Source organism: Pseudomonas sp. TMW22080 (assembly GCF_022496745.1).
GTDB lineage: Bacteria > Pseudomonadota > Gammaproteobacteria > Pseudomonadales > Pseudomonadaceae > Aquipseudomonas > Aquipseudomonas bubulae.
In genome coordinates, this window is sequence record NZ_SCFF01000006.1 from 1 (window position 1) to 226,276 (window position 226,276).

General features: G+C 58.6%; 231 protein-coding genes, 1 tRNA gene and 1 pseudogene (1 of these 233 cut by a window edge). 148 read left to right on the forward strand and 85 right to left on the reverse strand.

Going from position 1 to position 226,276, the window contains the following annotated elements:
* Window positions 1-233: 233 nt before the first annotated feature.
* On the reverse strand, window positions 234-590 hold the full coding sequence (gene queD / locus EQV96_RS19550) for a 6-carboxytetrahydropterin synthase QueD (RefSeq protein WP_019410510.1): 357 nt from the start codon (window positions 588-590) through the stop codon (window positions 234-236).
* 203 nt (window positions 591-793) lie between these two features.
* Between queD and EQV96_RS19555 the strand changes: the two genes are divergently transcribed.
* From EQV96_RS19555 to EQV96_RS19565, 3 genes are read left to right on the forward strand one after another with little or no spacing between them, the layout of a single operon-like run.
* Entirely contained in the window at window positions 794-1,108 is a 315-nt protein-coding gene (locus tag EQV96_RS19555; RefSeq protein ID WP_095002706.1) for a PepSY domain-containing protein, read from the forward strand.
* Window positions 1,108-1,776, forward strand: a complete 669-nt coding sequence (locus EQV96_RS19560) for a response regulator transcription factor (protein ID WP_095002705.1) — start codon at window positions 1,108-1,110, stop codon at window positions 1,774-1,776. Before EQV96_RS19555 ends, EQV96_RS19560 begins: the two co-directional genes overlap by 1 nt.
* Complete coding sequence (locus EQV96_RS19565) at window positions 1,773-3,107, forward strand: sensor histidine kinase (RefSeq protein WP_095021292.1); 1,335 nt, start codon at window positions 1,773-1,775, stop codon at window positions 3,105-3,107. The genes EQV96_RS19560 and EQV96_RS19565 overlap by 4 nt, the downstream gene beginning before the upstream one ends.
* 19 nt (window positions 3,108-3,126) lie before the next feature.
* Here the strand turns inward: EQV96_RS19565 and EQV96_RS19570 are convergent, their stop codons facing one another.
* Window positions 3,127-5,274 carry a methyl-accepting chemotaxis protein gene (locus tag EQV96_RS19570; RefSeq protein WP_095002703.1) on the reverse strand — a complete coding sequence of 716 codons (2,148 nt, stop codon included), beginning with the start codon at window positions 5,272-5,274 and terminating at the stop codon, window positions 3,127-3,129.
* 320 nt (window positions 5,275-5,594) lie between these two features.
* On the opposite strand from EQV96_RS19570, the gene EQV96_RS19575 reads away from it, so the two are divergent.
* Window positions 5,595-6,914, forward strand: a complete 1,320-nt coding sequence (locus EQV96_RS19575; protein WP_095002716.1) for a Na+/H+ antiporter family protein — start codon at window positions 5,595-5,597, stop codon at window positions 6,912-6,914.
* Between the two features lie 10 nt (window positions 6,915-6,924).
* Here the strand turns inward: EQV96_RS19575 and EQV96_RS19580 are convergent, their stop codons facing one another.
* The 5 genes from EQV96_RS19580 to EQV96_RS19600 all read right to left on the reverse strand — a co-directional run bounded on the left by EQV96_RS19580 (window position 6,925) and on the right by EQV96_RS19600 (window position 12,287).
* Window positions 6,925-7,785 (reverse strand): pirin family protein, encoded by an 861-nt coding sequence (locus tag EQV96_RS19580; protein ID WP_095002702.1) that lies wholly within the window; start codon window positions 7,783-7,785, stop codon window positions 6,925-6,927.
* Window positions 7,786-7,848: 63 nt separating this feature from the next.
* Window positions 7,849-8,265, reverse strand: coding sequence for an OsmC family protein (locus EQV96_RS19585; protein ID WP_095002701.1), 417 nt, complete (start codon window positions 8,263-8,265; stop codon window positions 7,849-7,851).
* Between the two features lie 127 nt (window positions 8,266-8,392).
* Entirely contained in the window at window positions 8,393-9,613 is a 1,221-nt protein-coding gene (gene fabB / locus EQV96_RS19590; RefSeq protein WP_240882277.1) for a beta-ketoacyl-ACP synthase I, read from the reverse strand.
* Window positions 9,614-9,624: 11 nt separating this feature from the next.
* Entirely contained in the window at window positions 9,625-10,140 is a 516-nt protein-coding gene (fabA, locus tag EQV96_RS19595) for a 3-hydroxyacyl-[acyl-carrier-protein] dehydratase FabA (protein WP_003210552.1), read from the reverse strand.
* Between the two features lie 248 nt (window positions 10,141-10,388).
* Window positions 10,389-12,287: a response regulator gene (locus EQV96_RS19600; RefSeq protein WP_095002715.1), complete on the reverse strand. Its 1,899-nt coding sequence runs from the start codon at window positions 12,285-12,287 to the stop codon at window positions 10,389-10,391.
* A gap of 251 nt (window positions 12,288-12,538) precedes the next feature.
* Here EQV96_RS19600 and EQV96_RS19605 point away from each other — a divergent pair, with 251 nt between their 5' ends.
* From EQV96_RS19605 to EQV96_RS19640, 8 genes are all read left to right on the forward strand, one after another.
* Entirely contained in the window at window positions 12,539-13,564 is a 1,026-nt protein-coding gene (locus EQV96_RS19605) for an NAD(P)H-dependent glycerol-3-phosphate dehydrogenase (protein WP_095002699.1), read from the forward strand.
* Between the two features lie 18 nt (window positions 13,565-13,582).
* Window positions 13,583-13,915 carry a DUF4389 domain-containing protein gene (locus EQV96_RS19610; protein ID WP_095002698.1) on the forward strand — a complete coding sequence of 111 codons (333 nt, stop codon included), beginning with the start codon at window positions 13,583-13,585 and terminating at the stop codon, window positions 13,913-13,915.
* Window positions 13,912-14,361, forward strand: a complete 450-nt coding sequence (sixA, locus tag EQV96_RS19615) for a phosphohistidine phosphatase SixA (RefSeq protein WP_095002697.1) — start codon at window positions 13,912-13,914, stop codon at window positions 14,359-14,361. Before EQV96_RS19610 ends, sixA begins: the two co-directional genes overlap by 4 nt.
* Window positions 14,362-14,486: 125 nt before the next feature.
* Window positions 14,487-14,930, forward strand: a complete 444-nt coding sequence (locus EQV96_RS19620) for a hotdog fold thioesterase (protein ID WP_095002696.1) — start codon at window positions 14,487-14,489, stop codon at window positions 14,928-14,930.
* A gap of 112 nt (window positions 14,931-15,042) precedes the next feature.
* Window positions 15,043-15,843: an alpha/beta hydrolase gene (locus EQV96_RS19625; RefSeq protein WP_095002695.1), complete on the forward strand. Its 801-nt coding sequence runs from the start codon at window positions 15,043-15,045 to the stop codon at window positions 15,841-15,843.
* A 12-nt stretch (window positions 15,844-15,855) separates the two neighbouring features.
* Window positions 15,856-16,710 (forward strand): alpha/beta fold hydrolase, encoded by an 855-nt coding sequence (locus EQV96_RS19630; protein ID WP_240882278.1) that lies wholly within the window; start codon window positions 15,856-15,858, stop codon window positions 16,708-16,710.
* Between the two features lie 145 nt (window positions 16,711-16,855).
* A complete protein-coding gene (locus EQV96_RS19635; protein WP_240882279.1) occupies window positions 16,856-17,674 on the forward strand; it encodes a DUF4892 domain-containing protein in 819 nt (272 codons plus the stop codon).
* 74 nt (window positions 17,675-17,748) lie between these two features.
* A complete protein-coding gene (locus tag EQV96_RS19640; protein WP_095002692.1) occupies window positions 17,749-18,798 on the forward strand; it encodes an AI-2E family transporter in 1,050 nt (349 codons plus the stop codon).
* A gap of 1 nt (window position 18,799) precedes the next feature.
* On the opposite strand, the gene EQV96_RS19645 is transcribed toward EQV96_RS19640, so the two are convergent.
* The 3 genes from EQV96_RS19645 to EQV96_RS19655 form a co-directional block, all read right to left on the reverse strand.
* Window positions 18,800-19,270, reverse strand: coding sequence for an RNA methyltransferase (locus EQV96_RS19645; RefSeq protein WP_016781674.1), 471 nt, complete (start codon window positions 19,268-19,270; stop codon window positions 18,800-18,802).
* Between the two features lie 195 nt (window positions 19,271-19,465).
* Complete coding sequence (locus EQV96_RS19650; RefSeq protein WP_016781673.1) at window positions 19,466-19,840, reverse strand: YajD family HNH nuclease; 375 nt, start codon at window positions 19,838-19,840, stop codon at window positions 19,466-19,468.
* Window positions 19,841-19,892: 52 nt separating this feature from the next.
* Window positions 19,893-20,579 (reverse strand): hypothetical protein, encoded by a 687-nt coding sequence (locus tag EQV96_RS19655; protein WP_095002691.1) that lies wholly within the window; start codon window positions 20,577-20,579, stop codon window positions 19,893-19,895.
* 82 nt (window positions 20,580-20,661) lie between these two features.
* Here EQV96_RS19655 and EQV96_RS19660 point away from each other — a divergent pair, with 82 nt between their 5' ends.
* The gene (locus EQV96_RS19660; protein WP_095018947.1) at window positions 20,662-20,955 is read left to right on the forward strand and encodes a hypothetical protein; all 294 of its coding nucleotides are present in this window, start codon (window positions 20,662-20,664) and stop codon (window positions 20,953-20,955) included.
* 131 nt (window positions 20,956-21,086) lie between these two features.
* Here EQV96_RS19660 and EQV96_RS19665 read toward each other — a convergent pair whose 3' ends face one another.
* Window positions 21,087-23,132, reverse strand: a complete 2,046-nt coding sequence (locus tag EQV96_RS19665) for a S9 family peptidase (protein WP_240882280.1) — start codon at window positions 23,130-23,132, stop codon at window positions 21,087-21,089.
* Between the two features lie 101 nt (window positions 23,133-23,233).
* Between EQV96_RS19665 and EQV96_RS19670 the strand changes: the two genes are divergently transcribed.
* The 6 genes from EQV96_RS19670 (at window position 23,234) to EQV96_RS19695 (ending at window position 27,606) form a co-directional block, all read left to right on the forward strand.
* Window positions 23,234-23,728, forward strand: coding sequence for an MFS transporter (locus tag EQV96_RS19670; protein ID WP_095024159.1), 495 nt, complete (start codon window positions 23,234-23,236; stop codon window positions 23,726-23,728).
* Window positions 23,729-23,764: 36 nt separating this feature from the next.
* Entirely contained in the window at window positions 23,765-24,541 is a 777-nt protein-coding gene (locus tag EQV96_RS19675) for a class II glutamine amidotransferase (RefSeq protein WP_095002688.1), read from the forward strand.
* 12 nt (window positions 24,542-24,553) lie between these two features.
* Window positions 24,554-25,087, forward strand: a complete 534-nt coding sequence (locus tag EQV96_RS19680; RefSeq protein ID WP_095002687.1) for a DUF2937 family protein — start codon at window positions 24,554-24,556, stop codon at window positions 25,085-25,087.
* 148 nt (window positions 25,088-25,235) lie between these two features.
* On the forward strand, window positions 25,236-25,988 hold the full coding sequence (locus tag EQV96_RS19685; protein ID WP_095002686.1) for a 5-oxoprolinase subunit PxpA: 753 nt from the start codon (window positions 25,236-25,238) through the stop codon (window positions 25,986-25,988).
* Window positions 25,985-26,689 (forward strand): allophanate hydrolase subunit 1, encoded by a 705-nt coding sequence (locus EQV96_RS19690; protein ID WP_095002685.1) that lies wholly within the window; start codon window positions 25,985-25,987, stop codon window positions 26,687-26,689. The genes EQV96_RS19685 and EQV96_RS19690 overlap by 4 nt, the downstream gene beginning before the upstream one ends.
* Complete coding sequence (locus EQV96_RS19695) at window positions 26,686-27,606, forward strand: biotin-dependent carboxyltransferase family protein (protein ID WP_240882281.1); 921 nt, start codon at window positions 26,686-26,688, stop codon at window positions 27,604-27,606. Before EQV96_RS19690 ends, EQV96_RS19695 begins: the two co-directional genes overlap by 4 nt.
* Before the next feature lie 109 nt (window positions 27,607-27,715).
* On the opposite strand, the gene EQV96_RS19700 is transcribed toward EQV96_RS19695, so the two are convergent.
* Both EQV96_RS19700 and EQV96_RS19705 read right to left on the reverse strand, forming a co-directional pair.
* Window positions 27,716-28,894, reverse strand: a complete 1,179-nt coding sequence (locus tag EQV96_RS19700; protein ID WP_240882282.1) for a VWA domain-containing protein — start codon at window positions 28,892-28,894, stop codon at window positions 27,716-27,718.
* Between the two features lie 20 nt (window positions 28,895-28,914).
* Window positions 28,915-29,760, reverse strand: a complete 846-nt coding sequence (locus tag EQV96_RS19705; RefSeq protein ID WP_095002682.1) for a MoxR family ATPase — start codon at window positions 29,758-29,760, stop codon at window positions 28,915-28,917.
* Window positions 29,761-29,966: 206 nt separating this feature from the next.
* Here EQV96_RS19705 and cysK point away from each other — a divergent pair, with 206 nt between their 5' ends.
* Together cysK and EQV96_RS19715 are read left to right on the forward strand one after the other, a co-directional pair.
* The gene (gene cysK, locus EQV96_RS19710) at window positions 29,967-30,941 is read left to right on the forward strand and encodes a cysteine synthase A (RefSeq protein ID WP_095002681.1); all 975 of its coding nucleotides are present in this window, start codon (window positions 29,967-29,969) and stop codon (window positions 30,939-30,941) included.
* 221 nt (window positions 30,942-31,162) lie between these two features.
* A complete protein-coding gene (locus EQV96_RS19715) occupies window positions 31,163-32,101 on the forward strand; it encodes an aspartyl/asparaginyl beta-hydroxylase domain-containing protein (protein ID WP_095021284.1) in 939 nt (312 codons plus the stop codon).
* A 92-nt stretch (window positions 32,102-32,193) separates the two neighbouring features.
* On the opposite strand, the gene EQV96_RS19720 is transcribed toward EQV96_RS19715, so the two are convergent.
* Window positions 32,194-33,090, reverse strand: coding sequence for a DMT family transporter (locus tag EQV96_RS19720; protein ID WP_095002680.1), 897 nt, complete (start codon window positions 33,088-33,090; stop codon window positions 32,194-32,196).
* Between the two features lie 143 nt (window positions 33,091-33,233).
* On the opposite strand from EQV96_RS19720, the gene hrpA reads away from it, so the two are divergent.
* From hrpA to EQV96_RS19740, 4 genes are all read left to right on the forward strand, one after another.
* Entirely contained in the window at window positions 33,234-37,145 is a 3,912-nt protein-coding gene (gene hrpA, locus EQV96_RS19725; RefSeq protein ID WP_095018956.1) for an ATP-dependent RNA helicase HrpA, read from the forward strand.
* 217 nt (window positions 37,146-37,362) lie between these two features.
* Complete coding sequence (locus EQV96_RS19730) at window positions 37,363-38,484, forward strand: beta-ketoacyl-ACP synthase III (protein ID WP_095002679.1); 1,122 nt, start codon at window positions 37,363-37,365, stop codon at window positions 38,482-38,484.
* Between the two features lie 137 nt (window positions 38,485-38,621).
* Window positions 38,622-39,233, forward strand: coding sequence for an RNA polymerase sigma factor (locus EQV96_RS19735; protein WP_095024130.1), 612 nt, complete (start codon window positions 38,622-38,624; stop codon window positions 39,231-39,233).
* On the forward strand, window positions 39,227-39,454 hold the full coding sequence (locus EQV96_RS19740) for a zf-HC2 domain-containing protein (protein ID WP_095002677.1): 228 nt from the start codon (window positions 39,227-39,229) through the stop codon (window positions 39,452-39,454). The genes EQV96_RS19735 and EQV96_RS19740 overlap by 7 nt, the downstream gene beginning before the upstream one ends.
* A 124-nt stretch (window positions 39,455-39,578) precedes the next feature.
* Here EQV96_RS19740 and EQV96_RS19745 read toward each other — a convergent pair whose 3' ends face one another.
* Window positions 39,579-40,871, reverse strand: a complete 1,293-nt coding sequence (locus EQV96_RS19745) for a putative porin (protein ID WP_165446539.1) — start codon at window positions 40,869-40,871, stop codon at window positions 39,579-39,581.
* Between the two features lie 258 nt (window positions 40,872-41,129).
* On the opposite strand from EQV96_RS19745, the gene EQV96_RS19750 reads away from it, so the two are divergent.
* Window positions 41,130-42,254 (forward strand): GNAT family N-acetyltransferase, encoded by a 1,125-nt coding sequence (locus EQV96_RS19750; protein WP_095021281.1) that lies wholly within the window; start codon window positions 41,130-41,132, stop codon window positions 42,252-42,254.
* Window positions 42,255-42,271: 17 nt separating this feature from the next.
* On the opposite strand, the gene aqpZ is transcribed toward EQV96_RS19750, so the two are convergent.
* The 4 genes from aqpZ to EQV96_RS19770 form a co-directional block, all read right to left on the reverse strand.
* The gene (gene aqpZ / locus EQV96_RS19755; RefSeq protein ID WP_095002674.1) at window positions 42,272-42,973 is read right to left on the reverse strand and encodes an aquaporin Z; all 702 of its coding nucleotides are present in this window, start codon (window positions 42,971-42,973) and stop codon (window positions 42,272-42,274) included.
* 201 nt (window positions 42,974-43,174) lie between these two features.
* Window positions 43,175-45,007: an ABC transporter ATP-binding protein gene (locus tag EQV96_RS19760; RefSeq protein ID WP_095002673.1), complete on the reverse strand. Its 1,833-nt coding sequence runs from the start codon at window positions 45,005-45,007 to the stop codon at window positions 43,175-43,177.
* Window positions 45,008-45,157: 150 nt separating this feature from the next.
* Window positions 45,158-45,721 (reverse strand): peptidylprolyl isomerase, encoded by a 564-nt coding sequence (locus EQV96_RS19765; RefSeq protein WP_095002672.1) that lies wholly within the window; start codon window positions 45,719-45,721, stop codon window positions 45,158-45,160.
* A gap of 163 nt (window positions 45,722-45,884) precedes the next feature.
* Window positions 45,885-46,808 (reverse strand): LysR family transcriptional regulator, encoded by a 924-nt coding sequence (locus EQV96_RS19770; protein ID WP_095002671.1) that lies wholly within the window; start codon window positions 46,806-46,808, stop codon window positions 45,885-45,887.
* Between the two features lie 154 nt (window positions 46,809-46,962).
* Here EQV96_RS19770 and EQV96_RS19775 point away from each other — a divergent pair, with 154 nt between their 5' ends.
* From EQV96_RS19775 to EQV96_RS19790, 4 genes are all read left to right on the forward strand, one after another.
* Complete coding sequence (locus tag EQV96_RS19775; RefSeq protein WP_095002670.1) at window positions 46,963-47,562, forward strand: FMN-dependent NADH-azoreductase; 600 nt, start codon at window positions 46,963-46,965, stop codon at window positions 47,560-47,562.
* Between the two features lie 299 nt (window positions 47,563-47,861).
* On the forward strand, window positions 47,862-53,696 hold the full coding sequence (locus tag EQV96_RS19780) for a hypothetical protein (protein ID WP_240882283.1): 5,835 nt from the start codon (window positions 47,862-47,864) through the stop codon (window positions 53,694-53,696).
* Between the two features lie 153 nt (window positions 53,697-53,849).
* The gene (locus EQV96_RS19785) at window positions 53,850-54,710 is read left to right on the forward strand and encodes a carboxylate/amino acid/amine transporter (RefSeq protein ID WP_095002668.1); all 861 of its coding nucleotides are present in this window, start codon (window positions 53,850-53,852) and stop codon (window positions 54,708-54,710) included.
* Window positions 54,711-54,751: 41 nt separating this feature from the next.
* Window positions 54,752-55,312 carry an alpha/beta hydrolase gene (locus tag EQV96_RS19790; RefSeq protein WP_095018934.1) on the forward strand — a complete coding sequence of 187 codons (561 nt, stop codon included), beginning with the start codon at window positions 54,752-54,754 and terminating at the stop codon, window positions 55,310-55,312.
* A gap of 184 nt (window positions 55,313-55,496) precedes the next feature.
* Here the strand turns inward: EQV96_RS19790 and EQV96_RS19795 are convergent, their stop codons facing one another.
* A complete protein-coding gene (locus EQV96_RS19795; RefSeq protein ID WP_095002666.1) occupies window positions 55,497-56,765 on the reverse strand; it encodes a mechanosensitive ion channel family protein in 1,269 nt (422 codons plus the stop codon).
* A 191-nt stretch (window positions 56,766-56,956) separates the two neighbouring features.
* Here EQV96_RS19795 and EQV96_RS19800 point away from each other — a divergent pair, with 191 nt between their 5' ends.
* Window positions 56,957-58,303: a DEAD/DEAH box helicase gene (locus EQV96_RS19800; RefSeq protein ID WP_095002665.1), complete on the forward strand. Its 1,347-nt coding sequence runs from the start codon at window positions 56,957-56,959 to the stop codon at window positions 58,301-58,303.
* 187 nt (window positions 58,304-58,490) lie between these two features.
* Here EQV96_RS19800 and EQV96_RS19805 read toward each other — a convergent pair whose 3' ends face one another.
* Together EQV96_RS19805 and EQV96_RS19810 are read right to left on the reverse strand one after the other, a co-directional pair.
* A complete protein-coding gene (locus tag EQV96_RS19805; protein ID WP_095002664.1) occupies window positions 58,491-59,213 on the reverse strand; it encodes a TorF family putative porin in 723 nt (240 codons plus the stop codon).
* A gap of 194 nt (window positions 59,214-59,407) precedes the next feature.
* Entirely contained in the window at window positions 59,408-59,587 is a 180-nt protein-coding gene (locus EQV96_RS19810; RefSeq protein WP_016781632.1) for a hypothetical protein, read from the reverse strand.
* A gap of 358 nt (window positions 59,588-59,945) precedes the next feature.
* Between EQV96_RS19810 and EQV96_RS19815 the strand changes: the two genes are divergently transcribed.
* From EQV96_RS19815 to EQV96_RS19825, 3 genes are read left to right on the forward strand one after another with little or no spacing between them, the layout of a single operon-like run.
* Window positions 59,946-60,782, forward strand: a complete 837-nt coding sequence (locus EQV96_RS19815) for a S1-like domain-containing RNA-binding protein (RefSeq protein ID WP_095002663.1) — start codon at window positions 59,946-59,948, stop codon at window positions 60,780-60,782.
* A 22-nt stretch (window positions 60,783-60,804) separates the two neighbouring features.
* A complete protein-coding gene (locus EQV96_RS19820; protein WP_095002662.1) occupies window positions 60,805-61,209 on the forward strand; it encodes a DUF2177 family protein in 405 nt (134 codons plus the stop codon).
* Window positions 61,210-61,251: 42 nt separating this feature from the next.
* The gene (locus tag EQV96_RS19825) at window positions 61,252-62,181 is read left to right on the forward strand and encodes a DMT family transporter (protein ID WP_095002661.1); all 930 of its coding nucleotides are present in this window, start codon (window positions 61,252-61,254) and stop codon (window positions 62,179-62,181) included.
* Here EQV96_RS19825 and EQV96_RS19830 read toward each other — a convergent pair.
* Complete coding sequence (locus EQV96_RS19830) at window positions 62,129-63,310, reverse strand: MFS transporter (protein WP_240882284.1); 1,182 nt, start codon at window positions 63,308-63,310, stop codon at window positions 62,129-62,131. The genes EQV96_RS19825 and EQV96_RS19830 overlap by 53 nt on opposite strands.
* A gap of 103 nt (window positions 63,311-63,413) precedes the next feature.
* Here EQV96_RS19830 and EQV96_RS19835 point away from each other — a divergent pair, with 103 nt between their 5' ends.
* Together EQV96_RS19835 and EQV96_RS23270 are read left to right on the forward strand one after the other, a co-directional pair.
* Window positions 63,414-64,289 carry a LysR substrate-binding domain-containing protein gene (locus EQV96_RS19835; RefSeq protein ID WP_240882285.1) on the forward strand — a complete coding sequence of 292 codons (876 nt, stop codon included), beginning with the start codon at window positions 63,414-63,416 and terminating at the stop codon, window positions 64,287-64,289.
* A gap of 156 nt (window positions 64,290-64,445) precedes the next feature.
* Complete coding sequence (locus EQV96_RS23270; protein ID WP_254924894.1) at window positions 64,446-64,571, forward strand: PA1414 family protein; 126 nt, start codon at window positions 64,446-64,448, stop codon at window positions 64,569-64,571.
* Window positions 64,572-64,684: 113 nt separating this feature from the next.
* Here EQV96_RS23270 and EQV96_RS19840 read toward each other — a convergent pair whose 3' ends face one another.
* The 3 genes from EQV96_RS19840 to speB form a co-directional block, all read right to left on the reverse strand.
* Window positions 64,685-65,167 carry a hypothetical protein gene (locus EQV96_RS19840; RefSeq protein WP_095002658.1) on the reverse strand — a complete coding sequence of 161 codons (483 nt, stop codon included), beginning with the start codon at window positions 65,165-65,167 and terminating at the stop codon, window positions 64,685-64,687.
* A gap of 212 nt (window positions 65,168-65,379) precedes the next feature.
* Window positions 65,380-66,759 (reverse strand): sodium:solute symporter, encoded by a 1,380-nt coding sequence (locus EQV96_RS19845; protein ID WP_095002657.1) that lies wholly within the window; start codon window positions 66,757-66,759, stop codon window positions 65,380-65,382.
* Window positions 66,760-66,855: 96 nt separating this feature from the next.
* Complete coding sequence (speB, locus tag EQV96_RS19850; RefSeq protein WP_095002656.1) at window positions 66,856-67,806, reverse strand: agmatinase; 951 nt, start codon at window positions 67,804-67,806, stop codon at window positions 66,856-66,858.
* 244 nt (window positions 67,807-68,050) lie between these two features.
* On the opposite strand from speB, the gene EQV96_RS19855 reads away from it, so the two are divergent.
* Window positions 68,051-68,944, forward strand: coding sequence for a LysR family transcriptional regulator (locus EQV96_RS19855; protein WP_095002655.1), 894 nt, complete (start codon window positions 68,051-68,053; stop codon window positions 68,942-68,944).
* A 17-nt stretch (window positions 68,945-68,961) separates the two neighbouring features.
* The gene (locus tag EQV96_RS19860; protein WP_095002654.1) at window positions 68,962-69,567 is read left to right on the forward strand and encodes a DTW domain-containing protein; all 606 of its coding nucleotides are present in this window, start codon (window positions 68,962-68,964) and stop codon (window positions 69,565-69,567) included.
* A gap of 94 nt (window positions 69,568-69,661) precedes the next feature.
* Here the strand turns inward: EQV96_RS19860 and EQV96_RS19865 are convergent, their stop codons facing one another.
* On the reverse strand, window positions 69,662-70,060 hold the full coding sequence (locus EQV96_RS19865) for a YbaN family protein (RefSeq protein WP_169916488.1): 399 nt from the start codon (window positions 70,058-70,060) through the stop codon (window positions 69,662-69,664).
* Window positions 70,061-70,067: 7 nt separating this feature from the next.
* Window positions 70,068-70,655, reverse strand: coding sequence for a YecA family protein (locus EQV96_RS19870; protein WP_095025660.1), 588 nt, complete (start codon window positions 70,653-70,655; stop codon window positions 70,068-70,070).
* Between the two features lie 269 nt (window positions 70,656-70,924).
* Between EQV96_RS19870 and recQ the strand changes: the two genes are divergently transcribed.
* On the forward strand, window positions 70,925-73,054 hold the full coding sequence (gene recQ / locus EQV96_RS19875; protein ID WP_095002652.1) for a DNA helicase RecQ: 2,130 nt from the start codon (window positions 70,925-70,927) through the stop codon (window positions 73,052-73,054).
* A gap of 119 nt (window positions 73,055-73,173) precedes the next feature.
* Window positions 73,174-73,608, forward strand: a complete 435-nt coding sequence (locus EQV96_RS19880) for a MarR family transcriptional regulator (protein WP_095002651.1) — start codon at window positions 73,174-73,176, stop codon at window positions 73,606-73,608.
* A gap of 121 nt (window positions 73,609-73,729) precedes the next feature.
* On the opposite strand, the gene EQV96_RS19885 is transcribed toward EQV96_RS19880, so the two are convergent.
* Window positions 73,730-75,913 carry a patatin-like phospholipase family protein gene (locus EQV96_RS19885; RefSeq protein WP_240882396.1) on the reverse strand — a complete coding sequence of 728 codons (2,184 nt, stop codon included), beginning with the start codon at window positions 75,911-75,913 and terminating at the stop codon, window positions 73,730-73,732.
* 70 nt (window positions 75,914-75,983) lie between these two features.
* Here EQV96_RS19885 and EQV96_RS19890 point away from each other — a divergent pair, with 70 nt between their 5' ends.
* A complete protein-coding gene (locus EQV96_RS19890) occupies window positions 75,984-76,271 on the forward strand; it encodes a SelT/SelW/SelH family protein (protein ID WP_240882397.1) in 288 nt (95 codons plus the stop codon).
* Here EQV96_RS19890 and EQV96_RS19895 read toward each other — a convergent pair.
* From EQV96_RS19895 to EQV96_RS19905, 3 genes are all read right to left on the reverse strand, one after another.
* The gene (locus EQV96_RS19895) at window positions 76,265-77,158 is read right to left on the reverse strand and encodes a DMT family transporter (protein WP_169916489.1); all 894 of its coding nucleotides are present in this window, start codon (window positions 77,156-77,158) and stop codon (window positions 76,265-76,267) included. The genes EQV96_RS19890 and EQV96_RS19895 overlap by 7 nt on opposite strands.
* A 77-nt stretch (window positions 77,159-77,235) precedes the next feature.
* A complete protein-coding gene (locus EQV96_RS19900; protein WP_095002648.1) occupies window positions 77,236-77,994 on the reverse strand; it encodes an AraC family transcriptional regulator in 759 nt (252 codons plus the stop codon).
* 19 nt (window positions 77,995-78,013) lie between these two features.
* Window positions 78,014-79,468 (reverse strand): TrkH family potassium uptake protein, encoded by a 1,455-nt coding sequence (locus EQV96_RS19905; RefSeq protein WP_095002647.1) that lies wholly within the window; start codon window positions 79,466-79,468, stop codon window positions 78,014-78,016.
* A gap of 119 nt (window positions 79,469-79,587) precedes the next feature.
* On the opposite strand from EQV96_RS19905, the gene EQV96_RS19910 reads away from it, so the two are divergent.
* Window positions 79,588-80,151, forward strand: a complete 564-nt coding sequence (locus EQV96_RS19910) for a nitroreductase family protein (RefSeq protein WP_095002646.1) — start codon at window positions 79,588-79,590, stop codon at window positions 80,149-80,151.
* 184 nt (window positions 80,152-80,335) lie between these two features.
* On the opposite strand, the gene EQV96_RS19915 is transcribed toward EQV96_RS19910, so the two are convergent.
* From EQV96_RS19915 to EQV96_RS19935, 5 genes are all read right to left on the reverse strand, one after another.
* Window positions 80,336-81,670, reverse strand: a complete 1,335-nt coding sequence (locus tag EQV96_RS19915) for a HAMP domain-containing sensor histidine kinase (protein WP_095018929.1) — start codon at window positions 81,668-81,670, stop codon at window positions 80,336-80,338.
* A gap of 77 nt (window positions 81,671-81,747) precedes the next feature.
* Window positions 81,748-82,179 (reverse strand): LTXXQ domain protein, encoded by a 432-nt coding sequence (locus EQV96_RS19920; protein ID WP_095002644.1) that lies wholly within the window; start codon window positions 82,177-82,179, stop codon window positions 81,748-81,750.
* Between the two features lie 142 nt (window positions 82,180-82,321).
* Window positions 82,322-82,999: a response regulator transcription factor gene (locus tag EQV96_RS19925; RefSeq protein WP_095002643.1), complete on the reverse strand. Its 678-nt coding sequence runs from the start codon at window positions 82,997-82,999 to the stop codon at window positions 82,322-82,324.
* A gap of 60 nt (window positions 83,000-83,059) precedes the next feature.
* Window positions 83,060-83,359, reverse strand: a complete 300-nt coding sequence (locus tag EQV96_RS19930) for a YciI family protein (RefSeq protein WP_095002642.1) — start codon at window positions 83,357-83,359, stop codon at window positions 83,060-83,062.
* Between the two features lies 1 nt (window position 83,360).
* Entirely contained in the window at window positions 83,361-83,963 is a 603-nt protein-coding gene (locus EQV96_RS19935; protein ID WP_095002641.1) for a septation protein A, read from the reverse strand.
* Between the two features lie 84 nt (window positions 83,964-84,047).
* Here EQV96_RS19935 and EQV96_RS19940 point away from each other — a divergent pair, with 84 nt between their 5' ends.
* The 8 genes from EQV96_RS19940 (at window position 84,048) to arfB (ending at window position 91,676) form a co-directional block, all read left to right on the forward strand.
* The gene (locus EQV96_RS19940) at window positions 84,048-84,911 is read left to right on the forward strand and encodes a PHP domain-containing protein (RefSeq protein ID WP_095002640.1); all 864 of its coding nucleotides are present in this window, start codon (window positions 84,048-84,050) and stop codon (window positions 84,909-84,911) included.
* A 13-nt stretch (window positions 84,912-84,924) separates the two neighbouring features.
* A complete protein-coding gene (locus EQV96_RS19945; protein WP_088377747.1) occupies window positions 84,925-85,557 on the forward strand; it encodes an L-threonylcarbamoyladenylate synthase in 633 nt (210 codons plus the stop codon).
* A gap of 119 nt (window positions 85,558-85,676) precedes the next feature.
* Window positions 85,677-86,375: a ScpA family protein gene (locus EQV96_RS19950; RefSeq protein WP_170943745.1), complete on the forward strand. Its 699-nt coding sequence runs from the start codon at window positions 85,677-85,679 to the stop codon at window positions 86,373-86,375.
* Between the two features lie 12 nt (window positions 86,376-86,387).
* A complete protein-coding gene (gene scpB / locus EQV96_RS19955) occupies window positions 86,388-87,320 on the forward strand; it encodes an SMC-Scp complex subunit ScpB (RefSeq protein WP_240882286.1) in 933 nt (310 codons plus the stop codon).
* Window positions 87,321-87,481: 161 nt separating this feature from the next.
* On the forward strand, window positions 87,482-87,673 hold the full coding sequence (locus EQV96_RS19960; RefSeq protein WP_240882287.1) for a DUF1289 domain-containing protein: 192 nt from the start codon (window positions 87,482-87,484) through the stop codon (window positions 87,671-87,673).
* 144 nt (window positions 87,674-87,817) lie between these two features.
* The gene (gene rluB / locus EQV96_RS19965; protein ID WP_088377744.1) at window positions 87,818-89,014 is read left to right on the forward strand and encodes a 23S rRNA pseudouridine(2605) synthase RluB; all 1,197 of its coding nucleotides are present in this window, start codon (window positions 87,818-87,820) and stop codon (window positions 89,012-89,014) included.
* A 739-nt stretch (window positions 89,015-89,753) separates the two neighbouring features.
* The gene (locus EQV96_RS19970; protein WP_095002635.1) at window positions 89,754-91,172 is read left to right on the forward strand and encodes an amino acid permease; all 1,419 of its coding nucleotides are present in this window, start codon (window positions 89,754-89,756) and stop codon (window positions 91,170-91,172) included.
* Window positions 91,173-91,262: 90 nt separating this feature from the next.
* Window positions 91,263-91,676, forward strand: coding sequence for an alternative ribosome rescue aminoacyl-tRNA hydrolase ArfB (gene arfB, locus EQV96_RS19975; protein ID WP_088377742.1), 414 nt, complete (start codon window positions 91,263-91,265; stop codon window positions 91,674-91,676).
* A gap of 126 nt (window positions 91,677-91,802) precedes the next feature.
* On the opposite strand, the gene EQV96_RS19980 is transcribed toward arfB, so the two are convergent.
* From EQV96_RS19980 to phhA, 6 genes are all read right to left on the reverse strand, one after another.
* Window positions 91,803-92,990 (reverse strand): MFS transporter, encoded by a 1,188-nt coding sequence (locus EQV96_RS19980; protein WP_138738201.1) that lies wholly within the window; start codon window positions 92,988-92,990, stop codon window positions 91,803-91,805.
* Between the two features lie 36 nt (window positions 92,991-93,026).
* Window positions 93,027-93,203 (reverse strand): hypothetical protein, encoded by a 177-nt coding sequence (locus EQV96_RS19985; protein ID WP_095002633.1) that lies wholly within the window; start codon window positions 93,201-93,203, stop codon window positions 93,027-93,029.
* An 80-nt stretch (window positions 93,204-93,283) separates the two neighbouring features.
* Window positions 93,284-93,415, reverse strand: a complete 132-nt coding sequence (locus EQV96_RS23275) for a hypothetical protein (RefSeq protein ID WP_254925257.1) — start codon at window positions 93,413-93,415, stop codon at window positions 93,284-93,286.
* Between the two features lie 187 nt (window positions 93,416-93,602).
* Window positions 93,603-94,799 (reverse strand): amino acid aminotransferase, encoded by a 1,197-nt coding sequence (locus tag EQV96_RS19990; protein ID WP_095039318.1) that lies wholly within the window; start codon window positions 94,797-94,799, stop codon window positions 93,603-93,605.
* Window positions 94,799-95,155, reverse strand: a complete 357-nt coding sequence (locus EQV96_RS19995; protein WP_016781595.1) for a 4a-hydroxytetrahydrobiopterin dehydratase — start codon at window positions 95,153-95,155, stop codon at window positions 94,799-94,801. The genes EQV96_RS19990 and EQV96_RS19995 overlap by 1 nt, the downstream gene beginning before the upstream one ends.
* 42 nt (window positions 95,156-95,197) lie before the next feature.
* Window positions 95,198-95,989: a phenylalanine 4-monooxygenase gene (phhA, locus tag EQV96_RS20000; protein WP_095002631.1), complete on the reverse strand. Its 792-nt coding sequence runs from the start codon at window positions 95,987-95,989 to the stop codon at window positions 95,198-95,200.
* 335 nt (window positions 95,990-96,324) lie between these two features.
* Here phhA and EQV96_RS20005 point away from each other — a divergent pair, with 335 nt between their 5' ends.
* The 3 genes from EQV96_RS20005 (at window position 96,325) to EQV96_RS20015 (ending at window position 100,163) form a co-directional block, all read left to right on the forward strand.
* On the forward strand, window positions 96,325-97,887 hold the full coding sequence (locus EQV96_RS20005) for a sigma-54-dependent transcriptional regulator (RefSeq protein WP_095018923.1): 1,563 nt from the start codon (window positions 96,325-96,327) through the stop codon (window positions 97,885-97,887).
* 399 nt (window positions 97,888-98,286) lie between these two features.
* Window positions 98,287-99,894, forward strand: a complete 1,608-nt coding sequence (locus EQV96_RS23300; protein ID WP_240882288.1) for an S-type pyocin domain-containing protein — start codon at window positions 98,287-98,289, stop codon at window positions 99,892-99,894.
* Entirely contained in the window at window positions 99,891-100,163 is a 273-nt protein-coding gene (locus tag EQV96_RS20015) for a colicin immunity domain-containing protein (RefSeq protein WP_095021118.1), read from the forward strand. The genes EQV96_RS23300 and EQV96_RS20015 overlap by 4 nt, the downstream gene beginning before the upstream one ends.
* A gap of 13 nt (window positions 100,164-100,176) precedes the next feature.
* On the opposite strand, the gene EQV96_RS20020 is transcribed toward EQV96_RS20015, so the two are convergent.
* Window positions 100,177-100,380, reverse strand: a complete 204-nt coding sequence (locus EQV96_RS20020; RefSeq protein ID WP_240882289.1) for a hypothetical protein — start codon at window positions 100,378-100,380, stop codon at window positions 100,177-100,179.
* Between the two features lie 341 nt (window positions 100,381-100,721).
* On the opposite strand from EQV96_RS20020, the gene EQV96_RS20025 reads away from it, so the two are divergent.
* The 54 genes and pseudogenes from EQV96_RS20025 (at window position 100,722) to EQV96_RS20290 (ending at window position 155,603) form a co-directional block, all read left to right on the forward strand.
* Entirely contained in the window at window positions 100,722-101,462 is a 741-nt protein-coding gene (locus EQV96_RS20025) for a flagellar basal body rod protein FlgF (RefSeq protein WP_240882290.1), read from the forward strand.
* Between the two features lie 45 nt (window positions 101,463-101,507).
* Entirely contained in the window at window positions 101,508-102,293 is a 786-nt protein-coding gene (gene flgG / locus EQV96_RS20030; protein WP_095002628.1) for a flagellar basal-body rod protein FlgG, read from the forward strand.
* A gap of 24 nt (window positions 102,294-102,317) precedes the next feature.
* Window positions 102,318-103,013: a flagellar basal body L-ring protein FlgH gene (flgH, locus tag EQV96_RS20035; protein ID WP_095002627.1), complete on the forward strand. Its 696-nt coding sequence runs from the start codon at window positions 102,318-102,320 to the stop codon at window positions 103,011-103,013.
* Between the two features lie 14 nt (window positions 103,014-103,027).
* A complete protein-coding gene (locus EQV96_RS20040) occupies window positions 103,028-104,137 on the forward strand; it encodes a flagellar basal body P-ring protein FlgI (protein WP_095002626.1) in 1,110 nt (369 codons plus the stop codon).
* A gap of 10 nt (window positions 104,138-104,147) precedes the next feature.
* Window positions 104,148-105,404, forward strand: a complete 1,257-nt coding sequence (gene flgJ / locus EQV96_RS20045) for a flagellar assembly peptidoglycan hydrolase FlgJ (RefSeq protein WP_240882291.1) — start codon at window positions 104,148-104,150, stop codon at window positions 105,402-105,404.
* A 10-nt stretch (window positions 105,405-105,414) separates the two neighbouring features.
* Window positions 105,415-107,439 carry a flagellar hook-associated protein FlgK gene (gene flgK, locus EQV96_RS20050; protein WP_095002624.1) on the forward strand — a complete coding sequence of 675 codons (2,025 nt, stop codon included), beginning with the start codon at window positions 105,415-105,417 and terminating at the stop codon, window positions 107,437-107,439.
* A gap of 14 nt (window positions 107,440-107,453) precedes the next feature.
* A complete protein-coding gene (locus tag EQV96_RS20055; RefSeq protein WP_240882292.1) occupies window positions 107,454-109,034 on the forward strand; it encodes a flagellar hook-associated protein 3 in 1,581 nt (526 codons plus the stop codon).
* A 334-nt stretch (window positions 109,035-109,368) separates the two neighbouring features.
* Complete coding sequence (locus EQV96_RS20060; RefSeq protein ID WP_095002622.1) at window positions 109,369-110,295, forward strand: ketoacyl-ACP synthase III; 927 nt, start codon at window positions 109,369-109,371, stop codon at window positions 110,293-110,295.
* Window positions 110,296-110,654: 359 nt separating this feature from the next.
* On the forward strand, window positions 110,655-112,358 hold the full coding sequence (locus EQV96_RS20065; protein ID WP_095025525.1) for a flagellin: 1,704 nt from the start codon (window positions 110,655-110,657) through the stop codon (window positions 112,356-112,358).
* Between the two features lie 155 nt (window positions 112,359-112,513).
* On the forward strand, window positions 112,514-113,875 hold the full coding sequence (fliD, locus tag EQV96_RS20070) for a flagellar filament capping protein FliD (RefSeq protein ID WP_240882293.1): 1,362 nt from the start codon (window positions 112,514-112,516) through the stop codon (window positions 113,873-113,875).
* Window positions 113,876-113,971: 96 nt separating this feature from the next.
* On the forward strand, window positions 113,972-114,361 hold the full coding sequence (gene fliS / locus EQV96_RS20075; RefSeq protein ID WP_016781581.1) for a flagellar export chaperone FliS: 390 nt from the start codon (window positions 113,972-113,974) through the stop codon (window positions 114,359-114,361).
* Window positions 114,362-114,377: 16 nt separating this feature from the next.
* Window positions 114,378-114,671, forward strand: a complete 294-nt coding sequence (locus tag EQV96_RS20080; RefSeq protein WP_095002618.1) for a flagellar protein FliT — start codon at window positions 114,378-114,380, stop codon at window positions 114,669-114,671.
* 180 nt (window positions 114,672-114,851) lie between these two features.
* Window positions 114,852-116,333, forward strand: a complete 1,482-nt coding sequence (locus EQV96_RS20085) for a sigma-54 dependent transcriptional regulator (RefSeq protein WP_095002617.1) — start codon at window positions 114,852-114,854, stop codon at window positions 116,331-116,333.
* Window positions 116,334-116,540: 207 nt separating this feature from the next.
* On the forward strand, window positions 116,541-117,659 hold the full coding sequence (locus EQV96_RS20090) for an ATP-binding protein (protein ID WP_095002616.1): 1,119 nt from the start codon (window positions 116,541-116,543) through the stop codon (window positions 117,657-117,659).
* A gap of 5 nt (window positions 117,660-117,664) precedes the next feature.
* Window positions 117,665-119,050: a sigma-54 dependent transcriptional regulator gene (locus tag EQV96_RS20095; RefSeq protein ID WP_095021128.1), complete on the forward strand. Its 1,386-nt coding sequence runs from the start codon at window positions 117,665-117,667 to the stop codon at window positions 119,048-119,050.
* 244 nt (window positions 119,051-119,294) lie between these two features.
* Window positions 119,295-119,627 carry a flagellar hook-basal body complex protein FliE gene (fliE, locus tag EQV96_RS20100; RefSeq protein ID WP_016781577.1) on the forward strand — a complete coding sequence of 111 codons (333 nt, stop codon included), beginning with the start codon at window positions 119,295-119,297 and terminating at the stop codon, window positions 119,625-119,627.
* Between the two features lie 15 nt (window positions 119,628-119,642).
* A complete protein-coding gene (gene fliF / locus EQV96_RS20105; RefSeq protein WP_095002615.1) occupies window positions 119,643-121,427 on the forward strand; it encodes a flagellar basal-body MS-ring/collar protein FliF in 1,785 nt (594 codons plus the stop codon).
* On the forward strand, window positions 121,420-122,442 hold the full coding sequence (gene fliG, locus EQV96_RS20110; RefSeq protein ID WP_083369860.1) for a flagellar motor switch protein FliG: 1,023 nt from the start codon (window positions 121,420-121,422) through the stop codon (window positions 122,440-122,442). The genes fliF and fliG overlap by 8 nt, the downstream gene beginning before the upstream one ends.
* Window positions 122,443-123,201: a flagellar assembly protein FliH gene (gene fliH / locus EQV96_RS20115; protein ID WP_095025521.1), complete on the forward strand. Its 759-nt coding sequence runs from the start codon at window positions 122,443-122,445 to the stop codon at window positions 123,199-123,201. It begins immediately after the preceding gene.
* A complete protein-coding gene (gene fliI, locus EQV96_RS20120; RefSeq protein WP_095002613.1) occupies window positions 123,191-124,549 on the forward strand; it encodes a flagellar protein export ATPase FliI in 1,359 nt (452 codons plus the stop codon). Before fliH ends, fliI begins: the two co-directional genes overlap by 11 nt.
* 6 nt (window positions 124,550-124,555) lie before the next feature.
* A complete protein-coding gene (gene fliJ / locus EQV96_RS20125) occupies window positions 124,556-125,008 on the forward strand; it encodes a flagellar export protein FliJ (protein WP_240882294.1) in 453 nt (150 codons plus the stop codon).
* 105 nt (window positions 125,009-125,113) lie between these two features.
* On the forward strand, window positions 125,114-125,419 hold the full coding sequence (locus EQV96_RS20130) for an STAS domain-containing protein (RefSeq protein ID WP_095002611.1): 306 nt from the start codon (window positions 125,114-125,116) through the stop codon (window positions 125,417-125,419).
* Between the two features lie 5 nt (window positions 125,420-125,424).
* Window positions 125,425-126,765 (forward strand): annotated as a pseudogene (locus EQV96_RS20135) (ATP-binding SpoIIE family protein phosphatase); the annotation flags it as partial.
* A 30-nt stretch (window positions 126,766-126,795) separates the two neighbouring features.
* Window positions 126,796-127,158 (forward strand): Hpt domain-containing protein, encoded by a 363-nt coding sequence (locus EQV96_RS20140; protein WP_095002609.1) that lies wholly within the window; start codon window positions 126,796-126,798, stop codon window positions 127,156-127,158.
* Window positions 127,159-127,237: 79 nt separating this feature from the next.
* Window positions 127,238-128,422: a flagellar hook-length control protein FliK gene (locus tag EQV96_RS20145; RefSeq protein WP_240882295.1), complete on the forward strand. Its 1,185-nt coding sequence runs from the start codon at window positions 127,238-127,240 to the stop codon at window positions 128,420-128,422.
* Window positions 128,423-128,658: 236 nt separating this feature from the next.
* Complete coding sequence (gene fliL / locus EQV96_RS20150; RefSeq protein WP_095018906.1) at window positions 128,659-129,150, forward strand: flagellar basal body-associated protein FliL; 492 nt, start codon at window positions 128,659-128,661, stop codon at window positions 129,148-129,150.
* A gap of 9 nt (window positions 129,151-129,159) precedes the next feature.
* Entirely contained in the window at window positions 129,160-130,128 is a 969-nt protein-coding gene (gene fliM, locus EQV96_RS20155; protein ID WP_019828822.1) for a flagellar motor switch protein FliM, read from the forward strand.
* Between the two features lie 58 nt (window positions 130,129-130,186).
* Complete coding sequence (gene fliN, locus EQV96_RS20160; RefSeq protein WP_095002606.1) at window positions 130,187-130,651, forward strand: flagellar motor switch protein FliN; 465 nt, start codon at window positions 130,187-130,189, stop codon at window positions 130,649-130,651.
* Window positions 130,652-131,086, forward strand: a complete 435-nt coding sequence (gene fliO, locus EQV96_RS20165; protein ID WP_095018905.1) for a flagellar biosynthetic protein FliO — start codon at window positions 130,652-130,654, stop codon at window positions 131,084-131,086.
* Window positions 131,086-131,829, forward strand: a complete 744-nt coding sequence (fliP, locus tag EQV96_RS20170; RefSeq protein WP_095002604.1) for a flagellar type III secretion system pore protein FliP — start codon at window positions 131,086-131,088, stop codon at window positions 131,827-131,829. Before fliO ends, fliP begins: the two co-directional genes overlap by 1 nt.
* 4 nt (window positions 131,830-131,833) lie before the next feature.
* Window positions 131,834-132,103, forward strand: a complete 270-nt coding sequence (gene fliQ, locus EQV96_RS20175) for a flagellar biosynthesis protein FliQ (RefSeq protein ID WP_095002603.1) — start codon at window positions 131,834-131,836, stop codon at window positions 132,101-132,103.
* A complete protein-coding gene (gene fliR / locus EQV96_RS20180; RefSeq protein WP_095002602.1) occupies window positions 132,104-132,886 on the forward strand; it encodes a flagellar biosynthetic protein FliR in 783 nt (260 codons plus the stop codon).
* A 2-nt stretch (window positions 132,887-132,888) separates the two neighbouring features.
* Window positions 132,889-134,025, forward strand: a complete 1,137-nt coding sequence (gene flhB, locus EQV96_RS20185) for a flagellar biosynthesis protein FlhB (protein WP_095021107.1) — start codon at window positions 132,889-132,891, stop codon at window positions 134,023-134,025.
* A 345-nt stretch (window positions 134,026-134,370) separates the two neighbouring features.
* Entirely contained in the window at window positions 134,371-134,904 is a 534-nt protein-coding gene (locus tag EQV96_RS20190) for a fimbrial protein (protein ID WP_240882296.1), read from the forward strand.
* Window positions 134,905-135,260: 356 nt separating this feature from the next.
* Window positions 135,261-135,533, forward strand: coding sequence for a hypothetical protein (locus EQV96_RS20195; protein ID WP_232527673.1), 273 nt, complete (start codon window positions 135,261-135,263; stop codon window positions 135,531-135,533).
* Window positions 135,534-135,575: 42 nt separating this feature from the next.
* Window positions 135,576-138,110, forward strand: coding sequence for an outer membrane usher protein (locus tag EQV96_RS20200; RefSeq protein ID WP_240882297.1), 2,535 nt, complete (start codon window positions 135,576-135,578; stop codon window positions 138,108-138,110).
* Entirely contained in the window at window positions 138,107-138,871 is a 765-nt protein-coding gene (locus EQV96_RS20205) for a fimbria/pilus periplasmic chaperone (protein WP_095039309.1), read from the forward strand. Before EQV96_RS20200 ends, EQV96_RS20205 begins: the two co-directional genes overlap by 4 nt.
* Before the next feature lie 22 nt (window positions 138,872-138,893).
* A complete protein-coding gene (locus EQV96_RS20210; RefSeq protein ID WP_095002598.1) occupies window positions 138,894-139,466 on the forward strand; it encodes a fimbrial protein in 573 nt (190 codons plus the stop codon).
* A 106-nt stretch (window positions 139,467-139,572) separates the two neighbouring features.
* Complete coding sequence (locus tag EQV96_RS20215) at window positions 139,573-139,980, forward strand: fimbrial protein (RefSeq protein WP_238705503.1); 408 nt, start codon at window positions 139,573-139,575, stop codon at window positions 139,978-139,980.
* 125 nt (window positions 139,981-140,105) lie between these two features.
* Window positions 140,106-141,158: a fimbrial protein gene (locus tag EQV96_RS20220; protein WP_095018902.1), complete on the forward strand. Its 1,053-nt coding sequence runs from the start codon at window positions 140,106-140,108 to the stop codon at window positions 141,156-141,158.
* Window positions 141,159-141,414: 256 nt separating this feature from the next.
* Complete coding sequence (gene flhA, locus EQV96_RS20225) at window positions 141,415-143,544, forward strand: flagellar biosynthesis protein FlhA (protein ID WP_095002707.1); 2,130 nt, start codon at window positions 141,415-141,417, stop codon at window positions 143,542-143,544.
* Between the two features lie 11 nt (window positions 143,545-143,555).
* Window positions 143,556-144,872 (forward strand): flagellar biosynthesis protein FlhF, encoded by a 1,317-nt coding sequence (gene flhF, locus EQV96_RS20230; RefSeq protein ID WP_095002596.1) that lies wholly within the window; start codon window positions 143,556-143,558, stop codon window positions 144,870-144,872.
* A 119-nt stretch (window positions 144,873-144,991) separates the two neighbouring features.
* On the forward strand, window positions 144,992-145,819 hold the full coding sequence (gene fleN / locus EQV96_RS20235; protein WP_016781547.1) for a flagellar synthesis regulator FleN: 828 nt from the start codon (window positions 144,992-144,994) through the stop codon (window positions 145,817-145,819).
* Window positions 145,819-146,559, forward strand: coding sequence for an RNA polymerase sigma factor FliA (gene fliA, locus EQV96_RS20240; protein WP_016781546.1), 741 nt, complete (start codon window positions 145,819-145,821; stop codon window positions 146,557-146,559). The genes fleN and fliA overlap by 1 nt, the downstream gene beginning before the upstream one ends.
* Before the next feature lie 194 nt (window positions 146,560-146,753).
* Window positions 146,754-147,125: a chemotaxis response regulator CheY gene (locus EQV96_RS20245; RefSeq protein ID WP_162939305.1), complete on the forward strand. Its 372-nt coding sequence runs from the start codon at window positions 146,754-146,756 to the stop codon at window positions 147,123-147,125.
* 20 nt (window positions 147,126-147,145) lie between these two features.
* The gene (locus EQV96_RS20250; RefSeq protein ID WP_095018900.1) at window positions 147,146-147,934 is read left to right on the forward strand and encodes a protein phosphatase CheZ; all 789 of its coding nucleotides are present in this window, start codon (window positions 147,146-147,148) and stop codon (window positions 147,932-147,934) included.
* Between the two features lie 64 nt (window positions 147,935-147,998).
* Window positions 147,999-150,167 carry a chemotaxis protein CheA gene (locus EQV96_RS20255; protein WP_240882298.1) on the forward strand — a complete coding sequence of 723 codons (2,169 nt, stop codon included), beginning with the start codon at window positions 147,999-148,001 and terminating at the stop codon, window positions 150,165-150,167.
* A 47-nt stretch (window positions 150,168-150,214) separates the two neighbouring features.
* Window positions 150,215-151,357, forward strand: a complete 1,143-nt coding sequence (locus EQV96_RS20260) for a chemotaxis response regulator protein-glutamate methylesterase (protein ID WP_138738211.1) — start codon at window positions 150,215-150,217, stop codon at window positions 151,355-151,357.
* Complete coding sequence (locus tag EQV96_RS20265; protein ID WP_095002088.1) at window positions 151,357-152,097, forward strand: flagellar motor protein; 741 nt, start codon at window positions 151,357-151,359, stop codon at window positions 152,095-152,097. Before EQV96_RS20260 ends, EQV96_RS20265 begins: the two co-directional genes overlap by 1 nt.
* Window positions 152,098-152,099: 2 nt before the next feature.
* Window positions 152,100-152,990, forward strand: a complete 891-nt coding sequence (gene motD, locus EQV96_RS20270; RefSeq protein WP_095002087.1) for a flagellar motor protein MotD — start codon at window positions 152,100-152,102, stop codon at window positions 152,988-152,990.
* Window positions 152,991-153,029: 39 nt separating this feature from the next.
* The gene (locus EQV96_RS20275) at window positions 153,030-153,818 is read left to right on the forward strand and encodes a ParA family protein (protein WP_095002086.1); all 789 of its coding nucleotides are present in this window, start codon (window positions 153,030-153,032) and stop codon (window positions 153,816-153,818) included.
* A gap of 84 nt (window positions 153,819-153,902) precedes the next feature.
* Window positions 153,903-154,649 carry a CheW domain-containing protein gene (locus EQV96_RS20280; protein ID WP_240882299.1) on the forward strand — a complete coding sequence of 249 codons (747 nt, stop codon included), beginning with the start codon at window positions 153,903-153,905 and terminating at the stop codon, window positions 154,647-154,649.
* An 81-nt stretch (window positions 154,650-154,730) separates the two neighbouring features.
* Window positions 154,731-155,210, forward strand: a complete 480-nt coding sequence (locus tag EQV96_RS20285; protein WP_016781537.1) for a chemotaxis protein CheW — start codon at window positions 154,731-154,733, stop codon at window positions 155,208-155,210.
* Entirely contained in the window at window positions 155,211-155,603 is a 393-nt protein-coding gene (locus EQV96_RS20290; RefSeq protein WP_095002084.1) for a DUF2802 domain-containing protein, read from the forward strand.
* Between the two features lie 56 nt (window positions 155,604-155,659).
* Here the strand turns inward: EQV96_RS20290 and EQV96_RS20295 are convergent, their stop codons facing one another.
* On the reverse strand, window positions 155,660-156,535 hold the full coding sequence (locus EQV96_RS20295; RefSeq protein ID WP_095018897.1) for a LysR substrate-binding domain-containing protein: 876 nt from the start codon (window positions 156,533-156,535) through the stop codon (window positions 155,660-155,662).
* Window positions 156,536-156,643: 108 nt separating this feature from the next.
* On the opposite strand from EQV96_RS20295, the gene EQV96_RS20300 reads away from it, so the two are divergent.
* Complete coding sequence (locus EQV96_RS20300; protein ID WP_095002082.1) at window positions 156,644-157,057, forward strand: VOC family protein; 414 nt, start codon at window positions 156,644-156,646, stop codon at window positions 157,055-157,057.
* Window positions 157,058-157,086: 29 nt separating this feature from the next.
* A complete protein-coding gene (locus tag EQV96_RS20305; protein ID WP_095021426.1) occupies window positions 157,087-158,376 on the forward strand; it encodes an amidase in 1,290 nt (429 codons plus the stop codon).
* A 26-nt stretch (window positions 158,377-158,402) separates the two neighbouring features.
* Here the strand turns inward: EQV96_RS20305 and EQV96_RS20310 are convergent, their stop codons facing one another.
* Both EQV96_RS20310 and EQV96_RS20315 read right to left on the reverse strand, forming a co-directional pair.
* Window positions 158,403-158,720 carry an EscU/YscU/HrcU family type III secretion system export apparatus switch protein gene (locus EQV96_RS20310; RefSeq protein ID WP_095002080.1) on the reverse strand — a complete coding sequence of 106 codons (318 nt, stop codon included), beginning with the start codon at window positions 158,718-158,720 and terminating at the stop codon, window positions 158,403-158,405.
* The gene (locus EQV96_RS20315; RefSeq protein WP_240882300.1) at window positions 158,717-160,288 is read right to left on the reverse strand and encodes a flagellar hook-length control protein FliK; all 1,572 of its coding nucleotides are present in this window, start codon (window positions 160,286-160,288) and stop codon (window positions 158,717-158,719) included. The genes EQV96_RS20310 and EQV96_RS20315 overlap by 4 nt, the downstream gene beginning before the upstream one ends.
* Before the next feature lie 192 nt (window positions 160,289-160,480).
* Here EQV96_RS20315 and ccmA point away from each other — a divergent pair, with 192 nt between their 5' ends.
* The 10 genes from ccmA (at window position 160,481) to EQV96_RS20365 (ending at window position 167,967) form a co-directional block, all read left to right on the forward strand.
* Entirely contained in the window at window positions 160,481-161,116 is a 636-nt protein-coding gene (ccmA, locus tag EQV96_RS20320) for a cytochrome c biogenesis heme-transporting ATPase CcmA (RefSeq protein ID WP_095024387.1), read from the forward strand.
* Window positions 161,113-161,781 carry a heme exporter protein CcmB gene (gene ccmB / locus EQV96_RS20325; protein WP_016781529.1) on the forward strand — a complete coding sequence of 223 codons (669 nt, stop codon included), beginning with the start codon at window positions 161,113-161,115 and terminating at the stop codon, window positions 161,779-161,781. Before ccmA ends, ccmB begins: the two co-directional genes overlap by 4 nt.
* Window positions 161,782-161,865: 84 nt before the next feature.
* Complete coding sequence (locus tag EQV96_RS20330; RefSeq protein WP_240882301.1) at window positions 161,866-162,624, forward strand: heme ABC transporter permease; 759 nt, start codon at window positions 161,866-161,868, stop codon at window positions 162,622-162,624.
* Window positions 162,621-162,797, forward strand: coding sequence for a heme exporter protein CcmD (gene ccmD, locus EQV96_RS20335; protein WP_016781528.1), 177 nt, complete (start codon window positions 162,621-162,623; stop codon window positions 162,795-162,797). Before EQV96_RS20330 ends, ccmD begins: the two co-directional genes overlap by 4 nt.
* Window positions 162,794-163,255, forward strand: a complete 462-nt coding sequence (gene ccmE, locus EQV96_RS20340) for a cytochrome c maturation protein CcmE (protein ID WP_016781527.1) — start codon at window positions 162,794-162,796, stop codon at window positions 163,253-163,255. The genes ccmD and ccmE overlap by 4 nt, the downstream gene beginning before the upstream one ends.
* Window positions 163,255-165,240: a heme lyase CcmF/NrfE family subunit gene (locus tag EQV96_RS20345; RefSeq protein WP_095021429.1), complete on the forward strand. Its 1,986-nt coding sequence runs from the start codon at window positions 163,255-163,257 to the stop codon at window positions 165,238-165,240. The genes ccmE and EQV96_RS20345 overlap by 1 nt, the downstream gene beginning before the upstream one ends.
* Window positions 165,237-165,773 carry a DsbE family thiol:disulfide interchange protein gene (locus EQV96_RS20350; RefSeq protein ID WP_088377708.1) on the forward strand — a complete coding sequence of 179 codons (537 nt, stop codon included), beginning with the start codon at window positions 165,237-165,239 and terminating at the stop codon, window positions 165,771-165,773. Before EQV96_RS20345 ends, EQV96_RS20350 begins: the two co-directional genes overlap by 4 nt.
* A complete protein-coding gene (locus EQV96_RS20355) occupies window positions 165,770-166,246 on the forward strand; it encodes a cytochrome c-type biogenesis protein (protein WP_095024377.1) in 477 nt (158 codons plus the stop codon). The genes EQV96_RS20350 and EQV96_RS20355 overlap by 4 nt, the downstream gene beginning before the upstream one ends.
* The gene (gene ccmI, locus EQV96_RS20360; protein WP_095002075.1) at window positions 166,239-167,441 is read left to right on the forward strand and encodes a c-type cytochrome biogenesis protein CcmI; all 1,203 of its coding nucleotides are present in this window, start codon (window positions 166,239-166,241) and stop codon (window positions 167,439-167,441) included. The genes EQV96_RS20355 and ccmI overlap by 8 nt, the downstream gene beginning before the upstream one ends.
* Window positions 167,442-167,571: 130 nt before the next feature.
* On the forward strand, window positions 167,572-167,967 hold the full coding sequence (locus EQV96_RS20365) for a hypothetical protein (RefSeq protein WP_240882302.1): 396 nt from the start codon (window positions 167,572-167,574) through the stop codon (window positions 167,965-167,967).
* A gap of 46 nt (window positions 167,968-168,013) precedes the next feature.
* Here the strand turns inward: EQV96_RS20365 and EQV96_RS20370 are convergent, their stop codons facing one another.
* Complete coding sequence (locus EQV96_RS20370; protein ID WP_095002073.1) at window positions 168,014-168,736, reverse strand: SDR family oxidoreductase; 723 nt, start codon at window positions 168,734-168,736, stop codon at window positions 168,014-168,016.
* Window positions 168,737-169,150: 414 nt separating this feature from the next.
* On the opposite strand from EQV96_RS20370, the gene EQV96_RS20375 reads away from it, so the two are divergent.
* The 3 genes from EQV96_RS20375 (at window position 169,151) to EQV96_RS20385 (ending at window position 171,856) form a co-directional block, all read left to right on the forward strand.
* Window positions 169,151-170,818, forward strand: a complete 1,668-nt coding sequence (locus tag EQV96_RS20375; RefSeq protein WP_095002072.1) for a sodium:solute symporter family protein — start codon at window positions 169,151-169,153, stop codon at window positions 170,816-170,818.
* Entirely contained in the window at window positions 170,800-170,931 is a 132-nt protein-coding gene (locus EQV96_RS20380; RefSeq protein ID WP_016781520.1) for a putative transporter small subunit, read from the forward strand. The genes EQV96_RS20375 and EQV96_RS20380 overlap by 19 nt, the downstream gene beginning before the upstream one ends.
* An 82-nt stretch (window positions 170,932-171,013) precedes the next feature.
* On the forward strand, window positions 171,014-171,856 hold the full coding sequence (locus EQV96_RS20385; protein ID WP_240882303.1) for a PhzF family phenazine biosynthesis protein: 843 nt from the start codon (window positions 171,014-171,016) through the stop codon (window positions 171,854-171,856).
* A 3-nt stretch (window positions 171,857-171,859) separates the two neighbouring features.
* On the opposite strand, the gene EQV96_RS20390 is transcribed toward EQV96_RS20385, so the two are convergent.
* From EQV96_RS20390 to gcl, 7 genes are all read right to left on the reverse strand, one after another.
* The gene (locus EQV96_RS20390) at window positions 171,860-173,797 is read right to left on the reverse strand and encodes a DNA topoisomerase III (RefSeq protein WP_240882304.1); all 1,938 of its coding nucleotides are present in this window, start codon (window positions 173,795-173,797) and stop codon (window positions 171,860-171,862) included.
* A 229-nt stretch (window positions 173,798-174,026) separates the two neighbouring features.
* Entirely contained in the window at window positions 174,027-175,034 is a 1,008-nt protein-coding gene (locus EQV96_RS20395) for a sulfate ABC transporter substrate-binding protein (RefSeq protein WP_240882305.1), read from the reverse strand.
* A gap of 93 nt (window positions 175,035-175,127) precedes the next feature.
* Window positions 175,128-175,949, reverse strand: coding sequence for an ion transporter (locus tag EQV96_RS20400; RefSeq protein WP_240882306.1), 822 nt, complete (start codon window positions 175,947-175,949; stop codon window positions 175,128-175,130).
* 39 nt (window positions 175,950-175,988) lie between these two features.
* Window positions 175,989-176,876, reverse strand: a complete 888-nt coding sequence (locus EQV96_RS20405; RefSeq protein ID WP_095019581.1) for an urea transporter — start codon at window positions 176,874-176,876, stop codon at window positions 175,989-175,991.
* Window positions 176,877-177,019: 143 nt separating this feature from the next.
* A complete protein-coding gene (locus EQV96_RS20410; RefSeq protein WP_046809691.1) occupies window positions 177,020-177,910 on the reverse strand; it encodes a 2-hydroxy-3-oxopropionate reductase in 891 nt (296 codons plus the stop codon).
* A 90-nt stretch (window positions 177,911-178,000) separates the two neighbouring features.
* Window positions 178,001-178,783, reverse strand: a complete 783-nt coding sequence (gene hyi / locus EQV96_RS20415; RefSeq protein ID WP_095002066.1) for a hydroxypyruvate isomerase — start codon at window positions 178,781-178,783, stop codon at window positions 178,001-178,003.
* A 55-nt stretch (window positions 178,784-178,838) separates the two neighbouring features.
* On the reverse strand, window positions 178,839-180,614 hold the full coding sequence (gene gcl / locus EQV96_RS20420) for a glyoxylate carboligase (RefSeq protein ID WP_095002065.1): 1,776 nt from the start codon (window positions 180,612-180,614) through the stop codon (window positions 178,839-178,841).
* A gap of 267 nt (window positions 180,615-180,881) precedes the next feature.
* On the opposite strand from gcl, the gene EQV96_RS20425 reads away from it, so the two are divergent.
* Window positions 180,882-181,322: a heme-binding protein gene (locus tag EQV96_RS20425; protein ID WP_095002064.1), complete on the forward strand. Its 441-nt coding sequence runs from the start codon at window positions 180,882-180,884 to the stop codon at window positions 181,320-181,322.
* A gap of 178 nt (window positions 181,323-181,500) precedes the next feature.
* Window positions 181,501-181,959: a transposase gene (locus tag EQV96_RS20430; RefSeq protein WP_095019578.1), complete on the forward strand. Its 459-nt coding sequence runs from the start codon at window positions 181,501-181,503 to the stop codon at window positions 181,957-181,959.
* Window positions 181,960-182,039: 80 nt separating this feature from the next.
* Here EQV96_RS20430 and EQV96_RS20435 read toward each other — a convergent pair whose 3' ends face one another.
* Window positions 182,040-182,648: a TetR/AcrR family transcriptional regulator gene (locus tag EQV96_RS20435; protein WP_095021338.1), complete on the reverse strand. Its 609-nt coding sequence runs from the start codon at window positions 182,646-182,648 to the stop codon at window positions 182,040-182,042.
* A gap of 132 nt (window positions 182,649-182,780) precedes the next feature.
* On the opposite strand from EQV96_RS20435, the gene EQV96_RS20440 reads away from it, so the two are divergent.
* Window positions 182,781-183,722, forward strand: coding sequence for a DUF808 domain-containing protein (locus tag EQV96_RS20440; RefSeq protein ID WP_095002062.1), 942 nt, complete (start codon window positions 182,781-182,783; stop codon window positions 183,720-183,722).
* On the opposite strand, the gene EQV96_RS20445 is transcribed toward EQV96_RS20440, so the two are convergent.
* On the reverse strand, window positions 183,719-184,921 hold the full coding sequence (locus EQV96_RS20445) for an MFS transporter (RefSeq protein ID WP_095019576.1): 1,203 nt from the start codon (window positions 184,919-184,921) through the stop codon (window positions 183,719-183,721). The genes EQV96_RS20440 and EQV96_RS20445 overlap by 4 nt on opposite strands.
* A 180-nt stretch (window positions 184,922-185,101) precedes the next feature.
* Here EQV96_RS20445 and EQV96_RS20450 point away from each other — a divergent pair, with 180 nt between their 5' ends.
* Window positions 185,102-185,704 (forward strand): TetR/AcrR family transcriptional regulator, encoded by a 603-nt coding sequence (locus tag EQV96_RS20450; RefSeq protein ID WP_095024367.1) that lies wholly within the window; start codon window positions 185,102-185,104, stop codon window positions 185,702-185,704.
* Window positions 185,705-185,723: 19 nt separating this feature from the next.
* Here the strand turns inward: EQV96_RS20450 and EQV96_RS20455 are convergent, their stop codons facing one another.
* The 8 genes from EQV96_RS20455 to puuE all read right to left on the reverse strand — a co-directional run bounded on the left by EQV96_RS20455 (window position 185,724) and on the right by puuE (window position 193,717).
* On the reverse strand, window positions 185,724-186,509 hold the full coding sequence (locus EQV96_RS20455; RefSeq protein ID WP_095002059.1) for an outer membrane protein OmpK: 786 nt from the start codon (window positions 186,507-186,509) through the stop codon (window positions 185,724-185,726).
* A 359-nt stretch (window positions 186,510-186,868) separates the two neighbouring features.
* The gene (locus EQV96_RS20460; protein ID WP_095002058.1) at window positions 186,869-187,654 is read right to left on the reverse strand and encodes an outer membrane protein OmpK; all 786 of its coding nucleotides are present in this window, start codon (window positions 187,652-187,654) and stop codon (window positions 186,869-186,871) included.
* Window positions 187,655-187,806: 152 nt separating this feature from the next.
* The gene (locus tag EQV96_RS20465) at window positions 187,807-189,171 is read right to left on the reverse strand and encodes a nucleobase:cation symporter-2 family protein (protein WP_095002057.1); all 1,365 of its coding nucleotides are present in this window, start codon (window positions 189,169-189,171) and stop codon (window positions 187,807-187,809) included.
* 84 nt (window positions 189,172-189,255) lie between these two features.
* Window positions 189,256-190,545: a urate hydroxylase PuuD gene (locus tag EQV96_RS20470; RefSeq protein WP_095002056.1), complete on the reverse strand. Its 1,290-nt coding sequence runs from the start codon at window positions 190,543-190,545 to the stop codon at window positions 189,256-189,258.
* 48 nt (window positions 190,546-190,593) lie between these two features.
* Window positions 190,594-191,097 (reverse strand): ureidoglycolate lyase, encoded by a 504-nt coding sequence (locus EQV96_RS20475; protein WP_016781501.1) that lies wholly within the window; start codon window positions 191,095-191,097, stop codon window positions 190,594-190,596.
* A gap of 121 nt (window positions 191,098-191,218) precedes the next feature.
* Window positions 191,219-192,214 carry an allantoicase gene (gene alc / locus EQV96_RS20480; protein ID WP_086797829.1) on the reverse strand — a complete coding sequence of 332 codons (996 nt, stop codon included), beginning with the start codon at window positions 192,212-192,214 and terminating at the stop codon, window positions 191,219-191,221.
* Window positions 192,215-192,275: 61 nt separating this feature from the next.
* Window positions 192,276-192,791 carry a 2-oxo-4-hydroxy-4-carboxy-5-ureidoimidazoline decarboxylase gene (gene uraD, locus EQV96_RS20485; protein WP_016781499.1) on the reverse strand — a complete coding sequence of 172 codons (516 nt, stop codon included), beginning with the start codon at window positions 192,789-192,791 and terminating at the stop codon, window positions 192,276-192,278.
* Window positions 192,788-193,717: an allantoinase PuuE gene (puuE, locus tag EQV96_RS20490; RefSeq protein WP_095002055.1), complete on the reverse strand. Its 930-nt coding sequence runs from the start codon at window positions 193,715-193,717 to the stop codon at window positions 192,788-192,790. The genes uraD and puuE overlap by 4 nt, the downstream gene beginning before the upstream one ends.
* A 373-nt stretch (window positions 193,718-194,090) precedes the next feature.
* On the opposite strand from puuE, the gene uraH reads away from it, so the two are divergent.
* On the forward strand, window positions 194,091-194,444 hold the full coding sequence (uraH, locus tag EQV96_RS20495; protein ID WP_095002054.1) for a hydroxyisourate hydrolase: 354 nt from the start codon (window positions 194,091-194,093) through the stop codon (window positions 194,442-194,444).
* A 236-nt stretch (window positions 194,445-194,680) separates the two neighbouring features.
* Here uraH and EQV96_RS20500 read toward each other — a convergent pair whose 3' ends face one another.
* From EQV96_RS20500 to EQV96_RS20510, 3 genes are all read right to left on the reverse strand, one after another.
* Window positions 194,681-195,307, reverse strand: coding sequence for a LysE family translocator (locus EQV96_RS20500; protein ID WP_095019573.1), 627 nt, complete (start codon window positions 195,305-195,307; stop codon window positions 194,681-194,683).
* 60 nt (window positions 195,308-195,367) lie between these two features.
* Window positions 195,368-196,696, reverse strand: a complete 1,329-nt coding sequence (locus EQV96_RS20505; RefSeq protein ID WP_232527683.1) for an NCS2 family permease — start codon at window positions 196,694-196,696, stop codon at window positions 195,368-195,370.
* A gap of 308 nt (window positions 196,697-197,004) precedes the next feature.
* A complete protein-coding gene (locus tag EQV96_RS20510; protein WP_240882307.1) occupies window positions 197,005-197,445 on the reverse strand; it encodes a MarR family transcriptional regulator in 441 nt (146 codons plus the stop codon).
* An 82-nt stretch (window positions 197,446-197,527) separates the two neighbouring features.
* Between EQV96_RS20510 and EQV96_RS20515 the strand changes: the two genes are divergently transcribed.
* Together EQV96_RS20515 and EQV96_RS20520 are read left to right on the forward strand one after the other, a co-directional pair.
* On the forward strand, window positions 197,528-198,694 hold the full coding sequence (locus EQV96_RS20515; protein ID WP_095019571.1) for a PLP-dependent aminotransferase family protein: 1,167 nt from the start codon (window positions 197,528-197,530) through the stop codon (window positions 198,692-198,694).
* A 10-nt stretch (window positions 198,695-198,704) separates the two neighbouring features.
* Window positions 198,705-199,307, forward strand: coding sequence for a glutathione S-transferase family protein (locus tag EQV96_RS20520; RefSeq protein WP_095002049.1), 603 nt, complete (start codon window positions 198,705-198,707; stop codon window positions 199,305-199,307).
* A 169-nt stretch (window positions 199,308-199,476) separates the two neighbouring features.
* On the opposite strand, the gene EQV96_RS20525 is transcribed toward EQV96_RS20520, so the two are convergent.
* From EQV96_RS20525 to EQV96_RS20545, 5 genes are all read right to left on the reverse strand, one after another.
* Window positions 199,477-199,848 carry a glutathione S-transferase N-terminal domain-containing protein gene (locus tag EQV96_RS20525; RefSeq protein ID WP_095002048.1) on the reverse strand — a complete coding sequence of 124 codons (372 nt, stop codon included), beginning with the start codon at window positions 199,846-199,848 and terminating at the stop codon, window positions 199,477-199,479.
* A 101-nt stretch (window positions 199,849-199,949) separates the two neighbouring features.
* Window positions 199,950-200,495, reverse strand: a complete 546-nt coding sequence (gene folE / locus EQV96_RS20530) for a GTP cyclohydrolase I FolE (RefSeq protein WP_003442011.1) — start codon at window positions 200,493-200,495, stop codon at window positions 199,950-199,952.
* Window positions 200,496-200,572: 77 nt separating this feature from the next.
* Window positions 200,573-201,130, reverse strand: coding sequence for a Smr/MutS family protein (locus EQV96_RS20535; RefSeq protein ID WP_095002047.1), 558 nt, complete (start codon window positions 201,128-201,130; stop codon window positions 200,573-200,575).
* Between the two features lie 63 nt (window positions 201,131-201,193).
* A complete protein-coding gene (locus EQV96_RS20540; RefSeq protein ID WP_095002046.1) occupies window positions 201,194-201,514 on the reverse strand; it encodes a hypothetical protein in 321 nt (106 codons plus the stop codon).
* Between the two features lie 146 nt (window positions 201,515-201,660).
* Entirely contained in the window at window positions 201,661-202,251 is a 591-nt protein-coding gene (locus EQV96_RS20545) for a cysteine hydrolase family protein (RefSeq protein WP_095002045.1), read from the reverse strand.
* Window positions 202,252-202,523: 272 nt separating this feature from the next.
* On the opposite strand from EQV96_RS20545, the gene prmB reads away from it, so the two are divergent.
* Window positions 202,524-203,432, forward strand: a complete 909-nt coding sequence (prmB, locus tag EQV96_RS20550; RefSeq protein ID WP_095021341.1) for a 50S ribosomal protein L3 N(5)-glutamine methyltransferase — start codon at window positions 202,524-202,526, stop codon at window positions 203,430-203,432.
* A gap of 167 nt (window positions 203,433-203,599) precedes the next feature.
* Complete coding sequence (locus EQV96_RS20555; RefSeq protein ID WP_095032290.1) at window positions 203,600-205,480, forward strand: glycoside hydrolase family 3 protein; 1,881 nt, start codon at window positions 203,600-203,602, stop codon at window positions 205,478-205,480.
* A 33-nt stretch (window positions 205,481-205,513) separates the two neighbouring features.
* Here the strand turns inward: EQV96_RS20555 and EQV96_RS20560 are convergent, their stop codons facing one another.
* Window positions 205,514-206,305 carry a hypothetical protein gene (locus EQV96_RS20560; RefSeq protein ID WP_095021343.1) on the reverse strand — a complete coding sequence of 264 codons (792 nt, stop codon included), beginning with the start codon at window positions 206,303-206,305 and terminating at the stop codon, window positions 205,514-205,516.
* A gap of 53 nt (window positions 206,306-206,358) precedes the next feature.
* On the reverse strand, window positions 206,359-207,363 hold the full coding sequence (locus EQV96_RS20565; protein ID WP_240882308.1) for an alpha/beta fold hydrolase: 1,005 nt from the start codon (window positions 207,361-207,363) through the stop codon (window positions 206,359-206,361).
* A gap of 192 nt (window positions 207,364-207,555) precedes the next feature.
* Here EQV96_RS20565 and aroC point away from each other — a divergent pair, with 192 nt between their 5' ends.
* The 5 genes from aroC (at window position 207,556) to mtnC (ending at window position 211,786) form a co-directional block, all read left to right on the forward strand.
* Window positions 207,556-208,647 carry a chorismate synthase gene (gene aroC / locus EQV96_RS20570; protein ID WP_095019567.1) on the forward strand — a complete coding sequence of 364 codons (1,092 nt, stop codon included), beginning with the start codon at window positions 207,556-207,558 and terminating at the stop codon, window positions 208,645-208,647.
* A gap of 34 nt (window positions 208,648-208,681) precedes the next feature.
* Window positions 208,682-209,830, forward strand: coding sequence for an MFS transporter (locus EQV96_RS20575; protein ID WP_095002040.1), 1,149 nt, complete (start codon window positions 208,682-208,684; stop codon window positions 209,828-209,830).
* A complete protein-coding gene (locus EQV96_RS20580; protein WP_095019566.1) occupies window positions 209,827-210,447 on the forward strand; it encodes a methylthioribulose 1-phosphate dehydratase in 621 nt (206 codons plus the stop codon). The genes EQV96_RS20575 and EQV96_RS20580 overlap by 4 nt, the downstream gene beginning before the upstream one ends.
* Before the next feature lie 100 nt (window positions 210,448-210,547).
* A complete protein-coding gene (locus tag EQV96_RS20585; RefSeq protein WP_095002038.1) occupies window positions 210,548-211,093 on the forward strand; it encodes an acireductone dioxygenase in 546 nt (181 codons plus the stop codon).
* Window positions 211,094-211,102: 9 nt separating this feature from the next.
* Window positions 211,103-211,786, forward strand: a complete 684-nt coding sequence (gene mtnC / locus EQV96_RS20590) for an acireductone synthase (RefSeq protein ID WP_240882309.1) — start codon at window positions 211,103-211,105, stop codon at window positions 211,784-211,786.
* Window positions 211,787-211,869: 83 nt separating this feature from the next.
* Here mtnC and EQV96_RS20595 read toward each other — a convergent pair whose 3' ends face one another.
* On the reverse strand, window positions 211,870-212,148 hold the full coding sequence (locus EQV96_RS20595) for a DUF3509 domain-containing protein (protein WP_095002036.1): 279 nt from the start codon (window positions 212,146-212,148) through the stop codon (window positions 211,870-211,872).
* Between the two features lie 291 nt (window positions 212,149-212,439).
* Here EQV96_RS20595 and EQV96_RS20600 point away from each other — a divergent pair, with 291 nt between their 5' ends.
* The 5 genes from EQV96_RS20600 (at window position 212,440) to EQV96_RS20620 (ending at window position 217,359) form a co-directional block, all read left to right on the forward strand.
* On the forward strand, window positions 212,440-212,973 hold the full coding sequence (locus EQV96_RS20600) for an ankyrin repeat domain-containing protein (RefSeq protein ID WP_095002035.1): 534 nt from the start codon (window positions 212,440-212,442) through the stop codon (window positions 212,971-212,973).
* A gap of 68 nt (window positions 212,974-213,041) precedes the next feature.
* Complete coding sequence (locus EQV96_RS20605; RefSeq protein WP_095019565.1) at window positions 213,042-213,572, forward strand: hypothetical protein; 531 nt, start codon at window positions 213,042-213,044, stop codon at window positions 213,570-213,572.
* A gap of 84 nt (window positions 213,573-213,656) precedes the next feature.
* Window positions 213,657-213,848, forward strand: coding sequence for a PLD nuclease N-terminal domain-containing protein (locus EQV96_RS20610; protein WP_016781476.1), 192 nt, complete (start codon window positions 213,657-213,659; stop codon window positions 213,846-213,848).
* Window positions 213,849-214,051: 203 nt separating this feature from the next.
* Complete coding sequence (gene speE / locus EQV96_RS20615) at window positions 214,052-214,927, forward strand: polyamine aminopropyltransferase (protein ID WP_095002033.1); 876 nt, start codon at window positions 214,052-214,054, stop codon at window positions 214,925-214,927.
* A gap of 353 nt (window positions 214,928-215,280) precedes the next feature.
* Window positions 215,281-217,359 (forward strand): LTA synthase family protein, encoded by a 2,079-nt coding sequence (locus EQV96_RS20620; RefSeq protein WP_095019563.1) that lies wholly within the window; start codon window positions 215,281-215,283, stop codon window positions 217,357-217,359.
* Window positions 217,360-217,407: 48 nt separating this feature from the next.
* On the opposite strand, the gene EQV96_RS20625 is transcribed toward EQV96_RS20620, so the two are convergent.
* Window positions 217,408-217,566 carry a DUF3309 family protein gene (locus tag EQV96_RS20625; protein ID WP_095002031.1) on the reverse strand — a complete coding sequence of 53 codons (159 nt, stop codon included), beginning with the start codon at window positions 217,564-217,566 and terminating at the stop codon, window positions 217,408-217,410.
* 201 nt (window positions 217,567-217,767) lie between these two features.
* On the opposite strand from EQV96_RS20625, the gene EQV96_RS20630 reads away from it, so the two are divergent.
* Window positions 217,768-218,100 (forward strand): YnfA family protein, encoded by a 333-nt coding sequence (locus EQV96_RS20630; protein ID WP_095002030.1) that lies wholly within the window; start codon window positions 217,768-217,770, stop codon window positions 218,098-218,100.
* A 135-nt stretch (window positions 218,101-218,235) separates the two neighbouring features.
* Complete coding sequence (gene csrA, locus EQV96_RS20635) at window positions 218,236-218,439, forward strand: carbon storage regulator CsrA (protein ID WP_095019562.1); 204 nt, start codon at window positions 218,236-218,238, stop codon at window positions 218,437-218,439.
* Here the strand turns inward: csrA and EQV96_RS20640 are convergent.
* From EQV96_RS20640 to EQV96_RS20670, 7 genes are all read right to left on the reverse strand, one after another.
* A complete protein-coding gene (locus EQV96_RS20640; RefSeq protein WP_095002028.1) occupies window positions 218,436-218,663 on the reverse strand; it encodes a YheU family protein in 228 nt (75 codons plus the stop codon). The two genes, csrA and EQV96_RS20640, sit on opposite strands and share 4 nt — an antisense overlap.
* Window positions 218,664-218,708: 45 nt before the next feature.
* Complete coding sequence (locus EQV96_RS20645) at window positions 218,709-219,710, reverse strand: glycosyl transferase family protein (RefSeq protein WP_240882310.1); 1,002 nt, start codon at window positions 219,708-219,710, stop codon at window positions 218,709-218,711.
* The gene (locus EQV96_RS20650) at window positions 219,707-220,042 is read right to left on the reverse strand and encodes a TusE/DsrC/DsvC family sulfur relay protein (RefSeq protein WP_095002026.1); all 336 of its coding nucleotides are present in this window, start codon (window positions 220,040-220,042) and stop codon (window positions 219,707-219,709) included. The genes EQV96_RS20645 and EQV96_RS20650 overlap by 4 nt, the downstream gene beginning before the upstream one ends.
* Window positions 220,039-220,326 (reverse strand): sulfurtransferase complex subunit TusB, encoded by a 288-nt coding sequence (gene tusB / locus EQV96_RS20655; RefSeq protein WP_095002025.1) that lies wholly within the window; start codon window positions 220,324-220,326, stop codon window positions 220,039-220,041. The genes EQV96_RS20650 and tusB overlap by 4 nt, the downstream gene beginning before the upstream one ends.
* Entirely contained in the window at window positions 220,326-220,688 is a 363-nt protein-coding gene (tusC, locus tag EQV96_RS20660; protein WP_240882311.1) for a sulfurtransferase complex subunit TusC, read from the reverse strand. The genes tusB and tusC overlap by 1 nt, the downstream gene beginning before the upstream one ends.
* 1 nt (window position 220,689) lies before the next feature.
* Complete coding sequence (gene tusD, locus EQV96_RS20665) at window positions 220,690-221,082, reverse strand: sulfurtransferase complex subunit TusD (RefSeq protein ID WP_095019560.1); 393 nt, start codon at window positions 221,080-221,082, stop codon at window positions 220,690-220,692.
* A gap of 110 nt (window positions 221,083-221,192) precedes the next feature.
* Window positions 221,193-221,864: a Bax inhibitor-1/YccA family protein gene (locus EQV96_RS20670; RefSeq protein ID WP_095002022.1), complete on the reverse strand. Its 672-nt coding sequence runs from the start codon at window positions 221,862-221,864 to the stop codon at window positions 221,193-221,195.
* Between the two features lie 124 nt (window positions 221,865-221,988).
* Here EQV96_RS20670 and EQV96_RS20675 point away from each other — a divergent pair.
* From EQV96_RS20675 to EQV96_RS20685, 3 genes are all read left to right on the forward strand, one after another.
* Window positions 221,989-222,076: transfer RNA gene (locus EQV96_RS20675), tRNA-Ser, on the forward strand.
* Between the two features lie 491 nt (window positions 222,077-222,567).
* Window positions 222,568-223,569, forward strand: coding sequence for a polymorphic toxin type 44 domain-containing protein (locus tag EQV96_RS20680; RefSeq protein ID WP_240882312.1), 1,002 nt, complete (start codon window positions 222,568-222,570; stop codon window positions 223,567-223,569).
* A gap of 187 nt (window positions 223,570-223,756) precedes the next feature.
* Window positions 223,757-223,975 carry a hypothetical protein gene (locus EQV96_RS20685; protein WP_240882313.1) on the forward strand — a complete coding sequence of 73 codons (219 nt, stop codon included), beginning with the start codon at window positions 223,757-223,759 and terminating at the stop codon, window positions 223,973-223,975.
* Between the two features lie 198 nt (window positions 223,976-224,173).
* Here EQV96_RS20685 and EQV96_RS20690 read toward each other — a convergent pair whose 3' ends face one another.
* Window positions 224,174-224,692 (reverse strand): cysteine hydrolase family protein, encoded by a 519-nt coding sequence (locus EQV96_RS20690; protein ID WP_138738227.1) that lies wholly within the window; start codon window positions 224,690-224,692, stop codon window positions 224,174-224,176.
* Between the two features lie 686 nt (window positions 224,693-225,378).
* On the opposite strand from EQV96_RS20690, the gene EQV96_RS20695 reads away from it, so the two are divergent.
* Together EQV96_RS20695 and EQV96_RS20700 are read left to right on the forward strand one after the other, a co-directional pair.
* Window positions 225,379-226,131: a hypothetical protein gene (locus EQV96_RS20695; protein WP_240882314.1), complete on the forward strand. Its 753-nt coding sequence runs from the start codon at window positions 225,379-225,381 to the stop codon at window positions 226,129-226,131.
* 18 nt (window positions 226,132-226,149) lie between these two features.
* On the forward strand, window positions 226,150-226,276 hold the 5' end (the start) of the coding sequence (locus EQV96_RS20700; RefSeq protein ID WP_095019517.1) for a hypothetical protein. It continues 221 nt past the right edge of the window; the window shows 127 of its 348 coding nt (coding positions 1-127); the start codon lies at window positions 226,150-226,152; its stop codon lies off the right edge, out of view.

Sequence of the window (226,276 nt, forward strand, 5' to 3'; positions counted from 1 at the left end):
CCGAACTCAGTAGTGAAACGATGCATCGCCGATGGTAGTGTGGGGTTTCCCCATGTGAGAGTAGGTCATCGTCAAGATTAAATTCCAAACCCCCTGTCTGCTCACGCAGACAGGGGGTTTGTTTTTGCGCCGAGAAAAGTTTTGGCGCAACCTGTGCTCACTTTTTCGCTGCCCCATGCGTTTTTCAGAGCAAAAAAAACCACCTCGCAAGGTGGTTTTTTCGAGCCTGTGACTCAGTCGCCGTAGTAAATACAGCCACTGGTGCAGGTTTCATGAATGCGTATTGCCGACAGCTCTGGCAGCAAGGGTTTGAGCTGTTGCCAGATCCACTTGGCCAGAACTTCGCTGGTCGGGTTTTCCAGGCCAGGGATGTCGTTGAGGTAGTTGTGATCTAGCAGCTCATAAAGCGGTTTGAAAATCGCTTTGATTTCAGAAAAATCACGGATCCAGCCAGTTGCCGGGTCAATGTCGCCGCTTAGATGGATAGCAACCTTGAAGGAGTGACCGTGCAACCGCCCGCATTTATGGCCTTCAGGAACGTAAGGCAGGCGGTGCGCAGATTCGAAGGTAAACTCTTTGAAAATTTCCACAATAGTTATAGCTCTGAAGAGGTGACTATCGCCTGAGCGATAAATACAGGGCAGCAGTTTAACAGTTAACGCCCGCAGCAGGTGCATACCTCCAGCCATGCGGTATCAGGGCGGCCGATTCAGTTTCAATTAAGCTCGTGGCGTTATGCTTCGACCTTTTAATATCGTAAGAATGACGCTAAGGGAGGCCCTGGAGGTCAGTGATGACAGTGAACCTGCGAGTTGGCGGACTTGTCGTACTTGTGCTCTGTGCTTTCTGCTCCTTGGCCATTGCACGTGACCTGGGGCAAGACGAGGCATTGCGTTTGCGTGAGCAAGGGCTTATTCAGCCCCTGGAGCAACTGCTGCAAAAAGCTCTGGAGCGGCACCCGGGCGCAAAGTTGCTGGAGGTAGAGCTGGAGGAGGATGACGATATTTATGTTTACGAGGTTGAACTGCTTACCACCAGTGGCGTAGTGCGCGAGATCAAGCTGAACGCCAGTAATGGTCAATTGCTCAAAGACGAGGTAGATGATTAATGCGGTTGCTGCTGGTTGAAGATCACGTCCCCTTGGCTGATGAACTGATGGCCGGTTTGGCCCGTTTGGGCTATGCCGTTGATTGGTTGGCTGATGGCCGTGATGCTCTTTATCAGGGGCAGAGCGAACCCTATGACCTGATTATCCTTGATCTGGGCTTGCCCGGGATGTCCGGTATCGATGTTCTCAAGCAGTGGCGTGCCAAAGGCCTGGCCACACCTGTGCTTATTCTGACTGCCCGGAGTTCATGGTCCGAGCGCATCGACGGGCTAAAGGCCGGTGCTGATGATTACGTGACCAAGCCCTTTCATCCTGAAGAACTGCAGTTACGGGTACAAGCGTTGTTGCGCCGCTCCCACGGGCAACCGAATCAGCCTTTATTGAGTTCTGCCGGGCTGCAACTGGATGAAGCCCGTCAATGTGTTATCCATGACGGCACCGAGGTGCAGTTGACTGCCGCCGAGTTTCGGCTTTTGCGCTATTTCATGTTGCACCCGCAACAGATCCTCTCGAAAAGCCATCTGGCCGAGCATCTCTATGACGGTGAGACCGAGCGTGATTCCAATGTGCTTGAGGTTCATGTGAACCATCTGCGTCGTAAGCTTGGGCGCACAGTCATCGAAACCCGTCGTGGTCAGGGGTATATGTTCGGTACGGCCAGTCAGTGAAGTCCATGCAAAGGCGCTTGAGCCTGGGTTTGATCAGTGTGCTCTTGATTGCCGGTCTGGTAGTAGGCCAGGTCAGTCTGTGGTTGTTTGAAAATGGCCTTCAGCGTTATCTGGAGTCAGGCCTGCAAAACGACAGCGAGAACTTGCTGATTGCCTTGAGTCGTGGCCCCCAGGGCTTGCAACTGGATGAGCGGCGTTTGTCGCCGGCGTATCAGCGGCCATTTTCCGGGCACTATTTCAGTATTGAATTCGGGGAGACTCACTGGCGTTCACGCTCGCTGTGGGATGCTCAATTGCCGCGCCCCGACCGACCGGGCCTGAGTCGTGAACTACAGCCTGGCCCGGAAGGGCAGATGTTACTGGTCTTGCGCAGCGACTATCAGCGCCTTGGCCAGGCGGTATCGATCACGGTGGCTCAGGACTACACGCCGATACGCGATAGCTTGCGTCAAGTTCAACGGATCGGTCTTGGTATGGGGGTCTTGGCCCTTATTGTGATTTTGCTACTGCAGCGCGTCACGGTTCGCCGTGCCCTGCGGCCGTTGGAAACAGCACGCCAGCAAATTTCTCAGCTTCAGTCGGGGCAGCGCTCTCAGCTGGATGCCCGGGTGCCCCTTGAGCTTGAGCCACTGGTCACGCAGATTAACCATTTGCTGGCTCATACCGAAGACACCCTTAAACGCTCGCGCAATGCGCTGGGCAACCTGGGGCATGCACTCAAAACTCCGTTGGCGGTGTTGATCAGCCTGGCCAACGATCCGCGGCTTGCGGCTTATCCGCAGATACAAAATACATTGTGTGAACAGTTGGAGCAGATACAGCAGCGCATGAGCCGTGAGCTTAACCGTGCGCGTCTTGCGGGCGATGCCTTGCCGGGTGCGCAATTCGATGCGGATGCAGAGTTGCCGGGGCTGCTGTCGACTCTCGGGATGATCCACGGCGAGCATCTGCAACTGACGCACAACGTTGCGCCGGGGTTGCTGTTGCCCTGGGATCGGGAAGACATGCTCGAATTGCTCGGCAATCTTCTGGATAACGCCTGCAAATGGGCGGACTCCCAAGTCGAACTGAGCATCAGCCAAACTGGCGACGGGTTTGTCATTGAAGTACAGGACGATGGCCCGGGCATTCCCGAGACTGAGCGTGATCAGGTGTTCAGTCGTGGTATGCGCCTTGACGAGCAAGCCAGTGGTCACGGCCTGGGGCTTGGCATCGTGCGGGATATTGTTGAAGCGTGGGGTGGCAAACTGCAGCTTGGAACGGCTGAGATAGGCGGGTTGCTGGTGAGCATCAAGCTACCGGCGCGTAAGCAAAAGGCGACGACGGCTTAAAGCCGTCATCGCCAAAGGGTCAGACGCGGAACTGATCCATCAGTTTTTGCTGCTGGTTGGCCAGTGAGTTAAGCGACTGGCTGACCCGTGCAGATTCATTGGCTTGCTCAGACAATGACTCGGTAACATCGCGAATGGTAGCAACGTTGTTGTTGATCTCTTCCGCCACGGCACTTTGTTCTTCTGCCGCACTGGCAATCTGCAAGTTCATGTCGGTAATCACGGTCACGGCATCGCCGATCTGTTGCAGGGCGGTCACGGCTTGACCCACCTGCTCGACACTGCCCTGGGCCTGGCGATGGCTGTTGCTCATGGAGCTCACCACTTCCTGGGTGCCGGCTTGCAGTTGTTCGATGACCTGGCGGGTTTCTTCAACCGATTCCTGGGTCCGGCGTGCCAGGTTGCGTACCTCGTCGGCCACCACGGCAAACCCGCGTCCGGCTTCTCCTGCTCGTGCCGCTTCGATCGCTGCGTTCAAGGCGAGGAGGTTGGTCTGTTCGGCGATTGCACGAATAACTTCCAGTACCGACCCGATTTTCTCGCTATCGGCAGCCAGCCCTTCAACCTGGGTCATGGCTACGCTCATGTCGGCGGCCAGATGATCGATACTGGCGGTGGTGCGATCGATGATGGTCAAGCCCTGTCGTGTGGCCTGGTCGGCATCACGGGCGGCCTGGGCCGCTTGCGCTGCGCTGCGTGCCACATCCTGTGCGGTAGCGCTCATCTCATGGGAGGCAGTGGCTGCCTGGTCGACCTGACGGTATTGCTGCTCCATGCCTGCACTGGTCTGGGTGGCAATCGCCGCTGACTGATCGGCCGTACTGCGGGCATCCTGCACCGAGCGTTTGACCTCGGCTATGGTCGGTTGCAGTTTGTCGAGAAAGCGGTTGAACCAGCTGGCCAGTTGCCCCAATTCATCTTTTTTATCGTAGGCCAGGCGACGGGTCAGGTCTCCCTCTCCACTGGCAATATCTTCCAGCATATGGGCCACGCCGAGGATTGGCCGGGTCACGCTACGGGCCATCAGCCACACCAGCAAGAGCCCGATAATGGCCGCCAGTGAGCCCCAGGCCAGCTCGATCAAAGCTCCGGCTTTATTACGTTCGTCCAGTTCGGCCTGCAACGCCTGGGCCGGGCCGATCAGAACTTTCTCGGGTACGTCGAGCAACACGCCCCACGGCTTGCTGCCCGGAATCGGCAGGAAGGGTGTGAGCACCTTCAGGCGTTGCTGGCTGCGAATGCTTTGTACCTGATCACCGCTGGCCATCATTCGGATCAGAGCCGTGCCATCGTTGCTGTCGACCTGATCGAGGCGTTGGGCAAGTTTGCTGGCATCAGCACTGAAACCGGCCAGGATGCCTGCCGAACTGATGATGCCCACCCGGGTTTCCCCGTCGTACAGTCGCTGGCTGGCTTGCAGGCTGAGGGCTTGCAAGCTGTTGAGGTTGATATCCACCGACAGCGAAGCGATGACTTTACCGTCCACGATCAATGGGAAAACGATACTGGTCAGCAGTACGCTTTGCCCGTCGATTGTATAAAAGTAAGGCTCGATGATGCACGGTTTGCGTGTGGTGCGCGGGCAGGTAAACCATGCGTTGTTGGCCTGGCCGCTGGGCCCGGTGCTGGTATCGGCCATGTCTGATTCGGGCAGTGCCATCGAGGTCAGCTTGCCCGGCGTCGGTTGCGACCAGTACAGGGCAAAGCGGCCCTTGTCGTTACTGCCCAGTTCTTTTTGATGATCGAACAGCTGATCCTTGCCATCCAGTGCGTTGGCTTCGAAAACCAGCGAGAGCCCCAGCAAGTCCGGGTTGGCCTGCAGGGCGGCTTTGACCTGACGGGTCAGGTCTTCACGCAGGTCGAAGGCATCCAGAAAGCGTTTTTCCGATTGCTCACGCAAAAACAGGACTTGGCGGGCGAAGCCGTTGCCGTACTGGTAGGCGTCCATAAACTGGCGGCTGATTGCCAGTGCCTGGGCTTCACCCTGCGCTTCAATGCGGGCCTGTGCCGCCTCATTGAGCATCTGCGAGCTGGATGCCTCCACCAGATCGGCAGTGTGGTCCATGCGATAGAGCGAAAGCCCCACCAGCAGGGTAACAACACCCAGCAGGCTGAGCCCGGCGAGAAGGGTGATTTTCCATTGGATGGAAAGCTGTCTGAGCGACATGGAGACATCCTGACTAAAAGAGGCTTTGTCTGTTAGCGGCCGCAGGTGGTATTTCTTTATGCCAAACCCCGTTTTTTTAGTATGTGACCCTCCCTTTAAAAGTACGATTTGGCCCTGCAAATACTAGGGTTAAGGCCGATTGTGGACGATTGTGGGGCCGCTATCGGCATGCGCTTTGACATGACGCTGATGGTGCTGCAAAGTGTGCGCCCCCAAATACACCCACACTTCCAGATCCGGCGATTGGAACAGTCTTCTTTTGCCCGAAATTTTCCGCTTCACGGTGTTTTTATCGTGGTGCGCGCTATGAGGTTGTAATGATGAATGCAGTAATTGCCGCGGTCGGCATCATGCTGGTGCTCAGTCTGTCCCGTGTGCATGTGGTTATCGCACTGATTGTGGGTGCCCTTGTGGGCGGCCTGGTCGGCGGGCTGGGTATCGAGGCTACGCTCAATGCGTTTAATGGCGGCTTGGGTGGCGGTGCTCAGGTCGCTTTGTCCTATGCGATGCTGGGCGCTTTCGCAGTAGCCATTGCCAAGTCTGGCCTGGCCCATGCCATGGCCGATAAAGCGCTGCGCATGGTCAACAAGCAGCAAGCCGTGGGTGGCAATCGGGTCAAATGGCTATTGATCGGCTTGCTGCTGGTGGTGGCTATTTCATCGCAGAATATTCTTCCTATTCATATCGCCTTTATCCCGCTCTTGGTTCCGCCGCTGTTGTATGTGCTGACCAAACTGAAAATCGATCGGCGCCTGATCGCCTGTGTCATGACCTTTGGTTTGATCACGCCCTACATGTTCTTGCCGGTGGGCTTTGGCAACATCTTCCTTAACCAGATACTGCTCGCCAACGTCAGCAAAAGTGGCGTGGATATCAGCGCTGTCAACGTGACCCACGCCATGGCAATCCCGGCTTTGGGCATGTTGTTCGGCTTGCTGGTGGCGGTATTTATCAGCTACCGCAAAAAGCGCGATTATGATCTGGGCAAGATCGAGCAGGTCGAGCAGGTGGCCATTAGTTATAACCCGCGCACATTGCTGGTGGCTGGGGTGGCCATTGCAGCGGCGTTTATCATTCAGCTGTGGCTGGGCTCCATGATCATTGGTGCGCTGGCAGGCTTTCTGATTTTCTCGGCCTCGGGGATCGTGCGCTGGCGTGAGACCGACGATCTGTTTACCGAAGGCATGAAAATGATGGCCATGATTGGTTTCATCATGATCGCCGCTTCGGGTTTCGCCGAAGTGCTCAAAGCCACGGGGGAGGTCAAGTCGCTGGTTGAAGCGTCTGCCGGCTGGATCAACCACAGCAAGGGAGTAGGTGCGCTGCTGATGTTGTTGGTGGGTTTGCTGGTGACCATGGGCATCGGCTCGTCCTTTTCAACGGTGCCGATCCTGGCGGCCATTTTTGTGCCGCTGTGTGTGCAACTGGGTTTCAGCCCCATGGCCATCGTGTGTATCGTCGGTACGGCGGGCGCTCTGGGCGATGCCGGTTCGCCAGCGTCGGACTCCACCCTGGGCCCGACTTCCGGTCTGAATATTGACGGTCAGCATCACCACATCTGGGACACCGTGGTGCCCACCTTCCTGCATTACAACTTGCCACTGCTGGCCTTTGGCTGGGTTGCGGCAATGGTCTTGTAAGGCACGGGTTTTACGGCAGTTCGATCCGGCCGATTTCTCCGGGAACGGTCGGCCAGTCGCCTGCCGCCCAGCGTGCTCTGGCCTTTTCGATAAGGGCCGGGTCGCTGGCGACGAAGTTCCAGTTCATGCGCCGCGGGCCATCCAGCGGTGCGCCGCCGATCAGCACCAGGTGGCAGTCGCTGTCGGCACTCAGGGTCATCTCTTCGCCTGCTTCCAGCAGCACAAGGCTGTGGGGCTCCAGTGCCTGGCCATCCAGTTGCACGTCACCCTCAAGCATATAAAGCGCGCGTTCCGGGTAGTCGGCCGGGATCAGCAAGGTGGTGGCCGTTTGCATATGCACGTCTGCGTAAAGGGTAGGCGAGAGCACCGGTACCGGCGAAGTCAGGCAAAAGCCTGTTCCGGCTATCAGGCGAATCCGTACCCCGAGGTTGTCGCTTACGGGCAGGCTGTCGGCGGGGTGATGACTGTAGTGGCTTGCACCTTGCTCGTGGGTTTTGGGTGATGCCAGCCACACCTGCAGGCCGTGCAAATGTGAACCCTGCTCTAGCAATGATACCGGCGTGCGTTCGATATGGGCAATGGCTGCACCGGCGGTCATCCAGCTGACATCGCCGGGACCCACCAGTTGGTCAGATCCCAGGCTGTCCTTGTGCTGAATCTGGCCTTCAAACAGATAAGTCAGCGTAGACAGACCAATATGCGGGTGCTGTCGGATATTCATGCCGCTACCGGCAGGGTAATGGGTTAGCAGCATGTGGTCGAAAAATACGAATGGCCCGACGCTGCGGCATTTTGCCGAGGGCAGGGGGCGCAAAATCGGTTGGCCTTCTACGTCCTCGGCCCGAGGTCGGATCACTGTGAGTGCGCGCATGGTGCTGGCCCGGCAATGGATAAGCGCTGAGCATAACCCAGCGCTTATCCGGGCGGCAGGCCGTTACTGGCTGAAAGCGCCTTCAGACAGGTGGGTTTCGATGGTGACCTCGGCGGTGGTCATCAGTTTATGCACCGGGCACTTGTCGGCCACATTGTGCAGTTCCTCGCGCTGAGCGTCGGTCAGTACGCCCTTGAGGGTCAGTTTGACGTGCAGGGCATATTTGCCCTTAAGTTCTTCGCTGGCGTCGTGTTTGACTTCAACCGTGACTCCGGTGAGCGGGATCTCTTTTCTCTGTGCGTATAGCTTGAGCGTCAGCGCTTTGCAGGCGCCAAGGGCGGCATCGAAATAATCATGGGGGGTAGGGGCGCTGCCTTCGCCGCCCATTGTTTTGGGCAGATCGGTGAACACTTCGTAATCGTCGATCTTGATGCTGTGACGAAAACCTTCGTGTGACACGGTATTAACGGTAACAGTCATGGCAAACCTCAGCGTGGAGTGATTAAACGTCCTGATCTTTATAGAGCATGCTGGCGGCTGTACGTTCCCTCGGACAAAAAAATGCCCCGAACCAGTCGGGGCATTTTTTACGTCGCGAGCGGGTGGCTTATTTGCCAGCCCAGCGCTTGAGGACCAGAGTGGCGTTGGTGCCACCGAAGCCGAAGCTGTTGCTCATCACGTTGTTGAGCGTGACGTTCTCGCGGGTCTTGGTCAGGATCGGCATGTCGGCAACGACAGGATCGATCTCTTCGATGTTGGCCGAGCCAGCGATGAAATTGCCTTCCATCATCAGCAGGCAGTAGATCGCTTCATGAACGCCTGCGGCGCCCAGGGAGTGACCCGACAGGCTTTTGGTCGAGCTGATGGCCGGGGCCTTGTCGCCGAATACCGCGCGCACACCTTCCATTTCCTTGGCGTCGCCTACCGGAGTAGAGGTGCCGTGGGTGTTGAGGTAGTCGATCGGGCCGTCAACGGTGGCCATTGCCATCTGCATGCAGCGGATGGCGCCTTCACCGCTTGGGGCAACCATGTCGTAGCCGTCGGATGTTGCGCCGTAGCCGACGATTTCAGCGTAGATCTTGGCGCCACGGGCCAGGGCGTGTTCCAGTTCTTCAACAACAACCATGCCGCCGCCACCGGCGATGACGAAGCCGTCGCGGTTTTTGTCGTAGGCACGGGACGTTTTTTCAGGCGTGTCGTTGTACTGGGTGGACAGGGCGCCCATGGCGTCGAACAGGAACGACTGGCTCCAATGTTCTTCTTCGCCGCCGCCGGCAAATACGATGTCCTGCTTGCCCAGCTGGATCTGCTCGACTGCAGTGCCGATGCAATGGGCGCTGGTGGCGCAGGCAGAGGAGATCGAGTAGTTCACGCCCTTGATTTTGAAGGGGGTGGCCAGGCAGGCGGAAACGGTGCTGCCCATGGTCCGCGTAACGCGGTACGGGCCAACACGCTTGACGCCTTTTTCACGCAGGATGTCGAGTGCTTCCATCTGATTCAGGGTCGACGCGCCGCCGGAGCCGGCGATCAGGCCGGTACGCGGGTTGGAGACTTGCTCCTCGGTCAGGCCCGAATCAGTGATGGCGTCTTTCATGGCCAGGTAGGCGTAAGCCGCTGCGTGGCCGACGAAGCGATAGATCTTGCGATCGATCAGCTCTTCGAGAGGCAGGTCAATGGAGCCGGAAACCTGGCTACGCAGACCCATTTCGGCATATTCCGGGTTGAATCGGATGCCAGGGCGACTTGCACGCAGGTTAGCGGAGACGGTCTCTTTGTCATTGCCCAGGCACGAAACGATGCCCAGACCAGTGATAACGACGCGGCGCATGCGGATAACCCTTAAAAGTTGTCAGTGGAAGTAAATACGCCGACCCGAAGGCCTTCGGCAGTATAAATCTCGCGACCGTCGACAGTTACCGAACCATCGGCAATGGCCAGGTTCAGCTTGCCCTTGAGGACGCGCTTGATTTGAATGTTGTAGGTGACTTTCTTGGCGGTCGGCAAGACCTGGCCAAAGAACTTCACTTCGCCCGAACCCAGGGCACGACCGCGGCCCGGCAGGCCCTGCCAGCCTAGGTAGAAGCCGACCAGCTGCCACATGGCATCAAGGCCCAGGCAGCCCGGCATCACCGGATCGCCTTCGAAATGGCAGGCGAAGAACCACAGGTCCGGGGTGATATCCAGCTCGGCGACCAATTCACCTTTGCCGTACTTGCCACCCTCTTCGCTGATATGGGTGATGCGATCTACCATCAGCATGTTAGGGGCGGGCAGTTGCGCGTTACCCGGGCCGAACAGTTCGCCGCGGCTACAGCGCAGCAGATCTTCCCGAGTAAAGGCGTTTTGTTTGGTCATGCGAGCTCCTCAATAATCCCATGCGGCGGGTGGGGCAAATCTTCCCGACCAACTGAAACACAGGTGTTTCAGTTCGCCAGCCTACACATAGACTATTGCGTTGTAGTGAAAGTCACAGCGCAAAGGACAAGAATGTACACTTGTGCACTGAAAATTTAAATCGGGCCGGTTCAGTGGCCCATTCGGGTGCCTAAGACTGCCGCACTTTTGTCTTTTACGCCAGTCGCAGGTGGCCTTTTAGCCATAAGTTACTGGACCCAGCGCTGCAGAATTTGTTCCAGGTCAGCGCGTTTGAACGGCTTTGCCAGGTAATCGTTCATTCCGGCCTGCAGGCAGGTCTCCCGGTCGCCCTGCAGGGCATTGGCGGTCAGGGCGATGATGGGCAGGGCCCGGCAACCGGGCAACTGGCGGATTTGCCGGGTGGCTTCATAGCCGTTGATGATCGGCAGCCGGCAGTCCATCAAGATCGCGGCGAAGCGCTCGCTGTTGGCAAAGTGAATGGCCTGTGCACCGTCACTGACCATAGTCACTTCATACCCCAGGCTGCTTAGCATGGCCTCAATGACGGTCTGGTTAACCTGGTTGTCTTCCACCAGCAGCACTTTGCGCCCGGGTGCACAGATGGCCCCAGGCTCCAGCAACGGTCTCTGGCTGAGCGTGACGGGTTGATGCAGTTGCAGCGGGATTTCGAGAGTGAACACCGAGCCTTGGGCCTCTTCGCTCATGGCGTGCAGCGTGCCGCCCATTCGCTCCGCCAGCGTGCGGGCGATGGGCAGGCCCAGCCCGGTGCCGCCATAACGTCGGGAAATAGAGCTGTCGGCCTGCTGGAAGGCGGTGAACATGGCGTCCAGTTTTTCGCTGTTGATTCCGATACCGCTGTCACGTACGGCGCAGGTAAACCAGATCAGTTCGTGATCCAGTTGTTGCCAGAGCGGTTCGATAATCACCTGACCCCGTTCAGTGAACTTCAGGGCATTACCGATCAGGTTGACCAGGATTTGCCGGATCCGGGTCGGATCGCCCAGTACAGGCAAGTCCTGCAGCCCTTCAGGAATGTTCAGTTGCAAGTGCAGGCCACGTTGCACGGCGTTGTGCTGGAATGCCTGGGCGCAGTTGCTGACCATTTCGGCGAGGTTGAAGGGGATACGCTCCAGCTCCAGTGCTGAGCGTTCGATTCGGGAGAAATCGAGGATGTCGTTGATGACCTTGAGCAAGTGTTCGGTGGATTCCGATGCCAGGGCGGCATATTCGGCCTGCTCTTCGGTCATCTGCGTGGTTTCCAGCAGTTGCAGCATGCCCAGCACGCCGTTCATGGGGGTGCGCAGTTCGTGACTCATCATGGCCAGGAAGTCGGTTTTCGCACGGTTGGCACGCTCGGCTTCTTCACGTGTCTGGATCAATTGCGCAATGGCAGATTGTTGCTCGCGGCTGGCTTGCTCAAGGCCTGTGGCCAGGTTGTTGATGTGTTGGGCCAATGTGCCCAGCTCGCCGTCGTCGACCACGGGCAAGGGGGTTTTATAGTCGCCGTACTGGATGGCCTTGACCGCCTTGCTCATGTCACTGATGGGCCTGGACAGGTTGGACGCCAGGCGCTTGGCCAGCAGATAAGTGAAGCCCAGGGCAAACAAGGCAAGAATCACGGCCTTGAGCAGGATTTCCTGCTGGCGCGTGCTGAATGCTTCGCCGGACATGCCGACCAGTACCCGGCCCAGATAATCTTCTGTCAGGTCCGCAGCCTGTCGATTGCCGAGCAGTAAATAACCGCCGGAGGGGCTCTTCTGCACTCTGACCGGCGCCTGAAACACTTCAACCTGCGAGCTCTTGTCAGCATTGGGCGCGGGATGCTCGGCGTGGGCCAGTATGTCGTTGGCCCGGTTCTGTACCTGCACGAATTGAACATGGGGAATGTTCAGCGAGGCGTTGATCAGGGTTTCCAGCACATCGTTGTTCCCCGACATGATCCCGTACTCGGTGGCGGGTGCCAGCTGGTTGGCGATCAATTGGCCGGTGTGCTTGAGTTCCTGGCGCAAATCCTGGATTCGTACGAAGGTAAAAAAGCTGATCAGCAACAGCGTCAATAGCAGGGCCGGGCCCAGACTCATCATCTGCGTGCGGGTGTGGATGTCCCACCGGCTGCGAGTCATCATGGGAACGCGGCTCCGTCGGTCAGTCGCCAGTGCGTCAGTCCATTTCCACTGTCCATTGTCATCCTTGACCTGCGCGTGTTCATTTTGAAGTGCAGCAATGCTGCCTCTGGGTGTGAGTACCGGAACCGCATGGTAACCGAGGTCCTGTTCTTTTTCAGTCATGGCCATCTATATGCTGTGGGGCTGGTCGCGGGGGATGTGCTCCGTATAATGCCGTCATTGCCACTGCTAGATGGATAACGGGATTGCATATGACTGAACAGCACGCTATTGCGGTCTTGGGAGGCGGAAGCTTTGGCACCGCCGTGGCCAACTTGCTGGCAGAAAACGGTCATCGAGTGCATCAGTGGATGCGCGACCCCGAGCAAGCCGAGGCCATTCGCCTCAACCGTGAAAACCCTCGTTACCTTAAAGGGATCAAGATTCATCCCGGGGTCGAGCCGGTCACTGACTTGCAGGCCACACTCGATGCCTGCCAGTTGTGCTTCGTGGCTTTGCCGTCCAGCGCCTTGCGCAGTGTGCTGGCGGAGCATGCCGGGCGCCTGAGCGGCAAGATGCTGGTCAGCCTGACCAAGGGGATTGAAGCCCACAGTTTCAAGCTGATGAGCGAGATCCTTGAAGAAATCGCCCCGCAGGCACGCATCGGTGTGCTGTCCGGGCCCAACCTTGCCCGCGAGGTGGCCGAACATGCGCTGACTGCCACCGTGGTCGCCAGCGCCGACGAAGAACTCTGCACCCGCGTGCAGGCTGCACTGCATGGCCGCACGTTCCGTGTCTACGCCAGTGCCGACCGCTTTGGCGTGGAGCTGGGCGGGGCCCTGAAAAACGTATACGCGATCATCGCCGGCATGGCCGTGGCGCTGGGTATGGGCGAGAACACCAAAAGCATGCTGATTACCCGTGCCTTGGCAGAAATGACTCGCTTCGCCGTCAGCCAGGGTGCCAACCCCATGACCTTTCTCGGGCTGGCAGGAGTAGGCGACTTGATCGTTACCTGCTCATCGCCTAAAAGCCGCAACTATCAGGTCGGCTTTGCCCTGGGGCAGGGGCTGAGCCTTGAAGATGCCGTTACCCGCCTGGGTGAAGTGGCCGAAGGCGTGAATACCCTTAAGGTACTCAAGGCCAAGGCGCAGGAACTGAACGTTTACATGCCATTGGTTGCCGGGTTGCACGCAATCCTGTTCGAGGGCTACACCCTGGAGCAGGTGATCGGGCAATTGATGCGTGGCGAGCCCAAGACCGATGTCGACTTTATCTCCACCAGCGGTTTTAACTGAGCACCACAGGAGCAGCACATGAACGACACTAAAAACGCACCCAAGTACGAGTCGCTTGTTTTGCGCGTGCTGTGGATGCTGGTTTTCCTGCTGGTCTGGCAGGTGGCACAACTGGTTCTTGGCGGGCTGGTGCTGGTGCAGTTGATTTACCGTGTGGTCTACGGTGCGCCCAATGGCGGCTTGATGAACTTTGGTGACAGCCTGAGCCTTTACCTGGCGCAGATCGGTCGTTTCGGCAGTTTTCACACCGAACAAAAACCCTGGCCGTTCGCCGACTGGCCAGTGCCGCGGGCACCTGAAGGCGAAGCGCCCTACACGCCAGGCGCCAATGGTGAAGGGACCAAACCATGAAAGTCTGGATTCTGCGTCATGGCGAAGCCGAGCCCCATGCCCGCCGTGATGCCGAGCGTGAGCTGACCCCCCACGGGCGTGAGCAGGTGCTGGGCAGCGCCGCTCATTTGATTGGCCAGCCGCTGGACTGCATTCTGGTCAGTCCTTATGTGCGCGCCCAGCAAACCGCCGCGTTGGTTTGCCAGGCCCTGGGCTTTTCATCACCACCCGTCACCGTGCCCTGGCTGACGCCCGAAAGTGAACCCAAGTATGCGCTCGGCAAACTGCCGGACAGCGGCAATGTGCTGTTGGTCAGTCATCAGCCGTTTGTAGGTGAATTGATCAGCCTGATGCTGCACGGGCACATGCGGCAACCGCAGCCCATGCACACGGCCAGCCTGGTGGAGCTTGAAGGTGAGTGGCCGCTGGCGGGCAGCATGACATTGCTCAGCGCATATCACCCCTGAGCATTGCAGCGGTTGCACAGTACGGTCGTAGTGCAAGATAGTTGGAGGCGGGTTAATGGCATTTGACGCTTGCGTCGAGGGCCAGTGGCTCCGTCACCAACACTCACTGACCAAGGAATGACCACATGAGCTTGTGGACGACCCAGCCAGATCTGGCACGCCTCAATGAAATGCGCAAAAACACCATTTGCGATGTGCTGGACATCACGTTCGATGCGTTTGACGACAACTCCATCACCGCAAGCATGGTAGTGGACCATCGTACCCACCAGCCCTTCGGCTTGCTGCATGGCGGTGCCTCGGTGGTGCTGGCAGAAACACTCGGCTCGATGGCCAGCTACATGTGCATCGATACGCAAAAATTCTATTGTGTGGGCCTTGAGGTCAATGCCAACCACTTGCGTGGCGTGCGTAGCGGCCGGGTGAGTGCAATCGCACGCCCGGTCCATATCGGTCGCACCACCCATGTGTGGGATATCCGCCTGAGCGACGACAGCGGTAAAATAAACTGCATCTCGCGCCTGACCATCGCCGTTGTGCCCCTGGGTGAAACACCCCCAGCGCGGTGATCAAACGGTCAGTCAATGGCCGTAGTGTCGTCACTCATGGCGCATACGGTCATTGATATGAAGAATATTCCTGCAGACAATACGGCATTCTTCCTACATCTGGATGCCTTGTATGTCTCGGCAGATTTTTTTCGCCCATGCCAACGGCTTCCCTTCAGCCACGTACGGGAAGTTGTTCAATGCCCTGGCGCCGGATTTTTGCGTGACGCATTTGTCACAGCACGGGCATGACCCGCGTTACCCGGTGGACAACAACTGGCATAACCTGGTCGATGAGCTGATATATCATCTTCGCCAGCAAGCCGGGCCCGTACTGGGCGTGGGTCACTCGCTGGGCGGGATGTTGCATTTGCATGCCGCAATCCGCTGCCCGCAGCTTTACCGGGGCGTCGTCATGCTGGATTCGCCGGTGTTGACGCGCACTGATCAATGGGTGATTCGCGCGGCCAAGCGCTTTGGCCTGATTGATCGCCTGACCCCCGCCGGTCGCACGCTGGGGCGGCGTGAAGAGTTTGCCGACCGTGAAGCGGCACGCGCTTACTTTGCCGGCAAATCACTGTTTCGCAGCTTTGACCCCGATTGCTTCGAGGCCTATCTGGAGCACGGCTTGCAACCTGTGGATGAGTGTTTGCGGTTGCGCTTTGACCCTGCCACCGAAATCGATATCTATCGCAGCGTTCCGCATACCAGCCCCGGGCAGGCCTTCAAGCTGCAGGTGCCGCTGACCGTGGTGCGTGGTCGCGACAGCCGCGTGGTCATGAACCATCATGCCAGGGCGGTGGCGCGCATGCCCAACGGCGAGGCGTTGAGCGTGCCGGGCGGGCACATGTTCCCGCTTGAGCAGCCGCAGGATACCGCCAGCCTGCTGAAACAGATTTTTGCCCGCTGGGAACTCCGTCATCCCGGCCTTTAACGAGCATTTCGCATGAGCCCTGTGGTTGAAGAAATTCGTCTGAGCCTGCCGCATATCGAGCTGGCTGCACATATATTCGGCCCCGAGGATGGCTTGCCTGTTATCGCCCTGCATGGCTGGCTGGATAACGCCAACAGCTTTGCCCGGCTGGCGCCAAAGCTGACGGGCTTGCGTATCGTGGCCCTGGATTTTGCCGGGCATGGCCATTCCGATCACCGTCCCCGTGGCGCCGGCTATGCGCTGGCGGACTATGCCTTTGATGTGCTGTGCGTGGCCGAGCAACTGGGCTGGGAGCGCTTTGCTCTGCTTGGGCACTCACTGGGTGCCATTGTGTCTGTGGTCATTGCCGGTTCGTTCCCGGAGCGCGTGACCCGCATGGGGCTGATTGATGGCATTGTCGCGCGCAGCGGCCCCGAGGGTGATGCCGCCGAGCGCCTGGGCCAGGCCCTGCAGGCGCAGCTCGATCTGGAGCACAAGCGCAAGTCGGTGCATCCGACACTCGACCGGGCTGTCGAAGCGCGGATGAAAGGCCTGGTAGCCGTCAGCCGCGAGGCCGCCGAGCTGCTCGCCCAGCGCGGGCTGATGCCCGTGCCCGGCGGCTACAGCTGGCGCAGCGACAGCCGGCTCACCTTGCCATCGCCCTTGCGCCTGAGTGACGAGCAGGCGATGTCCTTTGTACGACGGGTGAGTTGCCCGACCACCCTGGTGGTGGCGCAGCAGGGCATGCTGGCCAGCCACCCCGAGCTACTGGATCGGCTACCCTTCAACCTGGAACGGTTGCCGGGTGGCCATCATTTGCACCTGAATGACGAGGCGGGAGCGATCCTTGTTGCAGACTGTTTCAATCGCTTCTTCGCTGTTCCTTGACTTGCGGCTAGCAACTGTCGAGGCTTGGCGGGTTGAAATGGGAGACAACCATGATAGATCTGTACACCGCTGCGACCCCGAAAGGCCACCCGGTCTCTATCGTGAGGATGCTCAGCCACACGTCATCACCCGGTGATGTGCGCCGATGAAAATACCCAGCCGATTTATCCTGGCTCTGGGCCTGGGCTGTTTGAGCCCGTTACTTTGGGCCATCGATGTGCCCGGCAGCAGTGATTTGCCGGATGTGCCGCGCCTCGCGGACGCGCAGATTGTCGATTACAGCGTGCGGCCCGATGTCGAACGTATCTACCCGATGGGCTCGATCCGCAAGATCAGCGGCCGCCTGCGATTCGAAGGGCAGGTCAATGCCCGTGGTCAGATAACGGCCGTCACCTACGAGCTGCCTGCCGAGCACTCGGCCACCGAAGCCTTTACCGCTGCACGCGAGGCGTTGCAAAAGCAGGGCGCCGAGTTGTTGTTCTGGTGTCAGGCTCGTGACTGTGGCGAAAGCAGCCTGTGGGCCAATGAAGTGTTCGGCAATTCCAAGCTGGTGGGCTCCGACGAGCAGCAGTCTTACTTGCTGCTGCGCCGTGCGGCCCCCGCTCAGAACCAGCTGGTTGCCCTGTACGGGATCAATCGGGGCAATCGCAAGGCCTATCTGCACGTTGAGCAGATGCAGGCGAGTGCCGACCTGGGAGAACTGTTGCCTACCTCGGCCACCCTGCAACGCCAGCTTAAAAGCACGGGCGAGCTGGATTTTCCCAAGCTTGCGGGCGACCCGGACACTCAGTGGCTGACGTTAATTTCAAGGGCATTGAACCTGGATGCAACCTCCAGGGTCAGTTTAACCGGTGCCAAGGCTGGCGCCTGGCGCGATGCGCTGATCGCTAACGGTGTACGGGCGTCGCGCCTGGAACTGGGTGACGGTCAGGCCAAAGGGTTGCGCATCGAACTGTTGCGTTAAGCCTGTGTAAACGACGACTACACTCTACGTAGTCGTCGTCCTTCTTTGATTTCTGAATTTTCTGTGGAACACACATGCTCAATAACGATCGCCTGCTGGTGCAGATTCTGCTCCTGGTGTTGTTCGGTGCCAGCCTGTGGGTGATGGCCCCTTTCTGGTCGGCCTTGTTCTGGGGCGCGGTACTGGCATTTGCCAGTTGGCCCCTGATGCGCCTGCTGACACGCTTGCTCGGTGGGCGCGAGTCGCTCGCTGCCGGCATCCTTACCCTGGGCTGGATGCTGTTGGTGGCCGGGCCTCTGGTGTGGCTGGGGTTGAACCTGGCAGATCATGTTCGCGATGCCACCACCTTCGTCAAGGATGTGCAGCTTGAAGGTTTGCCTGAAGCGCCGGCCTGGCTGGCCGGTCTGCCGCTGGTGGGGGAGCGTCTGGTGGGCATCTGGAACACCATCGACGAGCAGGGTGCGGCAATGCTGGTGGCCATCAAGCCTTACCTGGGGCAGGTCGGTAACTGGTTGCTGGCGCGCAGTGCACAGATCGGCAGCGGTATTCTTGAACTGACACTGAGCATTGTTTTTGTGTTTTTTTTCTATCGTGACGGGCCGCGTCTGGCGAGTTTTGTACACGGTTTGCTGGAGCGCCTGATCGGTGAGCGCGCGGATTATTATCAGGAGCTGGTGGCCGGTACCGTGCAGCGCGTGGTCAACGGTGTGATCGGCACTGCAGCAGCGCAGGCATTGCTGGCATTGATCGGCTTCTTGATTGCCGGCGTGCCGGGGGCGCTGGTACTTGGGCTGGCTACGTTCCTGCTCAGCCTGATTCCGATGGGGCCGCCGCTGATCTGGGTGCCTGCCACGGCCTGGCTGGTCTGGAAGGGTGACTACGGGATGGCGATCTTTCTCGGCATCTGGGGCACGCTGATCATCAGCGGTGTCGATAACGTGCTCAAGCCTTATCTGATCAGTCGGGGCGGCAACCTGCCACTGGTGATCGTGCTGCTGGGCGTGTTTGGTGGCTTGATAGCTTTCGGCTTTATCGGCCTGTTCATCGGCCCCACCTTGCTCGCCATCGCCTACAGCCTGCTGGTGGACTGGAGTGCCAGCCAGCAGAACAGAGGCAAGGTCTGACCTAGCCGAACTTGGGCCCGGAACGGGTATTGTTGCCCTTGGCCAAGCGGTCGTAGAGCACCACGTTGACTGTTGCAGCCAGGTTCATGCAGCCGGTGGTGGGGATGTAAATCACGTCCTCACACCATTCCAGAACATCCTTGCCGAGGGATCCGTCTTCCGGGCCAAAGATATAAATCGCCCGATCCGGGTGGGTGTACTCGGGCAGTGGGCGCGCGCCCTCGACCATTTCTACGGCGACGGGGATACAGCCCAGGGGGATGATTTTTTTCAGGTCATCGATACCGATCAGCGGGATATCCTGATGGACTTTCTTGGTATCGGTGATGAAGTCGCGGGCGCGTTCATAGCGCTTGCCGGTATAAAACACCGACGCCACGTTGTAGCAACCAGCCGCACGCATCACCGAGCCGACGTTTTCCGGTGATTTGGGGTTATACAAACCAATGCAGCTGTACCGTTTGTTTGCCACGTGCCCGAGCCCTTGCGAAAAAAGACGCGAGTATACCTGTGTTGTCCCAAACTCCGTAGCAGCTGCCGCAGGCTGCGTCCGGCGACGGAGTCGTCGTAAAGCCCGAGCCTTGCGGTCTACTCGTGAAGTCGCGGGCTCTGGTTTTACGATCGCTGCGCAATCGGACGCAGTTTCGGCAGTTGCAACGAAAACAGGCTACTCGTCTTTTTTCATCAGCCCGGCCAGCGCGGCGAACGGGTTGTGGGTGGCCTTGGCAATTTTCGGGCTGCTGGTGGAACTGTCCGAAAAGTACTGCTGGTCCGTGTAGCGCGAGTGCTCGTTATCATGGCAGTACAGGCACAGCAGCTCCCAGTTGGAGCCGTCCTGCGGGTTGTTGTCGTGGTTGTGGTCGCGGTGGTGAACAGTCAGCTCGCTCAGGCGCTTGCCGGCAAATTCACGGGCGCAGCGGCCGCACACGTGGGGGTACATTTTCAGGGCCTTGTCGCGATAGCCCATTTCGCGGTCACGCTGGGCATCGGCCAGGATGCGATCCAGCTTGGCGGTGTGGGAGGGTGGATTCGCCGAACTCATGGGTTCACCTTGTAAGACTAATGACGGTTATGTCGTTAAGTTTAGCTGTTGATCAGCCTTTGATTTTTTCTGCAATCCAGATGGTGTGTCGGGTGCCCTTGTTGCCGTGGGCAAACACCTGGACTTCCTCAGCCTTGAAACCGGCTTTGCGCAGTTTGTCCGAAAATTGTTTGTCGGCACTGGCAGACCATACCGCCAGTATGCCTTTGGGGCGCAAGGCCTTGGCGCAGGCACTCAGGCCGCCGGCCGAATACAGCCAGCTATTGGCTTTTTGGGTCAGGCCTTCGGGGCCGTTGTCGACGTCGAGCATGATTGCGTCAAAACCGTTGGGTTCGGCTTGCAGCACCTTGGCCACGTCTTCCATGCGAATCACGGTGCGTGGGTCTTGCAACGGGTTGCCCGATTTTTCGCCCAGCGGGCCGCGGTTCCATTCCACAACGCCGGGTACCAGCTCGGCAACCACCACTTCAGCCGTTTTACCCAGATGTTTGAGTGCTGAAGCCAGGGTAAAGCCCATGCCCAGCCCGCCGATCAGTACCCGCGATTGCTGGCGCCCTGCGACTTTGCGGCAAGGTATTTCGGCCAGTGCGTCTTCGGAGCCGTGCATGCGGGTGTTCATCAGCTGGCCGCCATCACCACCCTGAATCTTGATCACGAAGTCTTCGCCATACTCGAACAGGCACAAGGCGCCGCCGTTTTCGGGGATCGGAGTGGTGTCGAGCAAAACAAAACGTTTCATGGAAATCTCATTGAGGGGGGCAAAAACCGCAGGTTACGAGTAGCCTGAGGGCAGACAAGCCGGTCTGGCAACGGAGTGATTGATGAAACGCACTATTCTAACGGCCATTGCAGGGTGCGCGCTCTTGATAAGTGCGGCCCAGGCAGCGGAATTGACCACAGTACCGATTACCCCCGTGACAGCCGCGCCGGGTTCGCCGGGCACCGCCACGCCAACCCCGTACCCGCAAATCACCCCGCGCGCCGTGCCCAAGCCTGTGGCCGGTAGTGGCAGCCTGATACCGCTGCCACCGATCGACCTGCCGCAGCCGCCCAAGGATCAGCCACTGCCGGGGCTGGAGCTTAAAGACCCGAAGGGCAAAAGCTCGCAGGATTGACCGTGCATCCACCGAGCTGATGCTTTGCCTTTGCGGGAGCGAGCCTGCTCGGGAACGATCTTCGCGAGCAGGCTCGCTCCCACGGTTACAGTATCTCTAACGGTTGAAGAGGGGTGTGATCGGCGGGGCTGTCAAATCCCCAGCACCTTGAACACAAATGCATATTCCAGCGCCACGTCGCGCAAGCCCTGATAACGCCCGCTCATGCCGCCATGGCCCGCCTCCAGTTCAGTCTTGAGCAACAGCAGGTTGTTGTCGGTCTTGCTGGCGCGCAGCTTGGCCACCCATTTGGCCGCTTCCCAGTACTGCACGCGACTGTCGTTGTACCCGGCAATCACCAGCATTGCCGGGTAAGCCTGCGCGGTAACGTTTTCATAGGGCGCGTAAGCCTTGATCCGTTCATAGACCTCGGGGTCTTGCGGGTTGCCCCATTCGTCGTATTCGGTGACGGTCAGCGGCAGTTCCGGGTCGAGCATGGTGTTGAGCACATCCACAAACGGCACTTCGGCAATCGCTGCCTTGAACAGTTCCGGGCGCTGATTGAGTACGGCACCGATCAACAGGCCACCGGCGCTGCCGCCACTGATGACCAGTTGTTCGTTGCGGGTCAGCCCTTGGTCGATCAGGTGTTCGGCGCAGGCGATAAAGTCGGTGAAGGTGTTGTGTTTGTGTTCCTGCTTGCCCGCGCGATACCAGGCCTCGCCCAACTCGCCGCCGCCACGTACATGGGCAATGGCAAAGGCCACGCCACGATCAAGCAGGCTTAGACGGGCATGGGAAAACCACGGGTCAAGGCATTCGCCATAGGCCCCGTAGCCATACAGGTAGAGCGGCACAGGTTTGCCCAGCACATCGCGTTTGACCACCAGGCTGATCGGCACCTGAGTACCATCGGGGGCGGTGGCCCATAAACGATGGCTGACGTAATCATCGGCGTTGAATGGCCCCAGCACAGGGGTTTCCTTGAGAACGCTTTGCTCGCCTGTGGCAAGGGTCAACTGGCGCACTTGTGCCGGGCGATTCAGCGCCTCGTAGCGAAGGCGAATGTACTTGCTGTCAAATTCCAGGCTGTCTTGCACATACAGGCTGTAGGCCGCGTCCGGCAATTGCACGCGATATGGCGTCAGGCCGTCGGGGCGGATTTCGATAATGGGCAAGCCGCCCTCGCGCAGGCTCAGGCACAAGGCTTGGGCGTTGAGGGTCATGCCTTCCAGCATCACGCTGTCACTATGGGCAATCAGTGGCTGCCAGTCATTGCGTGACGGCACCTCGCCGAAGGCGTAATACAGGGCAAAGTTGATGCCGTCCTGATTGGTGCGGATAAACCACGCCCACTGGCCTTCAAACAGGCCGTGATCGACGCTGTAGTCGTGGTTTTCAACCCGTAGTGCCAGACAGCTGAAGGGCTGGCGCGGCAGGTTGGCGTCCAGCACCCAGGTTTCGCTGGTGGTTTTACTGTTAAGCAACAAAATCAGTTGCTGTTCAGAACTAGAGCGGTAGCAGTGCAGGAAAAACCTCCCGTCCGCTTCATGGAATACTTCATGGGCAGCTGTTTCGCCGAGGGTGTGGCGAAACAACTTGTGCGGACGATGGGTGTCGTCCAGCCCGGCGAAAAACAGGGTCTGGCTGTCATTCGCCCAAGTCATGCTGCCATCGCAGTCTTCAAACGGCAGCTCGGTGACCGTGCCGCTGCCCAGCTCTTTTACAAACAGGCGGTAGGTTTCTTCGCCGCTAGTGTCCAGGCTGTAGGCCAGGCGCTGGTGATCGGGGCTGATACTGAACGCCCCCAGAGAAATAAAGCCACCATCGGCCAATGCATTGGGGTCCAGCAACAAATGTTCGGCGTTCTCGTCCACCTGCTGGCTGTCATCGGCCGGGCGCGGGCAACGGTAGTGGCGGGCGTATTCATCGCCGGCGTTGGTGCGCGTGTAATACAGATACGGGCCCCAGGGGGAGGGCAGCGACAGATCAGTCTCGCGAATCCGTCCCTTGATCTCTTGAAACAGCGTCTCCCGCAATTCAGCCTGGTCGGCCAACTGCGCCTCCTGATAACTGTTTTCGGCTTTCAGGTAGTCCAAAACCTCGTCACTGTCGCGGTTTTGCAGCCACGAGTAAGGGTCTGAGCCCTCGATCTTATGTGCGATAGGAGCGCTGATTGGGGAGGCTGATTGGGTCATTGAGTGTGCTCTGAAATCTGCATGAAAAATAAGTGACGCTGACGGCGTTGCAGCCGCACTGCCTAAAAGCCGTTATCATAGCCTCTCATTGCCTGCCGACCATGGATACCATGACCGAGAACGACTATCTGATCGCCTGGGGCCTTTACGCCTTTGCTGCTTTGGGCTGCCTGCTCGTATGGTGCCGCATGACCCGCTTTATGTGGCGCTGGTTGCGCGAACCGTTGCGGGTATTAATGGCCGTGTTGCTGTTCAGCCCGACCATCATTGACCCGGTCAAGGAAAAATTTGCCCCTGCAGTGGCGATTGCTGCTCTGGATCTGGCCTTTAAAGTGGGCGACAACGCCTGGCGCGCGGTCTCTGACCTGCTGATGTACGCCATAATTGCACTGTGCGTTTACGCTATATTTGTGCTGATCCGCTGGCCGATCGAGCGCGCCGGCAAGGCCCGCAAGGCGCAAGCTGCAGCGGCCGCCAAAGCTCGCCAGGCCGATCCTGAAGACGACCAGCCTTTCGGTTCGGCTGGTGATGATCGTTATGCGCCAAAGAGTGCGCCGCGTGCATCGGGCCCATCACGGGTTGAGCCGCGGTTGTAATTTTGTTTCGTCCAGCCTGAATGCGAGAGTGCGAGCGTGTGTGAATTATTGGGCATGAGCGCCAACGTCCCGACTGATATTGTGTTCAGCTTTACCGGCCTGATGCAGCGCGGCGGGCGTACTGGCCCGCATCGTGATGGCTGGGGCATTGCCTTCTATGAAGGCCGGGGCCTGCGCCTGTTCCAGGACCCTGCCGCCAGTTGCGACTCCGAAGTCGCCCTGCTGGTACAGCGTTACCCGATCAAAAGCGAAGTGGTGATTGGCCATATCCGCCAGGCCAACGTGGGCAAGGTGTGCCTGTCCAATACCCACCCGTTTGTTCGCGAGCTGTGGGGACGCAACTGGTGTTTTGCGCACAATGGCCAGTTGGCCGACTTTTCTCCGAGTACGAGTTTTTACCGCCCTATTGGTGATACCGACAGCGAAGCAGCGTTCTGTGACCTGCTCAACCGGGTTCGTGAAGCCTTCCCGGAGCCGGTTGACGTCGAACGCATCCTGCCGGTGCTGGTTGAGGCCTGCGCCGAGTTTCGCAGCAAAGGCGTGTTCAATTGCCTGCTCAGTGATGGCGACTGGCTTTTCTGCTATTGCTCGACCAAGCTGGCGCAAATTACCCGGCGAGCCCCGTTTGGCCCGGCGCGCCTGAAAGATGTCGATGTTATCGTCGATTTTCAGGCAGAGACCACGCCCAACGATGTAGTCACCGTGATTGCCACCGAGCCACTGACTGAAAACGAAACCTGGACACGCTACGAACCGGGCCAATGGAGTCTGTGGCGACGCGGTGAATGCGTCAGCCAGGGCATAACCGAATAAGGATGGGTGTGTATGTTCCTGAGCTACCTGCGGTTGGTATTGTTTACCCTTGGCCTGCTGATCGGTGTGCAAGTGCCGGGGTTTATCAATGATTACGCCAACCGTGTTGAAGCTCATCTGATCGAGGCCCAGACCGGGTTGGCGGGGTTCCAGAACACCGCCAACCAGTTTTTCAAGGGTGACCTGCAAGCGCTGGTGGCCCATTACCAGGCCAGCGATGACCCGGTTTTTCGCAGTGATGCCGGCAGCCTCGGCACCTTGCTCAACCGTCAACGCCTGCTTGATGAGCAGTTCCAGGCCATGCAGGGCCCGTGGTACATGCGCGCCCTGCAAGTGGCCTATGCGGCTGATCCGGCCATTCGCGAAGAAACCCTGAACGCCTACACCTACCAGGTGTTGTTGTCGCCGAGCGCCATTGGTTGGGCGATGGCGGGTGCCTTGCTGTTCTCCTTCATTATCGAAGGTTTCCTGCGGCTGGTGGACTGGGTCGTGCTCGGCGGCAAACGCCAGCGTGAGCGCATTGCCCGCCGCGAGCGCAGCTACTGACCCCGGGGGAATATCCCCTTTCACAAGAAATGTTAAGCAATCAAATTTTTCTTATGCCCGAGCCCGGCTTTTATTAGTTGGACGAATGGCCCGCGCCTGTCGAAAAATGCTCCTACCTAATCTATAAAAAGACCACAGGAGCATCATCGTGAGCCGCCTGTTATTGAATTGTGACATTGGTGAGAGTTTTGGCAGCTGGACCATGGGCCTGGATGCCGAAGTCATGCCGTTTATCGATTGCGCCAACATTGCCTGCGGCTTTCATGCCGGCGACCCGGGCATCATGCGCAAAACCGTGGCCCTGGCTGTGGCGCATAATGTGAAGATCGGTGCTCATCCGGCGTATCAGGATCTGGCGGGCTTTGGGCGCCGATCCATGAGCTATTCGGCGCAGGAAGTGCAGGATCTGCTGCATTATCAGATCGGTGCACTGGACGGTATTTGCCGCGCACAGGGTGTGCAGGTCAGCTATGTCAAACCCCACGGCGCGATGTACAACGACATGATGGCCAACCCGGTACAGCTGCGGGCAGTGGTTCAGGCTGTGGCCGCTTACGATTCCAGCTTGCCGCTCATGCTGATGGCCACGCGCGACAACAGCGCCGCCCAGGCAATCGGCGACGAGTTTGGGGTAACACTGTGGTTTGAAGCCTTTGCCGACCGCGCCTACGACAATGCCGGGCGGCTGGTCTCGCGACAACTACCGGGGGCAGTCCACCACGATGCGGATGTCATCGTGCAGCAGGCCCTGACCATTGCAGCGGGCAAGGCCCTGGTTGCCAGTGACGGCAGTGCCCTGCATTTGCACGCTGATACCCTGTGTGTGCATGGCGACAACATTAGCTCGATTGCTGCTGTGCAGCGTATTCGCGAAGCCCTTGAGCAGCAGGCGCGGGCATGAAGCCGCGTATCGAAGTGGTCGCCATCGATTGCCTGATGCTGCGCCTGTTTGATGAAATTGCCGAAAGCAACATGCCCTGGATACTGGCTGCCAGCGAGCGGATCCGCACCTGCTTTGCGGTGCATCTGATCGATCTGGTGCCGTCCTACACCACAATGATGGTGCATTACGACGGGCTGGCGCTGACCCCGGCCCAGGCCCGTGAATTGATCGCCCAGGCCTTGACCGACCTGCGCCCGGAAACCCGCAACCTTGGCCAGTGTCATGTGCTGCCCGTGTGGTACGACGTGAGCGTGGGCCCGGAACTGACGTTGCTGGCCCAGCGCGCCGGCTGCTCGGTAAGCGAAGTGATTCGCCGGCACAGTGAGCACGAATACCAGGTGTTTGCCCTGGGTTTTGCTCCAGGTTTTGCCTTTATGGGGCTGGTTGAAGAGGCTCTGGCCGCGCCACGCCTGAACACCCCGCGCAAGCGTGTGGCCAGTGGCAGCGTGGGCATTGCCGAGCGACAGACGGCAGCCTACCCGGCGCAATCCCCGGGGGGCTGGAACCTGGTCGGGCGTACGCCGAGCGCACTGTTTGATCGTGAACGTGATGGCTACAGCCTGATGCAACCCGGTGACAGGGTGCAGTTTGCACCCGTGTCCCATGCTGAATTTATCCGCCTGGGCGGTGACGACACGCCTCAGGAGGCCTTGGCATGAGCCACTTATTGATTCAGGCCAGCACTCCATTGTGCCTGCTGCAAGACGCGGGGCGTTTTGGCGTGCGGCATTTGGGCGTAACCCAGGGCGGCGGCGCAGACTGGCTGTCGATGGCCTGGGCCAACTGGCTGCTGGGCAATTCGCCGGATGCAGCGGTGATTGAAATCACCCTGGGCGGCCTGACCCTTGTTGCCAAGGCCGATTGCACTCTGGCATTGGCGGGCGCGGACCTGGCGGCCACCATTGACGGGCAGCCGCTCAAGCCCTGGCGCAGTTTTGTCCTGAAGCAAGGCCAGACCCTTGTATTTACCCGGCCGCTGAGCGGTGCTCGGGCTTATCTGGCAGCGCCCGCGGGCTTTGTTGCGCCGCAAGTGCTGGGCAGTTGCGCGACTGTCGCCCGTGAGCAGCTCGGCGGGCCGGATGGTTTTGGTCGCGGGCTGGTGGCAGGTGATGAATTGACGTACGCCGGGCATGCCGGGCAATTGCGAGAGTTGCCATGCGAACTGCAACCGGTATTCAGCGCCAATCCGGCGCTGGACGTGGTAATGGGCGCGCAAATGGGTGCTTTCAGCGGGCAAAGTACCTTCGATGCTTTCAACAGCGCCTGGACGCTGGACACTCGCGCCGATCGCATGGGCATCCGTTTGCTGGGGCCTGCGTTGGTGTATCAGGGCGCACCGATGATCTCGGAAGGGATACCGCTGGGTGCCATTCAAGTGCCGCCGGACGGCCAGCCGATCGTGCTGCTCAATGACCGCCAGACCATTGGCGGTTACCCGCGACTTGGCGCCTTGACGCCTTTGGCGCTGGCGCGACTGGCCCAGTGCTTGCCGGGGGAGGGCGTGCATATGCGTCCGACCACGCAGGAGGCGGCGCAACGCCAGCATGTGGTGTTTATGCGGCGGTTTGTGGCTTAGCGCCATTTATGTGGGAGCGGGCTTGCTCGCGATTCAGGCGGCGCGGTAAAGCAGGAACACCGCGTCGAACAATCGCGAGCAAGCCCGCTGCCACACTCACCGCGCTGAATTATTTGGCCAAAAACCGCATCCCTTCTTCCAGCCCTTCAAGGGTGAGCGGATACATGCGGTCTTCGATCAGATCACGTACGATCCCGATCGAAGCCGTGTAATGCCATGTGTCCTTGGGATACGGGTTAATCCACACCAGCTTTTTGTATTTCTCCATAAAACGCTGCATCCACTTGTAGCCCGGCTCTTCATTCCAGTGCTCGACACTGCCCCCGGCATGGGTGATCTCATAGGGTCCCATCGTCGCGTCACCGATAAAGATCACTTTGTAATCCGCGCCATATTTGTTCAGCAGGTCCTGGGTCGAGATGCGCTCAACCTGACGACGCTGGTTGTTCTTCCACACCGATTCATAGATAAAGTTGTGAAAGTAGTAGTACTCCAGATGTTTGAACTCGGTTCTGCACGCGGAAAACAGCTCTTCACAAATTTTGATATGGGCGTCCATCGAACCGCCGATATCGAACAGCAACAGCAGTTTGATATTGTTGCGCCGCTCCGGGCGCATCTGAATATTCAGCAACCCGGCATCGCGAGCGGTGTGGTCGATGGTGCCATCGATATCCAGCTCATCCGCTGCGCCCTGGCGGGCGAATTTACGTAGCCGACGCAGCGCGACCTTGATATTGCGCGTGCCCAGCTCGACCTGATCATCCAGGTTCTTGTACTCGCGCTGTTCCCAGACCTTGGCCGCCTTGCCCTGACGTGCGCCAGCATCGCTCACGCGGATGCCTTCGGGGTGATAACCGCCCGAGCCGAACGGACTGGTGCCACCGGTGCCGATCCATTTGTTGCCGCCGGCATGGCGTTCCTTTTGCTCTTCCAGACGCTGCTTGAACGCCTCGATCAGCTTGTCCAGCCCGCCCAGTGACTGCAGCTGGGCGCGATCTTCGTCGCTCAGCGAGCGTTCGAACTCCTTGCGCAGCCAGTCTTCGGGGATCAGTGCCTCCAGGTGTTCATTGAGGTTTTGCAGACCATTGAAATAGGCGCCAAATGCGCGGTCGAACTTGTCGAAATGGCGCTCGTCCTTCACCAGGATCGTACGGGCCAGATAATAGAACTCGTCCATATCGGCGAAGGTCACCCGGTTTTTCAGGGCGTTGATCAGGTCCAGCAGCTCACGCACTGAAACCGGCACCTTGGCCGCACGCATTTCATTGAACAGATTAAGCAGCATGCTTTTCGCCTTCTCGGAAATCAGCGATTGGGGCGGCGGCTCATAAACGCCAGGCGCTCAAGCAATTGCACATCCTGCTCGTTTTTCACCAGGGCACCGGCCAGTGGCGGAATGGCTTTGGTCGGATCACGTTCGCGCAATACCGCTTCGCCGATATTGTCGGCCATCAGCAACTTGAGCCAGTCGACCAGCTCGGAGGTGGAAGGTTTTTTCTTTAAGCCCGGGACCTTGCGCACATCGAAAAACACATCAAGCGCTTCGCTGACCAGCTCTTTCTTGATGTTGGGGAAGTGCACGTCGACGATTTTCTGCAGCGTGGTGCGGTCCGGGAAACTGATGTAGTGGAAGAAGCAGCGGCGCAGGAAGGCGTCCGGCAGTTCTTTTTCGTTATTGGAGGTAATGATGATGATCGGGCGCACCTTGGCCTTGATCGTCTCGTCCGTCTCGTAAACGTAGAACTCCATCTTGTCGAGTTCTTGCAGCAGGTCATTGGGGAACTCGATGTCTGCCTTGTCGATTTCGTCGATCAGCAGGATGACGCGTTCTTCGGCCTCGAAGGCTTCCCACAACTTGCCCTTTTTAAGGTAGTTGCGCACATCGTGAACCTTGTCGACACCCAGTTGCGAGTCACGCAGGCGACTGACTGCGTCGTACTCATAGAGGCCCTGGTGGGCCTTGGTGGTTGACTTGATATGCCAGGTGATCAGCTTGCAGCCAAAGGATTCAGCCAGTTGCTCGGCAAGCATGGTTTTACCGGTGCCGGGCTCGCCCTTGACCAGCAGCGGCCGCTCCAGGGTAATGGCCGCGTTGACCGCCAGTTTCAGGTCGTCGGTGGCCACATAGGCGTGTGTGCCTTCAAACTTCATCTGCAATTCCTCAAACCATGACCCGGGTCCTGCAAGGGGCAGGGCGGGAGAACTGAAAAGTATGTCCGACTATAACGCGCTGCCCGCCTGAGGTGAACGCAGACGCGCCATTCAGTCCCTGAATGAGGCGTCACGCCATGACTGGACGCATGTCAGCGTGAGGCCTACCCTTGGGATCTTCCCAAAAGGTGCACAAGGACCCCGCCATGAGCCGCATTTATGCAGACAACGCCCAATCCATCGGCAACACGCCTTTAGTCCAGATCAACAGCATTGCGCCGCGCGGCGTGACCATCCTGGCCAAGATCGAAGGCCGCAACCCCGGTTATTCAGTTAAATGCCGGATTGGCGCCAACATGATCTGGGACGCCGAAAGCCGCGGCGTGCTCAAGCCGGGCATGACCATTATCGAACCCACGTCGGGGAACACGGGGATCGGCCTGGCTTTCGTCGCAGCGGCGCGTGGTTACAAATTGATGCTGACCATGCCGTCATCGATGAGCATCGAGCGGCGCAAGGTACTCAAGGCGCTGGGTGCCGAGCTGGTCTTGACCGAGCCGGCCAAGGGCATGAAGGGCGCGATCGACAAAGCCGCAGAAATTCAGGCCAGCGACCCGGCCAGGTATTTTATGCCGCAGCAGTTCGAGAACCCGGCCAACCCCGCGATCCATGAAAAAACCACTGGCCCGGAAATCTGGAACGACACCGATGGCGGCGTTGATGTACTGGTGTCTGGCGTCGGCACCGGCGGCACGATTACCGGGGTTTCACGCTACATCAAGCACACCCAGGGCAAGCCGATTCTGTCGGTGGCCGTCGAGCCCATCACCTCGCCGGTGATCACCCAGGCGTTGGCCGGAGAAGAAATCAAGCCGTCACCGCACAAGATCCAGGGCATCGGTGCCGGTTTCGTCCCCAAAAACCTTGATCTGTCGATCGTCGACAAGGTCGAACTGGTCAGCGATGACGAATCCAAGGCCATGGCCCTGCGCCTGATGCAGGAAGAGGGCATCCTGTGCGGCATCTCCTGCGGTGCAGCGATGGCCGTGGCGGTGCGACTGGCGGAAACCCCGGAAATGCAAGGCAAGACCATCGTCGTGATCCTCCCCGATTCGGGCGAGCGTTATCTGTCGAGCTTCCTGTTCAGCGACCTGTTCAGCGAGCAGGAATTGCACCCGTAACATTGTGCGGGGGGTGGCGCGCCCGTTCCCCGCAGAGTTTGTGCAACTGACTCAAATCAAGTGGCTAATGCCCAAGTTTCTGAATAATCAGCCTGCTGTTGCGTAAGACTTAATACTGATTATTTGGATTCGTGGGTTTTGTCCTACGCCTGTAGTGTTTATCATGGCCTGCTGCTACATCGGGCTATTGATGCTGCACGGTATTTTTGAGGAGTTGTTGCATGACCTTATCCTTCGCCATCAAGGCAGGGCTCATACTGTTATTTGTCGGCAGCATTCTTTACGTGCACCTGCGCGGCAAGGCACGGTTGCCGGTGTTGCGCCAATTCGTCAACCACTCCGCGTTCTTTGCGCCCTACAACGCCCTGATGTACCTGTTCTCCGGGGTACCGTCCAAGCCGTACCTGGACCGCAGCAAGTTCCCCGAGCTGGATGTGCTCAAGGACAACTGGCAAGCGATCCGCGAAGAAGCCATGCACTTGTTCGATGAGGGCTATATACGCGCCGCCGAGAAGAACAACGACGCAGGCTTCGGTTCGTTCTTCAAAAAGGGCTGGAAGCGCTTTTACCTCAAGTGGTACGACAAGGCGCTGCCATCGGCTGAATTGCTGTGCCCCAAAACCGTTGAATTGGTCAACAGCATCCCCAACGTCAAAGGCGCGATGTTTGCCCTGTTGCCGGGCGGTAGCCACCTCAACCCGCACCGCGACCCGTTTGCCGGATCGCTGCGTTACCACCTGGGCCTGTCGACCCCCAACTCCGACGCTTGCCGCATCTTTGTCGATGGCGAGGAATACGCTTGGCGTGATGGTGAAGACGTGATGTTCGACGAGACTTACGTGCACTGGGTCAAGAACGAAACCGATGTCACCCGCGTCATTCTGTTTTGCGATATCGAGCGGCCATTGACCAGCCCGCTGATGACCCGTATCAACCGTTGGGTCAGCGCGCAACTGGGTAAGGCGACTGCGCCGCAGAACCTGGACGACGAACGCGTTGGCGGGATCAACAAGGCCTATGCCTGGAGCAAAACCTTCAGTGACCGCTTCAGTGGCGTGGTCAAACAGTGGAAGCGCCGCAATCCCAAACTTTATCGTATCGCCCGGCCGATATTGGCGGTGCTGGTACTGATACTGCTGTGGCGCTGGTTGTTTGGCTGATTGCATCAGACACAAAAAACCGCTCTCTCGAGAGCGGTTTTTTTTGGATTTTTTATGTCAATTGCCTGCCAAAACCCCACCACGGCATGTGATTATTTGGACGCTGCCATTGCCCCGGGCTTGAGCACCAGCCACAGCGCCACGGCGATCAGCAGACCTCCGTACAGGTGCGCCATCGACAGCGGCTCGCCCAGAAACAGCGCGCCCCACAGCACGCCAAACGGCGGGATCATAAAGGTCACGGTCATGGATTTGACCGGGCCAATGCTGGTCAGCAAGCGGAAGTACAGGATATAGGCAAACGCCGTACACACCAGCCCCAGACCCAGCAACGATAACCAGACACTCGTCCCGCCCCAACTGACCGGTGGCTGATTGATCACACTCAGCCCGAACAGCGGCAGCAGGAACAAAGTAGCCCCGAGCATACTGCCCAGTGCCGAAAGACGAGGGTCGAGACCGCCTTGCTGATCCAGCCAGCGGCGTGCCAAAAAGCCGGCAAATCCATAAAAGGTGGTGGCCAGCAGACAGGCGAGGGCGCCCATCAGCAAGTCCAGATTGAAAGCAACCGGCCCGGCACGGGTCAAAATGCCTACACCGAGCAAGCCCAGAAACACCCCGGCCATTTTGGTCAGGGTCAATTTTTCGCTGAAAAACAGACCGCCGATCAATACGCCCATCAACGGTGTGGTGGCGTTGAAAATCGATGAGTAACCGGCAGGCAACACCTGGGCCGCCACCGAATACAGCGTGGCCGGTACCCCGGAGTTGATAACCCCCAGTATCAGGATTACCTTGAGTTTGCCGCCGAAATCCCAGCGCACGCGCATCAGCGCCAGAATCACCACCAGACCGGTTGCTGCGATGGAAACCCGGAAAAAAGCTGTCGGGATGGTCCCGAGTACCGGTGCAATGATCCGCATAAATAGAAAGCTGGCGCCCCAAATGCCTGCCAGCGACAGCATGCGCAGCAAATCGACAAGTCTCACGGGATTTTCCTTACAAGTTTCAAGGCGGGCAGTGTAGGGGATGCAGCGGACAAGACAACGCGCTAATTCCTACAGATTCGTGCATGAGCGTCCAAATCTGCGACAATCCGCCCCCTGCATTTACGAAGAATTCTGCGCACCTGATGACTGACGAATCGCCTGCTATCGACCAACTGTTGAAAAACCTCGATCAAGCCATGATTGCCGACCGCCACAAGCTGCGCCGGCAATTGCATGAGCTGCGCAAAAAGCCTGACGACGCCAAGCTGGCCGCCTGGGCCGAGCGGGTGCAGGCGTCGTGCGCGCAGGTGGCAGCGCGGGCGGCCAGTGTGCCGCAGGTTCGCTATGACGAAAATCTGCCGATCGCGGCCAAGCGGGACGAGATCAAGGCCGCGCTGCTCAAGCATCAGGTGCTGATCCTGGCCGGTGAAACCGGCTCGGGCAAAACCACCCAGTTACCGAAGATCTGCCTTGAAATCGGCCGTGGGCAGCACGGCCTGATCGGCCATACCCAACCGCGGCGCATCGCCGCCCGCAGTGTGGCCAGCCGGGTGGCTGAAGAGCTGGGCACGCCGCTGGGTGCGCTGGTCGGCTATCAGGTGCGGTTTGAGGATCAGAGCGATTCCAATACCCTGATCAAGCTGATGACCGACGGTATCCTGCTGGCCGAAACCCAGCACGACCGCTATCTCGAACGCTATGACACGATCATCGTCGACGAAGCCCACGAGCGCAGCCTGAACATCGACTTTTTGCTCGGTTATCTGAAGATCCTGCTGCCCCGTCGTCCCGATTTGAAGGTCATCATCACCTCGGCAACCATCGATCTTGAGCGTTTCTCCAAACACTTCAATGACGCGCCCATTGTCGAAGTGTCGGGCCGTACCTTTCCGGTCGAGACCTGGTATCGCCCGTTGACCTCCCAGCAGGACGAAGAGGGCAACAACGTTGAAGAAGACCTGAGCGTCGACCAGGCCATTATTGCCACCCTGGACGAGATTGCCGCGTTCGAGCGCAGTGAGCGTAAAAGCCCCGGCGATGTGCTGGTATTTTTACCAGGCGAGCGGGAAATCCGCGATGCCGCCGACATGCTGCGCAAGGCGCAACTCAAGCACACCGAGATCCTGCCGTTGTATGCGCGGTTGTCGCCTGCCGAACAGCAGCGGATTTTCCAGTCGCACCCGGGCCGCCGTGTGGTGCTGGCCACCAACGTAGCGGAAACGTCATTGACTGTGCCGGGCATCCGTTACGTGATTGACAGCGGCACGGCGCGCATCAGCCGATACAGCTACCGGGCCAAGGTCCAGCGCCTGCCGATAGAAGCGATTTCCCAGGCCAGCGCCAACCAGCGCAAGGGCCGTTGTGGCCGGGTCGAGCCGGGTATCTGCGTGCGCCTGTATGCCGAAGAAGATTTTAACGGTCGCCCGGAGTTTACCGATCCTGAGATTCTTCGTACCAACCTTGCGGCAGTCATCCTGCAAATGCTGCACCTGCGCCTGGGCGAAATCACCGCGTTTCCGTTTATTGAGCCGCCGGACGGCAAGGCAATCACCGACGGTTTCAATCTGCTGCAAGAACTGTCGGCGGTTAACCGCGAAAATCAGCTCACACCGCTGGGCCGTCAGTTGGCCCGCCTGCCGGTGGACCCGCGCATGGGCCGTATGTTGCTCGAAGCCGCCAAGCTCGGCAGTTTGCAGGAAGTATTGATCGTCGCCAGTGCGATGTCGGTGCAAGACCCGCGTGAACGTCCGCCGGAACGTCAACAAGCGGCAGATCAGGCCCACGCGCAATGGAAAGATGTCGACTCTGACTTTGCCGGTCTGATCAACGTATGGCGCGGTTTTGAGGAGCAGCGCCAGGCGCTGACGGCCAGCCCGCTGCGCAACTGGTGTCGCAAGAACTTCCTCAACTACCTGCGGTTGCGCGAGTGGCGTGATTCCCACCGTCAATTGAGCCTGATCTGTCGCGATATGCAGCTCACGGTCAATCAGGAACCGGCCGATTATGCAAAACTGCACAAGGCGGTGCTGTCGGGGTTGCTGAGCCAGATCGGGCAAAAAACCGAGGACGGAGATTACCTCGGGGCGCGCCAGCGCCGGTTCTGGATCCATCCGTCTTCGGGGCTGGGTAAAAAGCGTCCGCAGTGGCTGATGACTGCCGAGCTGGTAGAAACGACCAAATTGTATGCGCGGATGGTGGCCAAGATCGAGCCGGACTGGATCGAACCGCTGGCCGGGCATCTGGTGAAAAAGAACTATTTCGAGCCCCATTGGGAGAAGAAGCGCGGGCAGGTGGTGGCCTATGAGCAGATCACCCTGTTCGGCCTGATCGTGGTCGGTCGCCGTGCCGTGCATTACGGGCCGATTGACCCGGTGCTGTCCCGCGAGCTGTTTATCCGTGAAGGGCTGGTGCGTGGCGAAATTCAGTCGCGGGCCAAATGCCTGACGGCCAACGCGCAGTTGCTTGAACAACTCGACGAACTGGAGGCCAAGGCCCGGCGCCGTGACATTCTGGCGGATGAAGAAACCCTCTACGCGTTTTACGACGCTCGCCTGCCGGCCGAGATTCATCAGACCGCGACATTTGACAGCTGGTATCGGGTCAACAGCCAGAAAGATCCACAGTTGCTGATCATGCGCGAAGAAGACGTGCTGGCCCGCGAAGCCACCGAAATCACGGCCATGCATTACCCTGACACGTTGCATCTGGGGGATTTGACCCTGGAGCTCAGCTATCACTTTGAACCCAACCACCCCCGCGATGGCGTGACGGTCAAGGTGCCAGCGCCGCTGCTCCCGGTTTTGCCGCCGGAACGTATGGAGTGGCTGGTGCCCGGCATGATAGAAGCCAAATGCATCGCTCTGGTGCGCAGTTTGCCCAAGGCATTGCGCAAAAACTTCGTGCCGGTGCCGGACTTCGTCAAGGCCGCGTTGCAGCGCATGGAATTTGCTGAGGGATCATTGCCACAAACCCTGGGCCGCGAATTGCTGCGCATGACCGGCGCTCGGGTGAGCGACGAGGCCTGGGCGCAAGCCGCGCAGCAAGTTGAAAATCATCTGAAGATGAATATCGAAGTGGTCGACGCCGACGGCAAGTTTCTCGGCGAGGGTCGTGATCTGGCCGAATTGACGGCCCGCTTTGCCCAGGCCAGTCAGGCAGCACTGGCCGTACCGCAAACCGCGAAAAATCAGCAGCCGGTCGAGGCCAAGGTGTTTGCCCCGGTGGCGGAGAAAACCCAGCAGAAGATCGCCGGGCTGTCGATGACGGTTTACCCGGCGCTGGTGGAAGAGGGCAATACGGTCAAGGAAGGGCGCTTTTCTACCCCGGCCGAGGCTGAGTTCCAGCATCGCCGTGCGTTGCAGCGTTTGCTGATGCAACAACTGGCGGAACCGGCGAAATTTTTGCGTGGCAAGCTGCCAGGGTTGACTGAGCTTGGCCTTTTGTACCGCGAATTGGGTCGGGTCGAGAGCCTGGTGGAGGACATTCTGCTGGCCAGCCTCGACAGCTGCATCCTGGAAGGCGAGGCGGTATTACCCCGTGATGGCGCGGGGCTGGCATCGCTTGCCGAGCGCAAGCGCGGAGCCTGGACCGAACATGCGGAAAAGCTGGCCAGACTGACGCTGGAAATCCTCAAACTGTGGCATGGTCTGCAAAAACGCTTCAAGGGCAAGATCGATCTGGCCCAGGCGGTGGCGTTGAATGACATAAAGCAGCAGCTGAGCCATCTGGTGTACCCGGGTTTTGTGCGCGAAACCCCGGCTTTGTGGCTTAAAGAGTTGCCGCGCTACCTCAAGGCGATAGAAATGCGTCTTGAAAAACTGCCGGGCCAGGTGCAAAAAGACCGGGTCTGGAGTGGTGAGCTGAGTGGTTTGTGGGCGCAGTACCAGGCGCGTGCGACCAAGCATGCGCAGGAGGGCAAGCGCGATCCGCAACTTGAGTTGTACCGCTGGTGGCTGGAAGAATATCGGGTGTCGTTATTCGGCCAGCAACTGGGGACCAAGGTGCCGATTTCGGACAAGCGCCTGAGTAAGCAGTGGAGTTTGGTGGAGGCTTGAGCCTGCAGTCCTGTGGGAGCGGGCTTGCTCGCGATGCAGGCGACGCGGTCATGCATTTGCACCGTGTTGCTGCAATCGAGAGCAGGCCAGCTCCCACGGGGGATTACTGCAAGATCCGTAAATAACGCCAAATGCTGGCATTTATGGCAAACTTCGCGGCTATCCGTACCTGAAACGATTTCAATATCTTCTGCTTGAACAGAATAGAGGAACGATCGTGCATAACGTCGTCATCAGCGGCACCGGCCTGTACACCCCGGCCAACAGCATCTCCAACGAAGAGCTGGTGCAGTCTTTCAATACCTATGTACAACAGTTCAACGCGGACCACGCCGTGGCTATCGAGGCCGGTGAAATCCAGCCTCTGGCCGAGTCCAGCGCCGCCTTTATCGAAAAGGCTTCGGGCATAAAAAGCCGCTTTGTGATGGACAAGGACGGCATCCTTGACCCGCAGCGCATGCGCCCGCATTTGCCGGAGCGCTCCAACGACGAAATGTCGGTACTCTGCGAAATGGCCGTTGGCGCTGCCAAACAAGCACTGGAACGCGCGGGTAAAACCGCCGCTGACATCGACGGCGTGATCGTGGCCTGCTCCAACCTGCAGCGCCCGTACCCGGCCATTGCCATCGAAGTGCAACATGCACTGGGTATTCAGGGTTTTGGTTTTGACATGAACGTGGCCTGTTCTTCCGCAACGTTCGGTATCCAGACCGCCAGCAACAGCGTCCAGTTGGGCCAGGCTCGCGCGGTACTGCTTATCAGCCCTGAAGTATGCACCGGCCACTTGAACTTCCGTGACCGTGACAGCCACTTTATCTTTGGCGATGCCGCGACCGCGATAGTGGTCGAGCGTGCCGACCTGGCAACGTCCGAACACCAGTTCGACATCGTCAGCACTAAACTGCTGACTACGTATTCGAACAATATTCGCAACAATTTCGGCTTCCTCAACCGTGCATCCGACGAGCCAGCTGACAGCCCGGACAAACTGTTCGTGCAAGAAGGGCGCAAGGTCTTCCGCGATGTTTGCCCGATGGTGGCTGAACTGATCGGCCAGCATCTGCAGGAAAACCAGCTGGACGTGGCGCAAGTCAAACGTTTCTGGTTGCATCAGGCCAACCTGAGCATGAACCACCTGATCGTGCGCAAGCTGTTGGGCCGCGAAGCTTCGGTCGAAGAAGCTCCGGTGATTCTCGACACCTATGCCAACACCAGTTCGGCCGGTTCGGTGATTGCCTTCCACAAGTACCAGGACGACTTGCCAAGCGGTTCGCTGGCGGTGCTCAGCTCGTTCGGTGCCGGCTACTCGATTGGCAGCGTGATTCTGCGTAAACGCTAAGGTCACAGCTGGTTTGTGGTGGGAGCGGGCTTGCTCGCGATACAGGCAGCGCGGTCTGACAGGCAAACTGCGGTGATGCTATCGCGAGCAAGCCCGCTCCCACACAGAAAAATCACTTTCCGGTTGCGGAGACCTGCATGGCAACTGTTGACGACGCTGACCTGCTCAAACGTCTGCTTAACGGCGAGCAACAGGCCTTCCGCGAGCTGGTCACTACCTATCAAGGTGCCATGCGCGCTGTGGCCCATGCGATCGTCGGCAATCGCCATGCTGACGAAATCGTTCAGGACGCCTGGCTGTCAGTGGTGCGCAACCTGTCCGGGTTCGAAGGCCGTTCGAGCCTGAAAACCTGGCTGCTGACCATCACGGCCAATGCGGCGAAACAACGCTACAAGCAAAATCGTCGTGAAGTGCTGCTCGACGATTTGCCTTCGCCCCACGGTACTGTCGACGATGAGCGGTTTTCCAGCGATGGCCACTGGTTGCTTGCCCCTTATTCCTGGCATCAGGACAGCCCTGACGCATTGCTCAGCGAAGATGAGTTGCGCGAATGTCTTGAGCAAACGCTCCTCAGTCTGCCGCAGTTGCAGAGCAGTGTGCTGGTGTTGCGCGAGCGCCAGGGGCTCGAGCTCGAAGAAATTTGTAATATTCTTGAGATATCGCTCTCTAATGTCCGGGTGTTGATACATCGCGCCCGACTCAAAGTCTTCGCGACCGTGGAACATTTCGAGGAAACTGGCGAATGTTGACCTGCAAACAGCAAGTAGCGGTCTCAAGTGACTATCTGGATGGTCAGCTGAGTTTTCGTCAGCGGTTGTTGGTACGCCATCATTTGCTGTTCTGTCCGAACTGCAGGCGTTTTATCAGGCAAATGCGTTTGTTGAGGGGCACGTTGCAAAAACTTCCCGAACCGCCACCGGAGGATCTGGAGCAGACGGTTGAGCGAATGATGCGCGAGCAGTCGCGCTGATGGCGGGGCATGAACGAGAACACTGTCGGTGGATGTGATGGGGGCCGACGGCATCCTCGCTCTGCTTTTACGGCACAAAACGCTGAATGACTTCAGCGTTTTGTCTATTGAGTAAACCTTTCTTTTAGAACTTGGCTTCCAGGTCCAGCTGCAAGGTGTTGGCCTTGGCATCTTTCTGGGTGGAGGTCGCGTAGTCGGCCTTGGTCAGGAAGTAGGTCACGCCGACACCGAAGTTCTTGTCGATTTCATAACCCACTTTGAACTTGTGACCGCGGGAACCGGTAGTACCGTTGGCGAAGTCAGAATCGGTGAAAGCGCCGACCACGGCGTTACGCTGAATATCGCGGTAGTTGTAGTCCAGGCTGAAGGCGTTGAGCTTGGATTTGAAGCCCACCAACCAGGCATCATCCTGATCGCTGTCGGTGGCAGCGTTATGCACGTATTGGCCGTACAGCGACAGCGGCACGGGCAGGTTGGCGATATCGACCTGACCGAAGCCTTCGTACAGGCGGAACTCGTCAGTGCTGTTACCGTTGACGCCGAGTGCACATGGGGTGGTCTTGGTCCCGGTGGTCGGGCACTTGCTGTCCTTGTCGTTGTTGTAGCTGTAAACGCTGCCGCCCAAGGTCACTTTCAGGCTGTCGGTAGGGGCGAAGCGAGCACCCAGCTGGCCGGCGTACAGGCTCAGGTCGTGCTTGAATTGCACGCCTTCGCCGTCAACGTTGTCCTTGAGGGTGTAGTAACCGGCGCTACCAAACATTTCGACGCCGCTGTTGCCCAGGTTGTGTTTGTAAGTGGCGGCCAGACCTTCCGGGTTGATATCGCTATCCCAGATTACATCGCCCATATTGACCCACGGCTGTGGCATCTTGCCGGCAATCAGGTGCAGGTCCTTGACGGCGGTCGGGTGGTAGTCGATAAACGCCATGTCCAGCCACAGTTGCTTCTTGTCGAAGTAGTTGTCCAGATCCTGGTTGGTGGAACGTGCATCATCACCGCCGCCAGTGGCAATACGGATACCGGTATTCACCTGCGGGTTGATTTCGGTATAGGCGCCCAGGCGAGCACGAATGCGTTGGCGGTCCTTGTTCTTGCCATCGGATTCGCCGTCGATCTTGACGGTTTCCTGACGAACCCGTACATCCCCCTTGAGTTCGGTTTTGGCGGCCCAGGCGACTTTCTGTTCGAAGGCACTGAGATCGGATTTTTTCACCTGGTCGGCGGCAGCTTCTTGCTTGGCTTGATTCTCACTGGCGAGTTCAGTTTGCAGCTCGGAGTACTGTGCAGGCGAAATAGAGCCGTTGGCTTTTAGCATTTCGAGCAGTTTGGCATCGACCGCAGCGCTGGCCGGAACGCTCATGGCCAATACCAGGCCACCACACAGTCCCGCAGCAACCCGTGTAGATACAAGACGCATTATGAATCTCCCAGTGCTGAGATGGCCCTAGCCACCCCAAGAAAAATCGGCCCTTTACGGGCTCACGTTAACGAGGCTTGGCGTGTCATGAGCGTGTTGGCAAACAGGTCGCTCATAACCCCGTGTTCTAAGAAGCGGCGTCAGTATCGCGGGTGGATATGACAGAAAAGTGGCAGACTGATAGCAAGTCTGTGACAGTGAAGCGATTCAGTGGTTGGGTGATACCATCGCGTCTACGCCGCGCCTTGAGGACTATTAATGCCGCTTCAACGACTCGACAGCCTGTCCACCATCCCCGCCCATGAATGGGATGCGCTGGTGCCGGTGGCCCAGCCTTTTTTGCGCCATGCCTTTCTCACTACCCTGGAAGACAGTGCCAGCCTGGGCCCGCATTCAGGCTGGCAGCCCGAGCATTTACTGCATTATGAAAATGGGCAGTTGCAGGCGGCGTTGCCCAGTTATCGAAAATGGCATTCCTACGGTGAATACGTGTTCGATCACGAGTGGGCGCAAGCCTGTGAGCGTGCAGGTATCGAGTACTACCCCAAGCTGCTTGCGGCAGTACCGTTCAGTCCGGTCAGCGGCCCCCGGTTGTTGGCCGCCCGTGCCGAGGACGGGCTTGAGCTGCTGGCGGCCTTGCCCGGTTATCTGCAGATCGAAGGGTTGTCCAGCGCCCATATCAATTTCACCGACCTGCTGGCCGATACGGCGCTGGCGCAACAACCCGGCTGGATGCAACGGCTGGGTTGTCAGTTTCACTGGCAGAACCGCGGGTACCGGGACTTTCAGGATTTTCTCGATGCCCTGAGCTCACGCAAGCGCAAACAGATGCGCAAAGAGCGTGAGCAAGTGGCAGGGCAGGGGTTTGAGTTTGAGTGGCTGGAAGGCCAGCAGGTGAGTGAAGCGCAATGGGATTTTGTCTACGCCTGCTACGCCAACACCTATGCTGTGCGACGGCAAACGCCGTATCTGACCCGGGATTTCTTCAGCCTGCTGGCCGAGCGCATGCCCGAATCGATTCGCGTGGTGCTGGCCAAACAGGGTTCGACCCCGGTTGCGATGGCGTTCAGCCTGATCGGCGGCGACAGTCTCTATGGTCGCTACTGGGGATGTCTTGGCGAGTTTGACCGCCTGCATTTCGAGACGTGTTTCTACCAGGGTATGGATTACGCTATCGCCCACGGTATCAGGCGTTTTGATGCCGGTGCTCAGGGCGAGCACAAGCTGATTCGCGGCTTTGAACCGGTGATCACACACTCATGGCATTACCTGCGCCATCAGGGCTTGAAGGCGGCCGTAAGTGACTTTTTGCAGCGTGAGCGGGTCGGTGTGCTGGCGTATGCTGAAGAGGCGAGGTCGGCGCTGCCATATCGGCAGGCCTGACCCTCGCGTCCGGCCGTTTAGCTGCCTTCCTTGCCCAGCCAGCGATAGACCAGTGCGCCAATGGCCGCACCCAGCATTGGCGCCAACCAGAACATCCATAACTGCTGAAGCGCCCAGCCGCCTACGATCAGCGCCGGGCCTGTGCTGCGCGCCGGGTTGACCGACGTGTTGGTCACCGGGATCGAAATCAGGTGGATCAGCGTCAGCGCCAGGCCGATGGCCAGAGGGGCGTGCCCCGCGGATACCCGTTTGTCAGTGGCGCCCATGATGATCAGGATAAACATGGCGGTCATGGTGATTTCACAGATGAGCCCCGACACCATGGAGTAGCCACCGGGTGAGTGGTCGCCATAGCCATTGGCTGCGAGCCCGCTGGCAGCCAGATCAAAGCCGGGTTTGCCACTGGCAATCATGTACAGGAGCCCGGCAGCAATCACACCGCCGAGGATCTGGGCAATGATGTAGGCAGGCAGTTCTTTTGCAGGAAAGCGTCCACCAACCCACAAGCCGAAAGACACGGCCGGGTTGAGATGGCAACCACTTATATGGCCGATGGCAAAGGCCATGGTCACCACGGTCAAGCCAAATGCCAGAGCCACCCCCAGCAGGCCGATGCCGACATCAGGAAACGCGGCTGCGAGCACAGCACTGCCGCAACCGCCCAATACCAACCAGAAAGTACCCAGCAACTCAGTGACGGAACGTTTGAACAAGGTCATGGAGGAGATCCCGGATGGATAAATCCATCGAGCAATTGAAGCGGCGTTGCCTCCTGCGATTTACTACAGGATTCTCCCGAATCCTTTACTAATTACAGCACTCGCCGATTTTTTTTCCAGTGCCATAAAAAACGCCAGCCCCCTTTGAAATCGGGGGCTGGCGTTGTGCTCCACGCGCTTTGCAGTTAGCGCTTTTTTGGTTCAGTCGATGCCGACAAAACCACCGGTCTGGTGTTGCCACAAACGCGAGTACAAGCCACCTTTGGCGAGCAGCTCGCTGTGGGTTCCGGATTCAGCGATACGGCCGTTTTCCAGGACCACCAGACGGTCCATCCGTGCAATGGTGGAGAGGCGGTGGGCGATGGCAATCACGGTTTTGCCTTGCATCAGGGTTTCCAGGCTTTCCTGGATCGCGGCTTCGACTTCGGAGTCCAGTGCCGAGGTGGCCTCGTCCATGATCAGGATCGGAGCGTTCTTGAGCAGCACGCGGGCAATGGCGATACGCTGGCGCTGGCCGCCGGACAGCTTGACGCCGCGCTCGCCCACATGAGCGTCAAAACCGGTGCGGCCCTGGGCATCGGATAGCAGCGGGATAAACTCATCGGCCCGGGCTTTGCGCACGGCTTCCCACAGCTCCTCGTCGGTGGCGTCCGGCTTGCCGTACAGCAAATTGTCGCGGATCGAACGATGCAGCAGCGAGGTGTCCTGGGTAATCATTCCGATCTGTTCGCGCAAGCTTTCCTGCGTCACTTCGGCGATGTTTTGATCGTCGATCAGGATGCGACCGCCTTGTAGGTCATACAAGCGCAACAACAGGTTCACCAGGGTTGACTTGCCGGCACCGGAAGGGCCGATCAGGCCGATTTTTTCACCGGGTTTAATTACCAGGTTGAGGTCGCTGATGATCCCGCTGCGCTTGCCGTAGTGGAAGTCAACGTGTTCAAAACGCACTTCGCCACGGTTGACGATCAAGCGTGGAGCCTGGTCGCGGTCAGTCACGGCGACAGGTTGGGCGATGGTCTCCAGGCCGTCCTGAACCATGCCGATATTTTCAAAAATGCCGTTGACCACCCACATGATCCAGCCGGACATGTTGACGATACGAATCACCAGGCCGGTGGCCAGGGCAATTGCGCCGACGCTGATCAGCGACTGGCTCCACAGCCACAGCGCCAGGCCGCTGGTGCTGACGATCAGCAGGCCATTCAGGCTGGTGATTGCCACGTCCATGCTGGTGACCACGCGACTGGCCAGTCGGGTTTTTTCGGTTTGCTCGATAATGGCTTCGCGCGCGTACTGCTGCTCAAAGTTTGTGTGGGCGAACAATTTGAGGGTGGTGATGTTGGTATAGCCGTCGACGATGCGGCCCATCAGTTTGGAGCGTGCATCAGAAGATACCACCGAGCGTTCCTTGACCCGTGGTACGAAGTAATACAAGGCCCCGACATAGCACAGGATCCAGGTCAGCAGGGGGATCATCAGGCGCCAGTCGGCTTCGGCAAACAGCACCAGCGAGCTGATGGCATAGATCAGGACGTGCCACAGCGCATCGACGGCCTGTACCGCCGAATCACGCAGGGAGTTGCCGGTTTGCATGATGCGCTGGGCGATGCGCCCGGCAAAATCGTTCTGGAAAAAGTTGAGGCTTTGCTTGAGTACATAACTGTGGTTTTGCCAGCGGATCATGCTGGTCATGCTGGGGCTCAGGGTCTGGTGCACCAGCAGGTCATGCAGGCCGAAGAACACCGGGCGGATGATCAGTGCGACCACGGCCATCCAGATCAGCTCACCGCTGTGGACCTTGAAAAAGTCAGTATTGGGCGTGCCCTGGGTCAGGTCGATCAGCGTGCTCAAGTAGCTGAAAAGCGATACTTCGATCAGTGCCGCGATCAGCCCGACCACCAGCAAGGCGGCAAACACGGGCCAGACCTGGCGCAGGTAGTAGAGATAAAATGCCCAGACAGTGCTGGGCGGAGCCGGAGTGGGGGCTTCGCGAAAAATATCGATCAGTTGTTCGAAGCGACGATAGAGCATTGGCACTGACGCCCGCAGCGCGGGCTCTCCTTATAGTGGTGTGACCGGCAGAGCAAAACACGGTCGCTGCAGGCGAAGGCAGCATAGCCGTCTGCGGCAGCAGCGACCGTGTATTGTTTCCAGTCAGCGCTTCCTGCGTGATAGCGCCTGTCAGTCGATACGCTTGGCCGACTTGATCAGGACCGGATCGATGGGCACATTTTGCATGCCTTGTTTGGTGGTGGTTTGCGAGTTGACGATCTGGTCAACAACGTCCATGCCATTTACTACCTTGGCAAAAACGGCGTAACCGGCATCACGGCCCGGGTCCAGAAACGCATTGTCTGCCACGTTGATGAAGAATTGACTGGTGGCCGAGTTCGGGTTCGACGTGCGTGCCATCGACAGGGTCCCGCGAACGTTATGCAAGCCGTTGCTGGCTTCGTTCTTGATCGGGTCGCGGGTCTGTTTTTGCACCATCTGCGACGTAAAACCACCACCTTGCACCATGAAACCCGGGATCACGCGGTGAAAAATGGTGTTGTTGTAAAAGCCGCTGTCGACATACTTGAGGAAGTTGTCAGTGCTGATCGGAGCCTTGACCGGGTCCAGTTCGATTTCGATCTTGCCAAAGCTGGTATCCAGTACCACGTGAGGCGCTTTGGCAGTTTCAGCCGCCATAAGGTTGGCAGCGAACAGCAGGGCGCCAGCGGCAAGAGCAATTTTTTTAAGCATGGTTCAGTGATCCTGAAAAGTTGGGTGACCGTTCTATGCCGCACCGTCAGTGAAGCTGGGGGGCATTGAACCAGTGCCCGTGCCACATCTTGCAATGGCAGATGTTCACGGGCGGCGGGTGTTGGACAGGATATTCTCGAATCAGGTTCCTGCCCACTGCTCATCACGCTTGCTGCGGTGCGGCGAAAGGTGCCTCGAGCGGTGCCGTGTCGAAAGTTCGCAACAATTCGACAAGGATTTGAGTTGCCGGGCCCAGGGGTTTGTCCTTGTTGGCGTACAGGAAAAACACCGGGTGACGATTGCCGCCCTGGTTGAGCGGCAACGGCTTGAGGAGACCTTCCTTGAGCTCGCGCTCGATCATGTGCCGTGGCAACCAGGCAAACCCCAGCCCGCTGCCCACAAAGGCAGCCGCCGTGGCCAGGCTGCCGACGGTCCAGCGCTGCTCGGAGCCCAGCCAGCCCACGTCCCGTGGTTGCTGGCGCCCGGAGTCACGAATCACCACTTGTAACTGGCTTTCGAGGTCCTGGAAATGCAACTCGCGTTGCAGGCGATGCAACGGGTGGTCGGGATGGGCCACGGCGACAAACTCCACGGTGCTCAACTCGGTACCCAGGTAGCCGGGAATATTGAAGCTGCTGATGGCCAGGTCAGCCACGCCTTCGAGCAGCACTTCCTCGACGCCGGAAAGAACCTCTTCACGCAGACGTACGCGACAGCCCCGGCTTTGCGGCATAAAAGCTGTCAGGGCGCGCACCAACCGGGCGTTGGGGTAGGCTGCGTCGACGACCAGGCGCACCTCGGCTTCCCAGCCTTGCTCCATATGATGGGCAAGGTCTTCGAGCTGGCTGGCCTGCTTGACCAGTTGCCGGGAGCGACGCAGCAACACGCCACCGGCTTCTGTCAGCACCGCCTTGCGTCCGTCGATGCGCAGCAGCGGCACGCCGAGCTGGTCCTGCATGCGGGCCACGGTATAGCTGACAGACGACTGTGAGCGGTGGAGAACTTCAGCGGCTTGTGCGAAGCCTCCGTGGTCGACCACAGCCTGCAAGGTGCGCCATTGATCAAGGGTCACGCGGGGCGCTTTCACAATGAATTCCTCTGATTTTGGAGTGGTTACAGGATACCGTTAAACAAACAGATTTATAGATAGGTTGTAGCAGGTAATTGCGCTTTTTTATCGAATCAATGACCCCTAATCTTGGCTCCATTCTTACAGCATTTACAGATGGAGCTTGTCCGCCATGTCCAATGTTCTGATCATTGAAAGTAGCGCCCGCCAGCAAGGCTCGTTTTCCCGTCAGTTGACCCAGCAGTTCATCAGCCAGTGGCAAGCAGCCCATCCGACCGATCAGGTCACCGTTCGCGACCTTGCCCTGCACCCGGTACCGCACCTTGATGCCAACCTGTTGGGTGGCTGGATGAAGCCCGAAGCACAACGCAGTGCAGACGAGCACGCCTCCCTCAAGCGCTCCGATGAGTTGACCGACGAGTTGCTGGCCGCTGATGTACTGGTGCTGGCGGCGCCCATGTACAACTTTGCGATACCGAGCACGCTCAAGGCCTGGCTGGACCACGTATTGCGCGCCGGGGTGACCTTCAAGTACACCGAAACCGGTCCACAGGGGCTTTTGACCGGCAAGAAAGCATACGTGTTGACGGCTCGCGGCGGGCTATATGCGGGTAGCACCTCGGACCATCAGGAACCATATCTGCGTCAGGTCATGGCCTTTGTCGGCATTCACGATGTGACCTTTATCCATGCCGAAGGGATGAACCTGGGCGGTGACTTCCAGGAGAAAGGTTTGAATCAGGCCAAGGCCAGGTTGTCTGCCATCGCGTAGTCTGTTAATCGACAGATAATCGCCCGATGGCTTAATTGTTTCATTGCTCCTTCAAGCATGCGGTTCGCGCATCGAACCTCCCTTTGCACTTTATTGAGTGCCCGTGCCCGATCAGCCTTTGCGCTGGATCGGGCTTTTTTTGTCTGGAGCATTTGTTGCGTACAAGCATGTTCACGCCTTTCAAGTGCGCTATGTATCTATCTTTTTACAGGTCCATGCTCTGTTAGCTTTGCCCTTTAATTGTTTTGCCCGGGATCCTTATCGGATGGCAAAACATCACTGATTAAGGGCTGTGTGCCATGTCCATGCTTTCGTCCCGCCCAGAGGCGCAACTCCAAAGAGAAGCGCTGGCCATTGCCGGCCACCTATCCCGACAGCCCACTTTTCTTGCGGCCGCCAGAGATTCGTTTCGCACAACGTTGCACCGGCGCTTTGCGTTTGTGTCACAAGCATTTGACCTGGATGCAATGCATGTCACTGATTATCGGCTTGTGTGGAATCAGGATCAGACCGAGCAGGTTGCCAGTCCCGCCACTTCCCGGACTCTGGGTGAGGAACTGAGTCGATATCTGGCGAGCCGTGAGCTGCCGGTTTTTCAGGGGTTGGTCGGTATCTTCGACAAGGCGGGAGTCTATGGGGATCTGGGGGCGCGCATTGTTGGCGGCGACAATACCGGCAGTGAGCTCGTGGCCATGTTGCAGGATGCAGGTGTCCGGGCCTGCTTGAACTACCAGCAACAGGTAGCGGCTTTTTATAGCGGTACACCGCTGGACGGGCTCAAGTCGGCCATGGCTGTTGCCTCGCCCCATGAGCTGGCAGGTGTCGATCCGCAGCGACTTGTCTTCGGCGTCCTGGGGGTATCCGGCCATGAATGGGAGAGCCGCAGCATTGTCCAGCTGTTCGCGGCCTACAGGGAGAGCGGCGAGTTGGCTGCGCATCCGGACGGCATGAGCACGGACGGCCAAATGACTGCCTGGACATACCCTGCGGCCAGTGCGGGCCATTTTTATCGCAGTCACTCCGGTCTGGAGAAGCCTGGGGTTCTGCTTAAACTTCTGCAGGACGCCGATAATCGCTATGCCCGTGACCTGCCGATGAACGAGCCTCTCAAGGCCTGGCTGGCACACAGAATGGCCAGGCAAAGGGCTGCTGAAGCCAATCTGCGTATGCGCGACGGCACCTTGACGGCGGAAGGGGCGGCCATGATCAAGGGGATAACCGGCGGCGTGCGCGATGCGATGGATCTGCACAGCCCTGGCGTGTATGAGCTGTTTCTGCGGGTGCCTGGAATCGAGGCCCGGGTTGCCGGATGTCTGGTTCTTACCAGCAATCCGCGGGATCTGCCCATCTACAGTCCTGCGGGTGTCATCCTGTTGATTGCAGGTCAGGGACTGATCGAGTTTTCCTCGGGCAGTGAGTTCAGTGACTGCATGACGCTCTGGCTGGATCAACCACAAAACCATCCCTGGTTGCGAGCCGGGGTTGCGTTGGGCCACCGGGACGCTGTTTTTGCCCATCGTCCACGTGCGCTTGTGGACTATCCGGGTGTACCCGGCGGCGATGCCTTTGCCCACTGCCTGACAACATTGCTGAGCTGGCAGCAGGACAGTTGTACGCATCTGATCCGTTCTGGCTCGGTGGAGCCCCTTTATCTGGAGCAGGCAATTGATCTCAGGGCCAGGTTTCGTGTCGGGCATGTGCTGCAGGTGTGCGAGTCAGCCCGACAGGGAAAACACACCGCGCAAGCGTTCAGGAACACCGCCCTGAATGACGGGTTGGTGCAGGCATTCCCCCTGATCCAGCCACTGGTTTCACCATTCGATATGGACAGTCTGAATCTCAAGGGTTACCGCGATGACAGCAAAGTCACAGATCTGTCAGCCGGGAGGATAAATCCAGAGCATTTGCAGCTTGTCAGTACCAGTCCGCTCGGCGATGTGCTACGTGAAATGGTTGCCAATCTCGAGGCATTCAACGTTTTTGCCCAAGCAGATCTTTTCTTTATCTGTGCAGGTGACAATTGCATCGAAATGGCAGCGCAGGAGTTTCGTGAAAGCATACAGGCTCTTGTTCGCCCATTGAGGTACATCGCTGTCGAGTACCAAATGCCTGTAGCACCCGAGGCGGTGCCAGATGAACCGATAAACACGTTCAAACAGCAGGCAGACGCTACCTTGGCGGACTTGCAGGCTATGTCCGAAATGCTCAAGCAGTCTGCTGTACCGTCTTCGCGCAGGCTGCGTCCAGCCATGCATTCAGAGCTGCAGTGCGCCATCAGTGAGGTAATTCGCCAGTTTCAGTTGTTCAAGGATGACTTGCGTGGCGAGGCTATACAGGTGCTGTACCAGCGCCTGCCGCTTGCAGAAACACTGCCGGTCAGACTGCGCGGGCATCTGGAGACCTACCTGCAGGGTGACGGGCAAACCTATCTTTTTGATTACGGTGAGTCTGTAACTCTGCCGGAAATGCTCGAGTACTACCGTGTCATTCCGGCTGGCCCAACTACGGCTCCTGCCAGGCTGCAGGCACTGAACGATCTTGAAGAGCAGTATGCAGTTCGGTGTATGGGTATGGAGCGGGGCACGCCCCTGATTGACTGCCTTCTCACTGCGGATCAGGAGCGAAAGCTGCTGAATGCCGTCAAGGGTTTTATATCGTCCCGGCAGCCTTCACAAGGTGTTAACGCTCTGCCGCCGCTGGAATTGCTGGCACATTACCTGCCTGATTTTGACCCTGCCCGGTTCGCTCACACCAGGCCTGCAGTCGCGCTGCAACAGCTGCTGACTTCAGAATGCGGTCAGTGTCTCGGTCGCGAATTGCTCAAGGTCCTGGGGTGGCATGGCGCACGCGATGGTGAGACCAGCCCGGTGACGCTATGTACCCAACTGGTTTGGAAGACTCTTGTGCTTCGATACTCGCAGGCTGGTGAAGTGGCCGGTTACGATTTGCACTCGGATCGTCTATGGGGCAGGACCTATGCGTGGATCCGCAGCGATTTTGAGACCTTTTTGCTTACTTCGCGACAAGCTGCATCCTCGGCGTTTGCCGCGTTGCTGGCGCGGTTGTTGCGAACGGCCATGCCACCGGATTTCAGTGTCCGCGATATTCCTGGCGAACTGACTTACGGTTCGCCCAGTTGGGTCAACTTGCGCCATGGTGCCGAACTGGCGCATGCCATCGAGCCAGGCTCGACACTGCGCATGACATTTCAGGAAGTCATCCTGTTGCCTGGCAAGCAGGGGCAGGGGCTCGTTTTTTCCGCCAAAGCAAACGAGCAGGAACAGGTTCTGCTCCGCGAGAAGTCTTCAGCCATTCTTGCCTTGCGCCTGCCTCCACTGATGGCCTGGGCGGCCCTGCATGGCGTTGTACCTAAAATGCCCCTGGCTGCTTATTCCAGCGTGGAGATGCAGCGCGCAGTACAAGCGCTGGATGCGTATGAACACGCGATTTTCAAAGCAACCAATGACCTGTTCAAACCTGCCCCCAACAGGTTTGAAATTGCAAAAAAAGAGCTGGCACGGCGCGGCCTGAATCCCTATTTCAGCGAGTTCACGGCTGCCAGGGGCAGAATGCCGCTGTTTGAGCTTTACGCTGCCGGCAAGCATCTGGAGCTGGATTTTCCGCCCTACACTTCAGCCACCATACCGAGTGCCGAGGAGGTTCGCGCAAGTGCCGAGCGCTTCTCACGGCTCAAGAAGTTGCCGGTGAATATCGAGCTGGAATTCAACCGGCAGTACAATGCCTATGAGGCGGCGCTTGTGGCAGCACAACAGGCGGTTGTCAGGTTTTTACTGGACAGCCTGCCCCCGCGGCAGCGTCAGGACATTGAATACAGCCATGTCAGGGTATTGCGTGTCAGAGCTGAAAGTACCGGCAGTGTCAGTGAGGACAGCCCCGAAATCACGGACTCACTGATGTTGCGTCAGGGGTTTATTCTCGAAGTGTGCAAAAAAGAAACCTGTGATCTCTACGAGATTTTCCCAAGGGCGCTGCACATACAAGAGAGTCCAAGGCTCAAGCCATTGCTGGTAGGAGGCGTAATCGCTCCAAAGAAAATCGGTATTCACACCTGGGTCCACACTTTTCGGCATGGCACGGTTTTGAATATTGACGAAAATGCCTATCGGACCGGGCACAAACCCATGCCCCATGAGACCTCCCGATCCAGGCTGATTATTGAGGAGCTTGGTAGCGTGCCAGCGGGAGGCGAGACGAGCAGTCATCTGCCCGATACGTTCAACTCCTTGCGCAGCAAACAGATTGCCAGGCTGATTCCGCTCTATATCGACAAGGGACAAGCTCGTGCGGCTGCTCGGGGAGTGACAGCTTTTGACCAGGCACATCCTGCCCTGTCATTGCTAAAGGCGATTACGCCTTTCTGGGGGGGCATCGAGGATCTGCTTTCGGATGATCAGAAACGCAGAGCTTCGGGGGCATTCGGGATGCTCCTGGACCTGCTGTTTTTGGTCCCCGTCGTAAGATTTGCCGGGGGGGCAGTGCGGGTGATCAACCTGGCTGGAAAGATCGGCTTCAAGGCCGTGTTGCCCCGGATGGGCAAGCTCGCCAGAACCCTGCTGGTGTCTCTGGCTCAGGAGCTGAACCCCCTGGATGGCTTGCCCCGTTTGCTCAAGTGGAGCGGTGTCAAACTGCTTGAGGGTGGTGCTTGTCTGGCTGAGAAAGGTCTCGGGCACTTCAGGCAAGTGACCAGCCTTTCAAGCGTGGCGCGTTACGACATTAAACAGGGGCTGGTAACGATCGCGGATCCCGGGGCCTGGAAGCCTGTGGCTCAGGGCGATGAGCTGCGTACGGTCAGTGATGTTAAAAACGTGCAGGTTCGCAACACGGGCAGCGTCACGACCAGTGATTACCGCCTGATTGATCCTGTATCCAGTCTTCCCTATGGGCCGCGCTTGGCCTCAGGCGCCCGGTCAGTACATTTCGGCCAGCAAAAATTCTTTGTTTCTGCCAGCCCTGATCTTCCCGATGGTTATTACTTGCTGCGAGTCAGAAGTCCTGACAATCCCTCGCAACTGCTCAGCAGCGGGGTAATTGCCAAGCCTGAAGCGGGTGCTGCGGGGCAATGGAAAAGAAGAGGGATCAAGGGCGGGGGGGATGAAGTGCCAGAGACCGCCAGTTTGCATACCTGGAGACTGCAGGACGATAACGGGCTGGCCTCATTGGGGGACATGACCACATTCCGGCGCAGCGACGTTTCATTGAAAGGGCGGCAGCCCGATACGACAACAGGTGTCCATACCTTCGACAATAGATCCTATATCGCGGTTGGAGATCCGCCCGAGGCTTATGAGGTGGTGCGGGTCAGAAACAGATTCTGGCAGTTGCATACGGATGGTGAACAGGCTGGCCCCTTTGTTGCGTATAGGCCAGCTCAGGGCCAGACCTCAGGTGTCTGGGACCTGGCCCCGCAGATTACTCTGCAACCCAAGCCAAGATCGAAATGGGAGACCGCCCCCGAGATCCTGTTCACCCCGGAGCCGGACGGGCCGCAGCTTTACCGCAACCTGAACAAGCTGCCGGCGAGTACCCCCTGGCAGGTTGAGAGCGGCATCGACTTCAAGCGAATTGAGCAGGAAATCCGCACCCGGTTCAATGTTGAACTGGAGGGCGTTGAAGTCATTTCGACAACGGCCAGTGATTTGGCGTTCAGGATGGATATCCCCTACGACGCGGCCTCTGCGAAAGCCAGTCCTGTCGCCTGGACCTCCCCGCAAGGCAAGATCCATATCGCCACGGATCATCCGGATTATGTGGTAAACGGTCTGGTGGACTCCGACAAGGTGCGCTCCACGGTAGTGCATGAGTATGTCCATGCGGCCTCTCATCGCAGAGCCGGTTTGCAGGTCATTTCCGGGGAGGGGGTCAATTATGACGAAAGTGTGGTGGATTATTTCGCGGAAAAAATCTACTCGCAGATTTATCCCGGACGGCCCTACAAAAGCGGCTATTTCACCGCGGACGGAGCCCTGTGGCACGGGCAACTGGTGCCGTTTATGAGTCAAAGCGCAACCATGAACCTGGTTGAGATCCAGCAGGCACTCTTTCACGATCCGGCGTTGTTCAGGCCGCTGGGCCCGGACGCCTTGCAGGAATGGAAGCGGCTGACCGGTTTCTAGTGCTGTGCGCCCTGAGGTCTCAATTGCCCTGGAGCGGATGAGATTGGCAAGCCAGCATTTTACTTCCCCGGCAAACCCGCTAAGGTCGCCCATTCTTTCGAATTCGCCACGGCGTAAACGAACAGGCAACTACGGTTTTTGAGCGAGAGATTCATGGGCTATCTGTTAATTGTTACCCTGATTCAGGCGTTTTCATTCAGCCTGATTGGCGAGTATCTGGCGGGGCACGTCGACAGTTACTTTGCGGTACTGGTGCGTGTGGTACTGGCGGGGCTGGTATTTATTCCGCTCACACGCTGGCGTCAGGTCGAACCCGGTTTCATGCGCGGCATGCTGTTGATCGGGGCGCTGCAGTTCGGTGTCACCTACGTCTGTCTGTACTTGAGTTTTCGAGTGCTTACGGTTCCGGAGGTGTTGTTATTCACCATCCTGACCCCCCTGCACGTGACCCTAATCGAGGATGCAATCAACCGCCGTTTCAACCCGTGGGCGCTTGTTGCGGCACTGGTCGCCGTTATGGGGGCTGCGGTCATTCGTTTTGACACCATCAGCCCCGAATTTTTCAAGGGCTTCCTGCTCCTGCAACTGGGCAACTTCACTTATGCCGCCGGTCAGGTGATGTACCGGCATCTGGTCGCACGCTACCCGAGCGATTTGCCGCATTACCGGCGCTTCGGTTACTTCTATCTGGGTGCGCTGGCTGTGGTACTGCCTGCTTTTGTGTTGTTCGGCAAAGCCGATTTCTGGCCTGAAGCCCCCTTGCAGTGGGGAGTGCTGGTGTTTCTGGGGCTGGTCTCCACTGCACTTGGCCTGTATTGGTGGAACAAGGGCGCGTGCATGGTCAGTGGCGCGACCCTGGCGGTCATGAACAACGTGCATGTGCCGGTGGGTCTGTTTTTCAGCCTGTTGATCTGGAATCAACACGAGCCTCTGGGGCGGTTGTTCCTGGGCGGGCTGGTGATATTGATTGCCGTCTGGATAAGCCGGCTAGACCGCAGGGCTGTGACGGTCTAAGGTCAATCTCAGTCCATCTATCGCCTTAAGGGAGAGTCGGAATGACAGTCAGGGTGTTGATCTTGCCGGGCCTGTTCAATTCAGGAACAGAGCATTGGCAATCTCACTGGGAGCAGCGCTACAGCGGTTTGCATCGGGTCAAGCAGGACAATTGGGAAACCCCCGCCTGTGTTGACTGGGTGCAGAACCTGCATAAAAAAATCACCAAGAGCGAGCGCCCCGTAGTGCTGGTGGGTCACAGCCTGGCGTGTACGCTGATAGCCCGCTGGGCCCAGCAGCACCCCAAGGAGGCAAGGCGGGTGCGCGGGGCGTTGCTGGTGGCGCCCAGTGATACCGAGGCCGACAGCTACCCGGCCGGGACCTCAGGCTTTAGCCCCATGCCGCTCAATACCCTGCCTTTTGATGCGATCACCGTAGCCAGTACCAACGACCCCTATGTCACCCGCGAGCGGGCCGAGGCCTTCAGCCAGGCCTGGGGGAGTGAACTGGTATGGTTGGAGAATGCCGGGCATATCAATGGCGAAGGTGGCTTTGGCACCTGGCCGCAGGGCATCGAGTTACTGTTCAAACTGACCGGTGACCCGCAGTTCAAGCAGGCTTGAGCAGGTAGATACTCTGTGGCAAGTCAAGCCCAATCAAAAGCCCCCTCACCCTAGCCCTCTCCCGAAGGGAGAGGGCACTGACCGCATGCGGCCTCAAAAACTTCACTGATCAGCACCCTCTCCTTTCGGGAGAGGGTTGGGGTGAGGGGCTTTCAGCTATCACTTTTGCCTCAGCGGCTATACATCACTCTTCGATCGGTATTCTGGTCAACAGCCCCTTGCGCAGGTCATTGCCGCTTGGTTGCTGGTACACGCTTAAACCGAACTCGGGCAGTACTGACAGCAGATAGTCGAAGATATCGCCCTGAATGCGTTCGTATTCGTCCCACACAGTGGTTCGGGTAAAGCAGTACACCTCCAGGGGTACGCCTTGAGGCGTGGTTTGCAGTTGGCGCACCATGCAGGTCATGTTCGGCTGGATATCGGCATGGCTTTTCAGATAGGCAAGGGCATAGGCGCGGAAAGTGCCGATATTGGTCATGCGTCGACGGTTGGCTGACATGGCTGCCACGTTGCCCTGGGCTTCATTCCAGCTTTTGAGTTCGGCTTTCTTGCGATGCAGGTAGTCGCTCAGCAGGCGCACTCCCTCCAGACGTTGCTCCTGCTCATCGGTCAGGAACGCAACATCGCTTGCGTCAATAAACAGGCTGCGCTTGATCCGCCGGCCGCCGGACTGCTGCATGCCGCGCCAGTTCTTGAACGACTCGGACATCAGGCGCCAGGTGGGTATCGAGACAATGGTCTTGTCGAAATTCTGCACCTTGACGGTATGCAGGGTGATATCGATCACATCACCATCGGCCCCGACTTGAGGCATTTCGATCCAGTCGCCAACCCGCAGCAAGTCGTTGCTGGTCAACTGTACGCTGGCCACGAACGACAGCAGGGTGTCCTTGTAGACCAGCAGGATAACCGCAGACATTGCCCCCAGCCCGGAAAGCAGCAGCATTGGCGAGCGGTCGATCAGGGTCGCGACAATGATGATGGCCGAGAACACATACAGCAACATTTTGGTCAGCTGAATGTAGCCCTTGATCGGCCGCGTCTTGGCGTAATTGGTGCGCGAATAGATGTCGAGCAAGGCGTCCAGCAGTGAACTGATAACCCGCGTCAGTACGAAGATGGTGATGGCCAGCGCCAGGTTGCCAAGGAAGTGGCGACCGTTGTCGCTCATGTCCGGCACCAGATTGCGCCCGAACTGCACTATCAGCGAGGGAGTCAGTTGCGCCAGGCGATGGAACACCTTGTGTTCGCGTAAATCATTGATCCAGTGCAGGGCCGGTTGGCGGCCGAGCATTTTGGTCACGCGCAGGATAATAATGCGTGCGATATGACCGGCCAGCAGGGCGACGCCCACGAGAACGATCAGGCCCAGTATGGCCGAAACCCAGGGATGTTGATCCAGATTGGCCCACAGGTCCTGGATTTGGCTCCAGAGTGCTTGAGTATCCATAAGCTAAAACGATATCCGGTAATAAATGGCCATGGGATTAGAGCACTTCAGGGCGATTTGTGGGCCCTGATTGGACTAAAGACCCTAAAAAACCATTTGTTTCACGCCGTTCGTGCAAAGTAACTCGGCCTTGGCGCTCGAAACCGTTACTCTATGCCGCTGATTTTTTGTATTTCTTCGAGGTAGCACCCGTGTTTTCCGATTTCGCCCTGCACGAACGCCTGCTTAAAGCTGTGGCCGAGCTTAAATTTGTCGAGCCTACGCCTGTGCAAGCAGCGGCCATCCCGCTCGCGCTCGAAGGGCGTGACCTGCGGGTTACAGCTCAAACCGGGAGTGGCAAAACCGCCGCTTTCGTACTGCCGATTCTGAATCGTCTGATTGGTCCTGCCAAAATCCGCGTCAGTATCAAAGCGTTGATTTTGCTGCCGACCCGCGAGCTGGCACAGCAAACGCTAAAAGAAGTTGAGCGTTTTTCGCAGTTCACGTTCATCAAGTCCGGTCTGATCACCGGCGGTGAGGACTTCAAGGTTCAGGCGGCCATGCTGCGCAAGGTGCCGGATATCCTGATCGGCACCCCTGGCCGTTTGCTCGAGCAACTGAATGCCGGCAACCTTGACTTGAAAGAAGTTGAAGTTCTGGTACTCGACGAAGCCGACCGCATGCTCGACATGGGTTTCTCCGAAGACGTGCAACGTCTGGTCGATGAGTGCCCGAACCGTCAGCAAACCATGCTGTTCTCGGCCACCACCGGTGGTTCGGGCCTGCGTGAGATGATCGGCAAGGTACTGAACAACCCTGAGCACTTGCAGCTCAACCAGGTCAGCCAGTTGAACGCCACCACGCGTCAGCAGATCATCACGGCAGACCACAACCAGCACAAAGAGCAAATTGTTAACTGGCTGCTGGCTAACGAGACTTATCAAAAAGCCATCGTTTTCACCAACACCCGTGCCATGGCTGACCGCATCTACGGTCGCCTGGTGGCTCAGGAGTACAAGGCGTTCGTCTTGCACGGTGAAAAAGACCAGAAAGACCGCAAGCTGGCCATCGATCGCCTGAAGCAGGGCGGCGTCAAGATTCTGGTGGCTACCGACGTGGCGGCCCGTGGTCTGGACGTTGAAGGCCTGGATCTGGTGATCAACTTCGATATGCCTCGCAGCGGCGACGAGTACGTTCACCGTATTGGTCGTACTGGCCGTGCGGGCAATGATGGCCTGGCGATCTCGCTGATCTGCCATGGTGACTGGAACCTGATGTCCAGCATTGAGCGCTACCTGAAGCAAAGCTTCGAGCGCCGTACCATCAAGGAAGTCAAAGGCGTCTACGGCGGCCCGAAAAACGTCAAGGCTTCGGGTAAGGCTGTTGGTGTGAAGAAGAAAAAGACCGACGCCAAGGGCGTCAAGAAGAAGTCGGGCGCCAAGGCACCGACCAAGCGCAAGATCGCCAACCGCCCGAAGACCGACGCTCTTTCGTTGGTCAGCAAGGACGGCATGGCGCCGCTCAAGCGCCGCAAGCCAGAAGCACCAGCGGCTGAGTAAATCGCTGGCATGGCTCACAAAAAACCCGGCCTGCGCCGGGTTTTTTGTTGCCTGAAACGCCGCAGATTTTGTGAGCGCCGCAATGTCTGCAGGAGCTGGCTTGCCTGCGATGGTGTCATCGTGGGGTGACTGGGAAACCGCGCCGTCTGCATCGCGAGCTAGCCCGCTCCGACAAAACCCGGGCGTTTCAGTAGAACGTCCGCTCGGCCTTAAATGTCAGTAAGCCATCACACTGGGTGTTCTGCCCTGAGTAGGCAGAGCAGTCGCTGCCGTCCAGGCTGGAATCGCTGTAGATCACGTTGAGGTCAATGCCCATCCAGGGGCGCGAGAGTTTGATCGACCAGTCATTGAATGCGCGTACGCTGCCACCGTCGGCAATGGACACCGGTGAGCCCAGTTGGTGGGTGGTGTATTTCATGCTTACGCCGATGCCAAAGGGCTGGTTGACCCCCAGATCGGCAAACAATGTACTGTCGCGGCGCCCCGGATCATTGCTGAAGGCGGCGCCAAAGCGCGTGCCCAGCACGGTGAGGCCTGCAAAGATCTGCTGGCTGTCGAGTGAGTCGACTTTGGGGTAGCTGTAATGGATCACCCCCAGCTCATAGCTCAGGGTCTGGTCAAAGGGGCGCTTGTAACCCAGATACGAATCCACTTCCAGGTTGCTGCCAGGCTTGATGCCCATGGTGGGCGCCCATTGCCCGACATACCAGCCGCTGTCGTGGGTCAGGTCCAGGCCGCCATGAAAGGTCGAGCCGGGGCTGGTGGGCTTGACCAGGCCCTGGGCCATGCTGCGGCTGGGCTGGGTGGCCAGCTTCAGGTCGAAGTCGCCCAGCTCGCGGGAAAACACCTGTGCGTCTGCAATGGTGCTGGTCAGCAGCGTGCTGGCCAGCAACACCGTCCGTGTCAGCATGATCGGCTCCCTATTTGGGCTCAAAGGCTTGATTCAGAGCCTTCGGAGCATACGCAGGAATATCGGCAACAAAGTGCCGTTCGTCGATTTATCGATGCGAATCGGGGGCGGGGCAGGGGAACAAAGGGGATAAATCGAGAGTCCTAGCGCCTTGAAGGGCAAAGCGCATAAGGACCAGATGAAGCGAGGGGGTATTACTTCTTGCCGAGCGTGATTTGCTTGGACGGGCCGAAAGTTTGGCCGCTGACGCCTTTGCTGATTTGCTGAATCTCGCCGCCGGATTTCAGGAATGCTTCGATTTGAGCATTGATGGAATCACTGGTTTCAACAGCGGGAGCTGGCTTTGCTTTGCTGGCGGATGCTTTTACACGCATGGCGGCTATTGACCTGTAGAAAATAACTTGGCCAGCGATAGTACCTGAAATACTTGACAATTGCTTGTTAAATATCTTCGTAAAATAATATCGGTGCAGTATGAGTCAGCATGAACGACTGCATAATTGTCGGCTAACTCGCTGTTTTAATTCATAACGTGGGAGGTTTTGTATACGTGTCCGGCCGTGCGCAGATGGCCTTTGAGCATCCGCCAGGCTGACGAGTGGCGTCCAAGGCGCGTTGGAAAAACCTGATAAATCAAACCTTTCGCAGATTTTTTGGATGGCGGGCTGCGGCACTCCAATTTGCCCCCCTAAACTCGGGTAGAATGCCGCCTACGTAATGAGGGTATTGGACATGGCTTTAATCGGTCGCTACAACAGTTTGCAAGTGGTTAAACATACAAACTTCGGTTTGTATCTGGATGGTGGGGCTGACGGCGAAATCCTGTTGCCCAATCGTTATATTCCAAAAGATATTCCCAGCGAAGATGAAGACTGGCTCAACGTCTTTGTTTATTTGGACAGCGCTGACAAGTTAATTGCCACCACTGAAAAACCAAAAGTTCAAGTCGGTGAATTTGCCAGCTTGAAAGTGGTTGAAGTTAACAGCATCGGCGTATTCCTCGATTGGGGTTTACCAAAAGATTTGCTGTTGCCGTATTCCGAAGAAAAGCGCCAGATGACCGCCGGCGAATATGTCGTGGTGCACGTCTACCTCGACAAGCACACGCGTCGTATCACCGCGACTGCCCGTCTGGACCGCTACCTGGACAAAACCCCGGCCAATTATCAGGTCGGCCAGGAAGTTGATCTGTTGGTGGCCGAGGCCACGGACATGGGCTTTAAAGCCGTGATCAACAACAAGCACTGGGGTTTGATCCACAAGAATGAAATCTTCAAGTTCATGCGTGCGGGCAAGCAGGAAAAGGGCTATATCAAGGAAGTCCGTGCGGACGGCAAGATCAGCCTGAGCCTGCAACCGGTTGGCCAGGAAGCAGCCAGCAGCCTGAATTCGAAGATCCTCAGCAAGTTGCGCGACAACAACGGTGTGCTCGCCGTGAGCGACAAAAGTGCCCCTGAAGTCATCAGTACTCATTTTGGCGTCAGCAAGGGCAACTTCAAGAAAGCCATTGGTGCGCTCTACAAGGAAGGCAAGATTGCGATCCACCCGGACCGTATCGAACTGATCTGATCCAACACGAGGGGCTGGCGACATGAGCAAGGCAGTGTGGGCGTATATTGGTGCGTTACTGGCTTTTCTGGTGCTTGACGGCCTGTGGCTGGGCCTGCTTATGAGCTCTACCTATAAAGAGCTGTTGGGTTCGTTGATGCTGGCTCAACCCAAGTGGGGCCCGGCCATCGTGTTTTACCTGCTGTATGTGCTGGGCGTGGTGTTCTTTGTGGTGTTGCCGGCCCTTGCCCGGGCCAGTGCGCGCAGGGCTGCTCTGGCAGGTGCGTTTTTCGGGCTGGTGGCTTATGGCACCTATGACATGACGAACTGGGCCACGCTGCAAGGCTGGTCGCCCCAGTTGGCATTGATGGACATGGCCTGGGGCGGGTTACTGACCTGTCTTGCAGCCCTGTCGGGTTATTGGGCGGCACGCAAGCTGGCGTCCTGATTGTTTTCGACCTTTTTAGGTGTGGCTTTTTTCGGGTGAACTATGAGTGTTTCGCGGCGAGCAACGGATGCTTTCGCACTGCAAGTGATGCTGGGATTGTGCCTGATCTGGGGTGTGCAACAGGTCATCATCAAGCTGGCGGCACCCGATATCGCACCCGTGATGCAGGCCGCCATGCGCTCCGGTATTTCAGCACTGCTGGTTGGGCTGCTGATCTGCTGGAAGGGTGGCTGGAGCCAGGTGCCTGCCACCTGGCGTGGCGGTTTACTGGCAGGCAGCTTGTTCGGCCTGGAGTTCTTCTTTATTTCCGAAGGCCTGCAACTGACCAGTGCCGCGCATATGTCGGTATTTCTCTATACCGCGCCCATTTTCACCGCACTCGGGATTAACTGGCTGTTGCCCAGCGAGCGCTTGCGGCCTTTGCAATGGCTGGGGATATTGCTTGCGTTTGCCGGGATTGCCTTCTCATTCGCGGGCGGTATGTCGTTTGCTGACATGGACCGCAACGTGCTGCTGGGCGATGCCTACGCCATTCTGGCGGGCATGGCCTGGGGCGCGACCACGGTGGTGGTGCGCGGCTCGCGGTTGTCGGAGGCACCTGTGACCCTGACCCTGTTCTATCAGTTGATTGTCGGTTTTTTCGGCCTGCTGGTGATTGCCGCTTTCAGCGGCCAGATCAGCCACGTCAGCCTGACCACCGTGGCGGTGGCCAGTGTGCTGTTTCAAGGGCTGGTCGTGTCGTTCTTCAGTTATCTGGTGTGGTTCTGGTTACTCAAGCGTTATATGGCTTCCAACTTGGCGGTGTTCTCCTTCATGACCCCGCTGTTCGGAGTGACATTCGGTGTGCTGGTGCTGCATGAGCCTCTGAGCGTCAACTTTGTGGTGGGCGCAGTGCTGGTGCTGTGCGGTATTACGTTTGTCAGCGCCGAGCAGTGGGTGCGTCGCAAAGTGCGTGCTCTGCTGGGGGGCTGACCGACTGCCAGGCCAGAGTGCCCGCTAGCAGCAGCCCGCTGGCCGCGATGATCATTGCCGGTAGCAAGCCGCCGCTGAAATGGCTGCTCAGTGCAGCCAGCAATGGCCCGCACAGTTGGCCCACGGCGAAACAGGCGGTCAGCATGGCCGCATTGCGCGCTGTGGCATTGGGCGCCAGATCCCGTGAGCACTGCATCACCAGCGGCATGCAGGCCAGAAACGGCGTGCCGCAGAGGATTACACCAAGTGCCAGCCCCGCGCTGCTCGGAAGCAGGCACGCCAGCACACCAAGGGCTTGAATCCATAACCCGCCCATCAGCCAGAAGCGCGTGGTAGCAGGGCGCGGCCGACGAAAGCTGATCAGTGTCACGCCAATGGCAGCACATAGCCCGAATGCTGGCCAGAACAGATCGGCTTGCCACTGGCCATGAAACCGGGCATTGGCCATCTGGGATAAAAATGTCGCCGGGATGATATAGCCCAGGCCATAGAGCCCATAAATTGCTCCCAGACGGGCGATCCCGGGTTGCCGGTTATCGGGCTGCATCGTTTGAGGCCGGGCGGCAAGTGCAGCGGGTTGCGGTAGCGCGGGCAAAATCACCAGCAACATCAGCAGTGCCGCCAGGGCATAAATCATCCAGAGCGTGGCCGAGTCTTGCCCGGTTAAATTGGCGGCCAGGGCCAGCAGTCCGGTCAGCATCACCCCGAGACCGGGCCCGGCAAAAACCAGAGCGCCCAGACGCGGTCGATTGGCGGTGATAGCGATGTGCTGACTCAGTGCGGTGATCATCACCATCACCCAGGCACTGGCGATCCCGGAGCCGAATCGTAATAACAGATGCGCCCAAAACCCCTGGGCCCAGTACGACGCCAGCGTCAGCCCAACGCACAGCCACAGGCCTGTATGCAATCGATTACGCACCTGGTCGGGGCGCCTGGCGCGCATGGCATCCAGGGCGCCGAGCAGGTAACCCAGGTAGTTGGCGGCGGCAATCAGTCCTGCGCCGGTCAGGTCGATCTGGCCTTCGCTGATCAGGTGCGGCAGTTGAGGCGTCAGGGAAAAACGGCCAATGCCCATGGCCATCATGAGTGCAACAAGGCTGGCGAGCAGGCGAATCAGGGGTGACATGCTGGGATTTCCCGATAGTGAACAATGACCGTCAGGCTAGTGGTATTTGACTTTCTCTAAAAATGAATAATAGTGATCTACTTATTCTGTTTTGGAGAATCGTGTGGAGTTCAGCCAATTACGTATTTTTCAGGCCGTGGCTGAAGAAGGGTCGATCACCCGTGCGGCTGAGCGTCTGCACCGAGTGCCTTCCAACCTGTCGACCCGGCTCAAGCAACTGGAAGAGCAGATGGGGGTCGAACTGTTTATGCGTGAGCGTCAGCGCTTGCAGTTATCTCCGGCAGGGCAGGTGCTGCTGGATTACACCGCACGTTTGTTTGCCCTGCACGATGAAGCGCTGAGCGCGGTGCAGGGTGGCGTGCCTTCGGGCAAGTTCACCCTGGGCACCATGTACAGCACTGCGGCAATCCATTTGCCGAACCTGCTGGCGCACTACCATCGCACCTACCCGGCGGTGAATCTGCATGTGCAATCGGCACCCAGCGGCGAGTTGCTCGAAGGGCTGCTGGGCGGGCGCCTGGATGCCGCCCTGGTGGATGGCCCGCTGGAGTTGGCAGGCCTGGACGGGGTGGAGTTTTGTGACGAGCGCCTGGTACTGATCAGTGATCTGGATCATCCGCAGATCACCCACGCCGAGGATGTGCAGGGGCGTGAAGTGTTTACTTTTCGCCAGGGCTGTTCTTATCGGGCCCGGCTTGAAGCCTGGTACGCCAGTGATCGCGCAGCCATGGGCCGGGTAATGGAGATTGAATCCTATCAAGGCATGCTGGCGTGCGTGGCGGCGGGGTCGGGGGTCGCATTGATGCCGGCTTCGATGCTGGCCAGCTTGCCGGGGCGTGAAAATGTCCGTGTACACCCTTTGAAACAACCTTTTGCATGCGCCACGACCTGGCTGATGTGGCGAAAAGGCATGACGGGGGCAAACCTGAATGCCTGGATACAGCTGCAACAGGCCCGTTCGCTGCCAGTTCATGATTAATCGCTGCAACTTCAAGTGCTGGCCTGAATCCGATGTATGGGGCGACTTAGCCTAAAGTTCATTGACCTTAAGCAAGCATCTTGTAGTACTTAGGACTATTATCTGTACGAAGCGACCACTGAATTCCCGTCGCTCGAGTGACCCCAAGGGGGATATATGAAAGACAAACTGCAAACCTGGCTCCATGACCTGGGCGTGGCCCTCGGCCTGATCGAGCCGCCAATGCAACCTGTGCCTATCCCTGTCGAGGATCCGCGTCGTCGTCCGCAACGTCGCCGCTAAAGTTGCGTTTGCGTCGCGTGCTGTTCACGGCTCCCGGTGATTGCCGGCGAGAGGGGTGAAGGGCTGCAGGCAACACAAGGGCAGTGTGAACTGCCCCCATCCATCAGGGCTTGTCAGCCCATGGTAAAACGCACGCTGTAGTTTAGCGGCGCCTGGTCTGTTTTCTCCGTTATTCGCGCTTCACATTTCGCATCATCCATACCCGTCGAGGTTGCACTGGCAGATCGTGTAGAGCTCAGTGTGGGTTTGAACACGCCAAATGACTGGGTAACCCGCAGTGCTGTGTTAAAGGTGCATTCCCGATTGCCATTGGCGTATGAAAAGACTTCGCGAAGTATCGCAGGGGTTTTGCGCGGGTAGCCGAAGCTGGTTTTATAGCTGACTGCAATCGAATGCTCGCTTAACGGATCGACATCAAAGTAGCCAGGTTCGACCAGCGACAGGTTCCAGTTTGAACGATTGAGTTTGAGCGGCCCGGAGGTGTTGTTGATGATCTCGAATGTCAGTGTGGTGACATCGGCTTGAGCATTCATGCCGGTGAGCATCGTGGTGGTGGCCACCACGGCAATAGCCAGGTACGTCTTGAAGTGGGTCATGGTGTTAAGTCCATTTAATCAATCACAGGTAGTTTGAAGTTGAGCGGCTACATCCCCCTGTAGCCGCTTTTCAAGCGTAGTTGGACTGACTAATGGGCTGGCAGCGACAAGGCGCTGCGTGGGCGGGGTATTGGTGTTTGCGGTTGTATGAAATGAGATCGGCAGAAAAACGGGTACGAACAGGAACGTCGGACCCGCTCAAGAAGACCTTCTCAGGCGACGCTGGCCACCGCCACAGGGCGCCGATCTATCAGGCTGACCAGCACAAAGCTTGCCAGTGCCACGGCCAGGCTGTAGTAGATCGGGGTGTTGGCGTCCAGGCCGTCCTTGATCATGAAGATCAATGCGGTGATAAAACCCAGGCTCATGCTGGAGATGGCGCCCGCTGTAGTGGCGCGTTTCCAGAAAATCGCGCCGATCAATGGCACCAGCATGCCGCCCACCAGCAGGTTGTAGGCCAGGGTCAGGGCGCTGATCACATCAGACACCACCAGCGCGATACCCAGTACGGCAATGCCCGTCAACAGGGTAAACAGGCGGTTGATCCGCAGGCTCGACTGCTTGCCGCCGCGCAGCCTTGGCAACAGGTCTTCGGTCAGTACGGTGGAGGCTGCCAGCAAACCGGCGCTGGCGGTGGACATCATGGCCGCCAGTGCTGCTGCAATCACCAACCCGCGAATACCGTCTGGCAGCGACACTTTGACGATGGCGGCAAAGGCGTTGTTGACGTTATCCAGGTCGGGAATCAGCACGTGTGCGGCCATACCGATCAGTGCACAGGTCAGGCCATAGAGGATGCAGTAGAACCCGGCGAATGTGCCAGCATACTTGGCCACTTTGGCAGTTTTGGCGGTGAACACCCGTTGCCAGATGTCCTGGCCGATCAGGATGCCGAAAAAATAAATCATGAAGTAGGTGATGATCGTGTCCCAGCCGATGCTGGTGAAGCTGAAGTTCGAGGCTGGCAACTTGCTCACCAGTTCGTCCCAGCCGCCGACGCGGTACAGGCAGATGGGCAGCAGCACGAACATCAGGCCGACCGTCTTGATCACGAACTGGACGATGTCGGTCAGGGTCAGCGACCACATGCCGCCCACGGTGGAGTAGATCACCACCACGCCACCACCGATCAATACCGAGATCCAGAAAGGCAGGCCGAACAGCACTTCCAGAACGGTGCCGATGGCCAGGATTGAGGTCACACCGATCATCAGTGCGTAGGCCAGCATGATCACTGCACTGGCCTGGCGGGCCATCGGGTTGTAGCGTTTTTCCAGCACCTGGGTGACGGTAAAAATTTTCAGTTTGAGCAGCGGCTTGGCCAAAAACAGGTTCAGCGCGATGATCCCGCAACCCAGAGCGGCACATAGCCAGAAGCCGGAAATCCCGTGTACATAGCCCAGGCGCACGGTGCCGACGGTAGAGGCACCGCCCAAAACGGTGGCGGCCATCGTGCCCATATACAGCGTGGGTCCCAGATTTCGTCCGGCAACCAGATAGTCTTCGTGGGTTTTGGCCTTGCGCATGCCGTAGTAACCGAGCACCAGCATTGCCGCTGCGTAGATAAGGACGACCAGTAGATCTAGAGCCATGATGGCGAATCTCCGATTATTTTTTTTATGGATGCAGCTAAAGCACGGTGGCTTGGTGCCATAAGCGCAAGGCTTGCTGGCACCGCAGAGATGTCCTTATCGATGTACTACGCCGGGCAGCACGCAGAGCATTTCGTAGAGCAGGTTGGCGCCCAGTAATGAAGTGTTGCCGGTGGTGTCGTACGGCGGCGAGACTTCTACCAGATCGCAGCCGACCAGGTCGAGGCCCTGGCAACCGCGGATCACCTCCATTGCCTGGATGGTGGTCAGGCCGCCGATTTCCGGGGTGCCGGTGCCCGGCGCCCAGGCCGGGTCGATGCCGTCGATATCAAAGCTCAGGTACACCGGGCCGTTACCGACTTTCTCGCGCACTTCGGCCATCAATGGCGTCAGGGATTTATGCCAGCACTCTTCGGCCTGCACCACGCGGAACCCTTGTTTGCGGCTCCAGTTGAAGTCCTCAGCGGTATAGCCCTGGGCACGCAGGCCGATCTGCACCACGCGGTCACAGTCCAGCAGACCTTCTTCCACGGCGCGGCGGAAGGTGGTGCCGTGGGCGATTTTCTCGCCAAACATATGATCGTTTACATCGGCATGGGCATCGATATGCACCAGGCCAACCTTGCCGTGCTTTTTATGGATGGCCCGCAGGATGGGCAGGGTGATGGTGTGATCACCGCCCAGGGTCATGGGGATGACATCGTGTTCAAGGATTTCGTCGTAGGCCTCTTCGATGATGCGCACGGCGTCCAGCAGGTTGAAGGTGTTGATCGCCACATCGCCGATATCGGCAACCGACAATGAATCAAAGGGGGCGGCGCCGGTGGCCATGTTGTACGGGCGGATCATTACCGATTCGGCGCGGATTTCGCGGGGCCCGAAGCGGGTGCCGGCGCGCAGCGAAGTGCCGATATCCAGGGGCACACCGACAAAAGCAGCGTCAAGGCCGGCGGCCGATTGCAGGTGGGGCAGGCGCATCATGGTGGCGATGCCGGCGAAGCGCGGCATTTCATTACCGCCCAGTGGTTGATGAAGAATTTTGTCCACGGGTAAGGCCTCGTCGTTTTGTAGGAGTTATGGCGCTCGATTCTGCGAAAGGTGCGAGGCGGGAAGAATCGCTGCGAACAAATACTTAGTTCAGGTTTTTCTAAACTGATAGCGGTAGACTTTGATCATTCATCATTGCCTGTGGGGGCGGGCTTGCTCGCGAATGCATCACCACAGAGCAGGCTGAAAACCGGGCGCCTGTATCGCGGGCAAGCCCGCTCCCACGGTGGAAAGTGAGTTACTGATGGCCAACGCTTTACCCGATCTGAAACTATTGCGAATTTTTGCCAGCGTGGTCAGGCACCAGGGGTTCGCCAATGCCCAGCAGGCGCTCAACCTCTCGACGTCTGCCATCAGCACTTATATGAGCCAGCTTGAAACCAATCTGGGGCTGGTGCTGTGCCATCGCGGTCGTGGCGGGTTCAGCCTGACCAGCAAGGGCGAGTTGTTCCATCAGGAAACCCTGCGCCTGCTGGGCGAACTGGAAGGTTTCGAGCAATACGCGGCAGCGCTCAAGGGTGAGTTGCGCGGTACCCTGAACCTGGGTGTGATCGACTCGACGGTCAACGACAAGGCCTTGCCCTTTGCCGAGGCCATTGGTGCCTACAGCCAGGAGCATCCAGCGGTGCACCTGCATTTATCGGTGATGAGCCCGTATGAATTGCAGCTCGGGGTTCAGGACAATCGCCTGGACCTGGCCATCGGAGCGTTTTCCACGCGCATGAGCGGGCTGGTCTACCAGCCGTTGTACCGCGAGCAGCACTGGCTGTACTGCAGCACGCGACACCCTCTGTTCAGTGAGCGGCGTATCCCCGGGCCGGTGATTACCCAGCAGCGGATGGTCGGGCGCGGCTACTGGAGCCAGGCTGAACTGGCGCGCCACGGCTTCAAGCACAGCGCGGCGACGGTGGACAGCATGGAGGCACAGCTGATTCTGGTGCTCTCGGGCGCCTACATCGGTTACCTGCCCGAACACTATGCCGAGCCCTGGGTGGAGAAGGGTGACCTGCGCGTGCTGCTCCCCGCGACCTTTGGCTATCAGGCACCGTTCTCGATGATCGTGCGCCGTGGTCGCAGCCGCGAACCCTTGATCCAGACGTTTCGCGACCTGCTCAAAGCCCAGCTTCATAAACCTTGAACGAGCCCGTTTACTCTATGTCCCGAGCCCAATGCCCGCGCTGTATGCGCCCGCAGTCCCACTGCCTGTGCGAACTTATTCCACAACTGGCAAGCCGTACCCGCGTGTTGCTGTTGCAGCACCCCAGTGAGGTCAATCACGCACTGAACACCGCCCGACTGGCAGCCTTGGGGCTGACCAACGCACAATTGGTGGTTGGCGAGGTGTTCGAAGATTTGGCAACCTTGCTCAACCCGCCGGGGTATCGGGCGCGGTTATTGTTCCCCGGTGACGATGCGCAACTGATCGTGGCCGATGTTGTCGGCGAGCAAGACCTGCCGTTGCTGTTGGTGGTACCCGATGGCACCTGGCGCAAGGCGCGCAAGTTGCTGCACCTTAATCCGCTGCTGGCGCAATTGCCGCGGGTGACGTTGCCCGAGGGCGCTGTGTCACGTTACCGGTTGCGCAAGGCGCCGGGGCCGGGTGCCCTGTCTACTTTGGAAGCGATTGTGCAGGCGCTGGAAATTCTGGAGCCGGCCACCTCGTTCACGCCGTTGCTGCGCCCGTTCGAGGCGCTGATTGAAGGCCAGATCGAAGCGATGGGCGCCGATACCTATCTGAAAAATCACGGGCACAAGTCGTAATCTGTGGGCGCGGGCTTGCTCGCGATGCAGGTTGCGGGGTATGTCAGGGAAACCGAGTTGGGGCGATCGCGAGCAAGCCCGCTCCCACAGGGTTTCAGGGTTTTTCGAGGGTTTTTTGTCGCAGGATGTAGATGCTCACCAGCACGGCACTGGTCAGCATAAAGCCCCGGGCCCATGGCAAGGGTACCAGGTAGCAGGACAGGCCAATGCTCAGCCACATCAGGCCAATGGCGTAGACCTTGCCCTTGAGCGGGATGCCATTACCGTCCAGGTAGTCGCGGATCCATGGCCCGAGCCGTGGGTGCTCGACCAGCCATTGATAAAAACGCGGCGAACTGCGCGCAAAGCATGCGGCAGCCAATAGCAGAAAGGGGGTTGTAGGCAGTACCGGCAGAAATATGCCGATCACCCCCAGAGCTACGCTCAGCCAGCCGATGGCAAACAAAGCGTAGCGCAGCAACCGCGGGCGGTTGCCGAGTGGGGGCTGAACCACTAAAGGATCAGTGGTGGCGCGGTTTGAGGATCGCCGGCTTTTCGTCTGGCGCCTGGCACAGCAGGTACAGGGCGGTCAGCGCTTCCGGAATCTGAACGATCATGTCGTCCATCAGGTTGGCATCTTTGGCGATGTCTTCGAATTCTGGCTGATCATCGAACAGGCCCGAGCCCACCATGATTGGCAGCAGCATTTCGCTGACTTCTTCTTCGGCGGTTTCGAACCAGGCGGCTTCGCGCATGAATACGCCTTCCATAAAGCCTACACACCAGCCGCGCAGGTCGGAATCATCCGGCTCGTCGCCCAGATCCAGGTCGCATGGCAGTTCGAACTCTTCATCGGACGCCAGTTGACGGGCGATGTGAGCCTTGAGCTGGATCAGCGTGCCTTCGATTTCGGTGCGCTGGGCGTCGTCCTTGTAGTGCGGGGCTTCGGAGAAGATCGCGTCGATCCATTCGCGCTCTGGCACTTCCTCGGAACAGATGGACAGGGCAGTCAGATAGCCGTGGGTGGCCACGTAGTCCAGCGCCTCGTCATGCAGCTCGTCGGCGTCGAGGAAGGCTTGCAGGCGGGTTAGTTGCTCAGCGAAGGACATTAAGTGTTACCTAGTAAATAAACGATAGTGAATTCTAGGCTTTCTTGAGCTTCCAAGCCAGTCGCAGGGCACATTTGCCATCAGTTCCCGGTTATCGGTGTTGCAATTACACCCCCCGCAGCGGGGGAGTGCTCGGGTATACTGCCGCGTTTTGTGATGCCCTGCGTTAAATGTCGCGTACCGGTGGCCTGGGTCCGAGCCTTTTAGAGGCTTGCGGGCGTGGCGGATCGTGCTGGCGCAGGGGTGTTTCGGCGATTTCTGGAGTTTCTATGCTCGAACAGGCTCAACGCGTACTCAAAGACATCTTCGGCTACGACAGTTTCCGTGGCCGCCAGGGTGACATTATTGAGCGCGTGGCCAATGGTGGCGACGCCCTGGTGCTGATGCCCACCGGCGGCGGCAAGTCCCTGTGCTTCCAGGTGCCGGCCTTGCTGCGCGATGGCCTGGCCGTGGTGGTATCGCCGCTGATTGCCTTGATGGACGACCAGGTCGCGACCCTTGAAGAACTCGGGGTGGCCGCGGCGTCCTTGAATTCGACCCTGAGTGCCGAGCAGCAGCGCGAGCTGGCCAACCGTATCAAGCGCGGCGAAGTCAAGATGCTCTATCTTGCGCCGGAGCGTCTGGTGCAGCCGCGCATGATGGCGTTTTTGCAGAGCCTGGACATCGCCTTGTTTGCCATCGACGAAGCTCACTGCGTATCGCAATGGGGCCACGACTTCCGCCCTGAATACCTGCAGCTGGGCCAACTGGCTGAAGTGTTTCCCAATGTGCCGCGAATTGCCCTGACGGCCACGGCCGACAAGCGCACCCGCGAAGAGATCGTCACTCGCCTGCATTTGCAGAATGCCGAACGCTTTTTGTCGAGCTTCGACCGTCCCAATATTTTCTATCGCATCGTGCCCAAAGAGCAGCCGCGCAAGCAGTTGCTGGCGTTCTTGTCGGAGCGCCGCAGCGATGCGGGCATCGTCTACTGCCTGTCCCGTAAAAAAGTCGATGAAGTCGCGCAGTTCCTCTGCGATCAGGGGTTCCCGGCCTTGCCGTATCACGCCGGCTTGCCCAGCGACACCCGGGCCGCCAACCAGAAGCGCTTCCTCAACGAGGAAGGGCTGATCATGGTAGCCACCATTGCGTTCGGTATGGGCATCGACAAGTCCAACGTGCGTTTCGTTGCGCATCTGGACTTGCCCAAGTCCCTAGAGGCGTATTACCAGGAAACCGGCCGCGCAGGCCGTGATGGTCTGCCGGCAGATGCCTGGATGGCCTACGGCCTGCAAGACGTGGTGATGCTCAAGCAGATGCTGCAAAACTCCGAAGGCGACGAGCGACACAAGCGTCTGGAGCACCACAAACTCGACGCCATGCTGTCGCTGTGCGAAGAAACCCGCTGCCGCCGTCAGACCCTGCTCGCTTACTTTGATGAAGAAATGCCACAACCTTGCGGGCATTGCGACAACTGCGTGGATGGCGTGCAGACCTGGGATGCCACCGAACCAGCGCGTCAGGCGCTGTCAGCGATTTATCGCACGGGCCAACGTTATGGTACCGGACACTTGATCGACGTGCTGCTGGGTCGCGAAAACGAAAAAGTCCGCAGCTTTGGCCATCAACATCTGTCTGTTTTTGGTGTGGGCAAAGCCCGCGCCGAAGGCGAGTGGCGCACGCTTTTCCGCCAGCTGGTGGCCCGTGGTCTGGCTGACATCGATATTGAAGGCTACGGCGGCCTGCGCCTGAGCGACAGCTGCCGGCCGTTGCTGCGTGGCGAAGTGACCCTGGAGCTGCGTCGCGAGCTCAAGCCGCAAACCTCGGTCAAGAGCAGCTCTGCCAGCCCGGCCAGCCAGCTGGTGCGTGGCGAAGAGCGCGAACAGTGGGAAGCCCTGCGTGCCCTGCGGCGCAAACTGGCCGAGGAGCACGGCGTACCGCCCTATGTCATCTTCCCCGACTCCACGCTGCTCGAAATGCTGCGCAGCCAGCCCACCTCGATGTCCGAGATGGCCAGGGTCAGCGGTGTCGGTGCACGCAAGCTGGAGCGTTATGGCGAGGCATTCCTCGAAGTGCTGGGCGGGCAGGGCGAAACACCGAAGGTGGTGGCCGATATCCGCCACGAACTGATCAGCCTGGCCCGCGCCGGCATGACTCCGCTGCAGATCAGCGGGCAATTGCAGTGCTCGGAAAAGAACGTTTACACCATGCTGGCCGAAGCCATAGGTCGTCAGGAGCTGTCGCTGGAGCAGGCACTGGACTTGCCTGAAGAGCTGATGGAGGAAGTACAGGATGCATTCCTCGATGGTGAAGGCGAGCTGCCGAGCGTGGCCAGCATCGCCGAGCAGTTCAAGGGGCGGGTACCTGAGGGGGTGCTGTATTGCGTGCGTGCAGCCCTGCAATCGGAGTTTGAAATCTAGCTATTACGGGGATTATGTAACGATTGATTGACTTATAGGCCTTGCCTATGAGCAAACGGCATGCTTAGCTGACTAATAATTAGTTTCACTCTATTTTCAGTCTAAACATTGAGTTTTTTATGCCGTTAACCGATCAACACCGTTTTGGTATGCAACTGGCCCAAATGTCCCGTGGTTGGCGTGCCGAGCTGGATCGTCGTCTCGCTGGCCTGGGCCTGTCCCAGGCACGCTGGCTGGTGCTTTTGCATCTGGCCCGTTTTGACGAGGCGCCCACGCAGCGCGAGCTGGCCCAGAGCGTTGGCGTTGAAGGTCCGACACTGGCTCGTCTGCTTGACAGCCTCGAGGCGCAGGGGCTGGTGCAGCGTCACGCGGTGGTTGAAGACCGCCGTGCGAAAAAAATCGTCTTGAGTGATTCTGCCCGCCCGCTGATCGAACAGATCGAAGCCATTGCCACGGCGTTGCGTCAGGAACTGTTCGTGGGTATTGATGAAGAAGAAGCGCGCATTTGCCTGCGTGTGCACAAGCGGATTCTGGATAACCTCGAAAAGAACTGATCTCACACATCCCTGTTGTGGGAGCGAGCCTGCTCGCGATGGCATCACTGCGGCCTGTCTAAAAGACCACGCTGCCAGCATCGCGAGCAGGCTCGCTCCCACAGTAGTCTGTTTTCAGCCGTCAGAACGTCTGCCCCAGGTTCAGATACAGCGCTTTCTGGTCATCATCGTTGAAGCCGTAGCTGAAGTTCAGCGGCCCCAGCGGCGTGTCAAAGCCGATAAAAATGCTCGCCGCATTGATATAGCCGCTGTTGTACTCGTTGTCGTTGTTCCAGGCACGTCCGCGCTCCAGAGAAGCGCCGGCATACAACGGAAAATCAAACGGCAAATACGAGCGGGGCGTGAGGCGACGATAATAAACGGCGCGCATCAGGCTTATATTCTGTGCCGAAATCGCATCTTCCCTGAAACCCGAGAGTTGTCGTGCCCCGCCGAGCAAGAAGCTCGAGGTGACAATTTCAGTCTTGTCCAGGGTACGTCCGTAACGCCCGCCCAATATCCAGGTGTTGGGGCCTGAACTCATGGCTTTGTCCAGTTTGAATTCCCACTGTCGATAGCGCTCATCCGAGCCAAGGCTCGGGTCGAACTGGCGCAGGCTCAGGCTGATGTCTTCTCCTGAATGGGGGAAGTACACGTTATCCAGTGAGTCGAATGAGTACTTCAAATCATAGGATCCCTCTTTGAAGCTGAGGCTCGGCATGTCGCGCTCACCGATGCGTACGTCAGCCTTGCCCCATGCCTCACCGATGCCCAGGCGAATTTCACCGCTATTACCGATTTGGCGACCAAAGTTAAGACCAAAGCCATAGCGCTCCAGCCGGTACTCGGCAATAGGGTCGTTCTCGTCGATGATTTCCACGTTTTGTGACTGGGCGCGGATATAGGGGGCGACAAAGTAGCGCGAGCCGGCATCCAGGGGCTGGTAAAATTCGCTGTACAGCTCTTGCTTGTCGCCAATCTGCACCCGCGTCAGCCATTCGGCACCCAGCCGGTTGATGCCGTTCACTCGGTAGCTGGCACCAATATTGAACGCGCTGTCGCCGCGCATGTCGTCCGACAGGTTCAGCCCCAGGCGCAGGTAGTCAGTACCGCTGCGCTTGCCTTTGGCGCTGATGACCAGGGTGCGCTCCTTGCCCTTGTGCACCACGCGGTATTGCACCTGATCGAAGTAATCGAGCCCGTACAACGTGCCCATGTCACGTTGCAGGCGGCCCAGGTCCAGGGGCTCGCCGATGGGCTGGCGAATATAGTAGCGGATTACCGAATCGCCGATTTTCGAGTCGTTTTCGATCTTGATCGCGGTAATCACCGGAGTGCGTTCTTCGGGGGTGCGGGCTTCAGCCAGTTGCACGTCCGTAGGTTGACGCAGGCTGGCGAGGCGTTTCTCAAGCACCTGCGTGGCCCTGTAGCCTGCATTGATGATGTCAAGTGAGCGGCCAAAATCAGTGGCGCCATAGCTGGCCAGGGCGGGCTGAATCAAAATATCGTCAGGCTTCAATGATGCCAGCTGCACTTCTGAATTGCTTCGGGTCATCAGGGTGATCGACTGGTTGAGGATGTCGAACACGGTGTTGAGTTGTTTGCGCCCCCGCAACGGGGTGCCGATATCCACCACAATGACCATGTCCACGCCCATCTCTCGGGCCACATCCACCGGGATATTGTCGACCATGCCGCCATCGACCAACAGCTGGCCGTTGATCTCGACCGGGGCGAATACCGCCGGGATTGACATGCTGGCGCGGATCACCTGGGGCAGATGCCCTTTGCGAAACACCACTTTTTCGCCATTGACGATATCAGTGGCCACGGCGCGGAACGGGATTGGCAGTTTGTCGAAGTCGCGCACATCACTGCTGTGGGCCAGCAGGCTTTCGAGCAGCAATGCCAGGTTCTGGCCCTGAATCACGCCCAATGGCAGGCCCAGGCTGCCATCGTCGCGGAAACTGAGTTGTTGCTTGACCAGAAAGTCGCGGTCATCCTGCTTGCGCCGAAAAGGTATGTCTTCGCGCTCCGGCGCATCGGACAGGGCCTCTTGCCAGTCGATGCTCAGCGCGAGTTTTTCCAGCTCATCGATTTTGTAGCCGGAGGCATACAGACCGCCAATCACTGCGCCCATGCTGGTGCCCGCGATGGCATCGATATGAATGCCCTGTTCTTCCAGGGCCTTTAATACGCCAACGTGGGCCAGGCCACGGGCCGCGCCGCCGGACAGCACAAGGCCGACTTTGGGTTTGGCGGCTTCGGCGGCAAACAGCACCAAAGGGCAAAGACACAGGAACAAACAACAGAGCAGGCGGCGCATCATGAGTCTCTGGGCAAGCGAGAAAGGCGGCTATTATAGCGGCGCCTTCCTTTCAAGAGCCTTTGAAATCATGTCGATCAATAAACCCGAAATTGTCATTACCTACTGCACCCAATGCCAGTGGCTGCTGCGTGCCGCCTGGCTGGCTCAAGAGTTGCTCAGCACCTTTGCCGAAGACCTGGGCCGGGTCGTGCTGGAGCCTGGCATCGGTGGGGTGTTTCGCATCACCTGCGACGGTGTGCAGATCTGGGAACGCAAGGCTGACGGCGGCTTTCCCGAAGCCAAGGTGCTCAAGCAGCGAGTGCGTGACCAAATTGACCCGCAGCGCGACCTGGGGCACAACGACCGGGCTCAGTGAGCGGCGGCGTTCAGCCCTGCCTTATCGGGTGCGGGGCCGCTGCGCATGCGGCTCGACACCACGATGGCGACGATTATCAGTACACCGCCCAGCAGCATGCGCAGCGAGGGTGTTTCATGGAACAGCAACCATGCCAGGGTGATGCCATAGACCGGTTCCATGGCAAAGACCACGGCGGCAGTGCGCGCCTTGATTACTGCCAGGCTGGCGACGAACAGGCTGTGTGCCACGCCGGTGCAAAACACCCCGAGCAGACCGATCCATAGCCAGTCCAGCGGGCGGACTTCGCTCAATCCCGGGCCGGCAAAGGGCAGCAGGCACAACGCGACCACCGCGTTTTGCCACATGGCGGCCTGCACGGCGGGCATCCGCCCCGAGTTGGCGCGGTTGTTCAGCGACAGCAGTGAAAACAGCAACCCGGAAGCGACGGCCCACAGCAGCCCTTCGGTGGCCTGGCTGGCCAGGTCAAAGCTTGGCGTGACCAGGATCAGCCCGATGCTGACCAGCGCCACCAGAACTATTTCGTTGGGACGAATGCGTTCGCGAAAAATCAGTCCTTCCAGAATCACCGTGAACGCCGGGAAACTGGCAAAGCCCAGGGTTGCAATCGCGACCCCGGCGATTTTTACCGAGACAAAAAAGCTTATCCAGTGCCCGGCCAGCAGCACACCGCTCAGCAGCAAACTGCGGGCGTCGCGCAGGGTCAGTCGGTACCAGGCGCTGCGTTTGGCCAGCGCGGTGAAGCACAGCAATGCCAGCACTGCGAAAGCGGCGCGGCCAAATACGATGATCGAAGCCGATGCAGCGGCAAGTTTGCCGAACACGCCAGTCAGGCCAAACATCAAAGCGCCGATATGCAGGGCGCCCAGGGCAGTACGCGGAGTCATTGCAATCCTTGGTTCAATACAGGCAAGGCGTGCAGTCTACGGGGCAGGGCGGGGAGCTGTCTGTCGCGACACTGGCGTCAGTTGTCGCCAGACTCGCGTCTCAGCACCGAAGGCGAGGCACCGAATTCGCGCAGCATGGCGGCGGCGAACGCGCTTTGCGAGTTGTAGCCAACGCGGCTGGCTATTTCGCCTATGGCCAGGGCGCTTTGGCGCAGCAGCGTCAGGGCACTGCGCAGGCGTCGCTGGCGGATGTAGTCCATTGGCGTTTGCCCGCACTCGCTGGCAAAGCGGCTGTGCAAGCGGGCGCAGGACAAGCCTGCAATTTGAGCCAGATCCGCAACCTGTAACGGGTAGGCAGTATTCTGCTCAATATAGGCATCCATGGCCGCGTAGGGCAGGCGTTTGGGTTGCGCCCGTTCACCGGCAAGGTTAGTCAGGCTGGCGAGCAGCAGAATCGCACCCTGGCGGGCAATCAACGGGTCGTTTATCGGGCTGGTGGCGAGCCAGTCGACCAGTTGATGCTGTTTCGGGTCGAGAGGCAGCTGTGCGGGGTTGTCGAGCAATCGGCGGCTGGCATCGGCGTGCCCACCCAGGGACTGGCCCAGCCAGTTGTCACCAGGCACGTCCAGCACCAGGCAGTGGCTGCCTTGCGGGCTGCCGCAGGTGTGGTGGGCGCCCGCAGGCACGACCATCAGCTGTTGCTGGCGCAGCAGGCTGGGCCGGCCCTCGACTTCGAAATCCAGCTTGCCCGACAAGCTGATCACCACCTGCGCATGTTCATGGCTATGGGCAATCAGGTCGTGGCGGTAATGGCGCAGTGACAGGATTTGGTCCATGACAGGTCTCTTCTGTGGATCAGTGCCGCCAAAATGCCGGAATGCACAATACAAACACGGTAATGATCTCCAGTCGCCCAAGCAACATGCCCAATGACAAAATCCACTTGGCCGCATCCGGCAGGCTGGCGAAGTTGCCGGACGGCCCGATGATCTCGCCCAGCCCTGGCCCTACGCCCGACACCGTGCTGGCGGCGCCGGTCAGGGCGGTCATCCAGTCCAGTCCCAACAGCGACAGGGCCAGCGCGATCACGCAGATGGTGATGGCGAAGAAAAACGAAAAGGTCAGGATCGAGCGTACGATTTCTTCGTCGAGGCGGTGGCCGTTGTACTTTTGCTTGATCACCGCTCGAGGGTGGATCAGTTGATTAAGGTTGGCCTTGAGCAGGATATAGGCGACCTGAAAGCGGAAAATCTTGATCCCGCCTGCAGTCGAGCCCGAGCAACCGCCGATAAAGCCCAGGTAGAAGAACAGCATCAGCGAGAAATTGCCCCACAGGCTGTAGTCACCCAGAGCAAAGCCCGTGGTCGTTACTACCGAGGTCACGTTGAGCGCGACATGGCGGAAGGCGTCCCACCACGGCATGTTGGTAGTCCACCACAACCAGATGCTGAGTACGAACCAGGTCACGACCAGCAAGCCGAGCAAGCCTTGTACCTGCTGATCCTTGATCAGGGCCTTGCGATGGCCGCGCAGGGTGGCCACATACAAGGTAAACGGCAAGCTACCCATGATCATCACGGCAATGGCGACCCAGTGCACCGCCGGTTGCGACCACTTGGCCAGTGACTGGTCGGAGGTCGAGAAACCACCGGTGGAAATGGCCGACATGGCGTGGTTGATCGCATCAAACACGCTCATGCCCGCCCACCAGAACGCCAGGCTGCCCAGAATGGTGATGCCGACGTAGGTGGCGACAATCAGACGGGCCACCATATGTGAGCGCGGCATGACCTTTTCGGAGCGGTCAGAGGACTCGGTCTGGAACAGGCGCATGCCACCGATGCGCAGCAGGGGCAAAATGGCTACCGCCATACCGATAAAGCCGATGCCGCCCAGCCAGTGCAGCATCGAGCGCCACATCAGAATACCGGGGGACATGGTGTCCAGGCCGCTCAGCACGGTGGAGCCGGTGGCGGTAATGCCGGACATGCTTTCAAAAAAAGAATCGGTATAGCTGATGTGCTGCGTCAGCAAAAACGGCAGTGCGGCGAAGATGCACACCACCACCCAGCTGGACACAGTCAGCAGATACATGTCCCGGGGGCGCAGATGCACCTGCTCGGGGCGGCCCGGTATGACCAGCGCCAGGCCGGCAATGAAGGTAATCAGGCTGGCCCACAAAAAGGATGGCAAGTCGCCCAGGTGGTCGTAAATCACCAGGGTCAGCATGGGCACGGCCATGCTGATCGCGAGCGTAATCAGGAAGATGCCGATAATGAAACCGATGATGCGTAATGTCGGCAACGCCATGAAGTCAGCTCGGGGATGAAAGAGGGGCGCCATTCTACCTGTGGTCCGGGCTATGTAAACCGCCAAGCCTTCGGGAGATACCGTTAGAATAGCTGCACATTTTCTTCAGGAGGTGGCCAATGGAGGCTCTCGACGCTTTGCTCAACCGTGTTTCTGCCCCGCGCCTGCTCGATCCGGCGCCAACGGCTGAGCAACGTGAAGTACTTTTCGCCGCCGCCTTGCGTGCGCCGGACCACGGTCAGTTGCGTCCTTACCGGTTTTTGACGGTTGAAGGCGCTGCGCGCAATCAGCTGGGTGAAATCCTCGCCGAGGCCGTGCTGGCCCAAGGTGGCGAAGTGACCCAGGCCGCCCTGGACAAGGCTCGCGCCATGCCCTTGCGCGCCCCTTTGGTGGTGGTAGTGATTGCCCGTTTGCAGGATCACTTCAAGGTGCCGAAGGCTGAGCAGTTGATTACCGCGGGCTGTGCGGCCCATGCCATAGAACTGGCGGCATATGCCCAGGGGATTGGCGCGGTATGGCGCACCGGCGAGTTGTCGTATGCACCGCATGTGGCCAAGGGTTTGGGGCTGGGTGAGGGCGAGGAAGTGGTGGCGTTCCTGTATTTGGGTACGCCGCAGAACGAGTTGCGCGTTGCGCCCAAGGTGGACAGCGCCGAGTTTGTGCAGGCGTGGTCGGTTAAGTAGCCCTGTACCAATATCCGTAGCAGCTGCCGAAGGAACGAGGCTGCGTTCGGCGGTGTAGCCACCGCAAAATCAGCGCACGCGATTATTCAGTTAAACCGCGGATTCTGATTTTACGATTGCTTTGCAATCGGACGCAGCCTCGTTCCTACGGCAGCTGCTACGCGATCAAATTGCTGCGAAACCTTTACAGGTTACCGTCCGGTTTCAGCGGTAACTCCAGGGTGGCAACAAATCCGCCATCCGGGTGATTGCCCAGCATCAGCCGCCCGCCATGGCGTTCCGCCGCCCGTCGCGCAATGGCCAATCCCAGCCCGTGGCCGGCCGCTGTCTGGCCCGGTGCGCGGAAAAACGGCTCACCCAATTGCGCCAGGTACTCTTCAGCGACCCCCGGGCCATGGTCGCGAACCTTGATGGTGATGTGTTCGCCTTCGCGCTCCGCACTCAGTTCAATCGGCTGGCCAGGCGGGTTGAAGCGCTGCGCGTTGCGCAACAGGTTATCCACGGCGCGCTCGATCATCGTTGGCCAGCCGTTGAGGCCCAACCCCTGTTCGGCTTGCAGCAGTACGGGCTGCTCGGGGGCCAGCATCGAGGCGTCTTTTTGCACGGTGTTGAGCAGTGCATTGAGGTCGACCTGTTCGGCGCTGGCCTGATCAGCATCGACCCGGGCCAGGGTCAGAATCTCGCTGATCAACGATTCCAGCCGGTCGCACTCGCGGGTCAGGCGTGGCCACAGTTTTTCACGTTCTTCAGGCCCGGCGCGTTCAGCCAGGGCCAGAGCGATCTTGAGCCGGGCCAGGGGCGAGCGCAGCTCGTGGGACACATCACGCAGCAGTTGGCGCTGGCTGCCAATCAGGCTTTGCAGGCGGGCACCCATGCGGTTGAAGTCGGTGGCCAGCACGCCAAATTCATCACGTCGCGACGCCAACTGCGCCAGGCTGTTCTGTTGGTAAGTGGTTTGCCCAAGGTCATGCACGGCAACGCGCAGACGCTTGAGCGGGCGGGTAATCGAGAGCGTCACCATCAGGCTGAACAGCGTCAGCACCACCAGCGCAATCCCCAGTGCGCTCAGAGGCCAGATCAGGCTCTGGCGGTGCCAGGCATCCAGTTCCGGGTGCGGAATGCGGTAAATCAGCAAATAGGTTTCGGCGGTTTTCGGGCTGGTGTATTCGACGGTCAGGCGACGCCATGGCAACTGTTCTGTGCCCGGATTCTGGCGGGCTTCCCAGGCGGCTGCCCGACGCGGGAAGGTGCCACGTACCAGCGGGTCGCCACTTTCGTTGAGCACTTGCACGTCGATGTGATAACGGCGCTTGCGCCGTTCAAGGAAATCCTGCGCCGCATCGGCGCCTTGAGTTTCGTAACGCTCGGTCCACTGTTGCGCCAGATTGGCGATCCCGGGATGACGGCTGAGAATCCATGCGTCCTGATTGAGCATATGCCCCAGCAGGATCGACAACCCTGCGACCAGGGCAATCGCCAGCCAGAAGCTGGCCAGAATGCGCCAAAACAGTGATCGCACGGTAATTCCTCACAAGTCATTGATTGAAACGACCAAAGCCCAACGGCGTGAGCCGTTGGGCTTGGTGGGCAGACAGATTATTGCGCTTTTGGCGCTTGCTGTGCTTTCCAGTCCTTAAACTCTTTCATCTCGGCTTGACGCTCGGCGCGTTTCTTTTGCATCTCGTCGAAGCGTTTTTGCTGATCAGGCTTGAGCAAGGCGCGAATATCGCTCTGGGTTTTGTCGTGCTTGGCCTTCATCTCGTCTTTCAGGGCTTTCTGGTCGGCGGCTGGCAGTTTTTCCAGGTACTTCTCGACCAGTTGCTTGCGATCATGCATTTGCTCGCCCATCAGCTTGCCGATCTGCTGGCGCTGCTCGCGGGTGAGGTCCAGCTGGCTGTAAGGGGCGTCGCCGCGACCGTGGTGCTCGCCGCCGTGACGAGGGCCCATCTGGCCGTCACCACCAGGCATGGCCATTGCGACGGTTGGCAGTGCTGCAGCAAACATCAAAGCAATTAGAGTCTTACGCATGGTGTGTCTCCTTTGAATTTGGATTCCGGTTGTTCCGGATGCGCCCAGTTTAGGGAGATCAAGGTCAATCGCTGTCAACCGTGGGTAAAGCTTTGGTAAAGACGGTTTCGCCGGGGATTTACACAGGGTGAGGGCGCTTTTCTCAGACGCTGTAGAAATACCCGCGGCTGCGCAGTGCCACGATGCGCGGGCTGCCATCCGGGTGCGGGCCGATCTTTTTGCGCAGGTTGCTGATATGCATGTCCAGGCTGCGGTCGTACAGGGTCAGCTTGCGGCCCAGGGCGATCTGCGCCAGTTCCTGTTTGTCCAGCGGCTCACCCGGTTGGCGCAGCAGGGCTTCAAGGATGCGGCTTTCAGACACGGTCAGGGTAATGTCGCGCTGGTCGATGGTGACCACGCCGCGCATCGGGCTGAAACACAGGTCGCCCAGCTCCATCTGGCTGGACACCGCCGCCGGGTGGCTGCGGCGCAACACGGCGCGCAGGCGGGCTGTAAGCTCGCGAGGGTCGCAAGGTTTGGCCAGGTAGTCATCGGCGCCCAGCTCCAGGCCCAGGATGCGGTCCAGCGGTTCGCCTCGGGCCGAAAGCATCAGCACCGGCAGATCAGGGTGGTCGTTGCGCAATTGCTTGAGCAGCTCAAGGCCGCTGCCGTCGGGGAGCATGACATCCAGCACCACGGCATCGGGGCTGGACTCTGCCAGCGCCTTGCGGGCGCTGGCACCGTCGTGGCATGCGCGAACCTGAAAGCCTTCCTGGCTCAGCCAACTGACCAGCAGCTCACACAGCTCCTGGTCATCATCTATCAGTAACAGGTCGCTCATGACTTACTCGATTTGACCGGTGCCGGTGCTGTTTGCGCCGGCTGCCGGTAAAGATACAGGTTACGGCAGGACTTGCTTGAACGGCTTGACGCTGACATTGGCATATACGCCAGCGGCAACGTAAGGGTCGGCTTCGGCCCAGGCCTGGGCAGCGTTCAGGGATTCGAACTCGGCCACGATCAGGCTGCCGCTAAAACCGGCAGCGCCAGGGTCATTGCTGTCGATGGCCGGGTGCGGGCCGGCCAGTACGATGCGGCCTTCGGCTTTCAGTTGTTGCAAGCGCTCAAGGTGCGCAGGGCGGGCAGCCAGGCGAGCTTCGAGGGAATTGGCGACGTCTGTTGCAATGATGGCGTAGAGCATGTCAGTCCTTGGTCTTGGGGGTGGTATCAGTCGGGTCGGTGTCATGCAGATGGCGCGACAGGTAAATGCCCTGGGCGATCAGGAACAACACAGTCATGCCCAGGCTGCCGAACACTTTGAAGTCGACCCAGATGCTTTGGTAAGTGAATGCCACGAACAGGTTGGCCGCGCCGCAGAACAGGAAAAACCCGATCCAGGCCACGTTCAGGCGGGTCCAGATGGCATCTGGCAGGCTCAGGGCGTGGCCCATCATGCGCTTGATCAGGACCTTGTCGCCGATAAAGTGGCTGCCGGCAAACGCCAGGGCAAACAGCCAGTTGACCACCGGGGCTTTCCATTTAAGGAAGGTTTCGCTGTGGAAGGCCAGAGTCAGGCTGCCGAATACCAGGCAGGCGATCAGGGTCAGCCATTGGCTTTTTTCGAGTTTGCGTTGCTTGATAAACAGCGCGCCATACACCACCAGCGAACTGATGATCAGCATGGCGGTAGCGCTGTAGATACCGCCGACCGACAGGCTGTGCCCGCCGATTTCGACGATGCGCGGTTCGATTTTGTAAACGATGAAAAACAGTAACAGCGGGATGAAGTCGATGAATTGTTTCACAGTGGCAGCCAGAAGCAGGATGTGGCGGCATAATAACAAACATCAATGACAGCGAAAGCGTCAGCTAGAGGTTATTAAATCCCCGTGGAAATTGACTTGCATTGCCATAGCACGGCATCCGATGGCGCCCTGGCGCCTGCGGTACTGGTCGCGCGTGCGTTCGAGAAAGGTGTGCGAGTCCTGGCCCTGACCGATCACGATACACTTGAAGGCCTCGACGAAGCCCGCGCGGCGGCGCAGGCGCTGGGCATGACATTGGTCAACGGCGTGGAGTTGTCCTGCACTTGGGGCGGAGCGACGATTCATGTGCTCGGCTACGGTTTCGATGTCAACGCCCCGGCGCTGGTCGAGGCCATTGCCAAATTGCACGATGGCCGCTGGCTGCGCGCCGAAGAGATCAGTCGCAAGCTGGCGCTCAAGGGTATGCCTGGTGCGCTTGAAGGCGCACGGGCTATCCAGCAAGCCCTGGGTGACAGCGGCAACGCCCCGGCCCGTCCGCATTTTGCCGATTTTCTGGTGGAGGCCGGTTACGTCAAGGATCGCGCCGAAGCCTTCCGTAAATGGCTGGGGGCCGGCAAGCTGGGGGACGTCAAGCTGCACTGGCCGACCCTGGAAGACACCGTCGCCACCCTGCGCGCAGCAGGCGCCTGGGTCAGTCTGGCGCACCCCTCGCACTACGATTTTACCCGCAGCAAGCGCCGACGGCTGATTGGCGACTATATTCAAGCAGGGGGTCACGCGATTGAAGTGGTCAACGGGTACCAGCCGGCCGATCAGGTTGGCAGCCTGGCGATCCTTGCGCGTGAGTTCGGTCTGCTGGTCAGTGCCGGCAGTGATTTTCATGGTCCAGGAGGGTGGTCCGAGATCGGCGAATACCGTCCGCTTCCGGAAGACTTGCCGCCATTGTGGTGTCGATTCAAATATGACAAACCCACTGCCAACGTCTGAACAGGTAAACACTGTGAGTCAATTTTTCCAGATTCATCCGGAAAACCCACAACCGCGTCTGATCAAACAGGCCGTTGAAATCATCAAGAAGGGTGGGGTGGTGATTTATCCTACCGACTCGTCCTATGCCGTCGGTTGCCAGATGGGTGACAAGGGTGCGATCGAGCGGATCAAGCGCCTGCGCAACCTGGACGACAAGCACAACTTCACCCTGATGTGCTGTGACCTGTCGCAGCTGGGGCTGTTTGCCAAGGTGGATACCGGCATCTTCCGTCTGCTCAAGGCGCATACGCCGGGGCCGTACACCTTTATCCTCAACGCCACCCGCGAAGTGCCGCGCCTGCTGCTGCACCCTAAACGCCGTACCATTGGCCTGCGCGTACCGAGCCATCCGATTGCGCTGGCATTGCTTGAAGAGCTGGGCGAACCGCTGATGAGCGTGACCCTGATCCTGCCGGGCGAGAGCGAGCCGATGGAAGACCCGTATGAAATCCGTGATGCCCTGGAAAAACAGGTCGACCTGATCATTGACGGCGGTTTTGGCGGCAACAAGGCCTCCACTGTCATCAGCCTGGTGGACAGTGGTGACCCCGAGATCGTGCGGGTGGGCTGCGGTGATCCTCAACCCTTTATGGTCGAGGCCTGATGTCTGACGTAGAAGCACCTGAGGCCCGGGCCGGTGCCCAGCAAGAACTGTCTCTGGCCATGGTCTATGGCCAGGCGGTCATCGAAATGCCGCAAGACCTGTATATCCCCCCGGATGCACTGGAGGTGTTTCTTGACGCTTTTGAAGGCCCGCTCGACCTGCTGCTGTACCTGATCCGCAAGCAAAATATCGACATTCTCGACATTCCGGTGGCGGAAATTACCCGCCAGTACATGGGTTATGTCGAGCTCATGAAAACCGTGCGCCTGGAGCTGGCGGCCGAGTATCTGGTCATGGCCGCGATGCTGGCCGAGATCAAGTCGCGGATGCTGTTGCCGCGTTCGGCCGAAATCGAGGAGGACGAGGGTGACCCCCGTGCCGAGCTGATTCGCCGCCTGCAGCAATACGAGCGCTTCAAGGCTGCCGCTGAAGGCATTGAGGGGCTCAGCCGGGTAGGGCGCGAGATCTATGTGCCCAAGCTCGATGCCCCCGAAGCACGGGCGCGCAAACTGGTACCGGATGTGGCGCTTGAAGAGCTGCTGATGTCGATGGCCGAAGTGCTGCGCCGCACCGACATGTTTGAAAGTCATCAGGTCAGCCGTGAGGCCCTGTCGACCCGCGAACGCATGAGCGACGTGCTTGAGCGTCTCAAGGGGGGTGGCTTTGTGCCCTTTGTCGAGCTGTTTACCGCTGAAGAAGGCAAGTTGGGTGTAGTCGTGACCTTTATGGCCATTCTTGAACTGGTCAAAGAGTCGCTGATCGAGTTGGTACAAAATGAACCCTTCGCGCCGATCCATGTGCGGGCAAGAGCCGAATAAAGAGCTGAAACCATGAATTTGACTGAACCCCGCGAGCTGGCCCCCTTGCTTGAGGCCTTTCTGCTGGCCTCGGGAAAGCCGCAGAGCCTTGAGCGCCTGTTCGAACTGTTTGAAGAGGGCGAGCGCCCGGAACCGCCGGTCTTCAAGAAGGCCCTGGAACTGCTGCGCAAATCCTGCGACGGCCGCGCCTTTGAACTGAAAGAAGTTGCCTCCGGCTATCGCCTGCAGATCCGCGAAAAGTACTCGCCCTGGGTCGGACGTCTGTGGGAAGAACGCCCGCAACGTTACTCGCGAGCCATGCTGGAGACCATGGCGCTGATCGCTTATCGCCAGCCCATTACCCGTGGCGAGATCGAAGATGTGCGCGGTGTGGCGGTCAACAGCCATATCGTCAAGACACTGCTGGAGCGCGAGTGGATTCGCGTGGTGGGTTATCGTGACGTGCCGGGCAAGCCCGCGATGTTTGCCACCACCAAGGGCTTTCTTGACCACTTCAACCTCAAGAGCCTCGATGAATTGCCGCCACTGGCCGAGCTGCGCGAGCTGGAGCCGGATCCGATCCTCGATTTTGACGATGCCCCGGTGCCTGCGCATCTTCAGGCGCTGGCCGACGAAAGCGCCGAGCCGGAAGAGCCGAAAGACGAAACCAGCTTCCGCACCCTGCTGACGGAACTGGACTCGATGGAGGAGGGTCTTAAAACTGACTTTGATGATTTGCTGCGCGACGTTGCGCCAGTTGAAGCTCTAGAGCCTGAGCCTGAGTCCGAGTCGGAAATAGAAGCCCAACCACAACCGCAGCAACCCTCTGCGGCCGAGTTGGCCCGCGAGCGATTGCGCGCTGCGGTTGCTGCACTTGAGCAGCGATCTGCCTTGAGCGACGAAGAGCTTGAGGCTCAGGCCCTGGCCGAAGCCATCGAACAGGAACGCCGCGAGCAGGAAGACTGATGCACTCCCATTAAGGATCCTGGCAAGCCGCGGATTCTGCGGGCAATGCATGACCCGTGGGAGCTGGCTTGCCTGCGATGCAGACGACGCGGACTGTCAGGCACACCGCAGCGATGCCATCGCGAGCAAACCCGCTCCCACACAAATTTCGGAGGGCTGCCATGATTGCAACCAAAGACCCCTGCATCGGTGTCTGCAAGTTCACCGACGACATTTGCCTGGGCTGCGGGCGAACCAAGCGTGAAATCAAGGCCTGGAAGAAACTCGACAAAGACGAAAAACGTGCGGTGCTGGCCGAATCCGCCCTGCGTTTACTGGCGCTTGAGGCCACCGGCCGGCGGAAAACCAAGTGAGCCACGCACTTCGTGACTAGCCTTTGATGCGCAATGGCCAATATCCGCGTATGATTCGCGACCCTCTGGGGCTCAGCAGAGCCCCAAGGCCCATTTTTAACACTTCAGGCGCTCGCCTGAATTGACACACCGGGAGGTGCCCAGATGAAAGATCTCGACCCTAAAGACGGCCAGGAAATTGGCCCTGCAGGCGAAAAACTGCAAAAAGTCCTCGCCCGTATTGGCGTTGGCTCGCGTCGCGACGTAGAGAGCTGGATCAGCCAGGGCCGGATCAAGGTCAATGGCAAGGATGCAACCCTGGGTCTGCGCGTAGACCTGCACGACGCCATCACCATCGATGGCAAGGTGATCAAGCGTGAAGAGGCAGCCGAATCGGTTCGCCGCGTGATCATGTACAACAAACCCGACGGCGAAATCTGCACCCGTGACGACCCTGAAGGCCGTCCGACCGTGTTCGACAAACTGCCGCGTCCAAAAGAAGGCCGCTGGATCAATATCGGTCGTCTGGACATCAACACCACCGGCTTGCTGATGTTCACCACTGACGGTGAGCTGGCCAACCGCTTGATGCACCCTTCGTACGAAATGGACCGTGAATACGCGGTACGTGTGCGTGGCGAAGTGGATGACGACATGATTGCCCGCCTCAAGGCCGGCGTTGTGCTGGAAGACGGTCCGGCGCGTTTCACCGACATCAAGCAGGCGCCAGGCGGCGAAGGCTTCAACCATTGGTACCACTGCGTGGTGATGGAAGGCCGTAACCGTGAAGTGCGTCGTCTGTGGGAATCCCAGGGCCTGGTGGTCAGCCGCCTGAAGCGCGTACGTTTCGGTCCGGTGTTCCTCAACTCCGATCTGCCGATGGGTCGCTGGCGCGAAATGAGCCAGTTCGAAGTGGACATTCTCAGCGCTGAAGTCGGCCTCACGCCGGTTGCCATGCCTGAGATGAACGCCAAGAGCAAAGACAAGCTTGAGCGCATGCAGCGCAAATCCTCGCGCCCTGTGGCCCGTGGTGACCGTGTTGCCCGCGTGCTGCGCCCGGCTGAAGGTGCACCTGTTGCGCCGCGTCCGGCACGCCAGCCGCATATCGAAGGCGAGCGTCCGGGCCGTCCGGCTCGTGATGAATCGGCTCGTCCGGCGCGCAAGCCTGCCGGCCGTACTGATCGTGTGCCAGCAGGTCGTGGTGCGCCAGTTGCCGAGCGTCCGAGCGAAATCAACAAGCGTCCAACCAAGCCAACCCGTAACGGGCCAAAGCTGGTTGACGATGCGCCGTCGGGCAAGCGTCGTGGTGCCCCGGCAGGTTCGGGCCAGCGCCCGGGCTTCGGTCGTCGCAAGCCGCAGTAAGCGGTAAGCTGTAAGCGCGGTACAAAAAACGCCAACCCCCAGGGGTTGGCGTTTTTTTATGTCTGCGAAATGCTGATGGTTGCGTAGCAGCTGCCAGGGAACGTGGCTGCGTGCGGCGACGCAGTCGTCGTAAAAACAGGCGCTGTGGTGTACCAGGCCAATACGGTATTCAGGATTTACGGTTGCTGTGCAACCGAACGCAGCCTCGTTCCTTCGGCAGCTGCTACGGGTCGTAATTCGCGTGGCAAATAATCGTTACACCATGTCAATAAACCTATACGAATTCAGCCACTTACCGACCCTAAACCGCTGAAATCATCCCTTTGTAATGAAAACCTTCCGAGATTTACAGAATTAGGACAGTTCCTACATAAATTGCGGCTTGTTTCGTATTGCAATCGGCTGTGTGATGGGATCTTGCCTTCGTGCGGGTGTACAATGCGCCGCGTTTTAACTGTGACTCAATTGCGTACCCGCGCATTTTGCGCCGCTCGGCGTTACACCGAACGGCCAAAACCTCAAGGCTATCCGCCTTGATAATTCCGCAATGCCACAAGCGTTGCGGGTTCGATTCCGTCACAGATAAAAACAAACAGGTGACGCATGACTCGTGAAACAACCTTGGATTCCTGGCGTCTGCGCTGGGGTTTGATTTGTGTTGTAGACCCTTCGATCACTGCCTCTGGTGCTCAAGTTACAACGCACTGAATCACATCAAACCTTGTGTGGGACCTTTGCAATGAGTGGAAATACCTCGCATTCGGGCGAGCTTAAACGCGGCCTGAAAAATCGTCATATCCAGCTGATAGCCCTCGGTGGCGCGATTGGTACTGGCCTGTTTCTCGGTTCGGCCGGGGTGCTGAAGTCGGCCGGTCCATCGATGATTCTGGGCTATGCGATCTGCGGCTTTATCGCGTTCATGATCATGCGCCAGCTCGGCGAAATGATCGTCGAAGAACCGGTTGCCGGTTCTTTCAGCCACTTTGCCCATAAATACTGGGGCGGTTTCGCCGGCTTTATGTCGGGCTGGAACTGCTGGGTGCTGTACATCCTGGTGGGCATGTCGGAGCTGACCGCCGTCGGCAAATATGTGCACTACTGGTGGCCGGAGATCCCCACCTGGGCCTCGGCAGCGGCCTTCTTCGTGCTGATCAACCTGATCAACCTGACCAACGTCAAAGTGTTTGGCGAAGCCGAGTTCTGGTTCGCGATCATCAAGGTCGTGGCAATTGTCGGCATGATCGCCCTGGGCAGCTACCTGCTGGTCAGCGGCAGTGGCGGTCCTCAGGCTTCGGTCAGCAACCTGTGGGAACACGGTGGTTTCTTCCCGAACGGGACGACCGGCCTGATCATGGCCATGGCCTTTATCATGTTTTCCTTCGGCGGCCTGGAAATGCTCGGTTTCACCGCAGCTGAAGCCGACAAACCACGCACCGTGATCCCGAAAGCGATCAACCAGGTGATCTACCGCATCCTGATTTTCTATATCGGTGCCCTGGTAGTTCTGCTGTCGTTGACCCCGTGGGACTCGCTGCTTGAAACCCTGAATGCCGGTGGCGACAGCTACAGCAGCAGCCCGTTCGTGCAAGTGTTCTCGATGCTGGGCAGCAACACTGCTGCGCACATCCTCAACTTCGTGGTCTTGACCGCAGCATTGTCGGTGTACAACAGCGGCACCTACTGCAACAGCCGCATGTTGCTGGGTATGGCGCAGCAGGGCGATGCGCCGAAAGTGCTGGCCAAAATCGACAAGCGCGGCGTGCCGGTCAACTCGATCCTGGCCTCGGCGGCGGTGACGGTCATTGCAGTGCTGCTCAACTACCTGATGCCCCATGATGCGCTGGAACTGCTGATGTCCCTGGTAGTAGCGACCCTGGTGATCAACTGGGCGATGATCAGCTACTCGCACTTCAAGTTCCGCCAGCATATGGACAAGACCGCGCAAGTCCCGCTGTTCAAGGCGCTGTGGTATCCGTACGGCAACTACATCTGCCTGGCGTTTGTAGCGTTTATCCTGGTGATCATGCTGTTGATCCCGGGGATTCGCGTGTCGGTGTACGCGATTCCGGTGTGGGTGGCCTTTATGTGGCTGTGCTTCGTGATCAAGAACAAGCGCGCGGTACAGGCGCAGGCAGCAGCTTACAGCTCTGCCAAATAAACGCTGTGTTTAACCCTGCAAACCCGGCCATTGCGCCGGGTTTGTTGTTTGTGGGGTATCCTTGATGCTCTGAACACGGACCCTTTTTTGATGCTGGTGATTTCCAACAACGTGCATATCCCTGATGCCGAGATCGAACTGACGGCCATTCGCGCCCAGGGTGCGGGCGGGCAGAACGTCAACAAGGTTTCGAGCGCCATGCACCTGCGCTTTGATATTCCCAATTCGTCGTTGCCGGATTTTTACAAGGAGCGGTTGCTGGCGCTGCGTGACAGCCGCATCACCAGTGATGGCGTGCTGATTATCAAAGCCCAGCAATACCGCACCCAGGAGCAGAATCGGGCTGATGCGCTGGAGCGTCTGGCGGAGTTGATCGTCAGCGCCACCAAGGTGGAGAAAAAGCGCCGCCCGACCAAGCCGACCCTGGGCTCAAAAAAACGTCGGCTGGAATCCAAGACCAAGCGCGGCAACATCAAGGCGGGGCGGGGCAAGGTGGATTTCTAGAGGGCAGCAGCAGTCCTGTGGGAGCGGGCTTGCCCGCGATGGCATCACCGTGCTTTACCTGGCACACCACTCCGTCTGCATCGCGGGCGAGCCCGCTCCCACAGGTTTAATCACCCTGAGCGCGAGCTAGGACGCTCTTGCGTTCTGCGCCTGACGATACAGATAAACACTCAGCATCAACCCGCCAAGCGCCGCCAGCGCCGCAAACAGAAAGATCGAAGCAAAGCCGAACCCTGCCGCCACGGCACCCACTAGCGGCCCGGTGATGCCCAGCGACAGGTCGATAAACAGCGAATACGCACCCACCGCAGCCCCCCGGCTGGAGGCCGGCACCAGGTTGACCGCCTCAACCCCCAGCGCCGGGAACACCAGCGAAAAGCCAAAGCCGCTCAAGGCCGCGCCCGCCAGGGCCAACTCCGGGTTGGGTGCCAGCCACAGCAACAGCAGGCCCAGCGTCTCGACGCTCAGGCAGGCAATCGCCACGCGAAAACCGCCGATACGGTTGATCAGATTGCCAAACAGCAAACGCGCACTGATAAAGCTGGCGCCAAACAGGCTCAGGCACAGCGCTGCGTTTTCCCAGTGGTTGGTCGCGTAATACAAGGTGATAAAGGTGGCGATGGTGCCAAAGCCGATCGAGCCCAGGGCCAGCCCGGTGCCGTGGGGCAACACGCGTCCCAGTACATGCAGAAACGGCAGGCGCACGCCGCTGACAATGGGTGCTGCCAGTTTTGGCCAGGCCAGCAGTACGCCCAGCGCTCCCAGGGTAATAATGCTTACGCCCAGGCTCCACATGCCCAGGTGGCCGACCATGACCACGCCCAGAGGTGCGCCAATGGCAATGGCGCCGTAGCTGGCGATGCCATTCCAGGAAATCACCTTGGCCGTGTTCTGCGCGCCGACCCGGCCTATGCCCCAGCCGATGGAGCCGGAGCCCACCAGGCTTTCCGCGCTGCCCAGCACCAGCCTGCCGATCAACAGGCTGGCCAGGCTCCAGGCCGGCATGCTCGTCAGCCAGCTGGACACCAGCATAAACACGCCACTCAGGCCGCAGCCGGCCAGGCCAACCATCACGGCGCGCTTGCTGCCCCGGGTATCGATGTAGCGGCTGGCGTAAGGCCGGCTCAGCAGCGTAGCCAAATATTGCACGCTGATCACCAGCCCGGCGATCACCGTGCCGTAACCGAGATGGTTATGCACGTAACCCGGCAGTACGGCCAGCGGAATGCCAATGTTCAAATAGCCGATAAAGGTAAACAGGACGATGGAAACCACTTGCAGCGTGATTGCCATGGGGCGCTGTGTTTCAGGCATGGGGTAGGGGTCCTGCGGGGAGCGGGTTGGTGCAGATTATAGTGGTGTAACCAGTTGCGTCGCGATTAAAGCGGCCAGTGCATTTTCCTGGGTGCCGAACCGTTTGAGCAGGAGAGCTTGTTTTTCGGGGCTGAGGCGCTCCCAGAGGTCGATCATTTTCTCGGCGGTGCCGATCAGAACGCTGGCCTGGGTATCGCTGAAGGTGTCAGTCACGCTTGATTCCGCAATAAGGGGCGATTGTGTCAGACGGTGTGAAAAACTGAATGCTTTTCGCACCGTCTGATTGTGCGCCGTCAGTCTTCGCTTTCGGCCTGCAGGCTTTCAGAAGCCTCGTCCAGTGCGGGGTTTTCGCCACTGGTGTGTTGCGGGGTTGGCTGCTCGGTTTCGTGCAGGCTTGGGAAGGGGAGGTTTGGGATCTCGTGCATCGTCGCGCTCCTCGTAAGGTGTGTTTTAAGTAGCTTGCTAAGGATACAGGAGGGAGTGTGACAATTTGTCTTTTTATTGCGTCTGGGGGGATTTGTATCGAACTTTTCATATTGCAGCTGTCGCTGCAAAAGGCAGAGCCCTGTAGCAGCTGCCTCGTTCCTTCGGCAGCTGCTACAGGGTGGGGGGCTAGTGTGTACACACCTGCGCAATCGCCTTGGCCAGCAGGCTCAGGCGCGTGCCGTCGACCCCGGCCATATTGGCGCGTCCCGAACCAACCATGTACACGCTGTGTTTCTCGCGCAACAGCTGGACTTGCTCTTGGGTCAGGCCAGTGTACGAAAACATCCCGCGTTGCTCATTAATATGGGCAAAGTGCTCCGCCAGCCCGAACGGGACCAGGGCTTCCACCAAACCGCTACGCAATTGCGCGATACGGCTGCGCATGGCTTCCACTTCTGCGATCCACACGCTTTTCAGCTGGGCATCGCCGAGGATGGTCGCTACCACCGCCGCGCCGTGATCCGGCGGGTTGGACCACAAGTTTCGCGCAATATAGGCCAACTGGCTGCGGATGTCGGTCAGCTTTTCGGCGTCATTGGCACACACAATCAATGCACCGACGCGTTCGCGGTACAGGCCGAAGTTCTTCGAGCACGAGCTGGTGATCAGCACTTCCGGCAGTTCACGGGTGAACAGGCGGGTCGACCAGGCGTCTTCCTGCATTCCGTCGCCAAAACCCTGGTAGGCAAAATCGATCAAAGGCAGCAATTCACGACGACGGACCACGTCCAGCACCTGCAGCCAGTCCGCCTGGGACAGGTCAAAGCCGGTCGGGTTGTGGCAGCAGGCGTGCAGCAGCACCACATCGCCTTTTGGCGCGTGTTCCAGGGCTTCGAGCATGGCCGCGACATTGAGCTTGTTGTCGCTGCCCACGTAAGGGTAGTGACTGATCTTGAGCCCGGCTGCGGCAAAGATGGTTTCGTGGATCGGCCAGGTTGGATCGCTCAGCCAGATGCCACGGCCCGGCAAGCATTGCGCGATAAAATCGGCGCTCAGGCGCAAGGCCCCGGTACCGCCCGGGGTCTGGGTCGCTGCAGCGCGCTTGCTGGCCAGCAGGGGCGAGTCTTCGCCCAGCACCAGTTCGCTGATCAGTTGCCCGAATCGGCTGTCACCATGACCGCCGATATAGGTTTTGGTCTGTTGCTGATCGACCAGGCGCTGCTCGGCCAACTTTACCGATTGCAGGATCGGCGTCAGGCCATTGGCGTCTTTATAGACGCCCACGCCCAAGTCGAACTTGTCCGGATTGGTATCCTGTTGATAGGCGTCCATCAAACCGAGAATCGGGTCGCCCGGTACCCGACCAATATCGGCAAAGTGCATTACTTGCGACCTTCGGCAGTTTTGGCGACTTCATCAGTGCGTGCGGCCATGATGAAGTCGTTGCGGTGCAGGCCCTTGATCGAGTGGCTCCACCAGGTCACGGTGACCGAGCCCCATTCGGTCAGCAGGCCCGGGTGATGGCCTTCGGCTTCGGCGATCTCGCCCACGGCATTGGTAAAGGCCAGGGCGAATTTGAAGTTCTTGAACAGAAAGACCTTTTCCAACTGCATGATGCCGTCGCGAACTTCGATGTTCCAGTCCGGGATCTGTTTGATCAGGATCGGCAGTTCTTCGTCGCTGACCTGTGGAGCATCGGCGCGGCAGGCTTCGCAGTGGGCTTGGTTCAGTGCGTTCATGGTGGATTCCTGAAATCAGTTTTTATTGATGACTAAAAAAGGTTAAGCCGCTTTCGGCTTGGGCGTGAACTTCGGCGCGTGCAGGCCCATTGTCATGCCTTTTTCGACCATGCCCATGATGTCTTCATGGGCCAGGTCAAACAGTCGCTTCAAGTCCGGCAGGACAAAATACAGCGGCTGCAGAATATCGATGCGATAAGGCGTGCGCATGGCTTCCAGCGGATCGAAAGCCTGATGTTCCGGCTCTGAAGACAGGCTGTAAACCGTTTCTTTCGGCGACGACAGAATCCCGCCACCGTAAATGCGTTTGCCTTCCGGCGTGTCGACCAGGCCGAACTCGATGGTCATCCAGTACAGGCGTGCCAGATACACCCGTTGTTCTTTGCTCGCCTGCAGGCCCAGCTTGCCGTAGGTGTGGGTGAATTCGGCGAACCACGGGTTGGTCAGCAGCGGGCAGTGGCCGAAAATCTCATGGAAAATATCCGGCTCTTGCAGGTAATCGAGTTCTTCGGGAGTACGAATAAAGGTGGCCACTGGAAACTGCTTGTTGGCCAGCAACTCGAAGAAGGTCTGGAAGGGGATCAGTGCGGGTACCCGGGCAACTTGCCAGCCTGTGGTAGCGCCCAGTACCTGATTGATCTCATCGAGTTGCGGGATGCGGTCGTGGGGCAGGCCCAGCTTTTCGATGCCTTGCATGTACTCGGGGCAGGCTCGGCCTTCCAGCAGTTTCAGCTGACGGGTAATCAGCGTGTTCCACACCCCGTGCTCGGCAGGTGTGTAGTCGATAAAGCCATTGGCATCAGGCTCACGGGCGACGTATTTCGTTTGCTTCATGGGGCTCTCCGCAAGGAAATCGTTTTTATTATTCGGTGTTGTTGCGATGCCTTAGTGATACCCCATGTGATTGTCATGTGCAGCTAGCCTAAAGCCAGTAATGCTGGGATGATGGCGCTTATTCGTAAAGTATTCGTTACGATGTGAGGGGCAGGCTGTCATTCTTGACTGTGCGACAGCACAACTGTCACAAAATCGTGACGATGAAATGCCTCTGAAGCCGGAAAACCTCCCTGTGGGAGCGAGCCTGCTCGCGAATGGCGCTCTTTGAGCCTTCGCGAGCAGGCTCGCTCCCACATAGGACATCCATTGTTAGTTATTCCCGAGCCCTGCCCATGCGTATCAAAGTCCACTGCCAAAACCGGATTGGCATCCTTCGCGACATTCTCAACCTGCTGGTGGCCTACGGCATCAACGTCAAGCGCGGCGAGGTCGGGGGTGATCAGGGCAATGCGATTTATCTGTACTGCCCCAATCTGATTAATCTGCAATTTCAGGCCTTGCGTCCGAAGTTTGAAACCATCCCCGGGGTGTTTGGCGTCAAGCGTGTGGGCTTGATGCCCAGCGAGCGCCGGCATATGGAGCTTAACGCCTTGCTCGGGGCGCTGGAATTTCCGGTGCTGTCTATCGATATGGGCGGTTGCATTGTTGCGGCCAACCGCGCGGCGGCACAGTTGCTCGGGGTGCGGGTGGATGAAGTGCCGGGGATTTCCCTGTCACGCTACGCCGAAGACTTCGACCTGCCCGAACTGGTGCGGGCCAACAAGTCGCGGATCAATGGCTTGCGGGTCAAGATCAAGGGCCTGGTGTACCTGGCCGATATCGCCCCGCTGCAACTGGAACACGACGAAAGCGAGGCGATGGCCGGGGCCGTGCTGACCCTGCACCGCGCCGACCGTGTGGGCGAGCAAATCTACAATGTGCGCAAGCAGGAGCTGCGCGGCTTCGACAGTATTTTCCAAAGCTCGAAAGTCATGGCCGCGGTGGTGCGCGAAGCGCGGCGAATGGCACCGCTGGATGCGCCGCTATTAATAGAAGGTGAAACCGGCACCGGTAAGGAACTGCTGGCCCGGGCCTGCCATCTGGCCAGCCCTCGTGGCCAGTCGCCATTGATGGCGCTGAACTGCGCCGGCTTACCTGAGTCGATGGCTGAAACCGAACTGTTCGGCTACGGCCCCGGTGCCTTTGAAGGGGCGCGGGCGGAAGGCAAGCTCGGCCTGCTGGAGCTGACAGCAGGAGGTACGTTGTTTCTCGATGGCGTGGGTGAAATGAGCCCGCGCTTGCAGGTCAAATTGCTGCGCTTCTTGCAGGATGGTTGCTTTCGCCGGGTTGGCAGTGATGAAGAGGTGTATCTGGATGTGCGGGTGATGTGCGCCACCCAGGTCGACCTGTCCGAGCTGTGCGCCCGTGGCGAGTTTCGCCAGGATCTGTATCACCGGCTCAACGTGCTATCGCTGCATATTCCGCCGCTGCGCGATTGCCTGGACGGGCTGGAACCGCTGGTGGAGCATTTCCTCGATCAGGCCAGTCGCCAGATCGGTTGCTCGCTGCCGCGCCTGGCGCCAGCGGCAATGGATCGTTTGAGCCACTACCACTGGCCGGGCAACGTGCGCCAGTTGGAGAACGTGCTGTTTCAGGCGGTGTCGCTGTGTGATGGCGGGGTGGTCAAGGCTGAGCATATCCGCCTGCCGGATTACGGCGTGCGTCAGCCCCTGGGCGAGTTCTCGCTGGAAGGCGGGCTGGAGCAGATTGTCGGGCGGTTCGAAAAGGCAGTATTGGAACAGCTGTATTCCGAGCACCCGAGTAGCCGATTGCTGGGCAAGCGATTGGGGGTGTCCCATACCACCATCGCCAACAAACTGCGCGAGCACGACATTATTAAGCCGGGCAAGGACTAACGGCTAACGCCAAAAGCCCCTCACATAAAGCATGAAAGGAAGCTACTTCATTAGGGACCAATAAATACATTGGTGTGGACACTGCAAATATCTGAGCAGTGACAGCGAACAGTGAGTAGAAGTGCGGTTAGACGGCCCCCTTGTCGTGAACCGCATGAGACATAACGCAGGCGTTTTTACGGGTGCTTACACAACTGCGCAAGCCATTTTATGCATAAGCGCATAAAATGGCTTGGCATCAAAGCTGTATCTATGCACAGTATTATGAGTGTTTGTCCCGCTGTCTCTGATACCCAAACGCCCTTGTAGGACTGATGGCTTCGGAGAAGTTTATAACGCTAGGTATGGGTAATTTCTACCCGAGTTATTGATAAAGCTCAGAATGAAAAGGATATCGTTGTGACTGAGAAAAATATTGTTGTGACAAGTGGTCGCCCTATGAATCCAGGCGGTGGCGGTGGCGGTGGCGGTGGTGGTGGAATGGGAATGGGGTCTTGGCTAAGTGGTTACACTTATGCACATATTTCAGGTCCAGATCCAGCACAGCGCCAGGCTTTCACGTCGGTACATCGTTATGAATCTAATGCCAGAAAACGCATTGTGGCTGCATATGAGAAAAGCCTTCAGGCTTTACCGAAAACCGTAACTGACGAAGTAGCTCGTTTGGAATCGGAGTTGTTGGCTCCGACTAAAAACCCAGTTGATAGCTTTGCGCGAATTAAGTCTATCCTACAGAACCTCTATAATCAGGCAATCGCTCGGCGTGATGTTGAAAAGAAATTATCGCTGGCTTACAACGGTGCAGAACCTACTACTCGTGACGTACCCTACCATCCTGCGTATAGAACCAGTTACGCTCGCGGTGAAGGTGGTTACGGAGCCATGGTCCAGTTGTGGATAAAGTCTCATGAAGCTCACTATCAAGCCTTGATAATGGATCAAATGGCGAAGTTTCTTTCCGAACAAATAGCCCTGGTAGCTGCTGCGCAAACGGAAGCTATCAAGAAAGCGAACACATTCACGCTTCCAGTATTAACTGATAAAGCTGAAATGGGAGTGGCGGCGGGCTCAATTGCAATAACAGCTGGCTCTAAAATGACTCTCGATGCAGCCCTTCAAGCTGGTATCCAAGCATTGAGGGGAATTGGCAGTGTAGCTTTAGACCGTGTAACTGGCGTCGGTATTGGGCTGTTGGTGTATTCACCTCAACTGGGCAACGGTGACCTCCATCCGTCAACGATGATGACGGTTCCCGCTAAATCTATTGCGCCTAGCCTTCCTGTGAACTTGTTGGCTGTTGCTTCTTCCGGAGGCAGTGTTGATGTGCCGTACCGGGTCTACGGGGAGCAGCATAAGTACTCCGTTGTAGCGACCACATCCAGCGGTGGTGTATCTGCGAAGGTGCCTGTTCGGGCATTAACATTTAACGCCAGCCTGAACGCCTATACGTTCACCACGGCTGATACCCCGTCTCGCACGCTGGTCTTTCCTATTGCGACTCCAGGCAACAGTTCGACTTCTACTCCAGCTAAACCTGTGGCCGTGCCGGTATACACTGGTGTGACTCTCACTCCACTTGAGATTAAGGCGGAAGAACTACCGGCAGTGGATCAGCTAGATATTCAAGACTGTATCTATTGCTTTCCAGCCGGTTCGGGTCTGCCTCCAATTTATGCGGTTTTCAGCGAATCGCTAGATTCCGGAAAATTCTCACGCAAACAATTGGATAAAAAGTTCAAGCATGCTAATAGTTTTGGGGTAACTGATACCCGTAAAAACATCGAGACGCTGAGCAAGTTCAGGGATGCTGTTAATGAGCATCTTGCTGATGTCGATACCTCTCCCCATGGGACATATCAGAGAGAAACAGACTCAACTGTTTTTTTCAACAAAAGAACAAACAATGTCGTTATCATTGGTGGCGATGGTAAATTTGTGTCGGGTTGGAAGCTTGACCCAGCTACCCCACAATTTAAAAACTACATTGAGAAAGGAGTTCTGCAATGAGTCTTGAGCTTATCCAGCTTGCCAAGAAATTCGCTGACGGCGGCTTGTCTGCAAATGCTTTTGCCGATCCATATATCGCTAAGTGGAGCGCAGAGCGTGATGCAAACAAACTCAAGGACGACAATGCAAGCGTCTCTGAATGTGCATCGACCATTTTCATCCTGGCAGACTGCTACAACCCTGATCTAGATCGCAGAAAAAGTGAGCTAGATGAAGCTGGTTTGAGAGCTGAGGTCAAAGCAACCTTGAGTAAATTCAAGCTGGCCTGAATCTACTCAATAGTTAGGCTTGAAAAGCCCAGCCCGTCTGGGCTTTTTTGAGTCCGTTCAGTAAAGCCTGTTTGCCGACATCCCCTTTTTGATTTCGTAAAAAACCCTGAAAATCCCCGCCTAAAACGGGTTTATTTTGCCTCTTGCCATCATTTTTGAAACTTATCGGGCGCCGCCCAGCCTCATCAGAAATGAGGTTGCACATGCTTGCGAACATCTACGCCCCGAATCCGTTTTGGATGAAGTCGCTACCCGGGTTGGCCTGTTGGTTGGTGCTGCAAAAGGTGGCAACCCTGTCCTGGAGGGAGAGGGAACCAAAGGCAAAAGCAGATCTTCGCAACGCCAGAAATCAGCTTGGGGTGAGGGCCCTCGACGGCCACTACCCAGGCCAGCCCTTGCCGCAACCGGCAGAACCCCGCCGTCTCCTCGCACCGAATCTTCCCTCATCCCTGCGCAAACCCGCGCCGCAGCGCGTCAAAATAAAGTTGGTGCGCAAATTGCAATGACCTCTTCAGTACAGCGGTGGGCGGCAAGCGTCCGTCAGACAGAGGAAAGACTGTGGACAAGTACCTTTATGTGGCAATGACCGGCGCCAGTCAGAACGCACTGGCGCAGAAGGCGCATGCCAACAATCTGGCGAACATCTCGACCAACGGGTTTCAGCGTGACCTGGAACAGGCCCGCTCGATGCCGGTGTTTGGTGACAGCTTTCCGGCGCGTGCCTTTGCCTTGACCGAGCGCCCAGCCACCGATTTCAGCCTAGGTGCCCTGGTCGAGACCGGCCGCGATCTCGATGTGGCTGTGTCCGGCGACGGCTGGCTGGCGGTGCAGGCCCCCGACGGCAGTGAGGCCTATGTGCGCACCGCCAGCATGAACGTGGATGCCCTGGGCATCCTGCGTGCCGGCAACGGCATGCCGATCATGGGCAACGGCGGGCCGATCGCGGTGCCGCCCCAGCAGCAGATCGAAGTCGGCGAAGACGGCACCATCAGCATTCGCGCCCAGGGCGAAGGCCCGCGGGTGATGGCGCAAGTGGACCGCATCAAGCTGGTCCAGCCGGACCTGAAAACCATGAGCAAGGGCCTCGACGGCCTGATCCACACCAATGACGGTCAGCCGGCCCCGGCCGATGCCAATGTGCGGGTGACCTCGGGTTTTCTGCAGGCGAGCAACGTCAATGCCGTGGATGAAATGACCTCGGTGCTGGCTTTGTCCAAGCAGTTCGAGCTGCATATCAAAATGATGAACACCGCCAAAGAAGACGATCAGGCCATGACTCGCGTCCTGTCCATCAGCTAATTACTTGAACGTGGCGCCGAAAAACCGGCGCGCGAGGAGAGCACCATGCTTCCGGCACTGTGGGTTGCAAAAACGGGTTTGGCTGCACAAGACACCAACCTGACCACCATTTCCAACAACCTGGCCAACGTCTCGACCACCGGCTTCAAGCGTGATCGCGCCGAGTTCCAGGACTTGCTCTACCAGATCAAGCGCCAGCCAGGTGCACAGTCGACCCAGGACAGCGAACTGCCATCGGGCCTGCAAGTGGGCACCGGGGTACGTATTGTCGGCACGCAAAAGAACTTCACTGCCGGTAGCCTGCAAACCACTGAGCAGCCGCTGGACATGGCCATCAACGGCCGTGGTTTTTTCCAGATCATGCAGCCCGACGGAACAACGGCCTACACCCGTGACGGTACTTTCCATCTGGACTCCAATGGCCAGATCGTCACCGCTAACGGCTTTGCCCTGGAACCGGCGATTGTGGTGCCGGCCGATGCCCAGACCTTCACCGTCGGCCAGGACGGCACCGTATCGGTGACCATTTCCGGCAACCCGGCGGCGCAAGTGATCGGCAACGTGCAGACCGCCGACTTTATCAACCCGGCCGGCTTGCAGTCCCAGGGCGGCAACCTGTTCCTGGAAACCGCCTCCAGCGGTGCGCCGCAAATCGGCACCCCGGGCCTGAACGGCTTTGGCCTGACCATGCAAAGCATGCTCGAGACCTCGAACGTCAGCACCGTGGAAGAAATGGTCAATATGATCACCACCCAGCGCGCCTACGAGATGAACTCCAAAGTGATCTCGACCGCTGACCAGATGTTGTCGTTCGTCACGCAAAACCTGTAATTACGTGAAATAGCGGGAGAGCTCATGAAGCGCTTGTTTTCTGTTCTGGCACTGGGCGCCATCACCTTGCTGGCCGGCTGCGTCAGCCCGCCACCGCGGGCCAACGACCCGTACTACGCACCTGTGCTGCCGCGTACGCCGCTGCCGGCTGCCGCCAACAACGGCTCGATTTACCAGGCCGGTTTCGAGCAGAACCTGTACAGCGACCGCAAGGCGTACCGCATCGGCGACATCATTACCATTACCCTTAATGAGAAGACCCAGGCGAGTAAAAACGCCAACTCGGCGATCGGTAAAAACAGCAACACCAGCATCGGCCTGACCTCGTTGTTCGGCAGCGGCCTGACCACCAACAACCCGCTGGGCGGGGGTGACCTGAGCCTCAATGCCGGTTACAGCGGCAGCCGTGCCACCAAGGGCGACAGCAAGGCCGGGCAGGGCAACAGCCTGACCGGCTCGATCACCGTGACCGTGGCCGACGTGCTGCCCAACGGCATCATCGCCGTGCGCGGTGAAAAGTGGATGACCCTTAACACCGGCGACGAGCTGGTACGCATTGCCGGCCTGGTACGGGCCGATGACATTGCCACTGACAACACTGTGTCTTCGACCCGTGTGGCCGATGCGCGCATCACCTACTCGGGCACCGGTTCTTTTGCCGATGCGAGCCAGCCGGGCTGGTTTGACCGTTTCTTCCTTAGCCCGCTGTTTCCCTTTTAGTGATGAAGCTCACCATGCCCAACCTCAAGCATCTGCTGGCAGCCGTGTTGCTGTTGTCGACCTCCCTGGGCGCCCACGCCGAGCGGTTGAAAGACATCGCCAGCATTTCCGGCGTGCGTTCCAACCAATTGATTGGTTATGGCCTGGTGGTGGGCTTGAATGGTACGGGTGACCAGACCACACAAACCCCGTTTACCCTGCAGACGTTCAATAACATGCTGTCGCAGTTTGGCATCAAGGTACCGCCGGGTTCGGGCAATGTGCAGCTGAAAAACGTTGCGGCGGTGTCCATCAGCGCCGATTTGCCGGCATTCGCCAAGCCGGGGCAGGTGATCGATATCACCGTTTCCTCCATCGGCAACTCCAAAAGCCTGCGCGGCGGTACGCTGCTGCTGACACCGCTTAAAGGCATTGATGGCAATGTGTATGCGGTGGCCCAGGGCAATCTGGTGGTCGGCGGTTTCGATGCCGAAGGCCGCGACGGCTCGAAAATCACCGTCAACGTGCCGTCGGCCGGGCGTATTCCGGGTGGCGCATCGGTTGAGCGGGCCGTACCCAGCGGTTTCAACCAGGGCAACAGCCTGACCCTGAACCTCAATCGCTCGGACTTCACCACCGCCAAGCGTATCGTCGACAAGATCAATGACCTGCTCGGCCCCGGTGTGGCGCAGGCCATCGATGGCGGCTCGGTTCGCGTGACCGCACCACTGGACCCGAGCCAGCGGGTCGACTATCTGTCGATCCTGGAAAACCTCGAAGTCGATCCGGGGCAGGCGGTGGCCAAGGTCATCATCAACTCGCGCACCGGCACCATCGTGATTGGCCAGAACGTCAAGGTTTCGCCCGCCGCAGTGACCCACGGTAGCCTGACCGTGACCATCACCGAAGACCCGATTGTCAGCCAGCCCGGCCCGCTGTCCAACGGCGAGACCGCCGTGGTGCCGCGTTCGCGACTGAATGCCCAGCAGGAAGCCAAGCCGATGTTCAAGTTCGGCCCGGGCACCACCCTCGACGAAATCGTGCGGGCGGTAAACCAGGTCGGCGCAGCGCCAGGGGACTTGATGGCGATTCTCGAAGCGCTGAAACAGGCCGGCGCGCTGCAAGCCGACCTGATCGTGATCTGAGGTCGACGTCATGGATATGCGTAAGAGTGGAGTAGTCAGTGGCAGCGATTCCGGGGCGTTCACCGACCTGAATCGGCTGAACAATCTGAAAGTCGGCGACCGCGAAAGCGACGGCAATATGCGCAAAGTTGCCCAGGAATTCGAGTCGCTGTTTCTCAACGAAATGCTCAAGTCGATGCGCTCGGCCAACGAAGTGCTGGGCAAGGACAACCCGCTCAACACCCCGGCGGCCAAGCAGTATCAGGAAATGTACGACCAGCAATTGTCCGTGACCCTGTCCCGGCAGGGCGGTGGTATCGGCCTGGCCGATGTGTTGATGCGCCAGATGTCGAAAAACAAAGCTGCGGTGCCGGGGGAGGCTGCGGCGACCACGGCGCTGACTGCCGAAGCCAAAGCCCCGGCCGCCACCACCGTCGACAGCCCTTTTGTGCGCTCCAGTGGTCAGCGTCCATTGTGGGCTTCGCGGGTCGCCATTACGCCGCAGGCAGCCGGCGGCGGCCATCAGAATGACATGGCCCTGCTCAATCAGCGCCGTCTGGCGTTGCCGAGCAAGCTGACTGACCGCTTGCTGGCCGGGATCGTGCCATCGGCCGATCCGGCGCGTTCCACGCTCAATACCGCCGCCGTGCCGGGGCGCACTTCGCCGGGGCTGGATGCCGTGCTCAAGGGCAGCCGCCAGCCGATGCTCAGTGCCAGTGGCGTGCACGGGCGCATGCAGGTTTACGGTCGTGCCGTGGCGCAGCCGCCGCTGGCCCCGGCCAAACAGGCCTTCGAGTCGCCGGATGCGTTTGTCGCCACCATGTTGCCGATGGCGCAACAGGCCGCCGACCGCATCGGCGTCGACCCGCTGTACCTGGTGGCGCAAGCCGCACTGGAAACCGGCTGGGGCAAGTCGGTGATGCGCCAGCAAGATGGCAGCAGCAGTCACAACCTGTTCGGCATCAAGGCCACCGGCAGTTGGCAGGGCGCCCAGGCGCGGGCCATCACCAGCGAGTTCAGGGGCGGGCAGATGGTCAAGGAGACAGCGGAATTCCGTTCCTACGATTCCTATCAGGACAGCTTCCATGATCTGGTGACGCTGTTGCAGAGCAACAATCGTTATAAAGAAGTGCTCAATGCGGCCGATAAACCGGAGCAGTTTGTACGCGAATTGCAGAAGGCCGGTTATGCGACCGACCCTGAGTACGCGAGCAAGATTTCGCAGATAGCCAAGCAAATGAAAACCTACCAGAGCTACGCCTCGACGGGTTCTCTCACGAATTTATAAGGTTTGAACCATGGCGAGTTTGATCAACATCGGGATGTCGGGGCTCAACGCCAGTCAGGGCGCATTGGCGACAGTCGGCAACAACATTGCCAACGCCAATACCTCGGGCTATTCGCGTCAGCAGATCGTCCAGGGCAGCGCCGCGTCGCAACAGGTGGGCGGGGTGTTTATCGGCACCGGCACCACCCTGGCCGACGTGCGCCGCGTGTACAATTCCTACCTCGACGCCCAGTTGCAAACCACCACCTCGCTCAATGGCGATGCCCAGGCTTATCTCGACCAGATCGGCACGGTCGACAAACTGCTGTCGGATAAAAACACGGGCGTATCGGCAGCCCTGAGCAGCTTTTTCAGCTCATTGCAAACTGCCGCCGCGGCGCCCGGTGATGTGTCCGCGCGGCAGTTGTTGCTGACCAGTGCGCAAACCCTAAGCAACCGCTTCAACTCGATTTCGACCCAGCTCAACCAGCAGAACGAGGGCATCAACAGCCAGCTGGACACCCTCACCTCGATGGTCAACCAGCACACAGCCACCATTGCTTCGCTGAACAAGCAGATCGCCCAGGCCACCACGGCTGGCAATACGCCGAACAACCTGCTGGATGCGCGTAACGAAGCCGTGCGCAGCCTCAACGAGCTGGTCGGGGTGACGGTTCAGGAGCACGACAACGTCTACGATATTACCCTGGGTACCGGCCAATCGCTGGTGCAGGGCAGCACCTCGAACACGATTTCGGCGGTGCCGGGCAAGGTCGATAAAAGCCAATACAGCATCCAGGTCAACTTCCAGCAATCGAGTTCGGATGTGACCTCGGTGATCAGTGGCGGCAAGATCGGCGGCCTGCTGCGTTACCGCGACGATGTGCTGGCCCCGGCGATGAACGATTTGGGCCGTACAGCCATTGTGGTCGCCGATGCGATCAACCAGCAGCTGGGCCAGGGCCTGGATGCCAATGGCGAGTTCGGCTCGTCGTTGTTCAACAGCATCAACAGTGCCACGGCCATCAGCCAGCGCAGCCAGGCGGCGACCGGAAATATTGGCGCAGGCAACTTCAATGTCAGCATCGCTGACAGCGGCGCGCTGACCGCCTACGACTATCAGGTCACGTTCACCAGCGCCACCGAGTACTCGGTCAAGCGCTCCGACGGCACCGATATGGGGGCGTTCGCTACCACCGACACCCCGGCCAAGGTCATTGACGGCTTCACCCTGGACCTCAAGGGCGGCCCGATGACCGCTGGCGACGCGTTCAAGGTCAGCCCCACCCGCAGTGGTGCAGGCAATATCGGCGTGCAAATGAGCGATGCCAATAAATTGGCATTTGCCGGGCCGCTGGTGGCTGGCCCGGGCAGCTCCAATACCGGTACGGGGGCAGTGGGTAGCCTCAATCTGTCGTCAGCGCTGGATATCTACGGCGGCGTCAATCTGGGCAAAGCGCAAAGCGATATTGAAGGCGCCATGCCGGTGCGCATTGCCTTTGACGAAGCCAGCGCGGATGGCACCCAGAGCTACCGGGTACTGAACGAGGCCGGCAAGGAAATCGGCAAGGGCAGCATCGTGCCGGGCCAGGACAACAAGGTCACGATCAATGTGCCCGTGACCAACGCGGACGGCACCACTACAAACGTGGGGTTCGACACGGTGATCAGCGGTTCGCCGGGCAAGGGTGACAGCTTCGATATCAAGTTCAACAAGGACGGCAAGGCCGACAACCGCAACGCCAACGAACTGCTGGGCCTGCAAACCAAGGCCACAGTGGGCGTAGGCAAGGACGGCACTGGCGGCGTCAGCATGGCTACTTCCTACAGTCAGTTGGTATCCAAGGTGGGCGGTAAAGCCAGCCAGGCGGCGGTCGACGGCACCGCCAATGGCGCGGCTTTGGCCTACGCCAAAGAGGTGCGCAACTCGGTATCCCAGGTCAACCTGGACGAAGAAGCCTCCAACCTGGTCAAGTTCCAGCAGTACTACACCGCCTCGTCGCAGATCATCAAAGCGGCGCAAGCAACCTTCAGCACGCTGATCAACAGTCTTTAAGGGAGCCCGCGACGATGCGTATTTCAACTTCGCAGTTTTTTGAATCGACCAGTGCCACCTACCAGAACAACTTCTCGTCGGTGATCAAGACCCAGAGCCAGATCGACTCCGGCGTGCGCATCCAGACCGCTGCCGATGACCCGGTAGGTGCGGCGCGCCTGCTGCAATTGCAGCAGCAAAAAGACATGCTGGCGCAGTACAGCACCAATATGAACAGCATCAAGTCGTCGCTGGGTGCCCAGGAAGCGGTGCTCGACAGCATCAATAACTCATTGCAAAAAGCCAGTGAACTGGCTCTGGGCGCAGGCAGCGGTAAAAGCGATGCCGATCGCCTGGCCATCGCCAACGAACTGGGCAGCATTGAAGAACAGGTGTTCAGCCTGCTCAACAGCAAGGACGCCTCGGGTAACTATATGTTCTCCGGCTCCAAAACCGACACCCCGCCATACACCCGCAACAATGATGGCACCTACAGCTATCAGGGCGACGATACCCAGCTCAACCTCAAGGTTTCCGACACCCTGACCCTGGCCAGCAGCGACACGGCCAGGAGCATCATGGAAGGCGCGACCAACACCGGGCGTACCCAGGCGACTTTTGTGCCCGGCGTGGATGCCAATGGCGAGCCGACCGTCAATGACGGCAAGCTCTCGGTGTCTGCCGGTCTGGTCACGTCAAGCGCGGTGTTCAACAAGAGTTTCGCCGAAGGCCAGCCCTATAAGCTGAAATTCAGCAGCAGCACCGAGTACACCCTGACTGACCGTGACGGCAATGACCTGACCTCGCAGGTGGCGGGCAACGGGGTGTTCGACCCGACCAAGGATGGCTCGCAGAGCATCAGCCTGCGCGGCGTGTCGTTCGATATCACCCCCAATCTCAAGGACGTACCAGCGGCTGAGCGGGATGCGTTGGTGGCGGGGCGCAGCTTTACGCTTGAGGCCAAGGCGGACACCATCAATACCTCGCGCACGCCGGGCAACGGTTCGACGGCGCAGATTACCAATTCCACGGTGACCGACGCCCAGGCCTATGGCGACAGCTTTCCGAGCAATGGCGCGGTGATCAAATTCACCAGCGCCACTGAATACGAAGTCTATGCCCAGCCGCTGAGCGCCGACAGCAAGTCGATTGCCCAGGGCACTGTTGATGGTGGTGCGCTCGGGATCAAGTTCGACTTCGCTGGAGCACCGCAGGCGGGCGACCAGTTTGTCGTCAACCGCAACAACCACCAGAGCCAGAACGCGCTGGATACCATCAGCCAGTTACGCAAGGCCCTGGAAATCCCCAGCGACAAAGACCCGCTGGCCCAGCAAACGCAAAAGGACGCGATCAACTCCGCGATCGGCAACCTGAAAAACGCCAGTGCCGGCGTTGACAGCGCCCGCGGCTCGATTGGTGCGCGCCTGAAGGCGGTGGATATTCAGGCGGATGAAAATATCAGCCTGGGCCTGGCCAACGACTCCACCACGGCGGCGATCGGCAACACCGACATGGCGGGGGCGTCCATCGAACTGGCGTTCCAGAAAGCCATGCTTGAAGCCTCGCAACTGGCGTTCGTGAAAATCTCCCAGCTGAGCCTGTTCAACCAGCTCTAAACAGCGGTGCAGGGGGGTGATGTGGGAGCGGGCTTGCCCGCGATGCAGGCGACACGGTATGCCGGTGATACCGTGTTGCTGCCATCGCGGGCAAGCCCGCTCCCACAAAATCGCCTTTCTGGCTGTAATGTTTTGTATAAAACCGCACAAAATAGCGTGACCTATGAGTCATAACGGGCATCTTCACTGTATCGTGTGAAACGTACGGGCGGGTGCCGGGCCTTTTTCGGGCTGTTTTGTTTATTTTTACGCACCCACACAAGCCCTTTTATTGTCAGCGCCCCTCGATTATGTGAGCGGGTGATCTCCAGCTATTTAGTATTGGGAAGCCACAATGATTGGCATTAAAAGCATCGCCAGTTACGTGCCAGCAAGCGGTGTAGACAACTACGCGCAGGGCGCGAAGTTCTCCAAAGACGAAGAATTCATTCTGGGCAAGATCGGTTCGGCGTTTCTGCCGCGCAAAGACGCTGACCAGGAAACCTCCGACCTGTGTGTTGAGGCAGTCAACGCACTGTTTATCAACAATCCTCAGCTTAAACGCGAATCCATCGACGCGTTGATCGTCGTTACCCAGAACGGCGACGCTGAAGGCCTGCCGCACACCGCGGCCATTGTCCAGGACAAGCTCGGTCTGCCGACCCACGTTGCCGCCTTTGATATCTCCCTGGGCTGCTCGGGTTATGTCTACGGTATCTACGCGATGAAAGGCTTTATGGAGGCCGCGGGCCTGAAGAACGGTCTGCTGGTGACGGCCGACCCGTACTCGAAAATCGTTGACCCGGAAGACCGCAACACCACCATGCTGTTCGGCGACGCCGCCACCGCTACCTGGATGGGCGAAGACGCTCCCTGGCAGCTGGGCAAGGCCAAGTTCGGCACCGACGGTTCCGGTGCGCCGCATCTGAAAGTCAGTGATGGTGTGTTCTTTATGAATGGCCGCCAGGTGTTCAACTTCGCGCTGCTCAAAGTGCCTGCGCACTTGAACGAGTTGCTGGAAGAGTCCGAGCTGACCTCCAAGGACATTGACGCATTCTGCATCCACCAGGGCAGTGCGGCCATCGTTGACGCCGTGGCCCGTCGCTTTGAAGGCGAGCCGGAGAAATTTATCAAGGATATGGTCGAGACCGGCAACACCGTGTCCTCGAGCATTCCGCTGCTGCTGGAAAAGCACGTGATGGATGCCACCTGGAAGCGGGTGGCGCTGAGCGGCTTTGGTGTGGGCCTGTCGTGGGGCTCGGCGATTATCTATCGCCCGTAAGCATTACGTTGAAACACAAAACGCCCGTGGCCCTAAAGCCATGGGCGTTTTGCTTTCTGGCAGGGCTGATTGAAACTGTGGGAGCGGGCTTGCTCGCGATGGCATCACCCTGGTTTGCCTGAAGCACCGCGTCGCCCGAATCGCGAGCAAACCCGCTCCCACACTGGGGGGTGCCCGGCAGCTCATCGCCCCGCTAACCCCCTGAATTACAAGGCATGGCCCCCTTGCCTGCAAAAAAAATCAAAATAAACCTCAAGCAACCTGCGTTTACGACGATAACCATTACGAAGGTTCTCTAGGCCACACCCGGCGGTTGCCAGGGCCGGAAGCCGCAGTATTCATCCAATGAGGATTTCGTCATGGCTTTATCAGTAAACACTAACGTCACGTCCCAGACCGTTCAGAAGAACCTGAACAAAGCCGGCGACTCGTTGAGCACCTCGATGACCCGTCTGTCCTCCGGCCTGAAAATCAACAGCGCCAAAGACGACGCTGCCGGCATGCAGATCGCCAACCGTCTGACTTCCCAGACCAAAGGCATGACCGTTGCCATCGCCAACGCCAACAACGGCTCGTCGATTGCACAGACTGCTGAGGGCGCGATGCAAGAGTCGACCAACATTCTGCAACGTTTGCGTGAACTGGCCCTGCAGTCCGCGAACGGTGATAAAAGCGACGCCGACCGTGCGTCCCTGCAACAAGAATTTACTGCGAAAACCGGTGAACTGACCCGTATCGCACAAACCACTACCTACGGTGGTCGTAACATCCTGGACGGTTCGTTCACCAACCAGTCTTTCCAGGTCGGTGCTGATGCCAACCAGACCATTTCGTTCGGCATGACCGATATCAGCGCTACTGGTTTGAAGGGTTCTTACAGCGAAGCTACTACAAGTGGTACTGCGTTGAAGGGTTTGAGTGCTACTACAACTGGTACGACTTTGGGTTTTGCAGCTACGACTTCAGTAGGTACTGCAGATGCTGGCGCGACACTTGTCACTGACAAATTCAGGCTCAACGGCGTTGAAATCTCATTGACAGCTGCTGATGCGGGTGCTGCCGCTTCTGCTGCAGCTCTGACAGCTATTAATGCCAAAACAGCTGAAACTGGTGTTACTGCTACTGCTGATGATACTGGCAAGATAACCTTATCCGCGAAGGGCGATATCAAGCTTGAAGCTAGTGCTGCAGCAGGCAACCCTACTGATGGTTTGGCCAGTCTCAAGTTAACAGCTGGTACGCAGTCTCCTGTAACTGGTGCTGCTGGTGCTATTTCTGTTAACGGTGCTTCGGTGACATGGACGGAAACTGATAAAGTTTCTGACGTTCTAGCCGACATTGCAGCCGAAGCGGGGACAGGAGCGACGGCAACATATAAAGATGGCCGTATCACGCTCACTTCCGGTGACGGTAAGGACATTAAGCTGTCCAACACAGATGGTGGTTCTTTGGCTCAATTGGGGCTGTCGGCTGGAACGTCGCAAGCTAAGTTGAAAGCAGATACCTCGATCGAGCTGAATGGTGTCGAAGTTAAGTTCAAGAAGGGTGATACTACTGACACCATCGTCTCCTCTATCAACAGTGCAAGCACGGGCGTAACAGCTAGTAAAAACACTGATGGTACCTTGAAACTGTTCTCCAACAAGGACATCACTGTTAAGGACGGCAGCGCAGGTACTGGCCTGACAGCGTTGGGTTTGACCAACTCCGCAGCAGGTACAGGTACAACAGCGGCCACCACCGTAGAAACCACCGTATCCGACCTGAGCATCCTGTCCGCCGCTGACTCCCAGCGTACCGTCCAGGCTCTGGCTGACGCGATCCAGCAGATCGACACCCAACGTTCCGCCCTGGGTGCCGTACAAAACCGTTTCACCAGCACCGTGGCCAACCTGCAGAGCATTTCCGAGAACTCCACCGCTGCACTGGGTCGTGTTCAGGATACTGACTTCGCATCCGAAGCCGCCGAGCTGACCAAGCAGCAAACCCTGCAACAGGCATCCACCGCGATCCTGTCCCAGGCTAACCAGCTGCCTTCCGCTGTAATGAAACTGCTTCAGTAATTTCAGCGCTGGGTTGAGAACAAAAGGGCGCGTTTACGTGCCCTTTTGTTTTTTCAGCATTTACTGCTTGAAGGTGGCACGAATTGTGAAGCTGCCTGCAGTCTTGGCACTTGCTTCGTCAATAAAGCGGTAGCCACCGGACAAGGAGAATACAGATGGCCAGTTCTACGATTACCGGCGTCGGTTCGGGTTTTGACACCATCGGGATTGTGAAAGCCTTGGTTGATGCTGAAAAAGCACCCAAGCAAAGCCAGATTACTGCGCAACAAAAAGACACCACCATTCAGCTGTCCGCCGTGGGCACGGTGAAGGCTTCGCTGGAAAGCTATCGCACAGCCATTGCCAAGCTCAACAGCGTTTCCAGTTTCAACGGTTTGACCGCTTCGTCCACGGACGAGAAAATTTCCAAGGTCACCATCGATGACAAAGCGTCCAGCGGCAAGTACGCGCTGAACGTCACTCAGTTGGCGACCTCTTCCAAAATCACCAGCAAGGTGTTTGAAGGCGGCGCGTCGGCGTCGGTCAACTCCAGTGAGCAAGACCAGACCCTGACCATCTCCCAGTCCGGTGACAGCTATGACGTCAAGATCCCGGCTGGCGCGACCATGCAGCAGACCCGTGACGCCATCAACACCCAGCTGCAGTCCAAGGGCATCAGCGCCAACGTGCTGACTGACGCCAACGGCTCGCGCCTGGTGATCGGCTCTCAGACCACGGGCAAGGGCACCGATATCACCATCAGCGGTGACTCGGAGCTGGCCACTGGCTATAGCGCCGGTAAACCGCCGGTGAATGCCGAATACACCATCGATGACATTGCGATGGAGTCGTCGAGCAACAAGATCACTTCGGCCATCAGTGGCGTGACCCTGGAGTTGCTCGATACCAAGGCCTCCACCATCACCGTGGCCTCCAATACCGACACCCTGAAGACCTCGGTGCAGTCGTTTGTCACGGCCTACAATGCGCTGCTGACCAGCATCAATACCCAGACCAAGGTCACCGCCACCGGTGACGCGGCAACCACCACCTCGGGCGCCCTGACCGGTGATGCGTCGATGCGCCAGCTGGTCAACGGCCTGCGCGGCGAGTTATTGCAAAACTCCGGGACTTCGAGTGTTGGTAACCTGGCGCAAATGGGCATCAGCACCGACCAGAAAACCGGCCTGCTGACCCTCGATGACACCAAGTGGAAAGCGGCGGTGGCAACCCCCAATGGCGCGATCGAGATTGCTAAGGTGTTTACCGGTGACACCGGTCTGATCACGCGCATGACCAAGGCCACCGAGAGTTATGTCGGCAGCTCGGGTTTGCTGGCCACTCGCGCCACGGACCTGAACACCAAGCTCACCGACCTGACCACCCAGCAGGCGGACCTGGACCGGCGCATGGAGTCGATGAAAACCACCCTGACTGCCAAGTACACGGCCATGGATGGTTTGATCGCCAAAATCAACGCCAGCAGTTCCAGCATCATGACCACGCTCAATTCCTTGAATAACCCTAAATCCGACTGATTTGCCGCGCCCTGGCCGCTAAAGCTTTGGGCGCTGCAGTCGATAAAAAGATCAAGAACCAAGCATTTTTGCCTGACACCGTAATGAGGTAAGAACATGAACCCGATGCGCGCCCTTCGTCAGTATCAGAAGGTTAATTCCCACGCTCAAATCTCCGAAGCCAGCCCCCATCGTCTGATTCAGATGTTGATGGAAGGCGGTCTGGACCGTATGGCCCAGGCCAAGGGCGCGATGAGCCGTGGTGATATCCCGCAGAAGGCCATGCTGATTACCAAGGCCATCGATATCATCACCGGCCTGCGTCAGGGCCTGGATGAAGAAAAGACCGATGACAAGGCCGCGCTGGAGCAACTGGACAGCCTGTACGAGTACATGGCCGTGCGCCTGACCCTGGCCAATGCCAAGAACGACCCGGAAATCATCGATGAAGTGGCGCGCCTGCTGATCACTGTAAAAAGTGGTTGGGATGCCATCGCCCCGCAATAAGCCAGAGGAGTGCGTCATGAGCCAACTGCAACGTATTCAGGAAACCCGCGAAGCGCTGATTGATGCCCTGGCCGAGCGCAACTGGGATGCCATCGGCGAGCTGGATTCGGCCTGTCGGGTGTGTGTCGAGAATGTGCTGGACGAAGCGCCACTGGACGAGGCTGTTTTGCGCGAAAATCTGGAGGGGTTATTGGTGGTGTATCGCATGTTGCTGGAGGCGGCTACTGATGAGCGCCAGGCAGTCGTTGAGCAGATGGGGCAGATCAACCAAGCAAAAAATGCGTCAAAGGTTTACCATCTATTCGGTTAAGGCCTAAAGAATATGTGGTTAATTGCGTTTTAAACCGCCATAAATTTGACTCGGCACAGTTTTTTGACTTAACTAGCACGTTATTCTGTATTCAGTCGTCTTAGATATCCAACAGGGTTAGGACGTCTACATATGTCCTGCCATCCGGGGCATTGAGTTGACTAGGGAAGTTGCTATTGCATGTGGCGTGAAACCAAAATCCTGCTGATCGATGACGATAGCGTCCGCCGCCGTGATTTGGCGGTGATCCTGAATTTTCTTGGCGAAGAAAATCTGACCAGCCCCAGCCACGAATGGGAGCAGGCTGTCAGTGCCTTGCCGTCCAGTCGCGAAGTGCTTTGCGTGCTGGTCGGCACCGTGAGTACTGCCGGTGGCCTATCAGGACTGCTTAAGACACTGGCCGCGTGGGATGAGTTCCTGCCGATCATGCTTTTAGGTGAAGTTTCTTCTCTCGACCTGCCTGAAGACCAGCGCCGCCGGGTGTTGTCCAGCCTCGAAATGCCCCCCAGCTACAGCAAATTGCTTGATTCCCTGCACCGTGCCCAGGTCTATCGCGAGATGTATGACCAGGCCCGCGAGCGCGGCCGTCATCGTGAGCCCAACCTGTTCCGCAGCCTGGTCGGTACCAGCCGGGCGATCCAGCATGTGCGCCAGATGATGCAGCAAGTGGCCGATACCGATGCCAGCGTGCTGATCCTCGGTGAGTCCGGCACCGGCAAGGAAGTGGTGGCGCGCAATCTGCATTACCATTCCAAGCGTCGCGATGCGCCGTTTGTGCCGGTCAACTGTGGGGCGATTCCTGCCGAGCTGCTCGAAAGCGAGCTGTTTGGCCATGAGAAGGGCGCCTTTACCGGGGCCATCACCAGTCGTGCCGGGCGTTTTGAACTGGCCAATGGCGGCACGCTGTTCCTCGACGAAATCGGCGATATGCCGCTGCCGATGCAGGTCAAGCTGTTACGTGTGTTGCAGGAACGTACATTTGAGCGTGTGGGCAGCAACAAGACCCAGTGTGCCGATGTGCGGATCATTGCCGCCACCCACAAAAACCTTGAAAGCATGATTGAAGTCGGCGCCTTCCGCGAAGACCTGTACTACCGCCTCAACGTATTCCCGATTGAAATGGCACCGCTGCGTGAGCGGGTCGAAGATATTCCGTTGCTGATGAACGAGCTGATTTCGCGCATGGAGCACGAAAAACGCGGTTCGATCCGCTTCAATTCCGCCGCCATCATGTCGTTGTGCCGTCATGCATGGCCGGGTAACGTCCGCGAACTGGCCAATCTGGTGGAGCGCATGGCGATCATGCATCCGTACGGGGTGATTGGCGTTGTTGAGCTGCCGAAAAAATTCCGCTACGTGGATGACGAGGACGAGCAACTGGTCGACAGCCTGCGCAGCGATATGGAAGAGCGCGTGGCGATCAACAATGCCACGACTGACTTCGTGGCCAGTGCCAATGCGATGCTGCCGCCCGAAGGGCTGGACCTCAAGGACTACCTGGGCGGGCTGGAGCAGGGTTTGATCCAGCAGGCACTGGATGACGCCAACGGCATCGTTGCGCGGGCGGCAGAGCGTCTGCGGATTCGTCGTACCACCCTGGTGGAAAAAATGCGCAAGTACGGCATGAGCCGTCGCGAAGGTGAAGAGCAGGCGGATGATTGACGCGTGACTTTGTGGGAGCGGGCTTGCTCGCGATAGCATCACCGCGTTATTCCTGACACTGCGAGGCGCCCAAATCGCGAGCAAGCCCGCTCCCACATAAGCCGGGGCTGGCATAGCGGTTCGCTTGTGTTAGCTATTCAGGCACGGGTATTGCTTCGCTTGGTGTAACGGACCGTTTTATGACGGTCAGCCCAGCGAGTACGCCCCATGCCTCAAGCCGCCGTCCAGTTGTCCTCGGCCCCCGATCCCTACAGTTTGCTGGAAGCCCGCGTCTCGGAGCTGACCGGCGAGCTGGCAGTGGTCAGTGCGCAGCGCATGGCCGAGCTTGCAGAGAAAGAGCGGCTGGCCAATCGCTTGCAACACCTGCTCGATCTGCTCCCAGGCGGGATCATCGTGATTGATGATCGTGGTCGCGTGCGCGAGGCCAACCCCGCAGCCTGCGAGCTGTTGGGCCTGCCGCTGGAAGGCGAGTTGTGGCGCCATGTGATTGCCCGCTGTTTTGCACCTCGGGAAGACGACGGCCACGAAGTATCGCTCAAGGACGGTCGGCGCCTGTCGATTGCCACCCGTTCGCTTGACCCTGAGCCCGGGCAACTGGTGTTGCTCAATGACCTGACAGAAACCCGGCGCCTGCAAGACCAGCTCGCCCGCCATGAGCGCCTGTCGTCTCTGGGGCGCATGGTTGCTTCCCTGGCACACCAGATTCGTACGCCGTTGTCGGCCGCGCTGATCTACGCCAGTCATCTCACCGAGCAGGCGCTGCCGGTGGAAACCCAGCAGCGCTTCGCCGGGCGTCTCAAGGAGCGCCTGCACGAGCTGGAACATCAGGTGCGCGACATGCTGGTATTTGCGCGTGGCGAACTGCCGCTTACGGACAGGGTCACCCCCAAAGTATTGATGCAGGCCCTGCAAGCCGCCGCGCAAACCCATGTGCAGGGTGTGGCGATCCGCTGGCAGTGCGATGCCTACACGGGGCAGTTGCTGTGCAATCGCGATACCCTGGTCGGCGCGCTGCTCAACCTGATCGAAAACGCCCTGCAGGCCGGTACGCCACAGGTGCGGCTCAAGGTGCATCTGTATCGCCGCGACAACAGTTTAAGGGTGTGTGTCAGCGACAACGGCAGTGGCATTGAGCCGCAAGTGCTGGCGCGCCTGGGCGAGCCGTTTTTCACCACCAAGGCCACTGGTACAGGTCTGGGCCTCGCGGTGGTCAATGCCGTGGTGCGTGCGCACCAGGGGCAATTGCAATTACGTTCGCGGCTGGGGCGTGGCACCTGTGCCTTGCTCAGCTTGCCGCTGATTCCCGTTGTAGCGGAGGCAAACTGATGGTGATGCGAATTAACGTGCTGTTGGTTGAGGACGACCATGCGTTGCGTGAGGCCCTGGCAGACACACTGTTGCTGGCAGGTCACGGTTTTCGCGCCGTCTGTTCGGGGGAAGAAGCCCTGGCTGCGGTGATGCTGGAGCCGTTCAGCCTGGTGATCAGTGACGTCAATATGCCCGGTATGGATGGCCATCAGTTGCTGGCCCGCCTGCGCGCCTGCCAGCCGCAATTGCCGGTGCTGCTGATGACGGCTCACGGTGCCGTAGAGCGGGCGGTGGATGCCATGCGTGAAGGGGCGGTGGATTATCTGGTCAAGCCGTTCGAGCCCAAAGCCTTGCTCGATCTGGTGGCCCGCCATGCTCTGGGCAGCCTCGGCGTGGCCGACAGCGAAGGGCCGGTGGCGGTGGAACCGGCCAGCGCACAGTTGCTGGAGCTGGCGGCACGGGTGGCGCGCAGTGATGCCACGGTACTGATCTCGGGCGAGTCGGGCACTGGCAAAGAGGTGCTGGCCCGTTATATCCACCAGCATTCCCATCGGGTGGATCGGCCGTTTGTGGCGATCAATTGTGCGGCGATCCCCGACAATATGCTCGAGGCGACCCTGTTTGGTCATGAAAAAGGCGCCTTCACCGGCGCCATTGCCGCCCAGGCCGGCAAGTTCGAGCAGGCTGATGGCGGCACCTTGCTGCTGGATGAAATTTCCGAAATGCCCTTGGGTTTGCAGGCCAAGCTGCTGCGCGTATTGCAAGAGCGCGAAGTTGAACGGGTGGGCGGGCGCAAGCCGGTTGCGCTGGATATCCGTGTTGTCGCCACCACCAACCGCGACCTGGCGGGGGAGGTGGCAGCGGGGCGTTTTCGCGAAGATCTGTACTACCGCCTTTCGGTATTCCCCCTGGCCTGGAGGCCGCTGCGTGAGCGCATCGCCGATATCCTGCCGCTGGCAGAGCGGCTGCTGGCCAAACACATCAGCAAAATGAAGCACACTGCTGTAGGGTTTTCGCCCGATGCCAAGGCGTGCCTGAGTGCATACCCGTGGCCGGGCAACGTGCGCGAACTGGATAACGCGATTCAGCGGGCGCTGATCTTGCAGCAGCGCGGCTTGATCGAGGCGGCAGATTTTTGCCTGGCCGGGCCTGTGGCCTGTGCACCTTTGCCGCCATTGACGCGCCCTGAGCCGCTGGCGGTGGAAGTTGTGGAGTCGGCGGGCGGCTTGGGCGATGATCTGCGCCGGCGTGAGTTTCAGATGATTATCGACACCTTGCGTGCCGAGCGCGGGCGACGCAAGGAAGCTTCCGAGCGTCTGGGCATCAGCCCGCGCACCTTGCGCTACAAGCTGGCGCAAATGCGTGATGCGGGGATGGATGTTGAGGCTTATTTGTTTGCGGCAACCTGAGAACGTCACTAAACCCCTGTGGGAGCGGGCTTGCCCGCGAAGGCATCACCGCGCAGCGCCTGATTCACCGCGTCGATTAAATCGCGGGCAAGCCCGCTCCCGCAGGGGCAGGTGTTATCCTTGTCTGCGACGTTTTGTAACGTTAATTGTTATAAAACGGCAAGGAGCTGGCACCCTTGTTGCTACACCTCAATATGCGCTGTGAAAGTGTCAAAAAAATGCGGGTCGTCGGAGGCACTGGTCCATGAGCCAAGGTATTGAATTTAATCGATTGATGTTGGACATGCGGGCCATGCAGATGGACGCCATGGCACAACCGAAATCGGCTGTGCAGGCCGCTCCCGAAGCGGGTGCCAGCAGCTTCTCCGACATGCTCGGTAATGCGATCAACAAGGTCAGCGAAACCCAGCAGGCGTCGAGTCAGCTGTCCAACGCGTTCGAGATCGGTAAAAGCGGTGTCGACCTGACTGACGTGATGATCGCCTCCCAAAAGGCCAGCGTTTCCTTTCAGGCCTTGACCCAAGTACGTAACAAGCTGGTTCAGGCTTACCAAGACATCATGCAGATGCCGGTTTAAGGGCGATATCAAGTCATGGCAGATGCACTTCCGGATAACGTTCCGGCCAAAGCAGGCGCAGGCGGCAAACCGCTGTTTGGCCTGACCTTTCTCGACAATCTGGGCGACATGACCATGCTGCGTCAGGTCGGCCTGATGGTCGGTCTGGCGGCGAGCGTGGCGATCGGTTTTGCCGTGGTGCTGTGGTCCCAGCAACCCGACTACCGGCCGCTGTACGGCAGCCTGGCCGGTATGGATGCCAAGCAGGTCATGGAAACCCTGGCCGCTGCAGACATTGCCTACACCGTTGAACCTAATTCTGGCGCCTTGCTGGTCAAGGCCGATGACGTCTCCCGTGCCCGCCTCAAACTGGCCGCCGCAGGCGTGACGCCCACCGACGGCAATATCGGTTTCGAGATTCTCGACAAGGACCAGGGCCTGGGCACCAGCCAGTTTATGGAGGCCACACGCTATCGTCGTGGGCTTGAAGGCGAGCTGGCACGGACCATTTCCAGCCTCAACAACGTCAAGGGCGCGCGGGTTCACCTGGCCATTCCAAAAAGCTCGGTGTTTGTCCGTGATGAGCGCAAACCCAGCGCTTCGGTACTGGTAGAGCTGTACTCGGGCCGCTCGCTGGAGCCTGGGCAGGTGCTGGCGATCGTCAACCTGGTGGCTACCAGCGTGCCCGAGTTGAGCAAGTCGCAGATCACCGTGGTCGACCAAAAAGGCAATCTGCTGTCGGATCAGGGTGAAAATTCCGAGCTGACCATGGCCGGCAAGCAGTTCGACTACAGTCGCCGCATGGAAGGCATGCTTACCCAGCGCGTGCACAACATTCTGCAGCCGGTGCTGGGCAATGACCGCTACAAGGCCGAAGTGTCGGCCGATGTTGATTTCAGCGCGGTCGAGTCCACCTCCGAGCAGTTCAACCCCGACCAGCCAGCCCTGCGCAGCGAGCAATCGACCAGCGAGCAGCGCACTGCCAGCAACGGCCCGCAAGGTGTGCCGGGGGCCCTGAGCAATCAACCGCCGAGCCCGGCCAGCGCACCGCAGCAAACCGGCCAGGGAGCTGCTGGCGGGGCGGGCATGATCCAGCCGGGCCAGCCGTTGCTTGATGCCAACGGCCAGCAAATCATGGATCCGGGCACCGGCCAGCCAATGCTGGCGCCGTACCCGGCCGACAAACGTTCGCAGTCGACCCGCAACTTCGAGCTTGACCGCTCCATCAGCCACACCAAACAGCAGCAGGGCAGGGTCAATCGCCTGTCGGTGGCGGTGGTGATCGACGACAAGATCAGCGTCAACCCGGCCAACGGTGAAATCACCCAGGTGCCATGGACCACCGATCAGCTGGCGCGCTTTACCCGTCTGGTGCAGGACGCCGTGGGCTTCGATGCCAGCCGTGGCGACAGCGTCAGCGTGATCAACGTGCCGTTCTCCACCGAGCGGGGTGAAGTGATCGCCGATATCCCGTTCTATTCTCAGCCTTGGTTCTGGGATGTGGTCAAGCAAGTGCTCGGCGTGCTGTTCATTCTGGTGCTGGTGTTCGGTGTGTTGCGCCCGGTGCTCAACAACATCACCGGTCACGGCCGCAACAAGCAGGTGGCCGGTATTGGCAGTGATGCCGAGATGGGCGGCCTGGGCGGTCTGGATGGCGAGCTGGCCAACGACCGTGTCAGCCTTGGCGGCCCGCAAAGCATCATGTTGCCAAGCCCCAGCGAAGGCTATGACGCGCAGTTGAATGCAATCAAGAGTCTGGTCGCAGAAGATCCGGGCCGTGTGGCCCAGGTAGTAAAAGAGTGGATCAATGCCGATGAGTGATAACCGCGCCGCCGCCAACGCCAAGTTGACCCGGGTCGACAAGGCCGCCATTTTGCTCCTGTCGCTGGGCGAATCCGATGCCGCCCAGGTGCTGCGCCATATGGGTCCCAAGGAGGTCCAGCGGGTGGGTGTGGCAATGGCGCAGATGCGCAACGTGCACCGTGAGCAGGTCGAGCAGGTGATGAGCGAATTCGTCGAGATCGTCGGCGACCAGACCAGCCTCGGCGTGGGCTCGGACAGCTACATCCGCAAAATGCTCACCTCGGCCCTGGGCGAAGACAAGGCCAACGGCCTGATCGACCGCATCCTGCTGGGTGGCAATACCAGCGGCCTGGATAGCCTCAAGTGGATGGAACCGCGTGCCGTTGCCGATGTGATCCGCTTTGAGCACCCGCAAATCCAGGCCATTGTGGTGGCTTACCTCGACCCTGACCAGGCGGGAGAAGTGCTCGGCCACTTTGACCAGAAGGCGCGCCTCGACATCATCCTGCGGGTCTCGTCGCTCAACACCGTGCAACCGGCGGCGCTCAAGGAGCTTAACCAGATCCTCGAGAAGCAGTTCTCCGGCAACTCCAACGCGGCGCGTACCTCCCTGGGTGGGGTCAAGCGCGCGGCCGATATCATGAACTTCCTCGACAGCTCGATGGAAGCGCAGTTGATGGACTCGATCCGGGATATCGACGAAGACCTTTCGGGTCAGATCGAAGACCTCATGTTCGTGTTCAACAACCTGGCCGATGTCGACGACCGCGGTATCCAGGCGTTGCTCCGGGAAGTGTCCTCTGACGTACTGGTACTGGCGCTCAAGGGCTCCGACGAGAACGTGCAGGAAAAGATCTTCAAGAACATGTCCAAGCGTGCCGCCGAATTGCTGCGCGACGATCTGGAAGCCAAAGGCCCGGTGCGCGTCAGCGATGTCGAGACTGCGCAGAAGGAAATCCTCACCATCGCCCGCCGTATGGCCGAAGCCGGAGAAATTGCTCTCGGCGGGAAGGGCGGCGAAGAGATGATCTAAGTGAGCAGCGGCGAAACCCCCGGTGATGTAATCCGTGCCAAGGATGTCGGTGCTTTTGATGTCTGGGGCCTGCCCAGCTTCGATCCGTGGCGCGAGCCCGAAGCAGAGCCCGAACCCGAGCCGGTTGAAGAACTGCCTGAGATGGAAGAGGTGCCGCTGGAAGAAGTCCAGCCGTTGACCCTTGAAGAGCTCGAAAGCATTCGCCAGGAGGCCTACAACGAAGGCTTCGCCACGGGTGAGAAAGAAGGTTTTCATAGCACCCAGCTCAAGGTTCGCCAGGAAGCCGAAGTGGCCCTGACGGCCAAGGTTGCCAGCCTCGAGCGCTTGATGGGCAGCCTGCTGGCACCGCTTGCCGAGCAGGATCAGCAGCTTGAGAAAGCCATGATCGGGCTGGTTGAGCACATGACCCGGCAAGTGATCCAGCGCGAGCTGAAAACCGATTCGAGCCAGATCGGGCAAGTGCTGCGCGAGGGTTTGAAGCTGTTGCCGATGGGCGCCGAGAATATTCGCCTGTTTATCAATCCGCAGGACTTTGACCAGATCAAGGCCCTGCGTGAGCGTCATGACGAGCAATGGCGGATTGTCGAAGACGACAGCCTGCAACCGGGAGGCTGTCGCATTGAAACCGAGCACAGCCGCATCGATGCCAGTATCGAAACACGGATCAAGCAGGCCATGAGCCAGTTGCTTGACCAGCTCCACGAACAGGCCCTGCACCCTGCGGCGCCTGATATCGACATCGATCTTGATGCACCTTAAGCGCACCAGTTTTGCCAAGCGCCTGGGCAGCTACGCTCCGGCGGTGTCCTTGCCGGTGCAGCCGGTGGTTGAAGGGCGCCTGCTGCGCATGGTCGGTCTGACCCTGGAGGCCGAAGGCCTGCGCGCGGCCATGGGCAGCCGTTGCCTGGTGATCAACGACGACAGCTTTCACCCGGTAGAAGTCGAAGCTGAGGTAATGGGCTTTAGTGGCAGTAAAATTTTTCTGATGCCCGTAGGCAGTGTCGCCGGCATTGCGCCGGGCGCCCGCGTGGTGCCGCTGGCCGATAATGGTCGCCTGCCGATGGGCATGAGCATGCTCGGGCGGGTGCTCGATGGCGCCGGCCGTGCGCTGGACGGCAAGGGGCCGATGAAGGCCGAAGACTGGGTGCCGCTGGACGGCCCCACCATCAACCCGCTCAAGCGCGACCCCATCAGCGTGCCGCTGGACGTGGGCATTCGCAGCATCAACGGTTTATTGACGGTGGGTCGCGGCCAGCGTCTGGGCCTGTTTGCCGGTACAGGCGTGGGCAAGAGTGTGTTGCTGGGCATGATGACCCGCTTTACCGAGGCCGACATTATCGTGGTGGGCCTTATCGGCGAGCGGGGCCGTGAGGTAAAGGAATTTATCGAACATATCCTGGGGGCCGAAGGCATCAAGCGTTCGGTGGTGGTGGCATCGCCTGCCGATGATGCGCCCTTGATGCGTTTGCGCGCGGCGATGTATTGCACGCGGATTGCCGAATATTTTCGCGACAAGGGCAAGAACGTCCTGTTGCTGATGGACTCCCTGACCCGATTCGCCCAGGCCCAGCGGGAAATCGCCCTGGCCATTGGCGAGCCGCCCGCGACCAAGGGCTATCCGCCGTCGGTGTTTGCCAAGCTGCCCAAGCTGGTGGAGCGCGCCGGCAACGCCGAGGCCGGGGGTGGTTCGATCACCGCGTTTTACACCGTGCTGTCTGAAGGGGATGACCAGCAGGACCCGATTGCCGATTCGGCGCGGGGCGTGCTCGACGGTCATATTGTGTTGTCCCGCCGATTGGCCGAAGAGGGCCATTACCCGGCCATCGATATTGAAGCATCCATCAGCCGGGTCATGCCCTCGGTGGTCAGTGAAGAGCATATGCGCCGCGCCCAGCAGTTCAAGCAGCTGTGGTCGCGCTTCCAGCAGGCGCGGGACTTGATCAGCGTGGGCGCCTATGTGCCGGGCGGCGATCGCGAGACCGATACCGCCATTGCCCTGCAACCGGCGATGGTGGGGTATCTGCGCCAGGGGTTGAACGACAATATCAGCCTGGCCGAAAGCGGCGCTCATCTGGGCAGTATCTTCGCCCCGGCAGCCGGAGGTTAATCGACCATGGCCAGTGACAACAGGGCTTCGCGTCTGGCGCCGGTGGTGGACATGGCGGAAAATACCGAGAAGGCTGCGGCCCAGCGTCTGGGACACTTCCAGGGGCAGGTCAACCTGGCCAACAGCAAACTGGGTGATCTGGAAAACTTTCGCGGGGAATACCAGGCGCAATGGGTTGACCGCGGCAGCCAGGGAGTCACGGGCCAATGGCTGCGTAACTATCAGTACTTCCTCGGCCAGTTGGAAACCGCCGTTGGCCAGCAGCGTCAAAGCCTGGTGTGGCATCAGAACAATCTCGACAAGGCCCGCGAGACCTGGCAACAGGCCTATGCCCGGGTCGAGGGGCTGCGCAAACTGGTACAGCGCTACGCCGACGAAGCGCGCCAGCTGGAAGACAAGCGCGAGCAAAAGCTGATGGACGAACTGTCCCAGCGCTTGCCGCGCAAAGACGTGTACTGATCGCGTACGTCCTCTGCATCCCGTAGCAGCTGCTACGGGTATTGGCCTGCGGCGGTGCTCACAGAAGCGTCTATAGTTGCACTGACTATCTCGGGAGCAATTCACATGGCAGTGACATCTGAAGTCTCGGCAGATGGCAGTAAGCTGACGATCGCCATCAAGGGCCGGTTCGACTTTGCCAAGCACCAGGAATTTCGTGACGCCTACGAAGAACTCAGCCCCGCGCCCGCCTGCGTAGTGGTGGATTTGAAGGATGCCACCTATCTCGACAGCTCGGCCCTGGGCATGCTGCTGCTGTTGCGTGAGCATGTCGGCGGTGATGATTCTGATATTCGCGTGGTCAACAGCAGCCCGGATGTGCGCAAGATTCTGGGCGTTTCCAATTTCGACAAGTTGTTCGATATCAATTGAGCGGATCGATGCAGCGCCTGCGCAGGCTGCAGCAAACGATAGTGCAGCAGCGCGACCAGATCGCCCGGCACAACGACTACTTGCTCAACGAACAGCGGGTGGCCAAAGCCGTATTTGACCGGGTGGCGCACTCGGGCTGTCTCGATGCCCCCAATATCCGTTATCTGCAATCGCCCTATGCCTTGTTCAATGGCGATTTGCTGTTGGCCGCCTATACGCCCTCAGGCGATACCCATCTGCTGCTCGCCGACTTTACCGGCCACGGTTTGCCTGCGGCGATTGGTGCCATGCCTCTGGCCGAGGTGTTCTACAGCATGACGGCCAAGGGCTACGGGTTGGCGGAAATACTCAGGGAAATGAACGCCAAGCTTAAACGTATCCTCCCTGTCGACATGTTCTGTTGCGCCGCGTTGCTGTGTGTGAGCGCCCAGCGGCGCTGCGTCGAAGTCTGGAATGGCGGTATGCCCGATGGCTATTTGCAAGCGGCACTCAGCGGTCAGCGCACGGCACTGACCTCGCAGCACTTGCCGTTGGGTGTCTTGCGCGCCGAAGTGTTTGACCATGCCACCCAGGTGTTGCCGATGCTGCCCGGTGATCAGGTGTTTTTATTGACCGACGGTGTGATCGATACCTGTGGCCCCAATCAGCAATTGTTCGGGGTTGAGCGCCTGGAGCGGGTGCTGGATGCCAATCGGCATCCGTTGCAACTGATTGCCGAGGTCGAACAGGCTTTGCGGGATTTTCAGGGGCAGGCCCGGGATGATGTGAGCATGGTGCAGATCACTTCACAGCTGCCGGCTTTTTTGGGGGTGCCGGCGATTGTCTATTCCGACAGTGGCCAATGCAGCCCGCGGGACTGGTCGGCCAGCTTCGAGTTTCGGGCGCCCAGCCTGCAGCAGTTCAATCCACTGCCTTACGTGTTGCAATTGCTGATGGAAGTCCACGGGCTGCGCGCTCAGGGGCCGGTGATTCATGCGGTGCTTGCCGAGCTTTACAGTAATGCCCTGGAGCACGGGGTGTTGGGCCTCGATTCACGGCTCAAGCGCGATACAGGGGGCTTTGCCCATTACTATCAGCAGCGCAAGGAGCGTCTGGCAACGCTCAAGTACGGGTTTGTGCGGTTCTCGTTGCAAGTCGAGCCGATCGGCGAAAGCGGTCGCCTGCTGATCCAGGTAGAAGACAGTGGTGCGGGTTTTGATGTTGCCAGGGTGATGGCCAGGCCACTGGATTTAGACCGTCTGTCGGGACGCGGGGTGAGCCTGGTGCGTCAACTCTGCCCTGCAGCACGTTGGGCACCTGATGGTCGTAGCGCGACCGTGGAGTTTTCGTGGGGGGGTCTGGCATAATCCGCTCATTCTTGATCAAGGAGTGAGCAAGTGTCTGACATTCATATGGACCCGAAAGTGGTCAATGCGTTGCGAGACGTGATGGAGGGAGGGTTTGCCGATCTGCTGGACACCTTCCTCTCCGACTCCGAAGAGCGTCTTGGCCAACTGCACAACGCCCGCGAGGCTTGCGACCTGACGCTGGTTGCCCATAGTTTCAAAGGCAGCAGCAGCAATATGGGTGCCATTCGCTTGGCACATTTGTGCGGCCTGCTTGAAGAGCGTGCGCAAAAGAAGCAACTGGCCGAAATCCAGGAGCTGGTGATCAAAATCGACGATGAATACCAGATGGTCCGGCGCCTGTATCGCGCCGAGCGCCAGCGTTCGGTATCGCCGCATTTTGTATCCCGCTGACTGTGCACTAAAGCTGGCCCGAACCTTGCTGTGACTCTCTGACCTGTACCCATGCCAGCCGTACAGCGGAGAGCCGTTAATGCCCGTTGCTGCCCAAACCCTGCTTCTGACACCTGCCGCCGCAGCCCCTAAAGCCTCGGCGGGCAGTCCTGTGCAGCCTGCCAAGGCTGATGCGCAGCCTTTTGCAAAGGTCTATGCCCAGGCAGCCGACCCGGCGCCAGCAGTTGCCGGTAGCGGCAACCCCTTGCCTGCCGGCAAGACGGAAGGCGCAGTCAGCACTGATCAGGATGACAGTACTGACAAGCCGGGCGATGACGTGGCAACGGCCGATCCGCTGGCCACGCAGCCGGTGGTGCCAGTGCCGGTGCCGGCTGTTGAGGCTGCGCCGCCCGCGCAACCGGCCACCCCTGAGGTGCAAGTGGCACAACTGGCGGCCCAGGCACCGCCACCGCTGGCGGCCGACGACGACACCTTCGATCCTCAAGCCGATCCTCTGGACGCAATGCCTGCCGTGCGCCTGGCGATGGAGCAGGGCGGGCATGTTTCGGCCAGTAGCCAGTCCCCGGTCAAAACTCCATCAAGCGACGCCGCTCCTGCCGCAGCCCAGGGGCAGGCCAGCGGGATAGCCATGCTGGTCGATGATAAAAGCGATGACTCGACCACTGGTGAAGGGGGCGAGAAATCCTTTAAAGGCCTGGTCGATGAGGGTCTCAAGGACCTGAAAAGCGCCTCCAGCGATACCCGTGTGGATGACTTCGCCAACCGCCTGGCGGCGCTGACCCAGGCGGCGGTGCCGAAAACTACCAATGCGCTGCCGGTCAACCAGCCGTTGGCCATGCATCAGAGCGGCTGGTCCGAAGAAGTTGTAAACCGCGTGATGTACCTCTCCAGCGCCAACCTCAAATCAGCCGATATCCAGCTGGAGCCTGCCGAGCTGGGGCGTCTGGATATTCGGGTCAATATTGCGGCTGACCAGTCGGCGCAGGTCAACTTTGTGAGTGGCCACGCCGGTGTGCGTGAGGCGCTGGACAGTCAGATGCACCGCTTGCGCGAAATGCTCGCTCAGCAGGGCATGGGCCAGGTGGACGTCAACGTGTCGGATCAGCAGCGCAACTGGCAAGGCCAGCAGGGCCAGGAGCAACAGGCCCGTAGCGGTGGCGGTGGCCAGCGACTGGACAGCCTTGTTGATGACGAGCCGGTGGAAGTGGCTGCGGTTGCGCCAAGCGTGGTGCTGGGCTCCAGCGCGGTGGATTACTACGCGTAAGCGCTAGCACTAAAACACCTGTAGATACTCTGTTGCAGGTCAAGCCCTATTGTGGGAGCGAGCCTGCTCGCGAACGACCTTCGCGAGCAGGCTCGCTCCCACAGTTGCAGTGTTCCTTCGCCAGCTGCTACGCAATTTGAATTGGCGTGAAGCCTTCGATCCCTCCACTTCTGGCATAACACTTGCTCTGCCTACCCTCGGCACCTGTGAAAACCGAAAAGTGACGGATTATTGGCATGGCGACGAGCGACGCAGTAAAAGACCCCGCCGTTAAAGGCAAACTCAAGCTGATTATCCTGATCGTCGTGGCTGTGCTGCTGGCGATTGGCCTGTCTGTTGGCGCCACCTGGTATTTCATGCACAGCCCCAAGAGCGAAGCTGTGCCGCAAGCTGACGTGAACGTCAAGCTGCCTGCCCTCTATGAACCGATGGCCCCGGCCTTTGTGGTCAACTTCAACGCCAATGGCCGTCAGCGCTATATGCAAGTCAGTGTGACCCTGCAAGCGCGCGACCCTGCCGATCTCAAGGCGCTGATGGTGCATATACCGGTGATTCGCAACAACCTGGTGATGCTGTTTTCCGGGCAGGCCTTTGACGACCTCGCCACACCGGTTGGCCAGGAAATATTGCGCCAGAAAACCACTGCCAGCGTGCAGGAAGTTGCGCAAAAAGAACTCGGCAAAGTGGTTATCGATCAGGCGCTCTTTACTAACTTTGTATTGCAGTAGGATCACGACATGGCCGTGCAAGACCTGCTGTCCCAGGATGAGATTGACGCGCTGCTGCATGGCGTCGATGACGGTCTGGTACAGGCCGAAACCGCTGCCGAGCCCGGCAGTGTCAAAAGCTACGACCTGACCAGTCAGGATCGTATTGTCCGGGGTCGCATGCCGACCCTGGAGATGATCAACGAGCGTTTTGCCCGTTACACCCGCATCAGCATGTTCAACCTGTTGCGCCGCTCGGCGGATGTGGCGGTGGGCGGGGTGCAGGTGATGAAGTTCGGCGAGTACGTGCATTCGCTGTATGTGCCCACCAGTCTCAACCTGGTCAAAATCAAGCCGCTGCGCGGAACGGCGCTGTTTATCCTCGACGCCAAGCTGGTGTTCAAGCTGGTGGACAACTTTTTTGGCGGCGATGGCCGTCACGCCAAGATCGAAGGCCGTGAATTCACCCCCACCGAATTGCGCGTGGTGCGCATGGTGCTGGAGCAGGCCTTTATCGACTTGAAGGAAGCCTGGCAGGCGATCATGGAAGTCAATTTCGAGTACATCAACTCTGAAGTTAACCCGGCCATGGCCAATATCGTCGGGCCCAGCGAAGCCATTGTGGTGTCGACCTTCCATATCGAACTCGACGGCGGTGGCGGCGACCTGCATGTGACCATGCCGTACTCGATGATCGAACCGGTGCGCGAAATGCTCGACGCCGGTTTCCAGTCCGACCTCGACGATCAGGACGAACGCTGGAGCAAGGCCCTGCGCGAAGACGTGCTCGACGTCAGTGTGCCGCTGAGCGCCACCGTGGCCCGCCGCCAGTTACGCCTGCGCGATATTTTGCATATGCAGCCCGGCGACGTGATCCCCATCGAGCTGGAAGATGAACTGGTGATGCGCGCCAATGGCGTGCCGTCGTTCAAGGTCAAACTGGGCTCGCACAAAGGCAATCTGGCCTTGCAAGTGGTTGAGCCCATCGGTCGGCGCTAGGCGCCTGGCCACAAGAATTTGCTGTGCTAATGATTGAATGCCCGCCGAGGACACCCCCATGGCTAACGAACACGATACAACCGCTGCAGACCAGGCGCTGGCTGATGAATGGGCAGCTGCGCTGGAAGAAACCGGCGATGTTGGCCAGGCCGATATCGACGCGCTACTGGCGGCCGATGCGGCAACCAAGCCCTCTTCCAGCCGACTGCCGATGGAAGAATTCGGCAGTGTGCCGCGCAACAACCAGCCGGTGACCCTGGATGGCCCCAACCTCGACGTGATTCTGGATATTCCGGTGTCGATCTCCATGGAAGTGGGAAGTACCGACATCAATATCCGCAACCTGCTGCAACTCAATCAGGGCTCGGTGATCGAGCTGGACCGTCTGGCCGGCGAACCACTGGATGTGCTGGTCAACGGCACCCTGATTGCCCACGGTGAAGTGGTGGTGGTCAACGAGAAGTTCGGCATCCGCCTGACCGACGTGATCAGCCCAAGTGAACGCATCAAGAAGCTGCGCTGAATGAAACGGCTACTTGGCGGTTTGCTGGGCTTGCCCTTGAGTGTGCTGGCGGCCGAGCCGGTGGTTGCGACCGCAGCGGTTCCGGTGGCTGGCGCCAGTGTTGGCGGGCAGTTGACCCAGCTGGTACTGGGTCTGCTGCTGGTGCTGGGGCTGATTTTTGCCCTGGCCTGGTTGCTGCGCCGTGTACAGCAGGCGGGCCCGCGCCAGGGCCAGGTAATCGAACTGATCAGCTCCCGGGCCCTGGGCGCGCGGGACCGGCTGGTGCTGGTGCAGGTGGGCAATGAACAGATCCTGCTCGGTCTTACGCCGGGCCGGATCACCCCGCTGCATGTGCTCAAGGAGCCGGTGCAGGTGCCGGGTAGTGCGCAACCGGCCACCCCCGAGTTTGCCAAGCGCCTGATGGAAATACTCGGTCAGCAAAAGGACAAGCCTTGATGCGTTTTGTAGTCGCGCTGTTGTTGGCACTGGCCGCGCCATTGGCATTCGGGGCTGACCCGTTGTCGATTCCGGCGATAACCCTGGGCACCGGGGCCAATGGTCAGCAGGAGTACTCGGTAAGCCTGCAAATCCTGCTGATCATGACTGCGCTGAGCTTTATTCCGGCATTTGTCATGTTGATGACCAGCTTTACGCGGATCATCATTGTGTTTTCGATCCTGCGCCAGGCCCTGGGCTTGCAACAAACCCCATCGAACCAGATCCTTACCGGCATGGCGCTGTTTTTGACCCTGTTTATCATGGCGCCGGTTTTCGATCGGGTAAACAACGACGCCTTGCAGCCCTATCTGGCCGAAAAGCTCTCGGCCCAGGATGCGATCCTCAAGGCTGAAGTGCCGATCAAGGACTTTATGCTGGCGCAGACCCGCAGCAGCGACCTTGAGCTGTTTATGCGCCTGTCCAAACGTACCGATATCGCCACCCCGGATGCCGCACCCCTGACCATTCTGGTGCCGGCGTTTGTCACCTCGGAGCTTAAAACCGCCTTCCAGATCGGTTTTATGATCTTTATTCCGTTTCTGATTATCGACCTGGTAGTGGCCAGTGTGCTGATGGCCATGGGCATGATGATGCTCTCGCCACTGATCATCTCGTTGCCGTTTAAAATCATGCTGTTTGTACTGGTGGATGGCTGGGCGCTGATTATCGGCACCCTGGCCAGCAGTTTCGGCGGAGTTTGACCCCATGACCCCAGAAGTCGCGGTAGACCTGTTTCGCAGTGCGTTGTGGCTGACCACCCTGATGGTTGCCGTGCTGGTAATACCCAGCTTGCTGGTGGGGTTGCTGGTGGCGATGTTCCAGGCCGCGACCCAGATCAACGAACAGACCCTGAGCTTCCTCCCACGCTTGCTGGTGATGCTGGTCACCCTGATCGTGGCCGGGCCGTGGCTGGTGCAGACCTTTATGGAATACATCCTGCAGTTGTACGGCAGCATTCCGCAGTTGATCGGCTAAATGTCGCTGCTCGCCCTGACAGACGCGCAGATCAGTACCTGGGTCGCCAGCTTTATGCTGCCGCTGTTCCGGGTGGGCGCGCTGCTGACCACCATGCCGATCATCGGCACCACCCTGGTGCCCAAACGCATCAAGTTGTTTTTGTCCCTGGCAATTACCCTGGCAATCATGCCCAGCCTGCCGCCGTTGCCCGCCGTCAACCCGCTGGATCTCAGTGGCCTGATGCTGATTGCCGAGCAAATCGTCATCGGTGCGTTACTGGGGTTTGCATTGCAGCTGTTTTTTCATGCGTTCGTGGTCGCCGGGCAAATTGTCGCGATCCAGATGGGCATGGGCTTTGCGTCCATGGTCGACCCGGCCAACGGGGTCAACGTGGCAGTAATCGGGCAGTTTTTCACCATGCTGGTGACCTTGCTGTTTTTGTCCATGAATGGCCATCTGGTTGTATTTGAAGTGTTGACCGAGAGCTTCACCACCTTGCCGGTGGGCGGTGGCTTGTTGCCCAACCACTACTGGGAAATCGCCAATAAACTCGGCTGGGTGCTGGGTGCGGCGTTGCTTCTGGTACTGCCGGCGATCACTGCGCTGCTGGTGGTCAACATTGCCTTCGGCGTAATGACCCGGGCCGCGCCGCAACTGAATATCTTTGCCATCGGTTTTCCGCTGACCCTGGTGCTGGGCATGGTGATCCTGTGGATCAGCATGGCGGACATTCTCAACCAGTATCAACCGCTGGCCTCTGAGGCCCTGCAGTTTTTACGTGATCTTGCGCAGGCCAGATAGCCATGGCCGAAAGCGAGAGTGGCGCCGATAAAACAGAAGACCCCACGGAGAAACGAAAAAAGGACTCCAGGGAAAAGGGTGAAATTGCACGTTCCAAAGAGCTGAACACCCTGGCCATCATGCTGGCTGGTTCGGCGGGCTTGCTGATTTTTGGCGGTGCGCTGGCGCAGGATTTGATGGAGCTGATGCGTTACAACTTCAGCTTGAGCCGCGAGGTGCTGCTTAACCCGGATTCCATGGGCGCGTTTCTGCTGCACTCAGGGAAAATCGCCTTGATCGCGGTGCAGCCAGTACTGATCACGTTGTTGATCGCGGCCCTGATCGGCCCGATATCCCTTGGCGGCTGGCTCTTTGCTGCGGGCAGCCTGGCGCCCAAATTCAGCCGCATGAACCCGGCCGCCGGGATCAAGCGCATGTTCTCGGCCAAGGCGCTGGTGGAGCTGCTCAAGGCCCTGGCCAAATTCTTTATCATCCTGATCGTGGCCTTGCTGGTGTTGAAGTCCGACATCGATGACCTGCTGCGCATCGCCCATGAGCCGCTGGAACTGGCAGTGATCCACAGCCTGCAAGTGGTGGGTTGGAGTGCGTTGTGGATGGCCTGCGGATTGATCCTGATCGCTGCGGTGGACGTACCGGTACAGCTATGGGAAAGCCATCAGAAATTGCTGATGACCAAGCAGGAAGTACGCGACGAGCACAAGGATCAGGAAGGGCGCCCGGAGGTCAAGCAGCGCATACGTCAGGTGCAGCGTGAAATGTCCCAGCGGCGCATGATGGCGGCGATCCCGGATGCCGACGTCATAATCACCAACCCGACCCACTACGCCGTGGCCCTCAAGTACGACCCGGAGAAGGGCGGGGCGCCGATGTTGCTGGCCAAGGGCAGTGACTTCCTGGCGCTGAAAATTCGCGAGATCGGTACCAAGCACAACATCCTGCTGCTGGAGTCGCCGGCGCTGGCGCGGTCGATCTATTACTCCACGGAGCTGGAGCAGGAAATCCCCGCCGGCTTGTACCTGGCCGTGGCCCAGGTGCTGGCCTACGTCTACCAGATCCGCCAGTACCAGGCCGGCAAGGGCAAGCGCCCGGACCCCCTCAAGGACTTGCCGATCCCGGCGGATTTGCGCCGTGACGAGTAGCGTGTCAGTTGACGGGGTGGAGTGCAGGTATTTTGCGTCGAGTAGTTACTTTTAAATTCGCCTCCGTCAAATAATCTCTGCTAGTGCGGTGTTATATATCTATCTTGTATTAGGTGGGATCCTACAAGACAGTTGGAAGTGCCTTACTTATTGTTTGAAAGTTAGCTGTTAGTTTAGTTGCTTCTTACTTCGGTGTGTGGGGATGGGTAAAAGTCAGCTAATGGCTTTCGCTTTTATTTCCTTGGGGTATGAATAAGTGTCGGGATTTAAACTTAAACTAAATCTTCAGTTTATTAAACAATTGTTGTAATGCATTTTTGTAGGGGGTGTTTGATGGGTGTTGCAATGAAGTCTGCCAAGTCTGCTTTGGCGTCTATGGTGTTGCTGGCTTGTTCGGTATCAGTTGCCAGTGCTGCGGGAGCAGGATCGGGTACTGTCACGTTTAGCGGTGAAATTTTGGAGTCGGCCTGCTCCATTACACCTGAAAGTGTGGATCAACCTGTTCCGCTGGGTTCGGTGTCCAAATCTCAGCTGAATAATGGTGGCATCGGTACCAAGCAATATTTCAACATCGAGTTGACCGGTTGTTCATTGACCGGTCTCACCGACAATACAGTCAAGGCCACCTTTACCGGTACGGGGGCGACAGCAGTGCCAGGAGCATTGGCCCTGAACGGCGTTGCCGGTGCGGGCATCCTTCTGACCGAGTTCGACGGTACCGCCATAACGCTGGGTACTGCAACCCGCCCGAAAGGTATTACGGCGGGTAGCAATACGCTGACCTTTGGTGCTCAGTTGAAAGGTCAAACATCTACAACCACTACTGTAGGTACAGGTACTTTTACTGCTGTTACGAACTTCGCGCTGGCATATCAGTAGGTTGTCCGGTTGCCCTGTTGTAGGAAGTTCGACAGCAGGGCAATTGCAGGTGGGAGTTTCCTGTGAAAGCACTCTCGATTTCAGTAGTGGTTACCTCGTTCTTTGTGTTTATAACGTTGGGTTTCGGTGTGTGTACTGCACTAGCAAGTCAGGGGGGTGGGCGCGTAACACTTGAAGGGCAAATTGTTGATTCTGCGTGTGCACTTGATGCGAGTAGCGCTTATCAACTCGTTGAATTCGACCCTTTGCCCATGGGGCAACTTATTCGTCAGGGTCAATCTTTGCCAAAGATATTCACATTGCGTTTAATTAAATGCTCATTGGCCAGGCCTGACTCTTTTCGTCCAGGCAGTTACTTGCCTGACTGGCAGCATGTAAGGGTGACGTTTGATGGCCTGGCGGATGCCAGCGGGCGCTTGTTTGCCATTGGCGGAGCGGCCCGGGGGTTGGCCCTGCGTATTGCCGATACCCAAGGGCAGGAAAGCATCCCGGGAGTACCCATGCCCCTGGCGCCTCTGACCGGAGCGGACCAGGAGCTGCATTACACCCTTCAACTGGTTGGCAATGGTCGTCCTGTAGCGGTTGGTTCTCACCGAACTGCGGTGCGTTTCCGCCTGGAGTATTTCTGAATGTACGGGCTGTTTACCGGGCGGGATCTCTCAGCCGCCCAAATGATACTGCGCACCGGCGTGTTGAGCGGATTGATGTCGCTGGGCGCTGAGGTATGGGCCGGGGATGAGATTCAGTTCAATACCGATATTCTGGACCTCAGCGATCGTACCAATATCGACTTGTCCCAATTTTCTCGCAGCGGTTTTATCTTGCCTGGCGTTTATCCGCTGCAGGTGCAGGTCAACTCGCAATGGCTGCCTGAGCAGCGCATAGCTTTTTACCCTCCTGACGATGACCCCAAAGGTAGCCAGGCCTGCCTGTCGACCGAGCTGGTTGAGCAACTGGGGCTCAAGCCTGAAATGCAAGCTCGGCTCGGCTGGTGGAAGAGCGGCGAGTGCCTGCATATCAATAGCCTGGCGGGCATGGAAGTCAGTGGCGATCTGGCGACCTCTAGCCTGCATATTTCCGTGCCGCAAGCCTATCTGGAATACAACGCCCGGAACTGGGATCCGCCTTCCCGGTGGGACAACGGCGTGCCGGGCGTTCTGATGGATTACAACCTCACGGCCAAGTCCAGCGGGCGGAAGGGCTCAGCCCGTCAAACCGACTTGAGCGGCAATGGCACGTTCGGCGCAAACGCGGGCCCCTGGCGCTTGCGTGCAGACTGGCAGGGCCGTATCGAAGACGAAAGCTACAGTCGTGCGCGACGGCTGGAGTGGAGCCGCTTTTATGCCTATCGAGCGCTGCCTGCCATGCAGGCGCGTCTGACTCTGGGAGAAAACTACCTGTATTCGAACGTGTTCGACAGCTTCCGTTATACCGGCGTTGCACTCAACTCGGATGACAACCAGTTGCCGCCCAATTTGCGTGGCTATGCACCGGAAGTTGTCGGCGTTGCCAAAACCAATGCCAGGGTCATTATCAGCCAGCAAGGCCGTGTGCTTTATGAAGCGCTGGTTGCGGCGGGCCCTTTTCGTATTCGGGATCTGAATGATGCCGTAACCGGGACCCTGGAGGTGCGCGTCGAAGAGCAGGACGGCAGCGTCACCACCTTCCAGGTTGAGTCGGCCAACATTCCCTACCTGACGCGTCCCGGCACTGTGCGTTACAAACTGGCCAGCGGTCGACCGTCTTCTCTTCACAACGGAGGGCAGGGCGACGTCTTCGGTGCAGGCGAATTCTCCTGGGGCGTAAGCAATGGCTGGTCCCTGTATGGCGGTGGTCTCAGTGACAATAATTACACGGCGCTTTCTGTAGGGGTGGGGCGCGACCTGCTGGCCTTGGGAGCGATCTCATTCGATGTGACCCGGGCCAGCGCCAAGCTGCAGGGCACGTCCTTGTCGGGCGATTCCTTTCAGTTGAGCTATTCGAAAAACTTCGACCAGTACGACAGTCAGGTCACCTTTGCGGGTTACCGTTTTTCCCAAAAAAACTACATGAGCATGAGCGAGTACCTGAATGCGCGCCAATACGGTGGTCCGGTGGGGGGCAGCAAGTCGCTTTACACTGCGACAGTCAACAAGCAGTTTCGGGATATGGGGCTTACCGCTTATCTGAGCTACAGCAACCAGTCCTATTGGGATCGTCCGAGCGGTGAGCGATGGAACTTGTCCCTGGCGCGCTATTTCAGTGTGGGCTCGATAAGAAACATGAGCCTTTCCCTGAGCGCTTTCCGTAATCAGGAGAAAAACCAGCACAGTGGCATCTCCAGCAACCACACCGGTATGTACCTGTCAGTCAGCCTGCCGATGGGTCGCTCCGGGACGCTCACCAGCAGCGTCAACAGTAGCTCTCAGGGCCAAAATAACTATTCCACGAACTACAGTGACCGGCTCGATCAGCGCAACAGCTATCAACTGTCGGCAAGCAACACCTCGGTTAGCGGGTACCTGAACCATGCCGGTGATCAGGCGGATGTCTCCGTCAGCGCTGCCCTGCAAGAGAACAGCTACAACAGCCTCACCCTGTCTGCTCGTGGTGGCGGCACACTGACGCCATACGGTGGCGCAGGGCATCGAACTGCGGGTACGGGCGGTACCCGGTTGATGATCGATACCGGTGGAGTACCTGGCGTGCCGATCCGGGGCTATGGCAGCCCGACGCGCAGCAATGCCTTCGGCAAGGCTGTTGTCTCGGATGTCGGCAGCTTTACGCGCACTGCGGCCAGTGTCGATCTGGAAAGCTTGCCGGCCGATGTGGAGGCGACAGAGTCCATGACCCAGTTGACCCTGACAGAGGGCGCCATCGGTTATCGCACGCTGGAAGTGATTGCCGGGCTCAAGGCCATGGCTGTGTTGAGCCTGCCTGATGGCAGCGTCCCGCCGTTCGGCGCCATGGTGAAAAACGAAAAACAGCAGGGCACCGGCATCGTCAATGATGCTGGCAGCGTCTACCTCAGTGGTATTCAGCCCGGTGGGCGGATGATAGTCAGTTGGGGTGGTGCCGAGCGTTGCACCTTTGTATTGCCTGAAGATTTACCGGTCGACGGGTTGGCTTCCACCCTCAGTCTGTCCTGCCAGGGGGTCGCAGCGGACAAGACCATGCCCGCGTCAGCCTCTCTGGGCAGGATTGTTGATAACGAGAAAAAGTCATGAAAATTAAAACGTTCAGTTGCGCGTACTCGTCGCTTGTCCTCCTGATGCTGTCGCAGACCGGCAACGTCAATGCCGCCATTGGTCTTGATCGAACCCGGGTCGTGTTTGATGGCAGCAAGGATGCCGCCAGCATGACCATCACCAACAACAACACCCAGTTGCCTTATCTGGCCCAGGGCTGGATCGAGGATGAGCAAGGCAACAAGATCACCTCGCCGCTGATCGTGTTGCCACCGGTCCAGCGCCTGGAGCCCGGTAAAAAAAGCCAGGTGAAAGTTCAGGCGTTGCCTGCGGTCAAGTCGCTGCCCCAAGACCGGGAGACCGTCTATTACTTCAATTTGCGCGAAATTCCGCCCCGTAGCGACAAGGCCAACAGCCTGCAGATCGCCCTGCAGACCCGCATCAAGCTTTTTTATCGTCCGGCTTCGATAGTGCCGAGCCAGCAGGAACGCTCTGACCCCTGGCAGAAACAACTGATCCTGACCCGTGAGGCCGATGACTTTCAAGTCAATAATCCTACCCCGTACTACATCACGCTGATCGATGCCCGCAGCAGCAAAGAGGGCAAAACCTCTCCCGGTTTTGAGCCGCTGATGGTGCCGCCAAAAGGCACGCTCAAGCTGGGCGTGAGTGCGGCGGCACTGGGTAGCAAACCCTGGCTGACCTATGTAAATGATTACGGAGGCCGCCCGGCACTGGCGTTCAGTTGCACTGGCAACACCTGCAAGGTGGACGCGAATGTGTCTGCGGCCGATGACTAGTGCGCGCCTCAGAAGAGGCGTCATGAAACCTTGTACGGTGACGGCCCTGAGTGCCTTGTTGCTGACGCTGCATGCCGCTCAGGGCCAGGCCGAGATTCAAGGGATGAATGGAGTTCTGGATATTTCGGGCTCACTGATCAATTCCCCTTGCGTCCTGGACATGGCCTCGGCAGACCAGGCCGTGGACCTTGGAAATGTGCCCCGCAGCCAATTGATGCGCCCGGGCGATATGGCATCGCCCGTGGTTTTGCAGTTGCGCTTTGTCGATTGCATGCGCGCATCCGGCAGCCTCCTGAATGAGCGCACGGGCAATCTGGTGTGGAGTGCCTATCAGCCGGTGGTGTCCGTCGCTTTTCTGGCGCCTTCCGATAAGGATGATCCGCGTTTGGTCAAAGTTCAGGGTGTCACCGGCATGGGCCTGCGCCTGACCGATGCCCTTGGCCGGGATGTGCGTTTGGGCGCTCGTGGAGAGCCTTTGTTTCTGGCGCATGGCAGCGACACCCTGACGTGGCAGGTGCAACCCACGCGCACTGCCACAGCACTGAGCAATGGCGCGTTTCGGGCCCGGGTTGATTTCAGGCTTATTTATGAGTGAGGGCGCAACGATGATCAGGTCGGTAACTTCGCGTTTTGCAATCACTTGCTATTGTCTGTGTCTGTCTCTTGGCCAGAGTGTTACGGCGCGTACCTCGGAGGTGGCCGTGAATGTGAGTGGGGTAATCCTTGCGCCTGCGCCTTGCATTGTTAATGGCAACAACACGCTCACTGTCCCTTTCGGCAGCAATCTGGTAGCTGCACAGATCGATGGGGTCAATTATCGCAAGCAGGTGCCTTATACAGTGACGTGCGGGCCGCAGCCAACCAATGACATGACAATAGAGTTGCAGGGGGGTGGAGCCAGTTTTGATCGCGCGTTGTTGATGACCAGTAAAAGTAATCTCGGGATCAAGTTCCTGGTGGGGGGTGCAACCTGGTCCCTTAACAGTCCCGTTAATTTTACATACCCAACTTTGCCTCAAATGGAAGCGGTGCTGGTGGCAAAACCGGGTAGCACTCTTGCGGGAGGAGCTTTTTCGGCTTCCGCAACGATAGTCATATCACTGCGCTGAGAAGTAAAGGCAGATGAGGCGCCGACAATAAACTGACGTGTTTGCACTGCGTATCATTGATCACCTTTGGTGTGGAAAATACTATAGTTGTTGACTTGGACTCTTAACCTGATCTGGATGGATTTGTGGCGGTGTTTATATTTGCGCTGGATGCCCCCAAGACGCGTGTCGAGGTAAAACTACATACAGGATCAAAAGTCGTGAATATTATGAGGTGTTTTGCTGGCGTATTTTTTTGGCTGTTTGCACAAGTTGCTTTTGCTGTTCATTGCCAAACGGATGACCGGGTCTGGAGGGATATGAGAGCAGAAACTCTTATTATCTACACTGACGTAAAACTGGATGCGGAAAATAGCAGGGTTACTATGAAAAGTGCTGTGCCGACCGTGTGCAGGCATAATTTCCCGGTGACGTTTCCTCTTAGTTATCGGGAGTGGATAGCTTCAACCTCTGATACGTTTAATCAGGCTCCAAAATTTTCTGCTTTCTCCTCCGGGATGATTGTTGGCGGGAACGAATACCCTTGGCCTTTGGGGCCTGGCAGGTACCTTGCCGAAGGCTCTAGAGGTGGACCTAACTATTTTTTCTGGCTTGGTATGTATCTCAAACTTTCTTCAAGTCCAGGCTTGAACATTAAAATTGACGCGGGTGATGTGATCGGTAACTTTCATTTTTTCAAGCTGTATAATTTCACCCATGCTTCGTATGCGCCATTTTCGATGTACGTTCAAATCAGGGCACGCAACAGTTTGGACACAACACCACCTGTTCCAGCGGAGTGTGCTATCAATGATAACAGGCCCGTTAATGTTGATTTTGGTTCTGTGGATCCCGCGGCCATCGGAATAAGTGCGAGCACTTCACTTGCCCGGAAAACGGTCGGCGTAAAATTTGTGTGTGACAGGGCTCTTCAAAGCGCCAGGCTTAAACTGGTGGCAACGCCTTCTATATTCAGTGCTGAAGGTTTTGTATCGGGCAAGCCTGATATAGCCATCGCCATGATTCGTAAAAGTGATGATGCAATTATTTTACCGTCTTCCGGGCTCAGTTATTATGTCTATTTGATCAACGGTGAAACAACGGAGGAATATACTTTTTCTCTTTTTCGTAAACGTGGCACTTTTCCACCTGCCGGCCCTTTTGCTGGGAGCGGTACTCTTGTGGTGGAGTTTCCTTGACTCGCCAAGTAAGAGCCATCCCATCGGCTGCAAAATAAAAGCTGCAACAGCACAAGGGGGAAGGATTCTCCCTTATTGGCAATGAACGGCGTTTTTTCCTGGTTTCAGCCCTGCTGCGCTCATCGGCACTACAAGGATTCGCACACCCTGCAAGCCTTCCATATGGCCATTTGCCAAAGTTGGAAGGTTTCTTGCAGTGGCAGGCTCCACGGCGCATATGGCGTCAAAAGTTTGCTAAAGGTTTGCCGCAATGTCATTGGATCGCTCTCAGTTAATCAACACCGCTCGCAGCGGTCTGGCCGGCCTGGGTCAGGGACAGTTGGGTGTGCCGCTGTTGTTGCTGGTGATGCTGGCAATGATGATGTTGCCGATCCCCGCCTTTTTGCTGGATGTGTTTTTTACCTTCAATATCGCGCTGTCCATCGTGGTGTTGCTGGTGTGCGTCTACGCCTTGCGGCCGCTGGATTTTGCCGTGTTCCCCACCATCCTGCTGGTGGCCACGCTGATGCGCCTGGCGCTCAACGTGGCCTCCACCCGGGTGGTGATGCTCCACGGTCAGGAGGGCCACGCCGCCGCGGGCAAGGTGATCCAGGCCTTCGGCGAGGTGGTGATCGGCGGCAACTACGTGGTGGGCATCGTGGTGTTTGCGATCCTGATGATCATCAACTTCGTGGTCGTGACCAAGGGCGCCGGGCGCATCTCGGAAGTGAGTGCGCGCTTCACCCTCGACGCCATGCCCGGCAAGCAGATGGCCATTGACGCCGACCTCAATGCCGGCCTTATCGACCAGAATCAGGCCAAGATGCGCCGTCAGGAAGTCGCCCAGGAAGCCGAGTTCTATGGCTCGATGGACGGTGCCAGCAAATTCGTGCGCGGTGATGCCATCGCCGGTCTGTTGATCCTGTTTATCAACCTGATCGGCGGCATGGCAGTTGGGATTTTCCAGCACGGCATGAGCTTCAGCGAAGCCGGCAAGGTGTACGCCTTGCTCACCATTGGTGACGGTTTGGTGGCGCAATTGCCGTCCCTGTTGCTGTCCACGGCTGCCGCGATCATGGTGACCCGTGCTTCGGGCTCCGAAGACATGGGCAAGCAGATCAACCGGCAGATGTTTACCTCACCCAAGGCGCTGGCTGTCTCGGCAGGCATCATGGCCATCATGGGCATCGTGCCCGGCATGCCGCATTTCTCCTTCCTGAGCCTGGCTGCAGTCGCCGGAGGTGCGGCGTACCTGATGTGGAAAAAACAGAACGTGGTCAAGGTCCAGGCCCTGGCAGAGGTCAAGCGCCAGCAGGAGCTGCTGCCTTCGCCAGCCCGCGCCCAGGAAACCAAGGAGCTGGGCTGGGATGACGTTACCCCCATCGACATGATCGGGCTTGAGGTCGGTTATCGCCTGATCCCGTTGGTGGATCGCAACCAGGGTGGCCAGTTACTGGCGCGGATCAAGGGGGTGCGCAAGAAGCTGTCCCAGGACCTGGGCTTTCTGATGCCCACCGTGCATATCCGTGACAATCTCGATCTGGCCCCCAGCGCCTATCGCCTGACCCTGATGGGAGTGATTCTGGCGGAGGCCGAAATCTATCCGGACCGCGAGATGGCGATCAATCCGGGGCAGGTATTTGGCACGCTTAACGGGATTACCACCAAAGACCCGGCCTTTGGTCTGGAAGCGGTGTGGATCGAGGTCAGCCAGCGCAGCCAGGCGCAGTCACTGGGCTATACCGTAGTGGACGCCAGTACCGTAGTGGCAACGCACCTTAACCAGATCCTGTACAAACACTCCCATGAGTTGATTGGCCATGAAGAAGTTCAGCAGTTGATGCAGCTGCTGGCCAAGTCCTCGCCCAAACTGGCCGAAGAACTGGTGCCGGGGGTGTTGAGCCTGTCGCAATTGCTCAAGGTGCTGCAGGCCTTGTTGGCCGAACAGGTGCCAGTGCGGGATATCCGCAGTATTGCCGAAGCCGTCGCCAACAATGCTCATAAGAGTCAAGATACTGCCGCTTTGGTTGCCGCCGTACGCGTGGGCTTGTCTCGTGCCATCGTGCAAAGCATTGTAGGCGTTGACTCCGAGCTGCCTGTTATCACCCTGGAGCCCAGGTTGGAACAAATATTGCTCAATAGTTTGCAGAAGGCCGGACAAGGCCAGGAAGAGGGCGTTTTGCTGGAGCCCAGCATGGCAGAGAAGCTCCAGCGCTCGTTGATCGACGCTGCTCAGCGTCAGGAGATGCAAGGCAATCCGGTCATCTTGTTGGTGGCAGGCCCGGTACGCGCGATGCTGTCGCGCTTTGGCCGTCTGGCGGTGCCCAACCTGCATGTACTGGCTTACCAGGAAATCCCTGACAACAAGCAGGTCACGATCGTTGCGACAGTAGGCCCTAACGGCTGAGGGTTTGGTTTATGCAAGTGAAGCGATTTTTCGCCGCCGATATGCGTCAGGCCATGAAGCTGATTCGTGATGAGTTGGGGGCTGACGCCGCCATTATTGGCAACCGCCGGATTGCCGGGGGCGTTGAGTTGACCGCGGCCCTGGACTACAAGCTGTCCGCGCTGGCACCCCGGGTGCCGAACATTGAGCTGGAAGAAGAGTTGCGCAAGACCCAGTCGCGGATTGTTTCGGCCCAGGCCGAGTTGAGCTTGCGCGGTGAAGGCGAGGCCGGCGATAACCGCCAGTTGTTTGCCGGTTTGCCGCTCACGGCTGCCGAGCCATTGATTGAGCCGACCCTTGAAGAACCGCCGCGCCCTGCGCCGGCGCCCGCGGCACCGACGATCGATCAGCGTGCATTCGACAATATGCGCCATGAACTCAACGGTTTGCGCGAGTTGCTGGAAGTGCAACTGGGCTCGCTGGCGTGGAGCCAGTTGCAGGACGCCAAGCCCGCGCAGGCCAACTTGTGGCGCCGTTTGCAGCGCATCGGTTTGTCCGGGCCGTTGTCCCGTGATCTGCTGGCGCAGGTGGCCGGAATCGAAGAGCCACGCCAGGCGTGGCGGATGTTGCTGGCGCACCTGGCGCGGATGATTGCCACGCCGGAGCTGGAGCCGCTGGAAGAGGGTGGTGTAATCGCCATGGTGGGGCCCGCCGGGATGGGTAAAACCACCACCCTGGCCAAGCTGGCGGCCCGTTATGTGCTCAAGTACGGCGCGCAGAATATCGCCCTGGTGAGCATGGACAGTTTCCGTATTGGCGCCCAGGAACAACTCAAGACCCTGGGGCGCATCTTGAATGTGCCGGTAACCCATGTTGCCCCCGGCCAGTCGCTGGGCCAGACCCTTGAACCGCTGGTGCGCAAGCGCGTGGTGCTGGTCGATACCGCGGGCCTGCAAGCCAGCGACCCGGCGTTGCGCCTGCAGCTCGAAAGCCTGGCGGGGCGCGGGATCAAGGCCAGGAATTATCTGGTGTTGGCCACTACCAGCCAGAAGCAGGTGCTGACGGCCGCTTACCTCAGTTACAAGCGTTGCGGGCTGGCCGGTTGCATCCTCACCAAACTGGATGAAACCGCGAGCCTGGGCGAAGTGTTGAGCCTGGCGATCAGTCACGAGCTGCCAGTGGCTTACCTCACCGACGGCCCGCGGATCCCGGACGATCTCCATCTGCCGCGGCGTCACCAACTGGTGAGCCGCGCAGTGAGTGTGCAAATGCAGGAAGAACCCAGCGAAGAGGCCATGGCCGATATGTTCGCTGATATCTACCACAGCCCACCCAAGCGGGTCGGCTGAGGTAGTCAAGATTACGTTGAAATGTACCTACATCGGCTGGTCTGAAGGTTTTGTTCCGCAGGGGAACGAGCAGCCAACGCATGTAGCCGCGTCTAAGTAAGACAAGGTAAAGAAAGATCATGGGCAGCATGCATCCCGTACAGGTGATCGCAGTGACCGGCGGCAAGGGTGGCGTCGGTAAAACTAACGTGTCAGTCAACTTGTCCATCGCATTGGCCGAGCTGGGCAGGCGCGTTCTGTTGATGGACGCGGACCTTGGGCTGGCGAACGTCGATGTTTTGCTGGGCTTGACCCCAAAATTCACCCTGGCCGATGTGGTCGAGGGGCGTTGCGAGCTGCGCGACGTATTGCTCCAGGGGCCCGGCGGGATCCGCATCGTGCCGGCGGCCTCGGGTACCCAGAGCATGGTGCACCTGAGCCCGGCGCAGCATGCCGGTCTGATCCAGGCCTTCAGCGACCTGGGCGACAACCTCGATGTGCTGGTGATCGACACCGCCGCCGGGATTGGCGAGTCGGTGGTCAGCTTTGTCCGCGCAGCCCAGGAAGTGCTGCTGGTGGTGTGCGACGAGCCGACCTCGATCACCGACGCCTATGCGTTGATCAAGTTGCTCAACCGCGATTACGGCATGAACCGCTTCCGCGTGCTGGCCAATATGGCGCAAAGCCCGCAGGAAGGGCGCAATCTGTTCGCCAAGCTGACCAAGGTTACCGACCGTTTCCTCGATGTGGCCCTGCAATATGTGGGCGCCGTGCCTTACGACGAATGCGTGCGCAAGGCTGTGCAAAAACAGCGCGCCGTCTACGAAGCGTTTCCGCGCTCCAAGTGCTCGCTGGCGTTCAAGGCCATCGCGCAAAAAGTTGACACCTGGCCGTTGCCAGCCAACCCGAGGGGGCATCTTGAGTTCTTTGTCGAACGCCTGGTGCAGCAGGCAGGGGGGCGCTTTTAATGACGGCCAGCGGTTATCGCATGTACAGCAAGTCATCCCGTGACAGCCAGTACGAGCTGATCGAGCGCTACGCGCCCCTGGTCAAGCGCATTGCCTACCACCTGCTGGCGCGTTTGCCGGCCAGCGTGCAGGTGGATGACCTGATCCAGGCCGGGATGATCGGCCTGCTCGAAGTTTCGGGCAAATACGACGCCAGCAAGGGCGCGAGTTTCGAGACCTATGCCGGCATCCGTATCCGTGGCGCGATGCTCGATGAAGTGCGCAAGGGCGACTGGGCACCGCGTTCGGTACACCGCAATACCCGCATGGTCAGTGACGCCATTCGGGTAATTGAAGCAAAAACCGGTTGTGACGCTAAAGATCATGAAGTTGCGGCCGAACTCCAGTTAAGCCTTGATGATTATTACGCCATCTTGAATGACACCCTGGGCAGCCGCCTGTTCAGTTTCGACGATCTGTTGCAGGACGGCGAACACGAAGGGTTGCATGAAGATGGCGCGAGTGCCCACACGGAGCCGTCGCGCGACCTTGAAGATGAACGCTTTCAGGCCGCGCTGGCCGATGCGATCGCCCATTTGCCCGAGCGTGAACGGTTGGTGCTGGCGCTGTACTACGACGAAGAACTGAACCTCAAGGAAATCGGCGAAGTGCTGGGGGTCAGCGAGTCCCGGGTCAGCCAGCTGCACAGCCAGTGCGCGGCACGCTTGCGGGCTCGCCTGGGGCAGTGGCGCGCGCACTAGGGCCCTTGATACCTGTGGGAGCGGGCTTGCCCGCGATGGGATCGACACGGTGAATCAGACAGGCCGCGTCGACCCCATCGCGGGCAAGCCCGCTCCCACAGTCGATTAGGCGTGTTTGAAAACGAATTGATTGAATGGCGTGCCCTGCACATGGGTGCGTTAAAGACTGCTTGGAGGTCGAATTGGACAAGAACATGAAAATCCTCATCGTTGATGACTTTTCAACGATGCGGCGGATCATTAAAAACCTGTTGCGTGACCTGGGGTTCACCAACACGGTCGAGGCGGACGACGGCACCACCGCGTTACCGATCCTCAACCTGGGGCACATCGACTTTCTGGTGACGGACTGGAACATGCCGGGCATGACCGGCATCGAGTTGCTGCGCCATGTGCGTGCCGACGAAAAACTCAAGCACTTGCCGGTGCTGATGGTGACCGCCGAGGCCAAGCGCGAGCAGATTATCGAAGCGGCCCAGGCCGGTGTTAATGGATATGTAGTCAAGCCGTTCACCGCTATCGCACTCAAAGACAAAATCGAAAAGATCTTTGAACGCATCGGTTGAGCGGTTGCCTTGGGGGCACTATGGAGCATAAAGATTGCACACAGGCCGATTTTGAATCGACTCTGAAAAAACATGCCCACGAATTGGTCGAAAGCCTTGAACGAGGCCAGTTTGGCGATGCCGTGCAGTTGATTCACGAGCTCAACCAGACCCGTGACCGCGGGCTGTATCGTGAAGTCGGCAAGCTGACCCGCGAACTGCACAGCGCCATTGTCAATTTCCATATTGATCCAGGCATGCCGCAAGCCGAAGAGGTGTCGCAGATCACGGATGCCACCGAACGTTTGGCTTATGTTGTGAAACTCACGGAAGCGGCGGCCAACCGGACCATGGACCTGGTGGAAAACAGCACGCCACTGGTCAATGGCCTGGGTCAGGAAGCCAAGGAGCTGAGCGCGGATTGGGGGCGTTTTATGCGCCGCGAAATCGGTGCCGAAGAGTTTCGCGAGCTGGCGCGTCGGATTGACAGTTTTTTGACGCTCAGCGAAACGCAAAACACCATCGTGTCCGCCAATCTGACTGATATTTTGCTGGCTCAGGATTTCCAGGACCTGACCGGTCAGGTGATCAAGCGGGTGACGCAACTGGTCACGGACGTGGAGAGCAATTTGCTCAAGCTGGTGTTGATGGCCAGCCAGGTCGATCGCTTTGCCGGGATCGAGCACGACCGCGATGCATTGCGCGCTGAAAATAATTTGCAAAAAAACCAGGCCAAGGGTGAAGGTCCGCAGATTCATGCCGATACACGTAATGACGTCGTATCCGGTCAGGATGATGTTGACGATTTGTTGTCCAGTCTGGGTTTTTAGGACTTGAAGAGGCGTGCGGGCGCTGTTGCCCGGCGTCGAAGAGCCTATTTCAAGGAGCACCTACATGAGCTTCGGCGCCGATGAAGAAATCCTTCAGGATTTCCTGGTTGAAGCCGGCGAAATTCTGGAGTTGTTGTCCGAACAACTGGTCGAGCTGGAAAGCCGACCGGATGATGCGGATCTGCTCAATGCCATTTTTCGCGGTTTTCACACTGTAAAAGGGGGCGCCGGCTTCCTGCAGCTCCATGAGTTGGTGGAGTGCTGTCACATCGCCGAAAACGTCTTCGACATCCTGCGCAAGGGTGAGCGCAGCGTTGACGCGGAGCTGATGGATGTGGTGCTTGAGGCCCTGGATGCGGTCAATGGCATGTTCAGCGAAGTGCGCGAGCGCAGCCCGATCACTGCCGCGACTCCCGAGTTGCTGGCGGCCCTGGCGCGCCTGGCCGAGCCTGCTGCTGTGCAAACAGCGGTTGTTGCAGTGCCTGAACCGGTGGTTGAAGCCCCGGTGACCGATATCACCGACAGCGAGTTCGAGCAGTTGCTCGATTCCCTCGATGCGGTCAAGGCGGCCGCGGCCGAGCCTGAAGCGGTGGCCACAACACAAAGCACGACCAGCGACGAAATAAGCGACGCCGAGTTTGAATTGCTGCTCGACCAATTGCACGGCAAGGGCCAGTTTTCGATGGAAGCGGCGGTGGCCACTGTGGCCGACGAAGCGCCCGCCGTGGCCGCCGAAGTCAGCAATGAAATCACCGACGATGAATTCGAAGCCCTGCTTGATCAATTGCATGGCAAGGGTTCGTTCAATACCGATGGGCTGGACACCGCGACCGCGGCACCTGCCGAGCCTGCGGTCACTGCCGTGGTGCCTGCGGGCGACCCAGACCTGATCAGCGATCACGAATTTGAAGCCCTGCTCGACCAGATGCACGGCAAAGGCAAATTCAGCGCCGACTCGGCAGCCGTGGTGGCTGCAGTTGCCCCGGCCAAGCCGGTAGCGGCGGCACGACCGGGCCCGGCCCGTGGCGCGGCTGCGCCTGCAGAAAAACCGGTGGCCAGCGAGGCTGAAACCACCGTGCGCGTCGATACCGCGCGGCTCGATGACATCATGAATATGGTCGGCGAACTGGTGCTGGTGCGTAACCGTCTGGTGCGCCTGGGCCTGAACAGTCATGACGAGGAGATGGCCAAGGCACTGTCCAACCTCGACGTGGTCACCGCCGACCTGCAAACCGCGGTGATGAAAACGCGGATGCAGCCGATCAAGAAAGTTTTCGGCCGCTTCCCGCGCCTGGTACGGGACCTGGCACGGCAGCTGAAAAAAGAAATCAGCCTGGAGCTGGTGGGCGAAGAGACCGACCTGGACAAAAACCTCGTCGAGGCCCTGGCCGACCCGCTGGTCCACCTGGTGCGCAACGCCGTCGACCACGGCTGCGAAACCCCGGAAGAACGCGCCGCTGCCGGCAAGCCGAGCTGTGGTCGGGTGATCCTGTCCGCCGAGCAGGAGGGCGACCATATCCTGCTGTCGATCTCTGACGATGGCAAAGGCATGGACGCCAATTTCCTGCGTTCCCTGGCGGTGAAAAAAGGCTTGATGGACAAGGATGCGGCCGATCGCCTGAGCGAAAACGACTGCTACAACCTGATCTTTGCCCCGGGCTTTTCGACCAAGACCGAAATCAGCGATGTGTCCGGGCGTGGCGTGGGCATGGACGTGGTGAAAACCAAGATTGCCCAGCTCAATGGTTCGCTGAGTATCGAGTCGGCCCTGGGCCGTGGTTCAAAAATCGTCATCAAGGTGCCCCTGACCCTGGCCATTATGCCGACCCTGATGGTGATGCTGGGTAATCAGGCGTTTGCTTTCCCGCTGGTCAACGTCAACGAAATCTTCCACCTCGACCTGTCGCGCACCAATGTGGTCGACGGTCAGGAAGTGGTGATCGTGCGCGACAAGGCACTGCCGCTGTTCTACCTCAAGCGCTGGCTGGTGGCATCTGCTGCACACGAAGAGCAGCGCGAAGGGCATGTGGTGATTCTCTCGATCGGCACCCAGCGCATCGGTTTTGTGGTCGATCAACTGGTCGGCCAGGAAGAAGTGGTGATCAAGCCTTTGGGCAAGATGCTCCAGGGCACGCCAGGCATGTCGGGTGCCACCATCACCGGTGATGGTCGTATTGCCTTGATTCTGGATGTTCCGAGCATGCTCAAGCATTACGCATCACGGCGTATTTGATTCTGGTGCCTCGGGGCTCCTGCCCCGTACCGCCTAACGGAGTGTTTATGGTAGTCAAGGTCCTGGTGGTGGATGATTCCGGTTTTTTCCGCCGTCGTGTCTCGGAAATTCTGTCGGCTGACCCGACGATTCAAGTGATCGGCACCGCCACCAACGGCAAGGAAGCGATTGATCAGGCGCTGGCGCTCAAGCCGGACGTGATCACCATGGATTACGAGATGCCGATGATGGATGGCATCACTGCCGTGCGCCATATCATGCAGCGCTGTCCGACCCCGGTGTTGATGTTCTCCTCACTGACCCACGAGGGTGCCCGCGTGACCCTCGATGCGCTGGACGCCGGGGCGGTGGATTTTCTGCCGAAAAACTTTGAAGACATCTCGCGTAACCCCGAGAAGGTCAAACAGATGCTGTGTGAAAAAGTACACAGCATCTCGCGCAGCAACAGGCGCATGTCCAGCTACAGCGCACCTGTACCGGCGGCGGCCCCGACCCCGACCCCTGCGCCCCGGCCCGGGCTGGGCGGTTTCGTGGCCCCGGCCGCGGTGGCCGCGCCTGTGCGCACCACACCGATTGCCAGCCGTGGTGGCCCTGTGCCAACCCCGGCGGCTGCCGCACCCAAGCGCAAGGCTTACAAACTGGTGGCTATCGGCACCTCAACCGGTGGGCCGGTGGCCTTGCAACGGGTACTGACGCAGTTGCCGGGCAATTTCCCGGCGCCGATCGTGCTTGTGCAGCATATGCCGGCCGCGTTCACCAAAGCGTTTGCCGAGCGGCTGGACAAGCTTTGCCGCATCAGTGTCAAGGAAGCCGAGGACGGCGATATCCTGCGCCCCGGTCTGGCCTTGCTGGCACCTGGCGGCAAGCAAATGATGATCGACGGCCGTGGAGCCGTACGCATCCTGCCGGGCGATGAGCGCCTCAACTACAAACCGTGCGTGGATATCACCTTCGGCTCGGCGGCCAAATCCTTTGGTGACAAAGTTTTGGCGGTGGTATTGACCGGCATGGGCGCGGACGGCCGCGAAGGCGCGCGCATGCTCAAACAGGGCGGCAGCCAGGTATGGGCCCAGGACGAAGCCAGTTGCGTGATTTACGGCATGCCCATGGCCATCATCAAAGCCGGCCTGGCCGATGCGGTGTACAGCCTCGATGACATTGGCCGGCATCTGGCCGAGGCTTGCCACTGATGGATGTGCTCAGCCTGATTGGCATCATCATGGCGTTTGTCGCGATTATCGGCGGCAACTACCTGGAGGGTGGCCATCTGGGCGCTCTGGCCAATGGGCCGGCGGCGTTGATCGTGCTGGGCGGCACTGTGGGCGCGGCATTGCTGCAGTCGCCCATGAGTGCGTTCAAGCGCGCAATGCAGACCGTGGTGTGGATTCTGTTTCCGCCACGTATCGACATGACGGGCGGTATCGACCGTGTCGTCAACTGGAGCCTTACGGCCCGCAAGGAAGGCTTGCTCGGCCTGGAGGGCATGGCCGATACCGAGCCCGACAGCTATTCGCGCAAGGGCCTGCAATTGCTGGTCGACGGAGTAGAGCCGGAAACCATTCGCAGCGTGCTGGAAGTCGACTACATGACCCAGGAAAGCCGCGATATCGAGGCCGCCAAGGTGTTTGAGAGCATGGGCGGTTACGCCCCGACCATCGGCATTATTGGCGCGGTCATGGGCTTGATCCACGTTATGGGCAACCTGGCCGATCCAGGGCAACTGGGCAGTGGCATTGCGGTGGCGTTTGTCGCGACCATTTACGGGGTGGCCAGCGCCAACCTGGTGTTGCTGCCCATTGCCAGCAAGCTCAAGGCCATTGCCATGCGCCAGTCGCTGTACCGTGAGATGTTGCTCGAAGGCATCCTGTCGATTGCCGAGGGCGAGAACCCGCGCTCCATTGAACTCAAACTTCAAGGCTTTACAGGTTAACTATGAGCCGGCGCCGTCGCCACGCGGATGAACACGTCAATCACGAACGCTGGCTTGTGTCCTACGCGGACTTCATCACCTTGCTGTTTGCCTTTTTCGTCGTCATGTACTCGATTTCTTCAATCAATGAGGGCAAGTACCGAGTGATTTCCCAGGCGCTGGTCGGTGTGTTCAATGACACCGAGCGCAGCATCAAGCCGGTGCCCATCGGAGAAGAGCGCCCGCTGACCACCCAGCCTGCCGAACCCTTGATAAAAGACAGCGAAAATACTGACGCCGGTTTGGGGCAGCGCCCCGATGACCCGCTCAAGACCATTGCCAATGACATCACCCATGCCTTTGGTGATTTGATCGCGTCCAAACAATTGACGGTGCGCGGCAATGAGCTGTGGGTCGAGATCGAACTCAACTCCAGCCTGCTGTTCGGCAGCGGTGATGCGATGCCCAGCAATGCAGCTTTCGAGATCATCGACAAAGTGGCCGCAGTACTCAAACCCTTTGAAAACCCGATACATGTCGAAGGGTTTACTGACGACCTGCCGATCCGGACCGCGCAGTACCCGACCAACTGGGAATTGTCATCGGCGCGCTCGGCAAGCATCGTGCGCATGCTCGCCATGCAGGGGGTCAGCCCCGGGCGCATGGCCTCGGTGGGCTACGGCGAGTTTCAGCCGGTGGCCAACAACGCTACGCCAGAGGGGCGCGCGCTCAATCGCCGGGTAGTGCTGGTGGTGTCGCGCAACCTTGAGGTACGCCGCAGCCTGACTGGCACGGGCAGCGCCCATGCAACACCGGATGCCGCCTTGAAGCGGGCTGGCACACAAACTGCACCGCCACAGACACAGCCACTGGTTCGCGGGAATGCCGTCAATTCCCCGTCGCCAACCCTATAAATCTCGGCCGGCACGCATGCAGCCGGGAGGAACAACTGAATGAGAGTCTGGGCAGTAGCCAATCAAAAAGGTGGGGTCGGCAAGACCACCACATCCATCGCCCTGGCCGGTTTGCTGGCAGAGGCGGGCAAGCGCGTGGTGGTGGTCGATCTTGACCCGCACGGCTCCATGACCAGCTACTTCGGTTATGACCCCGATGGTCTGGAACACAGTGTCTACGACCTGTTTCTGCATCAGGGCCAGGTGCCTGAGGGCCTGGCCGCGCAATTGCTGTTGCCCACCAGCCACGAGAAAATTTCCTTGCTGCCGGCCACCACGGCCCTGGCGACCCTCGAGCGTCAGGCTCCGGGGCAAAGCGGCCTGGGCCTTGTGATTGCCCGCAGCCTGGCGCAACTGTGGCAGGACTATGACTACGCGATCATCGACAGCCCGCCGATTCTGGGTGTGTTGATGGTCAACGCGCTGGCGGCCAGTCAGCAGTTGATCATCCCGGTGCAAACCGAACATCTGGCGCTCAAGGGCCTGGAACGCATGGTGCATACCCTGCGCATGATCAACCGCTCGCGCCCCCAGGAGCTGCCGTTCTGTATCGTGCCGACGTTGTTCGACCGTCGTACCCAGGCGTCGATGAGTACCTTGCGAGTATTGCGCGATGTGTACCCCGAGACCCTGTGGCAGGGTTTTATCCCGGTCGATACTCGTTTGCGCGATGCCAGCCGTGCCGGGCAGACGCCTTCGCAGTTCGATGAGAAAACCCGTGGAGTGATCGCCTACCGTGCGTTGCTCAAGCACGTCCTCACCCGCCAGCTTGCACCGCAGGTGGCGTGAAGTGGGCGGGCATTCAAGTATCGGTCGGGTCTGGCCGATAACGTCTACAGGTCTCTGTCGCGAGGCTGATGAGTGGGGCACTTTATGACGCAGCCAGTAGCACTTTCCAACCGCTCTCAAGTGGCCTTGCAGTCGTACCTCGACGACTTGCTGTTTGATGCAACCCAGGCGCTGGAAGCGGCTGACCCCGCACCCGCACCCGCACCCGCACCCGCGCAGCCGGAGGCGGAACCTGCCGCCGCGCAACCCATTGAAGCGCCGCTGGCGATGCCGGTGGAGCTGTCTGAGGTCGGTGTGCCTGCCGAGGCGCTGGCCCATCCGCTGGTTGAAGTGCATCGGCCCAGTGCCCCCGGGGCGCATTTGCCGGTTCCCGATGATGGTCGCCCGGCCTGGGCTGCCGAACCTTTCGAGTGCCTGCTGTTCGACGTGGCGGGGTTGACCCTGGCGGTGCCATTGGTGTGCCTGGGCTCGATCTACTCACTGGCCGGGCGTGAACTCACTCCGCTGTTTGGCCAGCCAGACTGGTTTCTGGGGATCCTGCCCAGCCAGAGCGGCAAGCTCAACGTGCTCGATACCGCGCGCTGGGTGATGCCTGAACGCTATCGCGATGATTTGCGCGAAGGCCTGCAATACGTGATTTCCGTACAGGGTTACGAATGGGGGCTGGCGGTGCATCAGGTCAGCCGCTCGTTGCGCCTGCACCCCAATGAAATCAAATGGCGTTCACAACGCGGGCAACGGCCGTGGCTGGCGGGCACGGTGATTGAACACATGTGCGCATTGCTGGATGTGGAGCAGCTGGCGGCATTGATCGCCAAGGGCAAGTCATAACAATAATCGTGGTCGATTCACCTGCGAGGGTGGATCGCCAGTTATCAGAATCGAGCAGTATTTCAGTCAGGGGTTTGGGGTATGAAACAGTCAGCGGCACAGGGTTCTGAAGATCCGATCCTGCAATGGGTTACCTTCAAGCTGGACAACGAAACCTATGGCATCAATGTGATGCAAGTACAGGAAGTGCTGCGTTACACCGAAATCGCCCCGGTACCGGGTGCGCCTTCCTACGTGTTGGGTATTATCAACCTGCGCGGCAACGTAGTAACGGTCATAGACACGCGTCAGCGTTTTGGTCTGTACAACGCCGAAATCACCGATAACTCGCGCATCGTCATCATCGAAGCCGACAAGCAAGTGGTTGGGATTCTGGTCGATAGCGTGGCAGAGGTGGTGTATCTGCGTCAGTCCGAAATCGAAACGGCGCCTAACGTGGGCAATGACGAATCGGCCAAGTTTATCCAGGGTGTGTGCAACAAGAACGGCGAACTGCTGATTCTGGTTGAACTGGACAAAATGATGACCGAGGAAGAATGGTCGGATCTGGAGAACATCTGATTGATCCTTGAGGCGGCGGTAATCGTCCTGGGCCTGTTATGGGCCGTGACCCTGTGGCTGTTTGTCAGCCACGTGCGCCGTCAGCGGGTGCTTGTGGCGCAACAGGCTGCGGCCGATGAACAGCGAGACCGGCGCCTTCGGGAACTGGCGCGGCGCCTGGATACCTACCAGAACGGCAATGTGCAGATGGGCGAAGCCCTGCACGAATTGCGCGCCGTGGTTGCGCCGCTGCCCGAGAAGCTGACTCAGCTTGAGCAGCGTGACCCTACCAGCCTGTCGTTCAACCAGGCGGCGCGGCTGGTGAGCATGGGTGCCAGTGTCGATGAGCTGACCCAGGCATGCGGCCTGACCCAGGCTGAAGCCGAACTGATGAGCAAAATGTACAAGGGTTGAGTTGGGTGACTGACCGTAGCCGCTGAGGAGCGCAGCGAGCCTGCGCTCCTCAGCGGCTACAGATGACTGCCTGCAGTCTCCAGCAGCGCCCGCTGCAATACGTCTACCATCCGCAACCTTGGCCCTTGGGCAAGGCTGAGCAGCACAATTTCTCGGTCATAGCGCTTATCCCCGACCGGCTCAAGCACACAACTGCCGGTCCAGCGCTCAATTCCCGACCAGCATGGCACCAGACTCACCCCAAGGCCCTGTGCCGTGAGCAGGGCGATGGTTTCCAGTGCATCCAGATCGAGCAGGGCAGCGGGTGACAGGCTGTGATCCTGCAAATACTGCAGGGCATGGCGGCCGCCCCAGGCATCGGGGTCATACTGAATGTACGGGCAGTGTTGCAGGCGGGCGTCGATGCCTTGCGTGGAGGGTTCATTGGAAATAAACAGCAAAGGCTCCTTGCGCAGCACTACCACCTCGAAGGTTTTGCTCAGTGCAAAGGGCGGTGCGACCACTATCGCGGCATCCAGCTCATTGGCCTCCAGCGCCTGATACAGCGCGCGCGATGTGCCGGGCACTATGACCGGTTTCAGTTGCGGGGTTGAGCGGGTCAAGGCGCGCAAGGCCTGTGGCAGAAGCCCCGTGAGCACGGTTGAAATGGCGCCGATGCGCAAGGGGCCGGTCAGGCCCTGGCTATCGGCATCACCTGCCAGCAGCGCCACTTCATTGACGATGGCACGTGCCCGGGGCAGTAAATCCAGGCAGGCCAGGCTGGGTTTGGCCTCATGCCCGATGCGCACCAGAAGCTCCAGCCCGAGCTGGCGCTCAAGGGCCAGAATGCGCTGGCTGACGGCGGCGGCAGTGAGGTTTTCCAGGCGTGCTGCCCTGGCAATCGAGCCGCAATCCACCACGGCGATCAGGCTTTTGAGGTAGCGCGTATCCATAAGAATTTCTTTCTTTCACGGATAAAATAACAGGTTAGTTCTATTGAAGACGGCAATGCATCATTGGCGCAAGGGCCATCTGGCCTGTTCCGGTTTCAGGAGGTCACTGTGCAATCGCTTTTTCATTTCGCCTATCACGTTCACGACCTGGTCTCGGCGCGGCGCTTTTATTGCGACGTGCTGGGCTGTGCTGAGGGGCGCAGCACGGAGAGCTGGGTAGATATCGACTTTTTCGGCCATCAGTTGTCGTTGCATCTGGGCGAGCCGTTTTCCGTTAGCAATACCGGGAAAGTCGGCGAGCACCGGGTGCCCATGCCACATTTTGGCGTGGTACTGGCCATGCCCGACTGGCACGCTCTCAAAGAACGCCTGCTGAGCCGTGACGTGCAGTTTGTACTGGAGCCGACCCTGCGCTTTGCCGGGACAGCGGGGGAGCAGGCGACGATGTTTTTCCTCGACCCCTCGGGCAATCCCATTGAGATCAAGGGTTTTGCCGATTGGGCAGCGGTATATGCCGTGTAACACAGCCATAATCCGAGGTTAAACATCACATGAGCTTTCTTGACACTGCAGATGCCTGCGCGATCGCCGAACACGTACGCAAGGCGCTGCTTGGCCCCGGGCAGGTGGCTGAGCATTTTCTGGCGCAAACCAATGCCCGCGAACCTGCAATCCAGGCGTTTGCCGCGCTCGATGCGCAGTGCGTACGTAAACAGGCGCAGTGCCTGGGCAGCCCGCAGATCAATGGTTTATTGGCCGGTGTGCCGGTGGGGGTCAAGGACATCATTGATACCGGCGACCATCCGACAGCATTTTACTCGCCGATCTACGCCCACAACCGGCCCTCGCGGGATGCCCATGTGGTTGCGCTGCTGCGTCAGGCCGGGGCGGTGATCATGGGTAAAACCCATACCACTGAATTTGCCTATATGCACACGGGGCCGACGCGTAATCCCCATGACCTGCAGAGGACGCCGGGCAGCTCCAGTGCCGGCTCTGCTGCGGGCATGGCCGCGGGCTTTTTCCCCCTTGCCCTGGGCACGCAAACGGCGGGCTCGCTGCTTAAGCCTGCATCCTATTGCGGGTTGTATGCCTTCAAGCCGTCCCATGGGCTGGTTTCCCTGGAAGGGGTCAAGCCCCTGGCGCCGAGCTTCGACACCCTGGGCTGGTATGGCCGTTCGGTTCGCGACCTGGCGCTGCTCGCCCGGGTACTGGTGCCCGGCTTGCCGCAAACGAACGGGGAGAATGGCGCCCGTTCATTCGGGTTTTGTCGTACGTCGCGTTGGGATCAGATCGATCCTCCGGTGGCTAAGGCCTTGCTGGCAGCTATGGAACAATTGAAAACCGCAGGCCACAGCGTCACCGAGGTGATACTGGAGGACGAGTTTGCCAGTGTTTTCGATGATCATCAGTTGATCAATGACTGCGAGGGTGCCCGTTCACTGAGCAAGGAGTGGCAATCGAACCCCGAGCAACTGAGCCCGCAAGTGCTGGCCATGATTGATAGGGCGCGGGCCACCAGTTGGCAGCAGGAAACGGCAGCGAAGGCTCGGCTGGCGGCGTTGGCGCCGGTGTTGAAGGAGCATTTCGAAGCCTTTGACGCGATGCTGGGTGCCACCTGCGGCATGGTTGCGCCACTGGGGTTGCAGAGCACCGGGCCATCAGACTTCTGCAAGTTCTGGATGGCATTCGGCCTGCCCCAGCTCAATATTCCGATGCCCCGGGCGTCGGGGGAGCTGCCAGTGGGGTTGCAACTGATTGGCGGATTTCGTCAGGACAGCAGGCTGCTCGAAGCGGCGCAGCAGGTGGATAGCGCCCTGCGCTCAACGCCCGGTCTGTAGCAGCTGCTACGAAGGCGATAGAGTGTTTAACGGGGAGTGATGTCGCGTTCCTCCGGCTCGGTTTGGGGGGCAAAACCCTCTGGGAATTTACCTTTAAGCTGCCAGGCAAAGGCAATGATCTCTGCCAGTGTGCGGTACAGCTCTTGCGGGATGCTGTCACCCAACTCCATGCGCGCCAGTAATTTGACCAGCTCGGCATTTTCATAGATCGGCACTTCGTGTTCACGGGCCAGCGCCAGGATGGCTTCGGCCAGTTCGTCATCGCCCTTGGCGGTGAGTGTAGGGGCCTGTTTGCCGTCGTATTTGAGGGCAATCGCCTGGCGCGGTTCGGCAGGTGTATTCATGCGGTTTCATCGACCCAGCGTTGTTCCAGACGGGTATGGCCACTTTGCGGCGGGATGCCTTGATGGCAATCCAGATCGGTCACGCTCAACCCGGCATCACTCAGACGCTGACGCAAGTTGCCCAGCTGACTTTCGATCAGGCGGGCGGTGTATGCCTGTTCTGCCCAGAGCTGGCCCGACAGGTTGCCTCGCAACAGCTGCGCCTGCACATGCAGCGGGCCCAGGGGGGCGAGGTCGAAGGCCAGCTCCACGCGCCATAGTTGATCCTTGATCTCCCGGGATTCGGTTTTATCTTGCGCTTGTTTTTCCGGCGGGTCTTCACGCTGGAACTTGACCTGCAAAGGTACGATGTCGTGAGCATTGCGCATGGGAATTTCCAGTTGCCAGGTGGTCAGTACACCACCCTCGGCCGTGCGCCCACTCTGTTCCAGGCTGGACAGCTGATGGCTTTGCAGTCGCGAGACAGCTGCTGCTGCCAGTTTCAGCAAGTTCTCCAGGCTGTCTTCACCTTCACCGTTCTGCAGCATGCGCTGGGGCAAGGGGAAGCCGCCGGGCTGTGGTTTGGCGCTGACCTGGCCGAGCATGCCCAGGGCATTACGCACAAAAGTCGGCAAGGCCTGGGCCTGGGTGCTGGCAGCCATGCCGGGGTTGAAGCTGGTGCTTGACGGCAGACCGGGCAGGATCTGCGCAATAAGGCGCAGCAAGGTAGCTTTCATGTCAGGGGCCTGTGCCGGGGTTTGCCCGGTCAGCAGTCGGGCCTCCAGAAATGCCCCGCTGTTGAGCAGGGCATCACCCAGGCCTTTGGCGTTGCTCAGTTGGTAGGGCGTAGGCAAACCGGCTAATAGTTTGTCGATGGATGCACGCAGCTCAGCAGGCATGTCGGCAGTGGCCGGCAGTTTTTGCAGGGCGTTGAAAAGGCCCTCCAACGAGCCTTGCCGGCTCTGTTGTGTTGCCAGTTGTTGCGCCACAGCCAGTTGTTCCTGGCGCCCGCTCAGCGGCACAAACTCGAGGCTCTGCGGGCCGTCCACACGGGCGCTAAGCAAGCTGCCGATACGCAAGGGCAGCGGGCTGTCCAGGGTCAGGGTCGTGCCGCTCAGTGCGCTGTTGAGCAAGGTCACCAGTGACCGATAAACCGTCGGTTGCCCTGCGGGCTGCGCCAGGGCCTGAGTGGTCAGTACCTTGCCTTGCAGCAGCGTGCCCACTGGCAACTGTCGGGTATCGAGGCGGGTGAGAGTGGCGACGCTGCTGCTCAGGGCCTGTTGCAGGCTGATCGCAAGGTTTCCCGCAGAAGGCTGGGTCACGGCCAGTTGGGTGCCCAGCGGCAAGGGAAAATTGCTGCTGGCCTGCACGTTGGTTTCGCGGCCACTGGCCAGGGTCAACTTGAGCAAAAGCTGGAAGCTCAGATCGTTTTGCTTGAGTGACAGCACCTCGGCCTGGGCACTTTGGCCGGGCTTTATCAGGCCCTCTGCGGGCTGCAGCAACTTGAGCACTTCACCGCCCACAAGCCCCTGACGCACACTGCTGGGGGCGGATTGTGGGATGGGTGGAATATTCATGTCGCCTTTCATCGTAACAACCTGTCGAAATTGCCCTCTTTAGCGTAGGACATGGCATGTATAATGCTGCCCCGTCGTTCAGAGCGCCTAAAAAACATAACAATTGTTTGATCCAGCTCTCTGAATCAGGCCGCAAATGCATTTATCCTGCATCACTTTAACGGCCATGCCTGCGCCGACTTGAACCGTGAAGGCCTCAATTACGTGACCAGCCCTCTTTTAGAAGCCGTAGCGCTCGCTTGTGAGCGTGACTGGCGGATGCTGTTCGAACACCTCGAATTGCGTCTGACCAGCGGCGACATGCTGCAAATCAGCGGCCCCAACGGCAGCGGCAAAACCAGCCTGCTGCGCTTGTTGGCGGGCCTGATGCAGCCAACGGCTGGCGAAGTACGGCTTAACGGTATGGCCCTGAGCGCCCAACGTCATGAATTGACCAGCAACTTGCTGTGGATCGGCCATGCGGCGGGAATCAAGGATTTGCTCACGGCCGAAGAAAACCTCAGCTGGCTGTGCGCCTTGCATCGCCAGGCAACCCGTGATGCCATCTGGGCTGCGTTGCACGAGGTCGGCTTGCAGGGTTTTGAGGATGTGCCTTGCCACACCTTGTCGGCAGGGCAGCAGCGCCGTGTGGCGCTGGCCCGCCTGTATCTGGACAGCCCGCCGTTGTGGATTCTCGATGAGCCGTTTACCGCGCTCGATAAACAGGGCGTGGCGCAACTCGAAGAACACCTGGCCCGCCACTGTGAAAGCGGCGGCATGGTGGTGCTCACCACGCACCATACCTTGACCCGGATGCCGGCCGGTTACCGCAATATCGACCTGGGGCAGTGGGCTGTATGAGTGTGTTTGCCGTGTTGGTGGCGCGCGAAGCGCGTTTGCTGTTCCGTCGCCCGGCCGAATTGGCCAACCCGTTGGTGTTCTTCGCGATTGTCATCGCAATGTTTCCGCTGGCCGTTGGCCCGGAGACGAAATTGTTGCAAACCTTGTCTCCTGGACTGCTGTGGGTCGCGGCCCTTTTAGCGGTTTTGCTCTCGCTGGACGGGCTTTTCCGCAGTGATTTCGAGGACGGATCGCTTGAGCAGTGGGTCCTTTCGTCGCACCCCCTGCCTCTACTGGTGCTGGCCAAAGTGCTGGCACACTGGGCGTTTTCCGGTCTGGCGCTGGTGATCCTGTCACCCCTGCTGGCCCTGATGCTCGGGCTGCCGGTGGCGTGCCTGCCGGTGTTGCTGATGTCGTTGCTGCTGGGGACGCCAGTGTTGAGCCTGCTTGGTGCCGTGGGCGCTGCCCTGACCGTGGGCCTCAAGCGCGGCGGCTTGCTACTGGCGCTATTGATTCTGCCTTTATATATCCCGGTATTGATCCTTGGTAGTGGCGCCCTGCAGGCGGCATTGCAAGGCATGCCTGCAACCGGTTATTTGCTCTGGCTTGGTAGCCTGACCGCCCTGGCTGTAACCCTGACACCTTTTGCAATAGCTGCCGGCCTGAAAATCAGCGTCGGCGAATAATGAGGTCTGGCCTGCGTGGGCCAGTAAAGACCCTGGCTGGCATGACAGCACACCTGTCGTGACCGGCACCGTGATGGAAGCAGCGTGATGAACTGGACTTGGTTTCACAAACTCGGCTCGCCCAAATGGTTCTATGCCATCAGTGGGCGGCTGTTGCCGTGGTTAAGCATTGCCGCCGTGTTGCTGATCACCTGCGGGGTGATCTGGGGCCTGGCCTTTGCACCGCCGGACTACCAGCAGGGCAACAGCTTCCGCATCATCTATATCCATGTTCCTGCGGCCATGCTGGCGCAATCCTGCTACGTGATGCTGGCGGTGTGCGGTGTGGTAGGGCTGGTGTGGAAGATGAAAGTCGCCGACGTGGCCCTGCAATCCGCCGCACCCATTGGCGCCTGGATGACAGCCGTGGCGCTGGTCACCGGTGCGGTGTGGGGCAAGCCGACCTGGGGCTCGTGGTGGGTCTGGGATGCGCGTCTGACCTCGATGCTGATTCTGCTGTTTCTGTATTTCGGCCTGATTGCCCTGGGCAACGCCATCACCAATCGCGACAGTGCGGCCAAGGCCTGCGCGGTGCTGGCGATTGTGGGCGTGATCAATATTCCGATCATCAAGTACTCGGTGGAGTGGTGGAACACCCTGCACCAGGGCGCGACCTTCACCCTGACCGAAAAACCGGCCATGCCCATGGAAATGTGGATGCCGCTGTTGCTCACGGTGCTGGGCTTTTATTGCTTCTTTGGCGCGGTGCTGCTGTTGCGCATGCGTCTTGAGGTGCTCAAGCGCGAGGCCCGCAGCACCTGGGTCAAGGCTGAGGTGTTGAAGGCTCTGGAGGGTGCGCGATGAGTTTTGCTTCTTTTGGCGACTTTCTCGCCATGGGCCATCACGGGGTATATGTCTGGTCGGCCTATGGCATTTGCCTGGCGGTGCTGGGGTTGAACGTGGCACTGCCAATCATGGCGCGCCGGCGTTATCTGCAACAAGAGGCGCGTCGTTTGCGTCGGGAGAATTCGAAGTGAATCCGCTGCGCAAAAAACGCTTGATCATCATCCTGGCGATTCTGGTAGGGGTCGGCGCTGCCGTGGCCCTGGCCCTGAGCGCCTTGCAGCAGAACATCAACCTGTTTTACACCCCGACCCAGATCGCCAATGGCGAAGCGCCATTGGATACCCGGATCCGTGCCGGTGGCATGGTCGAGGACGGTTCGCTCAAGCGTTCAGGTGACTCGCTGGACGTGCAGTTTGTGGTCACCGATTTCAACAAATCGGTGACCATCCAGTATCGCGGTATCCTCCCGGACCTGTTCCGTGAAGGGCAGGGCATCGTCGCGCTGGGCAAGCTCAATGCCCAGGGTGTGGTGGTGGCTGATGAAGTGCTGGCCAAACACGACGAAAAATACATGCCGCCCGAAGTGACCAAGGCGCTGAACGAAAGTGGCCAATCCGCGCCTGTGCCTGCAAGTGAGGGTAAGTACTGATGTCTGGACTCTATATTCCCGAATTGGGCCATCTGGCCATGATTCTGGCCCTGTGCTTTGCCATTGTGCAGGCCATCGTGCCGCTGCTGGGCGCCTGGCGCGGCGACAAATTGTGGATGAGCCTGGCGCAACCCGCTGCCTGGGGGCAGTTTGCCTTTTTGTTGTTCTCCTTTGCCTGCCTGACCTATGCCTTTATGGCCGATGACTTTTCGGTGGCGTACGTAGCCAGCAACTCGAACAGCGCGTTGCCCTGGTACTTCAAGTTCAGCGCGGTGTGGGGTGCCCACGAAGGCTCGCTGTTGTTGTGGGCGATGATCCTCGGCGGCTGGACCTTTGCCGTGTCGATCTTTTCGCGGCAGCTGCCACAAGTGATGCTGGCGCGGGTGCTGGCAATCATGGGCATGATCAGTGTCGGCTTCCTGCTGTTTTTGATCCTGACCTCAGATCCTTTCGTGCGCTTGCTGCCGCAGATTCCTTCGGATGGCAACGACCTTAACCCGCTACTGCAGGACATTGGCCTGATTGTTCACCCGCCAATGCTGTACATGGGGTATGTCGGTTTCTCCGTGGCTTTTGCCTTTGCCATTGCTGCCTTGCTCGGCGGTCGGCTGGACGCAGCCTGGGCGCGCTGGTCGCGTCCATGGACCATCGTGGCATGGGCCTTCCTCGGCATCGGCATCACCCTGGGTTCATGGTGGGCTTATTACGAGCTTGGCTGGGGCGGCTGGTGGTTCTGGGATCCGGTAGAAAATGCTTCGTTCATGCCATGGTTGGTGGGTACGGCGCTGATTCACTCGCTGGCCGTGACCGAAAAACGTGGTGTGTTCAAGAGCTGGACAGTACTGCTGGCGATAGCTGCGTTTTCCCTGAGCCTGCTGGGTACGTTCCTGGTGCGTTCCGGCGTGTTGACCTCGGTGCATGCGTTCGCTTCCGACCCAGAGCGCGGCGTATTCATCCTGATCTTCCTGCTGTTTGTGGTCGGCGGTTCGCTGACCCTGTTTGCCCTGCGTGCGCCGGTGGTGAAAAGCCATGTCAGCTTCAAGCTGTGGTCCCGTGAGACCCTGCTGTTGGGCAACAACCTGATCCTGGTGGTGGCCGCGTCGATGATTCTGCTCGGCACCCTGTACCCACTGATTCTGGATGCCATCAGTGGCGCCAAGATGTCGGTGGGCCCGCCGTACTTCAACGCCCTGTTTATCCCGCTCATGGCTTTGCTGATGGTGGTGATGGCAGTCGGTGTGCTGGTGCGCTGGAAAGACACTCCGGTCAAATGGTTGTTGGGCATGCTCACCCCCGTACTGCTGGGCAGCGCCGCGCTGTCGGCAATTGCCGGAGTGGCCTATGGCGACTTCAACTGGGCGGTGCTGACCACCTTTATGCTGGCGGCCTGGGTGCTGCTGGCCGGGGTGCGTGACATCGGTGACAAGACCCGTCACAAGGGCCTGATCAAAGGCGTGCGCAGCCTGACCCGCAGCTACTGGGGTATGCAGATTGCCCACCTGGGTATCGCCGTGTGTGCGCTGGGGGTGGTGTTGTCGAGCCAGCACAGTGCCGAGCGCGACTTGCGCCTGGCACCGGGCGAGTCGATGGAGCTGGGCGGTTATCACTTCATATTTGAAGGCGCCAAGCACTTCCAGGGTCCGAACTTTACGTCTGACAAAGGCACCGTGCGTGTCATCCGCAATGGCAAGGAAGTCAGCGTACTGCACCCGGAAAAACGCCTCTACACGGTGCAGAACTCGATGATGACCGAAGCCGGGATCGACGCTGGTTTCACCCGTGACCTCTATGTTGCTCTGGGTGAGCCCCTGGACAACGGCGCCTGGGCTGTGCGGGTGCATGTGAAACCGTTTGTGCGCTGGATCTGGTTTGGCGGTCTGCTCACAGGCTTTGGTGGATTGCTGGCAGCGATGGATCGTCGCTACCGGGTCAAGGTGAAAAGCCGCGTGCGTGAAGCATTGGGCATGACAGGAGCCACGGCATGAGACGTTGGTTGATGCTGGTCCCGCTGGCCGTTTTTCTCGGTATGGCGTGGTTTCTCTACCGGGGCTTGTATCTGGACCCGACCGAGCTGCCGTCGGCGATGATCGACAAGCCGTTCCCGGCCTTCAGCCTGCCTTCGGTGGAGGGGGACAAAACCCTCACCGAAGCTGACCTCAAAGGCAAGCCTGCGCTGGTCAACGTGTGGGCAACCTGGTGCATTTCATGCCGGGTCGAGCACCCGGTGCTGACCAAACTGGCCGATCAGGGTGTACTGATCTACGGCGTGAACTACAAAGACGTCAACGAAGATGCGAAGAAGTGGCTTAAGGATTTCCACAACCCTTATCAGCTGGACATCAACGACGCAGACGGCTCCCTGGGCCTGAATCTGGGCGTGTACGGCGCTCCTGAGACATTCCTGATCGACAGCAAGGGCATCATCCGCCACAAGTTTGTCGGCGTGATCGACGAGACCGTGTGGCGCGAGCAGCTTGCGGGTAAATATCAGGCACTGGTTGACGAGGCCAAACCATGAAGCGCTGGCTAGCCGCCGTGGTTTTCGGTTTGACCCTGACCGGGGTTGCCCATGCCGCCATCGATACCTACGAGTTTGCCAACGACGCCGAGCGCGACCGTTTTCGTGAGCTGACCAAGGAATTACGCTGCCCCAAGTGTCAGAACCAGGACATCGCCGACTCCAACGCCCCTATTGCCACCGACCTGCGCCGCGAGATCTATCGCATGCTCGGCGAAGGCAAGGACAACCAGCAGATCCTCGATTTCATGGTCGCCCGCTACGGCGATTTCGTGCTCTATAAACCGGCCCTGACCGGCAAGACCGCAGTGCTCTGGTTTGGCCCGCTGGCCCTGCTGGTGGGCGGTCTGGTGGTGATTGGCGTCATCGTCGGGCGCCGTCGTCGTACAGAGCAGGTTGAAGGCTCGGACACACTTTCTGCCGAGGAGCGCAAGCGCCTCGACACTTTGCTGGATAAAACCAAAGATGATTGATTTCTGGCTCGCAGCAGGCTTGCTGCTACTGATAGCCCTCAGCTTTTTATTGATCCCGGTATTGCGCGGGCGCCGTGCCCAGCGCGAAGAAGACCGTACCGCTTTGAACGTTGCCTTGTATCAAGAGCGGGTGGCCGAGTTGCAAGCCCAGCGCGAAGAGGGCGTGTTGACCGCTGAACAGTTCGAAACCGGCCGCGCCGAAGCGGCCCGCGAATTGCTCGCGGACACCGAAGGTGTGGCGCCGGGGCGGGTGTCCAGTCTGGGCAAGGCCATTCCGTTGTTGGCCGCAGTGCTGGTGCCGGTGCTGGGCTTGAGCCTGTACCTGCATTTTGGTTCCAGCGACAAGGTCGAATTGACCCGCGAGTTCTCCCAGCCGCCGCAATCCCTTGAAGAAATGGTCGCGCGCCTTGAGCGTGCCGCGGCTGCGCAACCTGACTCGGCCGAAGGCCTGTACTTCCTGGGCCGTGCCTATATGGCACAAAACCGTCCTGCGGATGCGGCCAGGGTGTTCGAACGCGCGGCCAACCTGGCCGGTCGTCAGCCCGAGTTGCTGGGCCAGTGGGCACAGGCGCAGTACTTTGCCGACGATAAAAAGTGGAGCGACAAAATCCAGGCGCTGACCGATGAAGCCTTGAAGGCCGACCCGAAGGAAGTCACCAGCCTGGGCCTGCTGGGCATCGCCGCCTTCGAGGACCAGCGCTTTGAACAGGCCATTGGCTACTGGCAACGGTTGATGACCGAACTGCCCGAAGGCGACGCCTCCCGCGCGGCGCTGGAAGGCGGTATTGCCAAGGCCCGTGAGCAACTGCAGGCCCGCGGCGGCAAGGTTGAAACTGCACCTGTGGCCAAGGCGATGGCCTCGATCAAGGTCAACGTGGATCTGGCCGATGCGGTCAAGGCCAGCGCCTTGCCGGGTGATAGCGTGTTTATCTTTGCCCGTGCGGTCTCCGGCCCGCCGGCACCGTTGGCGGTCAAGCGCGTGACTGTGGCGGACCTGCCGATCACGGTTGAGCTGGGCGATGTCGACGCAATGATGCCGCAATTGAAACTGTCCAACTTTCCTGAAGTCCAATTAATGGCACGCATCTCCCGTGCTGGCCAGCCAACAGCAGGCGAGTGGGTAGGGCGCAGCCAGCCGCTGTCCAGCAGCACTCGGGAGCTGCAACAGCTGACCATCGACAGCCCGGATAAATAAATGCCCCGAATGTGGCAGCGGGCTTGCTCGCGATGCAGACGACGCGGTCCTCCAGTGAATCCGCATTGATTGAATCGCGAGCAAGTCCGCTGCCACAGGGGGTCTTAGCTGACTTACAAGAGAAGCCGCCATGGCCGTATTCGCCCGTATTACCTTGCTCGCGCTAGCTCTAGGCCTGAGCGCCTGTGCGGTTCAACAGCCTTACGAACCGCCTTCGCCAACAACGCCGATGCCGCAGCCGACACCCCAGCCCTCGGGCAAGCCCCTGCCGGACATGCCGATTCCCAAGGCGCCAAAACCGTTGCCGCGCACCTCGGCGACCTTTGCGCCCCCGCCGGGCGGGCCTAGCCACTGGGATGCGCGCCTGGGCGTGTATGTGCTGGATAACCAGACCAATATCTTCTACCGCCAGCGCGCCTACTACCGCTGGGACAACGGCTGGAGCCGCGCGGTGAGCCCCAACGGGCCGTGGGAAGAGACCGATATCAGCGGCGTACCGCCGGGGTTGAGTCGGCAGTTCAAGTAAAGCCAAGCGGCGACCTTCGGGTCGCCGTTTTGGTTTGGGGCTGTGGTTAAAACGCCGCCTTGCCCACCGATGCACCACCATCGACAAACAGCGTCTGGCCGGTAATAAAACCGCTGCTCTCAGACAGTAGAAAGGCAATCGCCGAGGCGATTTCTGCGGGCTGGCCCAGACGTGCCATCGGTACACCGGCCAGGTAGCGCGCTTCACCCGCGGAGCCGGGCGGGTTGTTGGCGCGGAACAGCTCCGTCTCGGTCGGGCCAGGGGCCACGGCGTTTACGGTTATGCCTGTTTGTGCCAGTTCCAGTGCCCAGGAGCGGGTAAAGCTGACCAGCGCCGCCTTGGCTGCGGCATAGGCCGTACGTTGGGTGATGCCGAGTACGGTCAGGCTGGAAATATTCACGACTCGCCCCCAGCCCCGGCTGCGCATGCCGGGCAGTAAGGCTTGAGTGGCTTGCAACGCCGAATGCAGGTTAACTCGCATGACGTCATCGAATGCATCCAGATCAATTTCGCCCAATGCTTGCGGGCGCACCAGGCCGACGTTGTTGACCAGCCCGTCGAAGGCGAAACGTTCGCTGAGTTCCTTGAGTACCTGTGCGCTGCGTTCGCGGTCGGCCAGATCAAGGGCGACCAGTGTGCCGGGGAAATCCGGGTCGTCTGCATTGCGGGCTATGCCCACCACGGTGTGGCCTGCCTGGGCCAGATGTTCGCACAACGCGCGACCGATGCCTTTGCTGGCGCCGGTGACAAGGTAGGTACGTTGGGTCATGGTGTGCTCCCTATTTAAAGACGGTGAGCATGATACCTTGGCAAGCGCTTGTGGGAGCGGGCAGGTTTGCGAGGCGCTTTTAGTGGCGGCCTGTCTCGGCCTCTTCCGGTCACCCCCTAAATCTGTATACTTCTTTTCCGTTCGTGTCAGGGCTTTGTGCATCTGATACCGGACTTATCTCCCGGCACCTTGCCGGCCATTGCTGCAAGCACCGGCTCAACGTGCTAGCGCACGCTTTGCCTTTTGACCTGGAACGCCTCTTGCGTTCCGTCACTTGCCAGCCATCACTTTGACAACCCACGGACCGCTGTCCGCTATCGCCTGCCTGTCAGGAAACCCGGGTTGTTGCACCTGCCGATTTCGGCCTTTCGTTGCGTCTGTAACGACTGTGTGCGCATAAGAAAGGAGAAAGGAATGTTCCAACTTTCCACCCTCACCGTGTTGCTGCTTCTGTTCTGTTTTTATGGCCTGACCTTTTTGGTGTCGTTGCGCGTGGGGCGCAAGGACGAAAACGTCGACGGCTATATGGTCTCCAATAACTCCATCGGCTTTGGCATGTCGGCCGCCAGCATGACGGCCACCTGGATCTGGGCCGCTTCCTTTTACGCCGCCGCCAGTGCGGGCTACAAGTTTGGTCTCTCGGGGGCGTTGCACTATGGCTTCTGGGGCGCGCTGATGATTCTGTTTATCTACCCCTTTGGCCGGCGTTTCCGGCAACTGGCGCCCAAGGCCCATACCCTGGCGGAGATCATGCACGCACGGCACGGGCGTTCCAGCCAGATGATTCTGGCGGGTTCCAATATCGTCGGCAGTCTGATCAGCCTGATGGTCAATTTCACCGCCGCCGGGGCACTGGTCGCGGTGCTGTCGCCGCTGAGCTTTACCCATGGTGTGCTTATCGCCGGTGTCGGGATTCTGACTTACACCATCTGGTCAGGGTTTCGCTCATCGGTGCTTACTGATTTCGGCCAGCTATTCGCCATGATCTTCGCTGCGGTGGTGATTATTCCGATTATTTTCTTCCAGTTGGGCGGCCCTGAAATCTTCGCCCAGGGCATGCCGAGGATCACCCCCGAGCAAGCCAGCTTCTATTCGAAAACCGCGATTCTGGAGCAGGGCGCACCTTACTTCGTGGCCGTGCTGGCCTACGCCATTGGTAACCAGACCATCGCCCAGCGGCTGTTTGCCGTGCGTGAAGACTTGATGAAGTCGACATTCGTCACCGCCACCATCGGTTATGCCTCGATTGTGATCGGGCTGGGCATGCTGGGGTTTCTGGCCCTGCTGGCAGGTATCGAGCCGCAGGATGGCGACCTCAATAACCTGATCCCGCAAATGGCCTCGACCTACTTGCCGCCGTTTGCGGTGGGGCTGTTTTTCATCATGGTGATCGGTTCGCTGTCGTCCACGGCGGATTCCGACCTGTCCGCCTTGTCGGCGCTGGTGATGACTGACGTGTATGGCAAGAACATAGCCAAGGGCAAACCCAATCCAAAAACCATGTTGTTTGTCGGGCGCCTGACCATGGTGCTGGCAACCATGCTGGCGATGATTTTTGCCAGCATGAAACTCGATATCCTGACCATGCTGATTTTTGTCGGCGCGCTATGGGGCGCGATTGTCTTTCCTGTTATTGCCAGCCTGTATTGGCAGCGGATTACCAACGCGGCCTTTACCAGTGCAGCGATTGCCGGGTTTGTGATGTTTTTGGTCGCCCGCTTCGAATTGTTGCAGATGCAAGGTGCGGTGGCGCTGTTCTTCGAACTCTGTGCCTCGATCGGCGGCGGGGTGGTGATTGGCCTGATGGCGTTCGGCTTTTTTGGCAAGCGCGTGGGCTTTGTGATGGGCGGATTGGCGTTCTTGGTACTGGCGCCATTCGCGTTCGGTTTTCTCCGCGATTACCCGGTGTTGCTCAGTTCATTGACCGCTTACGGTGTCAGCACCGTGGTGTGTGTGCTGGTGAGCTTGCTGGCCAATGAAACCTTTGATTTTGACTGTATCAACGAACGTGTTGTGGCCTTCCACCACACCGTCGAACCTGCCACTGAAAAAGGAGCCACCCCATGTCCAGTTTCGCTTTGACCCTGTATGTCCTGATCTGGCCGGCCATTGCCGGGGCCGTAATGTTGACCCTGTGCGTCAGCCTGTGGCGCGATATGCGCAAGGCCAAGCGTGAGGGTACGGATCTGGTCTGAATGTTTGATGGGGTAGCCGCTGCCTCGCCAGCGGCTACGCAAATTGTGTAGGGTGCTTGCTGATCACTATCAGGAGCCGGTCATGCGCCCATTCGAATTCAAGCAAGTTGACGTTTTCAGCAGCGTTGCCCTCAAGGGCAACCCGGTGGCCGTGGTGTTGAATGCCGACAGCCTGAGTGACACGCAAATGGCCGACTTTGCGCGCTGGACCAATCTGAGTGAAACCACTTTTGTGCTCAAACCGCAAAACCCTGATGCCGATTACCGCCTGCGAATTTTTACCACTCTCAACGAGCTGCCTTTTGCGGGCCACCCTACGCTGGGCAGTTGCCACGCCTGGCTGGAAGCCGGCGGCGTGCCCCGTGGTCGAGAGATCGTGCAGGAGTGCGCCGCGGGGTTGATCCGTCTTCGTCGCCAGGCCGGGCAGCTGGCCTTTACTGCACCGCCCCTGTTGCGTACGGGTGCTGTTGAGGGGGATTTGCTGCAGCGTATCTGCCGTGGCCTGGGCATCGAGGCGCAGGCGGTGGTGCAGGCGCGTTGGGTCGATAATGGCCCGGGCTGGGTGGCGTTGATGTTGCGTGACCGTGAGCAGGTGCTGGCTTTAGAGCCCGATTACTCGCAGTTGCTCGGATTGTCGATCGGTGTGGTTGCCCCTTGGCAGCCTGAACTCGATGGCGACGAGGCGCAGTTTGAAGTGCGCGCATTCTGTGCCGGCGAGGGCATGCCCGAAGATCCGGTGACCGGTAGCCTGAATGCCGGGCTGGCGCAGTGGCTGATCGGCGCAGGCCTTGCCCCGGCGCATTATGTGGCCAGCCAGGGTACGGCAATGGGGCGGGCAGGGCGGGTGTCGATCGAGCAGATCGGCGAGGATATCTGGGTGGGCGGCCCGGCGGTGACCTGTATTAGCGGGCAATTGACGCTCTGAGCCTCATGCCCCTTTTGCTTTCACCGCCCGCTTGGGTCTGGCCTTGCCCGTAGCGGCCTTGCGTTTCTTCTTCCAGGCCGGCGCCGCACCGGCCGGGCTGGCCGGACCGCTGATCGTCATGGTCATGGCGCTGCAACGTTCGATATGTTTGCTCATCCACGCCGCCTGTTTGGCGACGAATACGTCGAGGGTCATTTCGCCGCTTTGCACCATGTCCAGCGCCTGCTCCCAGATGGCCGTGGTGCCGGGGTCGGCAATGGCGCGCGGTACCGCGTCGATCAGGCTAAAGGCGGGGGCGGTCGCCGCCAGGGCCTTGCCGTTTTTGCTCAGGTAACCGCGATCGAGCAAGCCCTGGATGATGCCGGCGCGGGTGGCTTCGGTGCCGATACCGGTGGTGTCCTTGAGTTTTTGCTTGAGCAGCGGGTCCTGCACCAGCTTGGCGACGTTTTTCATCGCCTTGATCAGGTCGCCTTCGGTGAACGGCTTGGGCGGCTGGGTCCACAAGTCCTTGAGGTTGACCGCGGCAATCGCGCAGTCCAGCCCTTCGCGCAATAACGGCAGGGGCTGTGGAGCAGGGGCTTCGCGACCTTTGGCCGGGGCCAGTGCTTCGGGCAGGGCGCGCTTCCAGCCGGGCTCGACGATCTGCTTGCCGACGGCCCGCAGGTTTTGCCCTGCACAATCAAAGTCGGCCTGGGTGCGGTCGTATTCATGGTTGGGCAGAAACTGCGCGAGGTAGCGTGCGCGAATCAGCGTATATACCGCGCGATGTTTGCCGCTCAGGCGTTCAATATTCTTTGCAGCAGCTGTAGGAATAATGCCGTGGTGGGCGCTGACTTTTGCGTCATTCCAGGCCCGTGAACGGCGCTGCGGGTCCAGATGGCTGGCCAGTGGTGCCAGTGACGGATCGGCCTGTTGCAAGGCGCTGAGAATCGACGCGGCTTCGCCGTGCTGGCTCTGTGGCAAGTAGCCGCAATCGCTGCGCGGATAGGTAACGACCTTATAGGTTTCGTACAGGGCCTGGGCAATATCGAGGGTTTCCTGGGCGCCGAGGCCGAGCTTTTTTGAACACACTTCCTGCAGCGTGCCCAGATCGAACGGCAATGGCGCGACTTCACGCATGCGCTCGGTGCGCAGCTTGATCACCCGGGCGCTGCTGGCGTTTTGCATTGCACTTGCGGCCTGTTGGGCATGGGCCTGGTTGAGGCAGCGGTCCTGGTCGTCGCAGGTGTCGGGATCGGCCCGCCATTGCGCGGTGAATAACTGCCCGTCGTGCCTGAGCTGTACGTCTATGGCCCAGTAGGCCACGGGGATAAAGTCGCTGATGCTGCGATCACGATCGACCACCAGCCGCAGCGTAGGGGTCTGCACACGGCCCACTGGCAATACGCCTTGATAGCCCGACTGGCGGCCGAGCAGGGTAAACAGGCGGCTCATGTTCATGCCGATCAACCAGTCGGCCCGCGAGCGGCCGAGGGCCGAATGATAGAGGTTGAAGGTGTCGCTGCCGGGCTTGAGCGCAGCCAGGGCCTTGCGGATCGAGGCGTCGTCCAGGGCCGACAGCCACAGGCGCTGGATGGGGCCGCGGTAACGGCAGTGCTCGACCAGTTCGCGGGCAATCATCTCGCCTTCGCGGTCGGCGTCGGTGGCGATGACCAGTTCTGTGGCTTCACCGAGCAGGCGCTTGACGGCCTTGAACTGGCTGGCGGTCTTGGGTTTGACGCGCATTTTCCATTTTTCCGGAATGATCGGCAGGTCAGCCAGTACCCAGCGCTTGTAGCGCTCATCGTAGGCGTCGGGCGGGGCGGTTTCGAGCAGGTGACCGATGCACCAGGTGACGGTGGCATTGGCGCCCACCCAGCAGCCATCACCGCGGCGGCTGGCACCGAGCACGGCGGCAATATCTTTGGCCTGGGAGGGTTTTTCACACAGAAACAGCCGCATCGCTCAACTCATTCACGCATCGCAGAAGATGCACAGCATGGGCAGAGACAGGCGCGAGAGCAAGTTTTTTTACTGTTGATATGTACAGGCTTTTGCAGGTGCTGCAAAACCTGGGGGAGCTGGCTTGCCTGCGATGCAGGCGAGGGGGGCAGTCAGGCGTACCGGGGGCATCCCTTCGCGAGCAAGCCCGCTCCCACAATGGAAGGCGGGCTTGCAACAGGACAGGGGATTATTGCGCGTTGTAGATCTGGTCGAACACGCCACCGTCGTTGAAGTACTTTTTCTGCACGTCGCGCCAGTCGCCGAAGGTTTTTTCAACCGACAGGAAGTCGACTTTCGGGAAACGGTCGTTGTACTTGGCGAGAATTGCCTGGTCACGCGGGCGCAGGTAGTTTTTAGCAGCGATTTCCTGGCCTTCAGGCGACCACAGGTACTTGAGGTAGGCTTCGGCCGTGGCGCGGGTGCCTTTTTTGTCGACCACTTTGTCCACTACCGTCACAGGCGGCTCGGCTTCTGCCGATACGCTCGGGTAGATCACTTCGAACTGGTCGCGACCAAATTCACGGGCGATCATTTCCGCCTCGTTTTCGAACGTCACCAGCACATCGCCGATCTGATTGGTCATAAAGGTGGTGGTGGCTGCACGACCGCCGGTATCAAGCACTGGAGCCTGCTTGAACAACTTGGCCACAAAGTCCTTGGCCTTGGTTTCGTCACCGCCGTTTTTCAGTACATAGCCCCAGGCCGACAGGAAGGTGTAGCGGCCGTTACCCGAGGTTTTCGGGTTGGGTACGATGACCTGTACGCCGTCCTTGAGCAGGTCGGGCCAGTCTTTCAGAGCCTTGGGGTTGCCCTTGCGCACGATGAAAACGGTGGCCGAGGTAAACGGTGCGCTGTTGTCCGGCAGGCGGGTGACCCAGTTTTCCGGGACCAGATGGCCGTTGTCGGCCAGGGCATTGATGTCGGTGGCCATGTTCATGGTGATCACGTCCGCGGGCAAGCCATCGATGACCGAGCGGGCCTGTTTGCTGGAACCACCAAATGACATTTGTACGTTGAGCTTTTCGCCGTTGTGCTCTTGTGCCCAGTGCTTCTGGAAGGCTGCGTTGTAGTCTTTGTAGAAATCACGCATCACATCGTAGGACACGTTTAGCAGTGGCGGTGGGGTCGCTGCACTCACGACGCTGCCAAGGGCCAGGCCAGCGGCCAGAATTGAGGCACTAAAGAGTTTTTTCACTGCGCATTCCTTGTTATAGGGAGCAATAAGGGCAAATTGCCAGTAACTATAGCGACTGTCGCATAGTCCTTAAAAGATTAAAAAGTGCTGTGGTTATGCTTTTTTCGTAAAAAGAGCATTGCCGCACCGTGAACAAAAAGACGCCGATTGTTCGTGAGTGTTCTTTTTGCAGGTCGGGCAGTCGTGCTTGAGTTGCTCGCCACGCATGGCGTTGGCCAATTCGGCAGTGAAGATGCCGGTGGGCACGGCAATGATCGAGTAGCCGGTGATCATCACCATCGCCGAGATCACTTGCCCCAGTACGGTTTTGGGCACTATGTCACCAAAACCCACAGTCGTCAGGGTGACAATGGCCCAATAGATACTTACCGGAATACTGGTAAAGCCGTTTGCAGGTCCTTCGACCACATACATCAGACTGCCGAACACCGTAACCAGGGTGGAGACGCTGACCAGGAACACGATGATTTTTTGCTTGCTGCCGCGCAGCGCCGAGAGCAGATAGTTGGCCTGGCTCAGGTAGGGGCGCAGCTTGAGGATACGAAAAATCCGCAACATGCGAATGATGCGGATGATCAACAGGTACTGCGCGTCGCTGTAATAGATCGCCAGAATTCCCGGCACGATGGCCAGCAAATCCACCAGGCCGTAGAAGCTGAAGGCGTAACGCATAGGTTTGGGCGAGCAATACAGACGCAGGCCGTATTCCACGGCGAATACAAAGGTGAAACCCCACTCGATATAGGCCAGCAGTTTGGCGTAGTCGCGGTGAATGCTGTTGATGCTGTCGAGCACCACGACCACCAGGCTGCACAGGATGATCAGCAGCAGGGCGGTGTCGAAACGCCGCCCCGCCGGGGTATCGGCCTGAAAGACCATCACATACAAGCGCTGGCGCCAGTCATTGTTATCCATGCAGGTTGCTCGATGCCCAAAGGTCAGAAGGTTCGAGTATTAACGCTCAATGCGCAACCTGCATTGTTCTTGTGCAGGGTGCAGGATGCGCACACTGGCGTGCACCAGCCAGCATCCGAGGATAAAGGGTGCGGTCAGAGGGGCGAGGCCCAGGGCAATAAAGCCCGGGGTGATCAGCAAGGTCACGATAATCCCCGCCACGGGCAGCCAGGGACGCCGTGCTTGCTGACTCAGGGCCAATGCGGCGAGTGCCGGGTTGTAGCCGGCCAGGCCGTCCAGTGCAGCCGCGCTGTCCTGTTGATACAAGGCAAACAGCATGCCGGCCAGTGAACCGGTGATGGCCCATAGTGCCGCGCGCCAGTTGCTCAGCCACAGGCCGATCACAATCAGCAACCCGGCCAGCGGGTGTGGCAGCAGCATGACCTGGGCAATGCCCTTGAATAGCCCCTGTGCCAGTGTGAGGCCATTGACGGCCTGGGTGTGGTCCATGGCTTGTGCAGGCGGGTTGGTCAGGTGCAGCAGGATCCAGCCAATACCCACAAACGGCGCGGTGTAGGCCAGCAGGCTTTGCCCGGGGGTGGCGCGCTTGAGCCACTGGTGCACGAGCATCGTACTCAGTCCGGCACTGGCAATGATCAGCAAGGGCAACAGGGCAGACCATTCAAGCTGGTGGCTTATCAGCAAGCCCAGCAAGATACCGTTGTAGCTGTACAGACCCGCCTGGCGTTCGGCCTTGGGATAGTCGCGCCGTTGCGCGGTGAGGAGCCCGGCAATACCGCCGAGCAAGGCGCCACCAAGCAGGGTGGGGGCACTGATCAGAATGGCCAGCAGGCACAGCACGCCGCACAGAGGATGACGCTGGAGGAAGATCTGGCCGAAACCGGCGCACAGGGCCGTCGCCCAGTCGGGGCAGGGGTTTGAACTCATGATTGTTACCTGGTAGTCGCAGCCGAGGCACGAAGGCTGCGAGCTCTTGATTGGCTCCCTGCATGATCAAGAACTCGCAGCCTTCGTGCCTCGGCAGCGACTACAGGTAGTGCGGTCTCCCCAAAAAGGGCAGACCGGTGGGCTTACTTGTCGCGAATCGAGAAGTTGGCCATGTGCTCCAGGCCCTTGATCAGCGCCGAGTGGTCCCAGTTGCTGCCACCGATGGCCGCGCAGGTGCTGAACACTTGCTGGGCATTGGCGGTGTTGGGCAGGTTGATCCCCAGCTCACGGGCACCGGCCAGGGCCAGGTTGAGGTCTTTTTGATGCAGGCTGATACGGAAGCCCGGGTCAAAAGTGCCCTTGATCATGCGCTCGCCGTGCACTTCGAGGATTTTCGAGGAGGCAAAGCCACCCATCAGCGCTTCGCGAACCTTGGCCGGGTCAGCGCCGTTTTTCGCGGCAAATACCAGCGCTTCGGCCACGGCCTGGATATTCAGGGCGACGATGATCTGGTTGGCTACCTTGGCGGTTTGACCGTCGCCATTGCCGCCCACCAGGGTGATGTTCTTGCCCATGCTCTGCAGCAGCGGCAGGGCGCGGGCGAAGGTTTTTTCGTCACCGCCGACCATGATGCTCAGTGAGCCGGCCTTGGCGCCAACTTCACCGCCGGATACCGGCGCGTCGAGGTACTGAGCACCCTTGGCGTTGATTTTTTCGGCGAACGCTTTGGTGGCCGTAGGCGAGATCGAACTCATGTCGATCACCACCTTGTTCGGGCTCAGGCCCGCGGCGATGCCGTCTTCACGAAACAGCACATCCTCAACCTGAGGGGTATCCGGCACCATGACGATGATGAATTCGGCTTCCTGGGCCACTTCTCGCGGGCTGGCCAGGGCGATTGCGCCAGCGGCAACCAGATCGGCCGGTGCGGCACCGTGATGGGTCGACAGAAACAGGCTGTGCCCGGCCTTTTGCAGGTTGCTGGCCATGGGTGAGCCCATGATGCCCGTGCCGATAAATCCGATTTTAGCCATGACAAATCCTCTTGTTTTTCTTAGGGCGATTCAGAGTAGGTGGTCTGATGTGGGAGCGGGCTTGCTCGCGATGGGATCGCTCCCACAGAGTTACACCGCGTTATGGGTCTTGAGCCACGCCAGACCGGCCTCGGTGCTGGTCAGCGGCTTGTACTCACAGCCAACCCAACCCTGATAGCCGATGCGGTCCAGGTGATCGAACAAAAAGCGGTAGTTGATTTCGCCGGTGCCCGGTTCGTGGCGACCAGGGTTATCGGCCAACTGGATATGGTTGATCTGCGGCAGATGAGTCTGCATGGTGCGGGCCAGGTCACCCTCCATGATTTGCATGTGGTAGATGTCGTATTGCAGGAACAGATTGCTGCTGCCGACCTTTTCCTGGATCGCCAGCGCCTGCTGGGTGTTGTTCAGGTAAAAGCCGGGGATGTCGAGGGTGTTGATCGACTCCATCACCAGCTTGATGCCGACTGCCTGCAGCTTGTCGGCGGCGTATTTGAGGTTGGCGACGAAGGTTTTTTCGACCGTGGCGTCGTCCACGCCCTGGGGGCGGATGCCGGCCAGGCAGTTGATCTGGTCGTTGCCCAGCACTTGCGCGTAAGCGATGGCCAGGTCGACCCCGGCGCGGAACTCTTCAACCCGGTCCGGCAGGCAGGCAATCCCGCGCTCGCCCTTGGCCCAGTCACCGGCCGGCAGGTTGAACAGCACCTGGGTCAGTTTATTGGCATCGAGCTGGGCCTTGATGTCGGCCGAGTTGTAATCGTAAGGGAACAGGTATTCAACGCCATGAAAACCAGCGTTGGCGGCCGCTTGAAAACGGACAAGAAAATCCTGCTCGGTGAACAGCATGGACAGGTTGGCGGCAAAACGCGGCATGGTGAACTCCTGCTTTTTGTCCCCTCTCCTCGGGAGAGGGGGTGAGGGCTATAAATTAATCCAGCATCGAAATGGCGGTCGGTGCATCGTTACCCACCAGCGCCAGGTCTTCAAATTCATTTACGCCGTTGATTTCGGTGCCCATCGAGATATTGGTCACACGCTCCAGGATGATTTCCACCATCACCGGCACGCGGAATTCCTTGATCAGCTCCTGGGCCTTGCGCAGGGCAGGCTGGATTTCACTCGGTTCGAACACGCGCAAGGCCTTGCAACCCAGGCCTTGAACGACGGCCACGTGGTCAACGCCATAGCCGTTAAGCTCCGGTGCGTTGAGGTTGTCGAAAGCCAACTGCACGCAGTAGTCCATTTCAAACCCGCGCTGGGCCTGACGGATAAGCCCCAAGTAGGAGTTGTTAACCACCACGTGGATATAGGGCAGGTTGAACTGAGCGCCCACGGCCAGTTCTTCGATCATGAACTGGAAGTCGTAGTCGCCGGACAGTGCCACCACATTGCGATCAGGGTCGGCCTTGACCACCCCCAGCGCCGCCGGAATGGTCCAGCCCAGAGGGCCGGCCTGGCCGCAGTTGATCCAGTGGCGAGGTTTGTACACATGCAGGAATTGTGCGCCGGCAATCTGTGACAAACCGATGGTGCTGACATAGCAGGTGTCTTTGCCGAACACCTGGTTCATTTCTTCGTACACGCGTTGTGGCTTGACCGGCACGTTGTCGAAGTGGGTCTTGCGCTGCATCGTGGCCTTGCGCTGCTGGCAGTCCTGCAGCCAGGCGCTGCGGTTTTTCAGCTTGCCGGCAGCTTTCCATTCGCGGGCTACTTCAAGGAATACCTTGAGCGCGGCACCGGCGTCGGAAACGATGCCCAGATCCGGGTTGAATACCCGGCCGATCTGGGTCGGTTCGATATCCACGTGAATGAACTTGCGGCCTTCGGTGTACACATCCACCGAACCGGTATGGCGGTTGGCCCAGCGGTTGCCGATGCCCAATACCACATCGGACTTGAGCAGGGTGGCGTTGCCATAACGGTGCGAGGTTTGCAGGCCGACCATGCCCACCATCAGCGGGTGGTCATCGGCGATGGTGCCCCAGCCCATCAGGGTCGGAATCACCGGGATACCGGTCAGTTCGGCGAATTCCACCAGCAGGTCGCTGGCGTCGGCATTGATCACGCCGCCACCGCTGACCAGCAGCGGGCGTTCCGCCTGATCGAGCATGGTCAGGGCTTTTTCGGCCTGCAGCCGGTTTGCCGTTGGTTTGGCCAGTGGCAGCGGTTCATAGGCGTCAATGTCGAATTCGATTTCGGCCATCTGCACATCGAACGGCAGATCGATCAGCACCGGGCCAGGGCGCCCGGAGCGCATTTCGTAAAAGGCTTTCTGGAAGGCGTAAGGCACCTGGCCCGGCTCCATCACCGTGGTCGACCACTTGGTGACGGGCTTGACGATGGCGGTGATATCCACCGCCTGGAAGTCTTCTTTGTGCATCCGTGCCCGTGGGGCCTGGCCGGTGATGCACAGAATCGGGATCGAGTCGGCCGAGGCACTGTACAGGCCCGTCACCATATCGGTACCGGCAGGCCCCGAGGTGCCGATGCACACGCCGATATTGCCGGCCTTGGTGCGGGTATAGCCCTCGGCCATGTGCGAGGCGCCTTCGACGTGGCGAGCAAGGACGTGATCGATGCCACCGACCTTTTTCAGGGCCGAGTACAGCGGGTTGATGGCGGCGCCCGGGATACCGAATGCGGTATCGACACCTTCGCGACGCATCACCAGAACGGCGGCTTCGATTGCTCTCATTTTGCTCATTGTTTTGTGCCTCTTACGTTTTGTAATTGTATACAAGTGGCTGTTGAGCGAGTGTATTCATCCTCCGCTGTGCAGGTCAATGGCTTTTATCGATTCGATGGTTGATCACAAGCAAGCCTTGTATTCAGGCTTGTGCGCTGGGTTTTGTTTTTTTGATTGCTGAAAAATTGTATACAAAATAGATTTGTATTGTGTTCTATTGGTGTTATTGAGTGCGCCTCGCGAGGTGCGCCGAAGGCTTTCCATAACAAGATAAGGATGGCAACCATGAGTGCTTTAACCTTGAAAGTCGCTTTAGAACTGACCGCTCAGGCCTTGAGCGTCGGGCGTCAGATCAGTGCTGCGCCGCTGACGGTAGTGGTGCTCGACAGTGGCGGGCATTTGCTGGCGTTGCAGCGCGAAGACGGCGCCAGCCTGCTGCGCCCCAGCATTGCGATTGGCAAAGCCTGGGGCGCGATTGCCTTAGGCAAGGGCTCGCGTCTGCTGGCACTGGACGCGCAACAGCGCCCGGCGTTCTTCGCGGCGCTTAATGGCATGGGGCAAAGTGACGTGGTGCCTGCGCCGGGTGGGGTATTGATTCGTGATGAGGCGGGGCAGGTAATCGGTGCTGTTGGTATCAGCGGCGATACGTCGGATATCGACGAGCAATGCGCGATCAGCGCGGTAGAAGCGCTGGGCCTGCGGGCGGATGCGGGGGTGGCGGTCTGATTTGGGCTGAGTGATTGACCGCCTTCGCGAGCAGGCTCGCTCCCACAGATTGTGCGCAGGGTGGGAGCGAGCCTGCTCGCGAAGACATTGTTGAGACACATTCAGCTAAAAAACGCCTCGTCCTCATTGTTCTTTCAGGGCTAGCCTTTTCATTACTCATCCATGAAAAGGCAAAGGAATGCCGTCTTTAGCTGCTTCACACCGCCTGCGTATCGGCCGCTGTTCCGAGCCAAATCGAATTTACCTGTTGAGCACCAACACGCTCTGCAGAGAGCCCATCTTTAAAGACTTTACCTTGGGACGATTAGTCGTCGCACAATTTCGCGCTGCCCAAGACCAGGGTTTTGCAGACTCGTTGGCCTGGGTCGTCATGCCAGATCACGTTCATTGGTTGATCGAATTACACCGTGGGACGCTCGGTGGCTTGATGCAACGAACCAAGTCTTTGAGTACCCAGGCTGTCAGGCGATCAACTGATCGCAAAATCAGCCTTTGGCAAAATGGCTTCCATGACCGGGCATTAAGGCGAGAAGAGGATCTGGTGAATGTTGCTCGTTATGTTGTCGCCAATCCGTTGCGGGCACGACTGGTCGAGAAGCTCGGTGACTATCCCCTGTGGGATGCAATCTGGGTTTGAAAGGGCTTCGCGAGCAGGCTCGCTCCCACAGATTGTGCGCAGGGTGGGAGCGAGCCTGCTCGCGAAGGTCCCAGCGTGGTTTATCGGTCCGGTTCGCAGCCCTTCAGCACCAACCGGATAATGGTTTGGGTTGCCGCTTCGTAGTCGCTGTCTTCAAGCTTGGTCTTGCCGGTGATGGCTGAGATCTGCCAGTCGAAGTCGGCGTAGGTCTGGGTTGCCGCCCAGATGCTGAACATCAGGTGGTGCGGGTCGATGGCGGCAATCTGGCCGCGGTCGATCCAGGTCTGGATGCAGGCGATGTTGTGTTGGGCCTGGGCATTCAACAGCTCTACCTGTTTCTCACTCAAGTGCGGGGCGCCATGCATGATTTCGCTGGCGAACACTTTCGAGGCAAAGGGCAGGTCACGGGAAATCACGATTTTTGAGCGGATGTAATTGCTCAATACCGTATTCGGCTCGCCATCGGCGTTGAACGGCGTCGAAGCCCGCAGGATCGGGTCGATAATGCTTTCAAGCACCTCGCGATAGAGGTTTTCCTTGGATTTGAAGTAGTAGTAGACATTGGGCTTGGGCACGCCGGCCTTGGCCGCGATATCGCTGGTTTTGCTGGCGGCGAAACCCTTGTCAGCGAATTCTTCGCTGGCGGCACGCAAAATCAGTTCTTTGTTACGCTCGCGGATACTGCTCATAAACCCGATATGTCCTTGCCTGCTGGGGCGGTCGGGCATGGTAGCACCGGGCTTGCAAGTGGCTCAAGATTGCCGCTTTGCGCGCGGCACGCGCTATGCTTGTGTCCATTCCATCTCTCAGGACGTTTTTCTATGGCTGGCAGTAGCTTGCTGATGTTGCTCGATGATATCGCCGCCGTGCTCGATGACGTCGCTCTGATGACCAAAGTGGCCGCCAAAAAAACCGCCGGTGTGCTGGGCGATGACCTTGCGCTCAACGCCCAGCAGGTATCGGGCGTGCGTGCCGACCGGGAGTTGCCGGTGGTGTGGGCCGTGGCCAAGGGTTCGTTTCGCAACAAGGCGATTCTGGTACCGGCAGCGCTGGCCATCAGTGCCTTTGCGCCCTGGGCGGTGACGCCGCTGTTGATGGTGGGTGGGGCTTATCTGTGTTTCGAGGGTTTCGAAAAGGTCGCCCACAGTTTCACCCACAGCAAGGCCGATGCCCAGAGCCAGCGCCAGGCCTTGCAGGAGTCGCTGGCCGGTGCTGAAGTCGATCTGGCGGCGTTTGAAAAGGATAAGGTCAAGGGCGCCGTTCGTACGGACTTTATCCTGTCCGCCGAAATCATTGCCATCACCCTGGGCATCGTCTCCGACTCACCGCTGATGCAGCAGGTGGTGGTGTTGTCGGGTATCGCCATCGTGATGACAGTCGGGGTATATGGCGTGGTGGGTGGCATCGTCAAACTCGACGATGGTGGCCTGTACCTGAGCAAGAAGACCGGCGACGGCGCCTGGCCGCGGTTCCAGCGCAGCTTTGGCCGTGGTGTGTTGAGCGCAGCCCCGTACATGATGAAAAGTCTGACCGTGATCGGCACGGCGGCAATGTTCATGGTCGGCGGCGGTATCCTGACCCACGGTGTACCGCCGTTGCATCATTGGGTTGAAGGCGTTGCGCAAGGCAGCACGCAATGGCTGGGTGTGGTGTCGGTGATTGTGCCGACCCTGCTCAACGCCGTGGCCGGCATTATTGCCGGCGCGGTGGTGTTGGCCGTGGTGTCTGTCGCGAGCAAGGTCTGGCGGGCCATCAAGTCCTAGGCCGCGATGGCACGGGGCAGGGTACTGTCCTGCAGCAATCGATAGCCCAGCACCGCGAACAGCAGCATGACGCCGCCGGCGGCCAGCGACACGCTAAAACCGGCCTGGGCGCCGTACGCGTCCACCACCCAGCCGCCGAGTACCGCACCGAGGGCCACGCCCATGCCCAGACCGGTGATCATCCAGGTCAGGCCTTCAGTCAGCTTGGCAGGTGGGACAATGTTTTCCACCAGGCCCATGGCGGTGATCAGGGTGGGGGCAAAAAACAGCCCGGCGATCAGCATGCCCACGGCCAGGGTGGCGATGCTGTCGGCCCACAGCAGCGGCACCATGGTGATGGATGTGGCCAGGGCGCCGAGCACAAACAGCCTGGGTAGCGGCATGTTCAACTTGAGCATGCCGAACACCAGCCCGGCAGCGCACGATCCCAAGGCGTACATCGACAATACAATGCTTGCGGCAGCCGGTTGGCCCTGATGCTGGGCAAAGGCCACGCTAACCACATCCACCGTTCCCACAATCGTGCCCAGCCCAAGCAGGGCCAACAGCAAAACCACCACGGCGCCCTGGCGTAAAACTGTGCCCTGGTGCTCGCTGCTACGCGGGTGTACCGGTGGTTCGGTGCTGCGTTGCAGCACAAACACGCTGACGCCGATGGCCAGCAGGATGGCTGCCGCCAGTGGTCCGGCCTGGGGGAACAGCGCCACACTCAGGCCCACGGAAATCGGCGGGCCGATAATAAAGCTCACTTCATCGAGTACCGACTCGAACGAGAACGCCGTATGCAGTTTGGGCGAGCCGCGATACAGCTCGGTCCAGCGTGCCCGCACCATTGCCGACATGCTCGGCATGCAGCCCGACAGGGCGGCGAACACAAACAGCGTCCAGTCCGGCGCGCCAAAATGACTGCACAGCAGCAAGGCCAGCAAGGCGCTGACGCCAATGGCGGTGACACCGGGCAGGATGCGGCTCTGGCCGTAGCGGTCGACCCAGCGTGAAATCTGCGGAGCCAGCAGGGCTGTGGCCAGGGCAAAGGTGGCGGCTACGCCACCGGCCAGCCAATAGGAACCTTGCAGTTGCGCCAGCATGGTGATGATGCCGATGCCGACCATTGAGATCGGCATCCGCGCGATCAGGCCCGCACCGCTGAAAGCCTTGGTGCCGGGGGCGCTGAAAATCTCGCGATAGGGGTTGGCCATACAAGCTCCGGAACAGTGTTGGGGATTGCTTTCGTAGCAGCTGTCGAACGCAGCCTTGGGCAGCTGCTACGGGAATGTGTAAGTGCCGGTAATCACATACGCGGCGTATGTAGAAATATACGCATACACAGCGTATGTCAATTAACATACGTCGCGTATCCAAAAATAAAGGTGACAGGCATGGCGCCCAAAGCGCGGTCGCAAATGATCGAAGAAACCCGTGGCAAGCTGCTTGAGGCGGCTCGCCTGGCTTTCAGTACGGTGGGCTATGCCCGGACATCGATGGACGAATTGACGGCTTCGGTCGGGCTGACGCGTGGCGCGTTGTACCACCATTTTGGCGACAAGAAAGGCTTGTTCAAGGCCGTGGCCCAGCAGATCGATGCCGAGCTGGATGCGCAGCTGGCACAGGTGTTTGAGCAGGCGGACAGCCAGTGGCAAGGGTTTAAGGATCAATGCCGGCTGTATCTGGAGATGGCCCTGCAAGTCGAGGTACAGCGCATTCTGTTGCGCGATGCGCCTTCGGTGCTGGGCTCGCAATATGTGCAGAACACCCAGTCGGTGTGCTGCCTGTCGATGGCGTCGATGCTGCAGGGGCTGATGGACACCGAGGTGATTCAACGCACCGATCCCGAGGCGCTGGCGCGTCTGATTCAGGGCGGGCTGATGGATGCGTCGTTCTGGATTGCCGAGGCCGACAACCCGCCGCAGCGTCTGGCCGCTGCGCTGGACAGCCTGGACCTGATGCTGCGCGGTTTGCTGCGGGTGCCTGAGCCGCGCTGACGCGGCCCGGGCCCGTGCATCAGAAGTGGTACTTGATCAGCAGGCTGGTGGTGTTCTGATTGGTCTTGAACGCGCCGCTGTCTTCGATGCCGTACTTGTTTTTCCAGTAGTCGTATTCTACGCCGACATACAGTTGCTTGGCGCTCCAGCTCAGGGCCTTGCCCAGGTCATATTTAACCTGCGGGTTGAAGTGCAGGTTGGCGTGGTAGGTGCCACGGGAGTTCTCGTCGTTGTCGACCACCCAGTCCATGTAGCCGTCGATCAGCACATCGGAGTTGCCCAGGGGCAGGGTGTAGGACCACACCGGGGTGATCTGCCACACACCTTTGCCGGCGCGGCTGCCTTCCGGGAAGCGTTGGTAGAAGTTCAGCTGGAAGTAGTCAAAGCCCGGCACGTTCAGGTCGAAACCCGGACCGATCAGGTAGGCATCGGTATCGCCTTCGCCAAACTCGTAAGTCATGGCCAGCAGCACGTCTTTGATCGGGCCGAATTCAAACTTCTGGTCGAAGATCTTGCCGAACGACAAACGCGGGGTGAATTCACCGTAGTAGGTGTTCGGGCCGACGTTGCCGTCTTTCTTGCCGTTGTAAAAGATACGGTCAAGGAAGAAGAAGTTGTCACCGTACTTCCAGCTGTCAGCATGCTCGAAGGTCATGGTCTGCTGAATTTTTGGATTGACCTGGAAGTCCTTGCCGTACAAGTAAGTCAGGCTGTTGGTTTGCCATTGCAGCAGGTCGCCGGCGACTGCCGGAGCCCCGCCCAGCATGCTCCCCGCAAGCATCAGGCCGGTAAGTGTGCGCTTCATTCGGTTAGCTCCAAAATATAGAAAGTTGTGCAAGTAGTGCGAACGTGGCGCTCTGTTGTGGCGCCTTGGTTCATGGTTTTAAAAGTTGCCTTTACGGTCAGCTTCAGTGCTTTTAGCAAGTTCGGGGCCATACCTGTTTTATAGCCATGAATAAACCCTCGACTGCGCGTTGGCAGTTGAGTGCAGGGGGCGGCAGGCAGGCCGTAAACCTTTGATATAAAGGCAAAAGTTGGCTTTAAAGTCAGCTTTGAAAAACGTCGCGTTTAAGCGGGCGCGCAGGATACGGGCTCTGGCGCGTGCACTCAAGCGCTCTGTTAAAGCCCAGGGCGGGCAATAACAGAGCATGCACAGTCTAGAGCTTAGAAGTGGACTTTGATCAGGGCACTGGCGGTGTTCTGGTTGGTATCAAGACGGCTGCTGCTTTCGATGCCGTACTTGTCCTTCCAGTAGCTGTATTCAATCCCGACATAGAGCTGTTTTTCACCCAGGTTCAGGGCCTTGCCCAGGTCATATTTGATCTGTGGGTTGAAGTGCAGGTTGGAGTGGTAGGTGCCGCGTGAGTTCTGGTCGTTGTCCACCACCCAGTCCATATAGCCGTCGATCAACACGTTGGAGCGGCCCAGGGGGATGGTGTAGGAAAACGACGGAGTGATCTGCCAGACCCCGGTGCCAGGGCGTGGGCCCTCGGTATGGCGGCGATAGAAGTTGAGGGTGAAGTAGTTGAAGCCCGGTACCGCCAGATCAAAGCCCGGGCCGATCAGGTAGGCCTCGCTGTCGCCTTCGCCATATTCATAGGTCATGGCCAGCAGCACGTCCTTGATCGGGCCATATTCGAATTTGCGGTCGAAGATCTTGCCGAACGACAGGCGCGGGCTGAACTCGCCGTAATAGGTGTGCGGGCCTTTGTTGGGGTCTTCTTTGCCGTTGTAGAAAATCCGGTCGACAAACAGGAAGTTGTCGCCGTACTTCCATTTGTCCGCATGTTCGAAAGTGACGGTTTGCTGGATCGACGGGTTGATCGCGAAGTTCTTGCCGTACAGGTAGGTCAGGCTGTTGGTTTGCCATAAAAACAGGTCCCCGGCCATTGTCTGGCTGGCAGCCAAAAGTCCACCTGCGAGCGTGACGCCCCAGTGTTTGCACTTCATGGGTAACTCCCTTTTTTATTGTTTTTGTAAAGCGAGAGCCCCTCTCCCTAGCCCTCTCCCGGAGGGAGAGGGGATTGGTCGTGCGAGCACTCAGGAACACCACCGATCAGCCCCCTCTCCCTTGGGGAGAGGGTTGGGGTGAGGGTCAGGGCTCAGTGCTGGTGCACATGCCCGCTCATGGCTGCGCGTTCGGAACCGCCCAGCACATTGAACATCAGGTTCAGGCACACCGCGCTGACAGCGGCCATGGCGATACCGCTGTGGGTGATGGGGTCCATCCACAGTGGCAGGTGGGCGAAAAACTCAGGACGCACCACCGGGATCAGGCCCATGCCGATGCTCACGGCCACCAGCAACTGATTGCGGCGGTCGGCGATGTCGGCTTCCTGGAGGATCTTGATCCCGGTTGCCGCGACCATGCCGAACATGGCAATGGCGGCGCCACCCAACACTGCAGGCGGAATCGAGGCCACCAGGTACGCCGCTTTCGGCAGCAGGCTGAGGGTGATCAGGAAGATACCGGCCATGATGGTTACCGAGCGGCAACGCACGCCGGTCATTTGCACCAGGCCAATGTTCTGGGCGAAGGAGGAGTGGGTGAAGGTGTTGAAAAAACCGGCGATAAAAGAAGCGCCTGCGTCACACAGCAAACCGCGACGCAGCATGCGCGGGGTGACTTCCTGATCGGTGATTTTGCCCAGCGCCAGGAACATCCCGGTGGACTCGACAAAAATGATCACCACCACCAGGCACATCGAAAGAATCGGTGCCAAATGAAACTCCGGCATGCCGAAGTGCAAGGGGGTGACAACCTGGAACCACGGCGTATTGTCCAGCCCGGAGAGGTCGACCATGCCGATGGCGCCTGACAGCACATAGCCCAGGGCCATGCCGATCAAGACCGACACATTGACCCAGAAGCCGCGCATAAAGCGGTTGATCAGCAGGATGGTGCCCAGCACCAGAGCCGCGATAGCCAGGTACACCGGCGAGCCGAATTGCGCCGCAGCACTGCCGCCACCGGCCCAGTTGACCGCAACGGGGAACAGCGACAGGCCGATCGAAGTGATGACAGTACCGGTGACCAGGGGAGGAAAGAAGCGCACCACCTTGGACATAAATGGCGCAATGATCATTCCGAAAAAGCCCGCGGCGATGGTCGCGCCGAAGATCCCGGTCAAGCCGATACCCGGCATCCCGGCCATGGCCACCATGCTGCCAACGGCGGCAAAGCTGGCGCCCATCATGACCGGCATGCGAATACCCATGGGGCCGATACCCATCGACTGCACGATGGTAGCGACACCCGCCACCAGCAGGTCGGCGTTGATCAGAAACGCGATCTCTTCACGACTCAGGCCTGCAGCCTGTCCGATGATCAGCGGCACGGCCACGGCGCCGCCATACATCAGCAGCACATGCTGCAAACCGACCAGGATCAGTTGCAGCATGGGTAGCCGCGCCAGCGGGGGCGGGGCGGTCACGGCGGGTATGCGCGGTTCGGTTAAATCGGACATGCAACACCTCGGTCATTTTTATTGTTGTGAGCTAGTGGTGTGTTCTTGCGGCCGCAGCGGGGCTGCGACCGCAAAGGCGGTGCGTCAGTTGGTCCGTGCCCCTGCATTGATCCAGGCGCCGACCAGGTCGCGCTCCTGTTGCGTCATTTGCGTGATGTTGCCCAGCGGCATGATCGGCGTGACAACGGCCTGAGCCTGAATGCGCGGGGCCATCAGCTGGATCTGTTGCGCGGTGTCGAACATCACGCCTGCCGGAGCCGCACTGAACAACGGGCTGCTGGGGGTGGCGGAATGACAGACCGTGCAGCGCTCCTGGATCACCTTGTGGACTTGTTCAAAATCGACGGTGGCCACTGGCGCTGCCGCGGGTGCCTGCGCCGGTGCCGCTGGCGGAGCATCTGCAGCCTTGACGCCGCCCAGGGCGGTTTCCGGCAGCGGTTGGTACTTGATCACCTTGGCGGTTTCTGGCGCTGTCGACACAGGCTTTGGACCGGTAACGTAAGCCAGGCAAATCATGCCCAGGGCTGCGACCGGCAGGGTCCAGGCATATTTGTGGCTGTCGTGGCGGGTGTTGAAGTAGTGACGTACCAGCACTGCCAGCACCGCAATCCCGGCCAGGATCAACCAGTTGTACTGGCTGCCATAGGTGCTCGGGAAGTGGTTGCTGATCATGATGAACAGCACCGGCAAGGTGAAGTAGTTGTTGTGTCGCGAACGCAGCAGGCCTTTGGCCGGCAGTGCCGGGTCAGGGCTGCGGCCTTCCTTGATCGCGGCTACCAGGGCACGTTGTGCCGGCATGATGGTGCGGAATACGTTACCGACCATGATGGTGCCGATAATGGCGCCCACGTGCAGGTAGGCACCGCGCCCGCTGAACACTTTGCTCAGGCCGAACGCTGCTGCAACCAGTAGCACAAACAGGACGAAACCGAGCAGCGCCGGGCGTTTGCCCAGGGCGGAGTCGCACAGAAAGTCGTAAACGAACCAGCCGGCAATCAGCGAGCCGATACCGATGGCAACCGCTTCAGGGCCGCTCATGCTGCTGCCTGGAGCAATCAGGTACAGCGCGGGGTTGAAGTAGAACACCAGACAGAGCAGGGCGATGCCCGACATCCAGGTGAAATAGGCTTCCCATTTAAACCAGTGCAGGTTTTCCGGCATGGTGGGTGGGGCCAGCTTGTACTTTTCCAGGTGGTAAATACCGCCGCCGTGAATCGCCCATAGATCGCCAGCAAGGCCATCCTTGGGGTTGGCCCGGTTAAGGTTGTTCTCCAGCCAGACGAAATAAAACGACGCGCCAATCCAGGCCACACCGGTAATCATATGAATCCAGCGCACGCTCAGATTCAGCCATTCCATTAGATGTGCTTCCACAGTCTTTACCTCTTGCCCGTCACTCTTTTGTGAGTGTTGGACCTTCTCTTATTGGTGGGGGGCGAGGAACAGCAACTGATCCTCTTTAAAGAAATGCTCATCGCAGTTATTACCGCTGCCACTGCGATCAACCACCAGGAAGTCATCCCGCTTTTCGATCGTCAGCACCGGGTGGTGCCAGACGCCGCGATGGTAATTGATGCCCTGCCTGCCATTACTGACAAAGGCGCGGACCAGGTCCGATACAGGTTCATCGCCAACGGGCGCGACCACGATCAGAAAGGGGTTGCCGAGCAGCGGTATAAAAGCCTGGCTGCCCAGCGGATGGCGCTCCAGCATGCGTACGGTGAACGGCATGTCCTGCGCCTCGGCGCGGAAAATGCTGATGATCGCCTTGTCCTCTGGCGTAGCCGTTTCGACCTCGGCCAGACGGTGAAAGCGCATGGTCGAACCGTTATTGATCATGAAGTGGTCGCTGCCATCGGTTTCAATCACGTCACCGAAAGGGGCGAAGGCTTCTTTGGTCAGAGGTTCAATCATCAATGTGCGCATGGTGGTCTTCTTATTCGGGTTTCTGTGGTGTCAGTTTTGTCGCTATCGCGGGTAAGCCCGCTCCCACAGGATGAATACATTTCAAATGTGGCAGCGGACTTGCCCGCGATGGGTGCAGCGCTTATTTGGCGACTTTGCCCAATACGCGGATGCGGCTTACACCACCATCCGGGAACAGGTTGAGGCGAATGTGGGTGATCGGGCCGAGGTTTTTCAGTTGCTCGCTGTAGGTGTGTTCAGCGTGCATTTCCATTTTTTGGCTCGGCAGCAGTTCACGCCAGAACAGCGACTGGGTTTCGATCTGGCTGTCGGTACCGCCCTTGACGTACGCGCCCTGGATCGAGCAGCTGTCCGGGTAGTTGCCCTTGAAGTGCAGGGTGTCGACGATGATTTTTTCGATCTCGCCCGGGTGGCCCAGCGCGACGATGACCCAGTCATTGCCCGGGGTACGACGACGTGCGGTTTCCCAGCCATCGCCCATATTGATGCCGCGGCCAGGGTTGAGGATGTTGCTCATGCGTCCGAAGTGTTCGTCGGAGCAGGCGAGGGCGCGGCCACCGTTGAGAGCTGCGGCCAGATCGACCTGTTCGTTGTCGCCTACTGCCGACCAGTCACGGAACGGCACGCCGTACACACGCAGACGCGCTACGCCGCCATCCGGGAAAATGTTGAAGCGCAGGTGGCTGAAGGCCTGGTCATTGTTGATTTCGTGGTAGTGATGGCTGTTGCCCTGCAGCTCGACGGCCGACAGTACTTCCACCCACTGGGTGTTTTCATTCGGTTCGCCCGAGGCCAGGAAGCAGGCTTCCAGCGAGGCCGATGGTGGAAAGTTGCCGGTGAAGAATGAAGTGTCGATGTCCACACCCTTGATCGAGCCCGGAACGCCAAGACGGATGACGGCACTGTCATAGCCTTCGAAGCGCTTGCGGCGGGACTCCCAGCCGTCCATCCACTTGCCGTTGTCATCGAAAACGCCCTCCTTCCATACGGCCGGGGTCGGCTGGAACATGCGGTTGGCGTCGGCAAACCAGTCATCGGTTACCGAAACGATTTTGGTGCCCAGGCGGGCATCGGCCAGGTTGACGAACTTCTCGAAAGGTACGGCGTAAGCTTTCATTCTTCTTGTCTGCCTTTAAATGAGTGGCTGGAGATGCGTCATCGGCGGGTGCCGGTTCGGCTTAGAGCTGGAGTAATCGGAACAGGGCGATCTTGTTGATTTCTGCCAACGCGCACTTGAACTCGACGTCTGCCGGGTTATGGATGCGGGTTTCGAACGCGGCGAGGATCTGGTGCCGGTCGCTGCCTTTTACCGCCATGATGAAGGGAAACTTGAACTTGGCTTTGTAGGCCTCGTTCAGCTCGGTGAAGCGTTGAAACTCTTCGGCCGTGCATTGGTGAATACCGGCGCCAGCCTGTTCATTGGTGCTGGCTTCGGTCAGTTGGCCCTGGACGGCTGCTTTGCCGGCCAGGTCCGGGTGAGCGTTGATCAATGCCAGCTGGCTGGCGTGATCGGCGCTCAACAAAATGTCACTCATGCGCTGGTGCAGGGTTTCGATCTGGTCGACGCTGCTGTCCAGGCCCAGGTCGTAGGCCTTTTCGGCAACCCAGGGCGAGTGTTCGTAGATATCGGCAAAAGCCGCCACGAAGGCTTCACGGCTCAGTTGTGAAGGCTTGAGGGTCTTGAAGGCGCTCATTTGGCGGTCTCGGCAACAAAAGGGTGGGTGGCGTGCCAGTGGCGGGCAATGTCCACGCGGCGGGTGAACCAGACCTGTTCGTGGCCCTTGGCGTACTCAATGAAACGCTTGAGGGCGGCCAGGCGCGCAGGGCGGCCAATGAGGCGGCAATGCAGGCCGATGGAAAGCATCTTCGGCGACTCTGCGCCTTCGGCGTACAGCACATCGAAAGCATCCTTGAGGTACTGGAAAAATTGCTCGCCGGTGTTGAAGCCCTGCACCTGGGTAAAGCGCATGTCATTGGTATCCAGGGTATAGGGGATCACCAGATGCGGTTTGCCGGTGGGATTGTTGGGTTCCCAGTAGGGCAGGTCGTCGTCATAGGTATCGCAGTCGTACAAAAAGCCGCCTTCTTCCATCACCAGGCGCCGGGTATTGGGACCGGTGCGGCCGGTGTACCAACCCAGCGGGCGTTCGCCGCTGATTTCGGTGAGGATGCGGATGGCTTCGAGCATGTGTTCACGCTCTTGCGCTTCATCCATGTACTGGTAGTCGATCCAGCGATAACCGTGGCTGCAGATCTCGTGCCCGGCCTCGACCATGGCGCGGATCACATCCGGATGGCGCTGGGCGGCCATTGCCACGGCAAACACCGTGAGCGGAATATCGAACTCGCGAAACAGCTTGAGGATGCGCCACACGCCTGCACGGCTGCCGTACTCATACAGCGACTCCATGCTCATGTTGCGCTCGCCCTGCAATGGTTGGGCTGAGACCATTTCCGACAGGAAGGCTTCAGACTCCTTGTCACCGTGCAGGATGTTGCGCTCGCCGCCTTCTTCGTAATTGAGAACAAAAGACAGGGCGATGCGGGCGTTGCCCGGCCAATGCGGGTGTGGAGGGTTTGGACCGTAACCAATCAGGTCGCGTGGGTAGTCAGCGCTCACTGCAGTCTTCCTTATTGTTCGTGGTAACAGTCGATTGGCCAGACCTGGCGTCACTGCGATGAGCTGATTGTATACAACTTTACATTTTATTTGTAACCCTGATTTTTGCTATTTCTACCACGATTTGTACAGAAAGAGTACTTGCAAGAAACCTGCCTGATTGGTCAGTTTATGGGCGAAAGGTCTCTGAGGACTGCGACTTTGACGATTAATGCCGTGCAGGCCCCGTAGCGTCGGGGGATGCGCAGATTGTCATTTTTAATTGTGTACAATTTTTTTGATAAATGTCTTAATCGTGTCTTCGCCGAGCCTTTTGGTGCGCCAAAAGAGGGCGGCAGCCGTTTTTTTCACGACTCGGGAGGTCGCACAATCAATGGGACGTTTGACTACGCACGTTTTGGATGCCGCACACGGCTGCCCGGGCAGCTCGATCAAGGTCGAGCTGTATCGGGTTGAAGGTTCGGGGCTGGAGTTGGTCGCTACAGCCCTGACCAACAGCGATGGCCGTTGCGACGCGCCGTTGCTGGAGGGGGAGGCCTACCGTTCCGGGGTTTACCAGGTGCAGTTCAGTGCCGGTGATTACTACCGCGCACGGGGTGTGAAATTGCCGGAGCCGGCGTTTCTGGATGTGGTGGTACTGCGTTTCGGGATCAGCGCCGAGCAGGATCACTACCATGTACCGCTACTGATTTCGCCGTACAGCTACTCGACCTATCGCGGTAGCTAATCGTTTTCGATCTGCGCATGTGGTTATTTGCCCGCTCACACTGCGGGCTTTTTTTTGCCTGTCTAAATGCCATGTCCGTAGCAGCTGCCGAAGCAACGAGGCTGCGTTCGGCGGCGTAGCCGTCGTAGAACCTGAATCCGCTGTCCATCAGATAAATCGCGAACTCAGGTCTTACGATTGCTTCGCAATCGAACGCAGCCTCGTTGCTTCGGCAGCTGCTACGGGCTTGTGTGCAATCAGCGGCTCAACAACGACGCCGTGCCTGCCACGCTGAACAGCCCGGCACTGACCCGGTTGAACCAGCTCTGGCCCTTGCCGCTGCGCAGGTACCCCGCGGCACCGTGGGCACCCAGGCCGTAGGCCAGCTTGCACAGCAGGTCGAGCACGGTCCAGGTGGCGATCATCACCAGTAACTGGTTGAGGAACGGTAGATCGGGGTTGAGAAACTGCGGCAAAAAGGCAGCAAAGAACAGAATGTCCTTAGGATTGCTGGCCCCCAGCACGAACGCGCGCCCAAACAGGGCGCTAAAGCGCGGTATTGGTGCGGCTTCGGGCACATTGGTGACGGTGGCCGGCTGACGCGATTGTTTCCAGCTTTGCCAGGCCAGGTAAAACAGGTACAGCGCGCCCACGATCTTCAGGGCGCTGAAGAGTTTTTCCGAGGCCAGCAGCAAGGCGCCCAAACCCAGTGCCGAAGCGCTGAGCAGGCAGATCGAGGCAAATACACCTCCCAGAAAAGCCGGGTACGAACGGCGCAAGCCGTAGTTCAAACTGTTGCTGATCATCAATAACGACAGCGGCCCTGGAATCAGGATTACCACCAATGCCGCGCTGCTGAACAGCAGCCAGGTTTCCAGACTCATCACTTCCTCCCAAACAACAAAGGCCCCGCGTCATTGCGGGGCCGATTAATACCGCCCGGTTTACAGGTAAATAAACTTGGCGATGAAAATAGCGCAGAGCACCCACAGGCTGACGGAAATTTCCCGGTATTTGCCGGTGCCTGCCTTGAGTGCGACAAAGCTGATAAAGCCCAGGGCAATCCCGTCGGCGACCGAGAAGGTCAAAGGCATCATGATCACGGTCACTATGGCCGGGATGCAGTCAGTGGGTTCGTCCCAGTTGATGTGCTGCATGCCGCCCATCATCAGCATGGCCACATAAATCAGAGCGCCTGCCGTGGCATAAGCGGGGATCATGCCAGCCAGAGGGGCAAAGAACATGGCGGCCACAAACAACACGCCCACGGTGACGGCAGTAAGCCCGGTACGTCCGCCTGCCGCAACGCCTGCGGCGCTTTCCACGTAGCTGGTCACGGGTGGCACGCCGACCACCGCACCGAACACGCTGGAGGCGCTGTCGGCCTTGAGGGCCCGGGACAGGTTTTCGATCCTGCCATCGGCCTTCACCAGTCCTGCACGCTGGGCCACGCCCATCAGGGTGCCGGCCGTATCGAACATGTGTACAAACAGAAAGGCCAGCACCACGCTGATCATGCTGATGTTGAAAACGCCCTTGAGGTCCATGGCCATCCAGGTCGGTGCAAGGCTTGGCGGTGCCGACATGATGCCGTTGTAATGCACCAGGTCCAGGCCCCAGCCGGCGAGGGTCACGGCGATAATGCTGATCAGGATGGCGCCGAAGACGCGGTGATAGCTCAGAATCGCAATCATCAAAAAGCACACCGCTGCCAGCAGCGGGGCAGGGTCGCGCAATGAACCGAGCTTGATCAGGGTGGCCGGGCTGTCGACGATAATGCCCGAGGTTTTCAGGCCGATAATCCCCAGGAACAACCCCACCCCGGCACCCATCGCGTACCGCAAGCTGACGGGAATGCTGTTGAGCAGCCATTCACGCACCCGCGACAGGGTCAGAATCAGGAACAGCACACCGGAGACAAACACGGCACCCAATGCTGTTTCCCAGCTGTAACCCATGGTTCCGACCACGGTGTAAGTAAAAAACGCATTCAGTCCCATACCTGGCGCCAGGCCTACTGGCCAGTTGGCGTAAAGCCCCATCAACAGGCTGCCGAGAGCGGCGGCAATGCAGGTGGCGACGAAGGCTGCACCATGATCGATCCCAGCATCGGCCATGATGTTGGGGTTGACGAAGATGATGTAGGCCATGGTGATGAAGGTGGTCAGCCCGGCAATCAGCTCGGTTTTGACCGTGGTGCCATGCAGTGACAGTTTGAACAGGCGTTCCAGCCAGCTGCGGGCGGCGGGCGTGGCAAGTTCGACAACGGGTATTTCTGACTTTTGGCTGTCCACGGTGATTTCCTCAGGCTTTTATTATTTTTAAGGGCACTGGGTGTGGCGGGAGATATTTTTCTGACTTTTGGGTCAGAAACGCAGGCGAAGTGAATTATGCTTTTGTATACAAAAAAAGCAAATAATGTTTTTCAGATTGTGATCAGAAAGTGATGGGTGGGTGTCTGTTTTCTGTGTGAGCGAGTTTGCTCGCGATTGGATCGCTGCGGTGCAACTGGAGTACTGCGGCGCCTGCATCGCGGGCAAGACCGCTCACAGAACAAGCCACCTTCCACAGGAACCCTGCTCTAGAGCTGGCGGCTTTGTCCCAGGGCATGATTGACCGCCAGCCAGCCATTCACCGCGTCTTCACCTGCCTGAGCAAATACCCTTTGCAGCAGCTTGACCTGTTCGCGGCGCAGGCTCTTTTCGAAGGCCACACCGTCGGCAGTCAGTTCCAGCAGGCGTTTGCGCTTGTCGGTCTCGGGCGCGACGCTGCGCACCAGGTCCATTTCAATCAACTGGCGCAAGGGCGTGTTGAGTGCCTGCTTGCTCACGCCCAGTAAGGTCAGCAGTTCCTTGACGCTGACACCGGGGTGGTGGGCGATAAAAAAAACAATACGCTGATGCACCCGACTCAGCCCACGACGTGCCAGCATTTCATCCGCTTTGGCGGTAAATGCTTGATAGCCAAAGAAGAAGGCTTCCATGGCGGCGCGCTGAGTGGTCGGATTTTTAAGGTCAAGCATATTGACGTATCTAGGGTTCGCGGCGTAGTTTCGGTCAAACAGTTTGACTTATTTCCAATTACTTCCGCTACCGGTGATCTGTATGGCCTTCTCCGAACGTGTTTCCCGCCTGAAAAGCTCCTTGATTCGTGAAATTCTGGCTGCGGCCCAACGTCCGGAAGTCATGTCTTTCGCTGGCGGGCTACCGGCCGAGGCCATGCTGCCCAAGGTCGACTGGACCGATATGCCTGCCTCGATGGGTCAATACGGCATGAGCGAAGGTGAGCCGGCACTGCGTGAAGTACTGGCTGCAGAGGCTCGCGCACTGGGGGTTGATTGCGACGCCAGCCAGGTGATGGTGTTGAGCGGTTCGCAGCAGGCGCTGGATCTGGCAGCCAAGCTGTATATCGACAAGGGCACCGAAATCATGCTCGAAGCACCGACCTACCTGGCGGCGCTGCAAATCTTCCAATTGTTCGGCGCCGAATGCCTGACGTTCCCGCTGCAAGCTGATGGCCCTGATCTGGCTGCGTTGCGCGTGCAGCTGGAAAAACACAGCCCGGCGTTCATCTACCTGATCCCGACGTTCCAGAATCCGTCTGCTGTGCGTTACAGCGAAACCAAGCGCGACGCGGTTGCTGCCTTGCTCGACGAGTTCGGCGTGACCCTGATCGAAGACGAGCCGTACCGCGAGCTGAACTTCGACGGTGGCAGCGCCACACCGATCGTCAGCCGCCTGAAAAAAGCCAGCTGGATCTATACCGGCACGGTGTCCAAGACCCTGTTGCCGGGTCTGCGCGTCGGTTTCCTGATTGCCAGCCCCGACCTGTATCCGCACTTGCTGCGCCTCAAGCAATCGGCTGACCTGCACACCAACCGCGTTGGCCAGTGGCAAGCCTTGCAGTGGATCGGCACCGAGAAAATGAGTAATCACCTGGCCGAACTGCGTGATTTCTACCGCGTTCGCCGTGACGGTTTTCAGCTGGCGCTGGAAGAGCATTTCTCGGATCTGGCTGACTGGCATGTGCCCCAGGGCGGTTTGTTCTTCTGGCTGACCCTCAAGCAACCGTTCGATACCCGCACTTTGCTCAAGCCTGCGCTGGAACAGAACGTGGCCTTTATGCCGGGCGAGCCGTTCTTCGCCAACCCGGACCAGAACGTGGGCAGCCTGCGCCTGAACTTCAGCCATATTGACCCGGCGCGTCTGCATGAGGGCCTCAAGCGTCTGGCCAACGTGATTCGTCAGGCCCAGGCTGCCCAGGCGGCCTGAAGGAGGCGCAATGCTCAAGGTTTATGGCGATTACAACTCGGGCAACTGCTACAAGATCAAGCTGATGCTGCATTTGCTGGGGCTTGAGTATCAGTGGTTTGCCGTGGACATTCTCAAGGGTGAAACCGAGACCCCGGAGTTTCTGGCGAAAAACCCCAACGGTAAAGTGCCGGTGCTGGAGCTGGAAGACGGTACGTGCCTGTGGGAGTCCAACGCGATTCTCAACTACCTGGCCGACGGCAGCGAGTTTTTGCCGACCGAACCGCGTTTGCGCACGCAAGTGCTGCAATGGCAGTTTTTCGAGCAGTACAGTCATGAGCCTTATATTGCGGTGGCGCGCTTTATCCAGTTTTACCTGGGGCTACCCGAAGAGCGCCTTGAGGAATACCGCAAGCTGCAAAAGCGTGGCTACAAGGCGCTGGACGTGATGGAGCAACAGCTCACGCGCACGCCGTATCTGGTGGGTGAGCAATACTCGATCGCCGACGTGACGCTGTATGCCTATACCCATGTGGCCCATCAGGGCGGGTTTGACCTGAGCGGCTACCCGGGTATTCAGGCCTGGCTGGCGCGGGTGGCCAGCCATCCGCGGCATGTGGGAATGCTCGATTGAGCAAATCGCCCCTTTAAAAAAACCGGCCAAGTGCCGGTTTTTTTTGTGCGCACATTCTGTAGCCGCTGACGAGGTCTGAAGGAAACTTCAACTGTGGGAGCGAGCCTGCTCGCGAAGGTCGTTCGCGAGCAGGCTCGCTCCCACAGAGAGGGTAGACCGGGGGATGGCCTTAAACGTTGGCAAAGCGCTGGTTCAGGTAGTCAATGATCACCTTGGACTCATACATCCAGGTGGTTTTGCCGCCTTCTTCGATGCGCAGGCAAGGCACTTTGATCTTGCCCCCTTGCTCCAGCAGGGTCTGGCGATCCTGCTCGTTATTCTTCGCGTCACGCAGGGCCACTGGCACATTCAGGCGGCGCAGGGTGCGGCGCGTTTTTACACAGAAAGGGCAGGCGTGGAACTGAAACAGGGTCAGGCCCTTGGCAGCCTGGTCGACCTGCGCCTGAGCGGCGGCAGGGCGCTGCTTTTTGCTTGGACGTGTCACGAAATCGCCAGCGATGATGAGCTGACCCAGGCCTACGCGAAGCGCTTTGATAAACACAGTAAAAGCCTCATGGGCAAATTAATAAGGGACGCAGCTTACCTGAAATTGTGCAGGCGAAAAAAAACCGGCGATAAACGCCGGTTTTTTCTGTGCCGCAGTTACTTGATCAGGCTGAGAAACTCGCTGCGCGTGGCGGCGTTTTCGCGGAACTCACCCAGCATCACCGAAGTGATCATCGACGAGTTCTGCTTCTCGACACCGCGCATCATCATGCACATGTGCTTGGCCTCGATCACAACGGCCACGCCCAGGGCGCCGGTGACTTGCATCACGGCGTCGGCGATCTGGCGACTGAGATTTTCCTGGATCTGCAGGCGACGGGCATACATATCGACAATACGCGCCACTTTCGACAGGCCCAGCACTTTGCCGCTCGGAATGTAGGCGACATGGGCCTTGCCGATAAACGGCAGCAGGTGGTGTTCGCACAGCGAGTACAACTCGATGTCCTTGACCAGCACCATTTCGCTGTTGTCTGAGCTGAACAAGGCACCGTTGGTGACTTCTTCCAGGGTTTGTTCATAGCCGCGGCAAAGGTACTGCATGGCCTTGGCGGCACGCTTTGGCGTATCCAGCAGGCCTTCACGGGAAACGTCTTCGCCGAGTTGACCGAGGATCGCGGTGTAGTTTTGTTCCAGGGACATTAATCTACCTGTGGGATTTTTCGCAAAGAGTAAGGGTACGGGGGCTGACACGACGCTGCAAGCGTGATGACACGCTGTTACTCGTCACGCCCCTCCATCATGGTGCGCTTGAGCATCACATAGACCGCGCCGGCGCCGCCATGCCTGGCCTGGCAGGAGCAGAAGCCCAGTACCTGTGAGTGCTGGCGCAGCCAGGTGTTGACGTGGCTTTTGATCATCGGGCGCTTGCCGTCCAGACGCACGGCCTTGCCGTGGGTAACGCGCACGCAACGTACTTCAAGGCGCACGGCTTCACCGAGGAATTCCCAAAGGGTTTCGCGGGCCTTTTCAACGGTCATGCCGTGCAGGTCAAGGCTGCCTTCAAAGGCGATCTGCCCCAGCTTGAGCTTGCGCATCTGGCTTTCCTGCACGCCGTCACGGGCCCAGCTCAGCTGGTCCTCGGGGCCAACATCAATCACAAACTGGTCTGACAGGCCGTCGATGATGGTCGCGTTGGTGCGCACAATGGCGTTCTGGCGCAACTTGGCCAGCTGCGCACGGTCAGCCTTGGGTTTGCCGGTGTCGGCACGATCATGCTTGATCGGTTTGACACCGCGAATCTCGTTTTTGAACAGGGAAAAATCGTCGTCTTGCATGTCAGCCTCCGCGAAGGGCTGCCAGTTTACCCAAGTCGACGACAATCGGGCGGCGGATATGCGTCAGTCGTGTTTTTTCATCAGGTGCGGGGCCATGTTCAGGCCAAATGGCTTGCGCATCAGGCGCCGGCGTCGACGCCACATCCATACCCCTAGCCAGCACACCAACAGGCCGGACACCAACACCAGTGTTGCACCTGCGGGGCTGGCATTGAGCTCGCCCAGTGCCGTTGGATGGCCAATCAGGCTGGCGGCACCCGCCAACAGCAACAGCATGCCAAGCAGTGCCAGCAGCGCTGCAAACATCAGTACCAGGCGCGAGCGCCAGTCGCGATGAGCCTTGGGGCGCAAACGCCGAGCATCAAAACCATCGGAGATCTTCATTCCGATCTTTCCTTAAAGGGTATCGGCCCTTCGACAGGGACTTCGTCAGGTTGTTCCTGAGTGTAGTGAAATAGGAAAGCGCCCGCAGGCTGGAGCTGGTCCGGGATGGGCGGTTGCAGGGGCCGCCCGTCAACGTCCGGTTCAGATCAAATCAGGTTTTGGGTCAACGTCAGGGTGGCAAAGTTGTCGTTCATGATGGCCATTTCGGCTTTTTGCACTTGCTCGGCGCTGATAATGCCGTCCGCGGTCGGCAGGTCGCGGGTGGCGCAGGCGTCTTCCACCAGGGTGCAGCGCAAGCCGTAGTCCTTGGCCGCACGCACGGTAGTGCTGACGCTGGAGTGGCTCATGAAGCCGCAGACGATCACATCCAGCGAGCCGAGGTTTTCCAGGGCCTTTTGCAGCCCGGTGTCGTTGAATGCGTTGGGCATGCGCTTCTCGATAATCTGCTCATCACCCTGTGGTTCCAGGCCCTTGATGAAGGCGCCACGCTCGCCCTGAGGGTCGAACATACCGCCAACGGTGCCCAGGTGACGGATATGGATGACCGGGCGCTTTGCCTTGCGGGCAGCTTCAAGCAGACGGGCAATGTTGGCGGTGGCCGCGTCCATGCCGGAAAGGGCCAATGGCCCGCTCAAGTACTCATTTTGCGCATCGATGATCAGCAGGCTGGCGTTGCTCAGATTGGCTGCGGCATAGCCACGTCCTGTGAGTTGAAACATCGTCTTTAAAGCGGGCATTCGGGGGCTCCTTTGAATGGGGCTTTTGCGACATTCTCCACTGGCGGAGCGTTTATGTGAATGACTAGTCGTGCAGGCCTTGTGGTTGCTGGCCTGTAGCGATGTCAAGCAAATATGTTGTAGCCATAAAATGTACAAAATGGAGCGATTTCAGTTTTTTATTGTACACGGTCTTACTTTTTGAAACGCCGTCACGTGTAGTCGTCCGGCCACCTTTGGCGCGTCGGAGTTTGGCTGTTAGAATCGCCAATCGATTTTGAGGAGTAAGACCATTGATCACTTCCCGCCTGCGCACTCTGCGCGACCATATTCGCTGGGCCGTTAGCCACTTTCATGGGGAAGAGTTGTTCTTTGGTCATGGTACCGACAATGCCTGGGACGAAGCCCGTCAATTGGTGTTGGGTGCGCTGAACCTGCCGTGGGAAATTGCCGATAGTTATCTCGACTGCCGCCTTGAAGACGATGAGCTGGTGAACCTGCAGCATCTGCTCAAGCGCCGTATCGAAGAACGCGTGCCCACGGCCTATCTGTTGGGTGAGGCCTGGTTCTGCGGCATGTCGTTTATCGTTGATGAGCGCGTGCTGATCCCGCGTTCGCCGATTGGCGAGTTGATCGAAAAACGTTTTGAGCCGTGGCTGGCTGCCGAGCCCGCGCGCATTCTTGACCTGTGTACCGGTTCGGGCTGTATCGGCATTGCCTGTGCCTATGAGTTCCAGAGCGCTGAAGTGGTGCTGGCCGACCTGTCCTTCGAGGCCCTTGAAGTGGCCAACCAGAACATCGAGCGCCACGGTGTCGACGCACGGGTTTACACCGTGCAGGGCGACGGCTTTGATGGCTTGCCGGGGCAGCGTTTCGACCTGATTGTGTCCAACCCGCCGTATGTGGATGCCGAAGATTTCGCCGACATGCCGGCCGAGTATCAGCACGAGCCGGAATTGGGGCTGGCCTGCGGTGACGACGGCCTGAACCTGGTACGCCGGATGCTGGCCGAAGCGGCGGATCATCTGACCGAAAAAGGCTTGCTGATCGTTGAGGTAGGCAACAGCCAGATACACGTTGAGTCGCTGTACCCGGAAGTCGACTTCGCCTGGCTTGATTTTGAGCGCGGGGGGCACGGTGTATTCATGTTGACCGCCGAACAGTGCCGTGCCCATCAGGGGCTGTTTGCTTCTCGAATCTGATCAGGCAAGAGCATTACAAACGCTGCAATACCTCTTCGCTTTTTGTTCGTCCGCAACTCGATACATTCGACAACGGCTGGGCATCAAGCGAAGCGGTTTTGGCACGCATCTCCCTGAAGTGGCTGCCTGCTTGATGCCCGTATTGGTTTGTATACGAGGATCAAAGCATGACACAAGCGTCCCGGTTTCCTTTGGCTCCCAGCGACACTGATCTCGACACGCGCGCCCGATGCCTCCTTGAGGGCTTGACCCTGCGCGAAAAAATCGGGCAGAAGTTGCTCGTGGCCTTTCGTTATTGGTGTCCTGACGACCAGCCAGCGTGCACCCTGAGTACCACCCGGTTCAATTCCGCCATGGGCGATGCCCTGCGTAACAACGCCATTGGCGGGGTGATTTTGTTTGGTAACAATTTGAGTTCGCTTGAGCAGGGCAGAACCCTTCTGGATGATCTGCGCGCTGTGCCCCCGGTCGCGGGTGAACTCGGCCTGTTGCTGGGGGTGGACGAGGAGGGGGGGTCAGTGTTTCGCCTGCCGCGCAGGGCGGCCACGGTTTTCCCGGGCAACATGGCATTGGCTGCGGCCTGGCACGGCGGTGGTGACGAGCGGATGGCTTATGACCAGGGTGTGGTGTTGGCCGCCGAGATTGCGGCTCTGGGGTTTAACTTGAATTTTGCCCCGGTGGTGGACGTCAACAGCAACCCGTTCAACCCCGTCATCAATGTGCGCGCTTTTGGTGATGATGTACGCACGGTCAGCCTGTTGGCCCGACGCATGATGCAAGGTATGGCTGCACAGGGCGTGATCGCGGCGTACAAGCATTTCCCGGGGCATGGGGATACGGAAACGGACTCGCATATCGGGCTGCCGGTGGTGAACAAGTCTCGTGAAGATGCCTGGGCAATTGATCTGGCGCCCTATCGTTTGGCCATTGAAGCGGGTGAAGCGCCAGAAATGGTCATGACCGCCCATATTCAATATCCTGCGCTCGATAGCACCCTGGTTCAGACGCGCACCGGTGAACCGATTATTGCACCTGCGACCATGTCGCGGAAAATTCAGCACAATATTCTACGGGGTGAGCTTGGCTTTCAGGGCGTGAGCATCACGGATGCGATGGATATGAAGGCCATTGCCGGTTTTTTCGGTCAGGCCGACGCCGTGATAAAGGCTTTTCAGGCGGATGTGGATATCGCCCTGATGCCCATTGAATTTCGTACCGCTCGCCAGGCCGGGCTCCTGTCCGGGTTGGTTGATCAGGTGGTAGCGGCTGTCGAGGCGGGCGATATTGATCGACAGGAACTGGATCAGTCGGTATTGCGGATTGTGCGAATGAAGTTGCGCAACGGGATTACCGCCGAGCAGGGCGCCAGGCCTCGACCTGAGTTGAATATAATTGGCAGCCCGGCACATCGTGCGCTCGAGCAACGTATTACCGCGCAATCCATTACATTGATTCGTAATCAGTGCGCCGCGTTGCCTCTGAAGAACCAGTGCGCGCGGATCTTGATCCTGACCCCGAGGAATGAGCAGGCCGAAGCCTTGCGCCGCAGGTTCGAGGAGGCCGGCTATCCTGCGCTCCTGTTGACAGGCAAGGCGCTGAGAGGCGTTGGCTGGGTTGAGATAAAGCGGGCGATCAACGCCGCAGAAACGGTGATTCTCGGTACCTCTTCAATCGGTGTCAGTGCTGTCGTGCGAAATGCGCATGCCGATCAGTTGTTGTCAGGAGCAACCGTGCAGAGCAGTTTGCAATGGCTGCGCTGTGCCATGGAATACGCCACGTCCCGCGGCAAGCTGGCTATTCATCTGACGATGAACTCGCCCTACGATGTGGTGGAATTTGACGATATCGCCGGCGCCACATTGGCGACCTACTCGTCCAGGGGGTATGACCGAGGTCTGCTGGGGCCAGCCTTGCCGGCTGCTGTGGATGTCATGCTGGGGCGGAGCGTCCCCGTGGGGCGTTTGCCGGTTGATATTTTTGCCCTGGCCGATGGCAGCCAGCCGGGGGCGTTGCGCTACCCCAGGGGAACAGGTCTTGGCTATCCGTAACCCATAGTGACCCTGTGCAGCGGGTGGGTACCATCAGCGGTGCGTCGCAATCCAGATCAACAACCCTGCCTGGAACACCGAAAAGGCTACCAGGCAGGTGATGGTAAAGCGCAGGCCCATTTCTTCGCGCTGGTACCTGCCGAGTTTTTCTTCTTTTTCCCGCAGTTTTACCTCTTGTTCCTGCAAGTTCTGTTCGGCTTGCTGGAGCATTTGCGCAGTCTCAAGAATGTCGAGGAACTGAAGCTTTTCGCCATTCCAGCTGTCCAGCAACTCGCCCACTTGCACGTCTTCGATCCGTGCCTTGAGAAACTGGGCGTCGGCATACACCACATCAAAGCCCTGCACCCGCAAAACATGATCGCGGCGCAGGCGGCTGTCTTCATTCAGGGCGTCCCGGCTGGCCAGGTCGGTGCCGTCAACGCGGTAGTGCGACCATTTTTTCTGCGCCCACAACGCGGCCTGAGCCAGCAGAAAACGGCCGATCCCGCGGTTCGCCGGTTCAACTTGCAAACCGCGCTCAGGGCTGAAACGCACGCGGTGGGTGCTATGGTCGACCCACAGGTCAAGCTGGTTCTGTTCGCTGCGCACGCGCTGGCCCGGCAGGGTGATGGTCATGCGCAGCAGGCTGAGGTCTTTGCTGTGGCGTGTGGCGTGGCCAAACTGCACAAAGCGTAACGGCCGTGCCCCGGTGTTGCGGTCAGTGGGCAGGGGGGCGAGGCGCAGCATGCGCAAATGCTCGGGCTGCACATCGGCCCAAGGCAGCGGCGGGGCCTCGGGCACTTCCGGTGCCTCGGGCCCGGCGGGTTGTGTTGGGGTGTCGCTCATAACGGCTCGATCCTGTGCTGGATGTCAGCCAAGCAAAGACGGCCGACACCGGTTTATCGGCCGTTATGCGCAGTACTGTAGGGCTGGCCCGCATTGACTTTCGTGATAAAGCGCACAGTTCGATCGCCCAGTTCGCCTGCCAAACGCTGATTGGGGTCGTTATAGGACTGCACCTGGCGCTTCATGTCCATTGGCACGATGCGCATCACGTGGTTCATGCCATTGATCAGTGTCAGTACGGCATCGGGCTTGGCGGCCTTGAGCAGGCGGGCATCCTTGACCTCTACCTGAATGTCGTGGGTGCCCTGAATGATCATGGCCGGCATTTTCAGTGCGGCGAAAGCGGCTGCCGGGTCATGGCGCAGCAGGCTGATCATGTACGGCTGCACGCTGGGGCGGAAGATCACTTGCAGATCCTTGGGCACCTTGTCGTCGGTCTTGCCGGCTTCCAGGCTGCTGATCAGCTCAAAACTGCGCTTGAGCAGGGCAGGCGGCAGGTGATTGCGTTGCAGTTGCTCGCGCAACAGCACGCCCACCGGGCGCCCTGTACCGGCAATCGAAACCACGCCGGCAGCACCGATTTGTGGGGCTGCCAGGCTGGCGATCATTGCGCCTTCACTGTGCCCGAGCACAAACACCTTGCCAAAGCGCGGGTCGCTTTTGAGTTTCTCGCCCCAGGCCACGGCGTCGGACACATACTGATCGAAGTTGAGCTTTTGCTCGTCAGGCCCGGCAGGCTGGCTCTGGGCGATGCCGCGCTTGTCGAAGCGGACGCTGGCAATATTGCTCTGGGCCAGGCGCCAGGCCAGTTTTTTCAGGGCGTCATTGCGCCCGCCGATAGGGTTGTTGCCGTCGCGGTCAGTCGGGCCGGAACCGGCAATAATCAGCACCACGGGTACGGGCTTGTCGCTCTTGGGCAAAACCAGCGAGCCATACAACGTGCCGGAGCCGGTATCGAGCTCAATGGGCCGCAGCAAGACATTGGAGGGCGGGGCCGCCAGGGCCTGGGTGCCAAAGCCAAACAGGGTCAGTGCTAATATAAGTATTCGCAGCATCATAGCGCCATCATTGTCTAGTGTGCCGGTTGGACAAACCCGGATGAGTAAGGTTCGAGGATGAACTACAGAGGTAGCCTGCGTATACTGGCGCTTTTGGTTATCTGGGATCTGTTCAACATCTGTTGTGTTGCAACAAGACTTGAACTGATCCCGGGCTGAACTTTATCGGCTGATTTTCGCGGAGCGCCCTGCATGTCCGGCAATACCTACGGCAAGCTGTTCACTGTCACCACCGCTGGCGAAAGCCATGGTCCGGCGTTGGTCGCCATTGTTGATGGCTGCCCGCCAGGGCTGGAGCTGTCCCTTGAAGATTTGCAACGTGATCTGGATCGACGCAAGCCCGGCACCAGCCGCCACACCACCCAGCGCCAGGAGGCCGACGAAGTTGAAATCCTCTCCGGGGTGTTTGAAGGCCGCACCACTGGCTGCGCCATTGGCCTGCTGATCCGTAACACTGACCAGAAGTCCAAGGATTACTCGGCGATCAAGGATCTGTTCCGCCCGGCCCACGCTGATTACACCTATCACCACAAGTACGGCGAGCGCGATTACCGCGGTGGCGGGCGCAGTTCGGCGCGTGAAACGGCCATGCGTGTGGCCGCCGGTGCCATCGCGAAAAAGTACCTGGCCACCCAAGGCATCGTGATTCGCGGTTATATGAGCCAGCTGGGCCCGATTGAAATCCCGTTCAAGACCTGGGACTCGGTTGAACAAAACGCCTTTTTCAGCCCTGACCCGGACAAAGTGCCGGAGCTTGAGGCCTACATGGATCAACTGCGCCGTGACCAGGACTCGGTTGGCGCCAAAATCACCGTGGTCGCCGAAGGCGTGATCCCGGGGTTGGGCGAGCCGATTTTCGACCGTCTGGATGCCGAGTTGGCCCATGCGCTGATGAGCATTAATGCCGTAAAAGGTATTGAAATCGGCGCCGGTTTTGCCAGTGTTGCCCAGCGCGGCACCGAGCATCGCGACGAGATGACCCCTGAAGGTTTCCTGAGCAACAACGCCGGCGGCATCCTGGGTGGTATTTCGTCTGGCCAGCCGATCGTTGCCCACCTGGCGCTCAAGCCAACCTCGAGCATCACCACCCCGGGCCGCTCGATCGACGTGCATGGCAATCCGGTGGACGTGATTACCAAGGGTCGTCATGACCCGTGCGTGGGTATCCGTGCCACGCCGATTGCCGAAGCCATGATGGCCATTGTGCTGATGGATCACCTGTTGCGTCATCGCGGCCAGAACGCCGACGTACGCGTCAGCACGCCCGTACTGGGCCAGTTGTAATGCAAGGATTGTTGAGCGTCACGGTCTGACGGCCGTGGCGACACTTCCTTACTGGCGTCTGTCAGGCTTCTATCTTTTCTATTTCGCCTTGCTGGGTGCCACAGCGCCGTTTCTGGCGCTGTACTTCAATCACCTGGGGTTTTCCAGTGCGCGCATTGGCGAACTGGTGGCCATCCCGATGCTGATGCGCTGCGTTGCGCCCAACCTGTGGGGCTGGCTGGGGGACTACAGCGGTCAGCGTCTGCTGATCGTGCGTCTGGGTGCGCTCTGCACCTTGTGCAGTTTTGCCCTGATCTTTGTCAGCCAGAGCTATGCCTGGCTGGCGCTGGTGATGGCGCTGCATGCGTTCTTCTGGCATGCGGTGTTGCCGCAGTTTGAAGTCATTACCTTTGCCCACTTGCGTGAGCAGCCTGAACGTTACAGTCAGATTCGTTTGTGGGGCTCGATCGGTTTTATCCTTACCGTGGTGATCCTGGGCCGCCTGTTCGAATGGCTGAGCCTGGATATCTACCCGGTGGCGCTGCTCGTGATCATGGCTGGCATTGTGCTGTGCAGCCTGTGGGTGCCCAATGCGCAGCCCTCCAGCCTGGGCCGCAAGCAGGTGGAAGGCGGGTTCTTGAAGCAACTGTTCAGCCCGGGCGTGCTGGCGTTCTATGCCTGTGTGGCGCTGATGCAAATGAGCCACGGCCCGTACTACACATTTCTGACTCTGCATCTGGAACACCTCGGCTATAGCCGTGGTGTGATCGGCTTGCTCTGGGCCCTGGGAGTGGTGGCCGAAGTGCTGATGTTTTTGGCCATGCGCCGTATCCTGCTGAAATTTTCCGTGCGCCGGGTGCTGATGTTCAGTTTTATCCTCGCTGCCTTGCGCTGGCTGTTGCTGGGGTCTTTTGCCGAGCACCTGTGGGTGTTGCTGTTGGCGCAGCTGCTGCACGCCGCCACCTTTGGCAGTTTTCATGCCTCGGCCATGACCTTTGTGCAACGCAGTTTCGGTCCCGGCCAGCAAGGCCAGGGCCAGGCCCTGTACGCCACGCTGGCCGGTATCGGTGGCGCCGTGGGGGCGCTGTACTCCGGTTACAGCTGGAACACCCTGGGCCCCGCTTTCACCTTTAGTATGGCGAGCGTCGCAGCGCTGGCTGCAGCCGTTATCATTGCCACCCGACTGCAAGAGGACAGGCCATGAGCCTTACCCGTGAACACCTGAGCCTGGAAATCATTGAAGCCGGGCGCTTTTTATATGCGCGTGGCTGGTCACCGGCTACCAGCAGCAACTATTCCACCCGGCTGTCGGCCAGCCAGGCGCTGCTGACGGTGTCGGGCAAGCACAAGGGCCAGCTGGGACCTGATGATGTGCTTGCCACTGACCTGGCAGGCAACAGCCTGGAACCAGGCAAGAAACCCTCCGCTGAAACCCTGCTGCATACCCAGTTGTACAGCTGGCGCCCCGAAATTGGCGCGGTGCTGCACACCCATTCGGTCAATGCCACGGTGCTGTCGCGCCTGACGCCGGGCGACAGCATTGAATTTGAAGACTACGAACTGCAAAAGGCTTTCAGTGGCGTCTCGACCCATGAGTCCAGTGTGCTGGTGCCGATTTTTGACAATGATCAAGACATCGCGCGGCTGGCGGCCAAGGTTCAGCCATGGCTTGAAGCCCACCCGGACTGTGTGGGCTATCTGATTCGCGGGCATGGCCTTTACACGTGGGGCGCGCGCATGAGCGACGCCTTGCGCCAGATCGAAGCCTTCGAGTTTTTGTTTGAATGCGAACTGAAAGCTCGCGCAATACTCAATCGTTAACGCTGACTTCACCGTGAAGAAGCTCACACCCTGATTTGAACGGTCTGCCTGAACGGCCTGTAAAAGCCGAATGCGCGCCGAAGCCGAGGAACCACGCCCCATGAGCAGTTTGTCCGTTTATCACGTATCGAGCCCGGAACTCCCCAACAAGGTGCTCACCCATTTTGATGATATCGCTTCAACACTGGCCGAGCAGGGCGTGCGCTTTGACCGCTGGCAGGCCGCCACGCAGATCCAGCCGGGGGCCAGTCAGGATGAAGTGATCAACGCCTATCGCGTGCAGATTGACCGGCTGATGAGCGAGGGTGGTTATGTCACCGTGGACGTGATCAGTCTCAACAGCGATCACCCGCAAAAAGCCGAATTGCGCGCCAAATTCCTCGACGAGCACCGCCATGGCGAAGATGAAGTGCGTTTTTTCGTCGCCGGTCGTGGCTTGTTTACGCTACATATTGGCGACTATGTGTATGCGGTGTTGTGCGAAAAGAACGATCTAATTTCAGTACCCGCAGGCACGCCGCACTGGTTCGACATGGGTGAGCATCCGCATTTTGTCGCCATCCGCCTGTTCAACAACCCGGAAGGCTGGGTTGCCAACTTTACCGGCGAAGACATCGCTGAACGCTTCCCGCGCCTCGAAGACTAAGGATCTCCCATGCCGATCAAAGCCATCCTGACCGATATCGAAGGCACCACCAGTGCTGTCAGCTTCGTATTTGACGTGTTGTTTCCGTATGCGGCCAAACACCTGCCCGGGTTTGTGCGCGAGCATGCCGAAGACCCTGAAGTGGCCATGCAGCTGGGCGCAGTACGCCTGGATAGCGGCGAGCCTGAGGCCGATGTCGAACGGGTCATCGAGATCCTCCAGCAATGGCTGGCCGAAGACCGCAAGGCCACACCACTCAAGGCCTTGCAAGGGATGATCTGGAAGCAGGGATACGCCGCGGGTGAGCTTAAGGGCCATGTTTACCCGGACGCGGTCGAAGCGCTGCGCGAGTGGCATGCCAAGGGGTATGACCTGTATGTCTACTCGTCAGGTTCGATACAGGCGCAAAAGCTGATTTTTGGCTGTTCCGAGGCGGGTGACCTGACGCCACTGTTCAGTGGCTACTTTGACACCACCTCCGGGCCCAAGCGTGAGGCGCAATCCTATCGCCACATTACCGAGGCCATAGGCTGCCCTGCCGGGAAGATCCTGTTTTTGTCGGATATCGTTGAAGAACTCGATGCTGCACAGGCGGCCGGCATGCTGACCTGCGGCCTGGCCCGTGAGGGTGGGGAACTGGCGGGACATAAAACCGTGAGCAGTTTTGCCGAGATTGACCCTGCCGCAGTTTAAATAACACTGCTGTGGGAGTGAGCCTGCTCGCTCCCACAGTCATGCCGTTCTCTATCGCGGACTGCTTTGCACTGCCCTTGGATTTAGCGGGTGTGATAGGTCGGCAGGGCAAAACGATGCTGACTTTGCAGCAGCGAAATGGTTGGCAATTCACTGGCAGTGCCTGCCAGGTCACGACGAATCGCGCTGATGGCCCAGGTCAGTTCCTCGGCGGTATGCAGTTGGGTGTAAGAAAGTGTGCGCTGGGTCTGTTTGCCTTCGTTGTCACACAATGTCAGCAGCACGCCGCCATCCGGGCGGGGTTTAACGGTGACAGTGTGGTTGGAGAACAACGATGCGAATTTTTCCTGGATCAGGCTCATATTTCAGCTCCATTAGCGCTTGAATGCTTGTATGGAGTAGAGATTGCAGTGATTGTGCCACTATTGTTTTTTTAAAAAACCCATATAAATCAATAGCTTATAATTTATGCAAAAATCATTTGTCGTGCATTTTGCATGAGTGGCCATCGTGCATCCTGCATTTTGCCCAGTCGGTATCAGGCTCAGACAGCTGATTGATTGTTCCTATGGGTGCATTGAGCAAAAAAGGGGTGACACCGTGTCTGCGTCTCAGGAAACTAGGTTTTTTTTGTAGCCAGGGTGGAACCTTACATGTCAGAGAACAAGCCAGCAGACCAGAGCCGCCAGATGACCCCGGAAGAGGCCGCCGACTTTGCCGAGCAGGTGTTCAACAAGGCACGGGATGGTGATGCTGCAATGCTGGCAGCCTTGCTGAGCAAGGGCTTGCCGGCCAATTTGCGCAACCACAAGGGCGATACCTTGTTGATGCTGGCCAGCTATCACGGCCACGTTGAAGCGGTGAAGGTGCTGCTTGAGCACAATGCCGACCCCGAGATCCGCAATGACAATGGCCAGAGCCCGATTGCAGGTGCTGCCTTCAAGGGCGACCTGGAAATGGTCAAGACCCTGGTTGAAGGTGGCGCACAAGTTGAAGGCGCATCATTTGATGGCCGTACAGCGCTGATGATGGCCGCCATGTTCAATCGTGGGGAAATCATCGATTACCTGATCAGCAAGGGCGCCGATCCAAAAGCCAAGGACGCCAATGGCATCACCGCCCTGGATGCCGCCAGGACCATGGGCGCAGCCGAAACCGTGGCGCAACTTGAGAAGCTGTTGGGCTGATCGCCCCTTGAAGGGCGCAATTGATATATCCTGCGCGCCCTTAATTTTCCTTGTGACAGGCCTCGCCCATGAAAACCACTCTCGTTGAACTCATCAGCAAAATCAGCTCTGGGTGCATGGGCGACGACGAAATCGCCTCCATCGCGGACGAGGCGGCTCAAGCCTACGCCGATCAGGCAGCATTTCTGCTTGCCAACCCGGACATCAACTACGACGACAGCTTCCCGATCCCGCTGGGTGAATGGGTTGTGGTGGGCAGCTTGCCGGAAACGGTGTTGTTCCAGGCCGATACCTGGATGGACCTGTTTGCCCAGATCGTCGCCTCTTTCGGTCCTGATGTAGCGTTCAATATCAAGCCAAAGCAATTGGCCAAGACCGAAGCGCTGACCGCGCTCAACCGCATCCAGATCCAGATGGGCAGCATGAGCCCGGAGCAGGGCGGTTATGTGCTGGTCAACCTGAGCCAGCCGCTGGACGACGAAATCCAGGTGGTGCTGGTTTACGGCAATGACGTGCCGCGCGTGCTGGAACTGTGTGCCGAAGTCGGCATCGCCGCTGCGCCATCGCTGGAAGCCCTCAAGGTTGCCGTCCACGTCTGAAACCCTGGCTGCTGCAATAAAAAACGGAACCCTGGCCGCGGGTGACTATCCTATGAGCACAAGTACTCACTCGGGAGCGTCATCATGGGTTCAACGTTTAATGGTCTGATCGGTCTGATTATTCTGGCCCTGGATATCTGGGCCATCATCAACGTAATCAAAAGCGGCGCCGGGACGGGCGCGAAAGTGCTTTGGGTGCTGCTGATTCTGTTCCTGCCGGTACTGGGGCTGGTGATTTGGGCCATCGCCGGGCCGCGGGGCAATGTGCGTATTTGAGCTGCTTGCCAGCGGGCAGCGACGGTAAATCGTGGTTGCCCGCTTAGATTGTCGGCGTCAAGGTTCGACCTGTCATGTTCCTCGACGTAGAATGCGCGCCTTTCTTGGGCAGTTGGACCCGTGTCGCGATAGCGGTATGAGGTTCGGCTGTCGATCATGGGCGGGTGACCGTCCGTTGCCACCAGCATTCAAGGGGACTACCCATGGCCGAATCGCTTGACAACCACTATCTCGAAACCCTTTACGAAGGCTATGGCCAACGCTTTCGCATGGACAAGCTGCTCCATGAAGTGCGAACCGATCACCAGCATCTGGTGATCTTCGAAAACCCGGTCATGGGCCGCGTAATGGCTCTGGACGGCGTGATCCAGACCACCGAAGCGGACGAATTCATCTACCACGAAATGCTTACCCATGTGCCGATCCTGGCCCACGGTGCGGTCAAGCGCGTGCTGATCATTGGCGGTGGTGATGGCGGCATGTTGCGCGAAGTCTCCAAGCACATTGGCATTGAGCACATCACCATGGTCGAGATCGACGGCACCGTGGTGGACATGTGCAAAGAGTTCCTGCCCAACCACTCCAAGGGTGCGTACGACGATCCACGCCTGAATCTGGTGATCGACGACGGCATGCGTTTTGTCGCCACTACCGAAGAAAAATTCGACGTGATCATCTCGGATTCCACCGACCCGATCGGGCCGGGCGAAGTGCTGTTCTCCGAGAACTTCTACCAGGCTTGCCATCGCTGCCTGAATGAAGGGGGTGTACTGGTCACCCAGAACGGCACGCCATTTATGCAGTTGCAGGAAGTGCAGACCACCGCCGGGCGCATGCGCAGCCTGTTTGCTGACTGGCATTTCTACCAGGCTGCCGTGCCTACCTATATCGGCGGCTCCATGACCTTCGCCTGGGGTTCGACTGATGCGAGCTATCGCAAGTTGCCGCTTGAGACCCTGCGTCAACGTTTTGCCGGTAGCGGTATCGTGACCCGCTACTACAATCCGGAAGTTCATATCGGTGCTTTCGCCTTGCCGCAATATGTTTTGCAGGCTATCAACAAGCCAAGCAACGACTGAGGCTGTGCAGTAGCAAGGCAGGGCGTCAGTTGTAGAACTGTGGGAGCGGGCTTACCCGCGATGCAGGCGACGCGGTTTAAAGTTGGACCGCGTTGCTCCAATCGCTAACAAGCCCGCTCCCACAGGGAATGAGCGCCCTTTCTTATGTTTCAAGATGTGCTCTGCACGAAATTTTCACGGTACCTTTAAGACAATTCGCACGCAAAATTTTGCCTGTCTACTCGTAAACGCCTCAGTTCAGGCGTTTCTGGTGGGTCTCGGGTCAAAATCTGTGTAATTAAAGAGCGATGCACCCGTGGCAAGCCACCGGTGATAAAGCCACTTCAACTTGAACCAATGGGTCCTAAAACGACATGGCAAACCCGGACGCCCCAAGCCAACAGCACGCGGCCACGCGTGTGTTGCAACCGACCGTCAAATCGCATCTGGCGTTTACGCTGCTCTGTGCCTTGATCATGATGGTGATGTTCACCCTGTTGCGGGTGGCATTGCTGGTTTACAACCGGGAAATGATCCTCGACACCCCGGCATCGACGTTCCTTGAAGCCTTCGGCAACGGTCTGCGCTTTGACGCGCGGATTGTCGTGTACTTCAGTATTCCGCTGCTGCTGGCGGTGCTCAGTGTCAAGGCCATGGCCATGCGCGGTGTGCTGCGTTTCTGGCTGACTGCAGCATCCAGCCTGGCGCTGTTTTTGGGCCTGATGGAGATGGACTTCTACCGTGAGTTCCATCAGCGTCTTAACGGTCTGGTTTTCCAGTATGTGAAGGAAGACCCGAAAACCGTGATGAGCATGCTTTGGTATGGCTTCCCGGTGGTGCGTTACCTGCTGTCCTGGGCTGTCGGCACTGTCATTTTGTACTTTGCCTTCCGCGGCGCCGACCGCGTGACCCGTTCCAGCGCTACCCGCGCGGCTGCTGGCACTTCGCGTGCGGTGGCGCCCTGGTACGGCCGTGCAGCGGTATTTGTCGTGCTGCTGCTGGTGTGTGTGGTCCTGGCCCGTGGCACATTGCGTCAGGGTCCTCCGCTGCGTTGGGGTGATGCCTACACAACCGACTCCAACTTCGCCAATCAGTTGGGGCTCAACGGCTCTCTGTCATTGATTGCCGCTGCGAAAAGCCGCTTCGGTGACGATCGCACCAATATCTGGAAGGCTACCCTTGAGCAGCCCGTAGCGACGCAGACCGTGCGCGACATGCTGCTGACTGAAAATGACAAGCTGGTTGATCCTGATACCGCTCCTGTGCGTCGCGACACCACGCCGCCTGCGGAAAAAACCCTGCCTATCAAGAACGTCGTCGTAATCCTGATGGAAAGCTTCGCCGGTCACTCGGTGGGTGCGCTGGGTCGTCCGGGCAATATCACCCCGTACTTCGATGAGCTGTCCAAGCAAGGCTTGCTGTTCGAGCGCTTCTTCTCCAACGGCACCCATACCCACCAGGGCATGTTTGCCACCATGGCGTGCTTCCCGAACCTGCCGGGTTTTGAGTACCTGATGCAGACCCCGGAAGGCAGCCACAAGCTGTCCGGCTTGCCGGAACTGCTCAGCGCCCGCAAGTTCGATGACGTGTATGTCTACAACGGCGACTTTGCCTGGGACAACCAGTCTGGTTTCTTCAGTAACCAGGGCATGACCACTTTTGTAGGTCGTAACGATTTCGTTGACCCGGTGTTCTCTGATCCTACCTGGGGTGTGTCCGACCAGGACATGTTCAACCGCGGCCTGGAAGAGCTGAAAAAGCGTGAAGGCAAAGAGCCTTTCTATGCGCTGCTGCAAACCCTGTCCAACCACACGCCGTATGCCTTGCCTACGCCATTGCCGGTCGAGCCGGTAACCGATCGCGGTTCGCTCAACGAGCATTTGACGGCGATGCGTTATTCCGACTGGGCGCTGGGGCAGTTCTTCGAAAAAGCGCGCAAAGAACCCTACTTCAAGGAAACCCTGTTTGTGATCGTGGGCGACCACGGTTTCGGTAACGAGCAGCAGATTTCCGAGATGGACCTGGGGCGTTTCAACGTGCCGTTGCTGCTGATCGGTCCTGGCATCCAGGAGAAGTTTGGTACACGCACTGATATCGTGGGCACTCAGGTCGACATCGTGCCAACCATCATGGGGCGTCTGGGTGGTGAGTTCCGTCAGCAATGCTGGGGCCGTGACCTGCTGACTCTGCCTGAGGGTGACAAGGGCAGTGGTGTGATCAAGCCGTCTGGCAGTGACCAGACCGTGGCGATCATCAGTGACGACCACTTGCTGGTGCAGCCTAAAGACATGCCGGCCAAGGTTTGGCAGTACAAATTGGGTGCCAACCCTGAAGCGACCGTGGTCACAGACTCGCCTGAAGCGACCGAGCTGAAGAAAAAGCTCGAATCCTTCCTGCAGACCGCGACCAAGAGCCTGCTGGACAACACCGCAGGTGTGGCTGATCCGAAATAGTCAGCCAGTTAAATAAAAAAGAGGCCTCAGGGCCTCTTTTTTATTGGGTCAAATCTTGCCGAGCAACAGTAATATCAACAGTACAACCAGTACGGTACCGATAATCCCTGAGGGGCCATAGCCCCAGCTTTTGGAGTGCGGAAACACAGGTAATCCGCCGATTAACAGCAAAATCAGGACGATCAGAAGAATTGTGGTCATGAGCATTTCCTTTTTGTGGTGTTCCGCCAACGTTCAGTTTTACGGGGCGCCGCTTCAGGAACAAGGATGGGCAGTGCTTATAAAATCCGACTCTCCTGCTCGATGAATAATTCAACTTTTTTCATGCCGTACTCAAAAACAGTTCTGCCTTGATCGGTGGCAGGTGCGCAGGTAGGGTGGCGCGCTGCCCACCTGGAAACACTGCACATGCTCAATTACGTTTGGTTTTTTTTGGCTGCCCTGTTTGAAATTGCAGGCTGCTACGGGTTCTGGATGTGGCTTCGTCAGGGCAAAAGTGCCTGGTGGGCTTTGCCCGCCATTCTGAGCCTGGTGCTGTTTGCCCTGCTGCTGACCAAGGTTGAGGCAGCCTATGCCGGGCGGGCCTATGCGGCCTATGGCGGGATTTACATCGTGACATCCATTGCCTGGCTGGCAGTGGTGGAACGTATCCGGCCACTGGGCTCAGATTGGCTCGGGGTAGGACTGTGCGTGATTGGCGCGACCATCATCCTGCTGGGACCGCGTTTTACCCCCTCGTAAAGGGAAAATTCCGTAGGGAGTACGTAGGAATAAGCCTTGTATGCAGTAGGTTGTAACTGAATTAACTTGTAAGTATTGAAGCCGGTTTTTATGCCGTGCAGTCTTTGTGGCTCCCCACCCTTGAGGATGAGAGCCATGCAGATACTGAGTCGAACCGTCGGAGAGCATTTTTCAATCGGGGAAGATATAACGCTGTTTGTCATCGCCGTTAACGGCAACAACGTGCGCCTGGGGATTGAAGCTCCCAGGCATATCAGCGTGCATCGCTCGGAAATTTATGAGCGGATAAAAAACCAGCCCGTCGGGCAGCAGGCAACCGGATCTTCGGCCAAGGTTTAATCAAAAAATTCCTTCGGTACCGCGTGCCTGGGCATCAGTTGGCATTGCTGGCTTTCCAGATCGAAGAAAATTACTGCCTGGCCTTTGCTCAATGCATGTCGAACCCGCAGTACACGGGTTTCCTGGGGAGTGTCATCGCCGTTGTCCGTGCCGTCGCGACTCACAAAGTCCTCGATCAGGCGGGTGAGGGTGTCGGGTTCAAGCTGGTCGTAGGGGATAAGCATCTTGGGCTCTCGTAAACAAGCGTGTTGAGGTGGTTGGCCTTGGGCTTAAATCGCCTTGTTGCGGTTGTCCCAGTAATGCTGAGCCAGTTCAAAAGCTTGCGCCCGGGGTGTGCCCAGGCCGCGCAATGCCAGGGCCATGGTCGACAGCAAGGCCAGTTGCGGGTAGCTGTCCTGGACTTCTCCACGCCACAACGCCTTGAGGTGTTCAGGGGCTAGCGACGCTGGTTTGACATGGCGCTGTGAAGACAGTGCTGGCCATTCTTCATCCCAGTCAACACCAGCTGTAGTGCCGTAAAGATGGCTTGCGCTATCGGGGTTGATTTCGACTTCGCCGCCATCACCCTTGACCACAATACTGGTGTCACCCAGCAAGCCGCTGGCTTCGCGATGTACGCTTTGATAGCCCGGATGGAAGATGCTTTGCAGGCCGCAGCGCGCACCCAGCGGGTTGAGTATGCGAGCCAATGAATGAATCGGCGAGCGCAGCCCGAGGGTGTTGCGCAGATCGATCATGCGTTGCAATTGTGGCGCCCAGTCCTGCAGCGGCATAAAGGCCGGATTCCCCGTATCCAGGGCCTCGTTGACACTTTGCCAGTTGCGACACAGTGGAATGGCCAGCGCGTCGAGAAGCTGCTCGCTGTACATTCGGCCCGCCGTATGGGCGCCGCCGCCATGCATGAAAATGCGTACACCGTGCTGTGCCAGGCACTTGGCTGCCAGCAAGTACCAGGGCAGGTGGCGTTTTTTACCGGCGTAAGTCGGCCAGTCAATGTCGACCTTGATCGCGGGAGGTGTCAGTCGCTCCCTGACGGCCTCGGTAAAACCGGCCATTTCCTCTGCGCTTTCTTCTTTATGCCGCAGCAACATGAGGAAGGCGCCCAGTTGCGTGTCTTCTGCCTTGTCGTCAAGCAGCATGCCCATGGCTTCGCGGGCTTCTTCCCGAGTCAGGTTGCGGGCACCCCGTTTGCCTTTGCCCAGGATGCGTACAAATTGCGCAAAAGGGTGTTCGGCGGGAGTTTCAAGTGTCAGCGCAGCGGGAGTGTTCATAGGCAATTGGTCGGTTTGGGCAGGCCCGCCAGCTTGGCGGCTAGTTTGGCAGGGGTGCCGTTAAACAGTCGGTTGAGATGCAGGCTATTGCCCTTTTCTGGACCCAATTTGAGTGCCGTGTACTTGATCAGAGGGCGAGTGGCAGGCGATAGCTCGAACTCCTGATAAAAGCTGCGCAACAACTCGAGGATTTCCCAGTGTTCGGCGCTCAACTCAATACCTGCCTGCGCCGCCAGTGCCTGAGCAACATCAGCGGACCAGTCGTTGAGATCGAGCAGATAACCGTCCTTGTCCAGCTCGATATTTTTACCGTTGAGGGTGAGCGTATTCATAGCCAGCTGTTGACCTTGTCGTAACGAATCGACAGCTCGACGAAAGCCGGGTAATCAACGCAGGCCGCCCATGGCGGACATTCCAGGTTGCGTGCCTGCAAGTCCTCTTCAAGGATAAATACGGTTTTTCCAGTCAGGGCTGTGAGAGCAGTGCCTTGAAGCTGCAGGGCATACACCGCGTCGCCACAGAGCAAAAGGGCATCGTCGCTGCCTAACACGCGAAGACAGCTGCTCAGGCGTATGTCAGAAAATGGTGAGTGGCTCACAACATGTAGAGTCGACATCAGAGGGTGATCACTTGGTCATAACGGTCAATAAGAGCGCGGACAGCTTCAGTCGACAAGGGCTGCACATCAATTGCCGCAAGCCCCTCGGTTGAGATGCCGCGTTCGTCAAGGCTGTGGTTGCAGGCAAACAGATCGTCAACGCCGAACATGGACAGGGCCTGCAGATTGGCCGTTAGATTCTTCTGCTGGATGGCTGCGGCATTTTGAGTCGCCAGCAGCTGAAAAATACCGTCATCCATAAACAGCACGGCAATCGGCAAATCAAATGCACCGCCTGCCAGCACGATATCCAGTGCTTCTTTGGCGCCGGGCCCCGACCACGGTGCCTGACGGCTGATAATCAATAGTGACTTGGGCATTTCAAGGTCCCCCGAAACAGATCAATCGATCGGCCGATTGAATGGCATCGTGCAATTGGCCCAGTCCGGACAACTCCCAGGGTGCATGAACATTGACCCCGGGGCGCTGATAGCGTGCGGACTCGTCTTCATTGAGTACACCGCGGCGCAAGGCAGCGGCAATACAGACCACACCATCGAGTTGGTGCTGGCTGACAAAAGTTGCCCATTGTTGCGCAAGGTCCTGCTCGTCTTGCGGCGTGACGATATTGCTCGAGGCAATATGAACACCGTCCTGATAGAAGAACAAACGGACAATTTCATGGCCGCCTGCCAGCGCTGCCTCGGCAAAGCGCAAGGCTCGACGGGAGGAGGGGGCATGGGCCGCTGAATAAAGGGCAATGGCGAATTTCATGGTGGGCTCTGTCGGCAAATCTGGGGCAATGATAAAGCCAGATGCCCAAAGATGCTTGTGGCAGACAACAAAAAGCCCGCCGAAGCGGGCTTTTATATAGCGGTTGTTGATCAGTCGTCGCGGCTCATGATGCCGAAAATTTGCAGCAGGCTGATAAACAGGTTGTAGATCGATACATACAGGCTGATGGTAGCCATGATGTAGTTGCGCTCGCCGCCATGAATGATTGCACTGGTCTGGAACAGAATGCAGACCGACGAGAACAGTACAAAACCGGCGCTGATAGCCAGCTGCAGGCCGCTGATCTGGAAGAAGAAGCTCGCCAGCGTAGCGCCCAGCAGAACAAAGAAACCGGCAGTGATGAAACCGCCGAGGAAGCTCATGTCCTTGCGAGTGATCAATACATAGGCAGACAGGCCGCCAAATACCAGAGCCGTCATGGCAAAGGCAGAACTGACCACCTCGGCGCCGCCCTGCATGCCCAGGTAACGGTTGAGAATAGGGCCCAGCAAGAAGCCCATGAAACCGGTAAGGGCAAAGGCAGAAACCAGGCCCCATGCCGAATCACGCAGCTTGTTGGTCAAGAAGAACAGGCCGTAGAACCCGATCAGCACAACGAAAATATTGGGATAGCCGACCCGCAGCTGCTGCGAGACATAAGCCATCACACCGCTGAAAGCCAGGGTGAGGGCCAGCAAACCGTACGTATTGCGCAGGACGCGGCTAACCTCTAGCTGCTCGGCCTGCACGCTGCTATTAACTGCGTAATCCTGTTCGCGCATGGCGATACTCCTGTGTTTAGAAATGTTAAGTAGCAAAGATCATAGCAGAGGCTCTGAAACAAGCGATCAAGAGAGTTTGACAACGTGTTTCATTCAGGTATTATGGCGCCCGAAACAACGTATAGGAGGTGTGGCCGAGTGGTTTAAGGCAACGGTCTTGAAAACCGTCGACTGTAACAGGTCCATGAGTTCGAATCCCATCGCCTCCGCCATATTGCTACACCGCAGAGCCCGCCTTTTGGCGGGCTTTGTCGTTTCTGGGGGGTGGGGAAGGGCGCTGCACCGAGCTCGTCGTTTTCGCATAGCTTCAGACCGTGTCCGCATCTGGGGCAATTTTAGAGCCCGATCCAGCGTTTTTAACGGCTGTGTTTTAGTCGGAGGGAAAGTGCTTTTTAGCTGTGCACTTTTCGACGATTTAACAGGTAGCGTTCACAATTTTCACAACCCGTATGTAAACAGTCCCCGTTACCAGCATACCCGTGTACCTCACCTGCTTTCGTTTTGCCTACGAAAGCAAAGTATTCAATATACTTGAGAGCAGTTATTGCCATGAACTCATGAAGGCGCCATTTCGTATTATGCGTACAAAAAAACTCGTCACTAAAATTTCGGTCTGAACATATGTTGTGACTTTATAAATTTGTATGAGTAGGGAGTTCGATGAATAATATAAAGTCTGGATTGATTCATAAGGAGTATGAATATGCCATTAGAGCTTGGTCCGATATCTGTTGTGGGGAGAATAATAGACTTCTCCATTCCTGGCACATCGAGAGAGTCTATGATGCCAGATTATATGCATGATATACTCGGTCTATTGATAAGGGCGCTTGAGAATGTAACTCAATGGATTTTTGATAATGCATATAGATTTGATATGCAGCACAAAGATAATATTGCGGCCATAGATTTTGAGATTGACCAGGAAATCAAGGGTGCAGGCGGGCTAAATATGCCTATGGATGTATCCACGTCAAGCAAAATAATCACAAGAGAGAAAAATATCCTGGTAACACTATATATGGCTAAAGAGAATGAGGCTGATAGAAAGGTTAAGGCTTCTAAAGGTTCTGGGGACGGCAGTGATGTACAAGCTTCAAAAAGACCAAGTGCGGGGAGTTTTACTCAGGCCGGGAAGATGAGGGTCATAGTTAATACACCTAAACTTCTTGATTGGGCACAGAGGTATGAATTTGCCAGGTTGTCTGAGGTCTATTCAGAAACGGCCCGACGCTTGAAAGAAAAGCAGCAGAAATTGGCTCTCATAGAGGTGGCTAAAGCGACAAATCTGCGCGATGCGAAAGAGCAAGCCAGACATAAACAGTATCCTAGCGCTCCACCCGGCGTCTCTTTAGATGAGAACCTAGAATTTGCGAAAAGCCAAAAAGCATACTTTAGTATTAAGGGTAGAGGTTTTTTGCTCAGCTGGTTTTACACCCAAGTCAGAAACAAGGGCGAGTGGGATTACAAAAAAGGCCAGCCTCAGTATGAGAGCTTCGGCAATTTTAATTATGGTGCTGTTGGTACGGCAGCTGGGATTTCTGAAACGGTACTTTTAAGAGCAGCTGGTGCTGCACAGTCCTTAGCTGGGACTTCTCAGGCAGAATTCGATAAATGGTGGTCAGAGGCTCCTTACGGCGATGATCCTGTTGATCAAGTATGGATTAAAGCAGGAATAGATTATGCGAAGTCGAAGGGGTATTAAGTGGGTTGTTTGGAGTTTGTTTTTTGTTTGTCTTGGGCAAGCTTTGTACATATATATGTCTGCTCCAGGCAGACCTAATCCTGTCAAGATTACTTCAGTTACAAATGTTGGCCATGGCGGGGCCATCTATGAGGTCTTATATGATTCTGGTGGCGCTACGGTGCCAGTTGTCTATAGGTATTTCCTGATGAATCTTCAACCTGGCGATGAAGAAGCGCTTCAGGAAGCAAAGAAGACCGCCCCATTCCTTGTTACAAAAAGCTCTGCAGCTGTTCGCGAGGTTTTAGATGGTCGGGTCAAACTAAAAGTTGATGGGGTTATTTATGGGTTTCACAATATTTCATTGTTTAAAGTTGATGGTGAGATCAATATCGTGAAATTCGATCTTGATTCAACTGCCCCATAGATTTTTAGTTGAAAAAAACACCGGCCTGGAAGAAAAATACTCCCGCATAGCATGTGGCCTACAGGCCACGTGCTGTATTTCTCCATAGAGGTCTTGAAAGCAGCCGGCCTCGACAGGTATTAGCGCTCGATTTTTACCTCTGTGCCTCATTGTTTTAGCAACAGATCAGCCTGGATCAGCCCGATCTGTCGACCGAGACTAAAACCCCCAGTCCTCAGCGTTGATGACACGACAGAATGGCCCCGCCAGGGTTGCATTGTGATGAGCGATAATCTGCTGTGCCTTCAACGCAGGGGTGTCACTGCAGGTATGGCCATCGGCAATCAGTACTGCGTCGAACCCAAGGTCTCGTGCCGCGCGGCAGGTGCTGTCGACACAATATTGGGTTTTCATGCCCGTGATGACCACACCCTCAACACCAAGAGCCTGTAGCTGGTCGGCCAGGTTTGTCCTGGCAAAGGCGTTGGGGCGGTTTTTCTCGAAAATCACTTCGTTGCCCTGTAGCACCAGTTCCGGTATCAGTTGGGTCAACGGGCTTCCCGGTTCAATCGGTGAACCGGTAGGGCCGACATGACGGGCGAGAAAGACCGGGGCACCTGCGCTCCGGGCTTTATCCAGCAACGTGTTCAATGTGTCCAACAGGGCCTCGCCAGCCCATGGCTTGTCCGGGCCATGCACCAATCCTACCTGCATATCAAGAATCAACAGTGCATACATGGGGCTTTTCCTTGCGTTTTGGCCAGTGACACAAGGGCAAAAGAAAAGGCCCTTACCATCACTGGCGGGCCTTTGAAGTTCGTGCGTTATGGACTCACGATACCTCTCACGACCCGCCTTCGGCGGTCGTGGTAGTCGTGGTCAAGGCAACTCGTAATTGATTCATGGAGCTGACAGTAGCTGCGTATCAGCGGGTTGGCAAGCAGGAGCAGGAAGCGTCATGACTTCGAGCTGGCCAGCCATATACCCATATGCTTCTTGGAAGCCGCGGCCAATCAAACTTAGACTAAAGGTCGTCCAGCGCAACCTACACGCGCTGTGGTGATACGAGATGTTGTTGGTGGGAGCCTCGTCTTCTTGGGCATGAGCACAAGGCAAAAGGGTAGTTTGCCGCGGTCATCGACGTACTGCGGTGTCTTGAGCTTGAGTTCCAGCACGCACAGTCTGTGCTTTAAATTAAATATTGAACGTAGCCCTGCTACTTTAACGAAACAGTCATAGAGATTCTGTACGCCGAGGTGCTGCGTGGGGGGTAATTAAAAGTATGGGGTCAGTCATGCAATATTTTGAGTTTATTATGGTTCTGTGGGGGCTCATAATGAATAGCGGGTAATTTGTTTTTCGGTAAAATTAATTAAGTGCGTGTGCTTTGCAGGCATTTCTTTAATTATCGGGGGGGCGGGATCATGAAGACGCTGGGGGTTTTGCTATGGGTTTTTGTGACAGTTATATTAAAGGCTCCTTATTCATGGGCCGAGCCACCAGGTACGGTATGGCGAATGGATACCCGGCCGGAGCATCTGATATTTCACGCTGGTTTCCAGGCCTGGGGTAGTAACTTTAATGTTCATGACCATGTGACCGGCGAGTCATGCGTCAACAGGCAACAGGGGCAGCGAGATTCAGGCTTTGTCTCAACCGCGGCAAACTTTCAGTTCATTCGCACTGCCGCAGCTGCCAGGGCTTTTGCCCAACCCGGTCAGCGTATTTATCTTTATCGCGTCAGGCCGGACAGCAACTTCTTCAATGCCGAGGCCTCATTGCGGACATTACATGACAACAATCCGCAAGTCCCGATCACCCCCTTGAACTACCATCCCTCACGGGCAGCTAATGAATATATAACGCCGACCGTCATTCCCACTCAAAATATCAGGGACGTGGAATCCTATATTGTTGTCGACGGTGAGTTGCAAGTTTCAACTGCTCAGGTTAACCCCCGTTATGTGGCCGATAATACCCGAGCCACGAACAGGCCCTATTTCAACGGTGAAGCCCCACGAGAAAGAAGGCCGACCTGGTTGGGCATGATCCCGATGGTCGGGGCGTGCCTGGCTGCGTCGCGTTCGGATCTGAAGCAAGATATTCCAGCAATAATGTTTACCCTGGAGTCTGTTTATAACAGCAGTACCTCCATTATTAACCATGATGAGCTATAAACGTTGAGGAGTATGAGCATGCGTCTTGCAGCCTTGTTGTTGGTGTTGAGTGTCAATGCTTTTGCCGAAGAGCCTGGTTCAACGCGGATGAGTCGGGATGTAAAGTGCGCGCAGGGCACGGTAAAGCAAATACATATAGGGGCAG

Bases quoted from the DNA above. Each gene is read 5' to 3' on its own strand.
- EQV96_RS19905 (WP_095002647.1), bottom strand. From the start codon at position 79,468: ATGGCGTTGCCGACATTACGCATCATCGGTTTCATTATCGGCATCTTC.
- fliE (WP_016781577.1), top strand. From the start codon at position 119,295: ATGAGCCAAGGTATTGAATTTAATCGATTGATGTTGGACATGCGGGCC.
- EQV96_RS20200 (WP_240882297.1), top strand. From the start codon at position 135,576: ATGATACTGCGCACCGGCGTGTTGAGCGGATTGATGTCGCTGGGCGCT.
- EQV96_RS20410 (WP_046809691.1), bottom strand. From the start codon at position 177,910: ATGGCTAAAATCGGATTTATCGGCACGGGCATCATGGGCTCACCCATG.
- EQV96_RS19700 (WP_240882282.1), bottom strand. From the start codon at position 28,894: ATGCTGCTTAATCTGTTCAATGAAATGCGTGCGGCCAAGGTGCCGGTT.
- EQV96_RS20020 (WP_240882289.1), bottom strand. From the start codon at position 100,380: ATGTTCGCAAGCATGTGCAACCTCATTTCTGATGAGGCTGGGCGGCGC.
- EQV96_RS19690 (WP_095002685.1), top strand. From the start codon at position 25,985: ATGAAGCCGCGTATCGAAGTGGTCGCCATCGATTGCCTGATGCTGCGC.
- EQV96_RS19820 (WP_095002662.1), top strand. From the start codon at position 60,805: ATGAGCAAGGCAGTGTGGGCGTATATTGGTGCGTTACTGGCTTTTCTG.
- flhF (WP_095002596.1), top strand. From the start codon at position 143,556: ATGCAAGTGAAGCGATTTTTCGCCGCCGATATGCGTCAGGCCATGAAG.
- EQV96_RS19880 (WP_095002651.1), top strand. From the start codon at position 73,174: ATGCCGTTAACCGATCAACACCGTTTTGGTATGCAACTGGCCCAAATG.
- EQV96_RS19630 (WP_240882278.1), top strand. From the start codon at position 15,856: ATGAGCCCTGTGGTTGAAGAAATTCGTCTGAGCCTGCCGCATATCGAG.
- alc (WP_086797829.1), bottom strand. From the start codon at position 192,214: ATGAAAGCTTACGCCGTACCTTTCGAGAAGTTCGTCAACCTGGCCGAT.
- EQV96_RS19765 (WP_095002672.1), bottom strand. From the start codon at position 45,721: ATGCTTAAAAAAATTGCTCTTGCCGCTGGCGCCCTGCTGTTCGCTGCC.
- flhB (WP_095021107.1), top strand. From the start codon at position 132,889: ATGGCCGAAAGCGAGAGTGGCGCCGATAAAACAGAAGACCCCACGGAG.
- EQV96_RS19760 (WP_095002673.1), bottom strand. From the start codon at position 45,007: ATGCTCTATCGTCGCTTCGAACAACTGATCGATATTTTTCGCGAAGCC.
- EQV96_RS20445 (WP_095019576.1), bottom strand. From the start codon at position 184,921: ATGGCCAACCCCTATCGCGAGATTTTCAGCGCCCCCGGCACCAAGGCT.
- EQV96_RS20310 (WP_095002080.1), bottom strand. From the start codon at position 158,720: ATGAATACACCTGCCGAACCGCGCCAGGCGATTGCCCTCAAATACGAC.
- EQV96_RS19780 (WP_240882283.1), top strand. From the start codon at position 47,862: ATGTCCATGCTTTCGTCCCGCCCAGAGGCGCAACTCCAAAGAGAAGCG.
- EQV96_RS19580 (WP_095002702.1), bottom strand. From the start codon at position 7,785: ATGCGCGCACTCACAGTGATCCGACCTCGGGCCGAGGACGTAGAAGGC.
- fliS (WP_016781581.1), top strand. From the start codon at position 113,972: ATGAACCCGATGCGCGCCCTTCGTCAGTATCAGAAGGTTAATTCCCAC.
- scpB (WP_240882286.1), top strand. From the start codon at position 86,388: ATGAATTTGACTGAACCCCGCGAGCTGGCCCCCTTGCTTGAGGCCTTT.
- EQV96_RS19930 (WP_095002642.1), bottom strand. From the start codon at position 83,359: ATGCTCTACGCCATCATTGCAACAGACGTCGCCAATTCCCTCGAAGCT.
- EQV96_RS19810 (WP_016781632.1), bottom strand. From the start codon at position 59,587: ATGCGTGTAAAAGCATCCGCCAGCAAAGCAAAGCCAGCTCCCGCTGTT.
- fliQ (WP_095002603.1), top strand. From the start codon at position 131,834: ATGACCCCAGAAGTCGCGGTAGACCTGTTTCGCAGTGCGTTGTGGCTG.
- EQV96_RS20255 (WP_240882298.1), top strand. From the start codon at position 147,999: ATGAGCTTCGGCGCCGATGAAGAAATCCTTCAGGATTTCCTGGTTGAA.
- EQV96_RS20560 (WP_095021343.1), bottom strand. From the start codon at position 206,305: ATGAGCGACACCCCAACACAACCCGCCGGGCCCGAGGCACCGGAAGTG.
- EQV96_RS19670 (WP_095024159.1), top strand. From the start codon at position 23,234: ATGGATACCATGACCGAGAACGACTATCTGATCGCCTGGGGCCTTTAC.
- EQV96_RS20080 (WP_095002618.1), top strand. From the start codon at position 114,378: ATGAGCCAACTGCAACGTATTCAGGAAACCCGCGAAGCGCTGATTGAT.
- fliD (WP_240882293.1), top strand. From the start codon at position 112,514: ATGGCCAGTTCTACGATTACCGGCGTCGGTTCGGGTTTTGACACCATC.
- EQV96_RS20435 (WP_095021338.1), bottom strand. From the start codon at position 182,648: ATGAGCAGTATCCGCGAGCGTAACAAAGAACTGATTTTGCGTGCCGCC.
- EQV96_RS20385 (WP_240882303.1), top strand. From the start codon at position 171,014: ATGCGCCCATTCGAATTCAAGCAAGTTGACGTTTTCAGCAGCGTTGCC.
- hrpA (WP_095018956.1), top strand. From the start codon at position 33,234: ATGACTGACGAATCGCCTGCTATCGACCAACTGTTGAAAAACCTCGAT.
- flgK (WP_095002624.1), top strand. From the start codon at position 105,415: ATGGCGAGTTTGATCAACATCGGGATGTCGGGGCTCAACGCCAGTCAG.
- EQV96_RS19620 (WP_095002696.1), top strand. From the start codon at position 14,487: ATGAGCTTGTGGACGACCCAGCCAGATCTGGCACGCCTCAATGAAATG.
- fliA (WP_016781546.1), top strand. From the start codon at position 145,819: ATGACGGCCAGCGGTTATCGCATGTACAGCAAGTCATCCCGTGACAGC.
- fleN (WP_016781547.1), top strand. From the start codon at position 144,992: ATGGGCAGCATGCATCCCGTACAGGTGATCGCAGTGACCGGCGGCAAG.
- EQV96_RS20545 (WP_095002045.1), bottom strand. From the start codon at position 202,251: ATGCCCGCTTTAAAGACGATGTTTCAACTCACAGGACGTGGCTATGCC.
- hyi (WP_095002066.1), bottom strand. From the start codon at position 178,783: ATGCCGCGTTTTGCCGCCAACCTGTCCATGCTGTTCACCGAGCAGGAT.
- EQV96_RS20640 (WP_095002028.1), bottom strand. From the start codon at position 218,663: ATGCTTATCCCCTACGACCAGCTTGAACCCGACACCCTCACCCGCCTG.
- EQV96_RS20600 (WP_095002035.1), top strand. From the start codon at position 212,440: ATGTCAGAGAACAAGCCAGCAGACCAGAGCCGCCAGATGACCCCGGAA.
- EQV96_RS19920 (WP_095002644.1), bottom strand. From the start codon at position 82,179: ATGCGTAAGACTCTAATTGCTTTGATGTTTGCTGCAGCACTGCCAACC.
- EQV96_RS20510 (WP_240882307.1), bottom strand. From the start codon at position 197,445: ATGCTTGACCTTAAAAATCCGACCACTCAGCGCGCCGCCATGGAAGCC.
- fliR (WP_095002602.1), top strand. From the start codon at position 132,104: ATGTCGCTGCTCGCCCTGACAGACGCGCAGATCAGTACCTGGGTCGCC.
- fliG (WP_083369860.1), top strand. From the start codon at position 121,420: ATGAGTGATAACCGCGCCGCCGCCAACGCCAAGTTGACCCGGGTCGAC.
- EQV96_RS20275 (WP_095002086.1), top strand. From the start codon at position 153,030: ATGAGAGTCTGGGCAGTAGCCAATCAAAAAGGTGGGGTCGGCAAGACC.
- EQV96_RS20695 (WP_240882314.1), top strand. From the start codon at position 225,379: ATGAAGACGCTGGGGGTTTTGCTATGGGTTTTTGTGACAGTTATATTA.
- fliM (WP_019828822.1), top strand. From the start codon at position 129,160: ATGGCCGTGCAAGACCTGCTGTCCCAGGATGAGATTGACGCGCTGCTG.
- EQV96_RS20305 (WP_095021426.1), top strand. From the start codon at position 157,087: ATGAGCTTTCTTGACACTGCAGATGCCTGCGCGATCGCCGAACACGTA.
- EQV96_RS20060 (WP_095002622.1), top strand. From the start codon at position 109,369: ATGATTGGCATTAAAAGCATCGCCAGTTACGTGCCAGCAAGCGGTGTA.
- EQV96_RS20285 (WP_016781537.1), top strand. From the start codon at position 154,731: ATGAAACAGTCAGCGGCACAGGGTTCTGAAGATCCGATCCTGCAATGG.
- EQV96_RS19775 (WP_095002670.1), top strand. From the start codon at position 46,963: ATGTCCAATGTTCTGATCATTGAAAGTAGCGCCCGCCAGCAAGGCTCG.
- flgH (WP_095002627.1), top strand. From the start codon at position 102,318: ATGAAGCGCTTGTTTTCTGTTCTGGCACTGGGCGCCATCACCTTGCTG.
- uraD (WP_016781499.1), bottom strand. From the start codon at position 192,791: ATGAGCGCCTTCAAGACCCTCAAGCCTTCACAACTGAGCCGTGAAGCC.
- EQV96_RS19860 (WP_095002654.1), top strand. From the start codon at position 68,962: ATGTCCCGAGCCCAATGCCCGCGCTGTATGCGCCCGCAGTCCCACTGC.
- fliF (WP_095002615.1), top strand. From the start codon at position 119,643: ATGGCAGATGCACTTCCGGATAACGTTCCGGCCAAAGCAGGCGCAGGC.
- flgG (WP_095002628.1), top strand. From the start codon at position 101,508: ATGCTTCCGGCACTGTGGGTTGCAAAAACGGGTTTGGCTGCACAAGAC.
- recQ (WP_095002652.1), top strand. From the start codon at position 70,925: ATGCTCGAACAGGCTCAACGCGTACTCAAAGACATCTTCGGCTACGAC.
- EQV96_RS19750 (WP_095021281.1), top strand. From the start codon at position 41,130: ATGCCGCTTCAACGACTCGACAGCCTGTCCACCATCCCCGCCCATGAA.
- EQV96_RS20535 (WP_095002047.1), bottom strand. From the start codon at position 201,130: ATGCAAGACGACGATTTTTCCCTGTTCAAAAACGAGATTCGCGGTGTC.
- EQV96_RS20380 (WP_016781520.1), top strand. From the start codon at position 170,800: ATGTCCAGTTTCGCTTTGACCCTGTATGTCCTGATCTGGCCGGCCATT.
- EQV96_RS20680 (WP_240882312.1), top strand. From the start codon at position 222,568: ATGCCATTAGAGCTTGGTCCGATATCTGTTGTGGGGAGAATAATAGAC.
- tusB (WP_095002025.1), bottom strand. From the start codon at position 220,326: ATGTCGACTCTACATGTTGTGAGCCACTCACCATTTTCTGACATACGC.
- EQV96_RS19655 (WP_095002691.1), bottom strand. From the start codon at position 20,579: ATGAAACGTTTTGTTTTGCTCGACACCACTCCGATCCCCGAAAACGGC.
- EQV96_RS20425 (WP_095002064.1), top strand. From the start codon at position 180,882: ATGAGTGCTTTAACCTTGAAAGTCGCTTTAGAACTGACCGCTCAGGCC.
- EQV96_RS19745 (WP_165446539.1), bottom strand. From the start codon at position 40,871: ATGCGTCTTGTATCTACACGGGTTGCTGCGGGACTGTGTGGTGGCCTG.
- tusD (WP_095019560.1), bottom strand. From the start codon at position 221,082: ATGAAATTCGCCATTGCCCTTTATTCAGCGGCCCATGCCCCCTCCTCC.
- EQV96_RS23275 (WP_254925257.1), bottom strand. From the start codon at position 93,415: ATGCACGAGATCCCAAACCTCCCCTTCCCAAGCCTGCACGAAACCGAG.
- EQV96_RS20015 (WP_095021118.1), top strand. From the start codon at position 99,891: ATGAGTCTTGAGCTTATCCAGCTTGCCAAGAAATTCGCTGACGGCGGC.
- EQV96_RS20515 (WP_095019571.1), top strand. From the start codon at position 197,528: ATGGCCTTCTCCGAACGTGTTTCCCGCCTGAAAAGCTCCTTGATTCGT.
- EQV96_RS20265 (WP_095002088.1), top strand. From the start codon at position 151,357: ATGGATGTGCTCAGCCTGATTGGCATCATCATGGCGTTTGTCGCGATT.
- speE (WP_095002033.1), top strand. From the start codon at position 214,052: ATGGCCGAATCGCTTGACAACCACTATCTCGAAACCCTTTACGAAGGC.
- EQV96_RS20450 (WP_095024367.1), top strand. From the start codon at position 185,102: ATGGCGCCCAAAGCGCGGTCGCAAATGATCGAAGAAACCCGTGGCAAG.
- EQV96_RS20605 (WP_095019565.1), top strand. From the start codon at position 213,042: ATGAAAACCACTCTCGTTGAACTCATCAGCAAAATCAGCTCTGGGTGC.
- fliN (WP_095002606.1), top strand. From the start codon at position 130,187: ATGGCTAACGAACACGATACAACCGCTGCAGACCAGGCGCTGGCTGAT.
- EQV96_RS19680 (WP_095002687.1), top strand. From the start codon at position 24,554: ATGTTCCTGAGCTACCTGCGGTTGGTATTGTTTACCCTTGGCCTGCTG.
- EQV96_RS19925 (WP_095002643.1), bottom strand. From the start codon at position 82,999: ATGAGCGACCTGTTACTGATAGATGATGACCAGGAGCTGTGTGAGCTG.
- EQV96_RS20460 (WP_095002058.1), bottom strand. From the start codon at position 187,654: ATGAAGTGCAAACACTGGGGCGTCACGCTCGCAGGTGGACTTTTGGCT.
- flgJ (WP_240882291.1), top strand. From the start codon at position 104,148: ATGGATATGCGTAAGAGTGGAGTAGTCAGTGGCAGCGATTCCGGGGCG.
- EQV96_RS20555 (WP_095032290.1), top strand. From the start codon at position 203,600: ATGACACAAGCGTCCCGGTTTCCTTTGGCTCCCAGCGACACTGATCTC.
- EQV96_RS19735 (WP_095024130.1), top strand. From the start codon at position 38,622: ATGGCAACTGTTGACGACGCTGACCTGCTCAAACGTCTGCTTAACGGC.
- EQV96_RS20365 (WP_240882302.1), top strand. From the start codon at position 167,572: ATGGCCGTATTCGCCCGTATTACCTTGCTCGCGCTAGCTCTAGGCCTG.
- ccmI (WP_095002075.1), top strand. From the start codon at position 166,239: ATGATTGATTTCTGGCTCGCAGCAGGCTTGCTGCTACTGATAGCCCTC.
- EQV96_RS20440 (WP_095002062.1), top strand. From the start codon at position 182,781: ATGGCTGGCAGTAGCTTGCTGATGTTGCTCGATGATATCGCCGCCGTG.
- EQV96_RS20280 (WP_240882299.1), top strand. From the start codon at position 153,903: ATGACGCAGCCAGTAGCACTTTCCAACCGCTCTCAAGTGGCCTTGCAG.
- EQV96_RS20065 (WP_095025525.1), top strand. From the start codon at position 110,655: ATGGCTTTATCAGTAAACACTAACGTCACGTCCCAGACCGTTCAGAAG.
- motD (WP_095002087.1), top strand. From the start codon at position 152,100: ATGAGCCGGCGCCGTCGCCACGCGGATGAACACGTCAATCACGAACGC.
- EQV96_RS19990 (WP_095039318.1), bottom strand. From the start codon at position 94,799: ATGCACTTTGCCGATATTGGTCGGGTACCGGGCGACCCGATTCTCGGT.
- cysK (WP_095002681.1), top strand. From the start codon at position 29,967: ATGAGCCGCATTTATGCAGACAACGCCCAATCCATCGGCAACACGCCT.
- EQV96_RS19805 (WP_095002664.1), bottom strand. From the start codon at position 59,213: ATGCTGACACGGACGGTGTTGCTGGCCAGCACGCTGCTGACCAGCACC.
- EQV96_RS20520 (WP_095002049.1), top strand. From the start codon at position 198,705: ATGCTCAAGGTTTATGGCGATTACAACTCGGGCAACTGCTACAAGATC.
- EQV96_RS20625 (WP_095002031.1), bottom strand. From the start codon at position 217,566: ATGCTCATGACCACAATTCTTCTGATCGTCCTGATTTTGCTGTTAATC.
- tusC (WP_240882311.1), bottom strand. From the start codon at position 220,688: ATGCCCAAGTCACTATTGATTATCAGCCGTCAGGCACCGTGGTCGGGG.
- EQV96_RS19910 (WP_095002646.1), top strand. From the start codon at position 79,588: ATGGAGGCTCTCGACGCTTTGCTCAACCGTGTTTCTGCCCCGCGCCTG.
- EQV96_RS20390 (WP_240882304.1), bottom strand. From the start codon at position 173,797: ATGCGGCTGTTTCTGTGTGAAAAACCCTCCCAGGCCAAAGATATTGCC.
- EQV96_RS19900 (WP_095002648.1), bottom strand. From the start codon at position 77,994: ATGGACCAAATCCTGTCACTGCGCCATTACCGCCACGACCTGATTGCC.
- fabB (WP_240882277.1), bottom strand. From the start codon at position 9,613: ATGCGCCGCGTCGTTATCACTGGTCTGGGCATCGTTTCGTGCCTGGGC.
- EQV96_RS20295 (WP_095018897.1), bottom strand. From the start codon at position 156,535: ATGGATACGCGCTACCTCAAAAGCCTGATCGCCGTGGTGGATTGCGGC.
- EQV96_RS23270 (WP_254924894.1), top strand. From the start codon at position 64,446: ATGAAAGACAAACTGCAAACCTGGCTCCATGACCTGGGCGTGGCCCTC.
- EQV96_RS19570 (WP_095002703.1), bottom strand. From the start codon at position 5,274: ATGTCGCTCAGACAGCTTTCCATCCAATGGAAAATCACCCTTCTCGCC.
- EQV96_RS19705 (WP_095002682.1), bottom strand. From the start codon at position 29,760: ATGAAGTTTGAAGGCACACACGCCTATGTGGCCACCGACGACCTGAAA.
- EQV96_RS20585 (WP_095002038.1), top strand. From the start codon at position 210,548: ATGAGCAGTTTGTCCGTTTATCACGTATCGAGCCCGGAACTCCCCAAC.
- EQV96_RS20465 (WP_095002057.1), bottom strand. From the start codon at position 189,171: ATGTCCGATTTAACCGAACCGCGCATACCCGCCGTGACCGCCCCGCCC.
- EQV96_RS20205 (WP_095039309.1), top strand. From the start codon at position 138,107: ATGAAAATTAAAACGTTCAGTTGCGCGTACTCGTCGCTTGTCCTCCTG.
- EQV96_RS20260 (WP_138738211.1), top strand. From the start codon at position 150,215: ATGGTAGTCAAGGTCCTGGTGGTGGATGATTCCGGTTTTTTCCGCCGT.
- sixA (WP_095002697.1), top strand. From the start codon at position 13,912: ATGAAAGTCTGGATTCTGCGTCATGGCGAAGCCGAGCCCCATGCCCGC.
- EQV96_RS20500 (WP_095019573.1), bottom strand. From the start codon at position 195,307: ATGAGTCTGGAAACCTGGCTGCTGTTCAGCAGCGCGGCATTGGTGGTA.
- fliL (WP_095018906.1), top strand. From the start codon at position 128,659: ATGGCGACGAGCGACGCAGTAAAAGACCCCGCCGTTAAAGGCAAACTC.
- EQV96_RS19825 (WP_095002661.1), top strand. From the start codon at position 61,252: ATGAGTGTTTCGCGGCGAGCAACGGATGCTTTCGCACTGCAAGTGATG.
- fliO (WP_095018905.1), top strand. From the start codon at position 130,652: ATGAAACGGCTACTTGGCGGTTTGCTGGGCTTGCCCTTGAGTGTGCTG.
- EQV96_RS19640 (WP_095002692.1), top strand. From the start codon at position 17,749: ATGCTCAATAACGATCGCCTGCTGGTGCAGATTCTGCTCCTGGTGTTG.
- EQV96_RS20145 (WP_240882295.1), top strand. From the start codon at position 127,238: ATGCCCGTTGCTGCCCAAACCCTGCTTCTGACACCTGCCGCCGCAGCC.
- uraH (WP_095002054.1), top strand. From the start codon at position 194,091: ATGGGACGTTTGACTACGCACGTTTTGGATGCCGCACACGGCTGCCCG.
- EQV96_RS20580 (WP_095019566.1), top strand. From the start codon at position 209,827: ATGAGCCTTACCCGTGAACACCTGAGCCTGGAAATCATTGAAGCCGGG.
- aroC (WP_095019567.1), top strand. From the start codon at position 207,556: ATGTCCGGCAATACCTACGGCAAGCTGTTCACTGTCACCACCGCTGGC.
- ccmB (WP_016781529.1), top strand. From the start codon at position 161,113: ATGAGTGTGTTTGCCGTGTTGGTGGCGCGCGAAGCGCGTTTGCTGTTC.
- aqpZ (WP_095002674.1), bottom strand. From the start codon at position 42,973: ATGACCTTGTTCAAACGTTCCGTCACTGAGTTGCTGGGTACTTTCTGG.
- mtnC (WP_240882309.1), top strand. From the start codon at position 211,103: ATGCCGATCAAAGCCATCCTGACCGATATCGAAGGCACCACCAGTGCT.
- EQV96_RS20370 (WP_095002073.1), bottom strand. From the start codon at position 168,736: ATGACCCAACGTACCTACCTTGTCACCGGCGCCAGCAAAGGCATCGGT.
- fliJ (WP_240882294.1), top strand. From the start codon at position 124,556: ATGGCCAGTGACAACAGGGCTTCGCGTCTGGCGCCGGTGGTGGACATG.
- EQV96_RS20250 (WP_095018900.1), top strand. From the start codon at position 147,146: ATGGAGCATAAAGATTGCACACAGGCCGATTTTGAATCGACTCTGAAA.
- EQV96_RS19650 (WP_016781673.1), bottom strand. From the start codon at position 19,840: ATGAGTTCGGCGAATCCACCCTCCCACACCGCCAAGCTGGATCGCATC.
- EQV96_RS20670 (WP_095002022.1), bottom strand. From the start codon at position 221,864: ATGCGCGAACAGGATTACGCAGTTAATAGCAGCGTGCAGGCCGAGCAG.
- EQV96_RS20685 (WP_240882313.1), top strand. From the start codon at position 223,757: ATGAATCTTCAACCTGGCGATGAAGAAGCGCTTCAGGAAGCAAAGAAG.
- EQV96_RS20350 (WP_088377708.1), top strand. From the start codon at position 165,237: ATGAGACGTTGGTTGATGCTGGTCCCGCTGGCCGTTTTTCTCGGTATG.
- ccmD (WP_016781528.1), top strand. From the start codon at position 162,621: ATGAGTTTTGCTTCTTTTGGCGACTTTCTCGCCATGGGCCATCACGGG.
- EQV96_RS19740 (WP_095002677.1), top strand. From the start codon at position 39,227: ATGTTGACCTGCAAACAGCAAGTAGCGGTCTCAAGTGACTATCTGGAT.
- EQV96_RS20315 (WP_240882300.1), bottom strand. From the start codon at position 160,288: ATGAAAGGCGACATGAATATTCCACCCATCCCACAATCCGCCCCCAGC.
- fabA (WP_003210552.1), bottom strand. From the start codon at position 10,140: ATGACCAAACAAAACGCCTTTACTCGGGAAGATCTGCTGCGCTGTAGC.
- EQV96_RS19815 (WP_095002663.1), top strand. From the start codon at position 59,946: ATGGCTTTAATCGGTCGCTACAACAGTTTGCAAGTGGTTAAACATACA.
- EQV96_RS20690 (WP_138738227.1), bottom strand. From the start codon at position 224,692: ATGTATGCACTGTTGATTCTTGATATGCAGGTAGGATTGGTGCATGGC.
- EQV96_RS19895 (WP_169916489.1), bottom strand. From the start codon at position 77,158: ATGACTCCGCGTACTGCCCTGGGCGCCCTGCATATCGGCGCTTTGATG.
- EQV96_RS19635 (WP_240882279.1), top strand. From the start codon at position 16,856: ATGAAAATACCCAGCCGATTTATCCTGGCTCTGGGCCTGGGCTGTTTG.
- EQV96_RS20430 (WP_095019578.1), top strand. From the start codon at position 181,501: ATGCCGTCTTTAGCTGCTTCACACCGCCTGCGTATCGGCCGCTGTTCC.
- EQV96_RS20630 (WP_095002030.1), top strand. From the start codon at position 217,768: ATGCTCAATTACGTTTGGTTTTTTTTGGCTGCCCTGTTTGAAATTGCA.
- EQV96_RS19795 (WP_095002666.1), bottom strand. From the start codon at position 56,765: ATGGATACTCAAGCACTCTGGAGCCAAATCCAGGACCTGTGGGCCAAT.
- EQV96_RS19855 (WP_095002655.1), top strand. From the start codon at position 68,051: ATGGCCAACGCTTTACCCGATCTGAAACTATTGCGAATTTTTGCCAGC.
- EQV96_RS19890 (WP_240882397.1), top strand. From the start codon at position 75,984: ATGTCGATCAATAAACCCGAAATTGTCATTACCTACTGCACCCAATGC.
- EQV96_RS20085 (WP_095002617.1), top strand. From the start codon at position 114,852: ATGTGGCGTGAAACCAAAATCCTGCTGATCGATGACGATAGCGTCCGC.
- EQV96_RS20565 (WP_240882308.1), bottom strand. From the start codon at position 207,363: ATGATGCTGCGAATACTTATATTAGCACTGACCCTGTTTGGCTTTGGC.
- EQV96_RS20345 (WP_095021429.1), top strand. From the start codon at position 163,255: ATGTCTGGACTCTATATTCCCGAATTGGGCCATCTGGCCATGATTCTG.
- EQV96_RS20130 (WP_095002611.1), top strand. From the start codon at position 125,114: ATGGCAGTGACATCTGAAGTCTCGGCAGATGGCAGTAAGCTGACGATC.
- folE (WP_003442011.1), bottom strand. From the start codon at position 200,495: ATGTCCCTGGAACAAAACTACACCGCGATCCTCGGTCAACTCGGCGAA.
- EQV96_RS20540 (WP_095002046.1), bottom strand. From the start codon at position 201,514: ATGAAGATCTCCGATGGTTTTGATGCTCGGCGTTTGCGCCCCAAGGCT.
- EQV96_RS19560 (WP_095002705.1), top strand. From the start codon at position 1,108: ATGCGGTTGCTGCTGGTTGAAGATCACGTCCCCTTGGCTGATGAACTG.
- EQV96_RS19610 (WP_095002698.1), top strand. From the start codon at position 13,583: ATGAACGACACTAAAAACGCACCCAAGTACGAGTCGCTTGTTTTGCGC.
- EQV96_RS20620 (WP_095019563.1), top strand. From the start codon at position 215,281: ATGGCAAACCCGGACGCCCCAAGCCAACAGCACGCGGCCACGCGTGTG.
- EQV96_RS20595 (WP_095002036.1), bottom strand. From the start codon at position 212,148: ATGAGCCTGATCCAGGAAAAATTCGCATCGTTGTTCTCCAACCACACT.
- phhA (WP_095002631.1), bottom strand. From the start codon at position 95,989: ATGAAGCAAACGAAATACGTCGCCCGTGAGCCTGATGCCAATGGCTTT.
- EQV96_RS19665 (WP_240882280.1), bottom strand. From the start codon at position 23,132: ATGACCCAATCAGCCTCCCCAATCAGCGCTCCTATCGCACATAAGATC.
- EQV96_RS19555 (WP_095002706.1), top strand. From the start codon at position 794: ATGACAGTGAACCTGCGAGTTGGCGGACTTGTCGTACTTGTGCTCTGT.
- fliP (WP_095002604.1), top strand. From the start codon at position 131,086: ATGCGTTTTGTAGTCGCGCTGTTGTTGGCACTGGCCGCGCCATTGGCA.
- EQV96_RS20210 (WP_095002598.1), top strand. From the start codon at position 138,894: ATGAAACCTTGTACGGTGACGGCCCTGAGTGCCTTGTTGCTGACGCTG.
- EQV96_RS20400 (WP_240882306.1), bottom strand. From the start codon at position 175,949: ATGGATAACAATGACTGGCGCCAGCGCTTGTATGTGATGGTCTTTCAG.
- fliI (WP_095002613.1), top strand. From the start codon at position 123,191: ATGCACCTTAAGCGCACCAGTTTTGCCAAGCGCCTGGGCAGCTACGCT.
- EQV96_RS20040 (WP_095002626.1), top strand. From the start codon at position 103,028: ATGCCCAACCTCAAGCATCTGCTGGCAGCCGTGTTGCTGTTGTCGACC.
- EQV96_RS20005 (WP_095018923.1), top strand. From the start codon at position 96,325: ATGCGTATCAAAGTCCACTGCCAAAACCGGATTGGCATCCTTCGCGAC.
- EQV96_RS20650 (WP_095002026.1), bottom strand. From the start codon at position 220,042: ATGAATACGCTCACCCTCAACGGTAAAAATATCGAGCTGGACAAGGAC.
- EQV96_RS20375 (WP_095002072.1), top strand. From the start codon at position 169,151: ATGTTCCAACTTTCCACCCTCACCGTGTTGCTGCTTCTGTTCTGTTTT.
- EQV96_RS19575 (WP_095002716.1), top strand. From the start codon at position 5,595: ATGAATGCAGTAATTGCCGCGGTCGGCATCATGCTGGTGCTCAGTCTG.
- EQV96_RS20090 (WP_095002616.1), top strand. From the start codon at position 116,541: ATGCCTCAAGCCGCCGTCCAGTTGTCCTCGGCCCCCGATCCCTACAGT.
- EQV96_RS19980 (WP_138738201.1), bottom strand. From the start codon at position 92,990: ATGCCTGAAACACAGCGCCCCATGGCAATCACGCTGCAAGTGGTTTCC.
- gcl (WP_095002065.1), bottom strand. From the start codon at position 180,614: ATGAGCAAAATGAGAGCAATCGAAGCCGCCGTTCTGGTGATGCGTCGC.
- EQV96_RS20095 (WP_095021128.1), top strand. From the start codon at position 117,665: ATGCGAATTAACGTGCTGTTGGTTGAGGACGACCATGCGTTGCGTGAG.
- EQV96_RS19840 (WP_095002658.1), bottom strand. From the start codon at position 65,167: ATGACCCACTTCAAGACGTACCTGGCTATTGCCGTGGTGGCCACCACC.
- EQV96_RS19995 (WP_016781595.1), bottom strand. From the start codon at position 95,155: ATGAACGCACTGAACCAAGCCCACTGCGAAGCCTGCCGCGCCGATGCT.
- EQV96_RS19625 (WP_095002695.1), top strand. From the start codon at position 15,043: ATGTCTCGGCAGATTTTTTTCGCCCATGCCAACGGCTTCCCTTCAGCC.
- EQV96_RS20355 (WP_095024377.1), top strand. From the start codon at position 165,770: ATGAAGCGCTGGCTAGCCGCCGTGGTTTTCGGTTTGACCCTGACCGGG.
- EQV96_RS19605 (WP_095002699.1), top strand. From the start codon at position 12,539: ATGACTGAACAGCACGCTATTGCGGTCTTGGGAGGCGGAAGCTTTGGC.
- EQV96_RS19790 (WP_095018934.1), top strand. From the start codon at position 54,752: ATGACAGTCAGGGTGTTGATCTTGCCGGGCCTGTTCAATTCAGGAACA.
- csrA (WP_095019562.1), top strand. From the start codon at position 218,236: ATGCAGATACTGAGTCGAACCGTCGGAGAGCATTTTTCAATCGGGGAA.
- EQV96_RS20645 (WP_240882310.1), bottom strand. From the start codon at position 219,710: ATGAACACTCCCGCTGCGCTGACACTTGAAACTCCCGCCGAACACCCT.
- EQV96_RS19870 (WP_095025660.1), bottom strand. From the start codon at position 70,655: ATGTCCTTCGCTGAGCAACTAACCCGCCTGCAAGCCTTCCTCGACGCC.
- EQV96_RS19960 (WP_240882287.1), top strand. From the start codon at position 87,482: ATGATTGCAACCAAAGACCCCTGCATCGGTGTCTGCAAGTTCACCGAC.
- EQV96_RS20610 (WP_016781476.1), top strand. From the start codon at position 213,657: ATGGGTTCAACGTTTAATGGTCTGATCGGTCTGATTATTCTGGCCCTG.
- EQV96_RS20245 (WP_162939305.1), top strand. From the start codon at position 146,754: ATGAAAATCCTCATCGTTGATGACTTTTCAACGATGCGGCGGATCATT.
- EQV96_RS20455 (WP_095002059.1), bottom strand. From the start codon at position 186,509: ATGAAGCGCACACTTACCGGCCTGATGCTTGCGGGGAGCATGCTGGGC.
- EQV96_RS20190 (WP_240882296.1), top strand. From the start codon at position 134,371: ATGAAGTCTGCCAAGTCTGCTTTGGCGTCTATGGTGTTGCTGGCTTGT.
- EQV96_RS20055 (WP_240882292.1), top strand. From the start codon at position 107,454: ATGCGTATTTCAACTTCGCAGTTTTTTGAATCGACCAGTGCCACCTAC.
- EQV96_RS19885 (WP_240882396.1), bottom strand. From the start codon at position 75,913: ATGCGCCGCCTGCTCTGTTGTTTGTTCCTGTGTCTTTGCCCTTTGGTG.
- EQV96_RS19785 (WP_095002668.1), top strand. From the start codon at position 53,850: ATGGGCTATCTGTTAATTGTTACCCTGATTCAGGCGTTTTCATTCAGC.
- EQV96_RS19715 (WP_095021284.1), top strand. From the start codon at position 31,163: ATGACCTTATCCTTCGCCATCAAGGCAGGGCTCATACTGTTATTTGTC.
- EQV96_RS19695 (WP_240882281.1), top strand. From the start codon at position 26,686: ATGAGCCACTTATTGATTCAGGCCAGCACTCCATTGTGCCTGCTGCAA.
- rluB (WP_088377744.1), top strand. From the start codon at position 87,818: ATGAAAGATCTCGACCCTAAAGACGGCCAGGAAATTGGCCCTGCAGGC.
- EQV96_RS19830 (WP_240882284.1), bottom strand. From the start codon at position 63,310: ATGTCACCCCTGATTCGCCTGCTCGCCAGCCTTGTTGCACTCATGATG.
- EQV96_RS19600 (WP_095002715.1), bottom strand. From the start codon at position 12,287: ATGATGACTCGCAGCCGGTGGGACATCCACACCCGCACGCAGATGATG.
- arfB (WP_088377742.1), top strand. From the start codon at position 91,263: ATGCTGGTGATTTCCAACAACGTGCATATCCCTGATGCCGAGATCGAA.
- EQV96_RS20405 (WP_095019581.1), bottom strand. From the start codon at position 176,876: ATGAGTTCAAACCCCTGCCCCGACTGGGCGACGGCCCTGTGCGCCGGT.
- EQV96_RS20475 (WP_016781501.1), bottom strand. From the start codon at position 191,097: ATGCGCACATTGATGATTGAACCTCTGACCAAAGAAGCCTTCGCCCCT.
- EQV96_RS19585 (WP_095002701.1), bottom strand. From the start codon at position 8,265: ATGACTGTTACCGTTAATACCGTGTCACACGAAGGTTTTCGTCACAGC.
- EQV96_RS19970 (WP_095002635.1), top strand. From the start codon at position 89,754: ATGAGTGGAAATACCTCGCATTCGGGCGAGCTTAAACGCGGCCTGAAA.
- EQV96_RS19845 (WP_095002657.1), bottom strand. From the start codon at position 66,759: ATGGCTCTAGATCTACTGGTCGTCCTTATCTACGCAGCGGCAATGCTG.
- EQV96_RS19660 (WP_095018947.1), top strand. From the start codon at position 20,662: ATGAAACGCACTATTCTAACGGCCATTGCAGGGTGCGCGCTCTTGATA.